At 64.5% G+C, this 230,686-nt stretch carries 209 protein-coding genes and 5 pseudogenes (3 of these 214 only partly in view); 116 read left to right on the plus strand and 98 right to left on the minus strand.

Going from position 1 to position 230,686, the window contains the following annotated elements; translation table 11 throughout:
- On the minus strand, positions 1-44 hold the 5' end (the start) of the coding sequence (locus MKCMC460_RS21830) for a hypothetical protein (RefSeq protein WP_238304812.1). 289 nt of this gene lie to the left of the window's left edge; only the first 44 of its 333 coding nucleotides appear in the window; its start codon is at positions 42-44; its stop codon lies beyond the left edge, outside the window.
- On the minus strand, positions 1-316 hold the 5' portion of the coding sequence (locus tag MKCMC460_RS21835; RefSeq protein ID WP_238304813.1) for a TetR/AcrR family transcriptional regulator. Its footprint begins 5 nt before the window's first position; the window shows 316 of its 321 coding nt (coding positions 1-316); the start codon lies at positions 314-316; its stop codon lies off the left edge, out of view. Before MKCMC460_RS21835 ends, MKCMC460_RS21830 begins: the two co-directional genes overlap by 49 nt.
- A gap of 149 nt (positions 317-465) precedes the next feature.
- Between MKCMC460_RS21835 and MKCMC460_RS21840 the strand changes: the two genes are divergently transcribed.
- From MKCMC460_RS21840 to MKCMC460_RS21850, 3 genes are read left to right on the plus strand one after another with little or no spacing between them, the layout of a single operon-like run.
- A complete protein-coding gene (locus MKCMC460_RS21840; protein ID WP_236977034.1) occupies positions 466-1,482 on the plus strand; it encodes a hypothetical protein in 1,017 nt (338 codons plus the stop codon).
- A complete protein-coding gene (locus MKCMC460_RS21845) occupies positions 1,482-3,140 on the plus strand; it encodes a PEP-utilizing enzyme (RefSeq protein ID WP_236977036.1) in 1,659 nt (552 codons plus the stop codon). Before MKCMC460_RS21840 ends, MKCMC460_RS21845 begins: the two co-directional genes overlap by 1 nt.
- A gap of 17 nt (positions 3,141-3,157) precedes the next feature.
- Positions 3,158-4,129: a hypothetical protein gene (locus MKCMC460_RS21850; protein ID WP_236977038.1), complete on the plus strand. Its 972-nt coding sequence runs from the start codon at positions 3,158-3,160 to the stop codon at positions 4,127-4,129.
- Between the two features lie 61 nt (positions 4,130-4,190).
- Here the strand turns inward: MKCMC460_RS21850 and MKCMC460_RS21855 are convergent, their stop codons facing one another.
- From MKCMC460_RS21855 to MKCMC460_RS21875, 5 genes are all read right to left on the minus strand, one after another.
- Positions 4,191-5,201, minus strand: a complete 1,011-nt coding sequence (locus MKCMC460_RS21855) for a hypothetical protein (RefSeq protein ID WP_236977040.1) — start codon at positions 5,199-5,201, stop codon at positions 4,191-4,193.
- Positions 5,202-5,223: 22 nt separating this feature from the next.
- A complete protein-coding gene (locus MKCMC460_RS21860; protein WP_236977041.1) occupies positions 5,224-6,822 on the minus strand; it encodes a PEP-utilizing enzyme in 1,599 nt (532 codons plus the stop codon).
- A gap of 254 nt (positions 6,823-7,076) precedes the next feature.
- Entirely contained in the window at positions 7,077-7,901 is an 825-nt protein-coding gene (locus tag MKCMC460_RS21865) for a hypothetical protein (RefSeq protein WP_236977042.1), read from the minus strand.
- The gene (locus MKCMC460_RS21870) at positions 7,898-8,710 is read right to left on the minus strand and encodes a hypothetical protein (protein ID WP_236977043.1); all 813 of its coding nucleotides are present in this window, start codon (positions 8,708-8,710) and stop codon (positions 7,898-7,900) included. The genes MKCMC460_RS21865 and MKCMC460_RS21870 overlap by 4 nt, the downstream gene beginning before the upstream one ends.
- A gap of 5 nt (positions 8,711-8,715) precedes the next feature.
- On the minus strand, positions 8,716-10,068 hold the full coding sequence (locus MKCMC460_RS21875) for an NAD(P)/FAD-dependent oxidoreductase (RefSeq protein WP_236977044.1): 1,353 nt from the start codon (positions 10,066-10,068) through the stop codon (positions 8,716-8,718).
- A 78-nt stretch (positions 10,069-10,146) separates the two neighbouring features.
- Here MKCMC460_RS21875 and MKCMC460_RS21880 point away from each other — a divergent pair, with 78 nt between their 5' ends.
- On the plus strand, positions 10,147-10,851 hold the full coding sequence (locus tag MKCMC460_RS21880) for a TetR/AcrR family transcriptional regulator (RefSeq protein ID WP_238304814.1): 705 nt from the start codon (positions 10,147-10,149) through the stop codon (positions 10,849-10,851).
- A gap of 10 nt (positions 10,852-10,861) precedes the next feature.
- Here MKCMC460_RS21880 and MKCMC460_RS21885 read toward each other — a convergent pair whose 3' ends face one another.
- From MKCMC460_RS21885 to MKCMC460_RS21895, 3 genes are all read right to left on the minus strand, one after another.
- The gene (locus MKCMC460_RS21885; RefSeq protein WP_236977046.1) at positions 10,862-11,527 is read right to left on the minus strand and encodes a TetR/AcrR family transcriptional regulator; all 666 of its coding nucleotides are present in this window, start codon (positions 11,525-11,527) and stop codon (positions 10,862-10,864) included.
- 158 nt (positions 11,528-11,685) lie between these two features.
- On the minus strand, positions 11,686-12,759 hold the full coding sequence (locus MKCMC460_RS21890) for a spirocyclase AveC family protein (protein WP_236977047.1): 1,074 nt from the start codon (positions 12,757-12,759) through the stop codon (positions 11,686-11,688).
- A gap of 91 nt (positions 12,760-12,850) precedes the next feature.
- Positions 12,851-13,417: a TetR/AcrR family transcriptional regulator gene (locus MKCMC460_RS21895; protein ID WP_236977048.1), complete on the minus strand. Its 567-nt coding sequence runs from the start codon at positions 13,415-13,417 to the stop codon at positions 12,851-12,853.
- A 302-nt stretch (positions 13,418-13,719) separates the two neighbouring features.
- On the opposite strand from MKCMC460_RS21895, the gene MKCMC460_RS21900 reads away from it, so the two are divergent.
- Complete coding sequence (locus MKCMC460_RS21900; protein WP_236977050.1) at positions 13,720-15,315, plus strand: NAD(P)/FAD-dependent oxidoreductase; 1,596 nt, start codon at positions 13,720-13,722, stop codon at positions 15,313-15,315.
- Positions 15,316-15,366: 51 nt separating this feature from the next.
- Here MKCMC460_RS21900 and MKCMC460_RS21905 read toward each other — a convergent pair whose 3' ends face one another.
- Positions 15,367-16,431 carry a spirocyclase AveC family protein gene (locus MKCMC460_RS21905; protein WP_236977052.1) on the minus strand — a complete coding sequence of 355 codons (1,065 nt, stop codon included), beginning with the start codon at positions 16,429-16,431 and terminating at the stop codon, positions 15,367-15,369.
- Between the two features lie 213 nt (positions 16,432-16,644).
- Between MKCMC460_RS21905 and MKCMC460_RS21910 the strand changes: the two genes are divergently transcribed.
- Entirely contained in the window at positions 16,645-17,415 is a 771-nt protein-coding gene (locus tag MKCMC460_RS21910; RefSeq protein ID WP_236977054.1) for a hypothetical protein, read from the plus strand.
- A 31-nt stretch (positions 17,416-17,446) separates the two neighbouring features.
- Here MKCMC460_RS21910 and MKCMC460_RS21915 read toward each other — a convergent pair whose 3' ends face one another.
- The 4 genes from MKCMC460_RS21915 to MKCMC460_RS21930 form a co-directional block, all read right to left on the minus strand.
- Positions 17,447-18,106, minus strand: coding sequence for a hypothetical protein (locus MKCMC460_RS21915; protein WP_238304815.1), 660 nt, complete (start codon positions 18,104-18,106; stop codon positions 17,447-17,449).
- Between the two features lie 193 nt (positions 18,107-18,299).
- Entirely contained in the window at positions 18,300-19,832 is a 1,533-nt protein-coding gene (locus MKCMC460_RS21920; RefSeq protein WP_236977060.1) for a class I adenylate-forming enzyme family protein, read from the minus strand.
- A gap of 111 nt (positions 19,833-19,943) precedes the next feature.
- Complete coding sequence (locus tag MKCMC460_RS21925) at positions 19,944-21,116, minus strand: acyl-CoA dehydrogenase family protein (protein ID WP_236977062.1); 1,173 nt, start codon at positions 21,114-21,116, stop codon at positions 19,944-19,946.
- A 53-nt stretch (positions 21,117-21,169) separates the two neighbouring features.
- On the minus strand, positions 21,170-22,084 hold the full coding sequence (locus MKCMC460_RS21930; protein ID WP_238304816.1) for an LLM class flavin-dependent oxidoreductase: 915 nt from the start codon (positions 22,082-22,084) through the stop codon (positions 21,170-21,172).
- Between the two features lie 167 nt (positions 22,085-22,251).
- Between MKCMC460_RS21930 and MKCMC460_RS21935 the strand changes: the two genes are divergently transcribed.
- The 7 genes from MKCMC460_RS21935 to MKCMC460_RS21965 all read left to right on the plus strand — a co-directional run bounded on the left by MKCMC460_RS21935 (position 22,252) and on the right by MKCMC460_RS21965 (position 30,356).
- Positions 22,252-23,811 (plus strand): aldehyde dehydrogenase family protein, encoded by a 1,560-nt coding sequence (locus MKCMC460_RS21935; protein ID WP_236977065.1) that lies wholly within the window; start codon positions 22,252-22,254, stop codon positions 23,809-23,811.
- A gap of 112 nt (positions 23,812-23,923) precedes the next feature.
- Positions 23,924-24,580 (plus strand): TetR/AcrR family transcriptional regulator, encoded by a 657-nt coding sequence (locus MKCMC460_RS21940; RefSeq protein WP_236977066.1) that lies wholly within the window; start codon positions 23,924-23,926, stop codon positions 24,578-24,580.
- Positions 24,581-24,686: 106 nt separating this feature from the next.
- The gene (locus MKCMC460_RS21945) at positions 24,687-25,991 is read left to right on the plus strand and encodes a Rieske (2Fe-2S) protein (RefSeq protein WP_236977067.1); all 1,305 of its coding nucleotides are present in this window, start codon (positions 24,687-24,689) and stop codon (positions 25,989-25,991) included.
- Positions 25,988-26,164: a hypothetical protein gene (locus MKCMC460_RS21950; RefSeq protein ID WP_236977068.1), complete on the plus strand. Its 177-nt coding sequence runs from the start codon at positions 25,988-25,990 to the stop codon at positions 26,162-26,164. The genes MKCMC460_RS21945 and MKCMC460_RS21950 overlap by 4 nt, the downstream gene beginning before the upstream one ends.
- A gap of 285 nt (positions 26,165-26,449) precedes the next feature.
- Entirely contained in the window at positions 26,450-27,712 is a 1,263-nt protein-coding gene (locus MKCMC460_RS21955; protein WP_236977069.1) for a CdaR family transcriptional regulator, read from the plus strand.
- A 210-nt stretch (positions 27,713-27,922) separates the two neighbouring features.
- Positions 27,923-29,113: a cytochrome P450 gene (locus tag MKCMC460_RS21960; RefSeq protein WP_236977070.1), complete on the plus strand. Its 1,191-nt coding sequence runs from the start codon at positions 27,923-27,925 to the stop codon at positions 29,111-29,113.
- Positions 29,114-29,201: 88 nt separating this feature from the next.
- Positions 29,202-30,356, plus strand: a complete 1,155-nt coding sequence (locus tag MKCMC460_RS21965) for an acyl-CoA dehydrogenase family protein (RefSeq protein WP_236977071.1) — start codon at positions 29,202-29,204, stop codon at positions 30,354-30,356.
- A gap of 26 nt (positions 30,357-30,382) precedes the next feature.
- Here MKCMC460_RS21965 and MKCMC460_RS21970 read toward each other — a convergent pair whose 3' ends face one another.
- Genes MKCMC460_RS21970 through MKCMC460_RS21980 form a run of 3 tightly spaced genes read right to left on the minus strand, consistent with a single transcriptional unit; the run spans position 30,383 to position 34,507 of the window.
- The gene (locus MKCMC460_RS21970) at positions 30,383-31,621 is read right to left on the minus strand and encodes a cytochrome P450 (protein WP_236977073.1); all 1,239 of its coding nucleotides are present in this window, start codon (positions 31,619-31,621) and stop codon (positions 30,383-30,385) included.
- Positions 31,622-31,649: 28 nt separating this feature from the next.
- Entirely contained in the window at positions 31,650-32,804 is a 1,155-nt protein-coding gene (locus tag MKCMC460_RS21975) for an acyl-CoA dehydrogenase family protein (RefSeq protein WP_236984318.1), read from the minus strand.
- 38 nt (positions 32,805-32,842) lie between these two features.
- On the minus strand, positions 32,843-34,507 hold the full coding sequence (locus MKCMC460_RS21980; protein ID WP_238304818.1) for an AMP-binding protein: 1,665 nt from the start codon (positions 34,505-34,507) through the stop codon (positions 32,843-32,845).
- Between the two features lie 81 nt (positions 34,508-34,588).
- Here MKCMC460_RS21980 and MKCMC460_RS21985 point away from each other — a divergent pair, with 81 nt between their 5' ends.
- The 3 genes from MKCMC460_RS21985 (at position 34,589) to MKCMC460_RS21995 (ending at position 37,435) form a co-directional block, all read left to right on the plus strand.
- Complete coding sequence (locus tag MKCMC460_RS21985; RefSeq protein WP_236977076.1) at positions 34,589-35,455, plus strand: enoyl-CoA hydratase/isomerase family protein; 867 nt, start codon at positions 34,589-34,591, stop codon at positions 35,453-35,455.
- A gap of 18 nt (positions 35,456-35,473) precedes the next feature.
- Entirely contained in the window at positions 35,474-36,112 is a 639-nt protein-coding gene (locus tag MKCMC460_RS21990) for a TetR/AcrR family transcriptional regulator (RefSeq protein WP_236977077.1), read from the plus strand.
- Positions 36,113-36,547: 435 nt separating this feature from the next.
- A complete protein-coding gene (locus MKCMC460_RS21995) occupies positions 36,548-37,435 on the plus strand; it encodes a hypothetical protein (RefSeq protein WP_236977078.1) in 888 nt (295 codons plus the stop codon).
- Between the two features lie 93 nt (positions 37,436-37,528).
- Here MKCMC460_RS21995 and MKCMC460_RS22000 read toward each other — a convergent pair whose 3' ends face one another.
- The 4 genes from MKCMC460_RS22000 to MKCMC460_RS22015 all read right to left on the minus strand — a co-directional run bounded on the left by MKCMC460_RS22000 (position 37,529) and on the right by MKCMC460_RS22015 (position 41,780).
- Positions 37,529-38,404 carry a hypothetical protein gene (locus tag MKCMC460_RS22000; RefSeq protein WP_238304819.1) on the minus strand — a complete coding sequence of 292 codons (876 nt, stop codon included), beginning with the start codon at positions 38,402-38,404 and terminating at the stop codon, positions 37,529-37,531.
- 284 nt (positions 38,405-38,688) lie between these two features.
- Positions 38,689-40,083: an NAD(P)/FAD-dependent oxidoreductase gene (locus MKCMC460_RS22005; protein ID WP_236977079.1), complete on the minus strand. Its 1,395-nt coding sequence runs from the start codon at positions 40,081-40,083 to the stop codon at positions 38,689-38,691.
- Positions 40,080-40,700 carry a TetR/AcrR family transcriptional regulator gene (locus MKCMC460_RS22010; protein ID WP_236977080.1) on the minus strand — a complete coding sequence of 207 codons (621 nt, stop codon included), beginning with the start codon at positions 40,698-40,700 and terminating at the stop codon, positions 40,080-40,082. Before MKCMC460_RS22010 ends, MKCMC460_RS22005 begins: the two co-directional genes overlap by 4 nt.
- Positions 40,701-41,780, minus strand: a complete 1,080-nt coding sequence (locus MKCMC460_RS22015; protein ID WP_236977082.1) for a spirocyclase AveC family protein — start codon at positions 41,778-41,780, stop codon at positions 40,701-40,703.
- Positions 41,781-41,842: 62 nt separating this feature from the next.
- Between MKCMC460_RS22015 and MKCMC460_RS22020 the strand changes: the two genes are divergently transcribed.
- The gene (locus MKCMC460_RS22020; protein WP_238304820.1) at positions 41,843-43,456 is read left to right on the plus strand and encodes a PEP-utilizing enzyme; all 1,614 of its coding nucleotides are present in this window, start codon (positions 41,843-41,845) and stop codon (positions 43,454-43,456) included.
- Here the strand turns inward: MKCMC460_RS22020 and MKCMC460_RS22025 are convergent.
- From MKCMC460_RS22025 to MKCMC460_RS22050, 6 genes are all read right to left on the minus strand, one after another.
- The gene (locus MKCMC460_RS22025) at positions 43,453-44,169 is read right to left on the minus strand and encodes a TetR/AcrR family transcriptional regulator (protein WP_236977088.1); all 717 of its coding nucleotides are present in this window, start codon (positions 44,167-44,169) and stop codon (positions 43,453-43,455) included. The two genes, MKCMC460_RS22020 and MKCMC460_RS22025, sit on opposite strands and share 4 nt — an antisense overlap.
- 89 nt (positions 44,170-44,258) lie before the next feature.
- The gene (locus tag MKCMC460_RS22030) at positions 44,259-45,023 is read right to left on the minus strand and encodes a hypothetical protein (RefSeq protein ID WP_236977090.1); all 765 of its coding nucleotides are present in this window, start codon (positions 45,021-45,023) and stop codon (positions 44,259-44,261) included.
- 34 nt (positions 45,024-45,057) lie between these two features.
- The gene (locus MKCMC460_RS22035) at positions 45,058-45,834 is read right to left on the minus strand and encodes a hypothetical protein (protein WP_236977092.1); all 777 of its coding nucleotides are present in this window, start codon (positions 45,832-45,834) and stop codon (positions 45,058-45,060) included.
- A gap of 1 nt (position 45,835) precedes the next feature.
- Entirely contained in the window at positions 45,836-46,603 is a 768-nt protein-coding gene (locus tag MKCMC460_RS22040; RefSeq protein WP_236977094.1) for a hypothetical protein, read from the minus strand.
- Entirely contained in the window at positions 46,603-47,439 is an 837-nt protein-coding gene (locus MKCMC460_RS22045) for an SDR family NAD(P)-dependent oxidoreductase (RefSeq protein WP_238304821.1), read from the minus strand. The genes MKCMC460_RS22040 and MKCMC460_RS22045 overlap by 1 nt, the downstream gene beginning before the upstream one ends.
- 166 nt (positions 47,440-47,605) lie before the next feature.
- Positions 47,606-48,232, minus strand: a complete 627-nt coding sequence (locus MKCMC460_RS22050; RefSeq protein ID WP_236977098.1) for a TetR/AcrR family transcriptional regulator — start codon at positions 48,230-48,232, stop codon at positions 47,606-47,608.
- Between the two features lie 55 nt (positions 48,233-48,287).
- Between MKCMC460_RS22050 and MKCMC460_RS22055 the strand changes: the two genes are divergently transcribed.
- On the plus strand, positions 48,288-49,901 hold the full coding sequence (locus MKCMC460_RS22055; RefSeq protein WP_236977099.1) for an NAD(P)/FAD-dependent oxidoreductase: 1,614 nt from the start codon (positions 48,288-48,290) through the stop codon (positions 49,899-49,901).
- Between the two features lie 87 nt (positions 49,902-49,988).
- On the opposite strand, the gene MKCMC460_RS22060 is transcribed toward MKCMC460_RS22055, so the two are convergent.
- On the minus strand, positions 49,989-51,245 hold the full coding sequence (locus MKCMC460_RS22060; protein WP_238304822.1) for a sulfotransferase: 1,257 nt from the start codon (positions 51,243-51,245) through the stop codon (positions 49,989-49,991).
- Positions 51,242-52,510: a hypothetical protein gene (locus MKCMC460_RS22065; RefSeq protein WP_236977102.1), complete on the minus strand. Its 1,269-nt coding sequence runs from the start codon at positions 52,508-52,510 to the stop codon at positions 51,242-51,244. Before MKCMC460_RS22065 ends, MKCMC460_RS22060 begins: the two co-directional genes overlap by 4 nt.
- Before the next feature lie 65 nt (positions 52,511-52,575).
- Here MKCMC460_RS22065 and MKCMC460_RS22070 point away from each other — a divergent pair, with 65 nt between their 5' ends.
- Positions 52,576-53,199, plus strand: a complete 624-nt coding sequence (locus MKCMC460_RS22070) for a TetR/AcrR family transcriptional regulator (protein WP_236977103.1) — start codon at positions 52,576-52,578, stop codon at positions 53,197-53,199.
- Positions 53,200-53,316: 117 nt separating this feature from the next.
- Here the strand turns inward: MKCMC460_RS22070 and MKCMC460_RS22075 are convergent, their stop codons facing one another.
- On the minus strand, positions 53,317-54,087 hold the full coding sequence (locus tag MKCMC460_RS22075) for a hypothetical protein (protein WP_236977104.1): 771 nt from the start codon (positions 54,085-54,087) through the stop codon (positions 53,317-53,319).
- Between the two features lie 166 nt (positions 54,088-54,253).
- Positions 54,254-54,967, minus strand: a complete 714-nt coding sequence (locus tag MKCMC460_RS22080) for a TetR/AcrR family transcriptional regulator (RefSeq protein ID WP_370652945.1) — start codon at positions 54,965-54,967, stop codon at positions 54,254-54,256.
- A gap of 111 nt (positions 54,968-55,078) precedes the next feature.
- Between MKCMC460_RS22080 and MKCMC460_RS22085 the strand changes: the two genes are divergently transcribed.
- From MKCMC460_RS22085 to MKCMC460_RS22100, 4 genes are all read left to right on the plus strand, one after another.
- Positions 55,079-56,125, plus strand: a complete 1,047-nt coding sequence (locus MKCMC460_RS22085; RefSeq protein WP_236977106.1) for a tyrosine protein kinase — start codon at positions 55,079-55,081, stop codon at positions 56,123-56,125.
- 114 nt (positions 56,126-56,239) lie between these two features.
- Entirely contained in the window at positions 56,240-57,355 is a 1,116-nt protein-coding gene (locus MKCMC460_RS22090) for a phosphotransferase family protein (RefSeq protein ID WP_236977108.1), read from the plus strand.
- A 1-nt stretch (position 57,356) separates the two neighbouring features.
- Positions 57,357-58,097 (plus strand): hypothetical protein, encoded by a 741-nt coding sequence (locus tag MKCMC460_RS22095; protein WP_236977109.1) that lies wholly within the window; start codon positions 57,357-57,359, stop codon positions 58,095-58,097.
- A gap of 98 nt (positions 58,098-58,195) precedes the next feature.
- A complete protein-coding gene (locus tag MKCMC460_RS22100) occupies positions 58,196-58,384 on the plus strand; it encodes a fibronectin-binding protein (RefSeq protein ID WP_236977110.1) in 189 nt (62 codons plus the stop codon).
- Positions 58,385-58,426: 42 nt separating this feature from the next.
- Here MKCMC460_RS22100 and MKCMC460_RS22105 read toward each other — a convergent pair whose 3' ends face one another.
- The 3 genes from MKCMC460_RS22105 to MKCMC460_RS22115 all read right to left on the minus strand — a co-directional run bounded on the left by MKCMC460_RS22105 (position 58,427) and on the right by MKCMC460_RS22115 (position 61,357).
- Positions 58,427-59,152 (minus strand): crotonase/enoyl-CoA hydratase family protein, encoded by a 726-nt coding sequence (locus MKCMC460_RS22105; protein WP_236977111.1) that lies wholly within the window; start codon positions 59,150-59,152, stop codon positions 58,427-58,429.
- A gap of 76 nt (positions 59,153-59,228) precedes the next feature.
- Positions 59,229-60,218, minus strand: a complete 990-nt coding sequence (locus tag MKCMC460_RS22110) for an acyl-CoA dehydrogenase family protein (protein ID WP_236977112.1) — start codon at positions 60,216-60,218, stop codon at positions 59,229-59,231.
- Positions 60,215-61,357 (minus strand): acyl-CoA dehydrogenase family protein, encoded by a 1,143-nt coding sequence (locus MKCMC460_RS22115; protein ID WP_236977113.1) that lies wholly within the window; start codon positions 61,355-61,357, stop codon positions 60,215-60,217. Before MKCMC460_RS22115 ends, MKCMC460_RS22110 begins: the two co-directional genes overlap by 4 nt.
- Positions 61,358-61,578: 221 nt before the next feature.
- On the opposite strand from MKCMC460_RS22115, the gene MKCMC460_RS22120 reads away from it, so the two are divergent.
- Positions 61,579-62,364 (plus strand): SDR family NAD(P)-dependent oxidoreductase, encoded by a 786-nt coding sequence (locus MKCMC460_RS22120; RefSeq protein ID WP_236977114.1) that lies wholly within the window; start codon positions 61,579-61,581, stop codon positions 62,362-62,364.
- Positions 62,365-62,393: 29 nt separating this feature from the next.
- Here MKCMC460_RS22120 and MKCMC460_RS22125 read toward each other — a convergent pair whose 3' ends face one another.
- Entirely contained in the window at positions 62,394-64,052 is a 1,659-nt protein-coding gene (locus tag MKCMC460_RS22125; RefSeq protein ID WP_236977115.1) for a PEP-utilizing enzyme, read from the minus strand.
- A 151-nt stretch (positions 64,053-64,203) separates the two neighbouring features.
- Between MKCMC460_RS22125 and MKCMC460_RS22130 the strand changes: the two genes are divergently transcribed.
- Positions 64,204-64,989: an enoyl-CoA hydratase/isomerase family protein gene (locus MKCMC460_RS22130; RefSeq protein ID WP_236977117.1), complete on the plus strand. Its 786-nt coding sequence runs from the start codon at positions 64,204-64,206 to the stop codon at positions 64,987-64,989.
- On the opposite strand, the gene MKCMC460_RS22135 is transcribed toward MKCMC460_RS22130, so the two are convergent.
- Together MKCMC460_RS22135 and MKCMC460_RS22140 are read right to left on the minus strand one after the other, a co-directional pair.
- Complete coding sequence (locus MKCMC460_RS22135) at positions 64,964-65,647, minus strand: TetR/AcrR family transcriptional regulator (protein ID WP_236977119.1); 684 nt, start codon at positions 65,645-65,647, stop codon at positions 64,964-64,966. The two genes, MKCMC460_RS22130 and MKCMC460_RS22135, sit on opposite strands and share 26 nt — an antisense overlap.
- Before the next feature lie 78 nt (positions 65,648-65,725).
- Entirely contained in the window at positions 65,726-67,282 is a 1,557-nt protein-coding gene (locus tag MKCMC460_RS22140; protein WP_238304825.1) for an AMP-binding protein, read from the minus strand.
- Between the two features lie 217 nt (positions 67,283-67,499).
- Between MKCMC460_RS22140 and MKCMC460_RS22145 the strand changes: the two genes are divergently transcribed.
- Positions 67,500-68,753, plus strand: a complete 1,254-nt coding sequence (locus MKCMC460_RS22145; protein ID WP_236977120.1) for a cytochrome P450 — start codon at positions 67,500-67,502, stop codon at positions 68,751-68,753.
- Between the two features lie 8 nt (positions 68,754-68,761).
- Here the strand turns inward: MKCMC460_RS22145 and MKCMC460_RS22150 are convergent, their stop codons facing one another.
- The 7 genes from MKCMC460_RS22150 to MKCMC460_RS22180 all read right to left on the minus strand — a co-directional run bounded on the left by MKCMC460_RS22150 (position 68,762) and on the right by MKCMC460_RS22180 (position 76,434).
- Complete coding sequence (locus MKCMC460_RS22150; protein WP_236977121.1) at positions 68,762-69,535, minus strand: enoyl-CoA hydratase-related protein; 774 nt, start codon at positions 69,533-69,535, stop codon at positions 68,762-68,764.
- Positions 69,526-70,551 (minus strand): nitronate monooxygenase family protein, encoded by a 1,026-nt coding sequence (locus MKCMC460_RS22155; RefSeq protein WP_236984322.1) that lies wholly within the window; start codon positions 70,549-70,551, stop codon positions 69,526-69,528. Before MKCMC460_RS22155 ends, MKCMC460_RS22150 begins: the two co-directional genes overlap by 10 nt.
- Positions 70,552-70,606: 55 nt before the next feature.
- Positions 70,607-71,719, minus strand: coding sequence for an epimerase (locus tag MKCMC460_RS22160; protein WP_236977122.1), 1,113 nt, complete (start codon positions 71,717-71,719; stop codon positions 70,607-70,609).
- A gap of 72 nt (positions 71,720-71,791) precedes the next feature.
- A complete protein-coding gene (locus MKCMC460_RS22165; RefSeq protein ID WP_236977123.1) occupies positions 71,792-73,159 on the minus strand; it encodes an FAD-dependent oxidoreductase in 1,368 nt (455 codons plus the stop codon).
- Positions 73,156-73,989, minus strand: a complete 834-nt coding sequence (locus tag MKCMC460_RS22170; RefSeq protein ID WP_236977124.1) for a mycofactocin-coupled SDR family oxidoreductase — start codon at positions 73,987-73,989, stop codon at positions 73,156-73,158. Before MKCMC460_RS22170 ends, MKCMC460_RS22165 begins: the two co-directional genes overlap by 4 nt.
- Positions 73,990-74,026: 37 nt before the next feature.
- Entirely contained in the window at positions 74,027-75,220 is a 1,194-nt protein-coding gene (locus MKCMC460_RS22175; protein WP_238304826.1) for a cytochrome P450, read from the minus strand.
- A 119-nt stretch (positions 75,221-75,339) separates the two neighbouring features.
- Complete coding sequence (locus MKCMC460_RS22180) at positions 75,340-76,434, minus strand: homogentisate 1,2-dioxygenase (RefSeq protein WP_238306034.1); 1,095 nt, start codon at positions 76,432-76,434, stop codon at positions 75,340-75,342.
- Between the two features lie 143 nt (positions 76,435-76,577).
- On the opposite strand from MKCMC460_RS22180, the gene MKCMC460_RS22185 reads away from it, so the two are divergent.
- Entirely contained in the window at positions 76,578-77,750 is a 1,173-nt protein-coding gene (locus tag MKCMC460_RS22185) for a CaiB/BaiF CoA-transferase family protein (RefSeq protein WP_289624745.1), read from the plus strand.
- A gap of 16 nt (positions 77,751-77,766) precedes the next feature.
- On the opposite strand, the gene MKCMC460_RS22190 is transcribed toward MKCMC460_RS22185, so the two are convergent.
- Both MKCMC460_RS22190 and MKCMC460_RS22195 read right to left on the minus strand, forming a co-directional pair.
- Complete coding sequence (locus MKCMC460_RS22190; RefSeq protein WP_236977130.1) at positions 77,767-77,958, minus strand: ferredoxin; 192 nt, start codon at positions 77,956-77,958, stop codon at positions 77,767-77,769.
- A gap of 15 nt (positions 77,959-77,973) precedes the next feature.
- A complete protein-coding gene (locus MKCMC460_RS22195) occupies positions 77,974-79,536 on the minus strand; it encodes an aldehyde dehydrogenase family protein (RefSeq protein ID WP_236977131.1) in 1,563 nt (520 codons plus the stop codon).
- 112 nt (positions 79,537-79,648) lie between these two features.
- Here MKCMC460_RS22195 and MKCMC460_RS22200 point away from each other — a divergent pair, with 112 nt between their 5' ends.
- Both MKCMC460_RS22200 and MKCMC460_RS22205 read left to right on the plus strand, forming a co-directional pair.
- Positions 79,649-80,137, plus strand: a complete 489-nt coding sequence (locus MKCMC460_RS22200; RefSeq protein ID WP_236977132.1) for a MaoC/PaaZ C-terminal domain-containing protein — start codon at positions 79,649-79,651, stop codon at positions 80,135-80,137.
- 91 nt (positions 80,138-80,228) lie between these two features.
- A complete protein-coding gene (locus MKCMC460_RS22205) occupies positions 80,229-81,137 on the plus strand; it encodes an alpha/beta fold hydrolase (protein WP_236977133.1) in 909 nt (302 codons plus the stop codon).
- Between the two features lie 33 nt (positions 81,138-81,170).
- Here the strand turns inward: MKCMC460_RS22205 and MKCMC460_RS22210 are convergent, their stop codons facing one another.
- Positions 81,171-81,722: a TetR/AcrR family transcriptional regulator C-terminal domain-containing protein gene (locus tag MKCMC460_RS22210; RefSeq protein WP_236977135.1), complete on the minus strand. Its 552-nt coding sequence runs from the start codon at positions 81,720-81,722 to the stop codon at positions 81,171-81,173.
- A 136-nt stretch (positions 81,723-81,858) separates the two neighbouring features.
- Between MKCMC460_RS22210 and MKCMC460_RS22215 the strand changes: the two genes are divergently transcribed.
- Together MKCMC460_RS22215 and MKCMC460_RS22220 are read left to right on the plus strand one after the other, a co-directional pair.
- Positions 81,859-82,761 carry a hypothetical protein gene (locus MKCMC460_RS22215; RefSeq protein WP_236977137.1) on the plus strand — a complete coding sequence of 301 codons (903 nt, stop codon included), beginning with the start codon at positions 81,859-81,861 and terminating at the stop codon, positions 82,759-82,761.
- A gap of 2 nt (positions 82,762-82,763) precedes the next feature.
- Positions 82,764-83,858: a phosphotransferase family protein gene (locus tag MKCMC460_RS22220; protein WP_236977139.1), complete on the plus strand. Its 1,095-nt coding sequence runs from the start codon at positions 82,764-82,766 to the stop codon at positions 83,856-83,858.
- A gap of 7 nt (positions 83,859-83,865) precedes the next feature.
- Here the strand turns inward: MKCMC460_RS22220 and MKCMC460_RS22225 are convergent, their stop codons facing one another.
- The 5 genes from MKCMC460_RS22225 to MKCMC460_RS22245 are packed head-to-tail and all read right to left on the minus strand — an operon-like array spanning position 83,866 to position 88,231.
- Positions 83,866-84,582, minus strand: coding sequence for a hypothetical protein (locus tag MKCMC460_RS22225; RefSeq protein WP_236977141.1), 717 nt, complete (start codon positions 84,580-84,582; stop codon positions 83,866-83,868).
- Positions 84,583-84,587: 5 nt separating this feature from the next.
- Positions 84,588-85,925 (minus strand): hypothetical protein, encoded by a 1,338-nt coding sequence (locus MKCMC460_RS22230; RefSeq protein ID WP_236977143.1) that lies wholly within the window; start codon positions 85,923-85,925, stop codon positions 84,588-84,590.
- Between the two features lie 10 nt (positions 85,926-85,935).
- The gene (locus MKCMC460_RS22235) at positions 85,936-86,379 is read right to left on the minus strand and encodes an SRPBCC family protein (RefSeq protein WP_236977145.1); all 444 of its coding nucleotides are present in this window, start codon (positions 86,377-86,379) and stop codon (positions 85,936-85,938) included.
- Positions 86,376-87,482, minus strand: coding sequence for a trans-acting enoyl reductase family protein (locus MKCMC460_RS22240; RefSeq protein ID WP_236977147.1), 1,107 nt, complete (start codon positions 87,480-87,482; stop codon positions 86,376-86,378). Before MKCMC460_RS22240 ends, MKCMC460_RS22235 begins: the two co-directional genes overlap by 4 nt.
- Positions 87,482-88,231 carry an SDR family NAD(P)-dependent oxidoreductase gene (locus MKCMC460_RS22245; RefSeq protein ID WP_236977149.1) on the minus strand — a complete coding sequence of 250 codons (750 nt, stop codon included), beginning with the start codon at positions 88,229-88,231 and terminating at the stop codon, positions 87,482-87,484. Before MKCMC460_RS22245 ends, MKCMC460_RS22240 begins: the two co-directional genes overlap by 1 nt.
- 113 nt (positions 88,232-88,344) lie before the next feature.
- Here MKCMC460_RS22245 and MKCMC460_RS22250 point away from each other — a divergent pair, with 113 nt between their 5' ends.
- The 4 genes from MKCMC460_RS22250 to MKCMC460_RS22265 all read left to right on the plus strand — a co-directional run bounded on the left by MKCMC460_RS22250 (position 88,345) and on the right by MKCMC460_RS22265 (position 92,212).
- Complete coding sequence (locus MKCMC460_RS22250) at positions 88,345-89,436, plus strand: ecdysteroid 22-kinase family protein (RefSeq protein ID WP_236977151.1); 1,092 nt, start codon at positions 88,345-88,347, stop codon at positions 89,434-89,436.
- Between the two features lie 10 nt (positions 89,437-89,446).
- Positions 89,447-90,562: a TIGR03857 family LLM class F420-dependent oxidoreductase gene (locus MKCMC460_RS22255; RefSeq protein WP_236977153.1), complete on the plus strand. Its 1,116-nt coding sequence runs from the start codon at positions 89,447-89,449 to the stop codon at positions 90,560-90,562.
- A 64-nt stretch (positions 90,563-90,626) separates the two neighbouring features.
- Entirely contained in the window at positions 90,627-91,202 is a 576-nt protein-coding gene (locus MKCMC460_RS22260) for a TetR/AcrR family transcriptional regulator (RefSeq protein WP_236977155.1), read from the plus strand.
- Positions 91,203-91,303: 101 nt separating this feature from the next.
- Positions 91,304-92,212, plus strand: coding sequence for a bile acid:sodium symporter family protein (locus tag MKCMC460_RS22265; protein WP_236977157.1), 909 nt, complete (start codon positions 91,304-91,306; stop codon positions 92,210-92,212).
- A gap of 30 nt (positions 92,213-92,242) precedes the next feature.
- Here the strand turns inward: MKCMC460_RS22265 and MKCMC460_RS22270 are convergent, their stop codons facing one another.
- Positions 92,243-92,866, minus strand: coding sequence for a TetR/AcrR family transcriptional regulator (locus tag MKCMC460_RS22270; protein ID WP_236977159.1), 624 nt, complete (start codon positions 92,864-92,866; stop codon positions 92,243-92,245).
- A 95-nt stretch (positions 92,867-92,961) separates the two neighbouring features.
- On the opposite strand from MKCMC460_RS22270, the gene MKCMC460_RS22275 reads away from it, so the two are divergent.
- The 12 genes from MKCMC460_RS22275 (at position 92,962) to MKCMC460_RS22330 (ending at position 105,398) form a co-directional block, all read left to right on the plus strand.
- Positions 92,962-93,720, plus strand: coding sequence for an SDR family NAD(P)-dependent oxidoreductase (locus tag MKCMC460_RS22275; protein ID WP_238304827.1), 759 nt, complete (start codon positions 92,962-92,964; stop codon positions 93,718-93,720).
- A 2-nt stretch (positions 93,721-93,722) separates the two neighbouring features.
- Positions 93,723-94,877 carry a sulfotransferase gene (locus tag MKCMC460_RS22280; protein WP_236977163.1) on the plus strand — a complete coding sequence of 385 codons (1,155 nt, stop codon included), beginning with the start codon at positions 93,723-93,725 and terminating at the stop codon, positions 94,875-94,877.
- A gap of 17 nt (positions 94,878-94,894) precedes the next feature.
- Positions 94,895-96,136: a hypothetical protein gene (locus tag MKCMC460_RS22285; protein ID WP_236977165.1), complete on the plus strand. Its 1,242-nt coding sequence runs from the start codon at positions 94,895-94,897 to the stop codon at positions 96,134-96,136.
- Between the two features lie 306 nt (positions 96,137-96,442).
- A complete protein-coding gene (locus MKCMC460_RS22290) occupies positions 96,443-96,637 on the plus strand; it encodes a ferredoxin (protein WP_236977167.1) in 195 nt (64 codons plus the stop codon).
- 364 nt (positions 96,638-97,001) lie between these two features.
- Entirely contained in the window at positions 97,002-97,877 is an 876-nt protein-coding gene (locus MKCMC460_RS22295; RefSeq protein WP_238304828.1) for an SDR family NAD(P)-dependent oxidoreductase, read from the plus strand.
- A 43-nt stretch (positions 97,878-97,920) separates the two neighbouring features.
- Complete coding sequence (locus MKCMC460_RS22300) at positions 97,921-99,153, plus strand: cytochrome P450 (protein ID WP_238304829.1); 1,233 nt, start codon at positions 97,921-97,923, stop codon at positions 99,151-99,153.
- Positions 99,154-99,158: 5 nt separating this feature from the next.
- The gene (locus MKCMC460_RS22305; protein WP_236977168.1) at positions 99,159-100,337 is read left to right on the plus strand and encodes an aromatic ring-hydroxylating dioxygenase subunit alpha; all 1,179 of its coding nucleotides are present in this window, start codon (positions 99,159-99,161) and stop codon (positions 100,335-100,337) included.
- 7 nt (positions 100,338-100,344) lie between these two features.
- Complete coding sequence (locus tag MKCMC460_RS22310; RefSeq protein WP_236977169.1) at positions 100,345-101,241, plus strand: hypothetical protein; 897 nt, start codon at positions 100,345-100,347, stop codon at positions 101,239-101,241.
- Positions 101,238-101,996 (plus strand): Zn-ribbon domain-containing OB-fold protein, encoded by a 759-nt coding sequence (locus MKCMC460_RS22315; protein ID WP_236977170.1) that lies wholly within the window; start codon positions 101,238-101,240, stop codon positions 101,994-101,996. Before MKCMC460_RS22310 ends, MKCMC460_RS22315 begins: the two co-directional genes overlap by 4 nt.
- On the plus strand, positions 101,993-103,159 hold the full coding sequence (locus tag MKCMC460_RS22320; RefSeq protein WP_236977171.1) for a transporter: 1,167 nt from the start codon (positions 101,993-101,995) through the stop codon (positions 103,157-103,159). The genes MKCMC460_RS22315 and MKCMC460_RS22320 overlap by 4 nt, the downstream gene beginning before the upstream one ends.
- 24 nt (positions 103,160-103,183) lie before the next feature.
- Complete coding sequence (locus tag MKCMC460_RS22325; RefSeq protein ID WP_236977172.1) at positions 103,184-104,710, plus strand: class I adenylate-forming enzyme family protein; 1,527 nt, start codon at positions 103,184-103,186, stop codon at positions 104,708-104,710.
- A gap of 37 nt (positions 104,711-104,747) precedes the next feature.
- Positions 104,748-105,398 (plus strand): TetR/AcrR family transcriptional regulator, encoded by a 651-nt coding sequence (locus tag MKCMC460_RS22330; protein WP_236977173.1) that lies wholly within the window; start codon positions 104,748-104,750, stop codon positions 105,396-105,398.
- A gap of 99 nt (positions 105,399-105,497) precedes the next feature.
- Here the strand turns inward: MKCMC460_RS22330 and MKCMC460_RS22335 are convergent, their stop codons facing one another.
- On the minus strand, positions 105,498-106,304 hold the full coding sequence (locus tag MKCMC460_RS22335; RefSeq protein WP_236977174.1) for an SDR family NAD(P)-dependent oxidoreductase: 807 nt from the start codon (positions 106,302-106,304) through the stop codon (positions 105,498-105,500).
- Complete coding sequence (locus MKCMC460_RS22340) at positions 106,301-107,461, minus strand: aromatic ring-hydroxylating dioxygenase subunit alpha (protein ID WP_370653196.1); 1,161 nt, start codon at positions 107,459-107,461, stop codon at positions 106,301-106,303. Before MKCMC460_RS22340 ends, MKCMC460_RS22335 begins: the two co-directional genes overlap by 4 nt.
- A 341-nt stretch (positions 107,462-107,802) precedes the next feature.
- Here MKCMC460_RS22340 and MKCMC460_RS22345 point away from each other — a divergent pair, with 341 nt between their 5' ends.
- The 8 genes from MKCMC460_RS22345 to MKCMC460_RS22380 all read left to right on the plus strand — a co-directional run bounded on the left by MKCMC460_RS22345 (position 107,803) and on the right by MKCMC460_RS22380 (position 117,999).
- Complete coding sequence (locus MKCMC460_RS22345) at positions 107,803-109,059, plus strand: cytochrome P450 (RefSeq protein WP_238304831.1); 1,257 nt, start codon at positions 107,803-107,805, stop codon at positions 109,057-109,059.
- 100 nt (positions 109,060-109,159) lie between these two features.
- A complete protein-coding gene (locus MKCMC460_RS22350; RefSeq protein WP_236977175.1) occupies positions 109,160-110,614 on the plus strand; it encodes an aldehyde dehydrogenase in 1,455 nt (484 codons plus the stop codon).
- Between the two features lie 6 nt (positions 110,615-110,620).
- A complete protein-coding gene (locus MKCMC460_RS22355; protein ID WP_236977177.1) occupies positions 110,621-111,058 on the plus strand; it encodes a Zn-ribbon domain-containing OB-fold protein in 438 nt (145 codons plus the stop codon).
- A gap of 9 nt (positions 111,059-111,067) precedes the next feature.
- On the plus strand, positions 111,068-112,246 hold the full coding sequence (locus MKCMC460_RS22360) for a transporter (protein WP_236977179.1): 1,179 nt from the start codon (positions 111,068-111,070) through the stop codon (positions 112,244-112,246).
- A gap of 213 nt (positions 112,247-112,459) precedes the next feature.
- Positions 112,460-114,952, plus strand: a complete 2,493-nt coding sequence (locus tag MKCMC460_RS22365) for a CaiB/BaiF CoA-transferase family protein (protein WP_236984326.1) — start codon at positions 112,460-112,462, stop codon at positions 114,950-114,952.
- Positions 114,933-116,387, plus strand: a complete 1,455-nt coding sequence (locus tag MKCMC460_RS22370) for an aldehyde dehydrogenase (protein WP_236977180.1) — start codon at positions 114,933-114,935, stop codon at positions 116,385-116,387. Before MKCMC460_RS22365 ends, MKCMC460_RS22370 begins: the two co-directional genes overlap by 20 nt.
- Positions 116,384-117,568, plus strand: a complete 1,185-nt coding sequence (locus tag MKCMC460_RS22375) for a thiolase family protein (RefSeq protein ID WP_236977182.1) — start codon at positions 116,384-116,386, stop codon at positions 117,566-117,568. Before MKCMC460_RS22370 ends, MKCMC460_RS22375 begins: the two co-directional genes overlap by 4 nt.
- Entirely contained in the window at positions 117,565-117,999 is a 435-nt protein-coding gene (locus MKCMC460_RS22380; RefSeq protein WP_238304833.1) for a Zn-ribbon domain-containing OB-fold protein, read from the plus strand. Before MKCMC460_RS22375 ends, MKCMC460_RS22380 begins: the two co-directional genes overlap by 4 nt.
- 66 nt (positions 118,000-118,065) lie before the next feature.
- Here MKCMC460_RS22380 and MKCMC460_RS22385 read toward each other — a convergent pair whose 3' ends face one another.
- Positions 118,066-118,518 carry an SRPBCC family protein gene (locus tag MKCMC460_RS22385; protein WP_238304834.1) on the minus strand — a complete coding sequence of 151 codons (453 nt, stop codon included), beginning with the start codon at positions 118,516-118,518 and terminating at the stop codon, positions 118,066-118,068.
- 224 nt (positions 118,519-118,742) lie between these two features.
- On the opposite strand from MKCMC460_RS22385, the gene MKCMC460_RS22390 reads away from it, so the two are divergent.
- On the plus strand, positions 118,743-120,260 hold the full coding sequence (locus MKCMC460_RS22390; protein ID WP_238304835.1) for a class I adenylate-forming enzyme family protein: 1,518 nt from the start codon (positions 118,743-118,745) through the stop codon (positions 120,258-120,260).
- A gap of 11 nt (positions 120,261-120,271) precedes the next feature.
- On the opposite strand, the gene MKCMC460_RS22395 is transcribed toward MKCMC460_RS22390, so the two are convergent.
- From MKCMC460_RS22395 to MKCMC460_RS22410, 4 genes are all read right to left on the minus strand, one after another.
- Positions 120,272-120,967, minus strand: coding sequence for a TetR/AcrR family transcriptional regulator (locus MKCMC460_RS22395; RefSeq protein ID WP_236977187.1), 696 nt, complete (start codon positions 120,965-120,967; stop codon positions 120,272-120,274).
- 72 nt (positions 120,968-121,039) lie between these two features.
- On the minus strand, positions 121,040-121,792 hold the full coding sequence (locus MKCMC460_RS22400) for a hypothetical protein (RefSeq protein ID WP_238304836.1): 753 nt from the start codon (positions 121,790-121,792) through the stop codon (positions 121,040-121,042).
- A gap of 180 nt (positions 121,793-121,972) precedes the next feature.
- The gene (locus MKCMC460_RS22405) at positions 121,973-122,971 is read right to left on the minus strand and encodes an LLM class flavin-dependent oxidoreductase (protein WP_236977189.1); all 999 of its coding nucleotides are present in this window, start codon (positions 122,969-122,971) and stop codon (positions 121,973-121,975) included.
- A gap of 33 nt (positions 122,972-123,004) precedes the next feature.
- The gene (locus MKCMC460_RS22410; RefSeq protein ID WP_236977190.1) at positions 123,005-124,072 is read right to left on the minus strand and encodes an LLM class flavin-dependent oxidoreductase; all 1,068 of its coding nucleotides are present in this window, start codon (positions 124,070-124,072) and stop codon (positions 123,005-123,007) included.
- Between the two features lie 421 nt (positions 124,073-124,493).
- On the opposite strand from MKCMC460_RS22410, the pseudogene MKCMC460_RS22415 reads away from it, so the two are divergent.
- Together MKCMC460_RS22415 and MKCMC460_RS22420 are read left to right on the plus strand one after the other, a co-directional pair.
- Positions 124,494-124,637: pseudogene (locus tag MKCMC460_RS22415) on the plus strand (PEP-utilizing enzyme); the annotation flags it as partial.
- Positions 124,638-124,942: 305 nt separating this feature from the next.
- On the plus strand, positions 124,943-126,286 hold the full coding sequence (locus MKCMC460_RS22420; RefSeq protein WP_236977193.1) for an NAD(P)/FAD-dependent oxidoreductase: 1,344 nt from the start codon (positions 124,943-124,945) through the stop codon (positions 126,284-126,286).
- A gap of 157 nt (positions 126,287-126,443) precedes the next feature.
- Here the strand turns inward: MKCMC460_RS22420 and MKCMC460_RS22425 are convergent, their stop codons facing one another.
- The gene (locus tag MKCMC460_RS22425; protein ID WP_236977195.1) at positions 126,444-126,947 is read right to left on the minus strand and encodes a TetR/AcrR family transcriptional regulator; all 504 of its coding nucleotides are present in this window, start codon (positions 126,945-126,947) and stop codon (positions 126,444-126,446) included.
- Positions 126,948-127,123: 176 nt separating this feature from the next.
- On the opposite strand from MKCMC460_RS22425, the gene MKCMC460_RS22430 reads away from it, so the two are divergent.
- Genes MKCMC460_RS22430 through MKCMC460_RS22440 form a run of 3 tightly spaced genes read left to right on the plus strand, consistent with a single transcriptional unit; the run spans position 127,124 to position 130,229 of the window.
- On the plus strand, positions 127,124-128,170 hold the full coding sequence (locus MKCMC460_RS22430; RefSeq protein WP_236977197.1) for an LLM class flavin-dependent oxidoreductase: 1,047 nt from the start codon (positions 127,124-127,126) through the stop codon (positions 128,168-128,170).
- A gap of 14 nt (positions 128,171-128,184) precedes the next feature.
- Positions 128,185-129,171 (plus strand): hypothetical protein, encoded by a 987-nt coding sequence (locus MKCMC460_RS22435; protein WP_236977199.1) that lies wholly within the window; start codon positions 128,185-128,187, stop codon positions 129,169-129,171.
- On the plus strand, positions 129,171-130,229 hold the full coding sequence (locus tag MKCMC460_RS22440; RefSeq protein ID WP_238304837.1) for an ecdysteroid 22-kinase family protein: 1,059 nt from the start codon (positions 129,171-129,173) through the stop codon (positions 130,227-130,229). The genes MKCMC460_RS22435 and MKCMC460_RS22440 overlap by 1 nt, the downstream gene beginning before the upstream one ends.
- An 18-nt stretch (positions 130,230-130,247) precedes the next feature.
- Here MKCMC460_RS22440 and MKCMC460_RS22445 read toward each other — a convergent pair whose 3' ends face one another.
- The 4 genes from MKCMC460_RS22445 to MKCMC460_RS22460 all read right to left on the minus strand — a co-directional run bounded on the left by MKCMC460_RS22445 (position 130,248) and on the right by MKCMC460_RS22460 (position 135,530).
- Positions 130,248-130,853, minus strand: a complete 606-nt coding sequence (locus MKCMC460_RS22445) for a TetR/AcrR family transcriptional regulator (protein ID WP_236977202.1) — start codon at positions 130,851-130,853, stop codon at positions 130,248-130,250.
- 5 nt (positions 130,854-130,858) lie between these two features.
- Positions 130,859-133,723 carry an RND family transporter gene (locus MKCMC460_RS22450; protein ID WP_238304838.1) on the minus strand — a complete coding sequence of 955 codons (2,865 nt, stop codon included), beginning with the start codon at positions 133,721-133,723 and terminating at the stop codon, positions 130,859-130,861.
- Entirely contained in the window at positions 133,720-134,154 is a 435-nt protein-coding gene (locus MKCMC460_RS22455) for an MmpS family transport accessory protein (protein ID WP_236977203.1), read from the minus strand. Before MKCMC460_RS22455 ends, MKCMC460_RS22450 begins: the two co-directional genes overlap by 4 nt.
- Before the next feature lie 203 nt (positions 134,155-134,357).
- Positions 134,358-135,530 carry an aminoglycoside phosphotransferase family protein gene (locus MKCMC460_RS22460; RefSeq protein ID WP_236977204.1) on the minus strand — a complete coding sequence of 391 codons (1,173 nt, stop codon included), beginning with the start codon at positions 135,528-135,530 and terminating at the stop codon, positions 134,358-134,360.
- Between the two features lie 364 nt (positions 135,531-135,894).
- Here MKCMC460_RS22460 and MKCMC460_RS22465 point away from each other — a divergent pair, with 364 nt between their 5' ends.
- From MKCMC460_RS22465 to MKCMC460_RS22495, 7 genes are all read left to right on the plus strand, one after another.
- Positions 135,895-136,518: a TetR/AcrR family transcriptional regulator gene (locus MKCMC460_RS22465; protein WP_238304839.1), complete on the plus strand. Its 624-nt coding sequence runs from the start codon at positions 135,895-135,897 to the stop codon at positions 136,516-136,518.
- 124 nt (positions 136,519-136,642) lie between these two features.
- On the plus strand, positions 136,643-137,734 hold the full coding sequence (locus MKCMC460_RS22470; RefSeq protein WP_236977206.1) for a hypothetical protein: 1,092 nt from the start codon (positions 136,643-136,645) through the stop codon (positions 137,732-137,734).
- Positions 137,735-137,832: 98 nt separating this feature from the next.
- Positions 137,833-138,900 (plus strand): hypothetical protein, encoded by a 1,068-nt coding sequence (locus tag MKCMC460_RS22475; protein WP_236977207.1) that lies wholly within the window; start codon positions 137,833-137,835, stop codon positions 138,898-138,900.
- Between the two features lie 178 nt (positions 138,901-139,078).
- Positions 139,079-139,972 (plus strand): DUF1295 domain-containing protein, encoded by an 894-nt coding sequence (locus MKCMC460_RS22480; RefSeq protein ID WP_236977208.1) that lies wholly within the window; start codon positions 139,079-139,081, stop codon positions 139,970-139,972.
- Between the two features lies 1 nt (position 139,973).
- Positions 139,974-141,530: an NAD(P)/FAD-dependent oxidoreductase gene (locus MKCMC460_RS22485; RefSeq protein ID WP_236977209.1), complete on the plus strand. Its 1,557-nt coding sequence runs from the start codon at positions 139,974-139,976 to the stop codon at positions 141,528-141,530.
- A 14-nt stretch (positions 141,531-141,544) separates the two neighbouring features.
- Entirely contained in the window at positions 141,545-142,312 is a 768-nt protein-coding gene (locus MKCMC460_RS22490; RefSeq protein ID WP_236977210.1) for a hypothetical protein, read from the plus strand.
- Positions 142,309-143,730 (plus strand): cytochrome P450, encoded by a 1,422-nt coding sequence (locus MKCMC460_RS22495; protein ID WP_238304840.1) that lies wholly within the window; start codon positions 142,309-142,311, stop codon positions 143,728-143,730. The genes MKCMC460_RS22490 and MKCMC460_RS22495 overlap by 4 nt, the downstream gene beginning before the upstream one ends.
- 11 nt (positions 143,731-143,741) lie before the next feature.
- On the opposite strand, the gene MKCMC460_RS22500 is transcribed toward MKCMC460_RS22495, so the two are convergent.
- Together MKCMC460_RS22500 and MKCMC460_RS22505 are read right to left on the minus strand one after the other, a co-directional pair.
- Entirely contained in the window at positions 143,742-145,043 is a 1,302-nt protein-coding gene (locus MKCMC460_RS22500; RefSeq protein WP_238306035.1) for an NAD(P)/FAD-dependent oxidoreductase, read from the minus strand.
- A 2-nt stretch (positions 145,044-145,045) separates the two neighbouring features.
- Positions 145,046-145,783 (minus strand): hypothetical protein, encoded by a 738-nt coding sequence (locus MKCMC460_RS22505; RefSeq protein ID WP_236977214.1) that lies wholly within the window; start codon positions 145,781-145,783, stop codon positions 145,046-145,048.
- Positions 145,784-146,054: 271 nt separating this feature from the next.
- Between MKCMC460_RS22505 and MKCMC460_RS22510 the strand changes: the two genes are divergently transcribed.
- From MKCMC460_RS22510 to MKCMC460_RS22540, 7 genes are all read left to right on the plus strand, one after another.
- Positions 146,055-147,440: an NAD(P)/FAD-dependent oxidoreductase gene (locus MKCMC460_RS22510; protein WP_238304842.1), complete on the plus strand. Its 1,386-nt coding sequence runs from the start codon at positions 146,055-146,057 to the stop codon at positions 147,438-147,440.
- Positions 147,433-148,497, plus strand: coding sequence for a phosphotransferase family protein (locus MKCMC460_RS22515; RefSeq protein WP_236977216.1), 1,065 nt, complete (start codon positions 147,433-147,435; stop codon positions 148,495-148,497). The genes MKCMC460_RS22510 and MKCMC460_RS22515 overlap by 8 nt, the downstream gene beginning before the upstream one ends.
- Positions 148,498-148,509: 12 nt before the next feature.
- Positions 148,510-149,538: a hypothetical protein gene (locus tag MKCMC460_RS22520; protein ID WP_236977217.1), complete on the plus strand. Its 1,029-nt coding sequence runs from the start codon at positions 148,510-148,512 to the stop codon at positions 149,536-149,538.
- A 2-nt stretch (positions 149,539-149,540) separates the two neighbouring features.
- Positions 149,541-150,362, plus strand: a complete 822-nt coding sequence (locus tag MKCMC460_RS22525; RefSeq protein WP_238304843.1) for an enoyl-CoA hydratase/isomerase family protein — start codon at positions 149,541-149,543, stop codon at positions 150,360-150,362.
- A 44-nt stretch (positions 150,363-150,406) separates the two neighbouring features.
- Positions 150,407-151,033, plus strand: coding sequence for a TetR/AcrR family transcriptional regulator (locus tag MKCMC460_RS22530; RefSeq protein ID WP_236977219.1), 627 nt, complete (start codon positions 150,407-150,409; stop codon positions 151,031-151,033).
- On the plus strand, positions 150,955-151,923 hold the full coding sequence (locus tag MKCMC460_RS22535) for a hypothetical protein (protein ID WP_236977220.1): 969 nt from the start codon (positions 150,955-150,957) through the stop codon (positions 151,921-151,923). The genes MKCMC460_RS22530 and MKCMC460_RS22535 overlap by 79 nt, the downstream gene beginning before the upstream one ends.
- A gap of 115 nt (positions 151,924-152,038) precedes the next feature.
- Positions 152,039-153,268, plus strand: a complete 1,230-nt coding sequence (locus tag MKCMC460_RS22540) for a phosphotransferase (RefSeq protein ID WP_238304844.1) — start codon at positions 152,039-152,041, stop codon at positions 153,266-153,268.
- On the opposite strand, the gene MKCMC460_RS22545 is transcribed toward MKCMC460_RS22540, so the two are convergent.
- Positions 153,258-153,626: a hypothetical protein gene (locus MKCMC460_RS22545; protein WP_236977223.1), complete on the minus strand. Its 369-nt coding sequence runs from the start codon at positions 153,624-153,626 to the stop codon at positions 153,258-153,260. The genes MKCMC460_RS22540 and MKCMC460_RS22545 overlap by 11 nt on opposite strands.
- Positions 153,627-153,850: 224 nt before the next feature.
- On the opposite strand from MKCMC460_RS22545, the gene MKCMC460_RS22550 reads away from it, so the two are divergent.
- On the plus strand, positions 153,851-154,291 hold the full coding sequence (locus MKCMC460_RS22550; RefSeq protein WP_236977224.1) for a pyridoxamine 5'-phosphate oxidase family protein: 441 nt from the start codon (positions 153,851-153,853) through the stop codon (positions 154,289-154,291).
- 27 nt (positions 154,292-154,318) lie between these two features.
- On the opposite strand, the gene MKCMC460_RS22555 is transcribed toward MKCMC460_RS22550, so the two are convergent.
- The gene (locus MKCMC460_RS22555) at positions 154,319-154,942 is read right to left on the minus strand and encodes a TetR/AcrR family transcriptional regulator (protein WP_236977226.1); all 624 of its coding nucleotides are present in this window, start codon (positions 154,940-154,942) and stop codon (positions 154,319-154,321) included.
- Between the two features lie 66 nt (positions 154,943-155,008).
- Here MKCMC460_RS22555 and MKCMC460_RS22560 point away from each other — a divergent pair, with 66 nt between their 5' ends.
- The 4 genes from MKCMC460_RS22560 to MKCMC460_RS22575 are packed head-to-tail and all read left to right on the plus strand — an operon-like array spanning position 155,009 to position 158,528.
- Positions 155,009-155,854: a hypothetical protein gene (locus MKCMC460_RS22560; RefSeq protein WP_236977228.1), complete on the plus strand. Its 846-nt coding sequence runs from the start codon at positions 155,009-155,011 to the stop codon at positions 155,852-155,854.
- Positions 155,855-155,870: 16 nt separating this feature from the next.
- Positions 155,871-156,701 carry a hypothetical protein gene (locus tag MKCMC460_RS22565; RefSeq protein WP_236977230.1) on the plus strand — a complete coding sequence of 277 codons (831 nt, stop codon included), beginning with the start codon at positions 155,871-155,873 and terminating at the stop codon, positions 156,699-156,701.
- Positions 156,698-157,642, plus strand: coding sequence for a TIGR03619 family F420-dependent LLM class oxidoreductase (locus tag MKCMC460_RS22570; RefSeq protein ID WP_236977232.1), 945 nt, complete (start codon positions 156,698-156,700; stop codon positions 157,640-157,642). The genes MKCMC460_RS22565 and MKCMC460_RS22570 overlap by 4 nt, the downstream gene beginning before the upstream one ends.
- A gap of 22 nt (positions 157,643-157,664) precedes the next feature.
- On the plus strand, positions 157,665-158,528 hold the full coding sequence (locus MKCMC460_RS22575) for an SDR family oxidoreductase (protein ID WP_236977234.1): 864 nt from the start codon (positions 157,665-157,667) through the stop codon (positions 158,526-158,528).
- Between the two features lie 29 nt (positions 158,529-158,557).
- On the opposite strand, the gene MKCMC460_RS22580 is transcribed toward MKCMC460_RS22575, so the two are convergent.
- Genes MKCMC460_RS22580 through MKCMC460_RS22590 form a run of 3 tightly spaced genes read right to left on the minus strand, consistent with a single transcriptional unit; the run spans position 158,558 to position 161,794 of the window.
- Positions 158,558-159,520, minus strand: a complete 963-nt coding sequence (locus MKCMC460_RS22580; protein ID WP_236977236.1) for an LLM class flavin-dependent oxidoreductase — start codon at positions 159,518-159,520, stop codon at positions 158,558-158,560.
- On the minus strand, positions 159,520-160,656 hold the full coding sequence (locus MKCMC460_RS22585; RefSeq protein WP_238304845.1) for an acyl-CoA dehydrogenase family protein: 1,137 nt from the start codon (positions 160,654-160,656) through the stop codon (positions 159,520-159,522). The genes MKCMC460_RS22580 and MKCMC460_RS22585 overlap by 1 nt, the downstream gene beginning before the upstream one ends.
- Positions 160,649-161,794: an LLM class flavin-dependent oxidoreductase gene (locus MKCMC460_RS22590; protein ID WP_236977239.1), complete on the minus strand. Its 1,146-nt coding sequence runs from the start codon at positions 161,792-161,794 to the stop codon at positions 160,649-160,651. The genes MKCMC460_RS22585 and MKCMC460_RS22590 overlap by 8 nt, the downstream gene beginning before the upstream one ends.
- A 176-nt stretch (positions 161,795-161,970) precedes the next feature.
- On the opposite strand from MKCMC460_RS22590, the gene MKCMC460_RS22595 reads away from it, so the two are divergent.
- A complete protein-coding gene (locus tag MKCMC460_RS22595; RefSeq protein ID WP_236977240.1) occupies positions 161,971-162,555 on the plus strand; it encodes a TetR/AcrR family transcriptional regulator in 585 nt (194 codons plus the stop codon).
- A gap of 19 nt (positions 162,556-162,574) precedes the next feature.
- Here the strand turns inward: MKCMC460_RS22595 and MKCMC460_RS22600 are convergent, their stop codons facing one another.
- Positions 162,575-164,191 (minus strand): NAD(P)/FAD-dependent oxidoreductase, encoded by a 1,617-nt coding sequence (locus tag MKCMC460_RS22600; RefSeq protein WP_238304846.1) that lies wholly within the window; start codon positions 164,189-164,191, stop codon positions 162,575-162,577.
- A 90-nt stretch (positions 164,192-164,281) separates the two neighbouring features.
- A complete protein-coding gene (locus MKCMC460_RS22605) occupies positions 164,282-164,902 on the minus strand; it encodes a TetR/AcrR family transcriptional regulator (protein ID WP_236977242.1) in 621 nt (206 codons plus the stop codon).
- Positions 164,903-165,070: 168 nt separating this feature from the next.
- Between MKCMC460_RS22605 and MKCMC460_RS22610 the strand changes: the two genes are divergently transcribed.
- From MKCMC460_RS22610 to MKCMC460_RS22655, 10 genes and pseudogenes are all read left to right on the plus strand, one after another.
- Complete coding sequence (locus MKCMC460_RS22610; protein ID WP_236977243.1) at positions 165,071-166,087, plus strand: spirocyclase AveC family protein; 1,017 nt, start codon at positions 165,071-165,073, stop codon at positions 166,085-166,087.
- Entirely contained in the window at positions 166,084-167,457 is a 1,374-nt protein-coding gene (locus MKCMC460_RS22615; protein WP_236977244.1) for an NAD(P)/FAD-dependent oxidoreductase, read from the plus strand. Before MKCMC460_RS22610 ends, MKCMC460_RS22615 begins: the two co-directional genes overlap by 4 nt.
- Before the next feature lie 6 nt (positions 167,458-167,463).
- Positions 167,464-168,294, plus strand: a complete 831-nt coding sequence (locus MKCMC460_RS22620; RefSeq protein WP_236977245.1) for a hypothetical protein — start codon at positions 167,464-167,466, stop codon at positions 168,292-168,294.
- A 24-nt stretch (positions 168,295-168,318) separates the two neighbouring features.
- Complete coding sequence (locus MKCMC460_RS22625; RefSeq protein WP_238304847.1) at positions 168,319-169,146, plus strand: hypothetical protein; 828 nt, start codon at positions 168,319-168,321, stop codon at positions 169,144-169,146.
- 116 nt (positions 169,147-169,262) lie between these two features.
- The gene (locus MKCMC460_RS22630) at positions 169,263-170,834 is read left to right on the plus strand and encodes an NAD(P)/FAD-dependent oxidoreductase (RefSeq protein WP_238304848.1); all 1,572 of its coding nucleotides are present in this window, start codon (positions 169,263-169,265) and stop codon (positions 170,832-170,834) included.
- Between the two features lie 58 nt (positions 170,835-170,892).
- On the plus strand, positions 170,893-171,660 hold the full coding sequence (locus MKCMC460_RS22635; protein WP_236977252.1) for a hypothetical protein: 768 nt from the start codon (positions 170,893-170,895) through the stop codon (positions 171,658-171,660).
- 35 nt (positions 171,661-171,695) lie between these two features.
- Complete coding sequence (locus MKCMC460_RS22640) at positions 171,696-172,892, plus strand: NAD(P)/FAD-dependent oxidoreductase (protein ID WP_238304849.1); 1,197 nt, start codon at positions 171,696-171,698, stop codon at positions 172,890-172,892.
- A gap of 136 nt (positions 172,893-173,028) precedes the next feature.
- Positions 173,029-174,703, plus strand: a pseudogene (gene istA, locus MKCMC460_RS22645) (IS21 family transposase).
- Positions 174,700-175,590 (plus strand): IS21-like element helper ATPase IstB, encoded by an 891-nt coding sequence (gene istB, locus MKCMC460_RS22650; protein WP_082275278.1) that lies wholly within the window; start codon positions 174,700-174,702, stop codon positions 175,588-175,590. The pseudogene istA and the gene istB overlap by 4 nt, the downstream one beginning before the upstream one ends.
- 14 nt (positions 175,591-175,604) lie before the next feature.
- Positions 175,605-175,823, plus strand: a complete 219-nt coding sequence (locus tag MKCMC460_RS22655; RefSeq protein ID WP_238304851.1) for a hypothetical protein — start codon at positions 175,605-175,607, stop codon at positions 175,821-175,823.
- Here the strand turns inward: MKCMC460_RS22655 and MKCMC460_RS22660 are convergent, their stop codons facing one another.
- Positions 175,824-176,987 carry a cytochrome P450 gene (locus tag MKCMC460_RS22660; protein ID WP_236977254.1) on the minus strand — a complete coding sequence of 388 codons (1,164 nt, stop codon included), beginning with the start codon at positions 176,985-176,987 and terminating at the stop codon, positions 175,824-175,826.
- Between the two features lie 519 nt (positions 176,988-177,506).
- Between MKCMC460_RS22660 and MKCMC460_RS22665 the strand changes: the two genes are divergently transcribed.
- The 4 genes from MKCMC460_RS22665 to MKCMC460_RS22680 are packed head-to-tail and all read left to right on the plus strand — an operon-like array spanning position 177,507 to position 182,315.
- Entirely contained in the window at positions 177,507-179,081 is a 1,575-nt protein-coding gene (locus MKCMC460_RS22665; protein WP_236977255.1) for an AMP-binding protein, read from the plus strand.
- A gap of 2 nt (positions 179,082-179,083) precedes the next feature.
- Complete coding sequence (locus MKCMC460_RS22670) at positions 179,084-180,247, plus strand: acyl-CoA dehydrogenase family protein (RefSeq protein WP_236977256.1); 1,164 nt, start codon at positions 179,084-179,086, stop codon at positions 180,245-180,247.
- Positions 180,244-181,383, plus strand: a complete 1,140-nt coding sequence (locus MKCMC460_RS22675; protein WP_238304853.1) for an acyl-CoA dehydrogenase family protein — start codon at positions 180,244-180,246, stop codon at positions 181,381-181,383. The genes MKCMC460_RS22670 and MKCMC460_RS22675 overlap by 4 nt, the downstream gene beginning before the upstream one ends.
- Positions 181,384-181,427: 44 nt before the next feature.
- Positions 181,428-182,315: an LLM class F420-dependent oxidoreductase gene (locus MKCMC460_RS22680; protein ID WP_238304855.1), complete on the plus strand. Its 888-nt coding sequence runs from the start codon at positions 181,428-181,430 to the stop codon at positions 182,313-182,315.
- Positions 182,316-182,403: 88 nt separating this feature from the next.
- Here MKCMC460_RS22680 and MKCMC460_RS22685 read toward each other — a convergent pair whose 3' ends face one another.
- From MKCMC460_RS22685 to MKCMC460_RS22710, 6 genes are all read right to left on the minus strand, one after another.
- Entirely contained in the window at positions 182,404-184,062 is a 1,659-nt protein-coding gene (locus MKCMC460_RS22685) for a 4Fe-4S binding protein (protein ID WP_238304856.1), read from the minus strand.
- Positions 184,059-186,269 carry a molybdopterin-dependent oxidoreductase gene (locus MKCMC460_RS22690; protein WP_236977258.1) on the minus strand — a complete coding sequence of 737 codons (2,211 nt, stop codon included), beginning with the start codon at positions 186,267-186,269 and terminating at the stop codon, positions 184,059-184,061. The genes MKCMC460_RS22685 and MKCMC460_RS22690 overlap by 4 nt, the downstream gene beginning before the upstream one ends.
- Before the next feature lie 149 nt (positions 186,270-186,418).
- Complete coding sequence (locus tag MKCMC460_RS22695) at positions 186,419-187,630, minus strand: spirocyclase AveC family protein (protein ID WP_236977259.1); 1,212 nt, start codon at positions 187,628-187,630, stop codon at positions 186,419-186,421.
- Entirely contained in the window at positions 187,627-188,460 is an 834-nt protein-coding gene (locus MKCMC460_RS22700; RefSeq protein WP_236977260.1) for a hypothetical protein, read from the minus strand. The genes MKCMC460_RS22695 and MKCMC460_RS22700 overlap by 4 nt, the downstream gene beginning before the upstream one ends.
- 44 nt (positions 188,461-188,504) lie before the next feature.
- Positions 188,505-189,626, minus strand: a complete 1,122-nt coding sequence (locus tag MKCMC460_RS22705) for a spirocyclase AveC family protein (RefSeq protein WP_236977262.1) — start codon at positions 189,624-189,626, stop codon at positions 188,505-188,507.
- Entirely contained in the window at positions 189,623-190,969 is a 1,347-nt protein-coding gene (locus MKCMC460_RS22710) for an NAD(P)/FAD-dependent oxidoreductase (RefSeq protein WP_236977263.1), read from the minus strand. The genes MKCMC460_RS22705 and MKCMC460_RS22710 overlap by 4 nt, the downstream gene beginning before the upstream one ends.
- 89 nt (positions 190,970-191,058) lie before the next feature.
- Here MKCMC460_RS22710 and MKCMC460_RS22715 point away from each other — a divergent pair, with 89 nt between their 5' ends.
- Positions 191,059-191,679, plus strand: a complete 621-nt coding sequence (locus MKCMC460_RS22715; RefSeq protein ID WP_236977264.1) for a TetR/AcrR family transcriptional regulator — start codon at positions 191,059-191,061, stop codon at positions 191,677-191,679.
- A 55-nt stretch (positions 191,680-191,734) separates the two neighbouring features.
- On the opposite strand, the gene MKCMC460_RS22720 is transcribed toward MKCMC460_RS22715, so the two are convergent.
- Complete coding sequence (locus MKCMC460_RS22720; RefSeq protein ID WP_238304857.1) at positions 191,735-193,417, minus strand: PEP-utilizing enzyme; 1,683 nt, start codon at positions 193,415-193,417, stop codon at positions 191,735-191,737.
- Positions 193,386-194,699, minus strand: coding sequence for an NAD(P)/FAD-dependent oxidoreductase (locus tag MKCMC460_RS22725; protein WP_238304858.1), 1,314 nt, complete (start codon positions 194,697-194,699; stop codon positions 193,386-193,388). Before MKCMC460_RS22725 ends, MKCMC460_RS22720 begins: the two co-directional genes overlap by 32 nt.
- A gap of 555 nt (positions 194,700-195,254) precedes the next feature.
- On the opposite strand from MKCMC460_RS22725, the gene MKCMC460_RS22730 reads away from it, so the two are divergent.
- The gene (locus MKCMC460_RS22730; RefSeq protein WP_236977267.1) at positions 195,255-196,010 is read left to right on the plus strand and encodes a hypothetical protein; all 756 of its coding nucleotides are present in this window, start codon (positions 195,255-195,257) and stop codon (positions 196,008-196,010) included.
- Between the two features lie 21 nt (positions 196,011-196,031).
- Here MKCMC460_RS22730 and MKCMC460_RS31435 read toward each other — a convergent pair whose 3' ends face one another.
- Complete coding sequence (locus MKCMC460_RS31435; protein WP_255730846.1) at positions 196,032-196,157, minus strand: hypothetical protein; 126 nt, start codon at positions 196,155-196,157, stop codon at positions 196,032-196,034.
- 266 nt (positions 196,158-196,423) lie between these two features.
- On the opposite strand from MKCMC460_RS31435, the gene MKCMC460_RS22735 reads away from it, so the two are divergent.
- Entirely contained in the window at positions 196,424-197,863 is a 1,440-nt protein-coding gene (locus MKCMC460_RS22735) for a recombinase family protein (RefSeq protein ID WP_236977268.1), read from the plus strand.
- Between the two features lie 217 nt (positions 197,864-198,080).
- Here the strand turns inward: MKCMC460_RS22735 and MKCMC460_RS22740 are convergent, their stop codons facing one another.
- The 4 genes from MKCMC460_RS22740 to MKCMC460_RS22755 form a co-directional block, all read right to left on the minus strand.
- Positions 198,081-198,257 (minus strand): hypothetical protein, encoded by a 177-nt coding sequence (locus tag MKCMC460_RS22740; RefSeq protein WP_163645069.1) that lies wholly within the window; start codon positions 198,255-198,257, stop codon positions 198,081-198,083.
- A complete protein-coding gene (locus MKCMC460_RS22745; RefSeq protein WP_236984330.1) occupies positions 198,254-199,804 on the minus strand; it encodes a replication initiator in 1,551 nt (516 codons plus the stop codon). The genes MKCMC460_RS22740 and MKCMC460_RS22745 overlap by 4 nt, the downstream gene beginning before the upstream one ends.
- Before the next feature lie 80 nt (positions 199,805-199,884).
- Positions 199,885-201,285 (minus strand): FtsK/SpoIIIE domain-containing protein, encoded by a 1,401-nt coding sequence (locus MKCMC460_RS22750; protein ID WP_236977269.1) that lies wholly within the window; start codon positions 201,283-201,285, stop codon positions 199,885-199,887.
- 101 nt (positions 201,286-201,386) lie between these two features.
- Positions 201,387-201,722 carry a hypothetical protein gene (locus MKCMC460_RS22755; protein WP_236977270.1) on the minus strand — a complete coding sequence of 112 codons (336 nt, stop codon included), beginning with the start codon at positions 201,720-201,722 and terminating at the stop codon, positions 201,387-201,389.
- 152 nt (positions 201,723-201,874) lie between these two features.
- Between MKCMC460_RS22755 and MKCMC460_RS22760 the strand changes: the two genes are divergently transcribed.
- Together MKCMC460_RS22760 and MKCMC460_RS22765 are read left to right on the plus strand one after the other, a co-directional pair.
- Positions 201,875-203,089, plus strand: coding sequence for a hypothetical protein (locus MKCMC460_RS22760; protein WP_238304859.1), 1,215 nt, complete (start codon positions 201,875-201,877; stop codon positions 203,087-203,089).
- Positions 203,086-203,805 (plus strand): creatininase family protein, encoded by a 720-nt coding sequence (locus MKCMC460_RS22765; protein WP_236977276.1) that lies wholly within the window; start codon positions 203,086-203,088, stop codon positions 203,803-203,805. Before MKCMC460_RS22760 ends, MKCMC460_RS22765 begins: the two co-directional genes overlap by 4 nt.
- Before the next feature lie 501 nt (positions 203,806-204,306).
- Here MKCMC460_RS22765 and MKCMC460_RS22770 read toward each other — a convergent pair.
- Both MKCMC460_RS22770 and MKCMC460_RS22775 read right to left on the minus strand, forming a co-directional pair.
- Complete coding sequence (locus MKCMC460_RS22770; RefSeq protein ID WP_012393902.1) at positions 204,307-205,020, minus strand: cation transporter; 714 nt, start codon at positions 205,018-205,020, stop codon at positions 204,307-204,309.
- Positions 205,017-205,193: a hypothetical protein gene (locus tag MKCMC460_RS22775; protein ID WP_156419140.1), complete on the minus strand. Its 177-nt coding sequence runs from the start codon at positions 205,191-205,193 to the stop codon at positions 205,017-205,019. Before MKCMC460_RS22775 ends, MKCMC460_RS22770 begins: the two co-directional genes overlap by 4 nt.
- Before the next feature lie 201 nt (positions 205,194-205,394).
- Between MKCMC460_RS22775 and MKCMC460_RS22780 the strand changes: the two genes are divergently transcribed.
- From MKCMC460_RS22780 to MKCMC460_RS22800, 5 genes and pseudogenes are all read left to right on the plus strand, one after another.
- Positions 205,395-206,354, plus strand: coding sequence for a cation diffusion facilitator family transporter (locus MKCMC460_RS22780; RefSeq protein ID WP_041325224.1), 960 nt, complete (start codon positions 205,395-205,397; stop codon positions 206,352-206,354).
- A 212-nt stretch (positions 206,355-206,566) separates the two neighbouring features.
- Positions 206,567-206,926 carry an isoprenylcysteine carboxylmethyltransferase family protein gene (locus MKCMC460_RS22785; protein ID WP_370652954.1) on the plus strand — a complete coding sequence of 120 codons (360 nt, stop codon included), beginning with the start codon at positions 206,567-206,569 and terminating at the stop codon, positions 206,924-206,926.
- A gap of 40 nt (positions 206,927-206,966) precedes the next feature.
- Positions 206,967-208,127: pseudogene (locus MKCMC460_RS22790) on the plus strand (IS3 family transposase).
- 252 nt (positions 208,128-208,379) lie between these two features.
- Positions 208,380-208,820, plus strand: coding sequence for a helix-turn-helix transcriptional regulator (locus MKCMC460_RS22795; protein ID WP_012393905.1), 441 nt, complete (start codon positions 208,380-208,382; stop codon positions 208,818-208,820).
- Between the two features lie 72 nt (positions 208,821-208,892).
- Complete coding sequence (locus MKCMC460_RS22800) at positions 208,893-211,229, plus strand: cation-translocating P-type ATPase (protein WP_041324574.1); 2,337 nt, start codon at positions 208,893-208,895, stop codon at positions 211,227-211,229.
- 60 nt (positions 211,230-211,289) lie between these two features.
- Here the strand turns inward: MKCMC460_RS22800 and MKCMC460_RS22805 are convergent, their stop codons facing one another.
- The 3 genes and pseudogenes from MKCMC460_RS22805 to MKCMC460_RS22815 all read right to left on the minus strand — a co-directional run bounded on the left by MKCMC460_RS22805 (position 211,290) and on the right by MKCMC460_RS22815 (position 213,153).
- Positions 211,290-212,060 (minus strand): YoaK family protein, encoded by a 771-nt coding sequence (locus MKCMC460_RS22805; protein WP_069601498.1) that lies wholly within the window; start codon positions 212,058-212,060, stop codon positions 211,290-211,292.
- 70 nt (positions 212,061-212,130) lie between these two features.
- Positions 212,131-212,604: pseudogene (locus MKCMC460_RS22810) on the minus strand (class I SAM-dependent methyltransferase).
- Between the two features lie 225 nt (positions 212,605-212,829).
- Entirely contained in the window at positions 212,830-213,153 is a 324-nt protein-coding gene (locus tag MKCMC460_RS22815; RefSeq protein ID WP_081435783.1) for a zf-TFIIB domain-containing protein, read from the minus strand.
- 210 nt (positions 213,154-213,363) lie between these two features.
- Here MKCMC460_RS22815 and MKCMC460_RS22820 point away from each other — a divergent pair, with 210 nt between their 5' ends.
- The 6 genes and pseudogenes from MKCMC460_RS22820 (at position 213,364) to MKCMC460_RS22845 (ending at position 221,825) form a co-directional block, all read left to right on the plus strand.
- Positions 213,364-214,281, plus strand: coding sequence for a cation diffusion facilitator family transporter (locus MKCMC460_RS22820; RefSeq protein WP_012393910.1), 918 nt, complete (start codon positions 213,364-213,366; stop codon positions 214,279-214,281).
- A gap of 418 nt (positions 214,282-214,699) precedes the next feature.
- Positions 214,700-216,331 carry an alkaline phosphatase D family protein gene (locus tag MKCMC460_RS22825; RefSeq protein WP_012393911.1) on the plus strand — a complete coding sequence of 544 codons (1,632 nt, stop codon included), beginning with the start codon at positions 214,700-214,702 and terminating at the stop codon, positions 216,329-216,331.
- A gap of 155 nt (positions 216,332-216,486) precedes the next feature.
- Positions 216,487-217,721 (plus strand): annotated as a pseudogene (locus tag MKCMC460_RS22830) (IS256-like element IS1512 family transposase).
- 280 nt (positions 217,722-218,001) lie between these two features.
- Positions 218,002-218,283, plus strand: coding sequence for a DUF1490 family protein (locus MKCMC460_RS22835; protein WP_012393912.1), 282 nt, complete (start codon positions 218,002-218,004; stop codon positions 218,281-218,283).
- An 8-nt stretch (positions 218,284-218,291) separates the two neighbouring features.
- Positions 218,292-220,442 (plus strand): manganese-exporting P-type ATPase CtpC, encoded by a 2,151-nt coding sequence (ctpC, locus tag MKCMC460_RS22840; RefSeq protein WP_012393913.1) that lies wholly within the window; start codon positions 218,292-218,294, stop codon positions 220,440-220,442.
- A 666-nt stretch (positions 220,443-221,108) separates the two neighbouring features.
- Positions 221,109-221,825 (plus strand): hypothetical protein, encoded by a 717-nt coding sequence (locus tag MKCMC460_RS22845; protein WP_236977278.1) that lies wholly within the window; start codon positions 221,109-221,111, stop codon positions 221,823-221,825.
- A gap of 6 nt (positions 221,826-221,831) precedes the next feature.
- Here the strand turns inward: MKCMC460_RS22845 and MKCMC460_RS22850 are convergent, their stop codons facing one another.
- The 4 genes from MKCMC460_RS22850 to MKCMC460_RS22865 all read right to left on the minus strand — a co-directional run bounded on the left by MKCMC460_RS22850 (position 221,832) and on the right by MKCMC460_RS22865 (position 226,488).
- Positions 221,832-222,623 carry a CbbQ/NirQ/NorQ/GpvN family protein gene (locus tag MKCMC460_RS22850; RefSeq protein WP_236977279.1) on the minus strand — a complete coding sequence of 264 codons (792 nt, stop codon included), beginning with the start codon at positions 222,621-222,623 and terminating at the stop codon, positions 221,832-221,834.
- Between the two features lie 48 nt (positions 222,624-222,671).
- Positions 222,672-224,366, minus strand: a complete 1,695-nt coding sequence (locus tag MKCMC460_RS22855) for a nitric oxide reductase activation protein NorD (protein WP_238304860.1) — start codon at positions 224,364-224,366, stop codon at positions 222,672-222,674.
- A 68-nt stretch (positions 224,367-224,434) separates the two neighbouring features.
- The gene (locus MKCMC460_RS22860; RefSeq protein WP_236977281.1) at positions 224,435-225,610 is read right to left on the minus strand and encodes a spirocyclase AveC family protein; all 1,176 of its coding nucleotides are present in this window, start codon (positions 225,608-225,610) and stop codon (positions 224,435-224,437) included.
- 47 nt (positions 225,611-225,657) lie between these two features.
- Positions 225,658-226,488, minus strand: coding sequence for a mycofactocin-coupled SDR family oxidoreductase (locus tag MKCMC460_RS22865; RefSeq protein WP_236977282.1), 831 nt, complete (start codon positions 226,486-226,488; stop codon positions 225,658-225,660).
- A gap of 192 nt (positions 226,489-226,680) precedes the next feature.
- On the opposite strand from MKCMC460_RS22865, the gene MKCMC460_RS22870 reads away from it, so the two are divergent.
- The 5 genes in view from MKCMC460_RS22870 to MKCMC460_RS22890 are tightly spaced (at most 54 nt apart) and all read left to right on the plus strand, a layout consistent with a single transcriptional unit that may run on beyond the window.
- The gene (locus tag MKCMC460_RS22870; RefSeq protein WP_238304861.1) at positions 226,681-227,154 is read left to right on the plus strand and encodes a PaaI family thioesterase; all 474 of its coding nucleotides are present in this window, start codon (positions 226,681-226,683) and stop codon (positions 227,152-227,154) included.
- Between the two features lie 54 nt (positions 227,155-227,208).
- Positions 227,209-227,619 (plus strand): nuclear transport factor 2 family protein, encoded by a 411-nt coding sequence (locus MKCMC460_RS22875; RefSeq protein ID WP_238304862.1) that lies wholly within the window; start codon positions 227,209-227,211, stop codon positions 227,617-227,619.
- A 44-nt stretch (positions 227,620-227,663) separates the two neighbouring features.
- A complete protein-coding gene (locus MKCMC460_RS22880) occupies positions 227,664-228,857 on the plus strand; it encodes a thiolase family protein (protein ID WP_236977285.1) in 1,194 nt (397 codons plus the stop codon).
- Positions 228,858-228,893: 36 nt separating this feature from the next.
- The gene (locus MKCMC460_RS22885) at positions 228,894-229,661 is read left to right on the plus strand and encodes an SDR family NAD(P)-dependent oxidoreductase (protein WP_236977286.1); all 768 of its coding nucleotides are present in this window, start codon (positions 228,894-228,896) and stop codon (positions 229,659-229,661) included.
- Between the two features lie 7 nt (positions 229,662-229,668).
- Positions 229,669-230,686 carry the 5' portion of an acyl-CoA dehydrogenase family protein gene (locus MKCMC460_RS22890; protein WP_236977287.1) on the plus strand. The gene runs 35 nt beyond the window's last position, so only the first 1,018 of its 1,053 coding nucleotides appear in the window; the start codon lies at positions 229,669-229,671; its stop codon lies off the right edge, out of view.

Below are 230,686 nucleotides of genomic sequence, written 5' to 3' on the forward strand. Positions count from 1 at the left end.
TCTTCGGTGCGGTGAATCTCATAACCGAGCACCAGCGACTCCACCAACACCCCGCCACGGGGCCGTCCAGCGGAATCTTCTCCCGCCGGATGCCATTGGTGATCTCGATTTCCCGCTCCAGAGCCGCGGCAATCAACGCCTCTCGACTGGGGAAGTAGCGGTACAGGTTGGGGCGCAACAACTGGGCCTCGTCGGCGATTTCATCCATCCGCGTGGCCATTACGCCGCTGCGCCGGAAGCACACTCGGGCCGCATTGAGTACACGCTCGCGCACGCCATCCGGGGAGCGTCGCCGAATCGGATTGGGTTGAGCCACGGTTATCAGTCTGCCAAACCCAACCCGCCGCGCAGAAGACCCTATTGATACGGATATTCTATGTCTGTATCGTAAGTGATCGGGTGACCGCCCATCCACCGTCAGGTGAGTCCCGCGTATGCGGCTCGTGCGGACAGGAGAATGCCCCGATGTCCGAGTTCAGCCCCTTCGCTGACTTCGACTACCGCACGGTGGTCGGTGCGTTTCGGCCCACGGTGGCGTCGATGCTGCCGACGAAGACCTATTACGGGCTCGGCATGCAGGTGCAGTACATCTACGGATTTCTCCAGGACGACACCGGCAATTCCTATGTGGTGGAACGAAAGTTCATGGGCTCGATGACCGGTGGTTGTTACGTGATGTCGACCGAGCACGGTTCACTTCAAGTGCTGCCGGCCACCAGGCGCAGTGCACGGGGAGAACTGCGCCGCAGCTCGACTGCCAACCAGCGCCGCTGGGCCGAACCCGTCATGCAACGCCTCGCACCAGGGGTGGCACCTGCCGATGAGGCGCCGCTGACCATCGACCTCACCGACAGCCGGGTCACCTGGGACGAAGGTGACATCCTGCATTTGGAAGGCCAGACCGGGGCACTGGGCGTGCAGGCATTCGCCCCGATGCCCGACCAGCCGTGGTTCTATTCGCAAGTCCCGCACCGAGCTGAAGGCACGATTCTGGGTAGACCGGCGCGCGGAATCGTGGTCTTGGAACAGGGTTTTTGGCCACACGGCATCGAACCGAAGGAGTTCGCGTTCTATGCCGACCTGGAGATCAGCTTCAATGCGTTCGGCAACCTCCTCGAGGACGGCGCGATGCAGTGGGGAATGATCGTCAACGGCAAGCGGGGCCTGTCCTGCGCGGTCGTCGTCGAAGACCTCGACGGTGAGGGCACCGTACTGACCGCCGCCACCGAGCACGCCCAGCACTACGTATTCGACGCGGGCGGCCATGTCGACAGCTCGACAATGGCGACCGGCGGTGTAATATGGGAGTTCCGTGGCGACAAGACCGGCTGGATGGACGAATTCGCCAGTTCCCGCTGGGGCGGCTACGGGTCGCAAGCCGGGTCGACCACCCGTCGAGGCGACCCTCGCACACCGACCTTCAGCTACGGGTGGTTCGAGTACTTCGCCGATCGCATTCCCGCCGACAGCCGTACCAATTGATGACCCTCTCGGGACGTCGGTTCACCGATCCCGTAGCGGGAGTCAGTGAGCCAGAACGCTTCTGGACCACTACCAATGTGGCCGAGGCCACGCCCGATCTGTTGTCACCACTGTGCTGGGACATCTGGAGTGACGGCCTGGAACGCGCTTGGCTGCAATCGATGTTCGACTTCGGACTGTTGTCCCGCCGCGAAACCGCGATCCACGCCGATCCCAACAAGCGCTCCACCGCAGCCATTTACGGCCGTCAAGTAGCAAATGTCGCGGTGATCCGGACCGTCATGGGCCGGCTCCCCGGAGTCAGCCCCGACGACGTCGAGCGGGACCTCCTCGGCAGCGTCCGTCCGGGTCTACCCCCAGAACCAGGGGCCGGTCGGCGGCTGCCCGTCATCGCGGTACGCCTGCCGGCGGCGATGCTGCGCACCAACGCCCTAGTGTGCGCCATGCACACCCGCAACCGTCAATGGTGGCGTGAGGACGTACTCGGCAATGCCTCTCACGCTTCGCCTTTGCAGCGTCTGGAGATGTCCCGCAGCAAATTCGCCGAAGCCATGAACCTTCACTCCCGTGTCCGGTTCCTCGTTCCGGTGGCAGTCGGTGCGGTTACCGCAATTGCCGCTCCGGCGTCCGGCGCCGGCCCGGAACAGACGCGAAACCTGTTGAGCGGCTTCGGCAATGTCGCCGAAACCACGCTGGCAGACGATATCTGGCGAGTGAGCCGCGACGAAATGACGATCGAGGCTTTCCTGGCCGAGTACGGATTTCACGGACCGAACGAAGGCAACGTCTACACGAAATCTTGGCGGGAACAACCCGAACGGGTACACGCGTTGGTGTCCGCCTACCGCACTCGCGTAGATATGCCCCGGGCCCGCGACCGCGAACGCGACGCGATGCGCACCCGAATTGAAACTGAAACCCGTGTCCTGGCTGAACTTCCCCGTCTCCGGCGGCTCGCGCTGCGATTTGCACTGCGCCGCGCAGCCAACCTGATCCGAAATCTGGAGCTGACCAAAGCGTCGTACCTCCGGGCACTCGACGGCGCCCGAGCTGCCGCACGCGACCTCGGGCGGCAACTGGTGGCGCAGCAACTCATCGACGACGTCGACGACGCGTTCTTTCTCACCATCAGCGAGCATCACGATCTCGCCAACGGGCGACTGTGTGACGCCAAGGAGCTGATCGCCTATCGACGGGACCAACGCTCCCGCTACGCGAGCATCGACCTCCCAGTGAGTTTCACTGGAATGCCGGCCACCGTCGCGTCCGCTGCGCCAGCCCGAAATGACCAGCCTGTCGAGGCCGCCAAAGGCGTCGCCGGTGGCGGTGGGACGGTACAGGGCCGGGCCCGTGTGGTGCTCGATCCCAATGACGACGTCGAACTGGAGCCGGGCGACATTCTGGTGTGCCGATACACCGATCCGAGCTGGGCGCCACTGTTCGGGACCGCCAGTGCACTGGTCATCGACGTCGGATCGGCGTCGAGCCACGGTGCCGTGGTGGCTCGGGAACTGGGCATCCCCTACGTGATCGGCACCGGCAACGGCACCACTGTCATTTGCGACGGTGACCAGATCCTTGTCGACGGTGCCACGGCGACAGTGCAGGTACTGGCTGACAACCGACACCAGCTCGATGACGCATCCAGCTTTCCGTGACCTAGGAGATCCACTCAATGGACGCCAACCATCCCACTTTTCCCGAGATCGACGGATGGAGCGAGACACGCTGGATCGGTACCTGGAGCCCGGAATCGCAGTGCGGCCTGTGGCTGCATGTCGGTCGTTGCCGCGAAGACCTCGATCTCTGGTGGGTGCAGACGAACGTCTACCTACCCGGCGGGCGTCTCATCGTGAGCCGATCCTGGTGCCGTACCGGTCAGGGTCCTCTCGTGCTCGACGGCAACCTTCGGCTCAGCACCGATGAGGAATTCCAACGCTTTTCGCTCGCATTCGACGGTGCTGGGGAACTGTGCACAACTGCCGAACTCGCCGAGAAGACCGCGGGCGCAGGGATCGCCGTGCCATTTCGCGTCGAGCTGTCGGCCGAGGCCGCGGCTCCACCGTTCGATCCGTTCGGCGGCCATGGCAACGGCGAGGCGTGGGCATCCCGACACACGCAACAGACCTACACCACCACCGGCACAGTGACATTCGAGGGCACGTCGCTCGAGCTCGACGGAGTCGGCTACATCGACCACTCCAGCGGACCACGCTCGTTCGCGGGTGTGGGCAGCCATGTCTTCGTCAATGCTGTTCTCCCCGACATGTCGGTGCACGCCATGGCGGTGCGAGGACACGATGGAGAGCAGCAGATGGTGGCCGGCGCGGTGTTCACTGACAGTGCGGAATCAAAGATCGTCGCCGTCGATATGCCGAATCTCACCGATCTCGTCGGCGGACCGCACTCGTTCCAACTTCGGATCGACAGTGTCGACGGCCAAAGCACCACGCTGGACGTCGAGATCATTCACACACTCCCCGTGACGATCACCGACCGCAACGACAATCTCAACGGGATCGGCTGGGACCTGCCCGAGGACACGCTGATCCTCACCGAATGCGTGGCCCGGGTCACCGCCGCCGACGGGTCGGTCGGCTATGGTCAGGTCGAGCGGAGCATGCGCCGCAAAGATTATCTATCGTGAACAACCAAGTGGCGCAACGACAATAAGCGGTCCATAAGTGGCCGCGCAGGTGCGGCGCCTGCTAACGGTCGAGACCTTCGTCGACGAGACGGTCCACAAACCCTTCCAGCCAGGACAGGCCGGCAACCAGCTTGCGGTCGTCGCCGACCTTGCGCAGGTGGCCGTACTGGGCGCGATAGTTGGCCCAGCGGGATTCGGAGAACTCCGTCATGCGACCGGTGACCGGACCCTCGAATTCGTACTTCTCACCGGCGACGTCATAGACCGCCGCGAGCGGCCACCCGGCGGAATCCAACTCGAATTTCGCGCTGACCGTCGGTGTCATCGCCGCAACCTCCGTGCCGCGGATCACGACACCCGGGGTGAAGCCGTCCTTACCGTTGACGAGGTGGCCCCACTCGAAGGTGCCGTCATCAAACTTGTTACAGAACACCTGCCACATGATCTGCAGATCGTTGAAGTAGCCGTATTCTTTCCACTCCAGGCCATGGCGCCAGTAGGCGTTGTCATACCACATCGGGCCTTGCACGGTCTTGCCCTGGATGGTGCCCTTCGTCCAGTAGCAGGTACTGGTGTAGATCAAGGGCTCATGGAACGAGGGCACGAAGAACTGCATTCCGTTGCCAACCGACGGACCTTCGATCGACAGGATGTCGCCCTCGTCGTAGGCCAGTTTGGCACCGTTCCAGTACAGCGTCATCGGCTGTTCCCCTTCGGGGAGAGTGCCTTTCGGCAGCCGCTGGAACACCGGATCCGACCACTTGCGTTCGACACCGCCGATAACCCGGCGCAGTTCTCCGCGGGCCGACCGGCCGGAGTCCTTATGCACGTTGAGTTCCTGGCCGGGGTCACCATCCTGCGTCATGATGAATCCCCCGCTGGTCAGGGAACCAACGAACTTCCGCTCGACGCCATAGGTGAGGTCCTCGTCATCACGCAGAAATCCGTAGAGCCAAGTCGCCTGGATGTTCAACCCGTGCAACGACTGATCTACCTGCATGTGGGCCGGGTTGGGATCGAACGATCCCACCACCACGCGGTGCCCAAAGTCCCCGAATGTCTGTCGCGCCATGTTGCTTCAACCTTCCTTTCGATCAGCGTGCTGCGAGGTCCCTGTTGGCGCGCGCCACGACGGTGACGGTGCCATCGGTGCCGTTGACCCGGACCCGGTCGCCGTCGTGCAGCACCGCGGTGGCGTTACCGACGTTGATCACGCACGGAATGCCCATCTCTCGGGCGATGATCGGACCGTGGCTGTTGGGTCCACCGATGTCGAGTACGAGAGCATCGGCCATGCCGAACAAGGGTGTCCAACTGGGATTCGTGGTGCGGCACACCAACACCACACCGGGCTCGATATCGCCGTCGGGGCCATCGGCGACACACACCACCCCCACCACGGTGCCCGGGCTGCCGGGAATGCCGCAGAGTTCGTCGACATCTGCCGTCGGTGTGGCGGCGGCACGCGGGATCGTCTGGGGCACACCGTGGAAGGTCATCGGGATGTCGAAAGACAGGTATTCGGCCCGCCGAGCTTTGCGGAATTCGACGATGTCCCTGGCGGCTACGGGTGGTCGCTGCTCGAGTTCGCTGATGGTGAAAAAGAAGACGTCCTCGGGGTCATCGATGATGTCGCGTTCGGCGAGATCGAGCCCGACGCGCCGCGCCGCCGCGCGGCAGCCGTCAATGGCCATGTGGTATGTGCTCTTGGCCAGTTCAAGGTTGCGCACCTGCGTGGCGGCGTGGGCGAAGAGTTGCTTGGCCAGTAGCCGTTGCAGGGGCCCGCACGCGGCCAGGATCTGACGTTCCGCATCGAGTCGCGCCTCGGTCGCCGCGCGGGATCGCACGTCAGGATCTTCACGCTCGGCCAAGGCCCGTGCGCGTGGTAGCAGCGCCTCGGGATCCTCGCGCCACGCACGCGTCCACACTAGGCCTTCATTCGGGCCGTAGTAGCCGTAGCGCTCGACGAAGTCCGCGGCGCTGATCTCACCGGCACCAAGGCGGCGCATGTCACGTGCCAGCGACAACTCCGTGATGTCCCCATAACCGGCGAACACCGGTAACGCAAGGTCAGGGCGGCCGACCTTGTCGGCCAGGCTGACCAGCGCGCCTTGGACGCCGGTGATGAAGGTCCGCACCCGGATATGCAGTCGCATGGTCTGCCGGAAACGCACGCTGGCAGCCCGCAGATCAGCGACCGGGTCAGTGGAACCGTTGCCGTGCAGAACTTCTCGTGTCCACCAGCGTTTGGTCTCAGCGTTGGATTCGATCAACTCCGCGCCGGTGCGGCGATAGCAGCGCGGCAGTCGCCAGGCCATTGCGGGCACGCGACGATACGATTTCGGCTGCGGCGGCAGGCCCTTTCGGACGCTGCCGCAGGTATCGCGCTCGAAATCATCGGGAGAGCCGCCGGGGACCGTGCCCATCCTGGCACGGACATAATCGACGTTCATCGCATGGCGACCGAAGAACACCGCAGTTTGGCGCACATTGGGATCCAGTGGCAGGAAAATCTCGGACTTCGCCATGATGCCGAGGTCGTACCACCCTTCGCGGGTGGCGAGTTCGAAGCTGTCCCACACACTCCAGTCCAGCGGGGACAGCACTCCCGGCGTGACTTCACCGGTGTTGGCCAGTGTCCAGAAGCGGCCCGGTTCCGAGGTCCCCCGGACCGGGTCCGTGATCAGCGTCAAGAGAACTCCCTCGTCCCCAGCGGCCGCATGGTGTGCCTCGCACTCTGGAATATAACGATACGAGAATATGATATTCGTATCGTTACGTCAACGGCTCGACTGACCACTACCACCATGCCGAGGCGGGCCGTCACCCCGGAGTCGAAGCCGGGTTACATTCGGGTGGGTAGCCGACCCGTACGGTCGGACGAATATGTCAACAGTGCGGCACGAAGCACCAATCATGCTCTAGCACTTGATTTTTCGCCGGGACGTTACTGGATTGCGCGGGTTGCGTTGCCGTTCAGCAGCTCCGGTGCCCGCGCCACTCTTGCCGACATGCGCTCCGCGTGGTTGATCAGCAGATCCAGCGTGGCGAGACCGATCGCGATGGTCAGCGCCGCGGCCAGCCATCGCAGCGGCGCGCAAGCGTGCGCATTGAGTGCACTGAAGATCGGCCACCCGACCGCGACGCTGCCGGCGGCGTCGAACATCATGGGCAGGAACGGCAGATACAACGTGCGCCAGCCGGTGAAGGTGTCACCGGCGGCCAACAGCAGCACCGCCAGCGCCAGCGGCCCCACCGGGTTGATGACGATCCAATACGCGGGAAAGCCGGCAATCTTCATGGGTGCATCGCCGTAGTAGCTGTAGATGCCGCTGGCCAAGACCGGCAGCTCCACCGCGACATCAATCACCGCCAACACGCCAACCCAGGCCCACAGTTGACGACGTGTCATACCCCGGCGCAACGCCTGCAGAATCAGATAGGGCATTCCGCCGAAGAACACGATGTAGATGCCCAAGCCCCACATCGGAACCCGCGAGAAGGTGTCGAGCACGGTCCATTGACCAGCGACCGGATGCCACACCAGGCCCAGCACATCGTCGATGGGTTCGTTGAAGTACGCCCCCGCTCCCCCGAGGAGGAGCAGCGCCAGCATGACCGATCGGGTTCGGGCGATCTCCCGTATTGCGTACCCGGCGAAGCCGACCACCAGCACCGCCATGGCGACCGTCGCGACGAGCTGCGCCGTTGCAGGCATCGTCGTGCCGTCGGGGGTCGCCGGCAAATCGAAATGCCCGCGGATCCAAGTCATTGTTGCTGAAGTTCGCGCGTCGAGGCCAGGTCTCGCCGCAGCTTAAGGGTGTGCGTGTAGATCCAGCGCGCCGACGCATCGAGTATTGCCAAACCGATTGCGCAGGAGGCGACTGCCCCCGTCCAGCTGACCCAGCCGGAGGCACCGGGCACGTGCAGCGCGTTGTACACCGGCAGACCTACCGCGGCGCTGCAGCCGGCGTCGGTGACCAGGGGCAGAAACAGCACCAGCACTTTACGCCAGCCGGTGAAGTAGCCGGGCGCCGCAAACAGGATGGCGGCGCACAGGATTGGGCCCGTGGTGTTGATGAACAGCCAGTACAACGGAAATCCGCCGATGCTCATCGGAACCTGGCCGTAGCCGAAATAGGTGTAGAGCCGAAAGTGCAGCAGCGGCAACTCGATCAGCAGATCAGCCACGAAGGTGATCGCGATCCCCGTCCAGAATGCGCGCGGCGTGAAGTTGAGCCTGCGCAGCTCCAACAGCAGCACATACGCGATGCCGCCGAAGAAGATGATGTAGGTGGGCAGTCCCCAATGCGGTATCGGCCCCATCGTCTCGAACACCACATCCTGGCCTGGTCGAGGATGGTGCACCAATCCCAGGATGTCGTCGAGCGGTTCGTTGAGGAGCGCGATGCCGCCACCTGCCAGCATCACCAATCCCAGCGGCGACCCGGTCCGCCGCCACTGGCGCACCGCAAAGATCACGAATCCGACGACCACCAGCCAGAGCACGATTTCGGCGACCGTCTGAGGCGTCCGCGGGAACACCATCGACGGCGGTGTCGGGATGTTGAATTGGCCCATTTTCGTCAGACCGCCAGCGCGGCCGGCGAAAGTGCTTGTAACAGTTCACGTGCGGCACGTTCGCCGGCTGTCGTAGCCGTGTTGACATTGCCCGAGGAGTTGTAGGAACCCGCGAGATGGATGCGACTTTTCAGATCCCGGGAGGCATGGAAACGGCCCAGAGCGCGATACAGCCCGGGGTGGCTGTAGACAAGCACGGGATACCACCGGTTGACTCGTACGAACTCGATCGCGTCACCCAAACCGGGTATCGCCTTCTCGGCGTCGGGCAGGACGTCGGCCAGGATCTGCTCATCGCTGGCGTCCATGTGGTCAACGGCCCATTGGTTCATCATGAACAGCGACACCAGGCCTTTGCCCGCCGGCGCCCGGCCCGGCGCCTTGTTGTGTTCCAGAATGACCGCGAACAAGCCCTCGGATACCGGCCGTGGAACCACGACGAAGGAAGCCGGACAGTCGGGAACCCGATTCAATGCCAGGTTTATCGACATTGTCGAGGTGTAATTCAGCTCCCGCAAGAACTTCGCCCGCTCCGGATCCAGCTGCGGCACGAGGTCGGGAACCCGGTTGCCCATCGAGCTGACGATGGCCCCGGCGCCACGCTCGGTGTACTGCTTGCCGTCGGGTCCGACACACGTGACCGTCACGCCGCCTGCGTCTTCGACCACCTCGACCACTTCGGTGTTCAAGCGAACGTCGGGTATGGCTGCGGCCAGCCGTTCGGGAAACGACGAATATCCGTCGCGGAAGGCATACAGCTTGGTGCCCAACACCTTCTGCCAGAGGAAGAAGAACTCCACGACAGAGATGACGCTGGCCGGAACTCCAGCCCCGCCACGCACCGTCGGCTCGATCAAGTAGTCGTACAACTCCCCGTCGAGACCGCGGCGCCGGCAGTACTGCTCGGGTGTTTCGATGTCGTAGGCACCGGCGATGGACAAGTCCTCGTAGCTGAGCAGGTTGCGTAGCCTGAACGAGTCGGCGGCCAGCCGGGCAACCTTGAGCTTCGAACCCAGCGACAGCAACTTGGTCCGGGCGGCATCCAGGACGAGCCGATTCGCTCGTAGGTAGTGCATCTGATCCCCGCGCATAAAACCCATCAGCGAGTTCGCCGGTATCAATTCGTCCGCCATGCCGATGTCGTGGACGAGCCGCATCACGCTGTCGTAGGCGGCGGGCAAGATCGTCGTGCCGGCTTCCATCAGATAACCGTCGCGCTTGATCGAAAGCAGTTGTCCACCAACACGATCGCGGGATTCCATCACCACGACAGGGCGACCTGCTTCGTGCAGCCGCCACGCCGCCGCCAGGCCGGACGGTCCGGCTCCGACGATGTACACCTTCGAGGGATCAGACATGGTGTGCATGTTATCAAACAGTGAATACGTTAAACAGACACTCTGTATGAGTGCGCGTACAGGGCATATACTTCGCGCGTGGCCGCATCACCTCCCCGCCCGCTGCAACTGTCCCGGGCCCAACGCCGAAGCATGCTCGGCCGCCATTTCGTCGGCGTCGTCGAAGAACTAGTGGCGAACGGGGTGAGATATGCCGACCTGAGCGTCGAAGCGATAATCACCGCGGGCGGGATCTCGCGATCCACTTTCTATGTCTATTTCGATGACAAGGGCGATCTTCTCGTCGCCATGGCGCAAGACGTCATCGGCGAGCTGATCGCCGATGGCTCCTCGTGGTGGGACCTACCGGTCAACGCAACCCGCGAGGATCTGCACAAAGCCATGCGAGTGCCGATCGACACCTATCGCAGACACCGCACGATTCTGGGCACGATTGCCGAGACCGCCGCCTACGATCCGCGCGCACAAGAACAGCAGCAGCATCTGATCGGTCAGGTGGTGCGCGCGCTGACTGCCTATATCGGCGACGCACAGCGCGCCGGGGTGGCCGATACCGAGCTGGATTCCGCACGCACTGCGCAGTGGCTCATCTGGATGATCGAACGCGGGCTCTATCAGCTTGTCGGCTCCGCCGGCGACGAGGAGGTCGAGCTCCAGCTCGATGCCCTCGTCGAAATCGTCTGGCGGGTGGTGTATCTCAGCGGCCGCGGCGCGGCACCCCGGCGCGCTAAGGCGCCGACCACCAAACCGACCCGCGCGACCGGGCGGCAGTCGTCTACCTAGGTCGACGAGGCTAATGGCCTACCGGCAGATCACTTTGGGCCCTAGGGCCCCCGGTGACACCGTAGAGCAGCATCCGAGTCAGTTCGTTGATCTGGCGGGTCTTGCCGGGGCGACGCTGATCGGGCGGGAACACCCAGTCGTCGAGCAGCACCAGGGCCAGGACGGATCCCACCGATACGGCCACACTCACCGGCGCGTCGAGGCTGCGGAAGTTGCGAGCTTCGCTGTGTTCCAGCAGCACTCGCCGTGGCGTGCTGAGATTGTTGGCCAGCCTCTCGCTGACCCTGGTGGCGACTGCGGCCAACCCCGGGTCGGTGCCGCTGATCCGGGCCGCGACCAGGGTGCTCAGCAGTCCACGGTGCTGGTCGACGAGTCCGTAGAACCCTTTCACGAAGGCCTCAGCCACCTGCATCGGGTCGGCGGAGGCTGTCGTCTTCGCATCCCACGTCGTCGCCCAGTTGTCGACGAACTCGTTGAACGGGGCCAGGATCGTCGTCTCGAACAGTTCGGCCTTGGAGCCGAAGTTGCGGAAGATGACCGATTCACCGACGCCGGCTTTCTCGGCGATCTGCCGGGTCAGGGTGCCGTGGTAGCCGTGCGCCGAGAAAAGGTCATGCGCGGCCTTGAGGATGAGTTCCTTGACCGTGTCAGGTGCGCGGCGGGCGCCCCGCCGCACGACGGTTGATTCGGTCGACAGCCTCGCTCACCCCTCTCGCATGCCGGCAATCTCAGCCATGACAGGTTGCCGTGCAAAAGCCTAGCGTGGCCGGCCCGCGTACTGGTTGAGCCTCGAGCAACGGCATCACGGGAGGACCCGAGGATCACCGACGCGTATCAGTGCCCGGCGGCGGGGATGAAGGTGTTGGCGACCGGCATCCGGAAGCCGGGGCTGCCAGGGCACGGCCCGTAGGTGGTGGGCGCGGTCGAATGCGGGTTGCCCGGGATGTTGCACAGCCCATTGACGAGGTGGGCCGGGTAGTCCGTCGGGTAGGGCGATGCGTGCAGTCCGGCGGGGATCTGCACCAGCAGCAGTGCCCACATCGACATGGCGAACACGGCGATGGTGGCCAAGACGCTCACGGTGGTCCGGGCGGCCGGATGGAAAGACTCCAGCCCACGCTCGGTGATCGTTTGGCCCTTGTCGTCGCGGAAGTAACGCACCGCGGCGAAGGTGGTGAAAACTATTCCGGTGGTGAGATATTCAGCCCAGGCGTAGCGCTGTCCGTTGGCGAACAGTGAGAACGACGCGGGCGCGCCGGGCAGGCCCCAGAGGTTGAACAGGAAAGTAGGCGCCTCCAGGCAGAAGCCCAGGAAAAGTCCGTAGGCATAGGCGAATGCCAGTAACGCGACGGTGCTGATCTGGGGAACGCGTCGCTGCACGACCCGCATGCCGTGGTTGAGGATTATCGAGAAACCCAACAGCCCGAACGGGTAGATGAACATGATGAACACCGGTTGTGGCATCAGACCGGCGGTCGGGTTGACCACCCCCGGGGCCTGGGCAACCCAGGTGTTGAGGTTGAGCCATTGCGAGCTGTACATGAAGTTGGGCTGCATCCAGTTGACCATCGGGTCCCAGAACAGCGTGAAAAACCCGGCTATGACCACGATGCCGTCGAAGACCAGACGCCGTTGCTGAAGGCATTGGCGCACAACATGAATGCTGATCACCACCACGGCCACCGCCATGATCGTCTCGTAGCCACGTGCGACCCACCAGGACGCATCGCCGGGGTCGCGGGTGGCAGTGATCTGAGTGGGGCCCGAGGCCAGCCAGGCTCCCCACGTCCAGAGCGCATAGCCGGCCACCAGGGCACCGATCACCGCAAGAATGACCGGGGCCGGCACTTGTCGGGGCGGTGCCGACACCGGAAGCGGCCGGCGGTGATCCGCTGCGACGGCGGACATGGTGCCTCCCATCGGGGCAACTCGAAAACACTGGCTCGAACTCAGCGTACAGCTTAGGGCGACATGCCGACAAGTATTGTCGTGGTGTCGCCTAGCAGTCGACGAACACGGACGGCACGGCGTAGGTGCGAAACTCCCTGCGCAGGGCCGCGGCGTCGAGGTTTTCCCGCAGCAGGGCGAAGCTGATCACCCCGAGCAACCACTGACTGGCTTCGTCGACCACCACACCGGGACGCAGTTGCCCGGCGGCCGCCGCCTCCTCGAGCACCGGTCGCAGACTCTTGGCCAGCAGTGCCTGAACGGCGGTGGCGCCACCGATGATCCGATCGACGGTCTCGGGCGGCAATGCCTCGGCCAGTGCGCCGAATTCCTCGTCTCCGCTGGCGATTTCGACAGCCCGGGCAAGTACTTCGACGAAACGTTCGCGCAGGCCGGCCGGCGCGTCGACCAACGCTGCGTCCAAGCGCTGTTGCAATTCACCGCAACATGCCACCAGAGCGAGTTCGATGAGTTCGTCGCGACCGCTGACGAAGTCGTACAGCGTCTGGCGCGCCAACTTGGCTTCCTTGGCGATGTCGGCCATTCGCGTGCGCGCCACGCCGTAGCGGGCGAACACCGCCCGGGCAGCGCTGACGATTCCTGCAGTTGTGGCGTCCATCGACGGTCCTGTCTGACGGCAGGTCGCGGCTCCTGCCCGACCTGATATGCGGCGATTCTATGACCGGCGCCGAGGTCTCACCGCCGGGAACCGCGCCGGCCGAAGCGTTGACATCGTTGCGACGATGTGGATATTTTGAGACTGATATTCCAATTAATTCAGGTGTGCGGATCCGGCGGCTCGCATCGACGCGGGGTTCCGTCTCGGCATCTCAGGGAACGGAATGACCGGATCCGTTGATGCCCTTGAGGTTTCACTCAGCGTCTCAACCCGCTGATCGCCGGCGACGATGGAGTACAAGGATGACGACGCCCGAACTCTGCGACGACTACCACTACATCGTGGTCGGCGGTGGCCACAACGGACTCAGCGCGGCGTGCACCCTGGCCGGTTCCGGAGCCACCGTGCTGGTCCTGGAGCAGCGTCCCCACCTGGGCGGATTGGCCAATAGTGGGGCGTTTGTGGCCGAGGCGCCACACCACATTCTGAGCCTGGGCGCGATGGACGACATGTTCATGTCGTGTACGACGTTCATCTCCGATCTCGGCCTGCATCGCTACGGCTACCGCAGCACGCCGGTGCAGGCCCCGTACGGCTGGATCGGTGCGGACGGGTCCACGCTGCTGCTGTTCCACGACCTGAACCGCACGCTGGCCGAGGTGCGGCGATTCTCGGCCAAAGACGCCCGCACCTACGCCGATCTACAACCGGCGCTGTCCTGGATTTTCCAGGCGCTGACCACCGTCATGCCACATCATCCCGCGCAGTTACCGAAAGCGGAGCTGGGCAAACTGCTGCTCAAACTCGCTCCCAGTCGGGCGATTCGGCGCCAGCTGGGCCGAATAATGTCGCACAACCTGATCGACCTGATGGCCGATACCTTCGACAGCGACCAGATGCGATCGCTGGCCACGTACTGGGGCAGCATGATCGGGCCGATCGATCACGACGGCGGTGGCTTCTACTGCGTCGGCCTGGCCGCGGTGCACCGCAAACCCGGCGTGATCCGGCCCCTCGGGGGTATGGGTGCGGTGATGGAGGCGATGGCGGCGTACGCGACTCAACGCGGCGCTCACGTCCGCACCGGTACCCCGGTGCAAAAGGTGATGGTCACCGATAATCGCACCACCGGAGTCGTCCTCGGCGACGGTTCAGAGATCCGTGCTACCCGCGGCGTACTCGCGGCGGTACCTCCACAGCTGGCCTACGGCGGGCTGCTCGAGGACGGCGTGCTGGACTCGGCAACCCGGGCTAAGGTCGCGATCTTGCCGGCCAGTGGCAACAACTCGGCCACCTTCAAAATCGATGTCGCCCTGTCCGGGCGCGCCACCTACCCGAGGGGTGCCTTGCAGCGCCGCAAGATCGACGACTTCGACATCCGCAAGACGGCGCTGATGACCGGGACGTTCGAGCAGAACATCCGCCAGCTGCAGGCCATCCGGGCTGGTGAGTCGCTTGAAAGTCCGCCGGTCTACATGGCCGTGCTTTCGGCCAACGACTCGGGATTGGCGCCGGAGGGCCAGGACGTCGTTTATCTGGCCGCCAACGTCCCCGCCCAACCGCGCGACGGCTGGGAGAAGACGAAAGCGGGAATGTCGGACGCGATCATGGGCTCGGTGCGTCAGCACCTGGACGGTTTCGACGGCGAGATTGGCCGAATCGAAACCAGCCCGGCCGATTTCGGCGATCAGTTCGCCACCCCGAACGGGTCCTACTTCCACGTCGACATGACCCCGCTCCGGCTGGCCATGAACCGGCCTGCGCCAGGCCTGGGCGGCTACCGCTCACCGGTGCGCAATTATTTCCACGCCGGAGCGGGCTCGCATCCCGGCGGCGGGGTCAGCGGCTGGCCTGGCCGACTCGCTGCCCAGACCGCGCTCGGGCAGCACGGCGCTTGACCGCCCACTGCACGGATCAGCGATGAATGTACTGCCGCACAACGCAGTTGACTAAGGCCGCGGCATCGGCACGCCCGGGCCGGGGCATGTCTTGCCGTCGGCTCCACCGGTACACATGCCGTTGATCAAGTACGACGGGTATCCGGCCGGGAACGGGTCGGCATGCGTGGCGAACCACTGTTGCGGAACCATGTACAACACCACGAAACCGATGTGGACAGCGCCGTAGATGGCGAAGAACTTCAGTGTCTGCCTGGCCTTGTCGCCGGCCTTGAGCCGGTCGAGGCCACGCTCGACGATGGTGCGCCCGCGGTCGTCCCGGAAGTAGCTCAGGCAGGCGATGGCTCCCAACGCCAGGCCGCCGAACAACACGGTCTCCGACATCGGAATCTGATACGTCCGGCCGGCGAACAACGTGATCGCCTTGATACCACCGGGATAGGCATACGCTCCGGTGCGCAGGACGAGCCCTTCGATGATGGTGTCGGTGAGGACCAGTCCGACGAAGATGAGCGCGACGATGCCAGGAACCCCGAGCTGCGGCCGGCGCGCTTTGAGCTTACGCACCGCCCACAACACGATGATCACCTGGGAGAACACCAGCGCCGTGTAGGCCGGCGGCACGATCAGTAGGGGTTCGGGTAGCCGGTTTGCGTTGGGGCTGGTCCACGTCGGCCAAGAGCCGTTGGCCCACGCCCCGCGGTTGATCAGATGGGAGTTGTAGAGCAACGACACCGACGTGTAGTTCATGACCATGTCCCAGAAGAAGACCGTCGAGGCGCTCAGCGCGATCATCGCATCGGTGGTCAGCTTGCGATGGCGCCACCATGGGCGGATCACCCACAGATAGAACAACACCACCGCTGCCACCGGGACCCCGATCTGCAGCGCCGTGAACAGAACGTGCTGCCAGCCCGGCAGTGCGTCCGGACCAGGCGGTGTCGAGGTGAAATGCGGACCGAAAACCCAGCGCGCCAACACGATTACCTGAAACATCAGCAGCACGACACCGAGCGCAACCCAGAACAGCACCGGCCGGGACCGCTTCGGCGCCACCTGGGTCGGCAGTGGCCCGCCGGCTGGGATGTCGCTCGCAGACCGATCCAGAACAGCCATCGATGCCCCTCGTCTCAGCGTTGCCCAACAGTCACTCTAATTTGAGATTCAGTATCTCCACAAGATGTTTTCGCACTTCTGACGGTTTCTGTTAATAAGTAGAGGTAGCTAAAGCCGTTGACAGGCCTGGGTCGGGGTCGATACCGTTCAGCTCACCACCGCCTTATCGGCTAGAGGTTTCACGCCGGTCATCATGAGGATTGGAGCGCACCCATGCGCAGTGACGGTTTCCACCCGCTCATCCTGAAGGTCTGCGCTTGCACAGGCTTCGCGTTCGCGTTCCTCTGGCCGTTCGCGGCGACCGTGGTGTCAGGGTTTCAGTACATCCTGCCGCCGTCAGCGGCCGACCCGGCGCCCAAAGTGGTGGCCGAATACCTGGCCAACACCACCGGAATACGAATTGCCACAGTCATTTTCATCTTTTCCAGCATTCTGTACACGACCTGGAGCATGAGCATCATCCAGCTGGTGCGGCGCCGGGAACGACAGTGGCCCATCCTGTTCAACATCATGGTGGTCGCGGTCGCCTGCGAGGTCGTCGTGGTGATGTTCATCGGCTTCTTCTTCGGGGCGGCGTCGTGGCGCCCGGGCGAGACCTCCCCCGAGGTCACCCAAGCCCTCAACGACCTGGGCTGGCTCGGTGTGTTGTTCACCGGTGCCCCATTCGCGCTCTTTCAGATCTGCCTGGCCGTCACCACCCTGCTCGACAAGAGCGTGCAACCCGCCTTTCCGCGGTGGTCGGCCTATTACAACCTGTTCGCGTCGTTCTTCATGTGCGAGGCGTCTCTGCTGTTGTTCTTCAAGACGGGCCCGTTCTCGCAGGACGGGGTGCTGGTCTTCTATGTCCCGATGATCGTGTTCTTCGTCTGGATCGTCATGTTCTCGGTGCTGACGTTGCGCGCCATCAACGCCGAAGCCCAGCGGCCCGTCAGCGATCCGCCCCTGATGGACCGCCTGCGTACCCCCGCCGCCGCGGCAAGCTAGAACCGCCGCCCGACGCTCGGGGGCGCCCGTGTCAATGCGTGGTTGAAGCGGCCTTATCCCTCAGCTCGCCGACTTGTGCTTGCAACTGGGCGATTTGGGCGGCCAGTTCCGCGTGCGTCGGGGTGCCCCGGTCGCGCGCACGCGATCCGGTGGCGACGTTCTTTTCGACGTTCTCCTCGGCGCCCACTTCCGCGAGGTGGCTTTGCACCGCACGGATCAGATACACCGAGACAAGCACCAACCAGACGCCGAACACCACCACCGGCAACCACCACGCCAGCAGCCCGTTCCAGGCCAGCGGCCCGCGCTTGAAGAACACGTTGAAGGTGCCCGCGCAGAAGATCATGGCGGTCCACAGGTTGACGTAGCCGAGCCAGCGCGGAAACACCGGCGTCGGGCGGCGATCAATCAGGATAGCGACACCGAAAGCCGCCACCTGGGCCGCGGCCGTTCCAGTCAAGCCGACGAAGGGAATCCAGGCCATGTCGTTGAGCAACTCGACGAGTTTGGGATCGCGATCGGCGCGGAATGTCGCAGTCTGCCAGAAGAAAAGCAGATACAAGAATTCGAGCACGAACAACATGCCGAAACCGAATTCGATCATTGCCAGCGCGGGGAACCGTCCTTCGATGCGACGCATCTGAACCGCGATCTCGACAGCGAGCACCCCCAGAAACACGGCGGCGGCCATCGTCACCACCATTCCCCACCTGATCGTGGTGGTGTGATCGAGGATGAAACGCGTGGTCTCGGCCGTCGTCAAGGCCGGCGACGGCGGCGGAAAGAACCGTGCCAGCCCGATGAATCCCGCGACCATCAGGACCAGACAGACGATGCCACTCCAAGCGCAGAATTTATGCACCGCTCTATTCATCAGAACCCCTTCACTCGCTGCCATTGCCATCCGAAGCACGCGGGCTCAAACCCGCTCTCAATAACTGCTTTTGGACCTTCCCAGCGCCATTGCGCGGGATTGCCGCGAAGATGATCTCGCGCGGAATCTTGTAGTCCGCGATCCGCGCGGTGCAGTGCTGCTTCAGCGAGGCGGGCGTGAGGTCTGCTCCAGCCGCGGCGGTGATGAAAGCCACCACCGTTTCGCCCCATTCGGGGTCGGGCCGGCCGATCACCGCCACGTCGGTCACATCGGGGTGGTCGGCGATGGCTTGTTCGACCTCGGCGGAGTAAACGTTGCGCCCACCCGTGATGATCACGTCTCGCAACCGGTCCACCAGACGCACGGCGCCGTCGTCGTACACCTGCATCAAGTCGCCGGTGTGTAGCCAGCCGTCGCGGATCACCTCTTGGGTGGCCTTGGGTTGATTCCAGTAACCCTTGGTGATCGTCTCGCCGCGAAACACCAGTTCGCCGACTTGCCCCGGCGGCGTGTCGTTTCCTTGCGCGTCGACGACTCGGGCCTCGACAAAGGGCTGTGCCAGATGGCCGGACGACGCCGGCCGCGACCGGACCTGTTGCATCGTCGAATAAATCCCGGTGGGTCCGGCTTCAGTCTGGCCGCACTGCTGGAAGAACGCGACGTGCCTAAACGCGGCCAACAGCCGCTCGACAGTGGCCGCCGGCATCGGGGCCGCGCCGAAAATGCCGATCCGCCATGAACTCAGGTCGGCGCGGTCGTCCCGGTAGCAGTCCAGGATCTGTTGGTACATGGTGGGAACGGCGAATAGCCATGTGGCGCGGTGTCGTTCGACCAGTTCCAGCACACTGCGGGCATCGAACTTCGGCACGACGATGTGGGTGCCCCCCAGCAGTGTCGTCGCGTTCAGGAACGTCATTCCGCCCGAGTGGTACATCGGCGCCAAGTGCAGGTAGCGATCGCCGTCGCGCAGTCCCAGCGAGACAATCTGGGCCATCGCCGCCCATACGGCGCGGTGGTGATCGAGTAGGACACCCTTGGGCTTCCCGGTGGTACCCGAGGTGTACAGAATGAACGCGTCGTCCCGTTCGCCGGCACGATCTTCATGAACCGGATCGCCGTACCCACCGGCGAGCAGGTCGGGATAGCGGTTCGACGGTCCCAGTGACAGCAAGGTGGTCGACGTGGCGGTCCGACTCGCAGCCTCGGCCAGATGTGCTTGGGCGGGGCTGAACCCCAACACGGTGCTGCCGGAGTCGTTCAGGATGTAGGCGATTTCCGGTGCGGCCAACCTGGTGTTCACGGGCACCACGATCGCCCCGAGACGCGACGCGGCGTGCGAAGCGATGATGAATTCCGCGGAGTTCGGCGACAGGATGGCAACCCGGTCGTGTTTGCATACCCCGAATGCCTCGAGCGCCGCCGCGGTCTTCGCGATGTGGGATTCCAAATCGCGCCATGTCCACGCCCGCTCCGCCGTGACGATGGCCTCGCGCCCACCGACCCGATTCGCGTTGAGCAGCGCAGTTCCACCTATGGTCGGCATTACCTGCCTTCGCACCAGTCCTAATATTGAGCTCAGCTATATCAATATATTGACCCCGGCGGCGCCAGGTCAACGACGTTATGCTCACCAGCCGACGTAACTTGGGCGGGCTCAGTACGAGCGCGGCAGGCCCAAACTGTGCTCGGCCACGAAGTTGAGGATCATCTCCTTCGACACCGGCCCCATATTGAGCATGCGCACCAACCAGAAATACGGCGCGAGTTGATATTCGTATGTCACGCCGTTGCCCCCGTGCACCGCGACCGCAGCGTCCAGCGCTTCCAAACCCGCTGACGCGCCAAGGTATTTCGCCATATTGGCCAGCTCTCCCACCTCAGCCCCGGTGTCGTAGAGGGAGCATGCGCGGTCGGTGACAAGTTCGGCGGCCTGCAGGTGAATGTGGGCGGCCGCCAGCGGATGCGCCACAGCTTGATGCGCACCGATCGGCACGTTCCACACTCGACGGTCGTTGGCGTAGTTCACCGCCTTGCCCAGCGCGTAACGCCCGATCCCGGTACACAGCGAACTGGTCAGGATGCGTTCGGTGTTCAGCCCGGTGAAGGCGACGGCGAGGCCCTTGTTTTCCACCCCGATCAGATTCTCGGCCGGCACCAGGACATCGTCGAAGAAAACTTGGTGACTCTTGTCGGGCTGGTTCATCACGGTGCGGATCGGGGTCCAGGAAAGCCCTGGCGAATCCCTGTCGACCATGAACACCGACAGCCGGCCGCGCCCAGTTGCGTCGTCCAGCATGGTACGGGCAACCACCATCACCAACTCGGCCGACTCCATGCCGGTGATGAACACTTTCTGTCCGTTCAGGACATAGTGGTCGGCTTCACGCCGGGCGGTCGTCGAGATGCGGTGCGCGTTGGAGCCCGCGTCGGGCTCGGTGATTGCGAACGAAAGCCGGATGTCGCCACTGGCGACGCCGGGCAGCCAGCGCGCCTTCTGTTCCTCGTTGGCGCTGCGGTCCAGGATGGTGCCGGTCACCCCGGAGGAGAACAGCATCGACTGCATCGGACAACCCGCGACCGCCGCCTCATGGACCACGATCGACAGCTCACTGACGCCCAGCCCGCCACCGCCGTACTGCTCGGGCAGGTGCACTCCCAGATAACCGTTGGCGCCCAATGTCTTCCACAGTTCCGCACAGCTACCACCGTCATCGACTTGTCGCTGGTAGTAGTCCGGCCCGAACGCGGTGACGATACCGCGTACGGCCTCACGCATCGCGCGATGCTCGACGGTGTCCTCCATGACAGTGTTGGTTTGAACCGCCATCGTCACCCTCCTATTCTCGTTGCCCGGCAGGCCCTTTCGTGCCAGCCTGCACCCTAGAGATCTCTGACGATCGGTAATACGCGACCCGCAAGAGTTTCGACGATCCTGGATCGGTCCTCGGTCGACTTGGCGGCGACCTGGATCAGCACGGTATCCACTCCCGCCGCGGAGAACTCAGCCAGCCGCTCCACGACTGCATCGGGCCCACCGATGAGCAGGTACCTATCGGCCAGCTTCGAAAAATCCTGGTGGTATGCGGCGCTGACGGTTCGGATACCGGTATCGCGCGCCCACGACGAGTCGGCGTCGACGGCCGTCCAGGCGAACAGCGCCGCCGACACGGAGTCCGCACTGCGCTCATGTCGTGCGGCCGCGGTCCGGACCGCCGCCAATCCGCTCCGCACCTGTCCGGGGTCGACCATATAGGGCATCCACACATCGGCGTATCGGCCGGCGCGGCGAAGGGCACCATTCTTCCGGCCCCCCAGCCAGATCGGTAAACCGCTGGACCGAAGCGGCGGCGGGTCCAATGCGACCTCGGAAAGCGTCGCATAGCTGCCCTCGTACGTCGCCGATCCGCCGGCGAAGAGCCTGCGGATGACCTCCAGGCCTTCGTCGAGGCGCCGGAATCGGGTGCGTGGATCGATACCCGCCGCGGCGAACTCGGGCGGGTATTCGCCGCCCGCGCCAACTCCCAACTCGAATCGGCCGCCCGAGATGCGGTCGATGACGCTCGCCATCTTGGCCACCATGGCCGCGGGGTATAGGGGCAACAGCGCGATCGACGTCACCAGGCGGATGCGTGACGTGACCGCCGCCGCGGCGGCCAGCATCGCGAACGAATTCGGTGTGGGTCCGTGAAAGAACAGGTGCTCACCACAGCCGAGATAGTCGAAGCCGAGCGTTTCGGCACGACGCGCCTCGGCCACGACCGTTTCCGGATCGTCGACGGTGATTCCAACTTTCACCCTGACCGCGTCCTTTCGTCCCGCCTCCGGACCGTCGAGCCGTCGTTCCAGGAACGATCGTTATCGCAATCTCTACGATAGAGACGGTAACATTCGCTGGATTCTGCAGTACTCATACCTGCATACTCGAACTCGATTGCGAACGATTGTTATCCCCAGGAGGCCCCGTGACCGCCCTGTCCACCAGCGAGACCGGCGGCCCGATTCCGGCCCGGTCGGAGATCGACGTACTCTCCCCGGCCGATGGGCGTCTGGTGGGCAAGGTGGCGGACATGAGCGCCCCCGAGGTCGAAGCAGTCGCGCACCGGCTGCGGGGAGCCCAGCCGGCGTGGGCGGCGATCGGCTTCACCGGCCGCCGCATCTGGCTCGAGCGCTTCCGAGACTGGATCCTGGACAACGAAGACCGGCTGCTGCGCCTCGTGCAGGACGAGACCGGCAAGACCTGGGGGGACCTGCCGATCGGCGAGATCGTCGCGTCGGTGGATGTGCTCAACTACTGGGCACGCAACGCCGAGAGGTTCCTGGCGCCCCAGAAAGCCAGGCCGCACAACGTGATGATGGCGACCAAGCGAATGCGGGTCACATATCAGCCGTATCAGCTGGTCGGTTCGATCACGCCGTGGAACGCCCAGCTCGCAATGCAAATGCTCGACATCCCCGCCGCACTGATGGCCGGCTGCGCCGTCCTCACCAAAGCCTCCGAGGTGACGCCGCTGGCCTGGGCCGCGACGGTGAAGGGCTGGAAGGAGATCGGCGCTCCAGATGTCCTCGACGCGGTGACCGGGCGCGGTCCCGCCGGCGCCGCCGTCGTCGACAACGTGGACATGATCCAGTTCACCGGCAGCGTCGGTACCGGCCGGCGGATCGGAATCCGCGCCGCCGAACGGATGATCCCGTGTTGCCTGGAGTTGGGCGGCAAGGACGCGATGATCGTGCTGGCCGACGCCGACCTCGATCGCGCGGCCAAGGCCGCGGTTTGGGGTGGCTTCTACAACGCCGGCCAGATCTGCGTGTCGGTCGAGCGCGTGTACGTCGAAGCTCCCGTCTATGACGAGTTCGTCGGCAAGGTCGTCGATCTGACCAGGAAACTTCGCGTTGGCACCGATGCTCCCGGCAGTTACGACGCCGACGTCGGCGCCGTCGCCACGCCCCAGCAGCTGTCCATCATCGAACGCCACGTTGCCGATGCGGTAGCCAAGGGGGCTACGGTCGCCGTCGGTGGTCACCGGGTGCCCGGTCCAGGTTTGTTTCATCAACCCACCGTGCTGCTCGATGTCGACGAGTCGATGGCCTGCATGGCCGAAGAGACATTCGGGCCGACCCTGCCGATCGTCAAAGTGGCCGATGCCGACGAAGCCGTGCGACGCACCAACGACTCGGATTTCGGGCTTGCCGCCAGCGTGTTCACCCGCAACCATGCCAACGGCCGGGCGATCGCCGCGCGGATCGATTCCGGCTCGGTCAACGTCAACAACGTCATGACCAACGTCTTCCAGCTACCGGTGCCGTTCGGCGGCCGGCGCAACTCCGGCCTAGGCGCCCGGCACGGTGGCGCCGAGGGAATTCGCAAGTACTGCTGGGCTAAGTCGGTCATCGAAGAGCGGTTCAACCTGCCGACTGAAATCTATTGGTACCCAACGAAAGCACGCCGAATTCGGTTGATGACACGGGCGGCTCGTTTGCTCTCCGCGGGAGATTGGCGCCGCCGGCTCCGGCTACGTCGGTAGCCTTCATCGGAGGCCTCATCGTCGGCCCAGAACGTCTCGGTTGCGAGATGGAAACCCGATCTCCACGATGAGGTCCTATCGAAACCCCGCCCGTGTGCGAGACGATCCCTGCATGGCCACAACGAACCAGGCGAACCACCAGACCCGCACCCGGCGCCGCTCGACCGACCTGCGGGCGATGGTGGTGCAGGCCGCCGAGTATTCGTTCAGCCAACTGGGCTACAAGGGCGCCACGATGGCAGGCATCGCGGATCGGGCCGGGGTCACCCGATCGGTACTGACCCGTCATTTCGCCACCAAGGCAGAGCTGTTCGCCGAGGTGATGACGAAGCCTCTGCTGCAGTTCATCGACGAGTGGACCCAGCGGTGGACCGGCAGACTCGACGGGCAGCCCACCGAGCCCGAGTTGGTCCACGAGTTCGTCTCCGACCTGTACCGCAACAGCCGTGCCCATGTCGGCGCGCTGCGGCTGTTGATGTTCTCCGATGAACACCTGGAACCCGCAGTCCGGCAACAGGTCTGGCAGAAGCTTAATCAGGGTCTAACCGCCGTGCTGGACATTGCGGACCGCGAGATCGGTTCGCACGGCTATCCCACCCGCCACGTCGACGTGACCGTGCGGGCGATCATCAGCATGGTGATGGGCTACGTGACGCTGGACCCCGCGCTGTTGCGCACGGCCACCACCGACGAGGACGAACTGGTAACACATCTGGCTTCACTGATCCTGTACGGCCTCGCGCTCCAGCCGAGTTCTCCGGGCACCTAAGGGACAATATTGTCCCTTGACAATCTGCAGGCGCGCGCTCCACACTGAGGTCGAATCGGCGGCCCCGCTAAGTGTTGCCGCCGACATGATCAACGAGGAGTGCGAGATGACCACCGACATCGTTTCGGATGTGACGCCAACCGATGGCGGCCGCGGCACTCATACCGGAGTACGGAGCCGCCCGCAGGGACCTATCACCAAAAGTGTTCTCAACCCGCAATACCCGATGTCGTACTGGCAGATCGCCTTCTCCGAAGACGTTGCCAAAGAGTCGGTCATTCCGCTGCGAATTCTCGAACGCGACGTGGTCCTATGGCGGGACGCGGGAGGGGTGCTGCACTGCGCGGCTGCCCACTGCCTCCATTTGGGCGCCCACCTCGGCTACGGCGGCGAAGTGGTCGACAACACGTTGCGCTGCCCCTTTCACGCCTGGCGCTACAACGCCGATGGCAAAGTCGTGCACGTCCCGGGCCTCACCGAAGCGCCGAAGACGAAAGCGTGTCTGCCGACATATCGTGTGATCGAGCGCTATGGCACCGTTTTCTTGTGGAACGGGCCCAAACCACCCGACCACGAACTGCCCGACTTTCTCGCCGACGAAGGCATCGACGAGCACTCGATCATTTTCGAGCATGTTCGCTACAAGTTGCCTTTCCCGGCGAAGTGGTTCGTCGAGAATCTGCCCGACTCAGCACATTTCGCGGGCCTGCATCGACTGGGATCGTGGGGTGACACCGAGATCATTTCGAAGTCGGACACCAGGCTCGAATACATCTGCCATTTCTACGGCCGGGCGCCCTACGTCGGCTGGGAGGATCTCAAGCGCAGCTACCGGCGCGGCGAAATGTGGGGGGTGTCCGACGCCGCCGGTGGGGACTTCCATGCCACGACGTACGGTGGTGGCCTGCACCTGATCGACCTAACCGCCTCGCCGCCGGAGCTGGTGGAAAGCCGCGCCAAGGTGACCGCGCGTCTACCGCGGGCCGTCATCGCGCTCACCGAGAAAGTCAACGAGCTCAGCGACAGCGCACGGCTGATTCTCAGCTTCACGCCGGTCGAGGCCGACAGTCACATCGTTTACCTGACGATGATCGTCCCCAAAATCACGAACCCGGCATTGCGCGTGCTCGGCCGCCCGATCGTGCGGTCGCTGCTGGTGCGACGCAACTGGTTTGCGATCATGCAGGACACCGCGTTGATGATCCATCGGCAGGAGCCCGAACACCCCGCGTACAACAAGTTCGACCGCGGCCTGGTGAAGTTCCGGCGATTCTGGGATAGCCGGCTGCTCGATCGCGGCCTCTGGGCCGGCGACAACGTGCACAGCGCCGGCGCCCGGGCGGGCTGCGACTGGCCGGACGACCCCACCAGGGTGACCACCGGCAATGGCTCGGCCGGCGGTGTGCGGTGAGCCGCGACGCCGTCGCCAAGCTCGCTGTCCCGTTGGCGACGGGCCTCGCCGGTTGGCAGGTGTACCGCCGGCACCGCCGCCGTCAGCTGGCGTTGATGCCCAAGGGAATCAACGCGGCACACGGGATCACGATGCGCAGCACCATCAAAGCGGCGCGGCCGACCGCCCGCTGAGCGGTTTCGAGGTCACCGGCATGTCCGCGACGTATTCACCCGCGTTATGGACGAGCTGCCGGGGTAATTAACATCTTCCTCAGAACGAGCGACCGTTCACGCTGAGTTGGTAGGGCACGGGATAGCACGTCCAATTGCCTTATTCTGTCTCACGCGGCTTGTCGGTGGCCAACGTCGACAACCCTTGGACCGATGGTGAACGTACGTTGTCCATGACAGAGCATTAACGCGTACAGCAGGATAGCTCCAGAGTCACGCCACGAGCCGACAGGAGGGAGCCCTGATATGGACGCAGGACGTCCGTGGGTGACCGGGCCTACGGCAGCGCCGGTTCCCACCGATCCGGCCGAATGGATCACCTGGTTCGCTGAATCGGCTGACCCGGAACGGCTTGCGGAGTTCGTCGCCCAGGCCGTCGACGCGGCAGCGGCGGGCACACCCGAGATCGCATCTGATCCTGCACTGCGAAGTGATCTGCTGGCAATGGCCTCGGACAGCTTGAACTCTTTCCTGCGACTTCTCGCCACCGGCGGATCGGAGGCCGCCCACGTTCCGCCGGCCGGAGCCGCGTTCGCCCGGACGCTGGCGCGCCGCGGGCTCGATGTGGCGGTGCTGCTGAAGCTCTATCGCCTTGGGCAGTCATTCTTTTGGCGAGTCACGATGGAAGAGTCAGAACGCTTCATCGCCGACCCGGTCCTGCGTAACCGGGTGCTCACGCTGATGTGGGAGCGGCTGAACCTGTGGCTGGAATTCCTGCTCGACAAGTTGTCAACGGCCTACGACGAGGAACGCAGGCACTGGCTGCAGGGGGCTTCCGCCCGACGATCGCAGACCATCCAAACCATCGTGGCCGGCACCGAAGTCGACAGTGACCGGGCCAGCCGCCAACTCGGATACGAGCTGCGGCGCTGCCACACCGCGATGATCCTGTGGACGGACGTGTCCGCACCGCAAGAAGAGTCGATTCCCCGGCTCGAGCGACTCGCGCAGATGGTGGCGCGCACGTTGGGATCATCGCCGGCGCTGACGATGCCGGCCGGATCGAGAGAAATCTACGCGTGGATCGGTATGGCCGACCCGCTCGACGCGCGCCAAGCCGGACATGCGGTTCCCGTACGGGGGCACGATCGGGTGGCGATCGGCCGGAGCGGTCGCCATGTCACCGGTTTTCGCCAAAGTCATCTCGAGGCGCTGGCCGCCCAACGCATCGCGCTCGCCGATCCGCGGCAGCCGGCGTGCACGAGCTACGACGACGTGGAGGTCGTCTCGCTGTTGTCGCGCGATGAGCGGGCAATGCGGGCACTCATCGCTCACGAGTTGGCCGGGCTGGGCACCGATCACCCGGGACTCGATGTGCTGCGCGCCACCGCGCTGGCGTATTTGTGCTCTGGCAGCGCCACGGCCGCGGCACGCCAGCTCGGCACCCACAAGAACACTATTCGCCACCGGCTGGAGCGCATCGAACAGCTGATCGGCCATCCCATCGACGAACGCCGGCTCCAGCTGCAACTTGCGCTGATGCTCACCGAGATCTTCGGCGCCACCTGAGCGAGACCACAGAGCACATTCGGAACGTCGAAATTGTCCTGCTGGACACAAGACATGTGGTTGCGCGCAGAACCACCATCAGGACATGCATTCAGAAGCCGACGTCGCACCAGCGGTCCTCAGCCCGCTTGACCTGGTGGTGGAGCACCCCTTCCCCTGGGACCGAGTGCTGGAACGGTCATCATGACCTTCGACGTCCTGAGTCCCGAGGTGTACGCCAAGGGCGACCCCGCGCAGAACGGGCTGCCCCTGGACGCGATGGACCGCATGCGCGTGGAAGCACCGTGCTACCGGCAGCGGCTTGACGACCCGATGATGGTCAACGAAATCTGGGTCCTCACCCGCCATGAAGACATCGATCGGGTCAGCCGCGACCCAGCCACGTTCTCGTCGAGACGGGGCCTCACCGCACGGCTATGGACACCGTTCGAGACCGAACTAGGTGGCAAACCCGCCATGATCGGCCTGGACGGGCAAGATCATCTGCGCAACCGGCGGGTGGTCACCAAGGCCTTCACTCCCAATGTGGTCAAACACTTCGAAGCCGAGTTCCGTGTGATGTGCCGGCGGATCGTCAAAAAGGCGCTGCAGAAAGGAACATTCAACTTCGTCGAGGAGATCGCGGTGGAAATGCCGCTGCACGCGATCTGTGAGTTGATGGGGGTTCCGGAAAAGGATCGGCGCACCTTCCTGTCGTGGGTGAATGCCTATGCGGTGCCGACCGACCCCGACTACGCCCCGTCGCCCGAGGCAGCGCTCGGCGCGGTCGCCGCAATCTGGCAGTACGCACTCGAACTCGCCGAGCACCGGCGAACGCAACCCGGCGAGGACTTGATGTCGAAGATTGTGCGGGCACGCGACGAGGAAACGCTCGATGACGACGAACTACAGGGTCTCGTGCTGCTACTCGCGGGCGGAGGGGCCGACACCACCCGTAACGCTTTCTCGCACGGGATGCACGCTCTGATCCGCAACCCCGAGCAGATGGCATGGCTGCGCGAACGTGCCGACGACATCCCGCTCAGCGCCGTCCAGGAAATCGTCCGGTGGGCGACGCCGGTAATCCACATCGCGCGGACGGCGACGACGGACACCGAGATCGCGGGGCAGCCCGTCGCGGCTGGTGAGCGAGTCGCAATGCTCTTGCCGGGTGCCAACTTCGACCCAACCGTTATCGAAGACCCGCGCACGTTCGACCTGTCCCGCGAACCGAACCGCCACCTCTCGTTCGGGATGGGACCACACGCCTGCATCGGCCGACACATTGCCGCGCTGGAAATAAAATTACTGTTCGAAGAACTGCTCAGGGAGACCGCGGTGATCGAGATGGCCGGCGAGATCGGTTATGTCCGTGACAATTTCCTGCGCGGCGTGCACAGCCTCCCCATCAAAGTCAGCTAGCACTTCCCTGCAGAGCGACAACCCTTTTGCAACTTTACGGAAGGACCAAGCCAACATGTCCGCGGTCTCGTCAAACACCCAACAACCGATGCTACCGCTCGTCCCCTCCGACGAAGACCGGATGCTGCGGGAGACCGTGTTCACCATCGCGTCCGGCTTCGGCCCGGCCTACTACAAGAAGGTCAACGACCAAGGGCGTTCACCGATCGAGCTCTGGAATGCTCTCGGAGACAAAGGATTTCTCGGCGTCCACCTGCCCGAGGAATACGGCGGTGCGGGCCAGGGCCTGTTGCAGCTGACTGCCGTGCTCGAGGAGACGGCGGCCGCGGGCTGCCCCCTGCTGCGCCTGCTGGTCTCCCCCGGCATCATCGGCACGATCCTCAACCGGCACGCCACACCGGAGCAGAAAAACCGTTGGCTGCGCGGCATCGCCTCGGCGCAAATGCGATTCTCATTCGGGCTCACCGAGCCCGGAGCGGGGTCGAACTCGCACAACATCTCCACCACCGCCCGCAAGGAAGGCGACAGATACATCGTCAACGGTCAGAAGTACTACATCTCCGGGGTTGACGAGTGCGATGAGCTTCTGCTGGTCACCAAGACCGGCACAGATCAGAAGGGCAGGGGGCAGCTCACCCTGCTCATGGTGGATCCGCGCAGCCCAGGATTGACCATGCAGCCGATCGAAACCGCCCTCGAGGAACCGGAGAAGCAATTCACGCTGTTCTTCGACAATGTCGAGGTGCCCGTCGATCGCCTGATCGGCCAGGAGGGCCGCGGGCTGCAGGCAGCGTTCGACGGTCTGAATCCGGAGCGGATTCTCTCCGCGGCCGTCTCGGTCGGCATCGGCCGTTACGCACTGGACAAGGCCGCCGCGTACGCGCGCACCCGCACGGTGTGGGACGGTCCGATAGGCGCGCATCAGGCGATCGCGCACCCGCTGGCCGAGGGCAAGATCAAGTTGGAGTCGGCGGCGCTGATGACGCAACGCGCGGCGGCGCTCTACGACGCGGGGTTGCCGGCAGGAGAGGCCAGCAACATCGCAAAACTCGCGGCCGCCGAGGCCGGTGTGTTCTGTCTGGATCACGCGATCCAGACCCACGGCGGCAACGGTGTCGCGCGTGACTACAACCTCACCAACTATTGGTTCCTGGCCAGGCTCTTGCTGATCGCACCCGTGTCGCGCGAGATGGTTCTCAACTTCGTCGCCGAACATTCCCTCGGTTTGCCCCGCTCATACTAACGGGCCGCGCGACCTAGCGGTCGCCCTCACGCGGGTGTGATGGTGACCGGCAGCTGATATACACCGCGCGAGAACGCATCTCGCACATAGCTGATGTCGCCGGCGGGGGTGATGTCCTTGGTGCGTCGCAGCAGTTCTTCGAGCAGGATCTTCATCTCCAGGCCCGCGACGTGCTTGCCGAGGCACTGATGCGGACCGCGGCCGAAGCTGACGTGCGGATTCTTCTCGCGAGTCAAGTCAAAGACGTTGGGACTGTCGATGGCACGTTCGTCGAAGTTGCCCGAGGTGAACAGCATCAGCACGATGTCACCTTCTTTGATCTGTTGGCCGTACAACTCGTGATCGGCGGTGGCGGTGCGCACCAGGTGGGTGAACGGGGTGGCGATGCGCACGATCTCCTGGATGGCGGTGTTCGGGATGTCGTCGGCGTGCGCGCGCAGCCAGGCCATCTGCTCGGGGTTGCGCATCAGCTCGTGCATACCGTGGCTGAGCGCGGTACGGGTGCTCTCGGCGGCCCCGCTGGCCAGCAGGGCGACATTGCCCAACAGCTCGTCCTGGGAGATCACCTCGGCTCCCGCCTGCACCAGCTGAGTGATCACGTCATCGCCGGGCTCGGCGCGCTTGATCTCAGCCAATTCGACCGCGTAGCCGAGTAAGTCGAAGATCGCCTGCAGCACGAATTCGAAGGAGGGGGTGATGCGGGTGTCGAATGGTGCCGCGAAGGTGTCCACCCAAGCGAAGAACTTCGCCCGGTCCCCCGACGGCACGCCCAGCACGTCACCCAGGGCCTCCATCGGCATGGTGTGCCCGATGTCGGTGACGAAGTTGAAGGTGCCCTTCTCCAAAGCGGCGTCGACGATGTTGACCGCGTATCCGCGGAACTTCTCCTCCAGCTTCTTGACCATGCCCGGAGTGAACGCCTTACTCATCACCCCGCGCTGGGTGCGGTGCTTGGCCCCGTCCATCGTCAACATCGCCGGCTTACCGCCGACGCTCGGGTCGAGTGGGCTGAACTTCCACATCAGCACGTGACCACGATCGGCCGCATACAGCTCCGAATTCTTGTCCACGGCCCAGATATCGGCATTGCGGCTGACCACCCAGGCGCGCTCGATGAGCATCGGATCGTTGAATTCGTAGAGGTAACAAGGTTGCTCGTCGCGCAGGTACTTATACTGCTCCAACGGCAGCCCGAATGTTGTCGGGTCGCCGTTGGCGTAGGTGTCCGCTTCCAGAACGCGGATGTCGGGCTTGGCTGTCGTCATCGGTGATTTCCTTGCCGTTCAGTAAGACTCAGTAGGATCGAGGCAGTCCCAGCGTGTGCTCGGCGACATAGTTGAGCACCATTTCATGCGAAACCGGCGCGAACTTGATCATGCGTGCCAGCCAGTACATGTCGGTCAAACCGTATTCGAGTGCAACACCGTTGCCGCCGTGGACCTGGATGGCGTGGTCGAGGCAATTCACACCGGCCTCGGCGGCGGCGTATTTCGCCATGTTGGCCACTTCACCGACACCGGGATCCCCGACGTCGTACATCATGCACGCCTTCTGGACGAACAGACGCGCGGCCTCGAGTTCGATCTTCGCCTTGGCCAGCGGGTGCGCCACGGCCTGATGCGCGCCGATCGGCACACCCCACACATTGCGTTCCCGGGCGTACCGCACCGCCTTGTCGAGGGCGTAGCGGCCGATGCCGATGGTTTGGATCGCGCCGAGAATGCGCTCCGGGTTGAGCCCGTCGAACACCGCGCGCAGACCCTCGTGCTCGTTTCCGATAAGGCGTTCGGCGCCGACGGAGACGCCGTCGAAGAACAGGGTCCACTGCTGATCGGGAACCTCCACCGCGGTCGGAACATGTTGGCGGGCCAACCCTTCCGCGTTGGGATCAACGACGAATAACGACAACAATCCCCGCCCGTCCGGCCGCTTACCCGTGCGCGCCACCACCACGATCTGGTCGGCGCTCTCCACGCCGGAGATGAACGTCTTGGTTCCGCGCAGCACCCACTGGTCGCCGACCTTTTCCGCCACCGTGCTGATGTTGTGGGAGTTCGAGCCGGCGTCGGGCTCGGTGATCGCGAACGAGAACTTCATTGCGCCGCTGGCGATTCCCTCCAGCCAGGCATCCTTTTGCCCGGTTGTCCCGTACTTCGCGATCAACTGCCCGCAAATCGCCTGGGAGAACACCAACGGCACCATGGGACAACCCGCCGCCGCAAGCTCCTCGGCTACGATCATCAGCGTCCACAGGCTCTGGCCACCGCCGCCATACTCGACCGGCAGACACACCCCAAGGAATCCCTGCTCCCCCAGGGCATTCCACAGCTCCGACGCCGACCCGCCGTTACGCACCTGCTGCATGAAGTACGAGTGCCCGAAGCTCTGCGCGATCTGCGCGACGCTGTCCCGGAGCATCTTTTCTTCGTCCGACGGCACCAACCGCATAACCGGTTCGGCGCCGAGAGCGTCTTGGGTGATTCCCGTCATGTCTTCCTCGCTTCTTGTCTCATCGATTGTTGTGTCTCACCGGCTGGAATTCGTTGAGCCCCTTCGAAGTCCCACACGTTCTCGTCGACTGGTCGTTCCCGCAGCCGGTATTTCATGACCCGCCCGACGGCGGTTCGCGGAAGATCGTCGAGAAACTCGACGTAGCGTGGTATTGCGTAGGACGGCACCTGCTCGCAGAAGAACGCGAAGAGTTCCTCGGGCGTGATCGCGGCCCCTTCGGCCAGCACGATGCACGCCTTGACGTCGTCTTCGCTCAACGCGGATGCCACACCGTGCACGGCGACGTCAACCACCTTGGGATGCGCCCGGATGGCTGCTTCCACCTGCATGCTCGAGATGTTCTCTCCGCGGCGGCGCAGCGCGTCCTTCCTGCGGTCGATGAACTCGAGTTGCCCGCTGGGCAGGAAGCGGCCGGAGTCGCCCGTGTGGTACCACAGGTTGCGGAAAGCCCGCAGCGTGGCATCCGGTTGATCCCAGTAGCCGTCGAACATGACGAAGCGGTCCCTAGGCCGGATCGCGATCTCCCCGACCTGCCCTCGCGGCACCGGACGGTCATCGTCGTCAAGCAATGCAAGTTCCAGGTCGTCCACGGGAGCGCCGCAACCGGCCATGTCACGTGCGTCGGACAGACGCGTGCAGGTGATCGGCATGCATTCGGTCTGTCCGTACATCTGCCCATGCGGAATGATTCCGAACCGGTCCCGAAATGCCTGCTGCGACTGCGGCGCCAATGGCGCGACGACCATGGTCCTCAGTCGGTGCGCCCGGTCCGCTGGGCTCGGCGGTGTTGCCAACAGCGCGTTACCCATGGCCCCGACGGCGAAGGCAACCGTCGCGTTCACCTCGGCCGCGCGGGTCATGAAGTTCCGGGCACTGAACGCAGGTTCGATCACTGCCGGGATCGCGTAGACCAATCCCCCGATGAGGCTGCTGAACATTGCTGCGGCATGAAACATCGGCAGTGTCGTGAACAGCACGTCGTGTTCGGTCACCTCCACACCGCGTCCGACGGCCAGCGCGGCGCGTTGGTAGTAGCCGTGGCTGAGCAGGCAGCCCTTCGGGAATCCGGTGGTCCCCGAGGTGTACATGATCGTCATGGTGTCGCTCGGATTCACCGTTACCCGAGGAGTTTTCGCGCTCGTCGTGACGAACTCCGAATAGCTGGTCCACTCGATGCCGACCAGTTCGCCTCCGCCCCGCCCGCCGTCGAGCAGAACGCACAGCCGAAGGTCGGTCAGCCCGGGCAGAACCGGAGCGAGGGCGCAGGCGCATTCAGCGTCCACCACAACGATCGAAGCCCCCGACTGGCTGAGCTGATAGCGCAGGAAATCACCCTTCAACGCCGCGTTAAGTGGCACCTGGATCGCGCCGAGCTTGGCCAATCCGAAGAACAGTTCCGCGACCTCCGGCCTGTTCGGCGTCAACAGTGCCACCCGGTCACCGGCACGCACACCATTGGCATGCAGAGCCGAGGCAACCGCGTCCGAGCGGGCATCGAGTTCGGCGAACGTGAACCCGCGTCCGCTCACGGTCAGGTACGCCCGATCGGGAAGTTCCGCCGCCCTGACCCGCAGTAGCTCGCCGAGCGAAAGCATCTGCCCGGTTCCAGGTACGGCTCGCACGGCCGTGTGCTGCTCCACGTCCGGCTTCCTCCTCGATGATCGCGACTCGCATGAAGCGACAAATTTATATGCTCATATAATTTGGGTTACCATATAAGCATGGCGACGGAGAAGCAACAAGGCAGCGCGGACGACCGCCGAGATGTACTGGTGGAGCGCCATAACACCACGATCGTGGCCCGGCTGAATCGTCCCCAGCACGGCAATTCCGTTCAGGGAACCCTGATGCGGGATCTGCTCGACGCATTCGAGACCGCCGATGGCGACGACAGCGTGCGAGCGATCGTCACCATCGGCGAGGGATCCACCTATTGCGTCGGCGCGGACCGCGACGTGCTCGGGCGCGTCACTTCCGAGGGCGGAATCGATTTCCAGGAGCTCGGATACCAGGGCGACCTCGGTGGAGATTGGGGGATGCCGGCACTCTCGGCAGTGCAACGGCGCTCCGACACTCTCGGATTCGGACGCTGGGTCACCCGCATTCTCGATGTCTCGACCCCGACCATCGCGGCGATCAACGGCGGCACAGCAGGCGGCGGCCTGGCACTTGCGCTGTTGCACGACATCCGAATTGCATCGAGAACTGCCAAGTTTGCTCCGGTCTTCGTGGCGCTCGGCGTTTCTCCGGAGCTGGGAGTGAGCTGGCTGCTGCCCCGGATCGTGGGCTGGCCCAAGGCTTTTGACCTGCTCACCCGGGTTCGTCCGATTGATGCCGACGAAGCGCTCGAAATCGGACTTGTCGAGGCAGTCGTCGAGCCGCACGAGTTGCTCGACGCCGCGCTGGCCCGTGCGGCGCACTTCGCCCAGCTGCCGAAGGTCTCGGTCCGGATGGTCAAGCGACTGCTGCGGCAATCGACGGAATCCACCCTTCAGACGCAGCTCGAGCGTGAATGGCATAATCAGACGAACCTTTTCAGCTCGCCGGAAATCGGCGCCGCCGCGAAAGCCTACCTTGACCGCCTCTAGAACCCGGGTCGGACTGTCATGAGCCAAGCGGACCTCGCCGCTGGCGAGAACGGTCGCGAACGAGGGAAACGGCTACGCGCTCAACGTATTCTCAGTGCGGCCCGAGATCTGATTCACGAACGGCCCGACGACAGCCCCACCATTCCCGAAGTCGCGGCGCGTGCCGGCGTGGCCCCGATGACCATCTTCAACCTGATCGGAACCCGGGACGACCTGTGGGCCGCATTGGCCAACGAGTCACTGGCCGAATGGCAGGATGTCGCGTCTGAGGTAGCGGATCCACACCAGCGCGCCCGCAAGATCGTCGACGAGGTGATGCGCATCATCAGCGCCGAAGCTCCCGTCTGGCGTGCGCTGGTTTCAGGGTGGCGCGACAGCGGTCGCGTCCTGGAGCGCGAACCCAGCGGTGCACTCGTCGCGTGCCTGCGACAGGCGGCCGATGAGGGCCACCTCGCGCCCGGCGTCGACGTGCGCCGCCTCGGCGCGATGATCTTCAGCGGCCTGGTCGGAATCGTTCATCAGTGGGCCGCCGGCCTGATCGGTGATCGGGCGATGCGCAGACGTGCCCGCGATCTCGTCGACATCGCCTTCGCCGCCGGTCGTCCCGACCACACTTCGCCGAGCTGGGACCTGAGCTCCGGCCGAGCAGTAGAGTAACGCCGGATCCAACAGACGGCGCCACCATCGAGCCCTGGACGAGCGGTCGCGCAACATCCGCAACGCACCCGTTGGTTAACGTTTCCTCACTCCTTTCGGTCAGGCCTGCACCGACGGATCTTGCTCACCACTAATCATTCATCAGGAGGCATAGATCTGATGAGAGAACTTTCGTTCACACCGAGGAGTGCGAATATCCGAGGCGCAAGTTAGTAGACATTATGTCCTGTAGTGCCTAGAGTAACTGCTATGCGCGCGCCGCAGTCCGAGGCCGCAGTCCGAGGCCGCAGGCCGAGCGCTCGATAACGCCGCGACGCATCGGAAAGAGCCCCCCTACGAACCGATTTCAGCGCTTAGCATCGCCGGAGGTGGCTTCGGCACAGCTGAGACTTCGGAGCGCCCATGCCGAACAAGTTGCGCAGAAAGGACGTCGCGATGACCGAGACTCTCACCACCGAGTGGGGGCAGCTGGCCCACCCCATCCGGACCGACCACCCCGGCGCGGGCAAGCCGCCGTGGAAAGACAACGCGTACCTTGCGTTCTGGGATCCGGTCAACGGTATCAACGGTGTGGTCCATGCCTCGACTTCGCCGAATGCCGAGGGCCGGCGGGTACGCGCGAGCATCGCCATCGGCGGCGTCAGCGCCGAGGTGGCCGAGGATCCCCCAGCTGGGTCTTACGAGACACCGTCGATCGCCTTCGACCTCGACGGTAAGGTCACCGTGCGGTCCAAAGACCTCGAGGCAGACCTGCGACTCGTCCCGCGCGGTGTTCCTGCGGACTACACGGCCGGCAAGATCATTCCCGAGCTGGTGCCCGGAGAACCACTACAGCATTTCCAGCAGGCGGCGATTGTCACCGGAAGTGTGACGGTCTGCGGAACCGAATCGGTTGTCGCGGGCGTCGGATTGCGCGACCGAACATGGGGCTACCGCGACGAATCAGCAATGTTCCCAGAGTATATCGGCCTGATCGCGGACTTGGACGGCGAGATGCTGACGGTGATGAAGTTCGCCCACGCCGACGGCTCGGCCCGGGCCGAAGGGTTCCTGCTCGGCGAACACGCCCGTACGGTGACCGATCTGTCCCAGATCGCCCGCGACGCCTCAGGGCTGTTCGCCGCCGCCGAGATCACGATCGAAGGCGGCGAGCATGTGACACTTCGGGCGACGCGCCGTACCGGTGGATTCTGGGTGCCGATGGGTTGGGAGCGGGTAGGTCCGACCATGAGCGCCTACGACGAGTTCCTCGAACTCACCACCGGAAACGGTGGCACCGGACGGGGCCTGGTCGAGCAGGGAATCATCCGCAGGCTCGCATAGCCGCCAATTCGACCCGGTGCCCGGATCAGCGTTGGTCGATGGCGAACTGCGGCAACGCCTTATGGCGCCGCCTAATCGAACCGTGTCGAGGACTCAGGGAACCGGCACGGCGGTGACCGGAACCTTGTCGCGTTCTTGGGCACCGAAGATCGCTGCCTTGATGATGCCGACCTTGGATTTGATGAACACCTCGTCCTCGGGCCGGGCGACCACGAACGACAGAATCCACACCGAGGTCAACGCCAAACCCAGCGTGACCAACCACGCCAGATGCGTGAACACCAAGTGCGCGTTGAGGTTCAGGGCCGTCCACATCGGCCAGGCGGCGGCACCGTTCGCTATCCCGTCGGACATCGGAATAAACGCGATGACAAGGGCCAACCGCCACCGCTGAAGATAGGGGCTCATCCGGTAGATCAACGCGCCGGCCGTCATGGGCATCAACGGATTGACGCAGACCCACCACAACGGCAGCCCCCAGAAGTTGAGCGGTTGCGGACCGTAGTACTCGTAGGCACCCATCAACACACCGGGGCTTTCCAGCCAGATGTTGATGAAGACGTCGATCAAGTACAGCTGAAAAACTGCTTTGCGGGTTACGCCAGTCTGGTAGATGCGAAAAGCCAGGTACGCCAGTCCCCCGACGTACCAGATGTAAACAAAGTTGATGAACAAGGGAAAGTCTCTGCCCATCGACGAGAACGTCTTCGTCACGGCCTGCTGACGTATGTAGCACAAACCCAACGTGTCGACGATCGGCTCGAACAGGCAGGCGATCCCTCCGCCGATCAGGCAATAGGCCAGCAGCGGGCCACGGCCCGTCACGAGATGTTTGACTGCGAAGAAGACACCGAAAAGCACCGGAATCCCGAGGAAGATCGTGAACAACACCTCAGGCACAAAGGGAATCGGCGTCGTCGGGTGCGCCGGGATCGGTGGGGCTGCGAGCACAGTGTTGAACGCCGTCATCTCTTCCCTTCGCCGCGAACGGGAACGCGCACCCTGCGCGCCACTCGAAGAGCCTATCGAGCTATGAATGACTTTTCAATAATGAACATATCTTCATTCTCTGGCCCGGCCGCAACAAGTGTCCTCTGCTCCACCGTGGTCGCCACTGATCCCCCAAATCCGCCGCCAGTGCATGCTTCGACGACAAACGATCTGCGATCGAGTTTCAGGACTGATTGTTGAGCAGCACAACAGCTTTCAAGGTGCGCAGACGTAAGATCAAGCGCCGGAGCCAGGCGACACGGCTACACCGCGACGAAGCGTCTGCGCGGCGTCCGCAACTGGGCGACCAGCTCTGCCGCCGCACGCTCACCGGAGACGGTTGCGGTGCACATGTTCGACGAGGAACGAAATACCCCGGCGAGCTGAATACGGGAGGTGACTGCGGCCTGCCGCGCCTGGAACTGCCCGAGTTGCTTGTAGAGGCCCGGCCTGCTGTACACGATCACTTCGTTCCACCGCGCAATTCGTGTGTAGTCGACGGTGTCACTGACCCCGGGGATCAACTTTTCCATCCGGCGCAGGATCTCGGTGCGGATGGTGTCGTCATCCTCGTCGATGATCTGTTCGGCGAATTCGGTCATGGTCAGAATGTCAAGCAGGCCATGGCCTTCCGGCGCACGACCGGGCGCCTTGTTGTGCTCGCAGGTGAAGCCCATCAGATCGGGATCGACCGGCTCGGGGATGTTGATGACCGATGCCACAATGCCTTTGGGTTTACGGGTGACCCCGGTGTTCATCACCACGCATTTGGTGTAACGCAGGCCACGCAGGAACGCCTGCGACGCCGCGTCGAAATGGCCCGGCACGAGATCGGGAATGGTATCGCCGCGGGCGGTGACCACGGCGCCCGAACCGGACTCGGTATGGGTCTTGCCCTCGCCGTCCGTCCACGTGACGGTCACGCCGTCGGCCTCTTCCCGGATCTCATGGACGGTGGCCTTCAGCCGGATGTCCATGCCTTCGGAGAGCCGGTCGACGTACGTCGAGTACCCCTCACGGAACGCGTAGAGCTTGCTGCCCAGGATGTTGTACAGCATGAAGAACAGCTCGAGGTTCGAAATGGCGTCACCACGCACGCCCAGCACCCCACGAACCGTCGAGTTGATGACGTAGTCGTAGACCTCCCCGGACAGGCCGAGGTGCAGCGAGCAGTATTCACGTGGTGTCATGGTGTCGAATGCCGAAGCGCGAGAGAGGTCTTCGTAGTTGAGCAGCTTGCTTGCGCGGGTCGCATCGACACCGAATCGGGCCATCAGCGCCTTGGACTTCAGCGACACGAGCGGTGTCTTGAGGACGTCGAGGAACAGGTGGTCCGAGCGCAGGTTGTAGATGGTGTCGTCGCGGGCAAAGCCGATGATGGACCCGGCCGGGATCAGATCTTGACCGCTACCGATCTCGTGGGCGAGTTTGACTACCGGCTCGTAGGCACTCGGCAATATCGTGGCCCCCTCCTCCATCAGGTAACCCTGTTCGCGGTGGGTGTGGATCATCCCACCCGTACGGTCGCGCTTCTCCAGAACGACAGCCGGGATGCCCTGCTGCCGAAGCCGATACGCCGCGGTGAGGCCGGACGGCCCGGCACCGACGATGAAGACGGGTCCGCGATCGGCCAGTCCGTCCTGAGTGTGGGGTGTCATCTCTTAGCTCTCTTTCTCGGGGTATCAGGGTGTGCGACCAGGGAGGGCAACACGAAGTCTGTGACGAGCGCTTTTTCGGCGTCGGCGTCGAGGTCTTCACGCAACATCAACATCAGGTAGACACCACGCAGCCACTCGACGGCGCGGTCGTCGCTGACTTCGGGCCGGATCTCGCCGCGTTCGCGGGCACGCCGCAGCATTGGCCCCAACACGTCCAAAACGATTCCCTGCATGGCGGATTCGTGACCGGTGATCAACCGGTGCAAGGACACGGTGGTTGTCGTGTCCAGCAGGTGGCCCAGTTCCGGGTCGGAGCGGGCCGCGTCCACCGTGGCGATCGAGGTCTGCAGTAGCAGTTCGTCAAACGGGGCATTGCGGTCGGCGATCGGGCGGATGCCCTCCCCCAGTTCGCGCAGTCTGGTCACGATCGCGGCTTCGGTGATCTCGCGCCGGGTCAGGCCCAGCCGGTAGACACCGGTGCGCCCGATACCTGATTCCTTCGCGATGTCCTGCATCGTGGTCCGGTCGACGCCGTAACGGGCGAAGCAGCGGCGCGCAGCGGCGATTACCCGCTCCGGCGGCCCAAGTGTCTGGTTCTCGGTGACCATCGCGACCATCTAACCGCCTCCACTCGCGTCGCTCTGCGATTGCTTGAGGCGATTGAGATATTGATTGGGGCACAACGGCTTTCCAGGTTGGCCACAGTAGAGGCTGCCCTGCTGATAGGACGGCAGCACCGGGATGCTGTTCACACCGCCGGTCATCGCTACCCAGTCGTTGGGGATCTGGTAAGCCACCACGGTGGTGAAGCCTGCCCATCCGCAGACCGCCAGGGTGGACAACAGCGTCTTGACGGCGGAGTTTACGGTCAACGCGTCGACGTCACGGTCCACCGCGCACCGCCCGTTCGCATCGCGTCCGTCGCGCAGCCAGGTGAACATCAGGCAATACGAGGAGATGAACAACAACTCGGTCAGCGGTAACCGGTGCGTCGTGCCGGCCCACAGCGTCAGCGCGTCCGGCGAGGACACGTAGCTGTAGACACCGGTCCGGTTCCATACGGTGGCCAGGCATCCGAAGGCCACCATGAACGTCCCTAAGACGACCGCGTAGAGCGCGACCGTGCTCGCTCGCGGGAACTGTCGGCGCAAAGCATCCAGATAGGCACAGCCCACGATCGCGGCTCCCACTCCCAGCCAGATATAGGCCGGCATGCACCAGCCCAGGCTCCACGCCCACCGATCGGCCTGCGGTGCAGCGAAGCCCGGGAACTGCCCGGCCCACGTGCCCAGATTCAGCGAGTGGGCGTTCAAGGCCCAGGTGGGGTTGAACATCTGGCACAACACGTCGAGCACGGACGCGAACAAGCCGCCCAAGAACAGCTTCCCGTCCAGGGTGACGGTGCGCTGCCGGTACGCCGGGCGCAACAGCGTGTACCAGAACAGGAATGCGAACACCGAGAGGCTGAGCGTCTCCGTCAGCCGGATGACCCAGCCGTAGCGGTACGGATCCGGGCCGGGGTCGACGGGTTTGGCACTCCCGGACAGCAACCACCGGGTCCAACAGGTCACCGCCAGGCCAACCAGCGCCAAGCCCGCAGCGGCCCACAACCACACCTTCCCGGACGGCCGCGCGCTGGCACCGGACGTCGCGGGCGTGTCCCGGTCGATCAGAACCGCATCGAAACCGGCGTTCATTGCTGGAACATAACACATGGAACGGCTTACGTACCTCGTTCCAATGTCGTACATTGTCCCCGATGAGTAACCCAACCGTGCCGATGGTCGAGCAGCCGAACCTGCTCCACATGGTCAGCTCGCCGAACACGTTCTTTTCGACAGGCAACGTCGCCGAGGCGGCTCCCGGCGTGCACACACCGCTGGGCTGGAGCATCTGGGGCGGCCTGACCGAACAGGTCCTCTCCGAGGTCGTCGTCGCCCTCGGCGCATGGCCGCGCCCGCCCGATGTCTCCGATGTCAACAGACGGTTCGGTTGCATCTTCTACGGCCGATATGCGGCCAATGTCAATACTTTTCGCGCCTTCGGCGATCGGATGCCGGGCACGTCGGGCGATGCGGTGGAGGCCCAGTTTTTCGGGGCCAAGATGTCGCACGAGCACAATCGGCCGGTACGTCACCGGTATCCGATCGTGGCCGCGAAGATGCCCCGGAATGTGATTCAGACTCCCCGGCAGGTGGCTGCGTACCGGGCCGACAACTATGCGTGGTGGACGAGTCAGGTCTGTGACCGTGCACCGGTCGGAGTGGAGGCAGGCGTTGCGGTGCTCTCCGAGGGCCGCCGCCGCTACGTCCCGGTGATGCGTGCCCACTGCATTGTCACCCTGCTGGCCCAGGCCTTCTACGACCAACTCACCAAGTTGTGCGACGCAGCCGGAATGGACGGCGCGGAAAGGACTTTGGTCAGTGGATACGGCGGCATGGAGGAGTCCGCCGTGGTCGCCGATGTGCGGGAGCTGGCCGCAGGGCGACTTACCGAGTCGGAGTTCGTCCACCGGCACGGGTACCACGGCCGGGGCGAGGGCGACGTGTCAAGCCGTTCCTGGCGCGAGGACCTGACCCCGATTCGGGCCTTGGCCAAGTCGTACCGCAAGTCCGGTGCCGATCCGCTGGCCAATGCCGCGTCCACCCGATTGGCCCGGCAATCTGCCGAACGTCAACTGCGGGAACAACTTCCACGATCACGACGGCCTTTGGTTGGACCAACCCTGGCATTGACGCGACGATTTGTGCTCGGCCGTGAAGTCGGCAAGGCCGGCTTTCTGCTGGCCATGGACGGGATGCGCGCCGGCGCGCGAGCGATCGGGGCCGCGTTGGCCGCCGAGGACGTTCTGGACGATGAGGAGGACGTGTTCTTCTTGACCCTCGACGAACTCCTCGGCGACCCCCACGCTGATCGCGGTGACCTGATCGCCGAGCGTCGCGCCCTCTACGCCCGCTACCGAGCCTTGGACCTGCCGCCGACGTGGCAGGGCAACCCGACACCGGTGCCGTTGGACGGCGGCGAGCAGCCAGCCGAGCGCGTCGACGTCGTCTCAGGCATGGGCGTGAGTCCCGGCGTAGTCGAAGGAACGGCCCGGGTCATTCATGACGCCGACAGCGACCAGGCTGACGATTTCGAACCCGGCGACATCCTGGTGTGCCGCATCACCGACCCGTCCTGGGCTCCGCTGCTATCGGTTGCCGCGGCGGTCGTCATTGACATCGGCGGGTCGCTGTCCCACGGCGCCATTGTCGCCCGCGAACTCGGAATCCCCTGTGTCATCAACACTGTGGACGGCAGCCGCACGTTGCGCACCGGAGACCGAGTGACCGTCGACGGCGGCGCGGGCACGGTGCGAGTGCAGCCGGCCTAACTTCGGCCGGCCTTGGCTTTCGGAGCGGCGCTTCGGACGTGCGCACCTTTCGCTGGCGGTTGCCTTGCGGCGTCGCGAGATTCGATGCCACGCAAGGTGAGCGCGACCGCCTCGTCGAGTAACCGGTCGTCTGCCGGCTTGTCGTCGGGGGGGAACAGAAAATCGTCGTACAGCACCGTCGACATCAACATGCCGGTGACGCAACGGACCGTGACGGGCACGTCGACACCGACCAAGCCTTGTCCCTCGATAGCGGTGCGTACCCGGTCGACCACATTGCCCAGCTCGCGGCTGAGCGCGGACTCCTCCACCGCACGCCCCGCGCGTCCCTGCAGATACGCGGCGAACAGTTCGCGGTTGTCCCGCAACAGGGCTACGACACTTTTCATGAACAGGCGCGCGGCGGCCTCGTTGTTGCGCTGGTCGGAGCCGATGAACTCCCAGTCGTTGAGAAACCCGTCGACGGTGGCGTGCAGGGGTTCTTCCACCGCCGCCTCGAAAAGGCCCTCCTTATTGCCGAAATGCCGATAGATCGCCGCGGCGGTCACTCCGGCAGCGCTTGCGACGTCGCGGGTGCTGGTGCCCCGGTAACCGTGGATAGAGAAGAGCTTGCGCGCGGAGGCCAGTATCAGCGTGCGGACTTCCGCGGTGCTACGACGTGTCGGGGTGGGGCGCGCGGCACCCCCGTTCCGCTTCACTCCGGCCGACGCCATCTGTACCCTTCTTCCGCGCTGGACCGCGCTGATGACTGACACAGTAGCGGCCGGCCACCGCTACTCCCCGACCTGATCGCGGCCGCGCCTCACCACACGGTTTTGCGCCCGTCGATCAGCGCAGGTTTGGGGGCGAACTTACGGACGAGGTTGAGGTTGTAGATCGCGTAGGCGGTCGCGACGAGCCCGCTGAGCGTGAACCACGGGGTGTCGAAGTAAGACGAGGCGGTGGTCCACATGCCATATCCGCGCGGCAGATAGGTCGCGATGATCGACAGCAGCACCATGATCGCGAGGCCCATAGACGTGCCCTCCCGCGTCCTACGGACGGCCCACAGGTATCCGGGACCTACGGCGACGATGAGGTTCGTCCAGACATACCATTTGAACATCGCGGCGTCGTGTAGGCCGCCGAAGAAGTAGTTGGTCAGGTTGACCACGCAGAGGAACCACAGGGTCTGCGCCGCAATCCGATTCACCGCCTGCCGCGGTGTGACCGGCTGGTCGTAGTACCGACCCCAGATTTCTTGGCGCTCATAGCAAACCGCCATGTATAACGACCACAGCTCACAGAACACCCAGATCAACATGGCTGCGGAGCTGGCACTGAAGAACCAGAACCAATGATGTTCTTTGGCGAGCAGGAACCAGAACACCGTCCCGGTGGCATCGCAGGCGAGGTAGAACGTATGCATCCAGACCGGGTACGGGCTCTTGCGCTCCCGCACCAATAGCAGGATGCAGTAGACGTACACCCCGTAGCCGAATCCGAACGCGACCGCCGACACGATCAGCACACGCACGATATCGGGATTGCTGAAATCGTAGTTGCGCAACAGATCTTCGAGTACCAACGGGCGAACTCCTTTTCACGGCAGGATCGAGCGCTCAGCGAGCCGGCGACAGCGCGTCCAGGCGGGCGCGCAGGTCGGCAATCTCCTGTTCGAGCCGTCCATCGCCCTGGGCCGGCTCGGTGTCGGCACGCACGGCGCGCAGCAGGCAGACGAAGTTCGGCAGGAACCACAGCAGGAATGCGGCGACGGGCACCCACCACACCAGCACGCCGTTCCATGCCAGCGGCCCGGTCTTGAAGAACACCAGGAAGCTGGCCGGCGTGAATGTTATTGCGAGCCAGATGTTCACATAGCCCAGCCAGCGGGGAAAGATCGGCGCGGTGCGGCGGTCGATCAGCACCGCCACACCGAACAACACGAGCTGTAAGACGAATGTCGAGATGACGCCGAGGAAGAAGAACCACCCGAGGTCGTACAGCGCCCGCGTCACGTCCGGGTTCTGATCGGCCCGGTAGGTGGACGCCAGCATGAACACGTACGGGATGACGAATTCGATGGTGGCCAGCGCTCCCAGCGCAAGCTGGGTGTAGGCCATGATCGGACGGACACCCTCAATGCGCTTCATCTGAATGGTGAACGAGGCCAGGAACGGCATCAGTAACGGGCATGACGCCAGGCAGATGACGATACCGATCCGGATCGCGGTGCGATGCGCGTCGATCATCGCCGCCACCTCGGCAGAGCTCTTGTTCGGCGACGGCGGCGGGAAGAACCCCGCGACCGTGAAGCCCACGACGAACAAGACGCCCATCGCGGGACCCGCCCAGATACAGGCCTGCTGAATCCGACGGCTGATCGCCAATTCGGCCATCTCATATCTCCTTTCGGGCGGCCGGTCGCGCAACCACAACCGGGTCGGCGGTCAAAGGCGCGGTCGCCCGGGACTCCACGGGGTACCGGCGCAGTAGCAGGTTGTAGGCAAGCGCGGTGACAAAACACGCCGCCGCGGCGAGATAGGTGATCGCGGTGTCGAACTGCGGGGCCACCGCCGGCAGGAACAACGTCAGAAACGCCGCGGGTGCCACCAGCATCGCCCGAGCCGCAGCCGTCGAAATCCCGCGACGATGTCCACGGCCGAGCAGCATCGGAATCGCGAATGCGACAGAGGTGAATTGGGTCGAAACGATAGCCAACAACAGGATGGGATCGTCGACAAGGTTGATGAAGAAGATCATCAGGACGAACATGGCGAGCTGGGCGCCGAGATAGAGCGCAACAGCCGGACCTCGTCCCAGCGTTGGAATCAATTCCGCCAGAGAGTATTTGATTGTCTGATAGTGCGTCATCAGCTCGAGACTGACCCAGATCGCCATGCCGAACCACAGCGCGATGGTGAACCAGTGGCTGTACGGGTTACGACCGAACCAGCGGGCGAACAAGCACAAGTAGATGAAGTCGTCGGCGAAATTCCACATGTTGCAGGCAACGGGTGTCCCGTGTATTCGGTCCCGAAAGCCTTTACGCACGCTCGACACGTACTGCACGTAGTAGCCGGTACTGGCCAGCGCCAGCCCGATGAAGGCACGTGGGTCCAGGTTGTCGAGGGTCCCGAAGACCTGATCGACCGAGTATTGCATCATCAGCCGGCCGCGGCCGCTTCGAGCTTGGGGATGGGCATCATCACGCCCATGCCGCCGTCGACATTGATGCACTGGCCGGTGACGAAGAACGATTCGTTTTCGGAGGCAAGGAATACCGCCGCACCCACGAAGTCACGGGGTTCTGCGATGCGAGTGGTCAGTACGCACCCGGCGAGCGCGGGTCCGATGACTGGGTCGTGCACCATTCCCTCGATCGCACCTGTCGCGACCAGACCCGCGACGATGGTGTTGCACCGGATCTGTGGGGCGTATTCGACCGCAATGGAGCGGGTCAGCGCGTTCATTGCGCCCTTGGTGGCGGTGTGTACGTCCACGCCGGCCAGGCCCTGGTTGGACACCATGCTGGAAATATTGATGATGGTCCCAGTACCACCCTGTTTGGTGAACTGTTTGATCGCCTCGCGCAGCGCCCAGAAGAGCCCGTCGAAGGTGGGCAGCGTGATCTTTCGCCATGCTTCGGTCGTGAGCTCTCCGATGGGGTTGTCGATCTTGTCCTCGAGGCCCGCTGCGCCCCCGGCGGTGTGTTCGGTCGGGTGGGCGTTGTTGACGATGATGTCAAGCCTGCCGTAATGCGCCGCGGTCTCGCGCATCAGATTGGCCACGCTCGCTTCGTCGCTCAGGTCGAACCGGATGAAATGGGCTGTGCCGCCATCGGCATTGATCTGGTCGGCCAGTTCGGCGCCACGCTGGGCGCTGCGGCCGCACACCACGACTTTGGCTCCCTCTTGGGCGAATCCTCTGACCAGGGCCTCCCCGATCCCCTTGGTCGAGCCCGTGACGATCGCGACCTTGTCCTGTAGGCGGCCTCTGCTCATTGCGACGTATCTCCCTGCGGCTCAGTTCAATCGATGATCCGATGCGACGAAGTCGATCGTCAGGACGGTGACTACTAGATATCGTTCGATCTCTTATTAGAGATCAATTGTTATCTTATGAATGGTACGAAGTCAACCCCCAGCCCCACTCGTGCAGGGCTTGTGACTACGGCAGCTTTCGCCGGGCAATCTCCCGCGCGGACGCCGGGTCCACCCCGAAGCCGCGCAACATCATCTCCGCCCCGCGCGACTCCGTCTTCGGCCCCGCCGGAAGCCGCCCGGCCAGGATCGCCCGGATAGCCGCCAACGCGGCACCCACGATCGAGATGAGGGCCAGATTCAGGTCGTCGATCTCGAACCGGTCGGCTTTGCGGCCACGGGTCAGGGTCTCCATTGCCCATGGCGTCACCGCGTCCTCGAAAATCGCGTTCACGCGGTCGAGTTCGACGAGAACCCGAGCCAATTCGGGTTCGTCCCGGCTGAAGCGCAGGAAACGCCGATACGACGCCGACGCCGCCTCAGCAGGATCGGTGAACTCCAGAGCATCCGCACCGATCCGTGCCGCAAGGCCGGCAAGCACGTCGGCTACCACCGCCTCAATGAGCGCGTCTTTGGACTGGAAGTACGTGTAGAAGGTGCCGAAGCCGAGGTCCGCGTGATCGGTGACATCGCTGATTCGAAGTTCCGACACACCGTTCTCGGCGATCAGCTGGTGGGCTGCGGCCAGCAGTCGTTGCCGGGCTTCGGCCTTGCGCCGATCGCGGCGTCCCATCGGGGCAGGAGACACAGTCACGACAGCAGTATCGCATCCGATCCACATCTCAATCTTGATTTTACAATCGAGTTCGATGAAGATCGCAGGTATGACGGAAAATGCTCTCCCCGCTGAAGCCGACTACGTGGTCATCGGAGCCGGACACAACGGATTGACCGCCGCCTGCTACCTGGCCCGCGCTGGACACCGCGTAGCCGTCCTGGAGGCGTCGCCCACGGTGGGCGGCATGACCTCCACCAACGCCACCTTGGCCAAGGCGCCCGGCCACTTCTTCAACGAAGGCGCGATCCAGCTGACCGGAATCTTCCGGCTCTCCGGAGTCGCCGAGGACCTCGAGCTGCACAAGTATGGTCTCAAGCAGATATCGGTGGACCCCGCGCATATCCAATTGGCTCCGGACGGAAGCTCGCTGGCGATCTGGAAGGACGCCAGTCGCACGGCAGACGAGCTGCGGCGGTTTTCCCCCAAAGATGCTCGGGCCTGGCTGGACCTGGCCAACTCGCTGGATCCGATCATGGATGTGGTGGTGGCCTACATGAAGTCGCACCCACTGCGGCCGTTCAACCGGGAGATGGGCAGCTCGCTGTTCGGCGCCACCCGCCACATCAAGGACGTGTGGAAGCTGCGGAACATGGTCTACGCGTCGCACACCGAATTCCTCGAAGAGACCTTCGAATCCGAGTTACCCAAGGGCGCACTGGCGGCGATGGCCGCGTTTTCGCAAATGCAATTAGACGTGACCGCGTGGGCGATGATCTATCTCGGTGTCGTACAGAAGGTTTCGAACGCGATGCCGGTCGGGGGCACCGGCGCGCTGCCCGCCGCACTGCACCGCTGCCTCACCGCACACGGCGGCACGGTGCACACCGACAGCCGGGTTCAACAGCTCACCGTGTCCAACGACCGGGTGACCGGGGTGCTACTGGAATCCGGTCAGCTGGTCCGGGCCCGCAATGGCGTGCTGACCACCTGTAACCCCGTCGTCACTCTCAACGAGCTGCTACCGGCCGGCACGCTGGACACCAAACTGTCGGTGCGCGCCAAGGACATTCCGATCCGCAAGACCCACGCCACGTCCCTCAAGATCAACGTCGCCCTCGAGGGCCACGTGACGATGAAGAAACACGAGGACTGGCGTGGCGACGGCCTGGACCTGCGCAAGTACCTCATTGCCTGGCACACCCTCAAAGAACAAGATGCTGCCTGGAATGCCGTTGTTCGCGGCCAATGGCCCGACCCGGTTCCGGTGAGCTGCGCCATCATCCCAAGCGCGGTCGATCCCACCCAAGCCCCCGAAGGCCGAGCCAACCTGTGGCTGTGGTCGGGCGTCATCCCGGTGACACCCGAAGAGCCGTGGGACGACGTGCGTGACAAGGTCGGTGACGCCGTGTTGCGCGACTCCGCCCAGTATTACGAGGGACTGGACAGGCTCGAAATCGATCGGGCCGTACTCGGCGGGCCGGATATCGAAGCCAGATTCAACGCACCGGCGGGCAACGTCTACCACGTCGACCCGCTCATCTCCCGATTCGGGCCCCTCAAGCCGGCAGCCGGGCTGGCCGGCTACCGCACGCCAGTCAAAGGTCTCTACCTCAGTGGAGCCGGCACCCATCCCGTCGGCGGCGTGTGCGCCTTGCCTGGAAAGCTCGCTGCCCAGACTGCGTTGCGCGACAACAAGAGGCGATGACGGCGCTCGATTCGCCGCTGCGGGCCATCCGTGCGCCGCGGTAGCCGACGAGCATGCGGCACGTTCCAGTCAATCCTGAATCGCCCACTACTCGAACGGAATCGAGAAGTACTCCTGATAGCGGGCGAACGCGCGACGGTCGCGGGAGTTCATCTCCTCGGTGCCGAGGTTGAGCTTGTGCACCGGACGCGCGCCCCGGGGGTGTGCGTCGACGTAGTCTTGCATCGCCGCACGGCCCGCCTCGGTCAGTTCCAGACCGAACGCGCCGTACATGGCGGCGATCGCCGCGATCGGATCATCGACTAGGTCTGCGTAGTACACGTGATGGAGTCTGTCTTTGGGAATGGCGCCCGATTCGATCTGGTCGATGACGGCGTTGAACCGTGCGGCGGACAGGTCGGGATTGGTGACGTAGTCGAACGCGCCGAATTGGAACGGATGGTCGGTCCGCCCCCATTGGACGGTACCCAGCAGGCTGACGGCCGACGCCAGCGCTCGGGTCGGGTCGCGATGAGGCCAGACGAACCGCGCGTCCGGGTAAACCTCGAGCATCTCGGGTATGCGGTCGAGATGCATGGGGTCCTTGAGAATCCAGTGCTCACGCGGGTTCCGCCATTGCAGAAGCTTCAGGACGCGCCGGTGATACGCCAGCGCGATGCGGACGTCCTGTCCGGCCAGCCACATCTGGTAGCTGGGAACCTGGCCGAGGCTGTCGAACCACGTCGAGGAACGGAAGCCGAATCCGAGGATCTGGCAACACTCCATCGGTAGTCTGCCGGCGAATTCGTGCAGGGACACCATCGTCGGCGTGACGCGGTTCCATTGGTCGATCAATTGATGACCGCGCTCGATCCGGGGATCGGTCTCGTAGGTGGCCGCCTCCGGCGGCGGGCAGGGAAAGATGATCTCCCAGTGTTTTGGCGCGCAGTTGTCGGGGTGAGCATCCAGGATGTTGGCTAGCATCGTGGTTCCCGAACGGCCCTGCCCGATCACGAAGATGGGTGCGCTGACGACCTCGTCGTCGATCTCCGGGTGGCGGGTGTACCAGTCCTCGATCTGCAGCCGGCCCTCCAGTAGTTGCAGAATCTCGGACCGGGTCCGGATCCGGCCCATCAGGTTGAGGTCAGCCTCCTCTTCCATTGCTTTGCAGAGGATTTCAAATGGTTCGCGCCAGTTATCATCGCCGAAGTCGGTCAGCCCGGTGCTGCGCTGGGCTGCCGAGATCAGCGACTCGGGGTCCAAGGGCACCACCGCGCTGATGTTCATGTGCGCGCCTTCTTCGTTGATCCGCTGGACCCATTCGGGTCGTGGCGGCGGTTCCCACAGCGCGGTGCGTTCGGTCATGATGCTCCTTCGGTGGCGAATCTCAGTTGAAACGTCTCCTGGCGTTCCCGGAGTTGTCGGGCCCGCTGCTCTTTGGTGACGCGCGGAACGTCAAGGGGCAGTGCGGATTCCAGATCTGCGATCGGTACCAGGTGTCCAGCGGCGGTGGGCTCGGAACCACCGCGCATGCCCTGCCAGCGGTTGACGACCAGCAGATGCTCGAAGCCGCAGGGGTCCAGCCAGTTCGCCACACCGGGATCTTCGTGAGACACGACGTAGGTGATGCTGCCGTCAGGATTCGGTGTCGACTGACCGTTGTTCAGACAACTCTGACGCTTCCAGTAGTCGATGGTACGAAACCAGTAGTCGTGCAACACGATGTTGCGGTATGGCGCGTCCCCGTCCCCGATGGTGAATACGAACGCGTGCGACTCGTCGACCTGCAGTCGGGCGAACATGATCATCTGCGACACCAGACCTCCGACCCATCCGGTGCCGAACAGCGGCGACACGGAGTTGGGTTCCATCGCGGCGAACAGGCTCATGAACCAGTGCATCGCCGGCACGTCCTCGATCATCGTGGCTGCCGCACGATTGGCCACCTGGTCCTCGGTCCAGGGTGCGGCGGCCGGCGGATCGAGGCGTCGAACAGTCCAACTGCTGGGCACTTGCCGCCAGTCCGAACGACATTCCCGGTTGAACAGATACAAGGCGCCGGGCGGCACCTGCACATGGTTCGGATCGCCGTCGGCGGCTTCGGGTCCGACCGTGAGCCGGTAGTGACCGTCGTCGGAGACCGTGATCTGCAACAGATCCAGGCTCCCCAGGGTCATCGTGAGCGACGGGTTACCCACGATCGTCAACGGAATGTTGGCCGGCACCGGGTCGAACCTTCGACCCTCGATTTCATAGTGCGCTCCGTAGCTGACCGGAACGAGCACGTAATGCTGATCCGGGCCGTCACCCCCCGAGCCCCGCGAGCCCGGCACATCCACGCCGAACCACCGATGCGGCGGACAGTAGTGCATGCCCAGGACCCTCGGGTGGTTGGCGTCGCCCGCAGCGGCCTTGAGGCAGTAATTGAACGCGAACTCCTCGACGAGTTCGTCGAACCGAGTCCCTAGCGCCTCTTGCGGGGCGCCCCGTCCGGCGAGGGTTTTCCACCGCATGGCGACCAGTTCACGCGCCCGTTCGACGACCGGAGATGCCAAGGCGCGCATGGCCAGTGCCTCGCCTTCACGCTGCTCGGTGGTGGCGAGTGGATTGCCGGCGGCGGTGGGGAGCATGGCCACAACCTAGCAATAAAGAGACATAGTGTCTATTAACTTTGGTAAGCCGCTAAGCTTGGCGGGTGCCGACGCGCAAGGTTTCCAGCGGCCGGACTCGCCGCAACGGCGTTACCCGGGACGTCATCGATGCGACGGTGCGCTGCCTCTCGGCCGGCGAGAGCGTCACCAGCCTGGGTGTCCAGCGGATCTGTGCGGAGGCCGGCGTAGCCAGGTCGGCGTTCTATAAGAACTTCACCGACAAGACCGATCTGCTGCGCAGAGTCGTCGCCGACGCCACGGCCGATTTGTTCGACACCGCCCGCGCCTGGGCCGCGGGCACCGGCGGACGGGAATCGATGGTCACCGCGCACCTGAACACCGTGCGCGTGTGGCGCGAACACGCACCGCTGCTGCGGGCTTATTTCGAGGCCGCCGCATACGATCCCGAACTGGCGGCGATCTGGGACGACCGGATGAAAGAGGTCGCCACCGTGATGCGGGAACGGATCAGCAACGGCCAGCTCGAGGGTTCGGTGCCCGATGACCTCGATGCGCAGATGGTCGCGAATTTCGTCGTCTACGGCTTTGAGCGCCTCACCGCCCAGCACATAGCCACCGCGCCCGCCTCGGCCGATAGGAAGTTCGCGCGGTCAATCTCGGAGGTCGGCTGGCGGCTGATCTACGGACCGACCGGCGGCAACGCGTGAGCGCGGACGTGGGACAGCGAGGGTAGACACGATATTCGCCGCATGAAACATTTCTTCTTGCCAGCTACCAACGCCAGCCATCGCTCTTATCCCCATATACGTTCGGAACCAACGTATTCACTCGTTGTGAAGCGCTTGTTCGCGGCGCAGCAGCTCGACTTCGGCGGCGAGCTCGTCCAGCGTCTTGGCCGGGGCGTCCGGGTGTGTCTGCTGATGCCGGACGGCTCCCAGCAGCAGCACTGTGTCAACCAGGATCCAGGTGGCGAACACGAACACGATCAGCCACCAGGCGAGCAGTCCGTTCCAAGCAAAGGGACCGTTCTTGAAGAAGTAGATGAAGGCGGCGGGGAAGAACATCATCACGATCCAGAAGTTGAAGTAGCCGGCCCAGCGGGGAAACACCGGTGCCGACCGAGTGTCCTTCAAGATCGCGGCACCCATCACAAAGCCTTGAATAACCGCGGTCGACAGAATCCCTAGGAATGGCAGCCAGGCCAGGTCGTTGAGGCGCTGGATGATCTCCGCGTCACCCTCCGGGCGAAATGCGGCGACCTGCCAAAAAGCGCACGGGAAGATCAATTCGAGCACCAGGCACGCTCCGCACATCAGCATGGTGTAGGTCAGGGGCGAGGTGCGGCCCTCGATCCGTTTCATCTGAACTGCCCACGCCGCACACCACGGAAGCATCAACGCTCCCGCCAACATGTTGATGAGCATTCCGATGCGGATGCCGGAGGTGTTGCCGGCAAAGAACGCCTTGATCTCCTGCGGTCCCAACTCTGGCGAGGGTGGCGGAACGAAGCGAGCCAGACCCCAAAAGCCCAGGAAGAATAAAACGACCCACGCGAATCCGAGGTACGCGCTGATCCGCTGCGTACGAATGCCCATGGCATCTTCCCCTTGCCCTCAGGTCAAGTTATCGCGCTTTCCGCCCGGCACACCGCTGAAAGCGACCGCGGAGTTTTCAGAAAGAACGTCTCATATATTTACACGATCAAGGGAGATATCCCGGGGCACCACAGCGACCAGAGCGGACGTGCTGTCCCCCAACTACTCAGGGTTGCAATGAGGTTTGACCGCCAGTCTGGTCTCGGCTGTCCGCGGCGCTGACGATGGATTCGGCCTCATGCGGCGGCAAGCCGAGGGATGCCAGCACATGGCGGGCAAACGCCTGGTGCGCGTTGGCGCCATGGCGCCCTTTGAGTATTTCCCGGATCAGCGCGAAGGCACCACCGATCACCGCGGTGAGCAGCACCTCGATGTCGGCGACAATGAAACGGCCACTTTCGATTCCGCGCTCCACTGCGATGCGCGCGTACGGCTGGACGGCGTCACCGAACAACGCCTCGGAGTGCCCGATGTTGACGATCAGGCGGGCGAAGTCGGGTTCGTCATAGGCGAGCCGGATGACGCGAAGATTGGCTAGCGCCACGACCGCAGCGGGGTCGGTGTCGTCGTCGACGTTGGTGATGATCGCCGACGTCAGGTCCGAAAGACTTTCGGTGATCACCGCCTCAAGGAGTTCCTCCTTGGACTCGAAGTAATTGTAAAAAGACCCGAGCGCGACGTCAGCCTCTTCGGTGATGTCCTGAATGCGCAGGCTGGCAACGCCTTTGGCGGCGATCAGCGTGCGCCCGGCGTCCAACAGCAGGCGCCGGGTGCGTAGCCGCTGGCGTTCGAAGCGCGTCGTCGCCTTGCCGTCGGTCTCGGACTCCACACCCGGATTATTACTGTATGAATTGCGATTCACTATTGAAACTATATTCATCCGATGTTAGCTTGATCCCACGGACATGAACTGGCTCACAGCTGCCAAGCGGCGCGGTGAGATGCCCGGTCGCGGTGAGCCGACACTCCCAGACATAGGAGCGAATCGGGCATGGCGCTTGCCACACATTCACCGGACACCGACCTGCTACTACCGATGCCGGCAGCCGGCGAGCAGTGGGATCCGCACCTGATCCACACCCACTACTTCGGTTTCTGCGTTCCCGAAGCCGCGATCGGCGCGTTCCTCTACGTGCGCTACCAGCCGGCGTTCCCGCTGTCCCAAGGTGGCGTCTGCATCTTCCAGGGCACCGACAACGTCGAGTACACGGACATGGCATTCCTCGATTACGAGATCACCATGCCGTGGCCGCGCGTCGAGGGCAGCACGATCACCACCGACAACGGGCTGAGCATCGACTTCGTCGAACCCGGCCGGACCGCACGGATCACCTACCGCAGCTGCGAGGGCACCACCTTCTTCGACGTCGTGGCCGAGGCCGTGACCCCCCTGCTGGCTCGTGGACATGTGATGCCGGGCGAGGAAGACCACCACGACTTGGCGCGTCAGCCGGGCGGCACCGAGCAGTTCATGCACATGACCGGAGAGTTGCGTCTGGACGGCACCACCTACCCGGTCGACTGCTACGCACCGCGCGACCGATCTTGGCGTCAGATCCGGGTGGAACGCCGTGGCGCGGTGCCGGTTCCGCCGGTCGGCTGGTCACCGATGTATTTCGGCCCGGATCTGATCTTCAACCAGATCAGTTTCGAGCCACTGGACACCGATCCCGCCTGGGCCGGTCTGTACGACGTCGGGGACCGTCCATCGCATCACTTCGCCTGGGTTCAACGTGGCGACGAGTCCCGCTCCATCAAGTGGGTGCGCCGCAACGTGTTCGAATACCATCCGCGCATCCACCTTCCGATCCGCCAGGAGATCACGGCGGAAGACGAAACCGGCGAGGTGTACCGGTTCCAGGGTGAGGCGATCGCTTGCGCGCCACTGCCGGCGTGGCCCAACACCTCGTTTCACGACAGCGTCTATCGCTGGACCGACGAACAGGGCCGAACCACTCACGCGACATATCAAGAGCTTTGGTTCGACGACTACCAGCGGATGATGAAACGTCGGGCATTGGCCACCGCGCACTCATAACCCGCCGAACCGCCGGCATGACGACACCGTCATGCCATCGATGCGACACGCGGCGCACCGAGAACGCGGAGACCCCTTGTCTTCTAAATAGATTGACTCACCTAGGAGTAGATGATGGCCCTGAAGAATGTCGTCGACACCGAGTTGGCAGCCAAGCGGCTCGCCGACTGGCTGGCAGCGAAACAGCCTGACGCGCAGGGCATCGCTGTGACCGATGTTCAGGTCCCCGGTGCGGGTGGACTTTCCAATGAGACGGTGCTGTTCACCGCCAATTGGCACGACGCCGACGGCGAGCACACGCGCGGTATGGTCGCCCGAGTGCAACCCGACGGCCCCGGGGTGTTTCCGGATTACGACTTGAGCAAGGAAGCCGCGGTCATCGGGGCACTGGCAGAGCACTCCTCGGTCCCGGTGCCTGCGGTGTACTACCTCGAAGACGACCTCTCCGTCTTCGGTGCGCCGTTTCTGGTGATGCAGCGGATCGACGGTCGCATCCCCGCCGACGACCCGCCGTTCACCGCGACCGGATGGGTGCTGGAAGCCACGCCGGAGCAACGACGGCGGATGTGGCACAACAGCATTGACGTACTGGCGCAGATCCACGACGTCGACTGGCGCGCAATCGGATTGGACTTCCTCGACACCCCGGAGCAGCACAGCGGTCTCGACGCGGGTCTCGCTCAATGGCGACGCACCTTCGAGTGGGCTGCGGCCGGCGAGCCGAACCCCACTCTGGAAGCGGCGCTGCGCTGGCTGGACGAGCACCGCCCGCAGCATGACGAACCCAAAGTTCTCAATTGGGGGGACGCACGGGTGGGCAACATGATCTACACTCCTGAACTCATCCCCGTGGGCGTGCTCGATTGGGAGATGGTGAATCTGGCCAGCCGCGAACAGGATCTCGGTTGGTGGCTGTTTCTGATGCGCCATCACACCGAGGGCGTCGGCCTCGAGCTGCCGGCGGGTATCCCCGACCACGGCGAAACCATCGCCTACTACGAGCAGGTGACCGGTCACCAACTGCGCGACCTGCAGTACTACGAGGTTCTGGCCGGCACCCGACTATCGATCCTGATGGTCCGCGCCGCGCACATGATGATCGACGCGGGACTGCTGCCACCGGACTCGCCCATGGCGCAAAGCAATCCCGCCAGCCAACTCGTCGCGAAACTGCTTGACCTGCCGGCGCCCACCGGCGCCACTACCAGCTTCATCGGGAATCGGGGTTGATATGAACGCGCAGGCGGCTTTTCAGCGATTCTGTGCATTCAGCGGGATCATTTGTGTACTGCTGTTCTTCGGCGGATTCGTCGCCGCCGGGTTCCTACCGCCGCTGTCCCCCGGCATGTCAGCGGCACAGGTCGCCGCACACTACCGGGCGCACACCGCCGGGATCCGATTGGGTGCGGGCCTGATCTTCCTCAGCTCGATGTTCTACATCTGGTTCACCGCGGTGATATCCGGCCAGATACGGCGGATTCCCGGAGTGCATCCCACCGTCGTCAACGCGACGCTGGCCGCCGGCGCGTTCGCCGGCGTGACGTTTCTGGTGCCGGCGCTGATGTTCGCGATCACCGCGTTTCGTCCCGATCGCTCACCGGATGCGACCCTGATGCTCAACGACATGAGCTGGATCATGCTGGTGATGCCGTGGACGCCGTTCATGCCGCAGTACATTTCCTTTGCGTTCGCGATCTTGTCCGATCCGCGGCCACAGCCGCTGTTCCCGCGGTGGCTGGCGTATTTCAACATCTGGGTCGAGATGATGTTCACGCCCGCGACCGTGCTGCCGTTCTTCAAATCCGGCCCGTTCGCCTGGAATGGACTGTTTGTGTTCTGGCTGCCTGCGACGGTTTTCACCGCCTTGTTCATCGTCAACACGACGTGGCTCATCAAGGCGATCAACGCCGAGGCGCGCGAAATCCCGCAAGGCGCTGAGGGGCGCGAGCAAGTTCACACCGGGGTTGTGTGAGATTGCCTGTCTCAATATACTGACCCGATCTCATCGGAGGCAGAGCGGGAGCTTTTATGTCAACCCTGAAGAAATCCGCGACTATGACGCTGGGCCTCGTGGCGACCGGACTGTACCTCGCAGCGCCGGCCGTCGCCGACCCCGACTTCGACCCGTGTCGCGCGACATTCATTCCGATCTGCAGAATGGCCCCGACGATGCCCGATCTCGACCACGATGTCGACCTCACCCAGGACCCCAACGGGCTGGTACCGGGCCAACCCGGTCCCAGCCAACCCGGCGGCTAGGAAGTCCGCGCCGCCCGTCACACCGCAGGGACGTCTGGCGGGTTACTTACCCTGCCACTGGGGCGCGCGTTTTTCCGCGAACGCCAGAGCGCCTTCCTTGGCGTCGGCGGACTCCCGCACCCGGCCGGTGATCTCGCGCTGCCACTCGAACGCCGCGAGATCGGTCCAATTGCTCTGGCTGGCAAGAATCTTCTTCGTGGCCCTGACCGCCAGCGGCCCATTCGCGGCGATCTTGGCGGCGATGTCGCGCGCTGTTGCCAAGGCTGCACCGGGTTCAGTGAGCACGGCGACCAGTCCATGACGTTCGGCATCCGCAGCGGTGATCGGTTCTCCCGTCAACGCGGTCAGCATAGCCAGCGAGTAGGGCAACGCCTTCGGCAGCCGCAGCAGCCCGCCGGCTGCGGCGACCAGTCCCCGCTTCACTTCGGGCAGACCGAATTTAGCGGCCGTGCTGGCCACCACGATGTCCGCGCTGAGCACCAGCTCGCAGCCACCCGCCAGCGCCCAGCCCTCGACCGCCGCAATCAGCGGCTTGGTGGGCGGGCTCTCGGTGAGGCCGGCAAAACCACGTCCGGGGATCGACGGTGACTCGCCGCGCAGAAAGGCCTTGAGATCCATACCCGCGCAGAATGTTCCGTCGGCGCCCGTCAGGATGGCCGCCGTGAGGTCGTCACGGGATTCCAGGTCGTCGATCGCCGCAGCGATACCGGTGGCAACCGAGCTGTCGATCGCGTTCTTGGCTTGCGGACGGTTGATCGTGATCACCATGACGCGGTCCGCGGTGTCGACGAGGACGGTATCGGTCACTATTGCCTCCTGAAAGTTACGCCGGCATCCGGCCCCGCTAGGCCGAAATGCTTTCCCAGAGCTCGATTTCGCCTTCGTCGCGCACCCGTGCCCCGAGCCGGCGGCAGTAGTCGAATTCGGACTGATCGGCGTCTCGCAGTGCCCACAACGTGCTGGTGTGGCGGTGCAAGTCGTACTCGGCGGTGATGCCCACCGCCCCGTGCAACTGGTGCGAGGTCCGTGCCACCAGCGTCGCCGCGGCGGCCGCGCCGATGCGGGCCGCAGAAACCGCGCCGAACCGGTGCGTGTCGGGCACGTCGGTAGCGGCACACGCCGCCGTTGCCCGATCCAGTGCCGATTGAGCGAACCTGGTACGCACCGTCATCTGTGCCAGCGCGCTCGACACGGCAGGAATCTTCACCAACGGCGCACCGAATTGTTCACGCTGCAACACGTAGCTGCGGGTGAGTTCGTATGCGGCCCAAGCGCTGCCGAGTAACGCGGCCGACCTCGCCAGAGCCAGACGGTCGCCAATCTGCGCAACGGTCGGCCCGGCGGGCACGTGCTCGACCGGTGCGTGGTCGAGTTGTACACCGCCGTAGGGCAACCCGGCGATGTCGTGGTCCGTTTCGACGGTGACCGATTCCCCCGCCAGCGCGACCCTGCCCACCGCCGAGGAGGCCACGATCACCAGGGCGGCGGCCTTGTCGGCGAACGGCACCCGAGGCAGTCGCGCGGTAAGCGATTTCGACGCAAGGTTCAAATCGGGCGCGACGACGATCGTGTCGAATTGCTCACCTGCCGCCGCATCCATTGCATACGCGGCTGTCGACGCCTCGACGATCGGGGTACCCAGTCCGGCACGGGCCAACTCCCGGATAACCACGATCAGGTCGGCCAGGCTCCCGCCCGAACCACCTCGGCCTTCCGGTACCCCGATTCCGGCAAGTCCCAGTTCGCAGACCTGGCCCCATGCCGAATCCGTATCTCCGGACTCCGCCGCGAGGCTCTTGATGAGGTCTGTCAGTTCGCGCGCGAATTCACTCACGGCTTGGTCTCACTCTTCGTGACGATCGAAAGCAGCACATCTGAGGCGCCACCCCGCAGCGTGAACCCGGGAGACGCCAAGAGCGCCTCCGCCAGTGGGTCTTTGCGTGAGGTCGGCAGCCCTACCCGGCGCGCGAATTCGATGACGTCGTTCTCGAACTCCGTGCCCAGATACTTCAGACTGGCCGCCTCCACGACGGGGGCGCGACCGGCATCCAGGGCGTTGGCGATCTCCCAACATTGGCGCCGAAGCGTGGCCAGCCGCGCGACCAGGGCACCTAGTTCCACGTCGTAGCGGTCGTCATCGGCACGACGGAGGTGGTCGAGCGTTTCGGCCAAGAGCGGGTAGGTGCTCAACACCCGTTCCGGGCCGCCTCGTTCGAACGAAAGCTGTTCGACCACCTGGCGCCAGCCGTTTCCCTCCGTCCCGAGCAGACGATGCTGCGGAATGAAGACGTCGGTGAAAGTGACCTCGTTGAAATGGTGTTCGCCCGACATGTCGACAATCGGCGAAACCTCGATGCCGGGAGTGGACATGTCCACCACGAATTCGGACAGACCTTCGTGCTTCTTGCCGGTGGAATCCGTGCGCGCCAACAGGTAGGCGTGCGTCGCGCGGTGCGCAACGCTGGTCCATATCTTGCGGCCGCTGACCGACCAGCCCCCGTCGACCCGCTTCGCGGTGGTACGTACCGCGGCCAAGTCAGATCCCGCTTCGGGCTCACTCATACCGAGGCAGAAGATGTACTCGGCCCTGATGATGCCCGGCAGCAATTCCTGCTGCAGTTCGTGGCTGCCGTGACGCAGAATCGCCGGACCGATCTGCCGATCGGCGATCCAGTGGGCGGCGACCGGCGCTCCCGCGCGCAGCAGTTCTTCGGTGACGACCAGACGCGACCGGGCGTCCAGACCGCCACCGCCGAACTCCACCGGCCAGGTGATGCCGATAAGTCCCCGCTCAGCAAGCGCGCGACTGAAGTCCAGATCGAAGGAACGCAGCCAGCAGTCGCTGCGCGGTGTGTAGCGACCCTCAGCCAGCCATGATCCAGTCAGCTCACGCACTTCTCGCCGCAGCGCGGCGAGCCGCTCTGCGGCATCGGTGTCATCCGGCAGGTCGGTAACAGCGGCGATCCCCGTCATACCCGCAGCCCCATCTCGCGCACGGAGGCAACGATAACATTTTGAGTTTCTACGTCTCAAATCAATCCGTGGCTTCGATCCAGGTTCGATCGGACGCCGGGTCCGTAGGCTGCGGCGACGCCGAGCCACTGGGCAATCACCGCGCGCGATGGCAGCATCTCGAGGTGGTAGCCAAACCCGCAACGCTCGCAGCGCTTCTGAACAGAAAAACACGGTGCCTCATGAACCAGCCCGAAGGATTTCCGCTCCCGCATGCCGCGACCGACCTGAGTGGCCAGGTGGCGTTGGTCACCGGCGCTACCGCCGGACTCGGCCGGCGCTTCGCCGCGGTGCTCGCGGCCGCCGGTGCCGCGGTCGTGGTCGCGGGCCGCCGGCTCGAGCGCCTGCAGCAGGTCACTGCCGAAATAACCGAGCGCGGGCAACGTTGCGCAGCGGTGCCGATGGACGTGTCGCAACCCGCTCGACTCAGCGACGATCTGGACCGCGCCGAACAGGCTTTCGGGACCGTCACGATCCTGGTCAACAATGCCGGCATCCCGGACGCCCAACGAGCGCACCGCATGTCACTGCAGCTCATCGACGCCGTCATCGACACGAACCTGCGCGGGCCGTTCGTGCTCACCTGCGAGGTGGCCCGGCGTCTCATTGCCGCGGGCCTACCCGGGCGGATCATCAACCTGTCGTCGATGGGCGCGTATCAGTACCAGGGTGATGGAGCCGCGCTCTACTCGGTGACGAAAGCGGCCGTCAACAGGATGACCGAGGCCCTCGCGGTCGAGTGGGTCCGCTACGGGATCAACGTCAATGCGATCGCCCCCGGCGCTTTCATGACCGAGATGATGGAGGGCCGAATCGCACGTGTCGGGGACTTCACCGACGACCTGCCCCGCAAACGCATCGGAGATCCGGCGCAACTCGACAGCACACTGCTCTACCTCGCCGCGCCGGCATCGGACTTCGTCACCGGAACGATCGTCAAAGTCGACGACGGACAATTCCCACGCTGAGGCCGTCGAACCGCCAGATCCTTTGTGCGTCAACCACTATTCTGTTCCGAAGCCGCGAGCGGCTGGTGGATGACGACACGGCCAGAGGTCCCGTCGACCGTGATCTGCGCACCGTCCGGGATGTCGCGGGTGCCGTGCTTGGAGTTGATCACACAGACGACGCCGAGCTCACGAGCGACGATCGCACCGTGGCTCATGACGCCACCGGTATCGATCACCAACGCCTCGGCCAGCATGAACAACGGCGTCCAGCTGGGGTCTGTGGTGGGACACACCAGAATGTCCCCGTCCTCGAGGTCGGCGTCGTCGGGATCCAAGACCACCCGCGCGGTGCCGGTCACCTCGCCTCCGCAGACACCGATCCCGGCCAGCTCGGTCACCGCAGGCCGATCCGCTTCGACGACCGGCGATGCTTCCGTCGCCACCGGATTGCCGACCCAGCGGTCGGGCACGTCGAGGTGTTGAAAGTATTCATGGTCGGCCCTGCGGGCGAGCACCAGGGCGCGCAACTCGTCCGCGGCGCTGCCCGGCGCGTCATTCACCAGCTCGTCGTAGGTCAAGAAGAAGACATCCTCGGGGTCCGCTAGTTGACCCGAGGCGGCCAACTTGTCCCCGATGACGCGCGCTGCACACCGGGCCGCATCGACGCAATGTAAGAAGCCGGCCTTCCCGACTTCGCGCACGGGGATGTATTCGGCCGCCAGCCGCAGGACAAGCCGAGCACGAATCTTGTTGACGGCGTTAAGATTTGCCAGGATCTCCTGTTCCGCCGTGCGCCGGATCTGTTGCTGGCGCCGCCAGATCTGGTCAGGATGCGGTGCTTCACGATAACGATAACGATTGGCCAGCAACCACAGTGGTGTCTGGTCCTCGCGCCAGACACGGCTGGGCAGGTTGCCTTCACTCGGGCCGTGATAACCATGCCGGGCAACGAATTCGGTCATCGGCAACTGGCCGTTGGCCAAGCTCCACAGGTCGGCGATGACTTTGGTTTCTTCGACGCCGCCGTATCCGGTCATCAGTTCGGCCGCCCGTTCGCGAGTTCCGAACGCCGCCGAAGCGAGCAATTCCACCTGCTCGCCGAGCGCCTGACCCACCAGTGACAGCGTGGTGTGCATGGTGCCGATGGTCACGAAGTTTTCCGCGGCCTCCCGCAGCAGGCGCTGAGCTCCGGAGATGGTCGTGGGCGGGGATTCGACCACGCTGCGCCGCCACCAAGCGCCGATCTGCGCGCGCTGCGGGCGGATGTGCTTGCGGTGCCGATAGGCACTGGAGACGGTACTCACCAGGATCACCGGATAGCGTAACTTCGCCCGCAACCGCGATGTCGCGGACTGCGCGGCCCCGACTGTGCCACGGGGCTCGCCGAACATCTGTTGCACGACCGTATCGCCGTCCGTTCCGGGCATCCGCTGCCCGATGCGGTGAAACGTGTTGAGATTTCCCGCCGGAAGACCATGAAATGCGGCGCTGATGCGATCGTCCGGGCTGGCCGGAGGCGGTACTTCGGCGCGAGTGAGCACGCCGAGCTCGCCGAACCCGCGGCGCACCGCCGTCTCCATCGCAAATTGCCAGAAGGTCCAGCTGAGCGGGGTCTGCACGCCCTGAATCGCCTCGGAGAAGTTGACCCTTGACCAGGCAGTCTTTGCATCGGACCGGCTGTGTACCGGACTGTTGGTTACGGCCACCTGTCACCCGCTTCCCGTCTGCAGCGAGTGGAAGAATCCACCGCATCGAACACAGTGTGCGCCTGACTGTACATGGCGTACGACCGGCGGAAACACCAGTTATAACAAACAATGCTTGATTAAGCGCGTGCAACGTCAGTACGCTCCGCACATGACCATCCGGCATGGCGATCTTCGGCTGGACGTGAACGGCGACGTGGCCGAGATCGTGTGGGCGGCAACGGGGCTCAATCTGTTCACCCCCGAGGTCGCCGACGCTTACGACGCGGCGTTGGACGACCTTCCCGAGAGCGCACGCGCCCTGATCGTGCGGGCCGAAGGCAAGGTGTTCTGCGCCGGGGTTCAGGCTCAGCAGTTCACCACGATGGACGCCGAGGCGGGCACGGAGTTCAGCCGCCGGCTGCTCGGCCTCGTCCAACGGATCGAGCGGCTACCGCTACCCACCGTCGCCGTGGTACACGGCCTGAACCTCACCATCGGCCTCGAACTGACGTTGGCATGCGACTTCATCTGGGCCGCGGCGGAAGCGAACATGGGATTGGTCGAAGCCCGGGTGGGTATCACGCCCGCCGCCGGCGGCACCCAGCGTCTGGTGGCCCGGGCCGGGGTGGCACACGCCAGAGAAATGGTCATCACCGGGCAGACCTATCCGGCATCGGTGTTGCGAGATTGGGGGGTCATCGACCGCGTGCTGCCGCAGGAGCAGTTGCTGATGGCCGCCCGCGAGTTTGCCGCCGAACTCGCGGCGGGCCCCACGGTCGCCACCGCGATAGCCAAACAGATCATCGCGCTTGCTCGCGATCACGGTGTCGCGGCGGCCGACGCCGCCACCCCAGAACTGGCCGGACCGGTCCTGAGCAGTGAAGACGCCGCGATCGGCGTCAAGACACTACTCAGCCAGGGCCCGGGCGCTAAGCCCCCTTTTCGCGGCCGTTAGCCCCTGATCCGTCCTGGGCCTGGCCGGCCGGCAACCACCTTGCCTGGCGCACTTTCACCGCCGCATCGATCGCGTCCAGAATGCTGGAGGTGACGAGGTCGAAGATCTCGTCGGAAGACAATCCGCTCTCCGACATCGCTTTGGCCAGCGCCGGATATTTGTCGCCGTCGATATCGTGCTGATCCTCGGGCGAATAACCTTGTGTGTCGTGCAGAGCGCTGCCGATGGCGAACAACTCGAGTGCGTCCAGCAATGGCATGACCGCGGCGCTCGGCACTCCCTCTGCCATCAGCCGTTCCGCCGAGGTGTTCAGCATCCGGGCGCCCATGCCCAGGGAACGCTTGGACACGATCAGCGGTACCAGCCCCGGATGCTCGAGCAGTGCGTTGCGCAGATTGCGGGCGTTCTGTGACATCCAGTGCCGCCAGTTGTCATCGGAGGCTTCCGGCGTCCGAACGTTGCTCAGGGCTAATTCGGCTGCGCCGACCAGGATTTCGTCCTTGTTCTCGAAATGGTGGTAGAGCGAAGCACCGTTGACACCGAGCGCGTCGGCCAGGCGGCGGATACTCAGACCCGCTAGACCGTCCTGGTCGATGATGGTCAGCGCCGTCTCGAGTACCTTGCGTCGCGAGATGAGCGCAACTTTGGGCCTTACCATGCCGGTCGCCTCCCAGGAATGTGTGGTCTCAGGCTAACCAAACACCCTCGCCGGCGCCCGAAGACACTCACTGAACACTCATTGGGCCGAGACAGTCGGGGTCGGCGAACCGTACCGCTTCTTCAAATCTGCCTTGGGAATCTTGCCGGTCACGTTTCGTTCGAACGGCTGCACGGCCAAGAATTCCGCGGGCACCTTGTACCTGGCCAGGCGTGCGCTGCAGTGCGCGGCGAGCGCATCGCGGTCGAGGTCGACCCCCGGATTCAAGACGATGAGGGCCCTTCCGACTTCACCCCAGCGCTCGTCGACGATCGGGATGACGGCGGCGTCCGCGACGTCGGGATGCTCATGCAGCACCCGCTCGACCTCGGCGGGGTAGACGTTTTCGCCGCCAGACTTATACATGTCCTTGAACCGGTCGACCATCGTCAGGAAACCGTCCGCGTCGCGTTTGACGGCATCTCCGGTGCGGAACCACTCCCCCGCGAATGCCGGGTCGTCGGCACGCTCCCGCCGCCAATAGCCGGCCGTCACTGCAGGCCCGTTGGCCCACAACTCCCCCGCCTCGCCGTCGCCGACATCACGGCCGTCGGCACCGACAATGCGAATGTTGGTGTACTGCACGGGATCACCGCAGGATCCGAATTTCGCCAGAGTGTCCGACGGCCGCACCACGCTGACGATGGGGCCCATCTCGGTGGCCCCGTATCCGGGGCTCAGCGGCCAGCCCCGGTCGTGAAAGGCCTTGGTCACTTCGTAATTGAGGAACCCACCACCGACCTGGCCGTGGCGCATGTGACCGAAGTCGGCTTCGGCAAACGCCGGAACCCGCGCCATCACCTGATACATCACCGGCGCTCCGGAGAAGTGGGTGAATCCGTTCGCCGGTTCGGCAAACAACCCTACGACCTCGGCCGGGTCGAACGCGGGGACCACTGCCACCGTGCCGCCCAGCGCCAGGATCGGGTTCGTCATGCTGTTCAGGCCGGCGGCGTGAAAGAACGGCAACACAGCCAGATAGCGGCTGCGCGAGGTCAGTTCGTACGGATCCAGAGAGTTCAGCATCTGATAATGCAGCATCCGGTGCGTGCAGATCGCCGCCTTGGGACGTCCGGTGGTTCCGGAGGTATAGATCAGCTGGACCGCATCGGTGACGTCGACGATGGGCGCTGCGCTGCGGGGAGCGGCGCGCTCGGCCGCCGCGACGATGTCATGGTCCGCATTCTCGACACCGAACGAAGCCAGGTGGGGCACCCCCGCCGCGGCGCGGACTCGCGTCGCCATCTCCGCCCAGGCCGCGTCGTGGAGGAGCACGGTGGGCTCGGAGTCGATGCAGCAGAACTCGAGCTCGGGCTGTGCGAGACGGAAGTTCAACGGAACCAGCATCGCCCCGATCCGCATGCACGCGAACTGCAGGATCAATACCCACGGGTGGTTGGCGGCCAGCACCGCGACCCGGTCACCACGACCGACGCCGAACTCGTCGACGAGCGCCCCGGCCAGGCCCGCCACCTGACGCTCGAGGTCACCCCAGGTACTCACCGCACCCGTGCGCACGTCCTCGATTGCCGGTTCGGCAGGCCGGCGGCGCGAGTGATACTGCACGACGTCGGTTGCAAAATGCTCCACGCTCATCACCGGCCCCTTACTCTTGGCGACGGTCATACCGGTGCGCCGATCGCATCGCCGCCACGGTGCGCCCATCATAACCATATGATGTTTGGTTGGAATCCTCCGGCTCCGCCCGACATTCGCAATCCGGTTGTGCCTACGGGCCGCGGGAGCAACCTTGCTCTACCAAACGCTGTTTGGTATCGTGGCCACCGTCGCCATCCGGATCGGGAGAGCCGCAGTGGATCAGTTCGACCATCACTCGCAATATTTCGCCCAGCATTGGCGTGACATCTATGCCGATATGCGCCAGCACTGCCCCGTGGCGCACAGCGATCGACACGACGGCTTTTCGATCCTGACCCGCTATGACGACATCAAGAAGGTCCTGGCCGACCCCGAGACTTTCGTCAGCGGCCGCGATCTGTCCCTCGGCGGCAAGATTGTCGGCGGTGGTGCGACGGTGCCGACCAACCCGGTCCGGATGGGCATGATGGAAATGGATCCGCCGGTCTCCCAGGCCTACCGCAAGTTATTGGCCCCGCTGTTGTCGCGCAAGGCAATTGATGCGTATCGCCCCAGGATGCAGGAGATCGTGTCGTGGACGATCGACCGTGTCATCGAGTCCGGCAGCATCGATTTCGTCGACGCGATCGCCAACCCGCTTCCCGCCATGGTTTCCCTGGACTATTTCGGCCTGTCGCTGGACAAGTGGGAGCAGTACGCCACGACGTTGCACAAGGCCGTGTATCGGGAGAAGGGTTCGGTGCGCGACCTGATGGCGCTCGTCGACGACGTGCGGTCGACCGTTGCCGAGCGGCGGCCTACGGCCGGGCAACGCGGTGATCTGGTCGATGCATTGCTGACCGGCGAGGTCGACGGTAAACCGCTCGACGACGAGATGGTCACCGAGTTGTTGTTCATGCTGCTCAACGGGGGTATTGATACCTCCACCGCGCTGATCGCGCACATGTTCGGCTACCTGGGTGAGCATCCCGGCGACCGCGAGGCACTGATCGCCGACCCGGCCCTGATTCCGCTCGCCGTAGACGAGATGCTGCGATACTTTCCGCCAGGCACCGGGGTGGCCCGCACCGTCGCGAAGGAAGTGGAGATCGAGGGCCACCGATTCGCGCCGGGTGACCGTGTGTACTGCGCGATCGGCGGGGCCAACCTTGACCCCGCGGTCTTCCAGCATCCTGACGAGGTGCACCTGGACCGCGAAAACAGTGCCAAGCACTTGTCTTTCGGCTTCGGCGTGCATCGCTGCCTCGGATCATTCCTGGCGCCGATGGAGCTGACCCTGCTGCTCGGCGAGGTTCTTCGGCGGATGCCCGACTACGTCATCGACCGTGCGCGGGTCCGGCAGTATCCGACGATCCCGCTGGTCAACGGCTATCTGGCGATGCCGGCCACGTTCACCCCCGGCCCACGCGTGCTGACCGGCTTCGACAACGCGCTACCGGTCCGGTTGGAGCCGGCGACCGCGTCCTGAGCCAGGCTTCAGCGACCCTCGTCCAGGTAGCCCGCGCGGCTGCGGTCGAGGAACGTCTGCCGGGCGGCCGAGGCATCGCCGAGCATGTTGAGCTCGAAGGTGTAGCTGAGCTCTTGCCGATAGAGGGTGCGCAGATCACGGGCGGCGGTGTTGTTCAGCGACTTTTTCATCGCGCGCACCACCCGCGGCGACTTGGCGGCGACAGTCGCTGCGACCTCCCGGGCCCTGTCCACCGCGGCCTCCACGGTCGGCTCGACATGGTAAACACTGCCGTAGGCATGCAGCTCGGCGATGTCGAACGGTTCGCAGGTGAACATCGCCGCGCGCATCCGCTTCTCCGGCAGCAGTCCGAGCGCCTGCACGCCTCCGGTAGTCGCGCCGTTGTCGACCTCGGCGAGAACGAATTTCGTTGCGGTACTGCCTATCAGCACGTCACAGGTGCCGGCCAACAGCACCCCCACCCCGACGCAGTAACCGTGTACGCAACCGATCACCGGTACCGCGCATTCGGCGATCGCCAAGCTGGAGTCTTGGGAACCCCTGGCCTGTCCGAGAATGCCCTCGAAGCCGGGTAGACCTTGAACCTCCTTCAGATCACCGCCCGCGCAGAAGCCCTTGCCCTCGGCCCGCAGCACCACGACCCGTACCTCGTCGCGGTGCTCATAGCTGCGCAGCAGTTCGGTGAGCCTCGCCAGATCCGCGATGGTGTAGGCGTTGGCGGGCGGATGGTGTACCACCAGCTCGGCGACTCCATCGGAATCGATTGTCTCCGTTACGGACACGCCGGCTCTTTCAGCACCGTGGCCGAAGCCGACAGCAGCTCGCGCGCCTGGTTGACGATGCGGGTGACCAACTCGGCGACGGTGGGAATGTCGTGGATCGCCGCGGACACCTGCCCGGCGACCAGCAGGCCGCGCTCGACGTCACCGTCGCGCTGGGCGACCCGGATCTGTTCCTCTTCCCAGGCCTGGAACTCCTCGGGCGACAATGCTTCTCGCGCCTTGTCCAGTGCGGCGATCGCGTCGTTGCGCAGGCCCCGTATCGGGGCGTAGATGCCGCCGTAGACGACGTCCTCCCACTCCTTGGCGTCGACGATGCGCTGCTTGTAGGCCTGATGCCATTGATGCTCCTGGGTGGCGATGAAGCGGGTGCCCATCGCCGCCGCGGCCCCGCCCATCGCCAGCACCGCAGCCAGTCCCCGTCCGTCGCAGATGCCGCCGGAGACCACCACCGGGATATCGAGCGCGCCAATCACCTGGGGCGCCAACACCATTGTGTGGACACCCTTGGCGTGAGTGTGGCCGCCCATCTCGTAGCCGGAGGCGATGATGACGTTCGCGCCGTACTCCGCGGCCTTCAGCGCGTGGCGCAGCGAACCCACCTTGGCCATGTGCACAAGGCCGGATTCGCGGATGGCGGAACCGAACTCGCCGGCGAAGCCCGCCGATGTCACGATCGCGCGCAGTTGCTCGCCCGCCTTGCCGCCGTCCCGCTTGACCGATATCGCCTCATCGATGCACGTCCGGCTCACCAGCAACAGCTCACCGTCGGGGGTGCGACCGACCGGCACGTTGACCGCGAACGGTCGGTCGGTGCTTGCTGCCACGTATTCGATCGCACCGCGAAAGCCCTGGCGTAGGAATTCCTCTGAGGTATTGACGATGCTCGGACAGCTCACCGTCCCCAGGCCGCCGGCCGCCGATACCGCAGCGGCCAGGTGCGTCGTCGGCGACGGGCCCATGCCGTCCTGCATGACCGGGTACTCGACACCGACGAGATCCTGAAATCGACGCCACATTCGGCTCACGACCATCTCCTAAGTCTTCTGGACCCACTGGGCCTGCTGGTCAACATCACCGACCGCCTTCATCCCGACCTACCGACACCGTCTTGGGATGTGGCATCGGATGGCGCACCTCGGGGGCTTCGTCGGGGACCTGCTCACGTACCCACGTTGCGGCACGCCGATAGGCCTCGATCAGCCGATCCTCGGCGTCGTAGTCAAAGCGTGCCGGATACAGCGGATAGTCGGCGGGTGTCACCGGGTTGGCAGTAAGCCACTCGACCGCTTCGACCATTGCCTCGTGTGCGGGAACCACTTGGGTGTAGCCGAGTTCCCGCTTGGCCTTGCCGTTGTCGAGCAGAATGTGCGGATCGCCGCTCGGCGGCAACAGCTCGATCAGCGCCGAAGGTGCCATCTCCCGCGGGATCCCGACGAATTCCAGTTCGGCACCCATGATGTCTGCGACGGCCTCGGCCCACTGACGAACGGTGAACTGGTCATCGTCGGCGGCGTTGTAGGCCTGCCCGTCGGCCACCTCGGGATGGTCGACCGCACCGAGCACCACCTCGGCAGCGTTCCGACCCGCGCAGCGCGAGATGATCCATAAACCATTGTCCGGCAGGATCATTCGGCTTCTTCCGTCGCGCACTCGGCGCATCACCGACCATTCCCAGGGCACCAGGTTGCGCGGGCCGTAGATCGCCGGGTAGCGGATCACCGTGCCCCGGTAGGCGCCCGCCGCGGCGCGCTCGAGCACGGCGCGTTCGGCGGCGCGGATCAATTTGGCGAACTTCGGCACCGGCTCGGTACCGTCGGACAGCGGCCCGTCCTCTCGGGCATTGACCGCCATTCCGTACGGGTGGACCCGCGCCGCCTGCAGGCAGCCACGGTAGGCGGGGACGCCACCGATGCTGATCAGATGGCCACACCGACCTGCGAAGACCTCGGCGATGGCGGCCACCCGGCCATACATAGCAAGCACAATGTCGTATCGGCTGTCGCCGATCGCCTCGGCCAGCGTCTCGGGGAAGTGCGGATCGGCGTGGATGTGCGGGACGTCGGGCAAGCCGTCGGGTTCGTGCACACCACGATGCAGCATCGTCACGTCGTGCCCGCGCCGCAGCAGGCCTTCCAGCACCGGCACGCCCGTGGACCCGCTCCCACCGATGACTAGCGTTCTCATCGCCTCACCGTCTGCAGTCGATTAAACCAAACAGTAATTGGTTCTTGCCATCAAATCACACAAGCCCACCGGTTAGCCAGTGGATCTCGGTGCGCCCGCTACCGCTGGGAGCGCAGCGGCGATGCGGTCCACCACCAGCCGCGCGGAGTGCACGCAACCGCTCTGCCCTGCCGTCGCCCATTCCCGCACGCCGTCGCCGACGTTGAAGAGGTTGGGAATCGGCGTGGTCTGCGGAAGATCGCGACCCGCGATGGCCCGCTGGGCCGGCCAATCCTCGCCCGCACAGATCTGCACCGAGAGAATCTTGGCCGTCTCAAAACCTGGAAAGTGCTCCGCCAGATCGGCTTTCAGCATCGCGATCTCAGCCGCCTCGTCGAAATCGCCAGTCGCCGGGTGCGGCGTACTGGCGCCGGCATACAGGTGCCAACCAGGTGGCGCCATCTCCGGGCACGTCTCGGTCAGGTTGGCCGCGTAGGCGAGCCGACGCGTGGGACCGAAGAACACCACCCCGGGCACCGTGGTCAAGGGCCGCCTGCTCGCGAAGTTCACCGTGATCAGCGTGCTCGGCGCCGACTGTGCCCGAACCCGATCGGCGTAGCCGGCGGGCAGGTTCTCGTCACCGCACATCCGCACCGTCGCCACCGGACCGGCGTTGCTGACCACGGCACGCACCGAGACTGAAACGTCTTGACCCGCAAGGCGCACCACCGCACCAACGACCCGACCGGCATCGTCGAAGGTCAGCCGGGTGACCTCGCTGTTCAGCCAGAGCACGCCACCCGTGCTCTGGAACTGCTCGGCCAGCGCACGCCACGGGCCGATGCTGCCCTCCGGATGCATGGCGTAGGTATCCAGAGCCTTCGGCTTGGTGAGGTAGTCGAACAGCAACGCGGCTTCCACATCGGCCGGCTCGGCCGCGAAAAGGGCGCTGGTCAAGTTGCGCAGCAGGCCCCGAATGAATGGCCCTCTGCGTGCTGTCACGTCGGCGAGCGTGCGCCCCGCCGACGGACGCATCCCCGGGAACCGCCGAGCGGTGCCACCGAGCAGCGCGACCATGGCTTTCAAAATGGCGCCGCCCGGCCCGTTCATCACCGGCACGTCGCGCTTGCCCAGTCGTAACACCAGCGGCTGTGCGGGCAGGCGCGTTCCCATCGGCACACCCAGGTCGTCGAAGAGCCTGCCGTTCTCGCCGCCGGTCTCGATGATCAATGCTCCGGTGTTGACCCGAAACCCATCGATCTCAACCGTGGAAGCCCGTCCCCCGACGCGATCGCGGCATTCCGTCAGCAGCGTCCGGTACCCGAGGCGGTTGAGGCGTGCCGCGGCCGCCATACCCCCTGCGCCCGCACCGATGACCAATACATCGAACTCCTCGTCACCGCCTTGAGAACCACCGTCCGCCAAGCCCTTCGGAGCCGCCTCGGCACCGTTGCGCCTCACTTGATCACGGCCCCCGCGTCGATGGGCAGTGAGATCCCGGTGATGTATCGAGCCTCGTCGCTGGCCAGGAACAGCACCGCGTTGCTCACATCGCCAGGCTCGATCCACGGCACCGGCAGCGCGTTCATCTCCCCGGCGGGCACGGCGAACTTCTCCCTGGTCGGGTGCGGATCGTCCGGCAGGAAAACGCGATACGTCGACTCGTTCATGATCATGCCGGTGTCGACGTTGGTCGGATGGATGCTGTTGACGCGGATGTTCAGCGGTGCCAACTCGAGGGCCAGCGTCTTCATCAACCCGACCACCCCGTGCTTGGCCGCAACGTAGTGCCCGATTCCTGGCTGGCCGATGAGGCCGGCGATGCTGCTGGTCAATATGATCGATCCGCCGTTGCCGCCAGCGATCAGATGCGGCACCGCCGCTTTGGTGGTGCGCCACACTCCGGACAGATTGGTGTCGATCACCTGCGACCAGGTCTGTTCGGACAGCTCGAAAGACGCACCGACGGAGAGGATCCCGGCGTTGGCTATCACGATGTCGAGGCGCCCGAGTTGAGCCACTCCGTCGTTCACCGCGGCTATCAGCGCGTCGGCGTCGCGGACGTCGGCCTCGTGGGTGACCACGCTCTGCCCGAGTTCCTTGACCTGGCGGGCGGTCTCCTCGAGATCCTCGGGAGTGGCGAGGGGATACGGCACCGACTCGATTTGACGACAGATGTCGAGCGCGATGATGTCGGCGCCCTCCTGGGCAAGCCGTAGCGCGTGGCTACGCCCCTGGCCGCGCGCCGCTCCCGTGATCAACGCAACCTTTCCGGCGACACGTCCGGTCATGTGGACCTCCTAGTGAGGGACGTTAACAGCTTGAGGCTCAGACCTTTTCGAAAGTCAGTGGAACCCGGTCCGGGCAGTTCGCGATGCCGGGCGCCCACTTGAGGTCGGCCGGGTCGCCGTCGAATCTCAAATTCGTGATGCGGGCCAGCAGTTCTTCGAACGCGATGGCGATCTCGACCCTTGCCAGATGCATGCCGACGCAGCGATGTATGCCGAGACCGAAGCCCGCGTTGCCGCCGCGTGGCGGATCGAACTGCAGCTGGTCGGCGTTGGGAAACTTCTCCTCATCGCGGTTGGCCGAGTCGAAGCGCACCAACACCCGATCCCCCTTGCGCATCGGACAGCCGCCGACCTCGGTGTCGCGGGTGACCGTCCGGCCGAACGTGGCCACCGGAGACGTGTGCCGGATGAACTCGTCCATGTCATTGCGCACCCACCGCGGATCCCGCACGCGGGCTTCGAGTTCGGGCTGCAGCGCCATATGCATGGCAATGGTGCCGATCGCCGAACGAGTGGTGTCCAGTCCGCCCAGGAACAGCACGCAGATGGCGCCGAGCGCTTGCTGCGGCTCGAGCGGTTTCCCGTCGACCGTCCCGGAGACCAAAGACTTCAGGATGCCGTCTTCCTCCGGCGGATTCTCGGTTGCCGCGGCCAGGTACTCGGCGGCCAGGATTCCGAGGTTCATGAAGTCCTGTTCGGTGCCGTCCTCGGTCACGGCGAAGACGACCTGCTTGGCCCGTTCCATCTTGGCCATGTCGGTCTCCTTGAAGACCACAGACGCCAGCACCCGGGACACGAACGGGCCGGCGAACTCACCGAGCAGCTCGACCTTCCCCTTGTCGACGAAATTGTCGACGAGCTCGCGGGCGATGCTGCGCATTTCGTCCTCGAACGTCAGCGAATACTTGCGCGACAGGTACGGGTTGAGCAATTTGCGAAAAGTAGTGTGCAGCGGCGGATCCGAGTCAAGCGGGCCCAGGCCGATCGGGGTCGGGGCGGGTGAACCTCCCTGCGAGGAGAAGGTTTCGGGATCCTCGAGAACTTTGCGAACGTCGGCGTAACGGGTCACCATCCACATCGGGCCGGTCAGTTCGGTTTCGGTGCGTACCACCGGACAATGCTCGCGGGCGTAGGAGAAGGCGTCGTACTTCCACTCCTCGTGTTCGGCGTTGAACAAGTCGAACGTGGTGAGCAGGGCGGCAAGGTCGCGTTCAACTGCGGAAGAAGTCATCGAGACGGCTCCAGAATCTCGGGCAAACGGTTCTCAAACAGTGTTTGGTATTTAATTGGCCAGCATGCCATATGAAGTGGGTCACGTCCAACATGCGGCACCCGGTCGCGCCGTTGTCGTCAGCCTCCGACGACGGGATCCAACTTCAGCGGCCGGGCCGCCTCGACCATGATGATCTCCCATTCGATCCTGGAGTGTTCATCCCATTCGCGGCGAGACTTGATGCGAGCGCGATCGGGGAAGCCGTGATGGATGCCCTGCGGATCATGGCTCACCAGACCAGCTTTGAGCGGGCGGCCGAGTGATTTCCCACCGTGGATCAACGCGATTTCGTCGTAGTCGGCGTTGCGGTGGAACCAGGGGATGCGCTCGACGCCCTGGATCGACTCGAACGGCCGCGGGAGCAGGTTGATGATGTTGATGCCGTCCGCCACCAGGAAGCAATGCATCGATGGAGGCAGGTGCAGGCTGTCGGACATGATCACATTCCAGTCGGCGATATTGAACGCGAACGGGAAGTAATCTCCCTTCCAGCCCTGTACGTCGCACGGATGATGGTCGACATAGATCGTCGAGTACTCGTTGTCGTATTTGACCCGGATCTCGTATTCGTCCCGATCCGAGACGGTGGCGGCAGGCTCTGGCACCCGGATCACGTCGGGGTCGAAGGGGGCATGCCGGCCGAGTCCCACATAGGTGGGCGCCCGCAACTCACCGACCGTCTCGATACCGAACAACATGGTCTCGCCGGGGTCAACCACGAATCGGTGCGTGATCGCCTTGGGAATGACGACGTAATCGCCTTGCTCGTAGGCGATCGGGCCGAATTCCGTTTCGACCGTTCCCGACCCGCGGTGCACGAACCAGCACTCGTCGCCGTCGACGTTGCGTCGATAGAACGGCATCGGCTCGGCCCGCCGGGACAACCAGATGGTGGCATCGGCGTTGTAGTACATGCGTTGTGGATTGCCACGCGGGTCGGTCAGGTCATCGGGTTTGATATCGCCGAGCATGACGCTGGTCGACCGGAACCGACCTTCGGTGCGGAACACCGTCGGGTCATTGGTGCGGTACAGCACGGCCTCCCGGCCGTCAAAGCCGTGCCGCGTCAGTTCATCGTCCTTGAGAAGTTCGCCGTTGCTATCGGCGGCGGGCAGATCGCGGTGCGCCTGCCGACTCGTCTTGCCCTTGCTGAGCTGGATCAAGGTTCGCATGGTCATGGCGTCAGAATAAAACATCATCAAGCGTTTGACGATCAGCATTTGGTTTGTGCTCTTCAGAAGAGTCGCAACATGTGCGCTGAGCAGGTGCGCCTCCGTCGGGACCACCAACAAACCTTGTTTGGTATCTTGAACGGGTGGTCCAGCTTCCGCCGACGGGTGTCGCACCCACCGGCCTGCCCCCGTTGACCGGTGTGCGCGTGCTGGACCTGAGCGCTTTGGGGCCCGGCCCGTTCTGCTCGATGCTGCTCGCCGATTTCGGCGCAGATGTGGTCGCCGTCGAGCGGCCTGGAGACCCTCATCCCTTCGATCCGGCCAAGTCCCTGTCGCGGGGTAAACGCTCGGTCGTGGTAGACCTGCGCGCAACGCGCGGCCCGGAGGTCATCGCCCGGCTTGCCGACTCCGCGGACGTCCTGTTGGAAAGCAATCGACCCGGCACCATGGAGCGCTACGGGCTGGGCCCGGATCCGTTGTGCGAACGCAATCCGCGGCTCATCTACACGCGGCTGACCGGTTGGGGCCAAGACGGGCCGTACCGGGACAAGGCCGGCCACGACATCAACTACGCCGCGATCGCGGGCACCCTCGGCGTGATCGGAGACGAGCAACCGGTACCGCCCCTGGCCATGCTGGGCGACCTGGCCGGTGGTTCACTGTTCGCCGCGCTTGGGATAGTGATGGCGCTCTACGAACGCACGGTCACCGGCCGGGGCCAGGTCATCGATGCGGCGATCACCGACGGCTCGGCCTTACTCAACCTCACCAACCTCGCCGAATTCAACGCCGGGATCTGGGCCGGCCGCGGCCGCCACATCCTGTCCGGAAAAGCCCCGTTCTACGGCCCCTACGCTTGCGCGGACGGTCGATACTTCGCGGTTGGTGCCATCGAACCGAAGTTCTACGCCAATTTCCTTGCTGCCCTTGGCATCCAAGATGCGGATAGCTCCGCGCAACTCGACCCGGCACGCTGGGCTCAGTTGCGCGAGGAGATCGCGGCCGTCTTCGCCACCAAACCCCGCGCCCACTGGACGGCGGTGTTCGCCGACGTCGACGGTTGCGGAGCACCGGTTCTCGAGCTCGACGAGTTGGCCGACGACCCACATCTACGGGCACGTTCCACGATCGTCACCGAGCCGGACGGCTCGGTGACCGCCAGCCCCGCACCACGGCTCTCGCGCACGCCGGGACGTACCGGCCCCGCTCCGAGGGCAAAAGGTGCGGATACCCGAGATGTATTGCGCGAGTCCGGTTTCAGCGACGAAGAAGTCAGTTCGCTGCTCGCCGAGCGGGCCGTTGCCGCACCCGATTAACAGCGATCTTCCTCAGTCACGCCCACGTGATGGCATGCTCGGGGCAGCTCAGCACGGCTTCGTCGATGTCCGCCTTATCCGCGTCGTCGACATTGTCGTGCAGCACCACCCCGAACCCGGCGTCGTCCATGTCGAAGTATGCCGGCGCGATGAGCACGCAGCGGCCGTGCCCCTGACACTTACCCGGGTCGATCGTCAGACGAGACAAGGTAGTTCACCCCTTTCATTTCTTGCCGGGCCGGCCGAGGCGGCGCCGCCAGTCGTGCGCGCCAGTGAGCCGCACCAGCCGCGCCTGCAGCCGGCTCATCCGGGGCTGGTACGGATACCAGTGCGGTTCGGATTTCAGCTTGAACCGTTCGGTCACGACGGCTTGCTGTCGGCAGAACTTGAGAAGTCCCGCGGCGCCGCCGTTTCGGCCGCCGACACCCGAGGATTTCCACCCTCCCATCGGCAGCGTGATCAGCATGGTGGCGGTGAGCACACTGTTGATGTTGACCGCGCCGGTTTCCAGTCGGCGCGCGACCCGGTCGGCTCGTTCGGGGTTTCCGCTGAACACACTGGCGGCCAACCCATACGGCGAGTCGTTGGCCAGCCGCACGGCCTCGTCCTCATCGCGGACGCGCATCACCGGCAACGTCGGACCGAACGTCTCCTCCCGCATGCACGCCATCGAATGATCCACGTCCACCAGCACGGTTGGCTCAAAGAACATCCCCGAACCTGCCCTCTTACCACCCGTGAGGGCGCGGGCACCGGCCTGCACCGCGTCGCCGACATGGCGCTCGACGATGCTCAACTGGTTGGCGGTTGCCATTGCCCCGATTTCGGTTTGGAAGCTGCCGTCGCGGTCCATGCCCTGGCGCAGCGTCGAAACCTTGGCGGTCAGCTTTGCCACGAACTCGTCGTAGACCTTGTCCTGCACGTAGATTCGCTCCACCGAAACACAAATCTGGCCCGAGTTCCACAGACCGCCCCATACCGCGCCACTCGTTGCGCGGTCGATGTCGGCGTCGTCGAGCACGATCATGGCGTCTTTGCCGCCGAGCTCCAGGCTGCATGGGATGAGCCGCTCACCCGCGCGAGCGGCGATCTTGCGGCCGGTCGCCGTAGACCCGGTGAACTGCACCATGTCCACCTCGTCGACCACTGCCGCCCCGACCCCACCACCGCCGGTGACGCAGGCGATCACCGGCGGTCCCCCGATATCCTCCCGCCAGCCGCGGGTCACTTCGGCCCAGGTCAACGGCGTGACCTCGGATGGCTTAAACATAACCGCGGCACCGGCCATGAGTGCCGGGACGCCGTCGATGGTGGAGGTGGCCAGCGGCCCGTTCCACGGGGTGATGATGCCGACGAGCTGGTGCGGGCGATGGAAGACTCGCAGGTTCTTGGTCAGCGCTAGCGCTCCTGACCGCTTTACGGTCCGGTCTGCGAGGAATTTCACGGCGTGCTTGGTGAAGTAATTCACCGTGTCGACGAAAACGGCGGTCTCGACCTGGGCATCACCCCAGGATTTTCCGGTTTCCTCCTGCATGATGCCGATCAACCGCTTCTCGTTGTCAAGCACCCAGTCCAGCAGGCGCAGAAGGTGTTTGGCCCTGCCGTCGGGCCCAAGGTCTTCCCACGCCGGCTGCGCGGCGCGCAACTGCGCAGCGATGTCATGCACTTGGGCCGGCGTCATGTCGGGCACCGTGCCGACCACACGTCCGTCAGCGGGGCACCGGACGGAGAGGTACTTGGAACGCTGCTGCGAGTCGCTAACGTCTAAATCGGTCTGCGTCGCCATTGACGGTCCTTTCGCTGGACTACGACGCCCGCTAGCCTAACAGTGTTTGGTACCGATTGGTCGGGCGTATCCGGCTAAACCGCTACCCGAGCGACCCTCTAGCCTTGACCGGATGAACCTGCCGCGACACGAGGGCCGCGACCTTGCGACCGTGACGCCCGATCGGATTCTTTACGCGGAGGATCTGGCTCCCGGCGACTGGATGGACCTGGGTCCCGTCGAAGTCACCCGAGACGAGATCATCTCCTTTGCACAGCGTTTCGACCCGCTGCCCATTCACCTCGATGGTGCCGACTCACCGTTCGGCGATGTGATCGCCAGCGGCATGCACACCCTGTCGCTGTTCGCCAGCATCTCCTCGCCGAGGTTCATGGCCCGGCTGGCACTGGTAGCGGGCAAAGGCTTCGACCGGATGCGACTGCCCAATCCCGTCCGGCCCGGCGCGGTGCTCACCGGCTCGCTCGAGGTACTCGAGATCAGGATGGGCCCGCGAAAAGCCGACGTGCACTGCCTCTACGAGATGGTGGACCAGAGTGGCGGCCTGGTCATGACGATGGTGGGAATCCAGGTCGTCCGACGCCGTCATCCCGTCGCCGATTGATGCCGACCCGCGTACTGACACCAAGAGGCTTCCGTCGCTGCGCGAACGTACGTTAACCTAACGAAGTGCATCTTCAACCAGGGGCGCGGGGATGACGGCGCCGTTATCCAGCGCGGCGGGGCGCGTTCCGCATTGGACCGACATCGACTGGGTGCCCGCGGTCGCGACTCTGCGCATCAACGAATTGCAGGTCAACTACCTCGATCATGGAACGGGGCCCGCTCTCGTCCTGCTGCACGGGATGGCCGCCAGTTGGCAATGGTGGTTGGAGAACATTCCGGCACTGGCCCAGCACCATCGCGTCATCGCCGTCGACCTACCCGGTTTCGGTCGATCCGACCCGTTGACCGGGCCGGCCGAAATGGCCACCCACGCACGCACTGTGCTTGATCTGCTGGACCACCTGGACATCCAATCGGCAACGGTCTCCGGACATTCCATGGGCGGCTTGGTGGCAACCGCGATGTTTGCCGCCGCTCCGGAGCGCGTCCGGAGCCTGATCCTGGTCGACGCGGGCGGGGTGCCCATGTCGCAGCGACGCCTGGCCGTCGTTCTCGTGGCGCTGCGAATCTGCACCTCGGTGCTGCGAAGCGGCCTCGTCCGTCGCGCACTGACCACGAAGTCATGGGCGCGGCGGCTCGCCCTCGCCACCGCTTTCCGCGACCCCCGCGTGATGTCGCCACACCTGGCAGCCCAGACCATGCCGCATTTCGGCGGCCCGGGCTGCGTCGACGCCATTGCCGCCGCCGGTCGCGCGGTCAACTCCACGGCTCCGGAGTCGATCACCTGTCCCGTGTTACTCGTGTGGGGAGAGCACGACGCCATCGTGCCTCCGCGGTGCGCCCACGACATGCACGAGAGACTGCCCGACTCGGAACTCGCCGTCTTCGCCGGCGCAGGGCATAGTCCGATGGTCGAATTCCCGGATCAGTTCAACGATTTGGCGTTGCGGTTCATCGCGTCACGCCACGGCGGGCAGAACCGCCTCGAAGCGAACTAGATTCGCGGGGTATTCGGGCGCGCGGAGCGCGCGTCATTCGGCCACCGGCGAGAACGCGGCCAGCACCGCCCGCAGCCCGGTGCGGAACTGGGTGGCATCGGTTCCGGCCTTGGGCGTGGCCGACGACTTCTCGGCGATCTCGAAGAGGGCGAAGCCCAGGGTGTAAGTAGACAGCGTGCGGTGCACGGTCAGCGCGTCCCGTTCGGAGAACCCGGCGGCCTCGAGCACTGCCAGCACCTCTGCGTACAACCTCGCCTGAGCCTCGCTGGCCACCGGAAGGCCCGCGATCAACTGAGTGACGTTGCGGTGCCGCACCAGTCGGTCGTGAACTTCGGCAAAACACGCGTCGAGTTCATCGCGCCACCGCCCGCCACGGTCGATCGGCGGCAGATCGGCGAGCAGTACATCGGGCAACATGTCGACAATTCCCTGTTTGCCGGCCGCGTAGTTGTAGAGCGTCATCTGAGCCACGCCGAGGCGGTCTGCCAGCCGCGCGATGGTGAGCGCGGCGGCCCCCTCAGCGTCGACAAGTTCGAATGCGGCCGCAGCGATGATGTCGTGTGTCAACAACCGGGCGCGCGCCATGGTCGAGCATCTTCTCACGAATGCCCTCGAAGCGAGGGTCCCGAATCTCCACGAAGGGGTTCCACGCGACCGCCGCAACGAGTACCTTCAACAGCAAAACGTACGCCGCACGTATTCGTGAGGAAGGACGGCTGCCATGACCGTTCAAGACCGGGTTGATTTGGGGCGTTGGGGGCCGTTGGCGACGCCCATCCATCACGACGTGCCGCCCGTCGATGACGACGGGACGCCGTGGCGCGACTACGCACTGTTCTGCTGGTGGGACCCGGCCTCCGACGTCTACGTGATGACCCATCACATGTCCTCGCCGGACCTCGCCTTCCCCGGACGAACCCGGGTCTCCGCGTGGGCCGGCGGCAAAGCGTTCGAACTCATCGAGACGCCACACCAAGGCACTCACCAAAGTGACCACATCACAGTCGATCTCGACGGCAGCCTGGTCGTCGATCATCCCGACTTGCAACTGAACGCGACCGTCGACCCCAAGTATCAGCCGATCGACCTGCACTCGCTCAACGCGCTGCCATCGAACAAGGCCGGACGGCCGTTGCATCATTACGAGCAGCCCCAACGCGCGACCGGGACCATCACGGTACGCGGCGAGCAACGCACATTCGACGGGGTCGGATTGCGAGATCGCACCTGGGGTTACCGCAGTGAGTCATCGCAGTGGGAGGAATACCAGTACCTGATGGCCGACCTCGGTTCGGAGTTCCTGGTTTTCTGGAAACTCAAGGGTCTCGTCGGCCCGCAGATCGACCTCGCCTTCCGCCTGACCGCCGACGGGCAGCACCGCCTGGATCGATTCGCCTTCGCGCGCAATGGGTCCGGATTACTCAACGACGTCGAGACCGAGCTTCCGAGCGGACCCGTGAGCATCGAGGTCACCGATCGGCCGGTCGGATTCTGGGTCCCGCAGGGTGGCCGTCAAACCGGACCGACGTTTTCTGCCTACGACGAATTCGTGAAGCTACGACTCAGCGACGGGCGCCACGGTGCCGGCCTGGCCACCTATGGCATCCTGCGAAAACTGGCTTGAGCATGGCCATCGTCGGAGGGATCAGCACCGCAGAAATCCGGACCAGGGCGGCGCCCTGGATCGCAGATCGCTTTGGCGGAGCCACCGTCGCCGGAGTCACCGCCCCGGTGGGTAACGGCCGTTCCACCGATACCTTCCTCGTCGATCTGGACAATGGCGAGCGCTTCGTCCTGAGAGTCGAGCCCAGCGCCTACCGCGTGGTCTACGAGTACGACCTGGGCAGGGAGGCGTTGGTGATGGACGCCTTGGCCCGCAACACCGACATACCGGTGCCCAAAGTGCTTTTCCACGAACCTGATCCAGCGATCCTGGGCAGTCCCTTCCTCGTCCTCGAGCGTCGCGAGGGTTGCATTCCCGGCGACGAGCCCCCATTCCCCGCCGACCCGGACAGCTGGGTGCATTCGCTGTCCGACTTGGAGCGGACCGTGCTGGCCGATGACGCGCTGCGCACCCTTGCCGCCATCCATGCCGTGGACTGGCGCGCCCTGGGACTGGGATCGCTGGACCGGCCCGAGCTTGGAGCCGACGCGCTGACTCAGCATGTGTCGTGGTGGCGTGCGTTCTTCGACTGGGGATCGGCCGGCAGACCCTGTTCCACCATCGAGGAGACGTTCGATTGGCTAGCCAAACACTGGCCCGCCGATCCCGGGCCGACCGTATTGTCCTGGGGCGATGCGCGACTCGGAAATCTGATGTTCGCCGGACCCCGCGTGTCGGCCGTCCTGGACTGGGAACTTGCCACGCTGGCCCCTGCGGGCTGCGACCTCGGTTGGTGGTTGTTCTGCGACCGCCACCACAGCGAGGGTGTCGGCGCACCGTGGCCGCCGGGCCTGCCCGACCGCGACGAAACCCTCTCCCGCTATACGTCTTTCAGCGGTCGCACGATTGCTCACGCCAGGTGGTTCGAAGTCTACGGCGGCCTGAGGTTCGCGGTCCTGATGAATAGGGCGGGCAACATGCTCATCGAGGCGGGCGCCTTACCCGCGGACCATACGATGGCCGTCAACAACCCCGCGACTCAGCTACTGGCCCGGATGATCGGCGTCACCGCTCCCGACGGACAACCCACCAGTTTCCTGGACCCGGCGTCGACGTAATGCGCGCTCAGCCGGCACCGACGGCGGCAGTCTCCTCGGCTTCCTGGTGCGGGATCGCGTATTTGACCAGGCAGATGGACACCGCAAAAATCCACCCACCGAAGATCGCCAGGCCAAGCCACCACGCCAGCAATCCGTTCCACGCGATAACACCCGTCTTGGCAAGGCAGTTCAGCCCCCCGGGCAGGAAACACAGTGCCGCCCAAAGGCTGAAATAAGCCAACCAGCGTGGAAAGACCGGGTTTTCGCGCGGATCTTGAAATATGGCCACCGCCAAGATGACTGCCTGCAGCATACCGGTCCAGGGCAGCGCAATGAACATGATCGACGCCAGATCGTGTATGCGGTAGGTGAAGCCGGGATCGATCTGCGGACGGAAGGCCGCGGCCTCCCACATGATGCAGGGCACGTAGAACTCGACGAGCAACATCACCCCCAGCAGCGCCTGGCTCAGCGCCAACGGGGCCAAAGGTCCTTCGATACGGCGCATCTGGATCGCGATCGCGGCTGACCACGGCGCCAGCAACGTCACGCCGGCGCAGGCGATGATGATGCCGACCCGGATGCGGCCACCACGGTTGACATAGATCGCGACGATTTCTTCCAGTGTCTTGTTGGGGCCCGGTGGCGGCACAAACCCGGCGATGACCCACATGCCGAGCAGCAAGATGGCCATGCTGACGATTCCGCCCCAGGCCATCCAACGCTGATTGACGGCACTCATGTGACTCATTGCACGCTCGTCCCGGCGGTCGTCGGCCGCCGCACGCCGACGCGGTCATACACATCCTGCGGGATCGCCTCTTGCGACTTGTAGATGTTGAACCGGCAGTGCCCGGTGATGTGACCGTCGTGAATACCCGGTTCCACCAATAGGAAGTAGGGTCCGTCGTGTTCGAGGACGTGCTTGTTGGTGCCCGGGCAATGCATGCAGTACACCGGCATCTCCTCGACGCCGAAGCTCTCCACGCTCGGGCCCTTGACCATGGGCAGATTCTTGGGCGCGTCGTAGGCGCCTTCCTCGATCAGTCGGCCACCGCTGCCGCAGGGCTTGGTGTCGAAACAGAACCCGCCTTCGTCTTCGAGCAGGTCGTATTTCATGCCGTGTTGATGGAACAGCGTCGCCAGCCACTGCACCTGGTCCCGGTATGGCATGGTGTCGACCTGACCGAGCACCTGGCCCATGGTGGGTAGGTTGTAACACTGCTCGACCGAATCCCAGCAGTGTTGCACCCCATGGTTTTCCAGGATCCAGCCAGTCTGGGCGGTGATCAGGTCGCGCCCGAAGTGGTGCCCGGGATACCACTCCGTCTTCGACAGCATCAAGTGACGGCGAGCGCGATCGAGATCGCCGGCGTCGATCGCACGCACCGCGAGAACATAGGCCTGCAAACGCATGTCCTCGCGCTCATCGGGATCGAACAGTAAGGCACCCGACACGTCGAACGCGGCCGCGATACGCGCAACGTCACGCTCCACGCCCAGACGTTCGAACACTGCCGGTGGGACGTCGAGCGGATTCTTGTAGATCGTCAGCCGTAGCGGCTCGCCGTCGCGACCATCGGCGAACACGAAAGGCGGATAGCCGAGCCATTCGCAGCAGAGGCGTTCGATTTCGGTGCTCACAATCCTCAGATCCGGTGTGTCCGGGATGGCGTCGGCACGGTTGCCCGCCCAGTTCGGCGAGACGAGCACGAGCTTGTCGGTGTCCTCCTCGAACGCGGCCAGTTCACCGCCGTCCATGCGAAAGATCATCGCCAGCGATTGGACGGCTTCCCGGGAAACTCCGTTGCGGAACCACTCGGCCCACGGCCGGACAATGGTGCGCAGTGCGGCGGGTACTGACCGCCGCAACGCGTCGGCACCGAACTCCCGCTCGATGTAGCCCAGCGTGAGGGTATTCCAGAGTAGATAGATGTCGCGGGTCGAGAAATGCAAGTCCACTGACTGCGCCGCGATGTCACGCGCCGCCGCCAAATCGCCACGATCCAGAGCTGCGGCCGCGCGATCACCGGGCGAGGTCGCCAGTTGCCGCAGTTCATCTTCGGTGAACACCAAATCTGTCATGGCCATGCTCCTAGTCGGCTGTTGATTGTTCTGCGGCTCGCACGATTCCGTCGAGCAAACCCGAAATTCCTTGCTTGAGAATGATTCCGAGTACCAAGCCGATACCCGGGATCGGCAGGGTAGGCGTGGAACGCACCGAATAAGTGACGCGGGTTCCGGTTTCGGACTCCGCAAGCTCGACCGTTCCGGTGTGGTCGCGAACAGGAAGGCCAGAACGCAGTCGGTAACCGAATCGCGTCGGTCGCTCGAACTCGGTGACTTCCTCGATCTGCGCCGGTCCGATCAAGCCCATCCGCCGTAGTGCGCCCACCCCGTTCGGCTCGGTGTCGCCGGGCCGGACCAGCTCACTGGTCCGCAGCGGCGAGATGTTCTTGTAGTTCCGGTGATCGGTGAGCCGGTCGAAGACTGCCTCGATGGGCGCGGAAGTGGTCCGGGTCAGCGTGAATTCGATCATCCTTGCGCTCCTTTCACCACCATGCCCGCGGCTTGATGCCCTTCTCGTAGTTCGTCGAGACCGAAGGCCTGTACCGGGCCCAGCGGGCCGTGGCCGCGGACCTCTCCCGCTGCAGCGCGCTCGGCGGCCCATGCGGTGAGGTCCGCCGTCACGTCGTAGACGTCCGGTCCTTGCAGGGTGACTTCGGAAAGTACGTGCCCGGCACGGGAATACGCAACGGCGACAACGTATGTTCCGGCCCTGGCGCGAGCCGTGTCGTCCGGCCCGATTGGCGCGGCGTACTTGACCAGACCGCTGAGCGTATCCGCGAACCACCTGGCGCCCGGAAGGGCAGCCAACCTGCCGACCTGGGCCACCACCGGGGTCGCGGCGCCCAGACCGCCCTGGTATACGTCGACCGTGTCCAATTTCGGATACGCCTGCGGCAGCGTGATCGCCTCCGAGGAACCCAGCGTCATCGATGGCACCGAGCGCCCCGACACCGGCCACGCGCGGGTACGCGCGCCACACCGCTCCGTTACCAATCGGCCACCACGCCAAGCGAATCCAGGAGCGGTGAGGACGCCGGCGGCGGATGCGACGGTGCCTCTGCTGAGTTCGCCGCGACCCGGCCCAGTCAGGAAGTAGCCGATCTCGAGCGCGTCGACGGGACCACCCGGACTTCCGGCCGCTTGCTCCATCGCAAGCGCGCCCGCCAGATTTCCGGGCGAATAGTTGAATCCCATCGCAGTGACCAGCGCACCGGCTGCCTTTTGCGCCGATGGGTTTTCGAATACTTGCCGCACGAACGGGGCCTCGCCCGTGGTGTCGATGTAGTGGGCGCCGCACGCGATCGCCGCATCGAGTGCGACGTCGCCCACCTTGATGAAGGGGCCGACGGTGGTCAGCAGTACGTCGCCGGGCCGCAGCAGCGTACGCAGCGTACGCGGATCGTCCAGCCGGACAACAGCCGTCGCACAGGCGCCGCCGAGTTCGTCGGCAAGGGCGGCGAGGGCGGCAGGTGAGCGCCCGGCCAGTATCGTCTCGACGGTCTGCTTGGCGAGCCGTTCGGCGATGAGGCGACCGGTGTAACCGGTCGCTCCGAGCAGGACGATCCGAGCCATCAGATCGACGCGGCCATCAGTCCGCCGTCGACCGGGTAGGCGATGCCGGTGACCCAGGCGGCATCGTCGGAAGCCAGGTGCAGCACCACTTTTGCGATATCTTCAGGCTGACCCAGCCGGCCTTGCTTCTGCTCGAAGTAGTCATGGGCCGGCGCTCCGGTCGCGGCTTCGAATCCGGCGATCAAGGCGTCGGAGAACGGCGTCTCGGTGAAGGCCGGACACACGCAATTGACGCGAATGCCCGCCGGCCGAAGTTCGGCGGCCGCCGTCTTGGTCATGTTGACGATGCCGGCCTTCGTGGCACCGTAACCGCCGAGCAACGGGGCCCCGTTGAGCCCGGCGGTCGACGCGGTCGAGATGATCACACCGCCGCCGTTCATCTGCGCAGCCGCAGCCTTGATGCCGTGGAACGTGCCTTTCAGGTTGACCGCGATCATCCGGTCGAAATCAGCGGTACTCAGCGCGGCCAGCGGCCCGAGGACGCAGATGCCGGCGTTGTTGACCATGACGTCCAGCGAGCCGAACTCCGAAACCGCCAGTCGCACAGCGGCATCGACCTGGCCCTCGTCAGCCACGTCGCAGCCGATCCAACGGGCGCGTTCGCCGGCCTCGGCGGCCACGGCTTCGGCACCCGCGCTGTCGATATCGGCCACCACAATCGAGGCGCCGGCCGCGGCGAAACCTCGAACGATTGCTTTGCCGATCCCGCTGGCCCCTCCGGTGACGACCACCGATCGTCCGTCTGCCATGGGCAACCTCCTGCCTGGAATAAATCCGTATGCTATACGAAAATTGGCAGAATTCGTATAGAGTTTAAAAAATCTGTTCAGGACCGGTTCCGCTCGAGGAAAGGACCGCAACCATGTCGATGTCTGCCGGCCTGGCCGATACGACGGCCGATTTGACTCCCGCGTGGTTCACCGCCGCGCTGCGTGCCGCGGGCGCGCTCGGAGCGGACGCCGCCGTCGAGAAGGTGGACGCGGTGCTGTACGGAACCGGCCAGCTCGGGCTGGTCGCCCGCGCCGAGCTCGACTACGCGGGCCCCGCCGACGGGGCGCCGACGTCGGTCATCGTGAAGTTGCCCTCGGAGGATGCCGGTAGTCGCCAGCTGGGGGTCGGCATCGGCGCCTACGAAGCTGAGGTGAGGTTCTATCAGGAGGTCGCGCCTCGTTCGACCATCAGCGTGCCGCGACTGTACTGGGGGTCGTTCGAGCCGGGAACGGGGCGGGTGACGCTGGTGCTCGAGGACCTCTCACAGGACTGGCAGGTCGGCGATGCGGTGGCAGGCGGCACGGTGCGCCAAGCCGAGGTAGCGCTGGATCAGATCGCGCTTCTGCATGCCGAACTGTGGGATGACACCGGCCTGCGTGGACTGGACTGGCTCGCCTCGCCCGCCCGCACTCAACTACTTTTCGATGGCGTGCCCGCAGCACTACCCCTGTTCCGGGAGCGGTTCGCCGACCGGCTCGAACCTCATCAGTTCGCCGCCGTCGAAAGACTCGCGCCGAAAGGCGCTGATTACCCGGCGCTGGCTTGGCACGGACCGATGGTGGTCACCCACGGCGACTTCCGGCTCGACAATGTCATGTTCCGCGGCGAGGCGGCCGGCATGCAGGCGACGGTGATCGACTGGCAGGCAGTGCGATTGGCGCCGCCGATGATTGACCCCGCGATATGGCTGTCCAGCTGTCTATCGGTGAAGGACCGCCGCGACAACCAGGATGCGCTGTTGCGCCGGTACCATGACCGCCTGCGGCAAGGCGGTGTCGACAACTTTTCGTTCGATGACTGCGTGCGCAACCTGCGGGTGTGTTCGCTCTACATTTTCCTGCTCAGCGTGGGGGTCTCGGTAACCCTCGCGCGGTCCGACCGCGGCGACGAAATGTTCGCCGGCATGGTGGCTCAGGCAGCCGATTTCGTCACCGATCTGGACGCCGAAAGCGTCCTCGACTAGGAGAAAGCACATGGAAGCCAACGACGTTGAGCCACAACTGGCGCCAGTCGCCGAGGACATGAGTGCATTCATCATCGCCGGCGCGGTGACATCCAAGCAGCAGGACTCCGAATACGCCACCGTGTCACGTACCCCCGCCCAAGGCATCCAGGACGGAGTCGACGCCGAGCGCATCGGTTACCGCCGCATCTGGCTCTCCGAACGCATCGACATCAAGTGGTCCGACGTGATCCTGTCGGGCGTGGCCGCACGCACCAGCAGGCTGGAGGTCGGTACCGGCGTGATCGATCCGACGACGCGTCACCCCTGGACCGCCGCGGCGTTCGGCGCCACCATGCAAGCCTGCTACGGCGAGCGTTTCATCATGGGCCTCGGCCGAGGGGACAACGGATACTTCCGCGGCAGCGGCATCAAGATGGCCACCTTCGAGCAGATGCACGACTACGTCGACATCCTGCGTCAACTGTGGGCCGGCAAACACGTCTGCTACGACGGCCCGGTCGGCACCTTCGAGGATCTGTCGTTCGCCGAGAGCTACCACGGCAACCCTCCCCCGATCTGGTTCGGCGGCTTCTGCGCCCCCGCCGGGGCGCGTTTCGCCGCGGCCAAGGCCGACGGCGTCATCCTGATCCCGATGATGAACCCGCCTGCCGTAGCTGCCGCCAAGGAGCGCATCGTCAAGGCCTGCGAGCGAATCGGACGGGATCCCAACGAGATTCGGGTAGCGGCGCTGGTGGTCACCGCGCCCAATCTGGACGACTTCGAAACCCGCGCCATCGCGCACGGGCGAATGGTGACCTACCTGCAGTACCCGGGCTACGGCGAACAGCTCTGCACCGCAAACGGATGGGACCTCGGCCTGCTCGACAAGATCCGCAATCACAAGCGCTTCGAGAACATCACCCAAGTCGCAGACCGGGAGTTCCAGCGTCACGAGATGATGGACGTTGCCAGCGTCATTCCCGACGAGTACATGTGGGACTGCAGCGCCATCGGAACCGTCGATGAATGCGTGACCAACTTGCGCAGGTTCATCGACGCCGGCGCCGACGAAATCGTCACGTACGGTTCGACTCCGGCGCAGAACGCCGAGTTAGTGGCGGCCTGGCGTGACCGCGCCCGCTGACGACGCAAGCACCTCCCGGCCGCCCCGACGACCTGGGCGGCCGGCCCTACTGACCCGAGATAAGTTGGCGCGCACGGCATTTGACCTCGTCGACCGGGAGGGGTCGGCGTCGCTGACGATCAGCCGGCTGGCCAAGGAACTCGGTGTGGGCCCGATGACCATCTACGGATACGCCTCGTCCAAAGACGCCATCGTGGCCATGCTGCCCGATCTGTTGTTGGAGAACGTCCCGCAGGTCGACATGGGTAAACCCTGGCGGGCCGCACTGGAGGAGGTTTTCACCGCCGTGTACCGCGGCTTCCTCGAGCACCAGCACGTCACCCGGGCCATTGCCGAATCGCCGGTATTCGGGCCCGCCCAGGGCAAGATCATCGAGAGCGTGCTCGCGCGATTGGAACGCGCCGGGTTCAGCGACCGCGAAGCGTTCGAGCTCCAGCGCACCCTGTCGACCTATACGCTCGGCTTTGCGATGTTCGCCGTCACCGAGGCGCAAGCGGGCGACGACCGCCCGCGCTCGACTTGGACGCACAACCTGCACAACGGCGAATACCCGCACGTCTCAAGGGTTTCAGAAATGTTCGGCGAGGAGGTGAGCGAGCAGCAGTACCTTGCCGGACTGCGACGGATCCTGGGGCCCTGAGATATAGTCCACCCAACTCGATCGCCTGGTCGGCCGCGACGGCCTAGAGACGCCAGGCTCGATAGCTAATCGGGAGAGTTATGGACAATCGGTACTTTCCTTTGGTCGTCGCGGTCGTCATGCTGGCGCTGGGACTCACGCTCACGATCGATGACTTCCGGCGCGCCGCCACCCTGCGGCGACCGTTGGCGGTGGCATTGATTTGCCAAGCCCTGCTGTTGCCGGCCCTGTGTCTCTTGATCGCCGAAGTTTTTGCACTTCCGCCGAATCTGGCGGTCGGACTGATGCTGATGGCGGCCACCCCGGGCGGAACGACGGCGAACATACTGAGTCACCTGTTCAACGGGGACTTAGCGCTCAATCTCACCTTGACCGCCATCAATGCGGTGCTCTCGATCGTCGCGGTACCCGTGATACTCGCGATTTCGATGACCTGGTTTCTCGGGGACGGGCGGTTTCTACCACTGCAATGGGACAAGTTCCTCGGGGTGTTCGGGCTCGTGTTCATCCCTACGACGATTGGCGTTTTCATCCGCCACCGCTTTCCCGAGCTTGCCCGGCGGCTCCAGCTGCCGATCCGGATAGCCGCGGCATTGCTGTTGGTGCTCATCATCGCGGTGACGCTGGCCAAGTCCTGGGGAACCCTGTCGCACTACTTCGGCGTGCTGAGCGGCGCCGTTGCGACGTTCTGTGTGACCAGCCTGACCGTCGGCTATCTGGCACCGCGTCTGATGCGTCTGGCCGGCAGGCAAGCGATCGCGATGGGCCTCGAGGTCGGCATGCACAACGGGGTATTGGCCATGGGAATCGCGCTGAGCCCGCAGCTGCTCAACAATGCCGAGATGGCCATCCCGGCAGCGGTCTACGGAATTATCGCGATATTCATCGCCCTGGCATTCATTTTCACCGTTCGCAGACTGGACCCTTCGTTCCGTGATCCCGACGCGCGCCGGGTCATTTCCGCCGATCAATCCGACCCGTCAAAGGACCCGCAAGAAGACCCCGCTTAGGGCTCGCTGAGGGCTCGGTCTTCGGCCCAGCTAGGGATTCGCCGCGTCGCCAGCATCGTCTGCCGTTTGGGTCGGTCCACCCAGCACCGCGTAGGCCAAGCGCTCGATTTCGGCGCGCACGCCCGCCAGGTCGTTGGGCCGGGCCCAGCTTCTGATCAGGACGCCGAGGATGTACGACATCGCAAGGCGAGCCCGCACCGCCGCATCGTCGACACCGGTCTCGGCCAGGACCTGCTCGAGGTGCTCGACGACGGTGTCCTGGACTTTGGCCAGGGAGTCGGTACGGCCGCTGCGAGTTGCAATGATCCAGTATTCGAACCAGGCGGTCGCCAAACCTGGTTGTTCGGCGAAGATTCCGAAGTACGCCTCAAACAGTGCCCAGTACCGGTCGGTGACATTGGCTTCGGCGTCCCTGGCGCCGTCGATGGCGGCGACGAGGTCGTCGGCGAAAGCGCCCATGGCGGCGTCGAGGATGTCCTCCAGGGATTCGAAGTAGTAATAGATCAGACCCTGGTTGAGTCCACTTTCCCGCGCCACCGCGCGGGTGGTGCAACGCCCGGGGCCGTCGCGTAAGAGAATCCGTTGCGCCGCAGCGATTATCTCGCCCCGCTTTGCCAGCTGCTTCGGTGACAAGGTCTCCGGGAGCTCAGCCATAACCCAAAACTTTAGGCAAACCCTTGACAGCGCATACGCGGTGTCAATATTTTTAGGCGCCCGAGTAAAATTTCAGCCGCCAAAGGAGGCGTGCGATGGGTGGGTTGTCCGGCCGGGTGGCTATCGTCACCGGAGCGAGCCGGGGGGTGGGCCGCGGTGAGGCGCTGGCCCTTGCAAAAGAGGGAGCCGCCGTCGCACTGGTTGCCACCACCATGGCCGGCGTGGAGAAAGTTGCAGTCGAGATCGAGGAGATCGGCGGGACTGCGCTGCCGCTGGAATGCGACGTCAGCGTCCGGGCACAGGTCGATGCCGCCGTGGCTGCCACGTTGGATCGCTTCGGTCGCATCGACATTCTGGTCAACAACGCACAGCGAATTCCCGTCGACCATCCCTTCGAGACCTGGACCGAGCCCGAGCTGCGCGAGACCTGGGAATCCGGCTTTCTGGGCACCTGGAATTTCATGCAGGCCTGTTTCGAGCCCATGAGGGAACGAGGGTACGGCCGAATCATCAACACCTGCTCGATGGTGGGCTACTTGAACTGGCCCGGTTTCAGCGCGTACGCCGCGACGAAAGAGGGAGTTAGGGCATTGACGCGCACCGTATCCCAGGAGTGGGGCCAGCACGGCATCACCGTGAACGTGATCTCGCCCGCCGTGGCCTCCGACGCGCTCGACATGCTCTACCCCGAAGGCGAAATCCGCGACGCGCTGCTGGCACGTTTCCCGATGCGCAGATTCGGCGATCCGGAGGCCGACATCGGCCGTACCGTGGCCTATCTCGCGGGCCCGGACGCCTCGTACGTGACGGGCTGCACGCTGAACGTCGACGGTGGAATGGGTGTGGTGGTCTAGTCATGCTGAAAGCGCAATCGCTGCTGAACGAGGCGAGAACGATGGCCGGGCTCGACGATTACGGCGACATGCAGTTCGCCGACGGCATGGCCGTGTTGATCAAGTCGATCAACGACGAGGCTGGCTTGACGCCGCAGTACGAGGAGGCTCTCAAGGAAGAACTGTTGCGGGTGTTGGTGAACCGGCTCCGGATGAACCGGGACCTGCAGCTGCACCCCGAAATCGCGGACGAGGAGGTGCTGCCGCCGGTCTACATCACCAGTATGCCGCGCACGGGATCCACCAAGCTGCACCGAATGCTCGCGGCCACAGGCGATTTCAATGCCTTGCTGTACTGGCAATCATTGAATTTCGCGCCGTTCCCGGACGCCGACCCGGATGGGCCCGACCCGCGCATCGAGGCGGGTTACCGCCACCTGGCGCATGTCAGTGCGCAGGCCCCCGGCTTCCAGCGCGCGCACCCGATGTTCGCCGAGGAAGCCGAAGAGGAACTCAGCCTGCTCGACGCCGGCTTCAACAGTCTCTATACCTGGGCGGCGTTGCTCGACGTCCCGACGTACATCGAGTACGTGCTGCGATCGTCGCCATTGGCGGCGTTCGAGGACATGCGCAGAACCATCCAGTACATCCAATGGCAGCACTACCGGGGATTGGGCAGGCGCTGGGTGTTCAAGACCCCATCGATGTTCGGCTTCGAGGGCGCCTACTCGGCGGTGTTCACCGGTACGGATTTCATTGTCACCCATCGCCACCCGCTGCAGACGGTGGCATCGATGTGCAACCTGATGTGCGGCAGCCGCTCGAAATACAGCGACGCCGACTTCACCGCCGTCGCCGGGGAAACGATGATCCACAACTTCGCCGAAGCTCAAAAGGGCCATCTTGCCTGGCGGGCAACCTATCCGGAGCCCAAAACCCTCGACCTGCGATTCAATGACATCACGAGCGACGAAATCGGCGTCGCGAAAGCCGTTTACGACTTCCTTGGCATGGAACTGACCGAGCGGGCGATCGACAATATTGAAGCCTGGCTCGCAATGGATGCGGGACGCAACCACCAGCCGTGCCGAGACACGTTGGCCGACTACAACGTCGAGGCGTCGTTCGTCGAAACCTCATTCGCCCCGTACATCGACCGCTACGAAAAGTACCTTTAGCGGAGAAAGGATCGAGAATGGCAGAGCAGGCACGAGCGGACGCGATCGCCGCCGCCGACAAGCAGTGGCGCGCCTATACCGAACCGCTTCTCGAGCTCGGCGGACAGGTCGCCGAGATGTGGCCTGAGGTCGACGACGACCCGCAACTGCGCGCGGAGCTACTGTGGTTTCTGTACTCGGAAATCGGCGCCGGCTTCATGACGGTGGCCTGGGCGAACGACCACCACCCCGACTTCTTCCCTTGCTGGGGGCAGGTTTTCAACAACGGTGGCAACATCAATCCCGACGGCGTGTACTACATGACCCCGATTGACGACAGCGGCGTGTATAAACTCGCCGGTTTTCGCGGCACCCTGCGCGTCGTCGACCTGCAGCTCGGCGACGGTTCGGTATTCGCATGGGGAAAGCTCAATGACGACTTCAGTTTCGGTCCGACACTGGCGAACTATGATCTCGACGACGATGTCACCATCGACGACGCGGGCTGGTTCGAAGTAATTCTGAGCGCACGGCGCCCCGACGGCTGGACGGGCGACTGGTGGCCGCTGCCGCCGAAAACCAACTACCTTCTCGTGCGCCAATTCGCCTACGACTGGATCAATGAGGTCGACGCGCGAATCGCCGTCGACCGTCTCGACACACCCGCCGCGAAGCCCCGCAGGACGGCCGAGGAGATCCAAGGGATGCTGGCCCGCGTCCCCGAGTTCATGTATGCGTCTCTGAAGACCCTCGATGTGCCGATCCACGCCGAATCCGGTCTCGGGGCACCGGGATTGGTGAACAATCTGGTCAAGATCGATTACGCCCCGGACCAGGCCGGCCGCGCCGGACAGTGGTACATCGCGGGCCGCTTCGACCTGCAGCCCGACGAGGCGTTGATCCTCGAAATCGCTCCCGGCGAATGCCGGTACTGGAACCTGCAGCTTGCCAACGAGGTGACCAACACCCTCGACTTCTACAACCGGCTCATCGGAATCAACGGATCACAGGCCGAACCCGACGCGGCGGGGGTGTTCCGTGTCGTGGTCTGCGATCGGGATCCCGGGGTGTGGAACTGGCTGGACACCGTGGGCCACCGCAGGGGCTTTCTCTGGGGACGCATGGACCGTACCAACGACTACGAGCCCAAGGCGAAGCTGGTTAAGTTCGCAGATGTGCGTGCCGAACTCGGGCCCCAGGTACGCGACGTGACACCGGCCCAGCGAGAGGCCGAGATTCGTAAGCGCCGGATGGGTGCACAGTTGCGCCGGCGGTGGTAGGGCGCCCCGGCGTCACGCCAGCGCAGCTGTGGCCGCCCCGGGTTGCGCCAGCGTGACGTTCGGCGACGCGACTCGGCAAAGAGCCCGTCTGGACCGGCGGCCCACCAGTCGGATTGGCGAGGTGGGCGTGATAGGAGCGCCTACCGGACAGGCGATCCTGAGCCCTCGGCAGGCGGCGCATCCTGGACTCGAAAACAACTTAAGCCTATAGTTTTGCGTGAATGCGCCCAGGTCTCCGAACTGCGCAGTGCGGGATATGACCGACCAGCCCCTTTGGCGCCGAACTGTTTTGGGAGGCGATAGGCAATGAAGGTGCGCCTTGAACGCAGCAAGTGCGCTGGGCATGCGCAGTGCTATGCGGTGGACCCGGATCTGTTCCCGATCGACGACGAAGGCTACTCAATCCTGCAGGACCACGTCGTCAGCGCCGGCGACGAACAGGTGACGCGCGATGGCGTCAACGCCTGCCCGGAGCTTGCGCTGATCCTCGAAGAGGACTAGCGACTATCGGCGCTGCCGGCTAATAACCTTCTCGCCATAGGTTAAAGCGTCGCAGACCCGCGCCGCAGGTCCGACGCGTGACACCTTCCTGCCGCGACCCGTCAGCCGGAAGATATCCGCCTTTCAGGACAATTTTTCGGTAGATCCGCGACACCGTCGGGGCCGACCGGACTGGTGACCGCAATCCAGCTGACATTTCTTGATTGACGTTTCATACCTAGTGTCGTAAGTTTAAGGCGACAGCCAAATGTAGCCGGGGTCACACCGGCGTGCTGCCACAGTGCCACGACCTCGCCCATCAGCCCAGGGCTTCGATACCGGAGGCCATTCGGGCCGGGGGCGCACCGCCAACCGAAGGAGCACGATGAAACTCGAGGGCAAAGTAGCCTTGATCACCGGAGCGGGTTCCGGCCTCGGCAGGCAGGCGGCGCAACTGTTCGCTGCCGAAGGCGCCAGAATCGCGATCGTCGACATCGACTCGGATCGTGCCGAGCAGGCGTCAAAGCTGGTCGAGCAACAGGGCGGTGACGCGATCGCAATCACCGCCGACGTCGCGCAGAAGGACCAGATAACCGCCGCGGTGGCCAACACCGTCGATCATTTCGGCAAGCTTGACATCGCCTGGGCCAACGCGGGAATCGTGTCGCGCGGCGGTGCGGCGGCCCTCGGTACCGAACCGGCCATCGAGTTCGAGGATATGACCGAAGCCGATTGGCAACATGTGCTGGGCGTCAACCTGAGTGGCGTCATCTACACCGCCCAGGCCGCGGTCCCCCACCTGAAAGCCAATGGCGGCGGCACCATTCTCGCCACGTCCTCGGCGGCCTCTCTCGTCGCCTACCCAAAGATCCCCATGTACTGTGCGACCAAAGCCGGCGTCAACGGCTTGGTACGCGCCCTGAGTCTGGACCTCGGCCGCTACGGAATACGGGTCAACGCCATTGCGCCAACCCATGGCATGTCACCCAACTTCTTGATGCCCCCGGGAACCCCGGTGGTGGGCCAGTCCTACGAAGAGGTTGCGGGCCCGTGGAATCCCACCGTGTCGCCGATCCCACTGAAAATCCCCCGCCCCCCGTCGCTGCTCGACAATGCCAAGGTGGCGTTGTTCCTGGTGTCCGACGACTCGGCCTACATCTCCGGGGCCACCCTCGGCGCCACCGACGGAGGAACCCTTGCCCGCGTCGGAATGTGGTTCCCCGACGACCTCAACCCCGAGCCCGTTCCCACGGCGAATTGAACTGGTGCCGAACTGAGTTCGCCAACGATTGGAGCGTAAAGAGATGACAACAGCTATGGACCGCGTACCCCCGAACCTCGTCACCGACTTCGACGTCTACGACCCGGACCTGGCCACCCCGGTCGACGTGTTTCAGGAGCGAGTGGCCGAGCTGGCCGCCAAAGGCCCCGTCGTGTACTCGCCGGCCTACGGTGGCCACTGGGTAATCACCCGGTACAAGGAAATTCATCAGGTGCTCACCGACCCGGAGACATTCTCCAGTCACCCGAACAACCTCGTCACACCCGTCGATTTCGGTAAATTCATTCCGCTCGAGCTCGACCCGCCGGAACACACCGCCTACCGTCAGGTCCTCCAACCGCTGTTCAGTCCGCAGCGCATGAAGAAGCTGTCGGGCGAAATCCGGACCGTGGTCAATGAATTGATCGACGGGTTCGCGTCGAAGGGCCACGCCGAATTCATCTCCGAGTTCGCCCACGAGTTACCGGCCCGGATCTTCTTGGCCCTGATGGACTGGCCGCTGGAAGATGCCCCGCTGTTCACCGAGGCCACCGACATCGTGTTGTTCGGAAAACCTGGTGGCACGCAAGAGGAGTCCGACCAGGCCCGCATCGCCGCCGGTCTGACCGTGGCCGGCTACTTCCAGAAGGTGATCGAGGACCGCCGGAACAATCCACGCGACGACGCGACGTCCACCCTGATCAATACCGAGGTCGAATTACCGGACGGCACAAGGTTGCTCGAGGACCAAGAGCTCATCTTGATGTTCTACTTGCTGTTGATGGGTGGTCTGCACACCGTGCAGGGATCGCTGGCCTGGGCCATCGTGCATCTGGTCAACAACCCCAGCCAACGAGAGCTCATCCTGGCCGACCCGGCCGTGATCCCCAAGGCGGTGGAGGAGATACTCCGCATCGAAGCGGCCGTCGCCGCCGGCCGCCGGGCAACCCGCGACGTCGAACTCGGCGGTGTCAACATCGCCGCCGGCGACCAGCTGTTGCTGATGTTGTGTTCGGCCAACCGTGATCCGGATACCTTCCCCGAACCCGACAAATTCGACATCAACCGCTCCCCCAACCGGCACTTGTCCTTCGGCGCCGGGGTGCACCGCTGCCTGGGCTCCCATCTCGGGCGCATCGAGTTGACTGTCGCCCTCGAAGAGTTACACCGGCGTATCCCCGATTATCAACTGGTGGAAGAGGATCCCCCCATCTTCCACTCGACGCAGGTGCGCGGCTGCCTTCGCATGCCGATCACCTTCACACCAGAGAAGTGAGTCCGATGACCACATCACTGCCCCGTCAGGACCGAATCCGTCGCGCGATCGAGCTGCTGCGCAACGAGACGACCGACAAGTTCGACGACGTCGTCGGCTTTTCCGCGAGCGAGTTCACCGATCCGGTGCTCGCGCAACAGGAGCGGGATCTCATCTTCGGCCGGGTCCCATCGATCATCGCCCACGGCACCGAGATCGCGCGTCCGTACGACTTCATGACCGTGCAGATGCCACGCAACAACGTCATCGTCGTGCGCCAAAAAGACGGCGGCGTCAAGGCGTTCGTCAATCTGTGCCGGCACCGCGGCGCGCTGTTGGAGGACAACGAGAAGGGCAGGTGCCGGTTCTTCTCCTGCCCCTACCACCGTTGGTCCTACGATCCCGACGGCTCGCTGCGGATGGTCACCCGAGATGCCACGTTCGGCGAGATCGACCGTAAGAAGCAGGGGCTGGTGGAGTTGCCGTGTGAGGAGCGGCACGGCTTCATCTGGGTGGTCGACAACGCTCACGCTTCGATCGACGTCGCGGCCTGGCTGGGCCCGGAAATGGATTCGATCTTGGCGGGCTATCACCTGGACAAACTCCAATGCGTACGGTCGGCCGGTTTCGACGAACCGACCAACTGGAAGATCATGCAGGATGCGTTCCTCGACGGCTACCACATTCAGTACGCGCACCCGAACACCGCGGGCAAGATCATCCACACCAATGTGATGGCATTCGAGGACTTCGGTCGGCACTGCCGATTCATCGCGCCTCGTAAGTCCATCGACCGCTGGCTGGAAGAGGATCCGGGCGACCGCGAGCTGGACCGCTACGTCACCGAGACGCATTTCCTGCTGCCGAACAGCACGTTGCTCCGCCAGCCAGACCACTTCCAGCTGTTGACCTTCCGCCCCCATCCGAGCGATCCCGCCCAGTCGCGCATGGAGCAGCGACTCATGGTTCCCAGTCAGGAAGAGTCCGGCATGGACGAGGCGCACTGGAACCGCCGGTGGGACAAGAACTGGGAGATTCTGCTGGCCGTCCTGCACAACGAGGACTTCCCGTTGCTGCGCAATTCGCAGCGCGGCATGGCCAGCGCGGATGCCGGCGATATGCTGCTGGGCCGCAACGAAACCGCCAACCAGGTATTTCGCCGGGAGACCAAAAAGCTGATCGCCGAAGGCAGCGGCACAGAATGACCCCACCATGATCAAATATGAATGGCGGACCACGCTCAGTGCCGACGAATCGGCCGAACTGTCCGACCTACTCGGCCGCGCCGCCGACTACGACGCTGAGCCGGAATACAATCGGATCGACTTTGCCGACGTCGATCGCGCTATGTCCCAACCAAATTCGTCACAACGCCACCTGTTGATCTGGATGCTGCCGCACGCCACCGCCATGGGTGAGCCCGATCAACCCGAACGGATCGCCGGGTTGCTGCAACTCAGTTGCCAGCCGGACGGATCGGCCTACGCCAGCGCCGTCATAGACCCCAGTCTGCGTTCGATCGGGATCATGACGCTTCTGGTGGAACGCGTCGGCTTGGACACGTCCGCTCCCGGCGGCTGGCTGGACACCGGTGCGCATACGGTGACCGCTTGGGCACAGGGCAACCATCCGGCTGCCGGCCGGCTTTCGAACCGGTTCCTCATCCCGCGCACCCGACGGGTGTGGAAACTTATCCGCTCGACCGACACACTCGAAGATGCCACCGCTGCACCGGTTCTCGAACCCGCCGACGATACATCACTCGCCGAGCTGAGCTGGGTGTCGGCGTCCCCGGGCGGAGGCCACACCTATGCGCTGCGTGAGGCGGGGCGCATATTTGGAGTCGTAGCACTGGATCTGCGGGCCGTGGCGTCCGACGAATTCGGCCGCTGCGGCACCATCGTGTCCGCCAGCGCTCCGCCGGCGGCCGAAGTGGCCCAGCGCCGCCGACTCCTCGACGGCGCGGCGGCCGTCGCGCACGAGGCCGGACTTACCGGCGTGATCGTTTACGTCGACGCCGACGACACAGCGATGGTCAACGCCTGCCGGATGGCCGGCTTCCAACACGACCGCACGGATGTGCGCTACGAAATCGGGGGCCACCGATGAGCGACACGATTCCGGCCGACTTGGCCAGCACCGCCGAATCCCACGGTAAAGCTGTTGCCGCAGGCGACAACAAGACAGTGCTGGCAGATTTTCTGCCCGACCGCGTAGGTCAGTTGATAGCCTCAGCCAAAGTCCCGGACCAGCTCAAGGACGCGCAGGTGCGCACCATCCGCGAAGCAGAGCCGGGCAGCTACGACGTCACCATTCGGTACACCAAGCTCGACGACCAATGGTTCGAATTGCGCAGCCACTGGGTGCGGTTCACCGATGGCAGCTGGCGAGTGGCCAGCGTCCGCAACATCCCGGACACCCCGCCGTGGACGAGTCTCACCGGCCCGTCCCCCGACGGTTTGGACACCGCGCACTGGGAGGGGCTACGAGCGGGAAGATTACTGATACAGCGCTGTCCGCGGTGCACGAGCTGGATCTGGTCGCCGCGCCCCATCTGCCCGGGCTGCCATTGTTTCGAACTGGAATTCGAGGACGTCGAACCGGTGGGAACCATCTACTCGTGGACACGCACCTGGCAACCCTTTACCCCGGAGGCCACCGGCCACCTTCCCTACGTGGTGGTGCTCGTCGAACTCCCCGCAGCCGCCAACCGCCGGGTGCTCGGGGTGCTCGCCCACGCCGACGGGCTGACCCCGCGCATCGGAGCGGCCGTTCGTGGAACCATCGAGCAGCCGCCCGACGACCGGTACTGGCCCCTGCTGCGCTGGCACTTACAGCCTGATTCGGACGGAGGCGTCCGGTGAGCGGGTTTCGAGGTTCGACCGCAGTGGTGGGTGTGGGATCCACCGACTACTACAAACGCGGCACCAGCCCGCTGTCGTCGGCACAGTTGGTGCTGCAGGCCATTCTGCGGGCCTGCGACGATGCGGGTGCCGATCCGCGCGCCGTGGACGGGTTCGTTTCCTACGCAGGGGATTCCAGCGAAGGTCTGGCTATCGGCGCCGCGCTGGGCGTCCATGAAGTGCGCTGGTCGACCCAGGTGTGGGGCGGCGGCGGCGGTGCGGTCGCTGCCGCAGTCAACTGCGCTGCCGCCGCGGTACACAGCGGTCAGGCCAGCTGCGTAGCGGTCTACCGCGGCCTGTCCGAGGCCACCGACGGTCGCGGGGCATACAACAAGGGACACATGGGCCACCTCTACGCCGCACACGGCATGATGGCTCCGGCCCAGGTGTGTGCGATGCGCACCCAGCGGATGCTCGAAGTCGACGGGGTACCACCTTCGACGATGGAAGCGATTGCGCTGGCCGGTTACCACCACGCACAAAACAATCCGAGCGCGGTAGCCTACGGTCAGCCACTCGATCATGACCGCTATCGGGGCGCTCGGCTCATCTCCGAACCGCTACGACTCTTTGACTGCTCTCGCGAAAATGACGGTGCCACAGCGGTTTTGGTGGTCAGCGCGGAGCGCGTCGGGGACTACCGCGGGACGCCGGCCTACATCCTGTCCGGCGTACAGGGCGCGGCGGCCGGCTGGACCGAATCGGTCGAGAACGAAAGCAACTACACCAGCGCGGGATTTCATCCCGCTTTGGTGAAGCGGCTGTGGGAGGGCGCGCAGCTGACGGCGAACGACGTCGACGTGGCGCAGGTGTATGAGAACTTCACCGGTCCGGCGGTAGCGTCGATGATCGATCACGGATTGTGCCCACCTGGGCCGGCCGCCGGCGAGGTCCTCACCGTCGACAACTTGACCGTCCAGCGTGGCCACCTCCCCATCAACACCGCCGGTGGAAACATCGCCGAAGGTTTCGTGCACGGCATCGGCCTGGTCGCCGAGGCGGTGCGGCAGATTCGCGGTGGCTCGCCCAATCCTGTTGTCGATGCTGATGTTTCGCTGCTGATCGGCGGACCGATGGCCCCGCTGGTGAGCTCGACGGTGTTCGGGTCGGCCGCCACCATCTGACCCGCTGGGGAAACGAGGAGGAAAATGGCCGCGACAGTCGGCTCCGCACTGCACTGGTGGGCAAGGACCAAGGGCGATCAACCCGCCATCATCCTCGGTGCGGAGCAACTCAGCTATCGGCAGCTGCACGACTGGTCCGGTCGGCTGGCACGTCGGCTGGTCGACGATGGCGTCAAACCCGGTGATCGGGTCGGCGTGCTGGCGCCCAACGCCCTGCAGTGGCCAGTGGCGGCGTTGGGGATCATGAAGTCCGGCGCGGTGATGGTGCCGTTCAACGCCCGCCTCAAGGCAGCCGAAATCCGCAAGATCGCCGACGACGCCGGGCTCAGCTTACTGATCGCCGCCCCCACCCATACCGCCGTAGCGCACGAGGCACGAGAGGCCGGCCGGGAATTCGCGGTGCTGTCTTTCGACTACGTCGACGCCGAACGAACCGGCGCTCCCGACGATTTCCGCGTCGACCCGGCCGGCGACGAGCCGATCGCGGTGATCTTCACCAGCGGCTCCACCGGCCTCTCCAAAGGCGTGATCCTGACCAGCAACACGCTGCTGGCCATGGTGCTGGAAAACACGCTGACCGAAGAGGGTTTCCGACCGGGCACCGTGACGTTACTGGTCCTGCCGTTGGCTTTCACGCCGGGCCTGGTGTACGGATTGCTGATCACCACGGTGCTGGGCGGAACGCTCATCGTCGAGCCAGAACTCAACCCGTCGCGCGCGGTCAAACTTATCGAGCAGCACTCCGTCCGCGCGATCTTCGGCGTCCCGCTGATCTTCGAGTCTCTTTCTCGTGCCGAAGAATTCCGCAACGCGGACTTGAGCTCGCTGCAAACCGCAATCGTCGGCGGAGCGGCGGTGCCTACGGACCTGCTGAAGCGCTGGGCCGACAAAGGGGTGTTGCTGCGCCAGATCTACGGAATGACCGAAGCGGGCGGTGTCGCGACCGCGACACAGAGAGCCGACGCGATGGCCCATCCCGACTCCTGTGGCAGCGGCTCCATCTTCACCGAAGTCGCGGTGGTGGACGAACACGGCTCGGTGGTCGGACCTGGTGAACACGGCGAGATCGTGGTGCGCGGTCCCGGGGTAACGCCGGGATATTGGGACGATCCGCAGACTACGGCCGCGGCAATCCGGGACGGCTGGCTACACAGCGGGGATCTGGGAACGCGCGACGAACAGGGACGCATCAAGTTCGTCGACCGGATGAAGGACCTGATCATCTCCGGTGGAATCAACATCTCTCCGGTGGAACTGGAAGCGACCATCGGCAGCCTTGACGGTGTCGCCGAAGTGGCCGTGATCGTGGCGCCGGACGAACGCTTCGGTGAGACGCCGGCGGCGATCATCACGGTGAAACCCGACGCCGAAGGCCTGGACGAGGCCGCGGTGATCGCGCACTGCGAGCGACTGTTGTCCGACTACAAAGTGCCACGGTATGTGGTGCTGCGGTCGGACCCACTGCCCCGGTTGCCTAGCGGAAAGATCGCCAAACAGGCTGTCCGAGAGGAATATCATGACATCAGCCAACGATTCACCCGGGCGAGATGACTCCGGGGCCGGTGCGGTTCTGCTACCCCCGCCGGGGATGTCCCTCAGCCTGGCCGGCCACGGCAGGGCCAAGCGGCGCACCAACACCAGCGTCCTGAGCACCGATGCCGCCGAGGCGCGCCAACAGATCCTGGCCGCGGCCGAGAATGTCATCGCCCGCTACGGCGTCTCGAAGACCACGATGGACGACATCGGCAAGCAGGCCGGTGTATCTCGTCCCACCGTGTACCGCTACTTCGGCGACCGCGACAATCTGTTGTGCGCCTTGATCGAACGGCGCACGCGGATGTTGTTCGATCGTGCCCGCGACTATATCTTCGGGTTCGAGTCTTTCGACCGGCAACTCGTCGAAGGGCTGTTGTACCTCGTCGACCATGGCCGCAAGGACCCGATCGTGCGGATCCTGGTCGGCCCCGAGAGCCTCGGTGTGACCACGCCGATCGTGAACGGATCCGCGCTGGTCGTCGAGCTCACCGCCGAGATGTGGGAGCCGGTGCTGCAACGGGCGATCCAGCGCGGCGAAATCCGTTCGGATCTCGACGTTCTGGCGGTGGGCCAGTGGCTGGCGCTGGTGCAGTTCATTCTGGTCGGGCGCCGCGATGTTGCCGGCGTCGACGAGCCCGCAACCCGGGAAATGCTTCAACGTTTCGTGCTGCCCGCGTTTATGCCCGAGACGGGCGACAAGTAGGCACGCTCGGCAAAACCGATAGAGCTGAACCCGGTCTGGTCAAGGCCGCCGGGTAGTCGGGCTTCGCGCTGATGGTGGCCCCTGAAACGGCTTCGTCGCTCAGAAGACGCTGTAGGCCCCGTCGACAACCACTTCATTGCCGGTGTGGTACGTCAGCCCGGGGTGCGCAAGAAACGGTGCGATAGCCAGGTAGTCATCGGCGGTTGCCCAGCGGCGCAACGGGATTCGCGCGGTAGCAGCCTTCATGAATCTCGGATCGGCACGCAGGAACTCGTTCATTGCGGTGGTCGTCCACCCTGGTACCAAGATGTTCACCCGGATACCATGGCGGGCCAGTTCCACAGCCAGGGTCCGGCCCAGACCGACCAAGCCGGTCTTGGTCACGGCGTAGGCGGCCTGGCGTGCGGCACCATAGCGCGCCACCATCGACGACACCACCACGATGGATCCGCTCCCGCGGTCGACCATGTGCCTGGCAGCGGCTCGTGTGGTCAGAAAGCTGCCGTCGAGGTTGGTGCGCAGGACGCGCTGCCAATCGGCCAGGGGCGTTTCGACATACGGGGCGAAGTCTGCGATGCCCGCATTGGCGAACAAGCTGTCGACGCGACCGAAACGTTGCAGGGTGGCGCTCATGGCGCTTTCGACGTCGGTTTCGACGGCCACGTCACACATTACCGACCAGGCTTCGATGCCCTCGGCACGCAGTGCGGCCACTGTCGCCTCGTTGCGGGCCTCGTTTCGCGCCCAGATCGCCACCGCCGCGCCCGCCAGCCCCGCACCTCTGGCCAAAGCCGCACCAATGCCGTCGTTTCCGCCAGTGACCACCACCGTGGTGCCGCTCAGGTCGTAGCTGAAGGGTGGCCGTTGTGCAGCATCGAGCGGCTGGTCGGCATTGCCTTCGGTCACGATGTGAGCTTTTGCAGCTCTCGGCGAAATATATGGTTCACCAACTCGTTTCGCCCGAGCAGCATCGGTCCGGCGTTCGCGCTTTCCATGGCCTGCTGTGATCCGCGTAGCAGCGGAAAGTCTTCGTCGAAAAGCACGGCTTGCAGGATGGCCCAGTTCTTCTCCCAAAGCTGTTGCCACCGTGCGTCATCCATGCCTGAGTCCGCGACGCTGGGAACCATCATCCGCATCTCCATCCGGCAACGGCCGGGCTCGGTGGGGTGTGGCCGAAATGTCAGCAACTCGAAATGCGTGGTCTGGCGAAGCAAAGTGCTGTTGGGTAAGAGGAAATGGCCGTCGATGATGTGTTTGGTCAGCAGCTCGATCGACGGGTCGTCGTCCAGGACACGGTCGATCGACTTGCGTGGGGTGGTCATGCGTACGTGACGCCCGTAGTCCTCGACGGTTTGCACATTGGTGTAGACGTGCTTTCCCGCGGAATTGGGGTGCGCGTACTGGATGTGGTAGTTGTCGATGAAGGCGTCCTGCATGATCTTCCAGTTGACCGGCTCGTCATAGGCCGCGCTGCGGAAGGTGACGAGCCGCTCGAGCGGATAGCTGCCCAGCAGCTCATCGAAAGCCTCGCCCAGCCAAGCGGACACGTCGATGGACGCCGTGGCCTCATCGACCATCCATACCAGTCCGTGGCGTTCCTCGGTGGGCAGCTCGATCAGCCCATGCGCGGCGCGATCCACATCGCCGAAGGTGTTGCCCCGCGTCACCGCGCGTAACGAGCCGTCGGGGTTGTAGGACCAACGGTGGTATCCACAGGAGAACAGCCGACAGCTGCCTCGCTCCTGCTCCTCGAGGAGCGCGCCGCGGTGCCGGCAGTGGTTGACGAATGACTTCACACCGCCGTCGCTCTGACGCACCACGATGACCTTGTTGCGTGGCATCTGCAGCGTGAGAAAGTCGCCCGGGCGCGGTATCTCCGAGCCGTGGCACACGATCGAGGGCACCCGGCCGAACACCAGTTCGCGTTCGCGCGCGGCGATCGCCGGATCGGTGAACTCGCTGGGCTGGATGGTTACCACGTCGTCGAATTCCGCTGTGGTGCCGTTTTTCAGGTGGTTGAGCAGCTTCGAGATGCGATCGTGGGGCGCCGCCGAACCCGCCAGAGCCTTCGTCACGCCGTGCCTCCTTGCGATTCACCATGCCAAGCGCGTCGCGTAATATCTACTATCACTAGGTTTACACCATTCATATGGACAAACAAAGGCCGTCATCGCGCCGAGCACTCGCACGCCGGCTGAGGTGATGCCGCAAATAAGCGGCTGACCAGCGGATGTGACGCTTGACACAGTTTACCTATACTCATAAGTTATAGGCATTGCCCGCCGCCCCAACGGGCATCGGTCGGCAGTGCCCGGGAAGGCACGGACGGCTTACCCGGGCCGACTGGGCAGCCCCAGGAACACAGTCAGCGCAGCAAATGGTACGGCTTAGGAGCAAGCTTGTTATGACCACTACCACCGACACAGTCCCCGCTGAGCTCGTCGTCGACTTCGACGTCTACGACCCCGCCTTGGCCGCCCCGAAAGACGTGTTCCAACAGCGAGTTCAGGAGCTGGCGGCGGTGGGTCCAGTGGTGTACTCCCCGCACTACGGCGGTCACTGGGTGGTCACCCAATACAAGGAAGTCGCGGAGGTGCTGCGCGACCCCGCCCGATTCTCCAGCTATCCCAACAACCTGGTTCCGCACGGCTTCGGCAAATTCATTCCCCTGGAATACGATCCGCCGCTGCACACGGTGCTCCGGCATGCGCTGCAACCACTTTTCAACCCGAACCGCATGAACGCGCTGGAACCCCAGATCCGAGCCATCGTGACGGAGTTGATCGACGGGTTCGCCGCGCGCGGATCAGCGGAGTACATATCCGAATTCGCCCACGAGCTGCCGGCGCGGGTTTTCCTGGCGTTGATGGGCTGGCCGTTGCAGGACGCGCCGATGTTCACCGAAGCGACCGACACCACGCTGCACGGCGTGCCGGGCGGCACCGAAGAGGAGTCCGCGGCAGCCCGGGCCGCCGCGGCCGCGCGGATGATGAATTACTTCGGCGCCGTGGTCACCGACCGGCGCAACCGCTCGGTCGACGCTTCCGACGTCACCGCATCCATCATCAACAGTTACATCGAAATCGACGGTGAGGTAAGACAATTCACCGATGAAGAGCTGTGCAACATCTTCATGCTGTTGCTCATCGCCGGATTGCACACCACCCAGGGGTCGCTGGCCTGGGGCATCATCCATCTGGCCGCTCACCCGGACCAGCGGGCAACGCTGGTCGCAGATCCCAGCCTGATTCCTGCCGCAGTGGAAGAGGTGCTGCGTATGGAGGCGGCAGTCTCCATGGGACGCCGGGTGGTGCACGACACCGAACTGGGCGGTGTGCAGCTGCGGGCCGGCGATCAGATGTTGGTCATGCTCGCCGGTGCCAACCGAGACGGACGGGAGTTCGACAATCCCGACGACGTGCAAGTGAGCCGCACCCCGAACCGGCACCTGTCCTTCGGCACCGGCCCGCACCGATGCCTGGGCTCTCATCTGGCCCGCGTCGAGCTTCGCATCGCCTTCGAGGAATTGCTGCGTCGGCTGCCCGACATCGAGCCCGATCCCGATCGACCCTCGGTGTCGAACACCGCGCAGGTGCGGGGCGTGCTGGAGTTGCACACGCGCTTCACCCCTGAGGCGCAGCCGGCGCAGCCCACGGCGTGAGCTTCGTTCTAGTACCTGGAGTTCAGGTCGAACGCCCGAATCTCGTTGTTGGAAAGTGACACTCGGCAGAGTGTGGTCCGGGGAGAAAGCAGGAGACCGCGTGCACGTGCATGAAGAATTGCTGGTCGGTGGCGAGTGGCGCAAACCCGCGTCGAAGGGGCGGATCAGTGTCGTTTGCCCATCCACCGAAGAGGTGATCGGGCAGGTACCCGACGCGGGTGTCGACGACGTCGACGCCGCGGTGCAGGCCGCCCGCACCGCGTTCGACCAGGGCACCTGGCGGGCTATGACCGTGGCCGAGCGGGCCGACGTACTGGAGCGCGCGCTGCAGTTGCTCGGCTCGCGCATCGATGAGATCAGCCGACTCGTCACCGCGCAGATGGGCCTGCCGGTCAGCATCGCCGGAATCCAGATCCCGGGCGCGCTGGACACGGGCCGCTTCTTCCTGCAGGCGGCACAGGCCGATCCGGTCAGCGAGGTCAGGCAGACCCAAACTTGCGCTGCAGCGGTGATCAAGGAACCGGTGGGCGTGGTGGCGTCGATCGCTCCGTGGAATGGGCCATTCAACATGGCCATCGCCAAAATCATCCCGGCCCTGGTGACCGGGTGCAGCGTGGTCTACAAGCCGGCCCCGGAGACGCCGCTGGACGCATTCTTCATCGCCGAGGCATTCACTCAGGCGGGCTTGCCTGCGGGGGTGTTCAACCTGATCACCGGAGACCGCGAGACGGGGGCCGCCCTGGTCGCGCATCCCGGGATCGACAAGGTCAGCTTCACCGGCTCCACTGCGGCCGGCCGTGAGATCGGCCGGGAGTGCGGCGGCAGCTTCAAGCGGTTACAGCTGGAACTGGGCGGTAAATCGGCGGCAATCGTTCTCGACGACGCCGACATCGCTGCCACCATGACCGGTCTGGCCATGGGCTGCTTTTTCAATACCGGTCAGGTGTGCGCGGCCTACAGCCGGGTGCTGCTGCCGGCAAGTCGCTACGACGAATTCGCCGCAGCGTTGGTGGCGACCGCCGAATCGTTCGTCGTCGGCGATCCGTTCGACCCCGCCACCACGATGGGGCCGCTGGTTTCGGCACGCCAGCGTGACCGGGTGCTGTCCTACATCGAGGCCGGCAAGAACGAAGGCGCCGTGATCGCCACCGGCGGTGGGATTCCCGCCGGCCTCGAAAAAGGCTTCTACGTCGAACCCACCGTTTTCACCGGCGCGGAGAACTCCATGCGAATCTGCCGCGAGGAGATCTTCGGGCCGGTGGTGGCGGTCCTGCGCTACGACAACCTGGAGCAGGCCATCGCGATCGCCAACGACTCCGACTACGGCTTGCACGGCGCGGTCTTCACGACCGACCCGGCCCGCGCGGCCGACGTCGCTCGGCGAGTGCGTACCGGGACGTTCAGCGTCAATGCCTTCGTGTACAACATCGAAGCGCCTTTCGGCGGGGTGAAAAACTCCGGCATCGGCCGCGACACCGGACCCGAAGCCGTGCAGGCCTACTACGAGTTGAAAACCGTCAATCTCGACGCGCCGACCGCCGCAATGTTCAGCTGAACGAGTATGCAGTACAGCTTCCGCACCCACCGCATCTCCGGCGGCATCGGCGCCGACGACCGGTACTGGGAAGCATTGGAAGAAGGCGTTTTTGAGCTTCCCCGTTGCGCGGACTGCGGACGCTGGGTCTGGCCCGCACACTTTCGCTGCGGGCAGTGCGGCGGCTGGGAACTGGACTGGGAACCCGTCGATCCAGTCGGCGCCGTGTACGCGTGGACGCGGTGTTGGTATACCTTCGACCGCACCACCGAACGCTCCCCCGACCTCCCCTACGTCGTTGTCCTGGCCGAGATTCCCGCTGCCGGTGGCGCCCGAGTCACCGGCGTGTTGGATGGCGCTGAGGAGCACTTGCGCATCGGCTCGCCGGTCCGGGGAAAGATCGACGCGCCATCGGCAAAAGCCAAGGGATACGCGACAATTCGTTGGGAACTGACCGGAGACTGAGAACCCGCAATGAGCACGTCGATCAACACGATGCTGCGTGGCACAACGGCGGTCGTCGGCATCGGCCAGACACCGTTCTACAAACGTGGAACCTCCGGACAGCCCGCGCTGAAGCTGGCACTGCGGGCCATCGTGGCGGCGTGCGACGACGCCGGCATCGATCCGGCAGATATCGACGGATTCGTCTCCTACGGCGCCGAACGCAACGACGGGCAACGGATGATGCCCGCATTGAACACCAAAGAGCTCCGGTTCGGGGCACTCGTTTGGACCCACGGCGGCGGTATCCCAGGGGCGTTGGGCCTGGCCGCGACCGCGATCGTAACCGGGCAGGCCGAGGTGGTCGCGGTGTACCGCGCGATGTCCGAAACGGGGGGACAACGCCTGCGGCTGGACGTCGCCCAGGACGACACCCCGGCTCAGCAATTGGTCAACGGGTTGGACGGGCCCGCCCAAATGTGCGCAATGCGCTCGATGCGGCTGATCGAGGCCGAAGGAGTACCGGCACGCACGTTCCGCGACATGGCTTTGGCGTCGTATTTTCACGCGCAGCGCAATCCCGCGGCTGTCGGGCGTGGGACCGAACTCGACGAATCGACATACGCGTCGTCGCGATGGATTTCAGAGCCCTACCGGCTGTTCGATTGCTCGCGCGAAAACGACGCGGGGGTCGCGGTCATCATGGTCTCCGCGCAGCGGGCCGCCCAGCTGCGCCAGCCGCCGGCCTATCTGCTCGGCGCACCGATGGGTGCGGCCCGCGACTGGGGCATGCGCGAAGAGAACCAGAACCCGTACTGGTCGGCGGGTTTCCAGGGTGTCGCGGACAGGCTGTGGGCCGAAACCGGATTCGGCCCGGGCGACGTCGACGTGGCCCAGATCTACGAAAACATGACCGGCATGGGCGTATCGGCGATCATCGAGCACGGCTTCTGCAGCCTGCAAGACGCCGCCGAGTTCATCCGATTCGACAACCTCATCGCTCCCGGTGGTGCGCTGCCGATCAATACCTCCGGCGGCAACCTCGCCGAAGGCTTCATCCATGGCATGAGTCTGGTGAACGAAGCCGTACGCCAGATCCGCGGCACCTCCACCAATCAGGTTCCCGGGGCCGCGCTGTCGCTGATGACCGGCGGGCCCGGCGATCCCGTCGTGTCCACCGCTTTGCTGGGCAGTGCCGACACCCTTTGACTCCGGCGCGTCGGCAGACAGGCTTATTGCCCCACACGGATAAACCTACTAGCATTAGGCAAATTGTCGGGCGCAACCCGCGGCATCCCGAGCTGGGCTGCCGGCGGCCTGGATCGCGGAGCGCCGCGTCTTGCGCTCTGGGTTTCTTACCACGCTCGGGGTTCAGTGCAACAGAAAGGGACCGTCTTGACATCAATCCCCCCGATGTCCCAGATGTCCCACATTTCCGAGTCACGCTTACCGCTAAGCACATTGCGCGTCCTCGACCTCACCGAGGACGCCGCCGAATGGTGCGGCCGAATCCTGGCCGACCTCGGAGCCGAAGTCATCCGCATCGAGCCACCCGGCGGCTCTCCGGGACGCCGCGACGACTTCGGGTTCGCGCTGCGCAACGCCAACAAATTCGGGGTGGTCCTCGACCTCGACGATCCCGCCGGGCGATCCGCATTGCTGGATCTCGCCGCCGACGCCGACATCCTGTTGGAGTCGTTCAGCCGTGAGCAGCTGGAGACCCACGCGTTGACATCGGCGGCGCTGCTGCAGGCGAACCCCGCCCTGGTGGTCGTGTCGATCACCGACTTCGGGCGCACCGGCCCATACCGTGATCGCGTCGCCACCGAAGATGTGCTCGCCGCCGCCGGCGGTGTCTTGTCACGGTCGGGGCCACCCGGCGGCACACCGTTGCTGCAGCCCCGGGGGGTGGTGTCGCTGACCGTCGGCGTGAACGCGGCGTTTGCGGCGCTGGTGGCGTACGTGAAGCGGGTGCGCACCGGCGAGGGCGAGCACGTGGACGTCTCGGCGCTGGAAACGGTGGTCCACGGGTTCGACCCGGGCTTCGGATCGCAGGGCACCGCGGCCGCCGGCCGATCGGAGACCTTTCCCCGAGGCAGACCCGATGCGGCCAACTACTACCCGATCTACACCTGCGCCGACGGGCACGTCCGAATCTGCCTGCTGGCCGCTCGGCAATGGCGTGCCATGTTCAACTGGCTGGGCCAGCCCGCCGAGTTCGCCGACCCGCGGTACGACGCGATCCCCGCCCGCTTCGCGGCCTCCGACCGGCTCAATCCGCTCATCGCCGCACTCTGTGCCGACCGCACCCGCGATGAGCTTGTCGCCGAAGGCACCGCCCGGGGCATCCCGATCGCCGGCGTGCTGACGGTCGATGAAGTGCTGGCCAGCGACCACTTCTCCGAAACCGGCACGCTGGTAGAGGCCGACATCGCCGACGGCCTGCGAGCGACGGTGCCGTCCGGTTTCGTGTTCGTCGACCGCGCCCGAGCGGGGTTAGTTCGCCGCGCCCCACGACCCGGCGAGCACAATCACCTGCTGACCGCTGCCCGCTCGAGTCGACCCGACCACGACCTCGGGTTGCCGGCGCTGCCGCGTGGGGCAGCGCCGTTGAGCGGCCTGCGAATGCTCGACCTGGGTGTGATCGTCTTCGGCGCCGAACTCGGCCGCCTGTTCGCAGACCACGGTGCCGACGTCATCAAGGTCGAGAACTCCGCGTTCCCCGACGGCCTACGCCAGACCCGTAAGGGGGGCGGCATGAACGCGTCCTTCGCCTGGGGACACCGCAACAAACGCGGCCTGGGTCTCGACTTGCGCCATCCCGAGGGAGCCCGCCTCTTCCGCGAGCTCGCCGCCCAGGCGGACCTGGTCTCCGCGAACTTCAAACCCGGCACGCTGGAAACGCTCGGGTTCAGTCACGCCGAACTGGCCCGGGTGAACCCCCGCATCGTCGTCACCGACAGCAGCGCATTCGGCAGCCGCGGCCCGTGGCGCAGCCGGATGGGTTACGGGCCGCTGGTGCGCGCGTCCTGCGGACTGTCGGCGCTGTGGCGAGACACCGACGCGAATCCCGATGAGCCCAGCGCTTATTGCGACGGTTCGACGGTATATCCCGACCACGTCGCCGGGCACGCCGCGGCGGTCGCGGCGCTCGCGGCGATCATCGGGCGCGGCTCAACCGCGCGCGGCCAGTCAATCGAGGTGCCGCAGGCCGACGTCGCCGTGTATGCCTTGGGTCCCACTCTGGCGCTGGCCTCGAAGGCCATCGCCTCTGGTCAGCCGGGCAGTGTCGACGCCGAAGGAAACCATCGAGCCGGTCTGGCGCCGGCCGGGGTATTTCCCTGTGCCGGTGATGACGAATGGTGCGTGATAGCGGTGCGCGACGACGTCGATTGGCGGGCACTGGCCGCGGTGACCGGCCTACCCGACGATCCGGCCTTGAGCACTTTTGCCGGGCGCGCCGCCCAGCGCGAGCGGATCGAGGAGCGACTGGCCGGCTGGACCGCAGCGCACGACCCTGTCGACGTAGAAGAAAAGCTGCAGGCCGTCGGGGTTCCGGCTGCGGCGATGGTGCGCCTGCCCGACGAACTCACCCACCCACAACTAGTGGCGCGGGACTCCTTCCACACCCTGGATCACCCTTTGCTGAGGAGTCCCATACCGGCCTCGGCGCGCATCGCCCGCTTCTCCACCATTCCGGACCCGGAGCTGCGTCCGGCCCCCGCTCCCGGCGAGCACACGCGGGAGATTTGCGCGTCGCTGCTTCACCTGGACGCTGACGAGATCGACCGCCTGGTGGATGCCGGGGTGCTGCAGCCGCCGATCGACGAATCCACCTCACCCCGGCAAGCCGAGAAAGCCGCCGGGGCTCAGCCGGCACGGAAAGGACTCGCCCGTGAGCATCAGCCTGGATAGACATTCGGTCTTCATCGGCGGCACGTGGGTGGCCGCGTCCGCGTCGACCGCCGAGGTGCTGGAAGCGGCTACCGGCAAGGTGCTGGGCAGCGTGGCACTGGCCGGAACCGCTGACGTCGACGCTGCGGTGAGCGCCGCGGCGGCGGCGCTGCGGGGTCCGTGGGGGGCCACTTCCGGGATGGAGCGTGCCGAGCTGATGCGTCGGATGGCCGCGTCGCTGCAAGCACGGGCCAAGGACACCGCCGAATTGGTCAGCCGCGAAAACGGCATGCCACGCCGGCTTTCCCTGGGCGCCAACGGCTACTTTCCGTCCATCGCGCTGGACTACTACGCCGGCCTGGCCCAGCACATCGACGATGAAGACGAGCGGCCGGGCGCGCTCTCACACGTTACTGTCCGCCGCGAGCCGATCGGGGTGGTCGCCGCGGTGATCCCGTGGAACTATCCGATGAGCCTGGCCGCGATGAAGATCGCCCCCGCGCTGGCCGCCGGCTGCACCATCGTCCTCAAGCCGCCGCCGGAAACCGCCCTCGACGCTTTCGCGTGGGCGGAGGCGGCGCTGGAGGCCGGCCTACCCGCCGGCGTGCTCAACGTCATTCCGGGCGGGCGGGAGAGTGGTGCCGCCCTGATCAGTCATCCCGGGGTCGACAAGGTCGCCTTCACCGGCTCCACCGCCGCCGGCCGCGCTATCGGCGAGATCTGCGGTCGGCTGCTGCGGCCCGTCACGCTCGAGCTGGGCGGCAAGTCCGCGGCGATCATCGCCGACGATGCCGAGCTGGACGCTTTCGTAGCGGCGCTGCCCGACATCTGTCTGCCCAACAACGGACAGACCTGCCATGCCGCCACCCGCATCTTGGCACCCGCCTCGCGGTACGCCGAGATCGTCGACGCAGTGACCGACACGGTCGGCGCGTTGCGCATCGGCGACCCACTGGACAAAGCCACTCAGATCGGGCCCATGGTCAGCGCGGCCCAGCGCGGCCGCGTCCTCGATTACATCGAAACCGGCAGGGCAGGCGGGGCGCGTCTCACGACCGGGGGCGGCACGCCCGCCGATCAATCCGTGGGCTGGTTCGTCGAGCCCACAGTCTTCGCCGACGTCGACAACGCGATGACAATCGCCCGCGAAGAGATCTTCGGGCCGGTGCTGTGCGTGCTGCCCTACGCCGACGACGACGAGGCCGTCGCGATCGCCAACGACTCCGACTACGGGCTCGGTGGCACGGTGTGGACGACCGACCCGGAACGGGGCGCGACGCTGGCGGCCCGGATGCGCACCGGGTCGGTGGGAATCAACCACTACGCCCTGGACGTGGTCGGCCCGTTCGGCGGCGTCAAATCCAGCGGCGTGGGTCGCGAACTGGGTCCCGAGGGCCTGGCGCCGTACGTGGCGCTCAAATCGGTCTACCGGCCCCCGGTCAGGGAGAACCGTTGACCGCAGCCATCGTCGGCCTGGGCATGACGGAGCTGGGCAAGGTCTATGGGCGGTCGTCGACCGCGTTGGCTGCCGAGGCTGTCCAGCGGGCGGTCGGTGACGCGGGGCTGGGGCTGCGCGACCTGGACGGTCTGCTCGTCAGTGCCGGCGTCAAGCAGGACGTCGGGGTGGGACTTGCCGCGGTGTTGAGTCTGGGCGAGCTGAATTTGCTGGCCCAGGTCAACGCATTTGGCGCCACCGCCGGGGCGATGGTCGCACACGCCGTGCAGGCCATCGAAGCCGGCGTGGCCACCACGGTGGCTTGCGTTTTTGCGGACTCGCCTTTGAAGCCCGACCGCTCGGCGGGCGCGTCGTGGCGCTCGCCCAATCGGTTGGGCAGTGCCGGCACCGCGGCGCGCGGGTTGGCCGGCTGGTCGCTGGCCTCCGGCGCGGTCAACCCCAACATCCTGTATGCGTTGTGCGCACGGCGGCACATGCAGGCATACGGCACCACCTCGCGGCAGCTCGGCGAGATCGCGGTCGCTCAGCGCGCCTGGGCCGCAGGCAATCCCGTTGCGCAGCTACGCGATCCACTGACGATCGAGGAGCATCAAGAGTCGCGGTGGATCGCCGAACCCTTGCATCTGCTGGATTGTTGTCTGGTCAGCAACGGCGCCATCGCCGTGGTTGTCACCGCGGCGGACCGGGCGGCCGACCTCCCCCACCCACCCGTCCACGTCTGGGGGTACGGGCAGGCGCATGCGCCACGCCGGATGCAGGCCGGCTCGCAGTGGGGTCTGGTCACCCCGGCCGCGCGGTCGGGACCGCAGGCGATGCGGATGGCCGGCATCGGGGTCGACGATGTCGACATCGCGCAGTTGTACGACTGCTACACGTACACGGTGTTGGTCACCCTCGAGGACTACGGATTCTGCGCCAAAGGGGAAGGCGGCGAGTTCGTCTCAGACGGCAGACTCGCTCCCGGGGGCAAGCTCGCGTGCAACACCGGCGGCGGGCAACTGTCGTCGTACTACATGTGGGGCATGACTCCGCTGTCGGAGGCGATCATCCAAGCGCGCGGCGACGGCGAAGCACGCCAAGCCCCCCGCAATGACGTGGTGCTGGTCAGCGGGAACGGCGGCATCCTCGAACACCACTCCACCCTGGTGCTCAGCCCGCATCGACGCGGGGCCGCGGCATGAGTGCCACGCTGCCCGCGGTCGTGCGGGACGAGGCCAGCGCCGCGTTCTTCGACGCGGCGTCTCGCGGCGAGTTGCTGGTCAAGCGGGGCCCGTCCGGGACCGTCCTGCCCCCAGAGGCGCGCACCGATCCGACGACCGGCTCGTCGGACCTGGAGCCGTGGGTTGCCACCGGCGAGGGGACACTGGTGAGTTGGGCCGTCGTGCACCGCGCACCGCTGCCCGCGCTGGCCGCGTCGGTGCCCTACGTCACCGCCATCGTCGAATTGACCGAGGGCCCATGGCTGTTGGTACGGCTCCTCGTCGACGAGCCCGATCGGCTGAGTGTCGGCGATCCGGTGCGGGTGCGCTTTCTACGTTCGGGTGATGGAGCAGAAGGCGAACAGGGTTGCGAGGTGTTACCGGTGTTCGAGCTCGCTTCGGATGCTGGGTGAGGCTGCGGATCTTTCGCTCTGCATCCGTTCAGCCACCGGTAAACGTGCGTTCCCGCACCTTTCCGTTTACAGCTGTGCCCGATCTTGCAGGTATCGCTTCAGGTCGCCGATGAACTCGGTGTAGATCGCTTGGAAGACCGCGGTGACTTCGTCGAGAACGTTGTGCTCGCAGTCGAACTCGCCGTACCACTCGAGGAACGTCGTCCCGGTCTCGGTGATCGGCAATGCATGAACGGTTCCGCGATACGTCGACACCGGGAACGGGATCTCGTCGGCGAACTCGTAACTGTACCGGCGGCCCGGGGCGTCGTAACCGATCAGTCGCTCGCGGGCCGTCTGCCCGTCGGGCTCAAGGGTGAGTCTCCGCACCGACCCGACCGTTGCCGGGCCCGAACCGTTCTCGGACTCACTGGCCCGGATGCGGGCGATCCATCGGGGCAGACCGTGAAAGTCGCCGAGAACCGCCCACACGGCGTCGACGTCGGCGTCGATGGTGCAACTGACGTAGGCGAGGCTCATTGGTCTCCGATCGGTGGCGGATCAACGTCCCGACCAGATTGTCCTGCTGCGGCGGGCGCGGGTGATCGGCGGCAGTTGACGTTACGCCACCGCACAGTTCGAGCCGCGTCAGGATGCGGCTGTGATCGTTGACACGTCGTAACCTACTGAAATAAGGTTTTTGCGTTGGCGGCGATTCCCGGCCGGCCGCGCCATGACCTGTCCAAAGGGAGAGAGCGCATGCGATGACCGAACTGGTGACCGACGGTCTGAGCTATTGGGCGAGGCAATCCCCCCACCGTGCCGCCATCGTGTTCGACGGCGTGGATAGCGTCGACTACGCGGCTCTGGATCGCTGGACCGACAGTGCCGCAACGCATCTGGCCGCTGCGCTCAGTCCTGGGGAGCGGGTCGGGATCATCGGTGACAACAGCCTGGAGTGGGTCGTCGCAGCAATCGGAGCCCTCAAGTTGGGGGCCGTCGTCGTCCCCTTCAACAATCGCTTCACCCCCGACGAGCTGCGCTATCTGATCGACGACTCCGGCCCCAGCCTGATCCTCGCCGACGCCGCCCACCAGAGCCGGGCATCGGCGGCCAGACAAGGGACCACAACGCAGCTTTGGCGTCTAGAGGATTTCACCGGGTTGCGTCATCAGCAATGCCCCGCGGTTGCGCGCCGCGAGGAGGCGCAGCCGGACGACATCACGCAAATTGTCTACACCAGTGGAACGACTTCGCACCCAAAAGGTGTCGTCTTCACCCACCGCAGCACGTTCAACCTGGTCGCGGACCTGGCCATCACCGAACCCGCACTTCGGCCCGGTGCCCGAATCATCTACACCCTGTCGATGTCGGGGGCCCCGGGACTGCTCTGGCACATTCTGCACCCGTTGATCCGGGGTATGACTATCTACTACGAGCGTGGCTTCGATGCCGCGACCACGCTACACCGACTCGCCGACGAGCGGATCCAGATCCTTTCAGGCGTACCTGTTCTCTACGAGCGCATGGCGTCCCATCCGGATTTCGGGTCGGTCGACCTGTCGGCACTGGAACTGGCGACGGTCGCGGGTGCCCCGGCCCCCATCGCGACGATGAAGTCCTGGCTGAGCAAGGGTGTCGTCGTGCAGCAGGCCTACGGAATGACGGAACTGGGGGGGCTTTCCACCATCAACCCCAAGGAGCAGGCCGGCCAGTGGCCTGAATCAATCGGTGATGGAACGGTTTTCACGCGCCTGCGGGTGGTGCGGCCCGACGGCACCGACTGCGAGCCCGGCGAGCCCGGCGAGATCATCGTGTCCGGTCCGGGCATCGCGCCGGGGTATTGGCGAAACGAGGACGCTTACGCCGCCGCGATGCGTGCCGGCTGGTTTCACAGCGGCGACGTTGGTATCAAGGACGCCAACGGGATTCGCGTCGTGGACCGGCTCAAAGACATCATCATCACGGGCGGTTTCAACGTCGCCCCCTCCGAGATCGAGGCGGTGGTCAGCGCGCTACCCGGCGTGCTCGAGACGTGCGTGGTGTCGGCGTCCGACCCGAAATTCGGTGAGGTGCCTGCGACTGTCATCTACACCGAAGAGAACCTGACTGCGCAAGCAGTGATCGAACACTGTCGAGCACATCTTGCCGGCTACAAAGTGCCGCGCCACGTCATCATCCAACACACGCCGTTACCACGGATGGCCAGCGGGAAGATCGCCCGACGCCAAATCCGCGAGGCTCACCCCGAGCTGATGTCAGACACTCAAGCGGTCGGCTGAGGCCACCGGTTTCAGGAGGCTGTCGGCTCTTTGAGTTCCGCAGTGGCAGAGCCGAACTCATTCCAATGTAGCGGTGGCGGCGCTGTCTCGGGGACCTGCGGCGCCGCGCCGCGCAGGAAACTACGAATCGACTCGGCGAACACGCCGGTGGCGGATCGCTGATTGGCGGCGGCGGCCGCGACCAGCACCGGTTCGGTGGCCGGATCGGCGTTGGCAAATAGGCGCCCCCTGCCCTCGTCACCATGCATCGCTTCGGTGACGCCGGCGCCCAAAACCAGTTTGTCCAGCCCATCCATGATCAACACCACTTGCTCCAGCGGCACGCCGATCTCGATCAGATACGCCGCGGACTTGTTGTAGTTGCGGATGAGCACATCGCGCGGCATGAACTGCAGCAGCAGCGGCACCGCATTGTGGTGCCGCAATATCGATTCACGAAACGCCAGACTCAGCGCCACAAGCCACTCCATCCAGTTGGGCACCGACGTAGGGTCGGGTAACCGCGTCTCGACCACTATCGCCCGCGCCACCGCCTTCAAGATCTCCGCCTTGTCCTCGAAATGGTGATACAACGACGGCGCTTGCACATTGAGCTCCCGCGCGAGGCGGGGCAGGCTGAACGCGTCCAAGCCTTCCGTATCGATGATGCGCAACGACGCCTCCACTACGGCGTCACGACGGATTAAGGGCTTGGAGGGACGGGGCATGGTCACATTATCGACCATCGGTTGCTCAAACGCAGCAACGCGGCCGAGATAAACCTAAAATCAGCAGGTTTACTACCTGCTGGCCTCGCTCGGCACGGCCTGACCACTGGCAGCCGCGACGGCGCTCACATCAGTTGCCGAGCGCTCGGCGCGGCGACTGGCACGCAACATCAGCCACGTCATCGTCACCATCCAGATGAAGAACGACACACAGAGCAACCACCAGGCCAGAATCCCGTTCCAGGCCACGGGGCCGCCGTGCACAAAAACGACGAAACTGCCCGGCGCGACGCCCAGTGCGGTCCAGATGTTGAGGTAGGCAGACCAGCGTGGCAGCAGTGGCTGTGGGCGACGATCGGAGAACACCACGATCGCGATGATCGCCATCTGGACCATCGCGGTTCCGACCACCCCGACGTACGGCAACCACGCCAGGTCATTGAGCATCTGGACGGTCTCGGGGCTGCGCTCAGCCCGGTACGCCGCGGTCTGCCACACCAGCTGCGGGAAGATGAACTCGAGGATCAAGCACGATCCGGCGATCAGCTGGGCCGTTGCCAGCGGCGAATCGCTGCCCGCGATCCGACGGATCTGATGGGTCAGGGCCGCGACGAAAAATGCCAGAAAAGGCGCTGCCGCGGTGGCGACCCACAGGCCCGCCCGGATCCGGCCTCGGTGTTCGGCGAACATCCGCGCTACTGCTTCGGCGCTCATACCCGGGGCCGGCGGCGGGATGAAGCCCGCCAGCAGCCAGAAACCGACAAAGAACAACGGAGCGAAAGTGATTCCGCCCCAGATGCAGACGCGCTGTTGTCGCTCCGTCATCATGGCCGCGCCTGTCGTGCAGTGTCGGGACAGGACTCGGCCGAGGTGCGCATGTTCCCGCCCACATGGTCGGCGGAGCTCAGCACTCGTAGCGCGGCGATAACTCGCGACAACCGAGGCACCGCAACCAACCCCGAGGGCCCACCGCCGCCGACGACGACATCAGCAGTCATCGGCGCACTACCGTTTGAAGGCGTCGATGATCTGCAGGTAGCAGTCCTCGGACTCCTCGGCGGTGAACGGCGGCACATAGGACGTGTGCAAAGCCAGGTGCGGCAAACCCTTGTAGTTGTCCAGTTTCTGGCGACACTCCTCCGGCGTCCCGGTGATGGAGAACAGCTCCACAAGCTCTTCGGGGGTGTCCTCGAACGCGGCCAGTCCCTTTTGCATCATCGAAATCCGCAACTCGTTGACCAGGTCCTGCACGCCCTCGATCTCGGCGACAACGTCAGAAACCGGATGGGCGATGTAGAAACCGACGTGCTTCTTCGCGCGCGCCAGAGCGACATCACGGTCGGGGTGCACGCAGCAGATGACCTCGCACGCCAAATCGAGCGCATCCGGATCACGACCGGTCGAACGTGCGCCCTCGGCGATGTTGGGTAACACGATCTGCTCGAAAAACTTTGGCGTCCATAGGTATCCGACCCATCCGTCGGCCTTGGCTCCGCACAACTTCAACATCTGCGGCCGCATACCCGCAACCAGGATCGGGATCTGCGGGCGCACCATCTCCCGCAGCCCCCACGGGTTGATCGGCGGGGCGACGAAGTTGTAGAACGAACCGCTGTAGGGCTTGACCTCTTCACCGGCGAGGTATGCCCAGGACCGGCGCAACACATCGACGTATTCACTGAGCCGCTTGATCGGCTTGTTGAAGTCGGTGGAGTGGAAGGACTCCAGAAACTCCGGAACTCCGGTACCGAGGCCGAATCTCATCCGGCCTCCGGACAGCTCGTCGACATCGGCCGCTGCATTGGCCGCTTCGAACGGCGAGCGGTTGAATGCCGTCGCCAGCCCCGAGCAGAGTTCGATGTTGGAGGTGGCCAAGGCCGACGTGGCCAGCATCGCAAACGGATTGCGGTATACCTCATAGGTCCACACCGAATCCAAGCCCGCCTCGTCGGCCATCCGCGCGTAATCCGGTATGCGCGAAAGCGCTGCCGTGCGACTGGGCATTGTGATTCCAAGTTTCAAGGCCCCAAACCCCTTTCAGGTTGAACTACCAACTGTTTCGTACAAAGCGGGCATGACGGTTCGCGCAAAGCGTTCCTGGTTGGCCAGCGCCACGGCCGGCGTCAGATTGCCGAACGCCGAGACGACGATGAGGCCGCCGGCATCGGTGCGGCGCACTATCTCTCGGGTCTGCTCGATGACCTCGTCGGGTGTCCCCCACGGCTGCAGCTCGGCCAGGAAGTGCGCGAACTGCTCGTGACCATGCTTGGCGATGGTCCGCGCGATGTTGCCGTAATACTCGTAACCGGGTACTCGCGCCGTTGCCTCATCGGCGAACCCGTAGTGATCGATCGTCGAACGGTAGTAATTGACCACCTGCTCGAAGTATTCGGCGGCGGTGTCGCGATCCTCGTGACAGGCATTGAAGATGACGACCATCGGCTTGGGCGGGTCACCTTCGCGGTACCGGCGATAGTGCTCACGGTAACGCTCCACGTCACCGACCGTTTGCTCCCAGGGTTTTTGCAAGAAAATCATGATCCCGGCGCCCAGCCGCGCCAGCACCTCGGCGGACTCCGGCGAGATCGACGAAGCAAATACCCGCCCGCGCAACGGAGCCAAGGGGGCCGGCCGCAGATCCACACCGCGGATTCGTCCGGTTTCGAACGCGTCCAGCAGCTCGGCGGCGTACTGATCGAACAGCTGGCGGGAGCGCCCCATCTCGACGCCGAAGCCGTCGAACTCCTGACGCGCCAGACCGCGCCCCATGCCGAGGATCAGCCTTCCGCCCGAGAGGTGATCGAGCACGCACGCGTGTTCGGCCAACCGAATCGGGTCGTGCCACGGCAATACCGACACCATCGTGCCCAGCTGAACCCGGTGCGTCCGCCCCGCAACCCAGGTCAGGAACTGCAGTGGATCCGTCGACATCGAGTAACCCGCGAAATGATGCTCCACCGCCCACACCGAATCGAAGCCGAGCGACTCGGCCCGGTCGGCAAGCGCCATCTCCGCCTGCCAGACCTCGCCATCCGGTCGGCCGTCAAGGTTCTGGAAGAAGTGTCCGTGCCCGATACGCATGACGGATTGCGGCTCCTCAATCATGGCCGCGACTCTGAACGACCGTGTAGACAGAGCCGAACCGCAGCATGTTTTGGAGCATATCAGCACAGCCGACGACTGTGAACGATCGTTGACTTCTGCACCAAGACAGCGTTAGTTCGGCCGCAGCGTTTCGCTTCGCTCGACGAAGGGCCTCGGCGCACTCTCTCGGTCAGGCCGTTGTGGGGCGTCCCCGTACTGAGCACGTTGTCGAATGTCGGCCAGGAGTCCGCGGCCGGAGGTGTCCGGTTGAACCCGAGGCCATACCGTGCTTGCGGCGTCAACGCGGGCCTCGGTGCCGACGACATCTGACATTCGACGAGGTGACCGCCCCCTACTGCGACCGGACGTGCGCGAGGTCATAGCGTTCCGCCGCGCGCGGCGCGAGCACTATTGCACGCTGATGTTGCCAAACCTGTGGACGGGCAGTCCGAGCCACGGCGCGTTCGTGGCCCGCGAATTGGGCCTGCCGGCCGTGGTGAACACGCACGACGCGACGCGACGGCTGCGCTCGGGAGATCGCGTCCGAGTCGACGGATCGGCCGGCACGATAACCCGGATCCCATAAATGCCTACCTGGACTGATGCGAATAAGCCGAACTGCCGGACCGGTCGCTGTTAACGATCGGTTGCAGTCTAGATCTTTGTAATAGATTTGATCTAGCGTGTATTCGACGATTTTGGCAGTAATCGTTCTCCACGACGTTTGACCAGGAATAGAGTACCCGGGTACACGCACTCGGTGTTACACCAGAACCTGACGACCGCCATGGAATCAGGCCGAAACTCGGATTGAGAGGTGACCGACGTGAACCTCGGCGCAGCGCAGATCTCGAATATCCGGCTCACCGACGCCTTCAAAGGCGTGCAGCGGTGACCGGCCCGGAGAGGCCGGTCGATCCTGATGACGTCATCGTCGTCGGCGGGGGTCCTTCGGGGCTCGCCGCGGCGCACCGGTTGGCGCAGGCGGGCGTGTCGGTCCGGATCCTGGAAGCCGCGGATCGCGTCGGCGGCAAGATGTCAACCAACCACCGTGCCGGCTACATCATCGACAACGGCGCTCTGTTCATCACCAGCACGTACGGCAACGTGCTGTCGATTGCCGACCAGCTCGGCATGAGCGACGAGGTCGTTCCGGGCAGATTCGTACTGTCGGTGGTCCGCGATGGCGTTCTGCACGATCTCGACGGAGACCACCTGGTCTCCGCGATCGTCAAGACCAAACTGCTGTCGGTACGGGCCAAGGCAGAACTGGTCAAACTTGTCCCCGAGCTGGTGCGGTCACGCAAGGCCCTCTACGAACGCATTCCGACGACCGGCGAGTACGACGTGGAGTCCGTGGACGAGTGGGCGCGTGCACACCTGAGTCGCGAGCTGCGGGAGTACCTGATCGGCGCGCTGATGCGTGGTATCGCGGCGACCTCGGGCCGAACGTCCTCGCGCGTAGACTTTTTGGCGCTGCTCACACTGCTCGGCGGTGCCAAGCTCCTGGCCTTCAAAGACGGTATGAACTCCTACGCGGATCGCATAGCGCAGGACAAGAAGGTGGATCTTGGCGCGACCGTGGACAGCATCGAAGCCAGCGATGCCGGCGTAACCGTGAACTGGACCGACAGCGGGGGCGCACAACGGATCGAGCGGGCGGCGGCCTGTGTCGTGGCGACACCCGGAAAGATCACTGCGGAGCTGGTCCCGCAGCTCGACGAGTGGCGGCGACAATTCCTGCGGCGCGTCCACAACAATCCCTTCATGATCATCAGCGTCGGTCTGTCGCGCCGTCCACCGCTCGCTGCCACCTACGTCCTGATACCGGAATCCGAGCATCCGTTCATCACCGGTGTGATGGTCGATCACAATAAGGCCGAGGGACGCGTTCCCGCGGGCAAAGGCCTTCTGACACTGACGATTCTGGATACCTGGGGCCGCGATCACTGGGACGACGACGACGACGAGATCCGCCGGTCGGTCCTCGATGGTCTTCAAAAACTCTTGCCGTGGATCGCTGGGGCGGTCGATTTCGTCGACGTCAGCCGGTGGCATCTCGAAGTCAGTCCGATCGGCTTCTACCGCGATCTCGGCAGGTTCCGCGCCCTGTGCGAACAGGACACCCGCATCCAGCTCGCCGGCGACTCGCAGAGCATGCAGAACATCGAGGCCGCAACGACGACAGGGCTACGGGCGGCAGAACGACTACTCGCCACCGGAATTCTGCGGTGACTGCTGTCCAAGCCGGCGCAGACCCATCGCCTCCCGCAGCATGATGTGCGCGAACCTTTGCGCCACTGCGCCACCAACCGGGTAGCGGCAACGAAAGGGCTTTCCTGGGACGGGGATTGGAAGCTCGCGTCGACGAAACCCGGCAGCTTCACCGGAGTCACGGCGGGTCGGTCTTGAGACCGGTGATCAAATACCGCAGACCGACCTCGAAGGCAGCCGGCGAACCGCCCCGTCCGCGTCTCGTTTCGATCATGACCGCACCCAGCAGGTAGTTGAAGATGACGCTGATCCCATCGGTTGCCTGGCGGTCGTCGAAGCCACCGCCGCGGAGGATATCGAGGATGCGCTCCCGCGCGTCGGCGATCCAGCCACCGGTAAGCTCGCGGGCAACCAGGATTTCGGCGATCCCAGGGCGGTCGACCAATACACTATGCAGGTCCTGGATCACTTCGAAGAGCACTTCGTCCCAGGACTCGGATGTTGCTGCACGGATCGCCGGAACGGCGATGGTACGGGCGACAAGCGCTTCCAATAGTGCGTCTTTGCAATCGAAGTAGCCATAGAGCGTCATATGGCTGACGCCGAGTTCGGCACTGAGGCGCCGCAAGCTGACGGCCTCCAGACCGTCGGCGTCCAGGATCGCCAAAGCCACGTCGATCACATGGTCGACGTCGAGAAGTGCGCGGCGCCCGGGCCGATTACCGGTGGTCATTACCGCAAAGGTAGATCATGCAGTTGACAGGCAAAACCTTTACGGTGTAAATATTTGGTCATCGAGTTCGGCGTCGAACAGGGGAATCCGTGAGGCTTGGCCTGCTGTTGCCCACGATGCAATCTATGGACGTCAATCGCGCCGCTCTGCGAGCCGCGGAGCAGGTGGGAGTCGATGACGTCTGGGTGCTCGACCACATGATGGGCCTCACCCATCCGGCAATATGGCCGTTGTTCCCGGCGTCCCAAGCACTTTCAGATCCCGATGCGCTGCTCGACCCCTTTTGCGTCGCTGCCGCGCTGGGCCCCACCACCGACCTGCCGCTGGGCCTCTGCGTCACCGATGCCACCCGACGCCGGGGCGGTGATCTGACCCGCGCCGCCCTCACTCTGCACGACGCCTGCCGGGGCGGTTTCGTCCTGGGCGTGGGCTCCGGGGAGGCGGAGTCCATCATCCCTTTCGGCTACGACTACGACTCCCCCGTCGGCAATGTCGAACGAGCCTTGCGCGAAATCCGCTCGATGCTCGACCACGGCCGAATGCCCGAAGGCGTTGGCCGCACCGGACTTCCGCGGGGCGGCGACAAAGGCATTCCCCAGGTCTGGGTGGCGGCCCAGCACCCGCGGATGCTACGGCTGACCGGTAGGTACGCCGACGGGTGGCTGCCGCTGCCCAGCAGCGTGGACCGCTACCGCGAGCAATTCGAGGTCATCAAAGCTGCCGCCGCGAACGCCGGCAGACCAACACCGGTGGCCTCACTGGTGCCCGCGACCATTCTCGGAGACTCTCGCGAGCAGGTCTTGCAGACGCTGGAACGGCTACCAGTCGCGCGCTTGATCGCCTACTACTTACCCGCCGCGACCTGGCGCACGTACGGCCTGGAGCATCCAGGTGGACCGAACTGTCGCGGTCAGGCCGACATCATTCCGCACACGATCGAGGCCGAACGTCTCGTCGAGATCGCCGACACGATTCCCGTGGAGCTCGTCGAGGAACTCGCCTGGTTGGGCAACGCCGACGAAATCGCCGAGCGCATCGCTCCCTACGCCGATTCCGGCGCGACCCATCTGCTGCTCGGCGACGTCACCGGAACCACCTACGCACCCCAAGAGGCAGCGCGGGTGATCGGCGAACAGCTCCCGCGGCTGCGGACCCTGCTTGAGCAACTATGACGCGAAGGACCGCGATGACAACCGACATGGAACGCGAGATCACCCCAGAAGACGACTCGTTTCGCTACCACGAGCGACCCGACGATCCGTTCTGGAACGAATCCGGCTTGTTCGGATTCATGATTCCCGAGCGCAAGATCGACGGCTACTTCTACGTGTGGCACCGGCCGAACATGAACCTGACATCGGCAGGCGTTGCGCTGTGGGACGACAAGGGCATGGAAACGCACAACTGCCTCTATTCGGAATGGTTTCACTTCAACCCGATGGCCCCCGACACCGACATGTTCGACTTCGAACTCGGTAATGGCATGCGCTGCAAGACCATTGAGCCCCTCAAGCAGTATCGACTCGGCTACACCAGCGACACCTATGCCCTCGACCTGCTCTGGACCGGTGCCTATCAGCCACCCAACCTGCACTACTCCGGCGAGCACGGCTTCGACATCTACGGCGGCGTCCACTATGAACAACTCGGCACCGTGACAGGCACCATAACCCTGCACGGTGAGACGATTCCGGTTGACTGCCACCACTTTCGCGACCACTCCCGGGGTCTGCGGCCCGGCCCGGCCCACAACCTTCCCGGTGGTGGATTCGACTTCGCCTGGGCCTCCGAGCGCACCTCCTTCGCGGTCACGTCGGCACGGCCCGACCCCAGGGCGCCGGTCAGCGCCCGATCGATCGACCAGGTCAGCTACGGCCACCTGACCAAGGACGGCATCACCGCGCATGTCGTCGACGGCACCCGCGAGGTCCTGGACCGCGAGGTGGACGGCCGGCCGCGAAAGGTCGCGCTCCATCTGATCGACGAGCTCGGCAGAGAGATGCACGCCGAGTCAGAAGTTCAGAACTGCCTGAAGTGGCACAGCATCTGGCACATGCAGTGGTGCCTCGCCAGCTGGGACGTCGACGGCGAGTCGGGTTGGGGCGAGAACCAGGACTGGTTCGACATCGACGTCATCCGTGCCCATCAGCGCCAGGCGTTGGGCTCGCGATAATGGTGTCCAGTCCCGACGAGCTCACCCCCGACTGGTTCACGAGTGCACTCGGAAGTGCCGGCTCGACGGTGACTGACGTCCAGCTCGAGCAGGTAGGTGGCGGCGCCATGTGCCACATGGTGCGTGCGACGCTGGCCTGGGCCGCGGGCGACGGTGGGCCCGATTCGGTGATCGTGAAGTTCCCGACTTCGGATCCGGGCACGCGCGCGCTTGCCCAGGCGATGCGGATGTACGAGCTCGAAGTCCGTTTCTACCGTGACCTGCTGCCACAGCTGGCCGACTTGAGCACTCCTGCTTGCCATCTCGCCGAACTCGATGAGGCAACGGGAGCGTTCACCCTGGTTCTCGAAGACCTCAGCGCAAGAACTCGCCCGGGCGATGTGCTCGTGGAGAGCACCGAGGACGAGTGCAATGCGGTCTTGACTGAACTCGCTCATCTGCAAGGTGCGTCGTGGGACTCGTCGACTACCGCGGCAATGCCCTGGCTCGCGGATCATCAACGGACGGTTCAGCTTTTCGATTCGATGCCCGCCGGACTCGAGCCGTGGCTCGCTCGCTTCGGCCACGCCCTAGAGCCCGCTCAAGTCTCGCTGTTCGAGACGGTGATTCCGCAAGCCGGAAAATGGATCAGATCGTGGGCCGGCCCGTCGGTCGTTCAGCACGGTGATCTGCGCACGGACAACGTGCTTTTCAGTCTCGACCCGGTTCCGCGGGCGACCCTGCTGGACTTTCAAACGGTGCGTCTGGGCCCACCCGGCATGGACCTTGCATACTTCCTGGGCTCCTCACTCTCGACGGCGACTCGGCGCGCTGCCGAGCGGGCTCTGCTGGCAGAGTTTCACGGCCGCCTCACCTCCGCCGGTATCGCCGGCTACGACTTCGACGACTGCTTCCGGGCCTACCGCGAAGGTGCGATGTATGCCGTCTACCTGTTCTGCGGGCTGTCCAGCCAGGTCGCGCCTTCGGAGCGGGTCGACCGGGTGATCGCGGACCAGACCCGCCGATACGCAGACATGGCACTGGACTTGGAAGCCGCGCAACTCGCCGGTCTGATGTGAACGCGCCCGTTCAGGTGTCTAGGTGGAAACCGCTGGTAGCACCAGAGTTTCGATGACCTTCCGGATGAAATCCGCGTCGACGGTCTGCCCGTTGAGTGCCCGCAGCAGACTCATCGCGGTCAAAACATCGGCGACCAGGGACCAGTCGCGGTCGGCGGCTATTTCACCGCGGGCGGCGGCGCGGGCGAGAATAGTCGAGATTATCGGTGTGCCCTTGAGCAGAATCAGGTCGCCGAGAGCCTCGGCGAGCTGGGGATCGCGGGTGGACTCCAGCGCAACGCGAAGCACGACGTCGTTGGTGATCAATGCGTTGTCGTTGCGTGCCACTCGCTCGACGAGCGCGTCGAGGTCGCCGGCCAGACTGCCGGTGTCCGGAACGTCGTCGGTGCGCAGATCGGGCCGCCAGTAGAGCAGGACGTCGGTGAGCAAGGCCGCTTTCGACGACCACCGGCGGTAGATCGCGGCTTTACCCACCCCGGCGCGCGCGGCGATGTCGTCCATATTCGTTGCGTCGTAACCATTCTCGGTCAGCGCGGCCAAGGCGGCGTTGAGTATCGCGGGATCACGGGAACGGTCCAGCCTGCCAACCGTGCGTTGGCGGAGCTTAGATTCCATCTCGGCCATGAGTGTTATACCTTCACTGGTTGCGCGACCGGGGCGGTGTTCACATCCTCCTCGGGCTCGTCGACCTTCTTGGTGCGGAAGGTGTTGAGTGGCCACCAGAACCAGTTGCCGAGTGCGGCCGCGATCGCCGGCGTCATGAATGCCCGCACGATGAACGTGTCGACGAGCAGGCCCATTCCGATCGCGGTGCCGAACTGCCCGATCACCCGCAGGTCACTGACGATCATCGACGCCATCGTCGCCGCGAAGATGAGACCGGCCGCGGTGACGACCCGACCGGAGGCACCCATGCCGCGGATGATGCCGGTGTTCAACCCGGCCGGGATTTCCTCCTTCAAACGCGAAACGAGTAGCAGGTTGTAGTCGGACCCCACGGCCAGCAGGATGATCACCGTCAGCGGAAGCACAATCCACTGCAATCCCAGCCCGAGGATGTCCTGCCAGAGCAGCACGGAGAGACCGCAGGCGGTGCCTAGCGAAGCCAGCACCGTACCGACGATCACCAGGGACGCGACCAGACTACGGGTGATCAGCAGCATGATCGAGAAAATCAATATCAGCGTGGCGATGCCGGCGATGGTGAGGTCGATGACGACCCCATCCTGCATGTCGCTGTACATCGACGCGGTACCGGCCAGCGAGACTTTCGACGATTCCAGCGGGGTGCCTTTGAGGGCGTCGGCCACCGCCTCCTTGATGCCCTTGACATGTTGGATGCCTTCCACCGAGGCCGGGTCGCCTTGGTGGGTGATGATGAACCGCACGGCTTTTCCGTCTGGCGAGACGAACATCTTCAAGCCCCGTTGGAAGTCGGGGTTTTTGAAGACTTCCGGCGGCAGATAGAAGGAATCGTCGTTCTTGGCTTCGTCGAAATATTGACCCATCAACGTCGACCCCTGCGCGCCCTCCTGCATATGGGCTTGGATCCCCGCCATCGTGCTGTGGGTCGACATCAGGAAATCACGCATGGTCTTCATCGAGTCGATGGTCGCCGGGAAATCGGCCAGCAGTTTGGGCATCAACTGGTCGATCTTATCGAGATCGCCGTTGAGGTCGGTCAGTTGCTCGGAAAGCTGGTCGATGCCGTCCAGCGAGTCGAAGATCGATCGCAGCGACCAGCAGAGCGGAATGTCGAAACAGTGCTTCTCCCAATAGAAGTAGCTGCGAATCGGTCGCCAGGCGTCCTCGAAGTCGGCGATGTGGTCGCGGAGTTCGTTCGTGGTCTCGACCATGGCATGGGATCGACCGACCATGCTGTGCGTCGTCGCGGTGAGGTCTTTCATAACCCCGTACATGTGCTCCATGATCGCGATGGTGTTGCTCAACTCGTCGGCCTGTTTCAACATCTGAGCTGTGTTGTCGTTGTTGAACTTAGCCGTCTGCAGCGTCGCCGAATTCTGCATCGCGATCTGGAACGGGATCGAACTGTGCTCGATCGGCGCCCCGAGCGGCCGGGTGATGGTCTGCACCCGCCCGATGCCGCGTTCATGGAAGACGGCCTTGGCGACCCTGTCGATGATCAACATGTCCGCCGGGTTGCGCAGGTCGTGGTCGGCTTCGACCATCAGCAATTCCGGATTCATCCGGGCCGGCGTGAAGTGCCGTTCGGCGGCTGTCTGCGCGACGTTTGCCGCGATGTCCGGCGGGGTGAACTTCTTGTCGTTGTAGCTCGGGACGTAGGTCGTCAGACTGACGAAACCGATCACCGCGATGAAGGAAGTCACGACGATGATGGGTTTGGGCCAGCGCGTCACCATGGTGCCGATCCGGCGCCAACCCCGTTCCGAGACTTCACGTTTCGGATCGAAGAAACCGAACCTGGACGCGACCGCGAGTACCGCCGGAGCCAGCGAGAGGCCGGCCAGCATGGTGGTCACGAGCGCGATGGCGCAAGGCACCCCCATGGTCTGGAAATACGGAAGCCGGGTGGCGGTCAGGCACAGGCAGGCGCCCACGATCGTCAGACCCGAACCCAGGATGATGTGCATCACGCCGCTGTAGGCGGTGTAGTAGGCCTCTTCCCGATCCTGGCCGCGGGATCGGGCTTCGTGATATCGGCCCAGCAGGAAAATGAAATAGTCGGTGCCGGTGGCGATGGTCAGCATCGTGACCATGCTGACGGCGTACGGGGTGAGGCCGATGATGTTGAGATTACCCGCGGTAGCCACCACCCCTTCGGCAGCATAGAGCTCGAAGCGGACGAGTACCAAAGCCAGGAACGCGTTCTTCAGCGAGCGGTAAATCGCGAGCAGCATCACGAAGATCACGCCGATCGTGACCGTCGTCATCAGGTCCATGCTGTTGTGCGCGGCGATGAGGGTGTCGGTGTTGAGCACGGTGTTGCCGGCCACGTACGCTCGCACGCCCGGCGGCGGGGGCACGCTCTTGACGATCTTGCGGACCGCGGCGACCGACTCGTGACTGGGGCTGGTGCCCTGGGCGCCGTCGAGGAAGACCTGCACGTAGGCGGCCTTGCCGTCCGGACTCTGGGAACCCGCGGCGGTCAGCGGATCGCTCCAGAAATCCTGGACGTTCTGTACGTGCTTGCTGGCCTTGAGTTTCGCGACGATCTTGTTGTAGAACTCGTGCGCACTGTCACCGAGCTTGTCGTCGCCTTCCAGGACGACCATCGCGGTGGAGTCGGTGTCGAACTCTTGGAACTTGTGGCCGATGTTCATCATGTCCTTGAACGCCGGCGCTTCCGTCGGCGTCATGGGCACGGAGTGCTTCCCCGCCACCTCGCCCAGCGACGGGGTGAACAACGTGGTGCCGACCGCGATGAGGAGCCAGAAGAGGATGATCGGCACCGCAAGGACACGGATCAGGTGGGCGACGCGGGATCGGTGTGCGTGTGCGAGGTCGTTGCTCATACCGATTTCACCAAGCAGTAGATGAAGGGTTCGAATCCGTCGCTGCTGCGATCGTCACGAACTTGGCCGTCTACGATCACCCGGCATCGGAGGGTCCGCATGCCGGGGTCGCCCTGCGCGACGATATTGGCTGACATCGAAGGCAGTGTCGTCACGATCGTGTAGGACCACGGCAGCGGGGCGTTCTCGACCAGATGGGGTTGCCCGTTCTCGTCGAGATAGTTGGCGTTGGCAGTGCCGCCCGCCGGGGCCGTGATCTCGTAGGTGATGTGTTTGGGATTGAACGGCTTCGTGTCGGCGTTCACCTCGCCTCTCGCGACGGCGCTGTTGGCACCGAAAGTGTTGCGAACACGGATGACAACGTAGGTGCCTAGCACGACGACGACGACAAGAAGCAGCGGTATCCACGCCTTCCGGAACAGTCGATACACCCCACCGTCTCCTCACCTACCGGTCGCCACCACACGCCACGCACCACCAATGAGCCGTCGGCACGTCAGAGCGCAGAAAGTCGCCTCGCATTCATGACGGAACTTGAGTTCCATTGCCGATCGAATGGGACTGTACCGCATCGCCAGCCACTTCGACGACCCAGGCTGCCACCCCAAGTCCTCGAGCCGGCCCGGTTCACCGGTCAAACACCTACGGCGGCAAAAGAATCGAGATCGTCGATGGCCGCCGCGGTCCTCCGCACGATCGCCAGGCAGAAGTCCACCGGCTGCATCTTGGGCTGGTAGGGCGCTCGGCCGATGGTGAACGCCCACGCCGCGTACGGCCAGAACGACTGCTGGCGGTAGGCGAGCATGGCATCGTCGAAGCCGATCACCGGACCGCCCAGGTTTCGCAGCGTCGTGATGTATTCACGAACCAGCGAATCCTGCCATTTCCTGCGGTCGTCCGGCTCGCAGCCGGAGTTCACCAGGTAGGCGAAGTCGAAGGCCCAGCCGCCCTGCTGGATCACCTGCCAGTCGCCGATACCCATCTTCCCGGTGTCGGTCACGTAGGTCTGTCCGGCGTGACAGTCACCATGCAACAGGGTGCGCGGCATCTGGTGGGCAGCGATGTCCATCGAGCGCACGGTCGCGTCGAACAGCCGGTCATGCTGACCTAGGAGCGCGGGCGGAATTACCTGCCGTGCCCGCCGCATCCCCACTTCACAGCGCTTACGAATGTCGAGGAACTTGCTGGTGTTGGCGATGTAGTCGGCGGGCGTGTTCAGGTCGACAATGCCTGGATCGCCCCACAGTGGGGCATGTAGCCGGGCCAGCTGCCCGACGAGATCGGTGATCTGCTCACGGCTGAAGGCAGTGGTGGGTTCCCAGAACTTGGCACCCTTGGTGACGGCGATGTCCTCCATCACGGCGATGGAGCGCCACGAGACCGGATCCACCTTGCCCCAATACCCCCGCGGCGCTTCCAGCGTCGATTTGTCCCGCAGACCCGTGTAGAAGCGGGTCTCGCCGTGCAGTACTCCGGCACCCCCCAACATGAGGCGCTGCTGAAATGACTTGGTGGCCTTGGTGAATACGTGGCAGGGCAGACCTGCGGCCATACCGGCGTCGTTGTAGGTAACGCGAATGGCGACACGTTCCGAGGTTCCACTGCTGCCACCTGGAAAGTCGACAGCCACCACCTCGGCACCCGGGGTGTCCCGGCACAGCACCGACGTCAACCACTCGGCGGTGACGTGGGCACCCGAGATCGGCACCTGATCGCGATGGATCACTGTGGGCGCACGAAACCGTTCGGAGACGCTGATGGCGCCGACGACGACGGCGCGTCCGGCGAGTTTGAGCTTGGGGTTCATGCCAACTCCTTCGAATCACCCGTCAGGCCTCAGCGGCGGGACCGCGACGCTGCCGTCGCAACCCTTCCCGGGGTGAACGGTCGTTACACCTCGTCCATACCACCGTCCATTTGACATTGATAGTCCTTGGGAAGCAATAAGCCACCGTGCGCGACGCGGTCGAACGCACTTCAGGCAGCAGAACGGTCGTTTCCTGCGCACCCGGCTGCCGCACGGCGAGGACTGCAATCGCTCCGTTGCCTTGCCCGCGGACGGCACCGAACAAGCACCTCCTGCGCCCGCTGCAGGGATCCATCGCCGCGGTGCCCGGAGAGTAACCAGGCCCGCGCGACGGTAGCCTCATGCCGGACGGGAAAGGGAACCGATGGCCAGGTCGATGACCGAAGCTCGACGAGATTTCACTCGAGAAGAAATCTTGGCAACGGCTCAGCGGTTGTTCACCGAGCGTGGCGTGCGGGCAACCTCGATTGGCCAGGTGGCGGCTGCGGCAGGAATGACGCGCGCCAACCTCTACTACTACTTCTCCTCGAAAGACGAGTTGCTGCGAGAGACTCTCTCGGCCACCCTGCGGCGCTATCGACAGAACTGGTCGACCGTCCCGGACGGAGCGACGCTCTCCGAGTTGGCCGAGCATATGGTCAGCTTGCGCTATCAGGAGGTAGCGCGTTCAGGACCGATGGATTTGCGTTTCTTCTACCTCTTGCTCACCGATCAGGCAGGGGAACGGGAAGCCGAGATGGTTCGGGCCGAGATCGAAATGGTCGCCGACACGATCCGCCGCTTCCTGCGCCAGGGCCAGCGCCGTGGCGAGGTCCGACCCGATCTCGAGGTCGAACGGATCGCACATTGGCTGATCATGCAGCTGATGGGCCTCGACATGCTCTGGCTGGTCAATCCGCAAGCGGTGGACCTCCAGCAGATGGCGGCGGAAATCTCCGCCGAATTCCTCGATCGGACCGCACTGCCGCCGCCGGCCACTCGGACCTGAGCTGACGCCGCACAGCCGCTGACCGGCTACAGGCTTGACACAGTGTCAAAATTTTGACAGATTGTCGGCATAGTGCTCTAGACGGGTTTGACCTGGTGCAACCGCGATCGCGAACGAGGCTTCGATGGAATCGATTACGCGCGTCGGAGTGTGGGGCGTCGGAATGACGGGCAGCGCGGTGGTGCAGCTCGTCGCACGGAATCATGCCCTGGAGCTGGTCGCGGGCCTGGGCTACGACTCGGGAAAAGACGGCCGCGACGTAGGCGAATTGGCGGGTGCGGGCCCGCTGGGCGTCGGGCTCACGCTGGACCCGCAGGAGTTCATCGACGCGGCCCCCGATGTCGCGGTCTATCTGGCTCGTGATCTGGGCTCCTTCGCTGCCGACGACGATCTGGTTCGGTTACTCGAGGCCGGCATCAACACCATCACCGCGTTGCCCTACGCGAACCTGGGCTTCCGCAGCGAGGAGGTCCGGCGGCGCTTCGGTGACGCGGCCGACCGGGGCGGCGCCACCTTCATGGTGTCGGGCATCGATCCGGATTACGTGTGGGAACGCCAGGTCTTGACCGCATCGGGCCTGTGCGGGGAACTGGACGGCATCCACATCACCGAGATTTTTCGCGGCGACACATTGGGTGCGCAGATGATGCCGCTGTTCGGCTTCGGACTGCCGGTCGAACAGGTGCGCAACGACACCGTCTTCCAGAACTTTGTTCGCAATTACATTGCGCCGTCGATGAATTGGGGTTGCGAACAAATGGGGGTGCACCTCGATGAGGTCACCGTACGGTCGATCAGCGAACCCACCGATCAACGGATCCAGCATCCACTGATCACCATCGAACCGGGCACGGTGGGCCTGTCGATCACGCGAATCGAAGGCTGGATCGGTGGCCGGGTCTTCGCGACGCAGGACATCAAATATCACGTCGGCGTCAACCGGCCGGTGGAGGCACCTGTCGACGAGTGCTGGATCGTCGAACTGGAAGGCCGTCCGTCGGTGAGAGTTGTCATAGAGTCGCTGGCATCGGTCCGCGACGGCACCAATCGCTACGCCGACGATCCGAACTCCATCCCGCCGGGTTATTGGATCACCGCCGGACCGTTGGTGAGAGCGATCCCGGTAGCGCTCGCCGCCGCCCCCGGCATCAAGGAGCCCGAGGCGCCCGAAATGCGTTACGTCCAGCCAAGGACGGCCCGGGTCTCTGCGAGATGAGCGGTTTCGGTGCGGCGGCAGGCTGTCACACTGCCGACTGGGGAGGTGGCCGAGTCACATCGACGATCCGACCCGCACGACTGAGTTAAGGAGCGCAAATGCGCACTGCCACAGCAAAACCCGTGCAGGTCATCCAGTGGGCGACCGGCCGGGCCGGGGTACCGGCATTGCGCGCGATCATCGAGCGCCCCGACACCGATCTCGTCGGGCTCTACGTGAGTTCCCCCGACAAGGACGGCAAGGACGCCGGAGAACTGTGTGGGCTGGCTCCGGTAGGAATCGCGGCGACCCGCGACGCCCGCGCTCTGCTGGAGGGGCCGGGAGACGTAGTTTCCTACAGCGCCACCGACGTCGGCCGACTCGAGGAGGTCGTCGACGACCTGTGCGCGATCCTGGAATCAGGCAAGGACCTGGTTACCATCACCCCAACCCAGCTGTTCCACATCCCCACCGCCGACCCGGCAATCGTCTCGCGCCTGCGGCAAGCATGCGCGAGCGGCAATTCTTCGCTGCACTTCACCGGTATCTTCCCCGGTTTCCTGTGCGACTCACTGATCTTCTCGCTGACGAACCTGTCGCACCGGATCGAGTCGGTCACGATGGCCGAGATGTTGGAAATCTCCAGTTACGACCCCGCGATGCTCAAAGCGCTGGGTTTCGGCGAGCATCCGGATGCCGATGCGCAGGGGTTCTCACCGGACTTCCTGAACTTCTACTGGGAGTCGATCCTGCACTACCTCGCCGAGGCGTTCGATATCACTTTCGACGAGATCCGGCATTTCCGCGAAACTGCGGTCACCGACACGGCGTTCGTCACCACCAGCGGTCTGGATGTTCCGGCGGGCTGTATCGCGGCGTTGCACTGGGGACTCGAGGGCCTCATCGACGGAAACCGCCGGCTGTGCGTGGAGCACTATGAGCGACTCGATCCCGCCATCGCCCCGCACTGGCCCCAGCCCCCGCAGCGGGGCGGTTACCGGTTCACCATCGTCGGGCAGCCCGGCATCACCGTCGACATCGCCTTCGAAGGCACCGATCCTCTCACCGACGCAATGGTCACCACTTCCAACCGTGCCGTCAATGTGCTGGCGGCCGTCCACGCCGCGCCGGCCGGCATCATCGAGTCCTTCTCCGACCTCCCCTTCGTTCCGGGCCAGATGGCGTAGCGTCGCCGACCTCGGGGCGGGAGATTGCCGTCGACCAGCAGGATTCACCTGCTGGTCGAGCAGCGACCGGCAGAGTAGTTAACGATCGTAAACTCTGTGCCGTATCAATGCCTGAAATGACTTACATATGCTTCGAAATCTACGTGACCGATCGTTTCCGATTTGTTAGAGTGTGCGGGTGAATAGTTTGGTCAGCAGCTTGGGCGTGAATCCGTCCAGCAATCTCAGCGTCTTCCTGTTCTGCACCATCTTCACCTTCTCGGTGGTGACCATCCTGTGGCTGGTAGGCCTGCTGCAGGGCAATCACTCGATGATGGACGGCTGGTACGGCTTCGCCTTCGCGGTGCCGGCGTTGCTCGCGTACCTGATCGTCGGGGCCCAATCGGTCACCGCGGCGCTGCTGCTGTTCATGGTGATGCTGCACGGCGGCCGACTGGGCTGGTACCTGGCCGCGCGCTGGCGTCGATACGTACCCGTCCACGGCGGCGACCCGCGCTACCTGAACTTCGTCAAGGAGATGACGCCCGGCTACTGGTGGAAGAGCTTCTTCCGGGTGATGGAGCCCCAGGCGGTGATCATCGTGCTGATCGGAATGCCCGCCGTGGTGGGCATTTTGGCGAACCGAGCGCCCAACGGCGGCATCGGACCCGTGGCATTCATCGGCCTGTTGGTGTTCATGGTGGGCCTGTACTTCGAGACGGTGGCCGACGCGCAGCTGCAGTCATTCCTGGCACTGGAACAACGTCCTCGCTACCTGAACACCGGCGTCTGGAAGTACAGCCGCCACCCGAACTACTTCGGTACCACCACGGTGTGGTGGGGCATGTGGCTGGTGGCTGTCGCCGGCAACCCCACTTACTGGTGGACCGTCGTCGGCCCGGTCATCAACACCATCATGCTGACGTCAGTGCTGGGTTCGGCGTTCCAGGACAACTACATGGGCGTGCGGCCCGAGTATCAAGAGCTGATGGCCCGCACCCGCCGATTCCTGCCGCTGCCCCTGTCCGCCGACGCCATCGCGCGCAACCAGGCCCGGCTGGCCGAGCAGCGCGCGACGGCAAACGCACGTTGAGATGTATGACGCCATCGTCGTGGGCGGCGGCCACCACGGTCTGACCTGTGCCACCTATCTCGCCCGGGCCGGCAAGCGGGTCGTAGTCCTCGAACGCAATCCGTGGCTCGGCGGCATGACCTACTCGCGCGAAACCGTGGCCGAGGCGCCAGGATTCGTGATGAACCCGTGCGCGGTGGATCTGCTGTTCACCAACCTGGAGCCGTCAATCATCAGCGAGCTTCGCCTGGAATCGTTCGGCCTGCGCCAAGCGAGTCCGGAACCGTGGGGCGCCTACCTGGGGCCGGAAGGTCAGTCGATCGGGCTGTGGCGTTCGCTCGACCGTACCGTCGAAGAGATCCGGCGATACTCGAAACGAGATGCCTCAAAGTTCGCTCAGCTGTGCGAAATGTGGTGCGACTTCTGGTATGTGGCGGCGCCCTATCTGATGGATCACCCCACCCGGCCGCGGGTCAAGACGGTCGCGGAGCTGGGCTGGCGGGCGGTACGCAAACGCCGCAATCTCGCACCCGTCGCGCGGATGTTGATGGCTTCGCCGCATCAGCTCATCGAGACGATGTTCGAGTCCGAAGAGGTCAAGTCGCTGTTGGCGATCTACGCCTCCGGTTCGGAAGCTCCGCTGCGCGAACCGGGCTCGGGTGCGGTGCTCGGGGTGATCATGATGCACATCGGCTGGGGCATCAAACGCCCGATCGGTGGCATGGCCGAGTTCACCAAAGCGCTATCGGCCTGCCTGCGCCATCACGGCGGCGAGACCCGCACCGACGCAGCGGTCGAAGAGATCCTGGTCCGCGGCGGGCAGGCCGCCGGCGTACGACTGGCCAGCGGCGAGGTGTTGTCCGCCAAACAGGTTGTCGCAGCGGTCGATCCGGTTTCGCTGATGTGCAAGCTCGTCGACCCGGCGCATGTGTCGGAGCCGGTTCTCGACGAGGTCCGTAACATCCGAATCAACGGCTGGGGCATCAACAACGCCAAGATCGACGTCGCGCTGTCCGAGCGTCCAAAACTGTTGTGCGACAGGCCAGAGCTCTGGGGCAGCTATATGCTGATCGGCGACTCCAAGGATTACGTCGACCGGGCCCTCGACACCGCGATGCACGGCCGCATACCGTCCGAGACGCCGATGTGGGCCCTGATGCCCTCGGCGTTCGACCGATCACAGGTGCCGCCGGGCGATTCCGGAGACACGATGTACCTGTTCTGCACCGCGGTCCCGCAGAACTTCGCCGATGGCAGCGACTGGCAGCAACACCGCGAACCTTACGCGGCGCAAGCGATCCGCAAGGTCGACGAGTTGGCCCCCGGCTTCGGCGACAGCGTCATCGGCAGCTGGGTGAAGAGTCCCGACGAACTGCGGGAGATGACGTACGAGGGCAGCTACGTCGTTGCCGACATGTCGCTGAATCAGATGGGACCCAATCGTCCGACCGCGGCGCTGGCTGGCTACCGCACCCCCATCCCCGGTCTGTGGCATACCGGGGCGGGTGCGCACCCGATGGGCGGTGTGCACGGCTGGGCAGGCAGGACCACCGCTCGCACCGTCCTCAAATCGCTCTAGTCACAGGCATATTGGTGGCCGGCAACATTTCGGCGGACGGCCCGGACTCCGGCGCAGTCCTGGAAGCCAAGGTCCAAAGGGTACTGATCTGGACCGGACCGGTGATGATGGTCTTATTCCTGATCTCGTTCTGGCTGGGCGGCTTCCTGCCGCCGCATCGCCCCTGGGCGACGTCGGAACAAATCGCCAACCTGTACAACGCACACCCCACGATGATTAGGGTCAATCTCGTCGTCACCATGGCGGCCTGTGCGCTTTGGGTGCCGTGGGGCGTGGCGATCGGGGGCCAGATCCGGCGGATCCCCGGTGCCAAGGCGCTTGCTGCAACCCAGACGCTGTCGTGCGCACTCTTCTCGCTCGAGTTCATCTTTCCGGTCGGTATCTGGATGGCGACGGCCTTCCGTTCCGGTGACCGGCCGGTCGACATCACCCGCGCGCTCAACGACACCGGGTGGATTCTTTTCGTCCTGGTCATCTGGTCGGTCGAAGTCCAGATGTTCTGCATCGCGGCGGCTGTGCTCATGGACAACCGGCCCGCGCCGATTCTTCCCCGCTGGGTCGGCTACCTCACGCTGTGGGCCGCCATCCTCATCATTCCCGCCGGCCTGATTCTGTTCTTCAAGACAGGCCCGTGGGCCTGGAATGGAATCCTCGGCTTCTTCGTACCCCTCACCGGGCTCGTCGCCTGGCTTGTGTCGATGACGTGGACGGTGCATAGAGCCCTGACACTCCAGATAGCCGAGGGCGCCGGGCCAGAAGACACTCGTATGCTGCGATCATGACCGCAACGAAGCGGAATCGATTGCCTCCCGGTCCACCGCTCCCCCGGTCGGTGCAGACCGCGCTGATGCTGCGCTACTGGCCACGCTTCGTGGCCGCCTGCCGGCGCCGGTACGGCAGCGTGTTCGCGTTGCGCATCGCGACCATGGGGACGCTCGTCTACCTCGACGACCCCGCCGACATCAAGGCCGTCTTCGCCGGTGATCCCGCCGTTTACCATGCTGGCGAAGCGAATTCGTTGCTCGCGGGGTTCGTGGGCGAAAGTTCGGTGCTGGTGATCGACGGAGACCTGCACCGTGACCGGCGACGTCTGATGATCGCGCCGTTCCAGCGCGACGCCGTCACACGCCAAGCCGGTGTGATTTCCGAGATTGCCGCGGCCAGCGTCAACAGCTGGCCGGTGGGGGTGGAATTCCCGGTGGCGCCCAAGATGTCCGAGATCACCCTCGAGGTGATCTTGCGGACGGTCATCGGCGCCACCGATCCCGACCGACTCGCCGCATTGCGCGAGGTGATGCCGGCGCTGCTCAACCTGGGCCCGTGGGCCTCGTTGGCAATTGCGAATCCCGACCTGCAGCTGCGGCGGCCCTGGCGATATGTGCGCCGCCGCATCGAGGAAGCCGACCGACTCCTATATGCCGAGATTGCCGATCGACGCGCTGCTACCGATCTTGCCCAGCGCACCGACGTGCTCGCGATGCTGGTGCGGGCCAGCCACGACGACGGTCGAACCATGACCGATTCCGAACTGCGTGACCAACTCATGACCCTGCTGGCCGCCGGACATGACACGACCGCCACGGCACTCTCGTGGGCGCTGGAGCGGCTCGTCAGGCATCCCGTCATCCTGCGCCGGGCGGTACGCGCAGCCGACGCGAGTGCGGCCGGTGATCCCGCAGGCGACGAGTACCTCGACGCAATCGCCAAGGAAACATTGCGGATTCGCCCCATCGTCTTCGACGTCGGTCGCGTCCTGACGCGGCCCGTCGACTTGGCGGGCTACCACCTGCCCGCCGGCGTGATGGTCGCCCCGGGCATCGGGCTGGTTCACGCAAGCCCGGCGCAATACCCCCATCCGGACCGGTTCGACCCGGACCGGATGCTCGGCACCACGCTCGGTCCCACTACCTGGCTGCCGTTCGGCGGCGGCAATCGGCGTTGTCTGGGTGCGACATTCGCGATGGTCGAGATGCGAGTCGTACTACGCGAGGTTCTCCGCCGCGTCCAGCTGCGAACGACTGCGGCACGCGATGAACGGCAACGCGTGAAGCATGTCATCCTGGCGCCGCACCGCGGCGCTCGAATCTGCATTGAGTCGGTCCGCGGCGCAGCGCCGGCCCCGCTCCCGGCCGCCGAGACACCCCGCTGCCCCGTTGAAACCCCGCGGGGCGTGGCCTCGCCGACGTTGCGGCATACCTGACCCACTCAGGTCTAATGTGCGCCAATCAAGTTGTGCGCGGCCCGATTTCCGAACTCTACGGCGGTGTTCTGCCCGGCCGCCGACATGAAGTCGGCGGCGTACTGCACCGGTGATGCCGGGTCGAGTTCGGAGTTGAGGCGCCCGATGTCCTGGTAGGCGCCGATCCGGGTGAAGGGCAACGCCCGCCGCCACCGGGTCACGTGGGTGAATTCGACGGTGTGGCGCAGTTCGGGAAACACCTCGAACACCGACGCCAGGGTGTGCTGGATCAGTTGCTCGTCGGGGGCATCGAGCATCCGCTGCGAGGCGCCGGTTTCCCACAGACAACTCAGCAGGCCGCGGCCGGCCGGCGCGCGGTCGGGGGCCTTGTTGTGATCGAGGAACATCAGCGCGATATCGGGATCCTCCACCGACGGGAACATCACCAGAAACGCCGGGCAGTCCGGTGGCCTGCTGGTGCCGACAGCGACACTGACGCATTGGGTATAGCCCAGGCTTTCGTCGAGCGGACCGAGGATGCCGCGATCATCGACGCAGATGGCTGCCGCCTCGGGCAGCGGGCACGTGACGACGCAGGCATCGTAGTCCGACGTCGTCCCCGAATGCGTGACTCGGACCCCGTTTTCGTGCCGCCGTACCTCCACGACCGGCGTCTGCAGGTGAACCTTCAGGCGGCTGGCCAGCGCCTCGGGGACCCGGCCCTGCCCGCCGGCGGCGGCCAGGATCTTGGCGGTGAAGATGTTGCCGATCCCGGAGAACAATTCCACCTTGGACACCTTGTCGGTGTCGGCGATCAACATGGTCCGCACGATCGGCTCACACAGGTAGCTGTCGACTTCTGCGGACAATGCACGCTTGGCGTAGGCACGCGCACTTTCGGTGTCCAGTGGTGCGGCCTTGCGCATGTCGGCGTAGTCCAGACGGCCGCGCGCCTTGGCCATCGCCACGTCAATCGCCAACCGCGGCACCCGCAGCTTTGCGCCCAGCGACAGCAACGGCGTCGTCAAGCCAGAACGGACCATCTTGTCCATGTCGAGCAGATGCGTCGCGCCGGCGCGACGGATCCCGATATATGGTGCGGTGGGCCGCATTTCGATGCCGAGTTCGCGCGCCAACGCCAGGTAGCTGTGGTATGTCGAACCGAGCGCAGAAGCCCCGGTGTCGACCGCGTAGCCATCGCGGCGCACGGTCTGTACCCGGCCACCGGGCGAGTTCGTCGCCTCGAAGACATCGACCTGCCATCCGGCGGTCTGCAGCCGATAGCCCGCCGTAAGCCCGGACAAGCCGGCTCCGACTATCGCGGCTTGCGGCATGCTCACGCCACCTTGACCGCAGCCACCGGCCGCTCGGGCACTCCGTCCAACCGGTGCAGCGACTTGCGGATCGCGTAGTACATCACGAAGAACCAGACCCAGAACGTCGCGAACGGCAGGTAGAAGCCGAACAACCCGTTCCAGGCGAACGGACCGCTCTTGAAGAAGAAGATGATGCTCAGCGGTATCAGGTCCAGCATGAAGAAGACGTTGAACCATCCTACCCAGCGCGGAATGATCGGATCAGGGTCCTCGTCGGCAAGTGAGGCGTAGATGATGCTGATGACGACGAAGTAGAACGGTGCTATCACGCCGAGGAACTGCAGCCAGGCGATGTCGTTGAGCAGTTGCACGATCTGCGGATCGCGCTCGGAGCGAAACGACGCGGTGAGCCACCAGCCTGCGGGATACGCGGTGAGCAGCACATTGGTACAGCCGGCGATGATCTGACAGAACGTCAGGATGCCCGGCTTGCCCTCCACGGCCGCGATGAGTTTGGCCAGCATCGCCGTCCAGGGCACATAGAACATCGAGCCTACCAGCACCAGCACCATTCCGATGCGGATTCCCATGACGTTGTCGTGGTAGACCCGGGTAATCCGGGCGGCGTCCCAGCTCGGCGGCTGCGAAGGGAAAAAGCCGGCGAGCGGCCAGATGCCGACCATCAGGAAGGCGATGTAGACGAAGCCGCTCCACGAAGTCTGCTTCAGGAGTCTCAGATTTGCCTGTGGCGATAGCAATTCGCCCTCCTCCTCGGCCGCTCGCGGTCCCCGCACTCCGATCTGGGTTGAGACATCGAAGAATTGTAAACGATCGTTGCCGCTTTTCGTACGGTCACAGAGTACCTCGCGGAACACGGTTTAGACCCCGACGTAAGTTCTGAATTAGTGAAAATTCGGGTCATCAGCTCCTCGATCCGAAGATTTCCGTAAACGATGGTTGACACCAACTATTATTAAACCCTACTGTCTCAAAATAACCCTCCGCCACGAGAGCCCTAGAAGCCACCAGGTGCCCCGACCATCGATCGTGAAAGCACGGCGCGCAGTTGTCGCCGGCGCTGGAATCGCCGGCCTCACTGCCGCTTACCGTCTGCAGCAGGCAGGCTGGGAGGTGGAAGTCTTCGAAGCGGAATCCCGCGCGGGCGGCCGCGTCGAGACCATCGTGCAGGACGGCTATCGCGTCGACACCGGCGCGACGGCGTTCGCCGCGCGATACCCGATTGCCACGCAGCTGGCCAACGAGCTGGGGCTGTCCATCGTGGACACGGCCCCATATCTCGGCATCTACCGCGACGGCCGGGTCCGGCTGTTGCGCCTCGATCGGTTGATCCGCTCGGGGCTGAAAACCGATGCGCTGTCCTGGTCCACCAAGGTCAGGCTGGCACGGGTGGTGCTCGACGTCGCGCGAGCCAGTCTGCGCGGCATGCTGTCCTACGATGACCTGCGCGCCGCGGCACCGCTTGACACCGAGACCGCCCGCGATTACGTACGCAGGCTGGCCGGGGCCGAAGCCGACGCCTACTTCGGCGAACCGATCACGCGCGCGTTGTTGCTCACCAACTCCGACAAGGTCAGCCGCGTCGAGTTGATGTCGGGTCTGGTCAATGCGGTGGCCGGCCGCCTGTCGACGCTGACGGGTGGGCAGGGCGCGATCATCGATGCGCTGCTGGCACAGGTGCGCACGGTGCACCTGTGCTCCCCCGCACTTTCACTGACCGAAACCAACGATGGTGTGCGCCTGAAATATCGCGACCCCGAAGGAGAGACGAAGACGGTCGAGGCCGACGCGTGTGTCGTCGCCACCCCACTGCCCGTCGCGGCCACGATCTGCGCTCCCGCCAGAACACGACTCGGCCTGCTCAACGCCACGCTCAAGTTCACCCAGGCGATCAACGTCGCCATCGGCACCACCCGCCCGGCGAACACACCGGCATTCCTGATCCAGCTGCCCGCCGCCGAAGACCGCGAGGTCTGCATGATCATCGTCGAGAACAACAAGGCGCCAGACCGTGCGCCGTCCGGCCACGGACTGCTCTCGGTGTGCTGGGAGATGTCGGCGGCCAGCGCATGGATGCAGCGCTCCGACGACGAATTGGTGGCGCGCTCACTGCAAACAGTCCTGCGACTGTTCCCGGAGCTCAGCGGTACCGTCGATTTCACGTATGTGCGCAGGTGGCCAGTGGCGTTGCCGCAGGCACGCGTTGGCGTCTATCAGCAGATCGCCGAGTTCACCTCGAGCCTGAATCCACGGTCGCGCATTCAATTCGCCGGCGACTACTTATCGCAGACCGGCCAGAATACGGCCGTCGCCTGGGGCAACCGCGCCGCGGCGAACTTGACCACCCACCAGAGTCGACGCATCTGGGCCAAACAAAAGGAGTTCACTCATGGCTGATGTCCAATCAATGCTGAGCTCTGTGATCGGCGCCGGCAAAGACGTCGTTCACAAAGTCGCCGCCGACGAGATTCGTCGCTTCATCGAAGAGCAGCCCGATGTCAGCGGCAGCGTCGAGGTGACGGTGATCGGCGACGGCGGTGAAGTCGGCGCCTCAAGTGGCACAGTGCTGTTCGACGCAACTCTGGACAGTGACCGCGGCCGTGTCACCCGCGAGCTGGTGCTGCGTCACGCGCCGGTCAGCGACAAACGGTTGTTCTTCGAATACGACTTGTCGCGACAGTTCCAGGTACAGCGCGCTCTGTACGGCACCGATGTGCCGGTGCCCGAACCATTGTGGCTGGACCCCGATGGCCGCTGGCTCGGCGCCGCCGGATACGTGATGTCGCGGGTGCGGGGGCGGGGCCAGCATCCAGCCGCCTTCATTCAGGGACCGATCGCCGAGGCGTCGCCGGCCGATCGGGAGGAGATGCTGAACAAGATCATGACGGCGTTGGTTGCCATCCACAACACCGACATCAAGGCGCGAGGCCTGGAGAACTTCGTGATGAACGCACCGGGTTTCGCACCGCTGGAGCGCCTCATCAATTGGTATTGGCAGACCTGGGATTGGGTGCACCTGCCAACGTTCGAGCGCCTGGTTCCGGTCCGCGGGTGGCTGCTCGACCACCTTCCCGAGGGTGAGCCGGAGTTGATGCACGGCGACTCGACACTGCAGAACTACTTTTTCGACGGCACGAGACTGGCAGCGGTGCTGGATTGGGAGATGTCGAGCCTTGGGCGCGCCGAGGCGGACCTCGCCCTGCAATGCGTCAGCAATCGCATCTTCGCGGCGCCGCCCGACAGCGGATTGCTGCAGCCACCAAGCGAAGACGAATGGCTGGCCAGGTACCGCGCCGCCGGCGGCCGACCATTGCACGACTTCGACTACTTCAAGAAGTTCGCCGCGTACATGATCATCGTCGCGGTCAGCGCACTGCAGAGAAACATGACGGAAGCCGAACGTGAAGCCCAGGCGCCGCTGTTGCAGCCGTGCTGGGATCTCGCGGAATCATGAAGGGGGACAACGATGTCCAGTGAAACCATTCAAACGCATGACAAGGCGTTCTGGGAAGAAAAGAACCTGTCGTTCGGAACCGCTGTACCCGAGGACGACCTGCTCCATCCACAATTCAAAGACACGAATAGATCACCCGCCCTGACCGAAACCCAATTTTTCGGCTTCAGCGTCCCGGAGGAGAACATCCATGCGCTGACCTATGTGTGGCATCACCCGAATCTGGGTGTGGTCAGCGGTGGCGCCTGGGTATGGCAGGGCGTCAAACGACACTTCCTCCAGTCCGAACTGGTCAACTGGACGTCCTTCATGAGCGAGGACGTTCTGGCGAATGACTTGTGGGACTACAAATTCGACAACGGCTACCACGTCCAGACGATCGAACCGCTCAAGAGGCATCGACTGCGCTACACCGACGAATCACGCAACAACTCGTTCGACATCGAGACGCAGGCCCTGATGGAGCCGATGCTGTTGCAAACCGGCATGCACTTCGAGCAGGCGGTGCGTGCACGCGGCGAACTCACGTTGCGGGGCAAGACGTACCAGGTGGACTGCACCCATGTCCGCGATCGTTCGTGGGGACAAAGTCGCAGCGAACAACACGCCCCGACACCGCCATTCGACTGGATCACCGGCGTCTTCAGCGAGAACTTGATGTTCGGTTGCAGCACGTACGATCATCCCGATCTGGAGCCCGAATGGAAGGGCCAGCTGCAGGTTCCGGGTGGCGACCCGACCAAAGGAGGTTGGGTGCGCCGGGATGGCCAGCTGATTCCGATCGTCTCCACCCGAAAGCTCGTCGGCCACGATTATTCGACACTGGCGCCGACCACCATCGAGATGGAGATGATCGACGCCACCGGACGCGAGTACCAGATCCGCGGTGAGGTCGTTGCGGCCAACCATATTCCCCTGTGGCCGAATATGGATACCTGGGTGTGCCTCGCACGTTGGGAGTGCGCGGGCCAGGTCTGCTATGGCGACCTACAACAGGTGCAGTGGCACGATTATGTCCGACAGTTTCTAGGACAGTCGTAGCGATGGTTTCTTCGATTCCCGCCACCGCAGCTGCCCGGCCCGCCTCAGACGTACTCGTCGAGCGCGACGACACCGTGGGCGTCATCACGATCAATCGACCCGCACGACTCAACGCCGTCACCCCGGAGGCCGGGGACACGCTGAGATCGGCTTTCCTCGAGTTGGAAGCCGACAGCCGGATCCGCGCCGTCGTGCTGACCGGCGCGGGCCGCGGATTCTGCGCGGGCGCGGACATTTCCGGCGACGTAGGCGACGCCCGGAAGGTGCTGCTCGACTCATGGAACCCACTGGTGCTCACGATGCGGTCGCTACAGATCCCCGTCGTCGCCGCGATCAACGGGGTGGCGGCCGGTGCGGGAGTGTCGCTTGCGCTGGCGTGCGATCTGCGTGTTGCGGCCGCTTCAGCGCGCTTTGAGTTGTCGTTCGCAAAGATTGGACTGATGCCCGATGCGGGCCTGACGTGGTTGCTTCCCCGGGTCGTCGGGCTGGGGCGTGCCAACGAGATGGCATTGCTGGGAGGACGCGTTTCGGCCACCGAGGCACGCGACTGGGGCCTGGTGAACCGGCTGGCCGAGGACGGTGAGGCGCTGACCGACGCGATAGCGATGGCCCGGCGCTTCGCCGAACTGTCGGTCAGCGTGGCAACGATCAAGCACGCGCACCAGCGAGCTCTGGAAAGCGACTTCCCCAGTCAGCTGACCTACGAAGCGGAGACCCAGGGCTGGCTTCAGCAACAACCCGATTTCGCCGAGGCGACACAGGCGTTCGCCGAGAAAAGGCCGCCCCGCCTGGCCGAACGTAAGCCGCCGGACCGCAACCGGTGAGCGGATGCCGGGTCCGATCCGGGCATCTGCGCTACCGTTGAGCAATGGCGACTCGTAACGACCGTTCAGAGCAGATCCTGCGGACCGCGATGCACCTATTCCACGAGCGCGGCTTCGACGGGGTAGGCGTGGACCTCATCGGCGAGAAAGCCGGTGTGTCCGGGCCGGCGATCTACCGTTATTTCAGCGGCAAAGACGAGATCTTGATCACGCTGCTGGACGAGGCAATCGATCGCGTCCTGATGTCGACGGGTGGACATTTCGACGATCCCCGAGAAGAGCTGGAGCATCTGGTGCGCGGCCATGTGCAGCGGGCCTTGGAGGAACGCGAACTGATGAGCGTGTGGACCCGAGAACGCAATTCGATCCCGAAGGCCTACCGTTCGAGGCTGCGCGCCCGAATCAAGCGTTACATCGACCACTGGGTGGACTGCCTGCAGGCCTGCTATCCGGACCAGTCCAGCGAGGTCCTCAACGCGGCCGTCCACGCGACGCACGGACTGATCGACTCGACCTCGATGTGGCCGGAGAAAGCGCTGCGGACCGCGGGCCTGGCCGACATCCTGACCGGGATGGCGCTACATAGTCTGGAGTGGCTGGGCAGCGAGGCGTCGCGCCCGACGCCCACGAAGAGCGTCCGACCGAAGCGAACTGCCGCGCGTTCAGCCTGAAATTCTACGTAAACGAACGTTTACAAAAACTTGCTGAATCGCTCCTCCGCTCCGGTACGATACCTCTGGCACCGCACCGGAGCGTCGCCCGCACGGGCACCTCGGGCGTCGCGGCTGCCACGGGTCGGTCGGAGGAGAAGACGATGGAGCCCATGACCAAGTCGCGCATCCAGATGTTCGGCGCGTGGTGTGCGATCGGCTATCTGGCTGCACTCTTCATCGGCTGGGGGGCTATCGCCGGGTTCCTACCGCCCACCGCGCCTTCCGCGGACGCCAACCAGATCGCCGCGCTCTACCAAAGTGACTACACGCGAATCCGGATCGCCATGCTGGTCGTCATGCTCGCCGCGTTGATCTTCATCCCATTCGCCGCAGTGATGTCGCAGTTCCTCGCCCGCATCGAGGGCACGGCCGGCGTCTTGACCTACACGTTCCTGCTGGGCGCCGCCGGCAATATGGTGCTGACCTTCTATCCCGCGATCTGGTGGCTCACCGCCGCCTTCCGCCCTGATCGGCGGGCCGAATTGATCTACCTGATGAACGACATGGCGTGGCTGCAGTTTCTCGGCGGTATCACCATGTACTTGGCGATGCCGCTGGCGGTAATGGTCGCAGCACTGTGCGACAAGAGCCCGACCCCGGTATTTCCGCGCTGGTGCGGATACGCAAACGGCTGGATGGCGTTGACGATCGTTCCCGATCAGTTACTTTTCTTCTTCCATAGGGGCCCCTTCGCGTGGAACGGCATCTTCGGCGTCTGGGTCCCGGTCGTGGTGTTCAGCGGCTTCTTCATCGTCAACTTCATCGCCTTGCGTCAGGCGGTCCTGCGCGACCGGGCGTCGATCGACTCGCTACCCAACCCGCAGGACAGTGCAGCACAAAGGGTGTGACCTGAGCGAACCGTCGACCGGATGCTGCACGGTCGAGGGTCTACTCACGCCGGCTCATTTTTGATATAAGTTGTATCAATAAAAACGCATGATCTCGTCAGCGAAGGAACGCTTCATGCCCGAACCGCTCACCCAGAAGCTCAGAGTCGCCGGCCAGCTGGGACGAATCGGCGCACACATCGTCAACGAGCGGGTGCGCCGTCCCAAACCGACGACGCTGGCCGAGATCCCGCCCTCGGTCGACGCGCTGACACCCGAGTGGCTCACCGCCGCCCTGTGCCGCGGACACCCGGGCGCATGGGTGACCGCGGTATCCACCGCGTCCGGAAGCGACGGGTCGACCACGAGGCGAGTCCTGGCCGTCGACTACAACGACGTCGGGCGCGCGGCCGGACTTCCGAAATCGATCTTCACCAAGTCCACGCCCAAACTGACCTCCCGGGCGGTGACGGTCCCGTCAGCGGCCTTGACGTGCGAGGCGCTGTTCTACGACCGGATCCGCCCCACCCTCGACATCGAAGCCCCCCGTGGCTATTACATGGCGGTGGACAACAGATCCGGGCGCTCGATGTTCTTGATGGAAGACGTGGCGACCAGCAAGAACGCAACTTTCGGTGATCCGACTAAGCACTACATCGACCGGACCAGGGCCGAAGCGATCATCATCACCCTGGCCAACGTCCACGGAACACTATGGGAGAGCCCGCGTTTTGCCGGCGATCTGACCCTCGTCAAGGATGCCTACCGGTGGCAGGTCGACGTCAACGACACCATCGCCTTTCCGCGTCGCACCCTGATCGGCTTCGACCGCGCGGAGTCGGTCTTCCCCGCCGGGTTCCGTCGCCACCGGACCGAGGTGTTCCCGGCGCTGATGACGTCGCTGGCGATGCACGGTTCGGCCCCCAACACACTGCTGCACTCCGACGTGCATTCCCGCAACTGGTACCTGACCCCGGACGGGGGCATGGGCTTGTACGACTGGCAGCTGATCACTCGCGGCGTGTGGGCCCTCGACGTCGCCTACGCTCTCAGTTCGGCGCTGACCGTGGAGGATCGGCGCGCATGGGAGCGCGAGCTGATCGAGTTGTACATCGACCGCCTGTTCGCCTCGGGAGGCCCCGCGCTCTCGTTCGACGAAGCCTGGCTGGCGTACCGTCAGCAAGCCTTCCACGGTCTGGTGTTCTGGCTCTATACGATCGGCGCCGGCCGCTTGCAGCCGGCTATGCAACCCGACGAGGTGTCGCTGGCCAACCTGGAGCGCATGACGGCCATGATCGATGATTTGGATTGCTTTGGCGCCCTTAAGCAGTCACCAGCGACCTCGGGACTGCCCTCTATTCACTAGCCTCGACGAGCGCTTTGGTGGTCAGTGCCAGGCAACCAAGTGAGGCCGAAACAAACAGCGCCGCACTGAGTTTGGAGATTTTTCCGCGCCGGTGCGCGATGCCGGCGGCCAGTATGTCGCCAAGGTCGCATGCGGCGGCAACCTTTAACATCTGAGACCTCGACCGGCGCTCGGTCACCAACGGAGCGACGGCCAGCGCAAAGTCCCGCGTGCCGCCGAGCCGCAAGAAGAGCGCCGCGCTGACATCCTCGGAGACGTTCATTCCGAACACCCTTGCGGCGGTTATCGGCATCAGCCATCCACTGGCGCCGATCGCTGAGCGCGCTCCTGCGAGAATCGTCGTTGTTGGCAGAGCCATTGCACCGTTCCTTCCTGAGTCTGCTGCGCCTGAGCTGATTGTTATTCGAACGAACGTTAACCGAAATCGCAGTATGGCATACCAAGTGGAGTGCCCTTCTTCCCGACATCGCCCAACCGACGGGTCGGCCGGTTCTTCTGTATCAAAAACGTTCGTTCACGGTGCGTGCTAAATTCGATTCGACACTCACATAGCGGCAAGGAAAGCTCGTGGACGATCTTTCGATGTCTCCCGACGAAATCGACGACTTCCTGTCCGGACCGCACACCGGACAGTTGGCCACCAACGGCCCAACCATCAGGCCGCTGTGGTATCACTGGGACGGCAAGGCGTTCTGGATCATCAGCGGCCCCTGGGCGAAACTCTACGAACGCGTGCAGAAGGACCCTCGCGTCGCTTTCTGTGTCGACGTAGGCGATTTCGACACCGGAATCGTCAAGCAGGTGATCGCCAACGGCTCCGTGACACTGCACGAATACGACGTCGAGCGTGCCCGCCGCCTGCTGTACCGCTACCTGGGTCCTGACGAAGATGCGTGGTCGGATGCGCCGGATGACTACCGGGGCTACCTGCGCGATGGCGGTCCTCCGGGTGCGGTGTTCCTGCATATGGAACCGACCAAGCTGACCGCGCTGAACTTCAGTTACGCGCGCACTCGGGCCTGACTCGGCAACCCCACGCGAAGACGGACCTCACGAGTCGGCGCTGCGCCGGGGCGGCATACCGCCTCGCTTATGCAACGCGGCGCCGACGAGCATTTCACCCAGCTCTGCGACGATCCGATCCCTGGTCATCCCCGCGGCGCCGGCGAACAGCGATTCGTAGAACACACTGCTGGACATCACCATCATGAATGCGGCTCGGACGGCAACGGGTCCGTCGTAATCGAGGTGGTACTGCGCGGCCACGATCTCGGCCATCTCGTCGAGCCGGGCGAACGCGGCGGTGAGCTCGTCGCTGTGCAGACCCCTGGCCATGAGCGCGGCAAACAGCTCCCGCTCGGCGGCCACGATGTCGAACAGCGCCGCGGCGTAGTCGCGCAGGACCGTCGCTGGATCCGCCGAGGTTACCGGCACGTGCCGCCAACTCTCGGTGTAGCCCGCGACGTACTCCTCGAACGGCTCTACTACCGCGGCCTCGAAAAGACTTTCCTTGGTTGGGAAATGACGAAAGAGAACTGTCTCGGACACGTCGGCCGCTTTGGCGATGGCGATCGTGGTGGCTCCGGCAAACCCGTCCGCGGCGAATCGCTCGCGAGCTGCCTGCAGGATCAGATGCCGCACCTCGGGGGTGCTCCGGCGCGGTCGGCGTGCCATCGGAATATCTTGACATCCCCCGGCGATAAGTGGTAATTACTGCTTATCGCAAACCCAGGAGTGACGATGAGCACACCCGATTTGAACCAGCCCCTCCCCGACCCGCACTGGGTCATGCCGTCGCCGGCAGGTGAGATCCTGCTTGCGGTCTTCGGCGGTGGCGCAGCGGTATTCGTCGCATACTGCGCGTTGCTGTCCTACCGCAAACGCTCCCCGCTGCCGTTGCTGTTCGCCCTCGCGGGCGGCTTCTCGATCATGCTCGAGCCGATCGCCGACACTCTGGGCAACGTGCAACACGTGCCGGTGAACCAGATCAACGCGTTCGTCACCGACGGCCAGCCCATCCCCTGGGCGATCGTCCTCGGCTACGTCTGGTACTTCGGACTGGGCCCAATTCTGCTCTGGCGCTACGCCGAACACCGGTCGATGACCCCGCGGCGCTGGTACGTCGTTTCGGTGGTGGCCTTCCTTGCGGTCACGCTGATCGAGCAGATTCCAATCGCACTCGGGCTGTGGAAGTACTACGGTCATCAGCCCCTTGTCGCCGGAGTCATGCCTATTGACATGGCAATCGCCAACATGGTGTCGGTCGTCCTGCCGATGGTCGTGGTCTATGCCATCTGGCCGATCCTGACCGGGTGGCGGCAGTCGTTGGTGCTCGCGCTCGTCCCGATCTGCGTGGTCGGCGGACACACCGCCGCGGCGGCGCCGGCTTACATGTTGATCAACGCAAACCCGAATGTGCCGTCGGTGTTCGTCCACCTGGCCGGGGTGGTGACGTGCATCTTCTCGGTGTTGATCGTGTGGTTTGCCGTCAAGCTCCTGCACGGCGGATTTCCTGAGCTCAACGCCGACCGTAGAGCGCGTCACAACGACTCGACGGAACGCACCGAATACGTTGCCGTGCAATAGCAAAAGAGGAAACCCGATGGTTCAATACACCCAGCCCCCGCTGTATCACATGCCGCCGACCGGTGAGCTGATCTATCTGCTGTTCGCGGGTGCGGCCGCCGCACTGATCGCCCTGTATGCCGGGTACCTCGCCGTGACGCGGCGAACCGTTTTCCCGTTGTTGATCTGTGTCGGAGCGTTTCTCACGGTCCTGCTCGAGGCACCCGCGGATGTCTTGGGCAACGCCGTGCACTCCCAGTTGGGGCAGCGCAACGCATTCACCGTGCGGGGCGCCCCGGTCCCGTGGGGAGTGGTACTCACCTACGGGTTTTACGCGGCGACCCTGCCAGTGGCGCTCTTCGACCGGATCAGGGCCCAGAGTCTGAGCCCGAGATTCTGGTGGGGAGCCTACGTCGCGAGCCTGCTCGCGGTATGCGCAATCGAACAGATTCCGGTGCACTACGGCTTGTGGCACTACTTCGGATACCAACCCTTCAAGATCTGGGAAATGCCCGTAAGCATGGTCTTCGCCAACGCCGCCTGCGTTGTGGTGCCGGCCTTGTTGGTTTACAAGCTCTACCCGGTTCTGACCGGATGGCGACAACTGCTGGTGATCGGCCTCATCCCGAGCGGCACCATGGCCGGGTGGGCCGCAGCCAGTCTGGCGATCATGAACGCGTTGGGCACCGACACCGAGGCCAACCACGGTGTCGTGCAGCTGGCATCGATTGCGACCGTTGGCCTTTCGCTGTTGGTGACCTGGGCGGCAATCACCATCGTGCACTGGCCCGCCAACGTCCTCACCGGCGTTGCGGACGCGTCCGATCAGGGGCTGCGACTCAGACCCGTGAAAACTGCGGCGTCGTGAAAGTCGGCCTCTTCTACGGCAATATCGCCTACGGGAGTCGCGACATGATGGCCGCGCTCGCTGCTGCCGTCGAGCAGAATGGCATCGAGTCGGTATGGACGGAAGAGCACCCTGCCGTCCCCAAACAGATGACGCTGCCCGACAACCTGGATGCCGACATGACCGGCGAACAGAGCGGCGATACCCCGTTGCACGAGATCCCGTTTCCTGACCCGATGGTGTGGCTCTCCCAATTTTCCGCGCTGACCACCACGGTCAAGCTGGGCACCGGTGTGCTGGTGTTACCGCTGCACAACCCGGTGCTGCTCGCCCGCGCGGCGGCCACCCTGGACGACCTGTCGGGCAGGCGCCTCATCCTCGGCGTGGGCCTGGGATGGCTGAAGGAGGAATACGAGGCGTGCGGGGTGACCTTCACCTCCCGTGCCGCGCGCCTCGAGGAATACATCGGCGCGCTGCGCGCCGCATGGCGGCCCGATGCGAGCTTCATCGGCAAGACGGTGCGGTTCGAAGGGATCGGTGGCGGCCCCAAACCGCCCGACGGACACATCCCCATCCATATCGGCGCGTCGATGTCCAAGGGTGCACGACGGGCCGGGCGCCTTGCCGACGGCTTCTTTCCACTACCGTTCGAAAGTTCCACCGTGGCGATGATCGCCATGCGGGCGACGCTCACCGGTGAGGAGCCGGATTGGACGGGGTATCGCCTGCCTGACGGCGTCGCCGCGCTCATCCAGGAATGCCACGCCGGCGCGATCGAAGCCGGCCGCCGTCCCGAGGACATCGCGCTGACGGTCACCGGCCCGCCCAGCCTCGATGCCGCCAAACAGGCCGCGGATCTCGGCGTGACTCGTTATCTGGTGACCCCGCCCGCTTTCGAGCTGTCAGCGGTGCCGACCGCTTTCGGTCGCCTGGCCGACGACTTCGTCGGGCCGCTCAGCTGACGGTCGCAGAACAGGAGAACCGGTGCCCGACGATGCGAGAACCCTCGTCCAAGGCGCGGCGCGCATCATCGACGCCGGACTGGGCAACAGCGTTGCGGGTCGCTCACCCGAATCCCGCACCTGGCAACGACTCTCCGGCCGCACCGCCCTGGTGGTGGGCGCCGCGCGCGGCATGGGCGAGGCCACGGCCCGACTGTTCCACGCGGAGGGCGCCAACGTTGTGCTCGGCGACGTTCTCGACGAGCAGGGGGAGCTGGTCGCCAAGGATCTCGGCGAGGGGGCGTCGTTCGTGCACCTCGACGTCACCTCGGAGAGCGACTGGGCGCGTGCTCACGAGGTGGCCGAGTCCGAGTTCGGCGCCCCGGTGAGCGCGTACGCCCACACCGCGGCGGTCGCCAGCTTTTCATTCATCGCCGATCTGTCACTCGAGGACTACCGCAGCATCATCGAGATCGACCAGGTCGGTGTTTTCCTCGGGATGAAGTCATGCATCGAGCCCATGACCCGCGCCGGGGGCGGCGCGATGGTGGCGGTGTCATCGGTCGACGGAATCGGCGCCCACCCTGGGTTGGCCGGCTACACCTCGGCCAAGTTCGCGATCCGTGGCCTGGTCCGGGTGGCAGCACTCGAGTTGGCCCGCAACGGAATCCGAGTGAACACCATCGTTCCCGGCGGCATCGACACGCCCATGATCCGGCCCCGCGACGTCGAGCCCGAAGTTCTCGATCCGTTGGCGCGTCAGGTGCCGCTGGGGCATGTCGGTGATCCGGCCGAACTCGCCCGCGCCGCCCTGTGGCTGGTGTCCGACGAATCGAGTTATGTCACCGGAACCGACCTGATCGTCGATGGCGGTCTGATGGCCCGCGTCCCGTTGGATCTGGAATAGTCCCCTATTCGGCGCAGCGACCCCACCGGTCACCGAGCTGGGGATTGCTGAGATCCCAAGGGTTGCAACACCGGTAGTACTTCGCTCGCAATGTACTCGATGCGCTCCCGCGCGTGCTCGAAGGTCTCACCGGGACCCGCGGTGACCATGAAGTGGACATCCTCGATCAAGGGGAACTCGTCGACGACCTTGGCGATTTCGGCCACCACAGTGGGTCCGTCCCATAGCAGGTAGTGGCCGGCTTCGATCGCCGCATCGAGATCCGCATAGTGCGGCCCGGGAAACAGGCCGCGGTCGATGTGGTCGTTCACGTACCGCAGCGCGTAGTCGCGCAGCTCGACTTTGGCTTTCTCGACGTCGGGTGCGATCGTCGCCTGCTGACCCGCACACACGGCACCTGTCTTCCCGAGCACCTCCACCTCATCGAAGTACATCTTTAGGTGGGCGTTGTAGGCCCCGAGGTAACCATCGCCCAGCCGCGCAGCGCGTCTGATCGCGGGCTCGGCGACCGCACCGATGAAGATGCGTGGCGGCGGGGTGGGGACGGGCGTGACGTTGATTTCGGGGAGGTGGTGGCGCTTGCCGTGGAACGAGAAGGGTTTTCCGCTCCAAGCGCTGCGCAAGATCTCGACCGTCTCCTCGAACAGGCTGGGGCGGTGCCGGATATTCACCTGCAGTCCGGCGAACTCTCGCTCGTAATAGCCCATGCCGATGCCCAAGTCGAACCGGCCACGCGAGAGGACCGATACCGTTGCCGCCTCCTCCGCGAGCCGCACCGGGTTGTAGAGCGGCGCGAGCATCACGTTGGTGGCGATGCGCACCCGGTCGGTGCGCGCCGCGACCGCGGCGGCCAGGGTCAAGGGAGACGGCGAGAAGTCCTGAAAGTGATGCTCAGTCAGCCAAATCGAATCAAAGCCGAGCTTTTCGACCCAGACCACGTGGTCGAGGACCTTGTCCCACTCGAGGTTTGTGTAGATCAGACCGACGCGCATCAGAAAGCCCCCGGTTCGGCCCCGGGCAGGCCCATCAGGTGCGCGACCGTGGAGTAATGCATATCGGTCGAACATTCGGCGACGAGGCCGCCGATCGCCTCGCGGAGGTAGATTTCGATGCCGCCCTCCTTGAGGTATCCGCGGCCACCGTGGATGGTCACGCAATCGCGCGCCACCTCGACAGCCATCTCGGAGACGAAGGTCTTCACCAGGTGGTCGAGGACGCTGTCCCCTTCGCCTTGGTCGCGCGCGCTGGCGGCGTCGTAAAGCATCGACCGGGCTGCCTCTATTCGCTCTCGTTGACGTACCAGCTTGTGCTGGATCGCCTGTAGGGAGCCGAGCGGACGGCCACGCACGCTGCGCGTCGTGACGAATTCGACGGTCTTTTCGTGCACACCGGTGGCGAGACCCAAAGACCACGCCGAAATGTTGACCACCGATGCCGCGGCGCCGCCGTCGACGTTGGCGATCTCACGATCCTTCACGACAAACGAGAGGTCGCTCGCCAAAGTGCTTGGAATGCGCACGTTTTCGAGCGTGATGCCGCCCCAGGGCGCGCCGACGCCCATCTTGCGCATGGGTTCGATCGATAACCCCGGCGTGCCTGCAGGAACCCAGAACATCCAGAAGTTGTCCTGGTGCAACCCTGCCACGCCGATCACGTCCGCGAACGTGCCTTGGGTCACGTAGTGACGCCGGCAGTTGATCACGAACTCATCGCCGTCTCGGACGGCGATGTCCGGGTGCTCGGGATAGTTCGCGATGCCGACCGGGTCCGAAAACGCCGCGCAGAGGTTGGCCTTTCCGTCGAGCGCGTCATCGAGCCACCGGCCCGCAGCCTCGGGGCAGAGCGCCATGATCATGGGAAACAGCATCTGGATCATCACGCTCAGCGCGACACCGCCGGATTCCCGGGCAAGTTCCTCGACGACCAGCACCCCGCCCAACTGGCCGAGGTTGCGCCCGCCGAGTTCTGCGGGTGCGACGACCCGCGGTAGCCCCAACTCCCCCGCACGCAGGTTCATCTCCTTGAGAAAGTCCGGCCCTTCGTCGGCTTCGAGGCGACGCGGCCCCACCTCTTCCTGAGCGAATTTGCGTGCGATGTCCCGCAATTCGCGGTGTTCGGGGCTAAGCAACCGGGACATCGGCGCTGACTTTCTGCTTGAGCAGACCACTCACCTCAATCGGGCGCGCGATGGCCCCCATCGCGTCCTCCACCTCGAGTACGAAAGGCAAGATGTCCAGCAGGCAGACCAGGTTCACGCCCGCCTCGACGTAGGGCTGCAACTGCCGGGCCACCTGATCGGGGGTGCCGTAAAGCCAGGTCTGCTCTGAGTGCTTCCGGGTGGTGCGCCCGACTATCTCCATCGCCTCGGCCTCACCAACCTTCAACGGCAACAGCTTCATCGCGTAATGCCAGTCGGGCGGCATCGGCGGCTCGAGTCCGATACCGGCCCAGTCACCCTGGTTGATACGTCCGATAATCGCCGTCACCCAGCGCATCAAGTCGTTGTCGAGTGCGCGGTCGATGACGTTCGCATCCTCGTGAATCAGCAGCGGCGACCAGATGCCGAAACCGAATGCTTCAGGGTCACGGCCCTTTTCGGCGAGCGTGCGCTTCATCGAGGCGATGTTGTCCGCAACCTCCTCAGCAGAGTTCCAGACCATGGGAGCCATCGTCACGAAGCCGTCCGCGTGGGTGGTTGCGAGGTCGATGATGCGTGGCCCACCGCCCATACCCCAGATCTGTGGGCGGTGGTTTTTCGCCTTTCCCAGCCAGGCCGTGTCGATCTTCGCGTAGTGACCGTCATAGGAAATCGGGCCGTCGGTCTGCCAGAGCCGATGGAAGACCTCGTAGAGATCCTCGAGGCGCTTGATGCCTTGCGACCGTTTGTGCCCGAACGGCTGGGTCTGCTTGAGTTCGCCGGCCCCGATCTGAAAGATTGCGTTGCCTTCGTAGACATTCGCCAGCGTCAGCAGACTTTGCATCAGCTCGCCGGGACCGCGGCGCACCGAGTCGGAACTGAGTACCAGGCCGGTCCCCGGCGCGGCCGCCGCCCCGTACGCGGCCATCACGAACGCATCGGGGAAAGAATCGCAGTCTGCCATCAGTGCGGCGAGAGGCGAGCGGTCCGCCGTCCAGAGACTCTGCGGAAACCATGAGGTCAGCTGGTCCCAGACCTGGATGTCGTCGACCACGCCGCTGGCCGCGATGGCCGCGGCAGCGGCGCCGAAAGCGGAAGCGGGAAGGTGGCGGTCGGCCACGATCGGCACGGCTGTCCGGATGTGCATCGCGATCTCCTAGCTCTGCTACGAAGTAGCATGTGTGTCGCGACATTAGTCTCGAATTGTCGCAACATACAAGAGCTGGTGACGCATTAGTTAAAGTGGGAGTGCTTGCAGCGCCGCCCGCGGCGGCAAGCCGACGATTGGAACAGCACGCGATGACGATGGCTCAACCAGAACGCGACGAATCCAACCCCCTGACCCAGGTCGTCGTCGCGGCGCGCGAATGCTTTGCGCGCCTTGGCGTTCACCGAACCCGGATGGACGACGTCGCCGCGGCGGCCGGTACCGCGCGGACGTCGCTTTACCGTCGGGTGTCCAGCCGTGACGAGCTGGTGGAGTTGGCGTTGTTGGAGCGCTGCCGCGAGTTCTCCGTCGAGTTACGGGCCGGCACGGACTTGGAGGCGAACGATCTGCGCAAGGAACTGGTCGACCTCGTCGTCCGGTCGATCGCCGTCGGCCGCGACGATGAGGAGTTCTCCTATCTGGTCGAGGCGCTACCGCGAAGGTTGAGTGCGTTCCTGACGGGGCCGGGCTCACCCATGCACCAGATCGTGTTCGATACCTTCGCCCCACTGATCGTGCGGGGCCGCGAGCGCGGGGTCATCCGCGAAGACGCCTCAGACCACGACATCGTCGAATGGATCCAGGGCATCATCACCCTCTTCGCGCCCCGGGACGACCTCAGCGACTTCGAGGAGCGACGCCGCATTCGGACGTTCCTCATCCCCGCGGTGTTCGCGCACTGAGCCCAGCCCGCAACCGCGCTCAGCGGGCGATGCGCAAGGGGATGCGCCGTCGCGCACCAAGCCTTTTCGCCGATCCGCCTAATTCGGCATCAATGGTGCGGGCCGTGGTGCGTCCACTCCATCCGGTGAGCCCCCCGACCGGGTGGGCTCCCGAGCCGCTGTGCCACAGGTTGCGGACCGGGGTGCGGTAACCCGAAAGCGACGGCGTCGGACGCCAGGGGCCGAGCTGCGCCAGCGTCATGTCGGCGTGGTACAGGTTCCCGCGGCCTGCCATCGCGTGGTAATCGTCGGGCGTCCGCACAAAGCTTCCGATGACCGCGTCGGAGATTCCAGGCGCGTGTTCGTCGAGGAACCCCAGGGCCTGCCGGCCGAATTTCTCTGCCTCGTCGGCCCATTCGCTGCCCTCGATCTGCACCGGGACGGTGGCCATGGCCAGGAAGAGGGTTTCGCCTTCACTGCCCTGCGGAACCTGAGTGCGATCCACCACCGAAGGCAGTGCGGTCCACTGTGGATAGGTGTCCGGTATCTGGCCAGCCGCGGCCCGCAGCTGTGCGCGCTTGATGTAGTCGAGCGTAGGCCCCAGGAAGAGCAGACCATTCCACAGCTCTTGGCGTCCGCCGACCAGATCGGGCCGGTGCGACAGCGCGGCATCGCTCTTGAAAACACCGATGTTCCAACGCAGATTGCTCAACGCACGCAATTCCTGCTGAGTGCGGGCCGGCACATGCGAGCTGGGCACCAGGTCGCACATCAGTCGCTGCGGGTCGATCGCACCCACGACGTGGTGGGCCTTGATGCGCTCGCCGCTGGCCAATTCGACGCCCTCGGCGGCGCCGTCGGCGCTGACGAGTATTCCGGCGACCGGGGCATCAACACGGATCGTTCCACCGTGTGCGCGAACGCATTGCGCGATAGACGCCGCGAAGCTGCCCGTTCCGCCCACGGGTCGCGACGACTTCTGGTTGAAATAGGTGCTGCACATCGCCAGCACCCCGCCCGAGCCGCCTTCCGACAGCGGCAGCATGGACCACGAGGCCAGGTTGGCCATCAGCGCCTTGACCTCCTCGCGCTCGAACTCCTCTTCGATTAGCTGTTCGGGCGAGGCCATCAGCATCCGCAGCAATGGGCGGAAAGAACGGCGACCTTTGGCGAGGTGTACGAACATTTGGCCGATGGTCCGCAAACTCGGACGGGTCGGATGGTCTTGCAGATACGGGCGGACAGCCAGCCAGAGATCGGTGAACAGCAGATTCAACCGTTCGAACGCCGCGGCGTCACGGGAAGAGAACCGGCGGATCTCGTCGACCGAGCGCGCCGGATCACGCCACAGTGCAATCGATGCGCCATCGGGGTTGAGGTAGGAGCCCCAGGGATCCGCGATGGCAAAGCGCAGGCCGTGCCGAGCCAGGTCGAGTTCCTCGATCACCGATTGATCGCTATTGGAGAAGACCAAATCCAAAGCGCCGGTGTTCATCTGGAAACCTGGCGCTTCCTTCACCGTTTCCTCGGTGGCGCTGAGCCCACCCAGTACGCCCTGGCTTTCCAGGACAACCACCCGTCGTCCCACTTTGGCAAGGTATGCGGCGCAGGCCAAGCCGTTGTGGCCGCCACCCACCACGATCACATCCGCGGTCATTGTCTCGGAGCCTCCCCTGGACCAGGTGCTAGATAAAGACACAGTAGGTCGCAAAATTACACCGCCGTTCTCGGAACACGAACTGCGTCGTCAAGCGGAGTAGTGCTGCGCGAGCCGCGCGCGCCACGCTCTGATCTCTCCGACGAAGTCGTAACCGTCGCGGCGCAGGGCGGACCTGAAGCACAGTCCGATCGCGTAAGACACGAAGACCTCGGCTTCCCGCGCGGGATCGAGATCGCTGCGAACCGACCCATCGTGCTGGCCCGCGGCCAGGTTGGCGGCGAGTTCGGCCTCGTAGCCGGCGATGAGGCCGTCGAACCACCCGGCAAAGCCCTCCAGTGCAGCGGGCGTCTCGAAGGTGAGCACGATCATCGCCCGCATCGTTTCGGGCTCTCGCTCCACCGCATCGAGCAGGTCGTCGAGTTGTCCCAGCACCCGGTCCAGCCCGCTGCCGCCCCGCTGGCTGCGCACGGCGGGCAGGAGCAAATCGGCAAAGGTGTCGAAGACCGATTGCAGCAACGCCTCTTTGGAGCCGTAACGGTCGCGCACCATGTTGCGGCTGAACCCGGCGTTGGTGCCGATCTCCCCCGCGGTCGTGCGCTCGTATCCCTGGCGGGCGAACAGCTGGATCGCCGAAGCGATCAGGGCGAGCGTCGACGCCTCGACACGCTCCTGGTTGGTCTTGGGCCTGCGGCTGATCGCACTGGACACGTTATGACTGTACGACGATTCTGTCCGCGAACAGATAGTTATCTGTTCATTGACAGATAAATCTGTTAGCGTGGTCACATGCTCGATGAACGGCCGTTAACGTCGGGGTCGGTCGGCGTTGACACACCTGGCCCCGATCCCGTTGCAGCTCAACGGACATGGGCGAAGATGTGGGTGGTGCACGGCTTTCTGTGGCTGGCACTGATCGCCTACTGCTGGACGATGTGGGTGGTCAGCGGCGACTTCACCCCCAACACCCTCGGCCGCGGCGAAGAGCCGACCTGGTACGTGGTACTGGTTCGCTGCGTCGAAGTCGTCTTCGGCATCTTCATCACCGGATGGATCCTGTGGCACTTCGTGATCGGACCGAAACTGCGCACCGGCCGGTTCAGCTTCGACGGACTGTTCTTCCTCGCCGGTTGGTTGATGTTCTTCCAGGAGCCCTGGATCGACTGGACGGTTTACCAATTCCAGTACGCCACCACCTTCGTCAACTTCGGCAGCTGGCTGCCGCACATCCCGGGCTGGAGTTCGGGTAACGGACAGTTGATTCCCGTGCCGCTGGTGTACTTCACCGCCTACCTGTGGATGTGTGCGATGTCCGGCTACGCCGGATCGCGGTACATGAGTTACCAGCGCAGAAAAGACCCTTCGCGCAGCGTTTTCCGGCTGATCGGCCAGACCTACCTGGTGATGATCGTCGGCGACGTCATCGTCGAACTGATCATGACCAGGACGGGGCTGATCAGCTATTCGGCGACCATTCCGTGGCTGACGCTGTTCGCCGGCACCGATCACCAGTTCCCCCTCTACGAACCGCTGAGCTGGCCCGGGACCTTCATCATCTTGAGCTGTCTGCATTTCTTCCGCGACGACCGCGGGCGGTCCTGGCCCGAGCGCGGCATCGACAAACTGAAATTCAAACGCGAAGGCGCCAAGACGTTCGCGAGGTTCTGCGCGATCGCCGGCGCGGCACAGCTGGCGATATTGATCGCCTTCAACATGCCGTACTGGTTCTACGCGTTGCACTCCGGACCCATGCCCAAGGCGCATATCGAACGGGTTTGGCGTAACGGCGGGGTGTGCGGACCAACGACCGCCTTCAACTGCGCCGACCCCAAGCTGCCGATCTCGCGTCAATCCGCGCCTGACCGGCCCGAACGTCTACCAGAGAGGCATCGATGACCCAACAGCACAGCACCGCCGCAGTGATCGGCGGCGGCATCGCCGGGATGGCGGCCGCTTACGAGCTGAAGAAGGCCGGTTTCGCAGTAACGGTGTTCGAGACACGCGACCGCGTAGGCGGCCGGATCTGGACCGTGCGCAAGGGTGACTTCGTCATGGACCTCGGCACCGCCGTCTATCTCGGGACCTACCGCGAGGCGGTAGCGATGATCCACGAGGTCGGGCTGACCAACGAGTTCGTCGAAACGCCCGTGATTTTCGGGATGCCGCGGCAAGGAAAGCAGCACTATCTCGACCTGGCCAAGCCGATCCGGGCGAGCCTGGGCACCCATGTCATTTCCTGGCCCGCAAAGGTCAAGGCACTCCGCCTATTTGCCGACGTGTTCAAGCACCGCGCCAGCCTCGGCTACGACACTTACGACGAACTCGCTCAGATCGACAACGAAACGGTGTACGACTACTCCCACCGGGTGCTCAACGACGAACTCGCCCGTTACGTGTCAGCCCCGTTGGTCAGCGGCACCTGGGTGCACGAGGATCACGACACCTCGGTAGCCCTGCTGCACTGGACAGTGCGCAACATGCTGGTCAAATCGGTATTCAATTTGACATCGGGCGTGGCCGGGCTGCCGGTGAAGTTGGCGACACTCGTCGACACCAAGCTGCAACACACGGTCACCAACGTCACGGACAACGGCTCTGCGGTCGAAATCACCTACCAGACACCGTCGTCGGGGGAACAGACCGAAATCTTCGACACCGCGGTCATCGCCACAACGGCCCAGCCCGCGGTCGGCATGTATCCGCAGATGGACGACAACCACCGGGGCCTCTACGAAACCGCTCGGTACCACCGGTTGGGCAATGTTTCGCTGGGCTTTTCCCGCCGGCCCGACGACCCCGGCACCTTCTCGATGATCTCCCCTTACGACGACCCGGACACCATCGCCGTCATCGCCGACCACAACAAGGCGCCGGGGCGGGCGCCGGCGGGCAAGGGCCTCATCTCGGTACTGCTGTCGCCCGCCTATCTCAACCGGACCGACGACCGCGACGACGACTACCTGGTCGACCACGCGCTGGAGCGGGTCAAGTACTACTACGGCAAACTTCCCGGCGATCTGGAGCAGCATGCGCTGTTCCGCTGGCCGGAGTCCGTTCCGGTGCTCGACAAGGGCAGGTTCAAGCGGATCGCGGACTTCCGCAAGAAGATAGACCGCTCCGCTCGGGTGCAGTTCGCCAGCGACCTGGACCGCATCCCGGGCCTCAACGGGGGATTGGTCAGCGGCAAGGAAGCGGCCGCCCGTGTCGCGTCGTTGTTCGCCGAGCGGGTTCCCCGGCCGCGCTTGATCGGTACGACCGGAGCGTAGGGCGAGATGACCGGCGCAACCCTCGCGTGGGACCAGCCCCCATGGGAGATGACGACGCCCACAACCCCGCAGACGATCATCACGACCGTGCTCGCCGTTGCGGTGACGGGCTTCGTCGTCGCCGCGTTGGTCAGCTGGCACCGCACCAAACGGCCCACCTTCCTGCTGATGCTGGCCGGCGGTTACATCTGCTCGTTCAACGAGCCGCTGATCGACTTCCTCTGCCACTGCTTCTTCCCCGCCGATGGCTGGGTCGGCCACACCGTGTTCCACCGATCGATACCGATCTGGGTGATCCTGGCCTACGTGATCTTCTACGGCGGACTCACCTACCTACTCTCCGTGGCATTCCAGCGCGGAATCACCCGTCGCACACTGTGGATCGGCATCGGCACCTGGGGAGCACTCAACCTGGCCATGGAGATCCCGCTGCTGCAGTCCAAGCTGTACCTGTATTACGGCGATCAACCCTTCATGGTGGGCGGTTTCCCCCTCAGCCAGCTGGTCTTCAACGCATTCGGTTCGCTACTGGGAGCCGTGGTGGTCACCCGGCTCTCCTGGCTGTTCACCGGGGCTCGCCGGTTGCTGCTGCTGGTTGTCCCGTTCGCCACCTTCATGTCGTCGTGGGTCGTGGGGATGCCGTTCTTCCTGATTCTGGGCACCGATGCGGCGCATGGTGTACGCACCGTGGCCGCGGCGGTGAGCATGGCGCTCGGCCTGTACGGGATCGACCTGCTGATCCGGCTCGGCACCGGGCAACTTCGGCTGGTGCCACCGGTTTCGACAGCCGTCCCAACCGTCACCTTGAAAACTGAGGCCGACGTCGTCGGCGCATAGTTCAGCAAGATTGGAGTTCCGAGCATGACAACGTCGATAGTTGCGATCGCCCAACCCCCGTGGGGCATGACCACCCCGACCACCGCACACGCAATCATCGCCACGGTGCTGGCCGTGGTAGTGGCAGGCTTCGTGGCTGCTGCCCTGGCGGATTGGCGGCGGTCCGGTTCGCCGGCGTTCCTGCTGATGTTGGTCGGTGGTTACGTCTGCTCATTCAACGAAGCGACGGTCGACGTGCTGGGTCATTGCTTCTTCCCCGGCGACGGGATCAACGGTTACACCGCCTTCGACCGAGCAGTGCCCGTCTGGGTGGTGCTGGCCTACGTGGTCTTCTTCGGGGGCCTGTCCTACGTGATGGCGCTGGCGTTCAAGCGCGGCGCCAGTCACCGGGCCATGTGGTGCGGCATCGGCGTTTTCGGTGTGCTCAACGTGTTGTTGGAGGTACCGATGCTGCGCGCCGGACTCTACGTCTACTACGGTTACCAACCGTTCGCGATTGGCGGCTTCCCCATCAGCTGGTTGGTGATCAACAGCCTGGGATCGCTGTTCGGCGCCGTCGTGGTCGTCCGGCTGTCCTGGTTCTTCACCGGCGCGCGGCAGCTGTTGCTCGTATTCGTGCCCTTCGCAACGTATATGGCGTCGTGGGTGCTGGCGATGCCGCACTTCGCGATCACGAACACCGACGCGTCCCCCGCGATACGCATGGCGGCGGCGGTGCTGAGCATGGCGCTGGGACTGATCGCGATCAACGGCCTGATCCGGCTGGGGACCGGCCAGTGGCGCTTGTTGCCTCCGCAAACCCGCGAGACGACGCCGACCGAGGACCGGGCCCATGCGTATTCGCACAGCTAGCAGGATGTGGAACGACCGTTATGCATAGCGGTAGGCAGCCACCGCTTGGAAGCACGAGGAAAAAGACAAGACTTTGCGGTCTTTTGCCGCACTACCGACTGGCCTAGGATCTGAATATGGAAACGTTCGATTACATCGTCGTAGGTGCCGGGCACAACGGTCTCTGCGCGGCGGCAACCCTCGCCGAGCAACGCCGTTCGGTGTGTGTCGTCGAGCGACTGCCGGTGCTCGGCGGTCTCTCGGCGAGCTATCCCTACCTGCAGGAGGCACCGGAGCACAAGCTGAGCATCGGGGCGATGGATGACCTGTTCATGGCCCAGACGCCTCTTGCCCGCGAGATGCGGCTGGCCGACTTCGGGTACGACACGGTCCCGCTCGCGCACCCGTACGGGTGGATGAACGAAGACGGCGACACCCTGCTGCTGTGGGGCGATTTCGCCCGCACCCTGGAAGACATCCGGTACTTCTCCCCCGCGGACGCTCGCACCTACGAGCAGCTGCGCGGACCGATCGACTGGATCATGGATCTCATCGACATCCTCACTGTCCAAGATCCGTCCGCGTGGGGCAAGGTCGACTTCGCCAAGTACCTCCTGCGGCACCGCCCGGACCGGGCTACCCGTCGCTTCATCGGGAGCATGCTAGCGCTCAACGTCTTCGAACTGATCTCGGAGACCTTCGAGTCCGATGCCATGCGTGGCCTGTGGGCCTACTGGTCATCGATGGTGGGTCCCGCGGATGCGATCGGCTCGGGCGCGTACTTCCTGGGCTTCGCCGGCGTGCACCGCCACCTGGGCGTCCAGCGGCCCCGCGGTGGCATGACCAATCTCGTCGAGGCGTTCAAAGGCAAGTTGGAGAGCCACGGCGGAGTGGTGCGACTGGGCAACGGAGTCAAGCAGATCCTGGTCGACGACGGCCACGCGAGTGGGGTGCTGCTCGAGGACGGTACCGAACTGCGCGCGCGCCGGGGCGTCGTCTCCAACGCCGCAGCGCAAGTCACTCTGGGCAAGCTGGTCCCCCAGGAGCTGCTGAGTCGCAAGGAACGCAACCGGGTCTCGCTCATCCCCGCGAACTCGGTCAACGCCGCCGCCTTCAAGATCGACGTCGCGACCGCGGGCCGAATCGGTTACCCCAAAGCCGAAGCGGCCCGGGCCAAGCGTGATGGCGAGGACATCCGCACCACCACCTTCATGACCGGGACACTCGAGGACCACATCGAGCAGATGTACGCGATGAAGCGAGGGGTCAACGTGGACACACCCCCGGTGTACATGGCCATCTTGTCCGCGCCGGATCGATCGATCGCATCGGCGGAAGGCGATGTGCTCTACCTGCATTCGAATGTGCCGGCGTATCCGAGCAACGGTTGGGGCGTCAACAAAGACGGCTACACCGAGCAGATCTGGAAGTCGGGTCTGCGTTTCCTCGGTGGGCTGGAAACCGAGATCGGGCGGGTGGTGTCCACCCCGCAGGATCTGGAAAGCCGTTTCGCCGCACCGGCCGGCGCGTATTTCCACGTCGACATGCTGGTCAACCGGTTGGGTAAGAACCGCCCGGCACACGGCCTCGGCGGGTACGACACTCCCATCAAGGGGCTCTACCAGACCGGCGCCGGCACCCATCCAACCGGCGGGGTGGTCGGCTGGCCCGGACGGCTGGCCGCCCAGCACGCTCTGCGGAACGAATAGACACGCTCTTCGTACGAAGAGATACAAGGTGATTCGACCGAGTCGAGGAGGACGATCGATGCCCTATATGAATGTCACGGCCCAACGGCTGTGCGTCTGGTGTGGTCCGTTCATGATCGCCGTCTGGGCGTCGGCGTTCGCATTTCTGTGCCATTTCATTCCGCCACCGAGTCCGGCCAAATCCCGTGCCGCCCTCGTCGCCCAGTTCAGCGACCACACCAACCTCATCCGGCTCGGTTTGGTGATCAGTCTCTTCTCGTGCGCGCTGCTGGTGCCCTTCTGCGCGGTGATCGCTGCCCAGATGCGGCGGATGGAAGGGGTGCGCTCGGTTCTGGCCCAGTCGCAGCTGGTCTCCGGTGGCCTGTTGTGCGTCGAGTTCCTGGTGCCGTTCGCGATCTGGCAGACCGCGTTGTACCGACTCCACGAATGGAGTCCCGAAATCGTCCAGATGCTCAATGACATGGCGTGGCTGATGTTCCTCGGCATCATCTCGTCGGCCTGCATACAGGTCGCATCTCTGGGCGTCGCGATCCTGCTCGACAAGGGGGCCAAGCCGGTCTTTCCGCGCTGGGCCGGGTATTTCAACATTTGGGTCTCGATGATCTGGGTGCCCGCGGCGGTCATCCCCTTCTTCAAGACGGGTCCGCTGGCCTGGAACGGAATCTTCGCCTGGTGGGTGCCGCTCTGCGTCTACTTCTGCTGGTTCGTGGTGATGGTCGTGCTGCTGCTGCGAGCTATCAAAGAAGACGAGCGGGCACAGGAAAGCGGAATGACTGACTGGCTCACCGGTACTGCGCCGGAACTCGCCAGCCCACACCTCGGTTGAGCGGCGCGTCCAACGCGAAAATGCATTCACCACAGGTGGATACCGGGGATGCGGGTAGCGAACTGAGGGGAACCGTCGCGGTAGTCGGCGCCGGTCTGGCCGGACTGACCGCTGCCTATCGACTCCGGCAGCGCGGGTTCGACGTCACCGTGTTCGAGGCGCGGGAGCGAGTCGGTGGCCGCGTCTGGACTGTCCGCAAGGGCGATTTCATCATGGACCTCGGTGCCGCCTTCTACCTCGGCACCTATCGTGAATCGATCGATTTGATCCACGAACTCGGCCTCGGCCCGCTGTTCACCGAGGTCCCGGTGTGGGGTGTGATGCCCCGGCAGGGTGACAGGCACCTGCTCGACTACGGCAAACTGCTACGGACCGGTCTGAGAACGCAGGCGTTGTCGGTACGCAGCAAGTTGAAGGCGCTGAAGCTGATCCGCCCGATGCTCAGTGCCCGGGGCAGCCTCGGCTACCACTCCTATGACCAAGTTGCGGAGTTGGACACCGAAACGGTGCGCGAGTATTTCCGGCGCGAACTCAATGACGAGTTGTTGCAATGGGCCGGTCGGCCGCTGGTCAGCAGTACCTGGGTGGCCGACGACGCAGATACCTCGATTGCGTTGCTGCTCTGGACGATACGCAACATGCTGGTGAGCACGATGTACAACCTGCGCCCCGGCGTGAGTGGGTTGCCCGAAGAACTCGCCCGACGACTGCGGGTCCGGCTCGGCCATCCAGTGGACCACGTCGCAGACACCGGCGCGACGGTCGAGGTCACCTGCACGCCACGCGGAGGGAGTCAACTGACGGAGTCGTTCGATGCATGCGTCATCGCCACTCAGGCGCAATACGCCTTGGCGATGTTCCCGCAGATGGACGACAACCATCGGGCGCTGTACGAGACAACCCGGTACCGGCGACTTGGCAGCATATGTCTGGGCCTATCGCAGCGGCCGAACGATCCCGCGACTTACTACATGGTCTCGCCCCACGAGGACCCCGACACGATCGCAGTGATTGCCGACCACGCCAAGGCACCTGGCCGAGCCCCGGCGGGCAAGGGGCTGCTGACCGTCCTTCTGTCACACGAATACCTGGAGCGCACGCAGGCTCTCAGCGATGAACAGGTTCTGGAATACGCTATAGACCGCGCCCGCCGCTACTACGGAAACGTCGTCGACACTCTCGAAGAGCATGCGGTCGCGCGCTGGCCCGAATCCGTGCCGGTGTGGCTATGACAGTTTGATTCAGGACCGGTGTGACGGCCTGATTCAGGACCACCTTCTTTCAGACCGGTGTGTTGTGACGGTTTGATTCAGGACCACCCTCGACGGTTGGCGTGTCGATTATTGGCTCGCTGTCGGAGGGTTCCGGATGGGAAGTCGTGTGGAGCTGTTCGCCCAGATACGTAGGGACGCCCGGGTCGAGGGTTTGGGTATTCGGCGCTTGCTCGTAAGTACAAGGTTGGCCGGGATACGGTCCGGCACGCGTTGGCGAATCCGGAGCCGCCGAGGCGGAAGACACCGGTGCGGGAGTCGCCGAAACTGGGCCCGCTCAAACCTGCGATTGATGCGATGCTGCGGACCGATCTGGATGCGCCCCGCAAGCAACGCCACACTGCGACAAGGATTTGCAATCGTCTGGCCGATGAACACGGCGTTGAGGATGTGTCGTATTCGTCGGTGCGTGACTATGTCCGGGTCCGTCGTGCGGAGATCATCGCCGAGTCCGGTAAGCAGGCGCAGGAAGCGTTCGTGCCGCAGGAACACCCGCCCGGCGCTGAAGCTGAGGTTGATTTCGGCGAGGTTCACGTCATCCTCGCTGGTGTCAGAACCCGCTGCTACATGTTCGTTTTCCGAATGTCGATGTCCGGCAAGGCAGTCCATCGGGTGTATGCGACTCAGTCGCAGGAGGCGTTCCTCGAAGGCCACATCGAAGCATTCGACGTGATCGGCGGCATCCCGGTGCGCCATATCCGCTACGACAACTTGAAGTCTGCGGTCACCTCGGTGGTGTTCGGCCGCGGTCGGGGCAGGGTCGAGAACGACCGGTGGGTGCTGTTCAGATCGTTCTACGGGTTCGACCCGTTCTACTGCCAGCCGGGAGTGAAAGGCGCCCACGAGAAAGGCGGAGTCGAGGGCGAGATCGGACGTTTCCGCCGCACCTGGCTCACGCCCATGCCGGAAGTGGACTCGCTGTCAGAGCTCAACGACTACATCCGCCGCTGCGAAGCACGTGAGGATCATCGGCGGGTCACCGGCCGGCTGCACGCCGTGGGCCAGGACTTCCAGACCGAACGAGAACATCTCGCCGCTCTGCCTGCCGAGCGGTTCGACCCGGGGCTGGTGCTGCATCCACGGGTGGACCGGTCGGCGCTGATCACGGCGCGGTCGGCGAAGTACTCGGTTCCCGCCCGGTTGATCGGACGCAAAGTCAGGGTGTCGCTGCGGGCCTCGGAGTTGGTCGTCTTCGACGGCCGCACTATCGCCGCACGCCATGAACGCGTCACGACCCGCAACGGGCAATCGATCAACCTCGACCACTATCTGGAGGTGTTGCACTGCAAACCCGGCGCGTTGCCCGGCTCCACCGCGCTTGCTCAGGCCCGCGCCGCCGGCACTTTCACCGCAGCGCACGAGGCGTTCTGGCAGCAGGCCCGCCGCGTCGACGGCGATGCTGGCGGGACTCGCTCGCTAATCGACGTGCTGCTGCTGCACCGCAGCATGCGCGCTACCGATGTGATCGCCGGGATCCACGCCGCCCTGTCGGTCGGTGCCGTTTCAGCGGATGTGGTCGCGGTCGAAGCACGCCTGCATGCCGCCGGTGGTGGTCTCGAATCAGACCGTCACGCCGGTAACCATGCCAATACCGTCGATTACCGGGTCGTCAGTCTGACCCAGCGCCGCCTGGCTGATCCAGCGACCGTGATCGCCGGCCTGCCACCGACACCCGGCCGCTGCCTGACGTCGCGGCCTACGACGAGCTGCTCCAACGCAGACCCCCAACACCGCCACCCGGTGACGGAATGGAAGGAACGACTGGATCATGAGCACGGCCACGAAAGTCACCAACACCCTGCGCCGCCAACGCGGGATGACCCCACAAGCGGCCCAAGCCGCCGTCGATTCCGCATGCCGACGCCTGCGGTTGCCGACCGTGCGTGCGGTGATCGACGAAGCAGTGAAAGTCGCCGAGCGTGAACAGCTCACCTACCACGGCTTCCTCGCCGAACTGCTCCTGGCCGAATGCGATGACCGGGACCGCCGATCCACCTTGCGGCGAGTCGCAGCGGCCGGGTTTCCACGTCAGAAATGGTTGGGCGACTTCGATTTCGACGCCAACCCAAACATCAACGCCGCCACCGTACATACCGTCGCCCAAGGCGATTGGATACGCCGAGGCGACCCGCTCTGCCTGATCGGCGACTCGGGCACCGGCAAGTCCCACCTGCTCATTGGTGTGGGCACCGCCGCCGCCGAGCAAGGCTTCCGCGTCCGCTACACACTGGCGACCAAACTGGTCAACGAACTCGTCGAGGCCGCCGATGAAAAGCAACTCGCCCGCACGATCGCCCGCTACGGCCGCGTCGATCTTTTATGTATCGACGAACTCGGCTACATGGAACTCGACCGCCGGGGCGCGGAGTTGCTGTTCCAAGTACTCACTGAACGCGAGGAAAAGGCGTCAGTAGCCATCGCATCCAACGAGAGTTTCTCCGGCTGGACCAAAACCTTCACCGACCCCCGACTCTGCGCCGCGATCGTCGACCGACTCACCTTCCACGGCACCATCATCGAAACCGGCACCACCTCATACCGGCTCAGCCATACCCGCGGTAGCAGCTCGCGATCACAGCCTACGAAGACGCCTGAGCCACCACCTCCTCGCCGAGGTGGTCCCGAATCAAGCCGTCACAGTGGTCCTGAGTCAGGTTGACATAGAGACCGGTGATGGACAAGGGCCGATTCGCCCGAATCGCCGATTTCCAGAAGCGCCTGGATTGGACATCCCGGGTCCAGTTCGCCTCCGACCTGGACCGGATCTCGGGCCTGAACGGCGCCCTGGTCAGCGGACAAGAAGCCGCGAACCGTGTGATGAACGCGGCGCTGACACCGCGATCCCAGCCGATCCCGGTCGGCCGATCCTTGCCTGTCTCCGCGGGCAGCTGATCAGCGCACCTGCAAATGCAGCTCGCGGAAGTGAAGCGTCCCGGAGGGCCACCCGACAGTGGGCTCGCGCAAGACCGAGTAAGCCGGGATTCTGCGGTTCCACTCCTCGATGATCAGGCGGAGTTCCAGACGAGCCAGATGTGAGCCGAGGCAGCGATGCGGACCGCGACCGAAGGTGAAGTGATTGCTCCGCTTTTCCTTGATCGCGTCGGCGTCTGGATAGCGTTCGGGGTCACGGTTGGCGGTCCCGAACCCGAGCCAACAGGTCGATCCCGCGGGAATCGTCACGCCCGCCACGGTGACCTCGGCAGTGGTCATCCGCGGGACATAGGGAACCGGCGGGTTTATCCGCAGGACCTCCTCGATGAAATGGGTGACCGCCTCATCGTCGCCGGCCACCGCGGACCGCAGCGCCGGATTACGGGCCAGCTCGTAGAGTGCGAATCCCGTTGCCGCAGTAACGGTATCGAGTCCGGCGATGAGGAACAAGAAGCACAATCCGATGATTTCCTGGTCGGTCAGCGCGCCTTCACTCGAATCAGAGAGCAATTTGCTCAGCAGGTCATCGCCGTCACTACCGCGGCGGTCGGCAAGGTGCTCCGTCAAGTAGTTCAGCAATTCGAAGCCTCGAGCCATAGTCTCCGGCGAAGGTGTGGCGCCTTCGGCGATGGAGAATTCCAAAACCGCGTCTTTCCAGCTGATCAGCAGATCGCGGTCCTCGAGCGGCAGACCGAAAAGCGTCAGGAACACCTGGGAGGGAAACGGAATGGCGAGTGCACCCATCACCTCCGAGCTGTCGCCGGATGCTTTGATCCGGTCGATCAGCTCGCCCACCTGCCGGCGCAATTCAGGTGCGCGCTCAGCCATCCGGCGGGGGCCGAAAAACTTGTCCAGAACGCGTCTGAAGCGCGTGTGTTCTGGCGGATCGAACGCGATCGGCACCATGGGAAATGGGCTGCCAACCAAGTCGAACGCGCCCTGGGAAGAGAACAGCTGGGGATTTATGGCTGCCGCCTCGACCACATCGGCGGCACTCAGAAAGTAGACGCCGGTATCGGAGACCGCGACCTTGCCGGGCGCTAAAAGCATGTGCCAGGCCGCATCACGGTCACGAGCAAAGGGCAACGTATCCAGGTCCGGTAGTGCGGGGCAGCCGACCTCCATGATCGCTCCTCTGACTCTTCTGCACGGTCAACCGAGGCCTGAATTTAATCCCGATTAGGCTATTGACGGGTTATCAGACACGCATACGATACCGTGAACGCGTGGTCCGCGTCACATATCTGTTTCGGCCCGGCCGACGGCAGGAACGCGCCGCTCGCGACGTCTCCGGAAGGGGACTTCCAGAAATCGCACGCGGCTGATCGCGATGCGCTGCGGACCGAACGTTCCGCAGCTAGCGGCCTTGATACCGTTGACAGAAATAATTAATAGCCGTACTGTCTCAAAATAATCGCGGGTGCGCACTTTTACGGAACGTGGGCAGATGCAGCAAGTCGGTTCACGGTCGACCCAATCGGGCGCAACACCGTGGGAAACACCTTAATGGGCGTTAACGCAACCTCAGAATGAAAGATGTGCGAGAACAAGTGACTGCAGCGTGCACCCAGCAGGACCGGCCCGCGCGGCAGGTCGAAGACCGTGATCGCCGGGTAACCCCGGTTTCTGGATTCGGTGGTCACCATGGTTCGTGACGCGATCGGCAATATCCTGCGAGCACGTGCGTCCAGCACGCCCGATCGGGTGTGTTGCGCTATGGACGAGCACGTCTATACCTACGCCGAGATGAACCAGCGCTCGGACGCACTTGCGGCTGGTTTGGCTCAACTGGGCGTCGGTAAAGGCGAACAGTTAGCGATGCTCGCCCCCAACCGCATCGAGCTCCTCGAGTTGTTCTACGGCGCAGCCAAGACCGGAGCCGCCCAGGTGCCGTTGAACGCATACCTGAAGGGCGAGTTCCTGCTTCATCAGCTGCGCCAATCCCGGTCGGGCGTCCTGATCACCGATGCCGCCGGGCGCGAAGCGGTGGCTTCGTTGCGGAGCCAGCTTCCCGACTTGCGGGCAGTGATCATGCTCGACGAGGCCCAAGACGACGAGGTCCCATATTCCAGCTTGTTCGACCACGGTGACACCCCGCCACCGGTGGAACTCTCTGCCGCCGACACCATGTCGATTCTCTACACGTCGGGCACCACCGGGTTGCCCAAAGGATGCGTCGCCACCCACGGCTACTACTGCCGCAGCGGCGAACTCATCGGAGCGGCACTCGAGGTCACCGAGAACGACGTCCTGTTCGCGGGACTGCCGCTGTTTCACGCCGGGGCGCGGCTGGTCACCGTGACTCTGCCGCTGGTGTACGGCATCCCGACCTACCTGCAGGGCACCTTCAGCGCCCGCGCGTACTTCCCACGCGCGCGGGAGGTCGGCGCGACACTGATGATCGCCGTCGGGGCGATGGGCGCGGCAATCCTTGCGACGGAGCCGTCGCCAGCCGACCGTGACCACAAAGTCACACGGATCATGTGCGCACCGCTTTCGCTGGACGGCCAAGCCACCTTCCGGGACCGGTTCGGCGTAGATCCCTGGGTCGACGTCTTCGGTCAAACCGAATGCATGCCAACCACGTTGACGCCACTGTCGTCGGACCAGCGTGACCCGAACGGCTGCGGCATCGCGGCGCCCGATCTCGAAGTCGCACTCCTCGACGACGAGGGCTACGTGCTCGATGGCGAGGCGACCGGTGAGATCTGCCTACGCCCCAAGGCCCCGTACGCCATGTTCGACGGGTATTTCGACAACCCCGCGGCGACTCTCGAGGCCTTTCGTGGCTTGTGGTATCACACCGGCGACTTCGGCCGGCGCCTGCCCAGCGGGGCATTCGCCTTCATGGACCGCAAGAAGGACAGCCTGCGCCGACGGGGCGAGAACATCTCGAGTTTCGAGCTGGAATCGGCGATCGACTGCCATCCGGCCATTGTGGAGTCGGCGGTGGTCGCCGTTCCGTCCGAACTCGGCGAAGACGACATCAAGGCCTGCATCGCAGCCAGCTCACCGATCGAACCGGCTGAACTGTTCGACTTCTTCAAGAACAACCTGCCCTACTTCGCGATCCCACGCTATGTCGACTTCCTCGACGCCCTCCCCCGCAACGGTGTCGGCCGCGTGTTGAAGCACAAGTTGCGCTCGGCGGGAAACAACGCGCAGACATGGGATTTCGAGGCAATGAACCTGACCGTCACCAAGCAGGAGCGTCGCTAGCAATGGATTTCACCCTGACCCCGCAGCAACAAGACCTGCAGGCCCGCGCCGAGAAGCTCGGCCGATCCTTCGCCGACGAGGCCCGTGGCTGGGACGAATCCGACGAGGCGCCGTACGGTGAGATCTTCGAACGTGTTGGCGCGGAAGGTCTTTTCGGCGTCGCGATGCCGACCGAGTATGGCGGTCAGGGTGGTGGCGCGGTGGAGTACCTCATCGTGGTCGAGGCCCTGTTCCGCTATGCGCAGTCCTGGCTACCACCCGAGCCGGTGTTCTGCACCAGCGGCCCAGGGCCGTCGATGTTTCTGCTCGGCAGCGACGAAGTGCGGGAGAAGTACCTGCACGATATCGTCGCCGGCCGTCGCGCCTGCAACATCGCGCTCACCGAACCGCAAGCCGGATCGGCACTGACGCATCTGAGTACCACCGCCGTGCGCGACGGCGACGACTTCATCCTCAACGGCGTCAAGAGCTTTCTGACCGGCTCGAACGTCAACGAGCTCAACGCCACCTTCGTGCGCTTCGACGACGTGCCGGGCGCCAAAGGCATAGGTGCGATCGTGGTGGAGAGCTCCATGCCCGGCGTGGAGATCCAGCGTGGCCCGATCTACATCGGCGATCGCGGAATCCACCACGGCGACATGGTTTTACGCGACGTCCGGGTACCGGCCGAGAACGTCATCGTGGGACCCGGCCAGTTCGCCCGGCTGATGACGGCTTTCAACCTCGAACGCTTGCACAACTGCGGCTTCTGGCTCGGATTCAGCCAGGCCGCATACGACGAGGCGGCCAAGTACACCCAGCAGCGCGAGGCATTCGGCAAGCAGATCATCGACTTCCAAGCGGTCTACCACTCGCTGGCCGATATGTGGGTGCAGATCGAGGCACTCCGACTGCTCGCCTACCGGGCCGCCGCATCGGCGATCGAAGGGCGGTTTCCCAAGCTCGCAGAAGTCACCCAAGCCAAGCTCTTCGGCGCCACGGCCGGCCCGCAGATCACCCTGAAAGCAATGGAACTGCACGGCGGTTACGGTGTCACAACCGATTTCCCCATCCAGCGCATTCACCGGGACTGCGTTACCAACGTGGTGGCCGGCGGTGCGCCGGCCGTGCTGCGCAACGGCGTTGCCGCGGGGCTGTTTCCCGACCGCAGGTTCCCGCAAGCATGACGCTTTCGATCGAGCAGCAGGACTTTCAGCATGCGGTGCGCGACTTCTGCGCGCGTGAATGCGCCACCCGCGAACAACGCGAGGCACTACTCGACCCCGACGAGGAAGACCAATCTTTGGTCCTCTATAAGAAACTCGCCGAACTGGGCTGGCTGGGCATCGCGATCCCGGAAGAATACGGCGGCTCCGGTGGAACGTACGTAGAGCAGACCATCCTGTTCGAGGAGTTGTGGCGCGGCCTGGCACCGGTCAAAGCGCTCGGCCCGACCAACACCGTGGCAGGCTGCTACAAACGATTCGGCTCCGAAGAACAAAAACGGGAGGCACTGTCGGCCATCGCCAACGGTGAGATCATGTCGATATCGATCTCCGAACCGGGAGCGGGATCCGATGTCGCGGCGATCACCTGCCGGGCAGACGCCGTCGCCGACGGTTATGTTCTCAACGGACAGAAGACATGGTGCTCTTACGCGCATCGGGCGGGGCGAATTCTGTTGGTGGCGCGCACCGGCCGCGATGGCAAGCCACACGCGGGTCTGACGATCTTCGAAGTCCCCCGCGACAGCGAAGGTGTCGAAACGCGTCGTATCTCGACCCTGGGCGGCCGCGAAGTCAACGACGTCTTCTTCACCGACTGTTTCGTTCCCGCCGAGAACATCGTCGGCGAGATCGGCCGGGGCTTCCCGCAGATCATGGCCGGCCTCGACGGCGAACGCCTGCTCGGCGCCGCGGTCGGCCTCGGTATCGGCCAGCGCGCCCTTGACGACGCCATCGCATATGTCAAGGAGCGCAAGCAGTTCGGCAAAGCCATCGGAACATTCCAGGCACTGCGTCATCGGATCGCCGACCTCGCGACCGAGCTCGAGTGCGCCCGTCTGATCACCTATGAGGTCGCCGAGCGGCTCGAACGCGGTGCCGATCCGGTCACCACGCGTATGACGTCGATGGCCAAGATCAAGACGTCAGAGGTCGCCAAACGCATCGCGCTCGAAGGCATGCAGATGATGGGCGGCTACGGGTACGCCACCGAATACGATATGGAAAGCCACGTACGCCACTCACTGGTGCTGCCGATCTACGCGGGCACCAACGAGATTCAACGCGAGATCATCAGCGGTTCGCTCGGTTTACGCTAGCCCTGCCGACCGCTTCGGCAGTGGCGAGAGCAGAGGATTGCCACATGAGATTTGGTTTGTGGTCCGCGAACATCGGCCCGTGGGCGGCGCCGGAGGCGGCGCTGGAATTGGCAACGGCCGGCGAAGCCACCGGCTTCGAGTCGATCTGGACCGCTGAGCACTCGATCTTCCCTCGCGATTACGCATCCCGCTACCCGTACAGCGCGGATGGCAAGGCCCCGGTGCCCGTCGAGACTCCGATGGGCGACCCGCTCATTCATCTCGCTTGGCTAGCCGGGCAGACCTCGCTGCTCCTCGGCACCGCGGCGGTGGTACTGCCCTTGCGAAACCCGGTGCTGCTAGCCAAGGAATTGGCCTCCCTGGACCACCTTTCGGGCGGCCGAATCATCCTGGGCGTCGGAGTGGGCTGGCTAGCGGAAGAGTTTGCCGCGTGCGGAGTGCCCTGGGCGGGCCGCGCTCAACGGGCCGAGGATGCGATCGCGGCCATGCGAGCGCTGTGGTCGGGCGCGGATGTCAGCCATCATGGCCCGCACTTTGCCTTCGAAGGCGTCACCGCGTTCCCGCTGCCGGTGCGCGCGAGCGGGGTGCCGATCGTCATCGCCGGCAGCACCACTGCCGCGGCGCGGCGGGCGGGCCGCGTCGGAGACGGCTGGTTGCCGATGGACGTGGCCCACGACCAGTTCCCCGCACGGCTCGCGGAGCTGCGGGTCAGCGCCGAACAGAGTGGCCGGGACGCGAGCGAGATCGAGATCTCCTACGGCATATCGCCGATGACCGAACAGTATCAACGGGTGATGACCGACCCCGGCGAGGTCCGGCGCTACGCCGACCTTGGGGTGTCGCGTCTGGTGCTCGGCGCACCAATAGCGCAACCGGACGCAGTCCGGACCGTTCTGGAACGCTTCGCCGAGACCGTCATGGCGAAGGTCTGACGGTCGCCGAGGTCGGGCGCAAACGTAATGACCTGCAGTGCAAGGTTTTTGCGCCAGGCATCACCGCAGCCGGCCCCGCGGTGCCGGGTTAGCGGCCCGAGCGCCCGATATCCACCATTTGCTCGGTGTCGACGAGCTTGATCCGGGGCCGCTCGACAGCTCGGCCCTGGGCACGCTCGAAAAGATCGACGCGCCGCCAACTCGCCAGATCCAGCATGGCGGGTTGCCTTTCGTGCAGCAGTTGACGCAATTGTGCTGCGCTGCATGGCGGCTCGGGCAAGTCTCCCCGGCTGAAGTCATCGATGAGAGCCGCTACGGTTTCCCCCGCACACGACCGGTTGGTGCCGATGACCCCCGACGGGCCCCGTTTCGCCCAGCCCGCAGCGTAGACGCCGGGTAGCGGACTGCCGTCGTCGTCGAGTACTCGCCCGCGGTCGTGCAGGAACGTGCCCATCTCGTCGTCGCACCGCAGTCCATCGAGGCTGTGCCCCCGGTATCCGATGGCGCGCAACACCAAGCCGCATTCCACGTCGTAGGTCTCGCCGCTGGCATCGACGACCTGAGCACCGGCGGAATTACGGCTGAGGTGATTTCGCATCAGCCGAACACCCGTCACCTGCTCGGTCCCGAGCACCCGCACCGGTGAACTGAGGAACGTGAGGATCACCCGTTTGTTGCCGGTGCGCTGACCGCCTGTGTGGGGAAGTGTGGCAACGAACTCTGCCTTGGCGGAATCCGTTTCGGACGAAAGGCCGTCAAGTCCGGTGGGGTCCAACAACAGATCGACACCCGGGGTGTTGGATAACGCGAGCAGTTCCGGCGTGGTGTAAGCAGCTTGCCGGTGACCTCGGCGGCCGACGACCAACACTTCCTCCACACCGGAATGTCTCAGCGCATCCAGGGCGTACTCGGCGATGTCGCTGCGGGCGAGTTCTTCGATGCGCGAGACCAGGATTCGGGCGGCGTCGAGCGCGACGTTGCCGTTTCCGAAGATCACGGCTCGCGGGTGTGACAGATCGAACTGGCGGTATGCCGCGTCGGGATGGCCGTTGTACCAGGCGACGAAGTCGGCTGCGGAGTGGCTGCCCGGCAAGGCTTCGCCGGCGATGTCCAGCCTGCGATCCTCGGGCGCCCCGACGGCGTAGATGACGGCGTGATGATGGCGCAGCAGGTCGTCGTGGCTCAGGTGTCTACCGATTTCGACGTTGAGGTGCACGCTGACCTGAGGCGCGGACAGGATCCGCTCCAGCCCGCGGGTGATCCGCTTGGTGTCCTGATGATCCGGTGCCACGCCGTACCGAACGAGCCCCCAGGGCACCGGCAGTCGTTCGAATACGTGGATGTCGGCATCGCCGTTGGTGGCCGCCAACGCGGCTTCGACGGCGTACACCCCGGCGGGCCCCGATCCGACAACGGCCAGACGCAGGCGATCGGGCCGCGCCGCGCTCATAGGGGTGCGGACACTTTCGATGAAACCGGGCTGCGGATAGGTGAAGCCGTCGAAGAATCGTGCATTCAGCGCGAGGTAGTCGCGCTCCGCCGGCGACACGTCGACGTCGCGTTTGATGGCGTCAACGGGGCACACCTCCACGCAGGCGCCGCAGTCGATGCAGGTCCGCGGGTCGATGTAGAGAATTTCTGCGTTCTTGTACTCGGGTTCGTCGGGGGTGGGATGAATGCAGTTGACCGGGCAGACCGAGACGCACGCGGCGTCGTTGCAGCAGCCGCGGGTGATCACGTGCGTCATCGGCGCACCAGATCCGCTACCGCCGCAGTGCGGTGCGCCGATGAATCCGGCTGCGGCTCAACGCGTTCGACGCGAACCGGGATCCCGTTGAGTACCGACGATCCCGAGGCGCGTTCTACCTCGGAGGACAACAGGTTCGAGGTCGCGCCACCCGCCGCGGCCGCCCGTCGCCAGCCGCCGGTGTGTCCCCATCCGTGCGGCATTGCGATGGTGCCCTGCGTCATCTCGTCGGTGACGGTGGCGAGCGTCGTGACCTCGCCACCGGGCGAGGTGACGCTCACCAGATCGCCATCACGGATGCCGAGACCCGCGGCATCGACGGGATTGATGCGGATGGAATGCCGCCGGCCCGGCGGCATCAGCCGCGATGCGTTGTGCATCCATGAGTTGTGCGAGGTCATTTCACGCATACCGATCATGCGTAGCGGATATCCTTCGGCCGCACCATCGCCCCGCACCCGCTGCAACCGCACGAACTCGGTGACGAAGGTCGGATGGGCCAGGGGGATCTTGCGGTCGGCGGTCTTGATCACCTTCTTCAGCGGGCTCAACGGTAGATACTCGTGAAAGACGACGCCGTGGGGCGCTTGCCGGGCCAGTTTCTTCCACGACCACCCGGCGCGGCGCAGCCCAAACAGGTCCCCCACACTGCCGGTGCGTATCAGCAGATCGGCGAGCATCTTCGGGGTCGCCTGGAAACCGAACCTGGCCACGAACCGCTCGATCGCGGTGCCGTACGCGCCCCCCAATCCCATCCGCTTGGCGATGTCGTTGAGAATGACCCACTCCTCACGGGCATCTCCCGGTGCGTCGACGACCTTTTCGGTCACCCGCAGGCTGGGGCGAACGAATCGGTTGGTGAAGTGCAGCGGGCTGTCCTCCCGCTCGTACATTGTGGTCGTCGGCAGAATGTAGTGCGCGTACCGATTCGTCTCGTTGACGTAGAAGTCAAGCGCCGCAAAGATTTCCAGCTCTTGGAGGGCTTCGGCCAACTTGCCGCCACTTGGCCCGGTGATGACCGGATTCGAACCCATCATCACCACGCCGCGAATCTGGCCGGCTCCCGGGGTCGTGATCTCCTCGGAAAGAGCGCTCGAAGGCAGGAACCCGTAGGTGTCGGGCAACCCGCTCACGCGGGTTCGTACCTGGTCGAACGTCGCCATCTTCATCATCTCGGCGATCGGCCCTATCGCCACCGGCGACCATGCCCAGACCATGCCACCTTCGCGTTGCACGTTGCCGGTGACGATGTTGATCAGGTCCTGCAACACGTTGGTCAGGGTGCCGAATCTTTGCGTGCACGTTCCGGTTCGGCCGTACACCACCGCCGATCTGGCGTGCCCGATGTACTCGGCAATGTCCACCACGACGTCGGCTTTCACCCCGGTCAAGCGTTCAGTTTCCTCGGGTGGAAACGCCTTGACCGCCTCGATCCAGAACTCGAAGCCCGTGGTCCACCGATCGAGGAACTCGCTGTCGTACAGACCTCGATCGAGCAGGACGTTGAGCACAGACAGCAGAAACCAGGCATCGGTGCCCGCCCGGATCCCAACGTGTTCGAACTCGGCGGCGGTGGTAGTCCGGCGAGGGTCGACCACCCATACGCGTCCGCCGCGCTCGACGATTTCGCGCAGGTGCTGCGGCATGTGCGGGTCGTGCAGGAAGCTGCCCTTCGACACCTTGGGGTTGGCCCCCAGCATGAGCATCGCCTGCGTACGTCGAATGTCGGGAATGGGCATGTGCGCGCAATGGCCGTAGAGCAGCTTGAACGCGGCGACCCGTGACGCTCCATCCTCGGAGTTGATTCCGTAGAACCACGGTGTGCCAATCGCTTTGGCGAAAGTCTTACCCCACATCGCAGCTGCGAAGCTGAAGTAGGGTGGGTTGCCCTCGTGGAAGGCAATGGACGTCGGACCCAACCGCGACCGTAGCGCCGAAAGCCGATGTGCGATGTCGTCAAGGGCTTCGTCCCATGAACACGGCACGAATTCACCCGGTCCGCCGACTCGTTTCAGCGGGGTCGTCACGCGGTCCGGGTCGTTGACGATCTGGGTCATCGACAGCCCCTTGACACAGCAGAAGCCCTTGCTGTGCGGGTCATCGGCATCCGGTCGAAGCGCGGTGAGCCGGCCGTCGGTGACTGTGGCGATCATTCCGCACAGCGGCTCGCAGATTCGGCAGTAGGTGGGCTTTTCTTCCACGGTCATCTTCTGGCTCCCGGTGTGACGGCGATAACAGTAGTCTCCCCGATTCAAACCTAATGACGCAAGGTTTTGACTGATACGCCTACGCCGGAATTTTGGTAGCCACCCACCGGCGATGCTGGACGGCTGCCGACGTCACCGGGCGCGAGCAGCTAGCGGCGCCCCGGCGCCGGGGTGGGTGCGACCTGCAGCGGTACCTGAGAAGGCAGGACGGTCCCGGCCGGGATGTGGAGTCTGCCATCCGATCCGACGTAGGCGGATCCGCCGTCCCCGCCGGAATTGTCGTTTCGCACCAGTGGCACAGCCGGCCCGGGGCAGGCGCGGCCGGTGCCCGCGCCGCAGATCCCGTCCAGGAAATACGACCGCCGCTGAATGTCCTCGTTCCAAGTGCGGCTGTGTGCCCCAACAAACAGATGCGGCAGTGTGTAGACCGCCAGAAAGATCATGTTCACCGCGCCGATGATCGACAGCGCCCGGATGACACCGTGCCCGGCCGGTGACGCCTTGACCCGCTCGGAGCCGCGCTCGACGAGCGTCCTGCCGCGGTCGTCGAGGTTGAAGCGCAGGAACGTGTACGCGGTCAACAGGATTCCCACCAGGAATGCCTCGTGCAGCGGAAACGCATGGTAGCGGTCGGCGAAGATGTTGAAGTGTCCGCCGGCGTAAGTCCACACACCGAGCGGCATGAAGATCACGCCCTCGAACACCACGTCGAAGGCGAACATCACGGCCCAGCAGATCAGGGCCCGCCCGACCTGACCCAGCCGCGGCCACCGGCCCGACACGCGGCGTAACGTCGCCACGCCGATGCGGACGGCGATCGTCATGATGACGACGTACAGGCCGATGATGGTCATCGGCGGCTCGACCACGGTGGCCCCCGGCGCGCCGAACGACAACCAGCCCGGCACGCTGGTTACCCACGACCCCCGGTTGAACGACCAGGAGTTGTAGGTAATCCACGGACCGAAGTAGTTCGATAGCGGATCCTGAAAGAACAGCGTGCAGAAAGCCAGGGTCAGCGCCCCGTCCACGGTGACGGTCCGCTCGCGTCGCCACGGCCGAATCACGAACTGCCACAGCAGCGCCGCCATTGCAGGAATCATGGTGACCTGCAGGGTCATCAAGAAGACCTTCATGTACATCGGCGGATCACTCGGCCCGACCGGGACCCGCTGGAAGTACGGACCCGTGATCCACCGGACCAGCACGAAGGCCATGAAGGCGAGCCAGAAAGATCCGAACGCCGCCCACCACAGCACCGGCCTGCAGCGGCGCCGGCCGACTTCGGGATCCACGGGTCGCGCGATGTCGGCTACGGCGGCCGACTGATCTCTTGCCCCGGTGCCCAACGAAATACTCACGGCTGCAGCTCCATTCGCGAGTGCGTGGTGCGGTTTACCGCCGCACCTACTGATCTGGTCGGTGGTGTGACCTGCAACCGCAGCGCGGTCAGTTCGGCCTCGAGCAGCGCGACCCGATCGGCGAGTGTGTGCCCGCCCGGGTGTGGTTGGTCGTCGTTGACGATCGCGCGCCCCGTCAAGATCGTCGTGACGACAACCCACACGAAGTAGGCGATGACGGGGGTCCAGAAGCCGAGCAGGCCGTCCCAGGCAAGGGGCCCGGATTTGAAGATCCACACTCCGAACGTGAGGCCGACCCCCAGCACGCACCACAACTGAAAGTAGGCGAACCAGCGAGGGTAGACCGGCTCAACGCGCCTGTCGCCCAGCGTGATCACTGCCAGCGCGACCATTTGGAACATGCCCGTACAGACGATTCCCAGGAAGGGAAGCCAGCCCAGGTCGTGAAACGTCTGCACGCGCGACGCATCGTCCGGACGAAATGCGGCCACCAGCCAGAACGCGCACGGATAGACGAACTCGATGACCACGCACCCCTGTGCCGCAGCCCACGCCCACGTCAGCGGGGCCCGAGAACCCTCCACCCGCAGCATCTGCGTGCAGATCGCCCCGCCCCACGGCAACAGTAACGCGGAGGCGAAGAGCGCAAGGACCATACCGACCCGGATACCGACGAGGTGGTCCCGGAAAAACCGGGCCATCTGCTCGGCGGAATTCGTTGGCGAGGGCGGCGGAACCATGCGCGCCAACAGCACCCACCCGATCAGAAAGAGTGCGATGAAACCGAAAACCGAATACAGGCTCCAAAGCTGCACGCGCTTAGCGCTCATCACCCCAGTGCCTTCCTCACCCCAGACGTACCGCGCGCGGACTTTCACCCCCGGTCGTACGGGAACTGCGGGGGATAATTGCGGCCGAACCCCTGGCCGTTGGCCCCCCGGTCCCGATTGTCGTTACGCAGCAACGGCACATCGGGGGCCGGGCAGGCGATACCTGGGCCTTCGCCACACGTGTAGGTCAGGTAGGAACGCTGCTGGATGTCTTTGTTCCACTCGGTGGAGTGCGCACCGAACCAGGTGTTGGGCAATGTGTATCCGATCGTCATCGCCAACGTCACCAGTCCTGTGACCGCCAACATTCTCACCGCCGTGACCTTTACCGGTCCGCCGGCGAGTTGTTCAGTGCCCCATTCGGCCAGCGATTGCCCGCGGTCGTTGGTGAAGTACTTGATGCAGGCGAACATGGTGAAGATCGCACCGGTGGTCAGCGCCTCGTTGAGCGGATACGCATGAAAGGTGTCGGCGAAAATCTTGACGTGCCCGCCCGGGTACTCCCACGAGCCCATCGGCATGAAAACGACACCCTCGAATATCAGATCGAAGGGCACCATGACCGCAAAACAAATGGCGGCCAACCCAACTCGGGGAATTGCGGGCCAGCGCGCGTGGGCCCGGCGCATGATCGCCGCGCCCATCATCGTCACCAACAGGAAGACCACGATGTAGGCGCCCGGCACGATGAGAAGCGGATAGGCGACCTGGTGCTCCGGTGTTCCCGGCGCCAGTGCACCGGGCACGCTGTTGAGCCACGAACCCATATTCACTTGCCACGCGTTGTAGGTGTACCAGTGCCCGACGTACGCACTGAGCGGGTCGTGAAACGACAGCATCAGAAACGCGATGACCATCAGCCCGTCGAGCCCGATCCGCCGTTCGCGCCGCCAGGGCCGCACTACGAACCAATACAGCACCGCAAGCCCGGCGATCGGCAACGCGATCTGCCAGAACGTCAGCGCCACCTTCATCCACCCGGGGATCGGAGTCGGCCCGGGATCAACGGATTTGAAATACGGTCCGGTGACCCACCGGGCCAACACAAACGCCTGGAATGCGAGCAGCGCACCGCCGAAGGCGGCCCACCATTTGACTGCGGGTACGGGTCGGTCGGCGACGGCGATCGGGCGGCCGTTGGCCACCGCGGGGGTGGCGGTGCTCATGCTGGGACCTTTCTGCTCACTACGAGCTGCTCGACGATCCGGTCCCCCGCGGCCTGCCCCGACACCAAGGCGCCGTTGACACCCGGTATCGGCCCGATATCGCCGGCCAGTTGCACACGGGCGGCGGGGTCGGTCTCGCGCATGAAGCGGTCGACCGCGTGGAAGCGCCCCTTGCGCATGATCGGAACGACATTGCGCCAGCGACCGATCTCGAAGTCGACGACCCTAGAGCCTAAATCGCCGTAATAGGGCTTGACGAAGCCCAATACGGAGTCGATGACCTTCTCGTCCGGGCTGTCCAGATTGTCCAGACACCATTCGTGACGGCAGAACGTCGTGATCATCCCCGTGCCGTCGGGGCACCGGTTGTTGGCTTTGAGGTGATCCACGATGACACCGCACAGGTCGGGTTGTTCGCGCGGCGAACACATGATGTACGTCGCGGGATTCGACGGCCGCTCCGCCAACGCGATGTGGCAGTTGACGCTGCAGATGTAGTCGGTGTTTTCGTAATACTCCCGGGCGAATCCGGAGATCTGGGGATAGATCTCCAGTGCTTTGGCCGTCGGCGTCGTCACCACGGCGTTGGCGAACTCCTCGGTGACCTCGCGGCCGTCACGGATGAAGCTGACTTCGACGCGATCTCCCGCGTCGGTGACGTTGGTGACCCGAGTCGCCAGCCGAACATCGTTGAGCCCGGCCGCCATTGCCCGAGGCAGCGCGTCCATGCCGTCGTCGAGACCGTAGAAGTACGGTTTGAAGAAGTTCTTCATGGTCCATAACAGCTGACCTACCGACGCGTACGACGGGTCGCTCAACCAGGGACCCCGGACCACCACGGCGGCAACGTAATCAAGGATCTCTTCGCTGAGTTCGCGGCGGCTGTAGGTGGCGACCGTATCGGTGTCGATGGCGGCAACGCCCGACGCATCGGCGTAGTTGAGGTCCTTCCAATGCCTGGCCAGGAAGATCATCAGCTTGGCCAGCTTGAGCTTGGCCCGGCCCGAAAGGTACGGCGTACCCAGCAGGCTCAGCGGCTTGCTGAGGTCGAGGAAGTTCAACTCGCCGCCCCGTGGCATCGCACCGAATGCCTTGAATTTGTGCATCTGCGGTCCGAGGCCGACCTCGCGCATCTCTTGCGCGGACTCGGCATAGCTGCCGAGATAAATGAAAGCTCCTACGTCGTAAACGAATCCATCCCGCCGGATCGTCTTGATCCGCCCGCCGACGCGATCCTCCGCCTCGAAAACCACGGGCGTACCACCGGCTCGCTGTATCCGTCGCGCCGCGGCGAGACCAGCTATGCCGCCGCCTACCACGGCGGTCCTCGCGTCTTTCCCCATGACTCCAGCCTAACGCGTAAATGATCGCTAAATCAATAATGATCGGACAATCATTGCTGGAACGGTGCGCGCGCTTCTAAGCTGTGCACGTGGCATCACCGAACGGGCTTTCCCGCACGGCGCGGCGGCAGGCGCAGACCCGAGTCGACCTGATCCGGGCCGCGCGGGAAATCATCGCTGAGGGCGGCGTCGAGGCACTGCGGATAAGCGACATCACCACGCGCGCCGACGTCGCGTTCGGGACCTTCTACAACCAGTTCAAGAGCAAGGAGGACGTCGTCGAAGCCGTGGTGGCCGAGACGATTGTCGGGCTCGCGCACTCGGTCGAAGAATCGCCGGAGTTCGACGATCCGGCGGAGGCCCTCGTCGCATCGACGAGGGCCATCGTCCGTATCGCCTATGACGACCCGCCACTGGCACGCCTTCTGGTGAAACTCGAACAGGCCGAGTCACGGTTCGAGCGGATCATCCGCCCACAAGCCGGTGCGCTGCTGCAGCGAGGGATGGCTGAAGGACGTTTCCTCATCGACGACCTCGAGACAACCCTGACGATGTCGATAGCGGCGGCGTTCGAGGTGATCAGGGGCATCCTCGACGGACGCCTGGGGGATCGCGCCGATTTCGCTTGCGCGGAAGCGCTATTGCGGATGGCTGGTGTCGCCCCGCAACGCGCTGCTCGATACGTGCACGCGGCTGCGGGCGGATCCTGAGGTCGCCCGGTAGGTCGCTGGATCCTGCCGCTCGAGGAATGCCTCTTTCACTCGTTCATGCCGATTCACCGGTGGCCGGTTCGGTCCGGGCGTCCAGCACCGTGACCACACCATTGGTGGCGTCCAGGCGTATCCACATACCCGTGCTGAGCCGGCTGACGGCCTCCCCCGTGTTCACCACGCAGGGAATGCCCATCTCGCGGGCCACGATCGCGGCGTGGCTCAGCGGACCGCCGATGTCGACGACCATGCCCGCCACCAAGGGAAACAACGCGCACCAGCTCGGATCTGTCACCTCGCAAACCAGGATCTCCCCCGGTTCGAGATCCTCGGCAACCTCCAGGCTGGTGGCTACCCGGGCAGCACCCTCGACCACACCGTGGGTGATCGAAACGCCCGCGATGGTGTCGCCGGCTCGTAGGTCCGCGCGTTTCTCCCGGCGGGTGCGCGGCTGGGGCATGCCCACCCAGCGGTCCGGGAAGGTCAGCGTTTGGTATTCGGCGCGTTGCGCCAGCCGGCGCGCGGCCACATCACGCACTTCGTCTCGCCCGTCGTCGAGTCCGCGCAGAACCTCGGGCACAGTGAAGGCAAATACGTCATCGGCCTGCGCCAGCACCCCCTTCGCCACCAGTTCGGCACCATGACGCCGGGCGGCGAACCGGGCCACGTCGAGTGCCATCAGGAACGCCGCCTTGCCCACTTCGCGCAGTGGCAGGTAACGCTGCGCGAGCCGCAGCACGCCCCGAGCCTTGACCCGTTGGTGTGTAGGCAGGTTCGCCAACAGCGTTCGTTCGGCAGCGATGCGCCTTTCGCGGCGGTCGTCCTGCTCGGTCGCGCGATCCTCGACCCCGTGGTGGGCGTACCGCTCGGCGATCGAAGTCACCAGACTCGGGTCTTCGCGCCACGAAGTCGATGAGACCTCGCCTTCTTCGGGGCCGTGGAAGCCGTAGCGTGCGACGAAAGCGTCGACCGAAAGAGAGCCACGCGAAACCTTCCAGAAGGCAGCGACCATCTCGGCTTCCTCGTAGCCGCCGTAACCTCCCGCTAACTGGGCCACCAGCCCCGGGTCCCCGGCCGCACGAGCCAGACGTGCGAGCTGTTCGAAAAGAGCCTGCGTCACCGCCACGGCGATGATGTGAATTCGCATGGCCGCGTCGAACTTCTCGACCGCCTCCGCAAGCAACAGACGGCCGGGGCGTGCGTGCGTCGGCTGGGTTTTCGCAGTCCACCATCGATGCTGGTCACGGTGGAGCCGCTGTAACCGCATCGGCAGCCTGGCGGCCTCCACGGGGAATCGAGCCAGCACGAAAGGCAAACGCCGCCAAGAGTTCTCGCTCGGCACTCCGTCGCGCACCGATCCGAGCAACTGCTCTTCCATCGCGTCCCCGGATGTTCCCGGCGTGAGATCGGCGATCTGCCGCAGGTGTGTGACATTCATTGCGGCACGGCCGTAGAAGATCGCGGCGAATCGCTCGTCGACGCTATCGGCTCGGCCGGTCAATCGTCGAGGCAGCACTCCGAGCCGATAATAGGCATACGGCACCGACACCTCGTTGCCGATCGAGAATATGGACCACGACATCGGGGTCGGCACCCCGGGTATCGCTTCGGCCAGGTTCACCGTGCTCCAAAACGTGTCCGGCCCGCTCTGCTCGTGAAGCGGATCGGGCCACGCCACCGGTTCGGTGCGTTCCACGGTCAATTGGTCACCGCCCGCCCAGAATCCGGCGTGCCGCATGCTCACCCCAACGGGCAGCGGATTCCATCGAACCCGCACCGAACAGGTCGCCGGCTATCTGCACCGGACCCTGCGTGGGCAGCGAAGCTCGCAGGATGCTGTTACGGCGCCAAAAGCCGGGATCGGCAAGGTATCCCGCATATGGCCAACGTGTCACCACCGATAGTTCCCGTTGTCCGGATAATTCGGGGCACAGTCCCTCGATGATGCCGGCGGCCCAAGCCTCCAATTGAGCATCGCTGTAATCGAGGAACCTGTCGGTGACCGCGGTGTCGGTGTAAATAGTCACCAGGCTGTGTCCCTGGGGTGCCCGATCACTGGATTTGTTGTGCTGCAGGAAGATCAACAGCGCTTCGGGCTGCTCGACGGTCGGGACGAGGACCGTGTAGGCCCTGCTGGTCGTCGGCACCCGGTAACCGAGGGACACGCTGATCAACTTGACGTTGCGCAGCTTGTCACCGAACGCCGGCGCCGCCGTCAGCAACGGCGGCCACATTTCGACGGCGCGGTGATACATGGCACTGATGACACAGTGCTCTGCGCTGAGATCGTGGGCGCCCGCACTGTCCATGTAGGTCACGATGACGCCGGATTCCGTCTCATTGACGTGAGTAACCGTCGCCCCGTAGCGCACGTCGAGTCTCGACGCGAGTTCATCGGGAACCGTCGCCAACCCGCCGCGCAGACTACGTAGGCCACCCGACCAAGCACCCAGTGCGCCAAGCACATTCACACTCGATGCGTGCCGCGCGCCCGAACCGGTGGTAAGGCGCATCATCGGATCGATGAGATAGTCGGCCACTTCACGGCCGAAATAGCGCAGGGCGAAGTCTCGCGCCGAGACATCCGGGTCGTCCAACGACGCCGACCGGCCCATATCGTAGGAGTCGACGCCCTTGATCGCCTTCCGCAATCGGAGGAACCCGGCAGCAAGACGCAGCTTCCCCAACGTCGACAATGCGGGCGTAAAGGGCAGCTTCGGCAGATTTTCGGGATCGATGTCGATCACGCGTCCCTGCCGGACCAGACCCATGACCGCGCTGGTGTCCACCAGACGGCTCTGCAGGCCCAGATCCTGCACCAGCTGTAGGTAACTCGCGTAGCCGGCCGTCAGGGCGTCCGGGCCGGTATCGACGATATAGCCGCCGTGACACTCCGTTTGCACGCGACCGCCCGGCCCACTACCGGATTCGAGCACCGTGACTGTGGCGCCGCCTTGTTGCAAGCGGTACGCGGCAGCGAGTCCGGACAGCCCCGCGCCCACCACGACGACCGAGGTCACGGGCGGTCGACCCAGCGTTCGATTCCCACCCCTGCAGGTTCCATGAGATGACTCCGCTCGGCCCGCCAATGCATCTGTAAACGATCGTTATCGTTGGCCCAAATTACCACAGCCGGCGGCTGCGCAGAATCAATCACCACCCGTCTCGGCAACCGTGTCCGCGGCGCACGCCCGGAGTCCGCCTATGCCGAGTCCTGCACGCGGTCATGCAACGGGCGACGACGTGTCGAAGCTGGCCCAGAGTGCGTTCGGCATGATCGAGCCGGCCCGCCGTGGACCACGCGGCGCAGGTGAAAGTAGGTTCACGCCGGTAGCCACGTCTGCTTACACCACGATCCTTGACCTGCCCTTTATTGTGATACATACTATCTCATTAAGCGAGGAACAGATGCCAGCAGCACCATTCAGGCTCGATTTGGTCGACCTGCAAAGCGCCGTACGATAATTGACGTGCACATGCCGGTCGCCCTCGCAATTGGGGGCAATATCATCCGGTATCCGTGATCGACACGGTCACACTATGCCCTGAGTCAGAGGGGTAAGGAAGGACAAGTCGTGACGCCAGCGCAGTTTGCCCACCAACGACTTCAACTTGCGCTCTGGGGCTGCGGGATCGGGTTCGGAGTGCTGTTCTTCGTGGGACTCATGCCCTTATCGCACTTCATTCCCCCACCATCGCCCCAGTTGTCAGGCGCCCAATTGATGGCGGAATTCGGTCCCAGGCTGCCGTGGGTCAAATTCGGAATCCTCGTCGGCTTGCTGGGCAGTGCCTTGCTGGTGCCATGGTCGGCAATGGTCGCCCTCCAGGTAGCACGCATGGAGGAAGGCCGCCGGGTCCCGCTCTGGGGCATCTTTGCGTTCGGCGCCGGCTGTGTGAACGCAGTGGCCTTCATCCTTCCCTTCATATTCTGGGCCGGAGCCTTCTATCGCCCCGACCGGTCGCCAGAGCTGGTCCGGCTGATAAACGACATGACGTGGCTCGAGTTTCTGATGTTCTTTCCAACGTTCAGCATGCAGCTGTTCTGCGTGGCAATGGCCGGCTTCACTCAGCGCCAGGGACCAAAGGTGTTCCCCCGCTGGTTCTTGTATCTGAACCTCTGGATGGCAACGATCGGCGGGACCGGTCTCATTTCGATCTTTTTCTTCTCGGGACCCTTTGCGTGGAACGGCATCGTCGGATTTTGGCTTCCCGTCGGCTCGTACGTCCCGTTCCTCATCGTTACGTTCGTCCAGTTCTACAAAGCGATTGTCGCGGAGAAGTACTGCTATGAGTCGACGGATTCTCCCGCGAGCGTCGGGACGGCCGCATAGCGTATCGAGCGCGTCGTCGTGTCACTTTTCACGGCGACGACCGCGTGGACCGCGCTGATGTTCGAGGGCGGCGCCGTCGCGTTCCTTCACCCGCTCGGGCCCGTTTGCCTGCAACGGCTTGCGGGCGTTCTGGTCACCGGTGATCACGTTTTTCGCCTGGCTCGTCGTGACGGCGGTCCTGATGTTCCGGGCGATCGGGCCACAGGCCCTGCACCGTCGGTACCCATTGCGGTGCTCGAATAGCCCCCGACGCCCGAATTCCGGCGAATGGCGACCTAACCTCGCCAAACGTCTTCTGCTACGCGGCTTACTGCGATACCGTGAACGGACGTTCATATCGCTGCTCGCTGAGGAGATGGCATGACCCCGGTACAAGCCAAACTTCGAAGGTTAGATGCTGCTAATATACCCCCATGGCGAAGATGAAATCCGCTGGTCAGCGGGCTGGGGTGCGGTCGGCGGCGATTTACGCGCGTATCTCGGCTGATGTGGAGGGCACCGGGTTGGGGGTGGCGCGGCAGTTGGAGGATTGCCGCAAGCTGTCTGCTGACCGCGGTTGGCCGGTTGGCGATGAGTATGTCGATAACGATGTGTCGGCGTTCTCGGGCAAGCCGCGTCGGCAGTATGCGCGGATGCTGGCCGATCTGGCATCAGGGGCGCGGGATGCGGTGATCGTCTACAACTTGGACCGGTTGCATCGCCGACCGGTGGAGTTGGAAGAGTTTGTCGCTTTGTGTGAGTCGGTGGGTGTGCGAGACGTGGCTACCGTGACCGCCGATATTGACCTGGGTAACGATGACGGGTTGTTCATGGCCCGGATTTTCGCCGCGTTCGCCGCCAAGGAGTCCGGGCGCAAGTCCGCACGTATTCGCCGCAAGATGTTGCAGAACGCCGAACAGGGACTACCGCACGGCTCGGTGCGCCCGTTCGGCTACGAGGACGACAAGATCACGCTGCGGACGTCGGAGGCGGCGGTGGTGCGTGAGATGGTGGACCGCTACTTGGCGGGCCAGTCGTTGTTGTCGTTGACGGTGTGGCTCAACGACTCCGGCGTTTCCCCGGCGGTGGCCAAGTCGTGGCAGACCTCGGCGGTGCGCCAGATCCTGTGCTCGGGCCGTATCGCCGGGCTGCGGGAGCATCGTGGTGAGGTGATCGGGCCTGCGAAATGGCCGGCGATCGTTACGCCGGCGGAGCGGGACCGGATCTTGGCGCGTATCGCGGCGCGGTCGGTGACCAAGACGCGGGCGGCGCGCACATATGTGTTGTCAGGGATGCTGCGGTGTGGGCGTTGCGGTAATCGGCTGTATTCGCAAGCCCGGCACAGTAATCCCGATCATCGGGTGCGCCGCTATGTTTGTCTGAAAGGACCCGATCATGGCGGCTGTGGTCGGCTGACGGTGGTCGCCGAACCGGTTGAGGCTTTGTTGACTGATGCGGTGTTGACCCGCCTGGATTCTCGGGATCTGGCGAAGGTGTTGGCCGGCAAAGCCAGCCCTAATCATGATGTGGCTGCGTTGGCGGCGGCCGTGGAGGCCGATCAAACGCGCCTCGATGAGCTGGCCGGTTTGTATGCCGACGGCGCGATCAGCGCGCGGGAGTGGATCGCGGCCCGCGACCCGATCACCAGCCGCATCCAGCAGGCCAGGCGTGACATCGCTGAGGCCACCGATACCAGTGAGGTTTATGAGTTGGCGGGCACCGGCGGGGCGTTGCGCGGCCAATGGCCGGACCTCGACGTGGAACGCCAGCGGAGCATCGTCAAATCGATCCTGGATCACGCGGTGATCGCACCGGGCACCCCCGGTTCCCGCAGTCTCGACATTAACCGCGTGCAACCCCATTGGCGCATCTAGGTTTTCGGCGTCGCGGATGCTCCCTGGCGAGTGCCGAGTGTGTGTCTGGGCTGGTGGGCCGTCAAGGCCAAAGCCGCACGCGGTCGAAGCCAGCTTCGAGCCTGGACGGCCCACCAGCCCAGACACCAGGAATGCTCTTATCGCCGGGAAGGGTTGTGTTGAAATAACTTTCGTCGTCTATCCGGTTGGCCGGTGACGGTACGGTGCCTTTGCGTGCTCAGCGCAGGAGGGTTGCGATGGCAGCCAGGGTGGTGGGGTCGGTGACGGTGACGGATAGGGCTTGGCGTTCACATGAGGCGGTCAGCCAGGCTATGAACTCCGGGCGCTCGTGCAGCGGGACCGCGCCGGCATCGTGGTTGTTGGCGGCGCCGCCCGCGGGCGTCGTGGCCATCACCCTGCCCCGCGTGGTGGCGGCGAGATGCGGGTGGAGACAGTCCGGGAATCGGTGATACCGGTGATGCGGGCGCTGATGTGGCGCAGGGCTGCGGAGATGACCAGGACGCGGTCACCGGCGCTGGCGTGTCCGGCGCGGTCGAACTCCCACAGCATCTCATCGGCGTCGATCGGTTGCTGCTGCCTGCCTGTGCTCGCCGTCACGTCGTCAGCGAAATCGGCGGATTGCGTATCGTCCTGTCGCCCTGAATGTTTGGCTATCTGGTTACGGGTCCAGGTGGCGCGGGCGGCGCGCAGGGCACCCATGGTGGTCGAATAGCGCCGCGATTTGGTAGTGATGTGGCCGCGGTAGCCCAGGGTGTGCAGCCAGCGCCCAATCCCCGCCAACGACGGACCCGCGGACGCTGGGTGTTCGGCGAGTCCGGCGATGGTGGACAGGATGGCCCGCACATGTTCAGTAACGTCGAGTTCGCCGATCGCTTCTGCGGACAGCCGGCGCGCGGTGATGCCGAAGTCGTGCAGGGATTTGGTGACGTATTTCGCCAGATATGCCGCAACCCTGCGCGGCGACAACCGCGAGGCCGAAGCGACTGCGGTGTCGTCGACTTCGGAATCGCTTGCGGTTATTGGTTCGGGTGTCAATGGTTGGGTATCAATTTGGGTGCCGAACCGCACCGTGCGCACCCCGCCCGGGTTGGGGTAATCGTCGTCGCCGGCGGGCACGTCGATACTGACGCGACTGGCAGCGTGTTGGATCAAGGCGGCCAGCTCGGCGGCGGTGATCGGTGACGACCAGCCGGGATGCTGCTCGGCTACCGGACGAGACACCCCACCACCCCGCGGGGCGGCGGGGCCGTGACGATCGTGGTCACCTGATTTCGTGGTGTCGTTGGTGGCGGGTGGCGGGTCGAGGCGGATCAGGGCATGGATGTGGGGTATGGCGCGGGCTTGCAATTCAACGACTTTGACGAAGCTGACCCGCACCGAGCCGGGCTTGACGCCAACTGTTTTCAGGTGCGTCGCCACGGCGCGCCGTAGTGCGATGGTGAACCGCCGCCACAGCTCGGGCAGATGCCAGGTGAACAAGATATGTCCCAGATAGTCGTAGCAGTCCGCGCACAATGGTTGGCCCACCAGAGGGTCATCGACACTGTGGATTATGGTGCAGCGCAGGAAGTTTCCGTGCCGGCAGCGGCCCGCCGACCTGTTGGGTATGGCGTGACACGGGGTTCCGGTGGCGTTGTGCACGGCCCCGTAGCTCGGGGCGGTCAAGGTGGTGAACACTTGCGGACGGTTGGCGACCTCGACGGGTATGTCGTGGTGGCCGCCGGCGGCTCCGGCGTGCACGAGTTGCCAGGTGTCGCGGGCGTAGAGGTCTGAGCATGACGGGCACACCGCGTGACGGCGGTTGTTGCAGCGCGTCCACACCGTGTGCTGACGCCCGGCGGTGTCGGCACCGAGCAGCTGGATCGGGTGGGCGCAGTAACCGACCGATTCCACTCGCCGCCACCACGACCCGAAACCGGGTGAGGAGGCGCGCCGGCACATCTGGGTGACCACCGCATCGGCATCGATGGTGGCCGGCAGGCCCGGCAGCACGATCACCGGGCTCTGCGTCGTTACGGTCTTCACCGATTTCCCTGTTCGCCTGAACGCGGTGCCCGAAAGGTGCGGGCCAACAAGGTGATATCGCGATCGGTGACGTGAAAGGCCCGGACCCGTATCGGGTCGGCGGTGCCATCGATCATCACGTACCCGATGCCGGGGGTGGTATCAGCGATCAGGTCGCATTCGGCGCCGGCATCGCGGGCTCCTTGGCCCAAGACCATGGCGGTTTGGGTAGCCTCGGTCATCCGCAGCCCGATCCGCACGGTGAACAACTGCCGTACCGGCAGGGTGTCTTTGGCCGGGTCTTGCACCGCGGCTACCACCGATATCCCGACCGCACGCCCCTGGGACAACAGCAGGCCGAGGAGTTGTTCTGTCTCGGCGCGGAGTTTGCGGTCGGTGACATAGGCGGTCAGCGCGGCGATCTCATCAATGATCAGCACGATCAACGGCTCAGCGAGGGCGGGGGTGTGCAGGCGGGTGTGCCCGCGCAGCCGGGTGGCGCGGGTCTGCATCAGCTTCACCAGCTCGCGCAGCAGTTCCACGGCGGGTGCACCGGTGTGGTAGCAGAACCGGGCGAACAGCGGCGCGCCGGCACCGAGTTCCATGCCGCCTTTGGGGTCGATCACCCACAACCGCACCCGCCCCGTTTTAACGTGGGGTGCCAGCCCGGCGATCAGCGACCACAACACCGAGCCTTTGCCGGCTCCGGTGGCACCGGCGGCCAGGATGTGCTGGCCCAATACCGGTAGGTGCCACCAGCGCCGTGATTCGGTGACCCCGACCCGCACCGCGCCCAGATCGACCGCCGAACCCGGGGTTGGCATGGGCACCGCGATCGGCTGGCCGAGCACATCCCCGCGGCCGATGATGATCCGCAGCTGGCCCGGCGTGGTGGCGCGGATCGTCAACCGCTCCGCGTCCCAGGTCGCCGCCAGTGCGAGGGCGCGTTTCTGCCAGTCGGCAATCGACTGGCCGGTCACCACCTTGACGATCAGCACGTCGGCGTGATGGCCGATCCGCACCGATTGCAGGGCAGGCACCAACGTGCGTTCACCCAGTTTGGCGGTCAGGGCGTGCAGGGCGCAGACCGATTCCCAGTTGCGGTGATAACGCCACCACGCCCAGAAACGCTGCCGCAGCGGAGCGCTGACCCACCGGGTGAATGAGGCCGGCTGGCAGACCCACCAGCCGAGGTATGCCGCGGCCTCCACAACGGCGGTCAAAACGCCGGCTCGGGCGCCGTGACTGAAACCGACCCAGATGGCGACGACGGTGGGAATGCTCAGGGAGGGAAACAGGATTGCCCACCACAGCAGATACCCGGCGGCTTTGAGTAGTCCGACGATCAGCTCGCCGATCCAGTCATCATCGGGTGATGGATCGTTGTTGTGGTTCTTACGGTTTGGACTATTCGACATGACGGTCTGCCTTCACTTACGACGGGGAAAGAAGGGGCGGGAGCGTCGGCCCGGCAGCCCATAGGCGCACGCTGTCGCGGGGCTGCCGGGCCGGCCTGCGGTTACCGGGCCTGCTGGCCCGTTTTGACGGTGGCGAGGTCGGTGGCGGTGATGGCTTCGGCGCGGTACGCGATGCCCGAGCGGCCGTCTTGCGACCACGGCAACGCCACCAGACCCGTCACAGACACCGGCACGCCGACAACCACTTTCGGTTCCCCGACCACGGTGACCGCCAGCACTTCACCGCCGGTGGCGTCCAGGGCGATCAGCTGCACCTGCCACAACGCCTGCCCGGTGGCCTTGTCCACGCGCGGTGCACCGGTGTCGAAATTCGTGCGCTGCTCGGGAATCCGAGTACAGAGGAACGTCACCCCGGTGGTGTCGATACGTAACTTCATGGATTGCTGTCCTTCCTTGCGGTGTTGGCGCGGTCTGTCCGGCCGCGACTCAAGGACAGCGCCATCCCGGATGCGCCCGGAAGTGACAGGCAGTGATAGTGGTGATGACCGCACACGCGCACACGTAGCTGACCTGCGCTGATGTATGCGGCATGATCGAAGCCATGGCCGCAGTCGACCCGATCCGGGCACTCAATGCGCAGCGGCTCAGCCAAGCCCGCAAACGCTACGGCTACAGCTTGCGTGAGTTGGCGATCGAGGTCGAAAACGTGCGCAAGCTACGCGGCGATCCCGACCTGCCCGCGCGGGAATCCCTGCGGCAAAAAATCGCCCAGATCGAGCGGACCGGAATGCTCGGCCCGCTGTGGCGTGAAGACCTGGCCGCGGTGTTCGGCGTCGAACCCGACGAAATGTTCAGCGTGCCGATCGCCACCGAGCTGCCGCACCCGCTGCTGATACAACTACCCGTCGACCGTGACGTACTCGCCGTCATCGAGGCCCAGCAACATGCCCACATCCAAGCTGAGCACACCTTCGGCCCCCAACACGCCCGCCCCCTGGTGGAATCCGATCTGGTCACCATCGAATCCCTGATTGCCCACGCACCCTCGCAGGTCAAGGCAGAGATGCGGCGCGCCGCTGGGGCTATCGCCGAAGTTGCCGGGTGGATCGCCCAAGACCTCGGAGATCACGCCGCCGCGGAGAAGCTCACCCACACCGCAGCCCTGCACCTACGTACGGCCGGCCCGGCATTCAACGCCATGATCTTGATGCGCCAATCCAACATTCTCACCCGCACCAACCCCGACCTGGCCACCGCCTTGGCCACCGATGCCGCCGACCTCATCGACGGCCACGACATGGGTCGCCTGGCCGCCAGCATCGCCCGCCAACAGGCCCTTGCCGAGCTGGCCAATCACAATGAGCGGGGATTTCATCGCCACGCCGCCGCAGCCCTCGAACTCGGTGACCTGCAACCCCACCCCCATGATCATGCGATCTATGCCCACGGCGCCTACGTCGCCAGCGAGATCGCCTCCGGCTACCTGCGCATCGGTGACCCGGATAAAGCCCTAACCCTGCTCGCCGGGCACCATCACGCCTGGACATCACAGCAGCACCGCGATCAGACCGTGGCCGATATGCGACTCCTGCACGCCTACATCGCCACCGGCGAATACCAGCAAGCACTGGCACTGACCGCCACAGCGATCCCGGGCTACCTGGCCGCGCCCTCGCAGCGAGCCAGGATTCATCTGGCCAGGGCAGGCACAATCGTGCGAGACCGTCGACGGCGAAACAAAGACCCGATCCTGCAACAGCTTGCCGGCCGCATCAAAAACGCCACCCAAGGAGTCACCCCGTGAGCCGTCGAATCATCCCCGACATCACCACCACCGACCCCGCGGCCACCCACACGGTCGCGGTGCTGCCGGTCGGCTCATTCGAACAACACGGCCCCTACCTTCCGCTGGGCACCGACACCCTCATCGCCACTGCCATCGCATCCGCAATCAGTCAGCACCACAACGTATTTCAGCTACCACCGGTCGCGTTCAGCTGCTCCCACGAACACGCCGCCTACCCCGGCACCATGAGCATCAGCGCCACCACCTTGGCCGCGATCGTCGCTGACATCATCGAATCGCTGGCACAGCAGAACATCGCCGGGCTGATCGTCGTCAACGGCCACGGCGGCAACGCGGTACTCACCAACGTCGTCCAACAAGCCAACCACCCCAAGAACCCCGTCAAGGTTGGGCTCTACCCCAGCCGCGAAGACTGGACCGAGGCCCGCGCCGCCGCAGGAATCCACAGCAGCAACCACGACGACATGCACGCCGGCGAACTGGAAACCTCCATCCTGCTCGCCACCCATCCCGACTACCTGCGCGACGGCTGGCAGACCAGCGACCACACAGCCAACGACCGCCGCTACCTCACCAGCCTCGGCATCCACGCCTACGCACCCACCGGCGTCATCGGCTCACCATCCCAGGCCACCGCCGCCAAGGGCAGCAGTGCCCTCGACCACCTCGGCCGCAACGCCGACACACTGATCGAACTCCTCACCACACGTTGAGCACAAGCGACAGCTCGGCGGCTACCTTCCGGGCTTCGCTGCGCTCCCTTCGCTTCCGTCCGCTGGCGCTCCCGTCCGCGCCGGTCGCTCCACTGCGCCCTGCGTCCGCCGCCGAGCACCAGACCAGCGCCCACCACTCAGTGAGAACACCGGCCGTGTTCGCGCCTGCCACCGCCAGGCCAACGGCGTTTGCGCCTCTCGCGCGGCGACCAGAGCCGGGCCAGACCGCCGGCCACCGTGGGACACATGCCCTGACCTCGCACGTGAGGACTTTCTTTACTGCTATCAAGACCCCGACGCGTGAAAGCCCGACCGGTACAACGTGCCAATCTTCGTGTCTCGAGACCGCTCAGCCGCCGCGACAGGGCGCGCCCAAGCATTGATTCATGTGGTGAAATATGCGGCAATCGACCGGTAACCCTGCACATTCGAATTCGGCGTACTCGGCTTCCGCTCAGTACAGCCCGGTCTTGGTGGATGGCGAAGCACGTTGCGGCGTTTTCAGCAACAGTGCTGGCCGCGCCACGCCTGGCGGCCTTCCTTGACCGCGGCACCGGCGATGATCAACGCGACAACATGGTCGGCCCAGGAGAAACCGAACAGAGAGTTCAGCAGCAGCCCAACCAGCAGAATGCCCGACAGATAGATGCACAGCAGGCTTTGCCGGGAGTCTGCGACCACGCTGGCCGAACCAAGCTCCTGCCCGACGCGCTGCTTGGCGTGGAATAGCAACGGCATGACCAGCAACGACACTGCCGCCAGCACGATCCCCGTCGTCGAGTGCTCAGCTTCATCGCCGCCCTGCAGCGAGCGAACCGATTCGACGGTGATATAGGCAGCTAGCGCGAAAAACGACACCGCGATGCCTTTCAATGCCAGCCGCTCACGGGCCTCGGGGTGCTTGCCGAAGAACTGCCAACCCACCGCGAGCGCCGAGGCCACCTCAATCACTGAATCCAGCCCGAACCCGATCAACGCGGTCGAAGAGGCCACCTCCCCGGCGGCGACGCCGACAATCGCCGCGATGACTTTGTAGCCGATCGTCGCGCCAACCAGCATCCGCACCCGCCGCGACAGCACCGCGCGACGGCGCGCGTCAAGTTGCTCGTTGCGTGCGAAGCTGGAAGCGACGCCGTGCCGGTCGGTGCAGCCAGCCCGCTCGGTCGCCGACGACGCCAGCGACCGCTCAACTCGGCGGCCGGTGTGCTCGCTCATCGACCCGGCCCCGCCGCGGTGGCCGTGGCCGCTTCGTCGGCGGCCAACGTCTGGTCAGCGTCGGCGGCGAGCACGACTTCGACGATCTTGTCGGGCACCGGCATCACCGGCGCACCAGGCAGGACGTGATCCGGCCGGGCCGCCGCCGCGTCGCGCATTTCACACCTCAGCATGGCCGAAAGGATACAGGCCATGCTGAGATACCGCCGTCGCCTGCACATTCGGCGTTTCTTGCACCCGACAAGTTCGCCTGACGGCGGCCAGGACTCACGCTGCCTGCGACCGGTGCTGTTCAAAACCTTCGGACGCTCAAGGTTGAACACATAGCGAGCTTTGCATAAGTTGTGCGGTATGGCTGCGGCAGGGATGTGGTGGTGAACGCCGGAGCGGCGCATGCGCACGCGCAGGCGTCGGCCGACAGCGATCGACGGTGGCTGCTCGGCGCCCTGGCGGTGATCGTGGCGTTCATGATAGGCGAGGTCACGGTCGGGGTGGTGGCCAGCTCGTTGGCGCTGATCTCCGACGCCGCCCACATGCTCACCGACGCGGCCTCGATTGCGTTGGCGCTGTGGGCCATTCGGCTGGCCGCACGTCCGGCGGCCGGGCGGATGACCTACGGGTGGAAACGGGCCGAGATATTGTCGGCACAGGCCAATGGGCTGACGCTGTTGCTGCTGGCGGCGTGGCTGGCCGACGAGGCGATCCGGCGGCTCATCCACCCGCCGCAAGTCACCGGCACCCTGGTGCTGATCACCGCGCTCGTGGGAATCGCCGTGAATGTCGCGGCGACCTGCATGATCAGCCGGGCCAATCGGACCAGTCTCAATGTCGAGGGCGCCTTCCAACACATCCTCAACGACTTGTTCGCGTTCATCGCCACCGCGGTCGCCGGACTCATCATTCTGCTCACCGGTTTTTCGCGTGCGGACGCGATCGCGACCCTCGTCGTGGTGGCATTGATGGTCAAAGCCGGGTTCGAGCTGGTTGGGGCCTCCAGCAGGATCTTCATGGAGGCCGCGCCGAAAGACCTCGACCCTGCCGTCGTGGGGCAGGCCATGGCCGCCCGCGAGGCTGTGGTGGAGGTGCATGACCTTCACATCTGGGAAATCACCTCCGGCTCACCGGCGTTGTCAGCGCATGTGCTCATCGAAGCCGGCCGCGACTGCCACGCCGTACGTAGCGACCTGGCCCGGCTGCTGGCCGAACGCCACCACATTCACCACACCACGTTGCAGGTCGACCACGTCGACGTCATCGACCGCGGCGAGCCCAACAACGGCCCGCATTGCGAGGAGCCGCACGGCCCAGCCCACCGATCCAACGACATCCACTGAGCCACAAGGCGTTTCGATGATGGCTGTCGCCGCAATCGCGCTCTACCTGGTGTTCGGGGTTTTGGGTTTTGGGTTTTGGCTGGCGCAGCTGGATTCAGTACCGCCGCACCGGATCCACCGGATTTCGCGGGCCTCGGCGGCCGCCTCGGTTCACCGGATGGGTTGCCGGCGCTGGATTCCTCGCCGCGATCATCGTCGGCCTGGTCGCTCCGGTGCTACAGCTATTCGGCGTCGTCTGTCCGATCGAGCTGCTGCATACACAGTTGATCCAAGCGAGCGGAATCTTTCTCGCTGTCGTTGGTGTTGTCGCCACCTTTTTCGCCCAACGCGAGATGGGTGCATCCTGGCGTATCGGCGTCGACCCAAGCGAGACAACCACTTTGGTGCGTGACGGCGTCTTCGCGATCGTACGCAATCCAATTTTCAGCGCCATGCTCATTTTCGCGGCGGGCATCACCTTGATGGCACCCAACCCGCTCGCTGTCGCCGGGTTCCTGCTGCTGTTCACAGCGATCGAACTGCAAGTCCGCCGCGTCGAGGAGGGGTCTGCTGCACGAATAGGTGACATCTGAGTTGGCTTGCCCAGCATGGGCGGGCTGGAAGGATGTCCCCATGGCAAGGCCCTACCCCCGCGAGTTCCGCGACGACGTCGTCCGGGTCGCTCGCAACCGCGATGACGGTGTAACGATCGAGCAGATCGCCACCGATTTCGGAGTGCACCCGATGACGCTGCAGAAATGGCTCCGTCAGGCCGACATCGACGAAGGCACCAAGCCCGGCAAGAGCGCCAGCGAGTCCGGTGAGCTGCGCGAAGCCCGACGGCGGATCAAACTGCTAGAGCAAGAGAACGAGGTGCTGCGCCGGGCCGCAGCGTATTTATCGCAGGCCAATCTGCCGGGAAAAGGGTCTACCCGCTCGTGAAAGAGCTCGCCGCCGACGGGATCCCCGTCGCGGTGACGTGCCGGGTACTCAAGCTCTCCCGCCAACCGTATTACCGCTGGCTGGCCGACCCCATCACCGAGGCCGAACTCATCGAGGCCTACCGCGCCAATGCGCTGTTCGACGCGCACGCAGACGATCCGGAGTTCGGCTACCGCTACCTCGTGGAGGAGGCGCGCGATGCCGGCGAGCCGATGGCCGAGCGCACCGCATGGCGGATCTGCTCGCAGAATCGACTGTGGAGCGTGTTTGGTAAGAAACGCGGCAAGAACGGCAAAGTCGGCCGCCGGTGCACGACGATCTTGTCGAGCGTGACTTCACCGCTGAAGGGCCAAATCAGTTGTGGCTCAGTGACATCACTGAGCACCGCACCGGTGAGGGCAAGCTCTACCTCTGTGCGATTAAGGACGTGTTCTCCAACCGGATCGTCGGCTACAGCATCGACTCCCGAATGAAGTCACAACTGGCCATCCGGGCACTACACAGCGCGGTAGCCCGACGCGGAGATGTCGCGGGTGCATTCTGCACTCGGATCGCGGATCTCAGTTCCGGTCAAGGAAATTCGTACACGCCTTGAATCAACACGAGATGGTCGGCTCTATGGGCCGTGTCGGAGCCGCCGGCGACAACGCCGCCATCGAGAGCTTCTTTAGCCTGCTGCAGAAGAACGTGCTCGACCGCCGCCGCTGGGACACCCGAGAACAACTCCGCATCGCGATCGTCACCTGGATCGAGCGCACCTACCACCGGCGCCGCCGCCAGTCCGGCCTCGGGCGGTTGACCCCGATCGAATTCGAAGCAATCATGACCACACCGGCCAGTCAGGCCGCGTGACCGAAACTGTCACCTGATCGTGCAGCAGACCCGAGCCCTACCTGTTGGACACCCACGGCGATGCCTACCGCACCTACACCAACAGTGTGGGACGCTTCCTACCCGGAATCGGACGCACAGTTAGGTGAGCGGCGGTTAAAGCAAAGGCCGCGCGGGATTACCAGGTTTCGGGTTCAACACAAAATCAGGGGCGACGATGCCCGTTGAACACGAGATCTGCGACCAATCTTGTTGCCACGCTATTATCGGGTTATGCCGATGAAAATTGCCGACGATGCTCCGCCCACCGCGTCGCCGCGCGAGGACTTGGCGGGCGCGGTCGCATTGTTTCACAGCCTGTCTGATCCGACCCGGCTAGCGATCGCCCGCCGCCTCGCCGACGGGGAAAGACGGGTAGTCGACCTCACCCGGGAACTGGGGTTGCCGCAATCGACGGTGTCCTCACACCTGGCGTGCCTGCGTGACTGCGGACTTATCGCCGGCCGACCCGAGGGGCGGCAGGTGTTTTACGCGCTTGCCGTGCCGGACCTGCTGGACCTGTTCGCCGCTGCGGAAACCGTGTTGGCGGCCACCGGCAATGCGGTGACGCTGTGTCCCAACTACGGCACACGGCCAACGCGCGCCTCCGCATCGCGAAGAAGGGGCGTCAAGCGGGCTGCACCGGGAGTTGCCGACTGGTCGCCGGGGCGATAGAGCGCGTCGGGGAGGAAGTTCCATAGCCGACGGTAACTAAGTCGGCCCAGACCACGACCACGGAGGTTGATGATGACGACGACGACTGCTGCTCCTCGTGATGGCGGTGCCGCGCTGACCGTTGTATCCGCTGCGGCGGGGCGGATGCGTGTGCGCGCCAGCGGGTTTCGATTCGACGCGGGGCGGGCCGTGGCGATCGAGGAAACGGTCGGCAAGGTGACCGGTGTGCGGGCCGTGCAGGCTTTTCCGCACACGGCATCTGTTGTGGTCTGGTATTCGCCCGGGCGCTGCGACACCGCTGGCATCTTGTCGGCGATCGCCGAAGCCGAGCACATCCCGGCAGCGTCGGTGCCCGCGCGTGCCCCGCACTCGGCTGATGGCCGTAGGGCCGGTGTCATGCAGAGAATCCTTGACTGGAGTGCGCGAACGCTGTCGGGTCCACGCGGTGACGGCCTAGGCCGTGCTTCGGCTGTCGTGGCCGTGCGGCGGCGGCGGGCGGTGAGCGATGCCTGCGGCTGCGACCACGACGACAACGAGCGCGAGCCGCAGCGCCTGTGGCACGTCCGCAAGCTGCGGCGAGCCACGCTGTCCGGGGCGCTGCTGGGCGCCTCGGTGATTGTCGCCTGGGTCACTCCGCTCGGCCCGGTCGTGCTGGGAATGAAAGCCCTCGCGCTGGCGGTGGGGGCCTCCACGTTCGTGCCCTCCACGCTCAAGCGCCTGGCCCAGGGCCGCATCGGCGTCGGCACCCTGATGACCATCGCCGCGGCCGGAGCGGTGGCACTGGGTCAGGTCGGCGAGGCCGCCACGCTGGCGTTTTTGTTCTCGATCAGTGAGGGCTTGGAGGAATACGCGGTGGCGCGTACCCGCCGCGGGCTGCGCGCCCTGCTGTCGCTGGTGCCCGATCAGGCCACCGTGCTGCGAGACGGCAGCGAAACCGTGCTGGCCCCAGCAGAGCTGCGCGTCGGGGATCAGATGATCGTCAAACCCGGGGAACGCCTGGCCACCGACGGCATCATTCGTGCCGGGCGCACCGCCCTGGATGTCTCAGCGATCACCGGCGAATCGGTGCCGGTCGAGGCCGGACCCGGTGACGTGGTGTTCGCCGCATCGATCAACGGCTCCGGAGTGCTGCAGGTGCAGGTCACCGCGACCGCAGAAGACAACTCGCTGGCGCGCATCGTGCACATCGTGGAAGCCGAACAGGCCCGCAAAGGCGCCAGCCAGCGGCTGGCCGACCGCATCGCGCGACCGCTAGTGCCGGGCATCATGGTCACCGGGGCGCTGATCGCCGGCACCGGCAGCGTCTTGGGTAACCCGGCGGTCTGGATCGAACGCGCGCTAGTGGTTTTGGTCGCGGCCTCCCCGTGCGCGCTGGCCATCGCCGTGCCGGTCTCCGTTGTGGCGGCCATCGGCGCCGCCTCCAAATTCGGCGTACTGATCAAGGGCGGCGCCGCGCTAGAAGCCCTAGGCACCATCGGCGGAATCGCGCTGGACAAGACCGGAACGTTGACGGCCAACCGGCCCGCGGTGATCGACGTCGCGACCACCAACGGCACCACCCGCGAGGAGGTGCTAGCGACGGCCGCCGCGCTGGAGGCCCGCAGTGAACACCCCCTGGCCGCGGCCATCCTCGCCGCCACCCAAGCACCGATCGCCGCGGCCAGCGATGTGCAAGCTGTGCCCGGGACCGGGCTGACCGGCCACCTCGACGGGCATGCCGTCCGACTGGGGCGCCCCGGCTGGCTCGACCCCGCCGACCTGGCCGATCACGTGGCGCGCATGCAACAAGCCGGGGCCACAGCGGTTCTCGTCGAACGCGACAACCAGCTGCTCGGCGCCATCGCCGTGCGCGACGAACTCCGCCCCGAAGCCGCCGAGGTCATCGCCAGGCTACGTGCCGGGCGCTACCAGGTATCGATGCTCACCGGCGACAACCACGCCACCGCTGCCGCGCTGGCCGCCCAAGCCGGAATCGAGCACGTCTATGCCGAACTGCGCCCCGAGGACAAGGCTCGCCTGGTCAAAGAGCTGCGTGCCCAGCGACCCACCGCGATGGTCGGCGACGGCGTCAACGACGCTCCGGCCCTCGCGGCTGCCGACCTGGGAATTGCCATGGGCGCCATGGGAACCGACGTCGCCATCGAAACCGCCGACGTCGCCCTGATGGGCCAAGACCTGCGTCACCTACCCCAAGCCCTCGACCACGCCCGCCGCTCCCGGCAGATCATGCTGCAAAACGTCGGACTATCCCTGACCATCATCACCGTGCTGATGCCCCTGGCGTTGTTCGGGACCCTCGGCCTGGCCGCGGTCGTGCTGGTACATGAGGTCGCCGAAGTCGTGGTCATCGCCAACGGCGTACGCGCCGGACGCATCAAACCACTTACCGGGAATCAGGCGCGACCGTAATGGTGCCAGGGTGTTGGTTTTGGCGCCGTCGGATCCCGGTGTTCGTCGGCGCCGGCATACTCACTCGCTACGATCCGGGGCTTCGTCCGCGACGACTCGCTCGAGATCATTGTCGGCAATGACTTTGCCGGAACGACGTTCGCCGTTGCGCTCCTTCAGCAGGGCGCGACGGTCGGCGTGGAAATAGGTGTATCCGGTCGTCAGTGCACATGCGACGGTGGCGACCGCCAGCATCTGGGATCCGCCGATGACCAGGCTCAGGACTCCGCCCACCGTGGCGCCGACGATGTAGCTGGCATACAGCAGAAGATATCCCAGCCAGGCCGTAGCTTGTCCGCCGCTGAGGTGGCGTTGGATACCTTGGCCCAGCTTCACCAGCGTTCCCGTCATGTAGCTCAGCGAGATGGAAACCTCGCCGTTCTTGACGAACGAGGTGTTCAAGGCGCCAATGCCGAAGGTAACAGCCAGAATTGGCAGGAAGGTGACTCGGCCTGTCGACCATCCGTGCACGACGATGTCGAGTGCGGCGGCGATGCCCAGACACAGCGTGGTCAGCACGGTCGGGCCGTGGGGGTGGTCGACCCAAATATGTTGCCGGCACAACGACGCGATCACCACGCCAGCGACGAACGACGCAAGCAGTAGCGCCGCTGATATAGACAGCCAGCGGTCGTTGGTGAAGAAACCCAGGACCGCCCGCTCGCTGTTGCCGGTCATGAAGGTCACGAAGTATCCCGCGGTGTGGGTGAACGCCGCCGCACCCACCAACCCGGCCAACGCAGCCAGGATCCACGACAACCGCGCCTCACGGTCGAACATCTCACGCATCACCCACGACATCTTTCCAGGCACGTCCGCCACCCGCGATGCGGGCACGGCGAGCCTTGAACCATCCCGGATTTCACAATTTGCGGGCCGCACCGACGAACAGCAGTCCCCCGTAACGCGCTTCGATCCCCGACCGGCCGTGCAAGCCGTGCCTGGCCAACTCGGTAGCGAATTCGCCTGCCTCGAACCGGTTTTCGCGTAGATGAACAATGAAGGTGCGCAGTACCCAGCTGTCAAGTATGTGGCGAGGAACCTCTTCGAACAACGCAGCCCGCCCGGACGCAGCACCCGGGCGATCTCGGTCACCGCGCTGCCAGTCCGGTACGTGACGCCCATGAAGGCGACGCCGCGCCAGTTCCACCATCGATTCGTCAACATCAAAGGCGGTCACCTGTTCGGCGCCCAGCCGATCCAGGATCACCTCAGCGCCCACACCGCGCCCGCACCCGATCACCGGTCGACCCGACAATCAGCCATCGGCGAGCCTCCGAAACCACGTCGCTTCCCGGTGGTGCTGAAGGGCGGCGCGCACCGGGTTGTTCATCATGGCTCGTTCGACGGAATTGAGATCATCCACTCCTCCTTGCCCGAAGCCGACGACCGCCGATGCTTCGTCGATGCCCGAACGCGAAGGGCTGGTGCGGTCCGTCCAAATGGTCTTGTGCGGTGTAGTGAGACCCGTCTGCGCCGGCAGCGTAGCCCCGGTCGGCGGTAACGGTGGCGGCAATGGCGAGCAGGGCCGGCCGAGCACGGCTCGCACACTCTGCTGCGCTCAATGATGCCCGTATCGGCCATGGTGGCCACCGCCGAACAGCCCGCCGAGAAAGCCGCCTTGCTGTGGATAACCGCCCTGTTGTGAATAAGGCTGGGACGGTATGTACTGCTGGGGCGGCGGCGGCTGGGCAGCGGCGTAAAAATTAGCTTCGGCCTGCGAGAGGGCTTCGAGCTCGCCGCGGTCGAGAAAAAGTCCGTTGCACCCGGTGCACTGATCGATCTCCACCCCAAAGCGGGGCACCGGCAACATCTGCGACCCGCACTTCGGGCAAATCACGGCCGGCTTGCCCTCGGAAGCCGTTGCGTCGGACGGGCGTGTCATCGCACTTTCCTTTCTGTTGACCGTCATTGGCGCCACCAGTCTATGCACACATATAAATCCGTGCATGCAACGCTACAAGTGCGTGTATACCCAGCGCCCTACTCGCAAGGGTCAAGGCCGCGGGTGGGGTGCGATAATCCTGGTACGGTGACCGGAGATGCTGTCTCAGGTTCTGACGTTGGCGCCGTTGGCATTTCGATCGAGGGGGCCATGGTAGCTGGGCACGCGCATTCGGCCGGGGCTGAGTCGTTGCCGACCGGTTCGGCCGGTGCAGCCTACAAGCGGCGGTTGGCGCTCGCGCTGACATTGACAGCCAGCTATGCGCTGGTCGAGGTCGTCGGCGGCATTCTCACGGGGTCATTGGCGCTGATCTCAGACGCCGCCCATATGGGCACCGATGTGCTGGGCCTGGGGTTGGCGCTGGCGGCCATACATCTCGCTAACCAACCCGCCGCCAGCCAGCGCACCTATGGCACCTACCGGCTTGAGGTTCTCGCGGCGGTAATCAACGGACTGCTTCTGTTCGGCGTGGCCGGCTACGTACTTTACGAGGCCTACCAAAGAATCCAGGAACCACCGGAGATCCTCGGTGTGCCGATGCTCGTGGTCGCCGTGGCCGGCCTAGCGGTGAACCTCGTCAGCTTCCGCATGCTTTCCGCCGGCGCCAAGGAGAGTCTCAACGTGCGGGGCGCCTATCTGGAGGTTCTCTCCGATATGCTCGGCTCCATCGGCGTCATCGTCGCCGCAGTGGTGATCGCCACGACTGGCTGGCGGTACGCCGACGCAATCGTCGGCGCAGGTATCGGGCTGTTCATCTTGCCCCGCACGTACTCACTGATGAAGCAGGCCGTGCGGATCATCATGGAAGTCGCGCCGCCCGAGATCGACATCGCCGAGGTACAGGGCAAGCTCACCGCCATCGCCGGCGTCGACTCCGTCCATGACTTGCACATCTGGACTATCACCTCCGGTATGGAGGCGGCGACGGTGCATCTCGTCGTGCCCCGCTCCTTGGACTGGCACCGTGTGCTGGACACCGCGCGCGACATCTTGGCCGACTACGGCGTTACCCACCCAACCATTCAGGTCGAACCCGTTGACCATGTCGAGCGCGGCAGTCTTGTGTAGTCAGCGGTGCGCCAACCGCCGCGGACGAATGCTCGCCGTATCGACAAGATGACCCGAGGCGAGGGGGCGCAGCAGGGATTCTCTTCGATCCGCCGGCGCTCATCGATGACACTTCGCCGGGGGTCCTGGACCGCGGGGCGTAAGCGGTGTCGGCGACGGCGACATCGGGCGGCAGCGCGTGCCGCTAACAACCGCGGCGCACCTTACGCCACAGCAGCCACCTGGCGATCACGCAAAGCAGTTGCACGGCAAGTCGATCGGCCAGCCCGCATCGACGCGGCGTCTCCTTGCATCTGCTTTGCGCCAACACGGCCCTCGGCCTCAATTCCTACGCTTGTGCCGTATGTCCTCCGTTGAAGGAAACTGCTCAGTGCCCGCCGATCAACCGGGTCCGGCTGGAATCGTGCGATCCCGCGTCGTGGCCGAGCTTGTGCTGGGGCCGCTGCTTCGCCATGTCGGTGAGTGTGACGCCACCGTGTGGGTCGAGACCTCGAAGCCCTGCGAAGTTGAGATCCTGGGTCATCGAGAACGCGCCTGGACCGTTGCCGGCCACCACTATGCTCTGGTGGTCGTGCGAGGCTTGCAAGCCGATTCCAGCACTCCGTACGAAGTGCATCTCGATGGAAATCGGGTCTGGCCGCTGCCCGACGCAGTCCGGCTTTCAACCATTCGCACCCTAAACAATCGAGATTCTCTGGATCTGGTCTTCGGCTCCTGCCGGTTCGCCACGCTCACGGCCACCGCAGGCAACACCCACTTCAACGCCGACGCGCTCGACGCCCTCGCATGGCGGATGTACGAACAACCACCCGACCGCTGGCCCGACGCCCTGCTGCTTCTCGGTGACCAGATCTACGCTGACGACCTCTCACCGGAGACGCTACGGTGCGTCATTGATCGGCGCGGCATCGATGACCCGCACAGCGCCGAAGTGCGCGACTTCGAGGAATACACCTGGCTTTACGCCGAGTCGTGGTCCGACCCGCAGGTGCGGTGGCTGCTATCCACGGTGCCCACCTCGATGATCTTCGACGACCACGACGTGCACGACGACTGGAACACCTCACAGTCTTGGCGCCAGGAGATCCAAGCCACACCCTGGTGGAAGGAACGCATCGTCTCAGCGCTGTCGTCGTATTGGGTCTACCAGCACCTGGGTAACCTCACGCCGGCGGCCCTGGCCGAAGACGAGCTTTATCAACGGGTCCGCGCGCACCCCGGCGACGCCGCGCCGCTGATACGCCAGTTCGCCACGGCTGCCGACGAGGAAGCTGACGGCGGCAAGGGAGCCCAATGGTCCTACCGCCGAGATCTGGGCAACACCAGACTGCTGGTCATCGACACCCGATGTGGTCGTATCCTCTCCGCTGGGCGGCGATCCATGCTCTCGGAGAACGAATTCAGTTGGATCGAGCAGCAAACCGGCGGGGACTACGACCACCTGCTTGTCGGGTCCTCGCTGCCCTGGCTACTGCCCCGCACTCTCCACGACCTCGAGTCCTGGGACGAGCACCTCGCGTCGGGCGCGCGGGGCCGGCTACTGGCTGGTTGGGCTGAAAAGCTCCGCCGTGCCGCCGATTTGGAACACTGGGCGGCGTTCGGGGAATCGTTCGACCGACTCACACGGCTGTTCAGTCGTGTCAGCCGAGGTCAGGTGTCTGGCCCGGCCCCGGCCACCATATGCGTGCTGTCTGGGGACGTGCACCACGCTTACGTGGCGCAGGCGCGATTTTCCGAGCCAGTGCACTCACGGGTCTACCAGCTGACCTGCTCGCCGCTGCACAACTACGTCCCCGCCGCGATGAAGATGGCATTCCGCATCTCCTGGAGCCGCGTCACCGAGCGGGCGACGCGTTTCCTCCTCAACCGTGTGAGCACCGTACCCCCGCCGCCGATCGACTGGGATCCGATAGCCGGGCCCTTCTTCGGTGATCAGGTGGCGACCCTGCGGGTACGCGGCCGAACCATCGGAGTTGTGTTAGAGCAGGCGGGCACTGACGACACCGGGCATCCGCGCCTTCGCATGGTCGCCGACATCGCGTTGGCCTAAAGACCGACATGCAGGTGTTACCGGTTGCGTCCACGAAAGTGGTGTACGAGTCGGGCCGTGAGGTGAGGACCGGCGTGTCGTAGCCGGCTAGTAAAGGGTCATCGCGTGATTCTTCGAGAGACCGACCAAAGTCACTAGAGCAAAGGATCGACGCGATGACCGCTGCCCACGATATCGACCTACCCGCACTGTTGGCTGAGCGACTCACCACCACCCACCCTGATGTGTTGCGCGAACTGCTGGCTACCTTCATCCACACGCTGATGGGCGCCGAGGCTGACGCGCTATGCGGCGCGGCCTACGGTCAGCGCAGCAGCGAGCGGACTAACTCTCGTAACGGTTATCGGCATCGCCAGTTCGATACCCGGGCAGGCAGTTTGGATCTGGCGATTCCCAAGCTGCGCCAGGGGTCCTACTTCCCGGACTGGCTGCTGGAACGCCGCAAACGCGCCGAGCGGGCCCTGACAACTGTGGTGGCCACCTGCTATCTGCTCGGGGTCTCGACCCGGCGGATGGACAAGCTGGTCGAGACCCTCGGGATTACCGGCTTGTCGAAGTCGCAGGTGTCGGTGATGGCCAAAGAACTCGACACTGCCGTGGAGGCTTTCCGCACTCGGCCTCTTGATGCCGGCCCGTATACGTTCATGGCCGCCGACGCTTTGGTACTCAAGGTCCGCGAGGCCGGCCGCGTGGTCAACGTGCACGCGCTGATCGCGGTGGGCGTCAACGCTGAGGGCTACCGCGAAATCCTGGGCATCGACGTCACCACCGCCGAAGACGGTGCGGGCTGGTTGACGTTTCTGCGCTCGTTGACCGCGCGCGGCCTGTCTGGGGTGGCGCTGGTCACCAGCGACGCCCATGCTGGACTGCTCTCAGCGATTGGGGCCACCTTGCCCGGGGCGTCCTGGCAGCGCTGCCGCACCCATTACGCCACCAACCTGATGGCCATCACCCCAAGAGCTCCTGGCCCTGGGTCAAGACCCTGCTGCATTCGGTGTTCGATCAACCCGACGCCACTTCTGTTGCTGCACAATATGACCGGATCATCGACGCGCTTTCCGACAAGCTACCCAAGGTCGCTGATCACCTCGAAGCGGCCAGGTCCGACCTGCTGGCCTTCACGGCTTTTCCTAAGCAGATCTGGCGTCAGATCTGGTCCAACAACCCCCAGGAACGACTCAACAAAGAAATCCGCCGCCGCACCGATGTCGTCGGGATCTTCCCCGACCGCGATGCTCTAATCCGCCTCGTCGGCGCTGTGCTGGCCGAACAACACGACGAATGGGCCGAGTCACGGCGCTACCTGGGTCTCGACGTCCTCAGCAAATCCCGCCTGACCACCACCACACCAGCAGAACAGGAGGACAACCCCGCGGCACTAACCGCATAAGTCACGACATCGAAGAATCACACGACGACGTCGTACACCACGTCCCTGGACTTGACCGTGTTACCGCACACGTACCGGGTATGGGGCCGCAGTCCGACCGCAAACGGGGGACCAACCACTCACAACCGCGAGCCGCCCCAGATGCCCTTTGCGGCCGAAGGAACACCGGGTGAATACCGGAGTCGAGCATGCTGATATTGTGATATTGTTATATGAACATCAATCGACGTTCGGGTTGGCTGATGTCATAACAATGTCTGAACGGAAGGAAGGTTGGGCGATGATCGTGCACGGGCTATTGGCGAAGGCAGGCGCGACGGTGGTTACCGGAGTGGTCGGGGTGAGCGCGTATGAGCTGTTGCGCAAGGCGCTGGGTTCGGCTCCGGTTCACCGGGCTGCGGTGGCCACGACGGAGGTGGGTCTGCGCGGAACGCGGGGCGCGGAGAAGGTGGCGGAATCGGCCCGGCTCAAGGTGTCCGACGTGGTCGCCGAGGCCCGCGAACGTATCGGTGAAGAGGCACCACCGCCGGCCATTGGCAACCACGACCAGCACGAGCACTGATCGCCGGCATGACAGCGGTAATCGAGCCTGACCTCGAGGTCGTCTCGGATGCGGCCGGGCGGATGCGGGTGCAGGTTCCCTGGGTGGTCTGCGATGCACGCCGCGCGGTGGCGGTGGAAGATGCGGTGGACAAGCACAACGGTGTGCGGGCGGTGCACGCCTATCCGCACACTGGGTCGGTGGTCGTGTGGTATTCGCCGAAGCGCTGCGATCGCTCGGCGGTGCTGGCGGCGATCGACACAGCCAAACACATAGCCGCCGAGCTGATCCCGGCGCGCACGCCGCGGTCATCTGACGTCCGCAACACCGAGGTGCTGCGCATGGTGATCGGCGGTGCGGCGCTGGCCTTATTGGGAGTGCGCCGCTACGTCTTCAAACGACCACCGCTGCTGAGTCCGAGCGGTCAGCTGGTGGCGACGGGCGCGACCGTTTTTATGGGCTACCCATTCTTCCGGGGCGCGCTGCGCTCGATCCGGTCCGGCCGCGCCGGCACCGACACGTTGGTGACCGCGGCTATCGCGGCGAGCCTGGTGTTGCGTGAGAACGTGGTTGCGTTGACCGTGCTGTGGCTGCTCAATATCGGCGAGTACCTGCAGGACTTGACGCTGCGACGGACCCGACGCGCCATCTCGGATCTGCTGCGCGGTACCGCCGACACGGCCTGGATTCGCCTGGACGACGGCAACGAAGTGCAAGTACCGATGGACACCGTGCAGATCGGCGACGAGGTGATAGTCCACGACCATGTGGCGATCCCAGTCGACGGCGAGGTCATCGACGGCGAGGCGGCGGTTGACCAGTCCGCGATTACCGGGGAGACCCTGCCGGTCAGCATGATCGTCGGGTCGCCGGTGCATGCCGGTTCGGTGGTGCTGCGCGGTCGGCTGGTGGTGCGCGCCAGCGCTGTGGGCAATGAAACCACGATCGGGCGCATCATCACCCGGGTCGAAGAGGCGCAGCACGATCGGGCGCCGATTCAGACCGTGGGGGAGAACTTCTCGCGCCGCTTCGTGCCCATCTCGTTCATCGTCTCGGCGATCACCTTGGCGATCACCGGGGATGTCCGGCGCGCGATGACCATGCTGCTGATCGCCTGCCCGTGCGCGGTGGGGCTGGCCACACCGACGGCGATCAGCGCCGCGATCGGCAACGGCGCACGCCGCGGCATCCTGATCAAGGGTGGATCGCACCTGGAGCAGGCCGGCCGGGTCGACGCGATCGTGTTCGACAAGACCGGCACACTGACCATCGGGCGTCCAGTGGTGACCAATATCATTGCCATACACAAGGATTGGCAGCCCGAGCAGGTCCTCGCGTATGCGGCCAGCTCGGAGCTGCATTCGCGCCATCCACTTGCCGAGGCCGTGATCCGCTCCACCGAGGAACGCCGCATCACCATCCCGCCGCACGAAGAATGCGAGGTGCTGGTCGGGCTGGGCATGCGGACCTGGGCCGACGGCCGAACGCTGCTGCTGGGCAGCCCGTCGCTGCTGCGCTCCGAAAAAGTCCGGGTGTCGAAGAAGGCGACGCAGTGGGTCGACACGCTGCGACGCCAAGCCGAGACGCCGCTGCTGCTGGCGGTGGACGGCACCCTGGTCGGGTTGATCAGCCTACGTGACCAAGTGCGGCCCGAGGCGCCGGACGTCGTGAAAAAGTTGCGCGCCAACGGTATTCGCCGGATCGTGATGCTCACCGGCGATCATCACGATACCGCCGAGGCGGTCGCCGGTGAGCTCGGCATCGACGAGTGGCGCGCCGAGGTGCTGCCGGATGACAAACTCGAAGTGGTCCGCGGGCTACAGGACGAGGGCTACGTCGTCGGGATGGTCGGTGACGGCGTCAACGACGCCCCCGCCCTGGCCGCCGCCGATATCGGCATCGCCATGGGCCTGGCCGGCACCGACGTCGCGGTCGAGACGGCCGACATCGCGTTGGCCAACGACGACCTGCAGCGCCTGCTCGACGTGCCCGACCTGGGCGCCCGCGCGGTCGAGGTCATCCGCCAGAACTACGGCATGTCCATTGCGGTCAACGCCGTCGGGCTGGCGATCGGCGCAGGTGGCGCGTTGTCGCCGGTGCTGGCGGCGATCCTGCACAACGCGTCCTCGGTGGCAGTAGTCGCCAACAGCTCCAGGCTGATCCGCTACCGCCTCGACTGAAGCGCGCGTCTAGGTCTACCAACCGCTTCGCGGGGCGGCGATGTCTCGGGAACACCGTGGTCAGCTGCCGCCGCACGCGGCATGTTCGTCCGCCAAATCCACCACTTGGCCGCACTGGCCTCAAATTGTGCTCAACGCTGATGCGGTGACTGTCAAGGCCACGCCGCTTTGCGGTCGGCTCCATGCCGAGCATTGACAGCCACCGAACCACCGCGCAAACCGGCACCTGCCAGCGAGCGATTGCCGTGATGCAAGCCGCTTCGGCGGCGTGAAGAAAAGGTACGTCGCGGTGCACAGCCGCGCTCCGTGTCTTACCGTGGCGCGGCGGGTGCGGCCGTCAACCCATGGCAATGGTGTCGCTGGCTGCTTATCGAGCCCGCGGAACTGGCGGATACCGCGACCGATACCGCAGCACTTCCCTACACATCCAGCTCCGGCCAACGCGACAAGCCGTATCGACACAGCTAGAAGCACGTACGCCCAAAACGTTCCAACGCTAGCCGACGCAACAAACGCCCAGGTACACCAATTATGAGTCCGTCGACTACCCTCAAACGCGGCGTCGCCGCCGGCGACATCTCGGCCAAGAAGCCCGCCGCAAACCCGTTATCGCTCGCCGTTGACTTCGGGGGGCGGCATAGGGGGTAGTTTGAGAACTTGTAAGTAATGTTCGGTGCCTGGTGCGGCCCTGGGTACCTGCTGTTGCTCTTCCTGGGCTGGGGTGCCTTCGCCGGCTTCCTCCCACCAGTTGCGCCGTCCCGCAACGCCGATGAAATCGCCCGGATCTTCCAGGAGAACACCAACGGTATTCGTATCGGCATGGTGATGGTGATGTGGGCAGCCGGTGTCTTCATCTTCTTCGCCGCCGCGATCGGGCAGTTCTTGTCCAAGATCGAAGGCGGCGCGGGCGTGCTCACCTATGGCGTGGTCATCGGCGGCTGCGGAAACATGGTCCTGTCGTTCTATCCTGCCATTTGGTGGTTGGTCGCCGCCTACCGTCCCGAGCGGGCTCACGAACTGACCTACATTTTCAACGACATGGCGTGGCTGCAGTTCATCGGTGGGGTATCCATGTTCGCCGCGATGCCGATCGCGATCGCCATCGCGGCCTTCATCGACAAGAGCGCCGATCCGGTATTTCCGCGCTGGGCCGGCTACGTCAACATCATGATCGTCATGCTGATCCTGCCCGACCAGCTGCTGTTCTTCTTCCACTCCGGACCGTGGTCGTGGAATGGGCTGTTCGGCCTGTGGATCCCGGTGGTGTTGTTCGGCGGCTGGTTCCTGGTGACCTTCTACCTGATGCGCGCCGCGGTGCAGCGGGCCACGCGCAATCCCGGCTCACCGGTCGAGAATCTCGACACCGTCTCGACCGGCAGGTAGTCCGCTTCAGAGATACGACTCGATCAGCACCGTCAACCGCTCGCAGGTTTCCGCATCGTCGGTCAGCGGACTGGCGATCGCGGAGACGGCCGCTGCACGCGGGCGCAGACCCGCGCGCACCAGGGTAGCTGTCGCGACAAGCGCACGGGTGGAAGCGGTTTCACGTAGCGCGGCATCATCGAGGCGCCGAATCGCCTGACCCAGCCGAATGATGTCGTCGAGCAGTTCGGAGTCCAGCCCGCTCTCCTGCAGCAGAATCCTTCTCTCGATATCGGGCGGCGGGAATCCGAGGTCGATGCCGACGAGGCGCTGGCGCGTCGACATCTTGAGGTCTTTGAGGACGCTCTGATAGCCGGGGTTGTAGGAGACAACGAGCTGAAATCCCATTGCCGCTTGTATTTTGACGCCACCCAATCGCTCGATGTTCAGCTCGCGACGGTGATCGGCCAGCGAATGCACTGCCACGATCGCGTCCTGGCGGGCTTCGACCACTTCGTCGAGGTAACAGATGCCGCCCTGCCGCACAGCCTGGGTCAGGGGGCCGTCCACCCACTCCGTGTGCGAGTCACGAAGTACGAACCGGCCCAGAAGATCTGACGATGTCATGTCCTCGTGACAACACACAGTGAACAGCGGCACCCCGAACTGCTCCGCCATGTGCTCGACGAGCCGGGTCTTACCGCAACCCGTCGGCCCCTTGAGCATGACCGGAAGTCCAGACTTCCAGGCCGCGGCGAACACGTCGACTTCGTCGCCGACAGGGATGTAGCCCTGCTTGGCTCGACCCGTGTCAGGCATCGAATCCCTTTGCTCCATTGTCAATTCGCTCATTCCCACCTCGCAGCTTCAGCTATATGTGTTGATCACGTTGCGTCTGGCCGCATGCAGCGACCGTAGGTATCCGTGGTGCTCTTCGGATAACAACTCGCGTCGCCGGCCGTTACTGCGCGTCACACTGAGCGCGTTGAGCAATAGGCCGCGCAGGTGCTGGGTAATATCGCCGCTCTGTCCGATCACCCTGAACGATGCGTCCGACCACACGTCCTCGAGAACCTCGGGTTCGGTCGACGAGCGGATGCCGATTCCGGCCACGCCGATGCCCTGCAGCACCGCTTCCTTGATCGCCTGCCGGGCGTCCGCGCGCGCGTAGCGATCCTCGTAGCCGTCGTCGTAAGGCAATCCGTCGCCGATCACCAACAGCACCATATTCTTTGCCAGCGCCTGCGATTGCAGGACGTGGGTGGCGTGGCGGATGGCGGCGCCGATCCGGGTGAACCCGGACGGTTGGACCGACCGCAGGCGGCGCTTGGCGGCCGCGTCGAACCTGGCGTCGAAACTCTTGACCCTGAGAAAGCGCACCGCATCTTTGCCGCGGGAATAGAATCCGTAGGTCCCGACCCGGTCGCCCAGCCTTTCCAACGCCACAGTGAAATCTCCGGCGAGCCGGCGCTCCTCCTCGAAAACCACGCGGCCGCCGGAGTCTTCTGCGGTCGAACCCGAACAATCCAGCAGTACGAGTACCGATAGGTCGCGCTTGGTCAGTCGACTGGCCTCGTAGATGTAGGGGTCCGGATTGTCGCCGTGTCGGCGGTCGGTCTCGTAGTCCACCAGCGCCGACAGATCCAGGGAATCGCCCTCGGCCTGACGTCGATGGCGTTGCGGCTCGATGCCGACTCGGGCCAGGGGCCGCTGCAACAGGGTTCTGCTGACGGTGACTTCAGCGGCGGACTCGACGTCGGCCGGATCGTATTCGGCCACCGCGCACCAGTCGAAACGATAGGCCCCCTTGTGGCAATCCCACTCCGGGTAACGGGTTCCGACGACCGGCGCCGGTTCCAGCACCGCGGACATCAACCGGCCCAGTGCCCCCTTGCGCGCATTCCGGCCGACCGGACCGAACCGCTGCTTACCCGCCGGGATCTCGGCAGAACCTTGATTCTTGTCCTGGCCGCTGCGGCCCATGCCGAGGAGCTTCTGGATCGCGTCGCCCAGCGGATTGGGAATTCCCGGGGCGGACAGCAGATTGACGATCTTGCTGTCGTCGTTCTCGTCCGCGGGGCCGTCGTCCTCCTCGGGATCCTCTTCCTGCAACTGCCCCAAGCGCGTCAGGTCGTGATCGGTGGGCGAGGCACGCAGCTCCTCCTGGCTCACCCGGCGCAGCCGGGAAGGCCGCAACACACCGACCCAATCCGGGGGTGAGGCAACCGGCTGGCGACCCAGCGCAAGGTCGTAAGACTCATCGCTGGAGCCTGAAAGTGCTTGCAAACCTGCCGATTTGATGCGTCGCGCGGTTCTGGTCGGCAAGACCCGATCCAACTGCTCTGCGACACGGCCGACTTCCAGAGCGAGATAGCGCTGGGCTGCGGTCGTGCGATGTCGCGCCAGTCGCATCATCAGGTCTTTGCGCAACGCGCCACCGGCCAGCAGCGCCGCCTGTACCGCGACCGCGTCACGTACGTCCGCGTCGTCGAGGCCGGCAGCGACGAACACCGTGCGGCCGTCCGTGTGAGTTGACTCGGCGCGCGTTTCTTCGACAGTCAAGGGCCGAGAGGCGATCGCGGTCGCCAGCACTGCGAATCTGGTGATCGATGAAATGTCGCGCCCTCGGTCTACTTTCCGCGGTCGAAAGGCACCATGCTCGGCAGCACGGTGTTGGGCGGCACTACCAGATGACCGTTCGGGTCCAGATGCGCCGAACCCCCGTTGGGATCCTGATTGTTGTTGCGGAACTGGGGAACTGCCGGGCCCGGGCACATCTGGTCGGTGCCCTCTCCGCACAGACCATTGGTCAGATACGAGCGCTGCTGCAGGTCCACCGGCCATTCGGCCATCCGCGTCGCGGTCCAGGTGTTGAGCACGTTGTACAGGACGAAGAACAACATGTTGACGAAACCGATCATTGCCAGCCCGCGCAACAGGCTCTTGCGGCGATCCGATACTTTCAGTGACTCGAGGCCACGGTCTGCCAGCGTCTCGCCGCGGTCGTTCTTGAAAAAGCGCAGGATGGCGACGGACGCGAATGCCGAACCGGCGGTGATCATCTCGGTGAGCGGGAAGCGGTGGTAGGTGTTCGAGAAGATGCTGAAGTGCCCGCCGGGATACTCCCAGACACCCAGCGGCATGAACATGACGCCTTCGAGCAGAACGTCGAAACCCCACATCGCTACGACACACATGGCGGCCAGCTTGACCGCACTGAGTTGCGGCCAGCGCTTGCGTGCGGTTCGCATCACCCAGGACCCGGCGAACATCGCTATCACGAAGCAGTAGACGTAGGCGCCGGGAATGATCAGAATTGGCTCGACCAGCATCGCGCCGGGTGCGGCCTTGCCGGTGGCGAAGGGAATGCTGTTCACCCAGGAGCCGTAGTTGAGCGCCCAGGCGTTGTAGGTGAACCAGGTGCCGCTGTACGCCGACAACGGATCCTGGAACCACACCGTCGCAAAGGCGATCGTCAGCGCCCCGTCCACGCTGAGTTTGCCGTCGCGCCGCCACGGTTTGACGACCATGAAGTAGAAGCACGCCAACACCGCGGGGATCGAGATGACCTCGAAGAAAACCACCGCGACCTTCATGAAGGTCGGAACCGGGGTCGGACCCACCGGCACGGTCTTGAACAGCGGGCCAAGAACCCAGGCGCTCAGTACGACCACCATGAACACCAGGTAAGCGCTGCCGACGGCCGCCCACCACCTCACCGGGGCCGACGTGCGAGGTGCGGTATCGACTGGTCGAGAAGCGCTGTCCCGCGTCCCGAGATCCGGTCGTTCAACCACCTGCGTCATCGTTGGCCCCTTCCGATCAGCGACTTCGATGATTTCCGGTTAGATGATCATCGGTTATTGGTGAACCCAGCATCCATGACGAACGTGCTGCCGGTGATGTAGCGGCCCGCGTCCGAAACCAGGTGCATGATCGAGTCCGTCACGTCCTGCGGCTCGAGCAGTCCGTTGGGGACCGGCAGGGGATTCTGCAGGTTCTGCGCGATCGTCGGGAACTCCTGCACGTAGCGCCCGAATGCTTCGTTGGCGATCATCGGGGAGTTGACCCCGGTCGGGTGGATGGTGTTCACCCGAATGTTATCTGGGGCAAGCACATTGGCCCACGCGCGCATCAATCCGACTACCCCGTGTTTGGAGGCGGTGTAGCCCAGCACCCCCGGCGAGCCGTCGCCGAGGCCGCCGACCAAGCCCGCAGTGGAGCTGGTGATCACGATCGATCCTCCCCGCCCGCCGGCCTGCAGGTGCGGAATCGCCGGCATCACGGTGTTGAAGACGCCGACCAGCATGATGTCGATGCCGGCCAGGAACGCTTCACGCGCTAGGCGCTGCTGGCCGGTAATGGCCATCACGCCGGCGTTCGCCAGGACGATGTCCAACCGCCCCAACTCTGCCACGCCCTCGTCGACAATCCGCTTAACCGCCTCGTGGTCGCGAACGTCGGCGACCGACAGCAGCGCTTTGCGGCCGAACTTCTCGATGAGCTTGCCCGTTTCGTCGAGATCATCGCGGGTGGCAAGCGGGTATTCCACCGAGGGGTCGTCGGCACAGATGTCGAAGCCGATGATGTCGGCGCCTTCCTCGGCGAGTCGCACCGCGTGCGAGCGGCCCTGCCCCCGCGCTACCCCGGAAATGAAGGCGACCTTGTTGTCGGCGAGTCCCATGAAGTTGGTGTCCTTGTCTTCAGTCTCTCCCGAACGGACGTTCTGCCGACGGGCTACGTTTTTAAGGTTCAATGTCTCATAATTGCCGATTTGGGTCGTTTGTGTCAATGGCCACACACGGCCCGGGGGCGACTACCCTAGCGGGAACGATCGTTTACATTGTCTCAGGAAAACGAGAACCGGAGCCTGAAGATGCCTGAAGAGCGGATCCCGCCCGAAGCGGAGTGGTGGAACCCGCCGTCGGGCCCCACCGTGGATTGGTTGACCTGGGTCAACGCTCTGCCCTACTGCCGCGACGTGGGCCTGGTGTGCACGGAGTTCAATGCCATGTCGGCGATCTTTCGTATGGAACGTTCGACGCTGACCCCCAACCCCAATGGGGCCGTGAACGGGGGCACCGTAACCGCTGCGGCCGATCAGATCATGGGCGCTCTTACCGTGCGGATGAGCGAACCCGGACTGTTGCCCGCGACCGGGTCGCTGCATATCCAATTTCATTCACCCGCCCACGCGCCGCTGACGTTTCGCGCGACCGGCTTGGGCGGGGGGCGGCGCACCAAGTTCGTCGAAGTCGTGGTCGAGGACCGCGACGGCAACCGCTGCGCCACCAGCCAGGGCACGATGATCGCCGGTGGCTCCGGGGGGCCGCCATTGCCCAGCCCTTAATGAGACGATACGGTTCTAAAATAATCCCCCGCTCCGGACACAGTGAGGTACCCGATGTCGAACGCCCAGATCGTCGCCGACTTCTACACCGCGCTCAGCGGCGCCGACCCTGATGCGGTGGCGGCCGCGATCGACGCTCACTTTGCCGAGGATGCCTCGATCGAATGGCCGCCGTCGCTGCCGCATGGCGGCCGGGTGGAGGGCAGTCGACGGCTACGGGGGCTGTTCACCGGGATCGCGAAAGCCGGTAACCAAGCGGGCGCCACGAATCTCACCCTGCTTCGGACCATCGGCGACGGCGACCACGTGGTCGCCTGGATCACCTTCGAATGGAAGAACCCGGGCTCCGAGGACACAGTTCCCAACTCTGCCCTGGAGGTGTGGTCGTTCTCCGGCGACCGGGTCCAGGAAATCAAGGCGTTCTACTGGGACGCCGCGGCGATCAGCCAGCCGCAGCACGCCTGAACCGCCGCAAGTCGAACCAAAAGACACACCGAAGAGAGGCCGAGATGTCCCGTAGCGCAGTGATTGTCGATGCCGTCCGGTCCCCGATGGCCAAGGGGAAGCCACCGAAGGACGGCCGCCCCGGCGGGGCGCTGAGCGGCGTTCATCCCGTAGAGCTGCTGGGTCAGGTGATTGGTCAATTGATGGCCCGCAACGACGTCGATCCCGCTCGCGTCGACGACGTGATCGCCGGTTGTGTGAGTCAGGTCGGTGAACAGTCCGGGCCGGTCGGACGCTGGGCGTGGCTCTCGGCAGGCCTGCCCGAGAGCGTGCCATCAGTGGCGGTGCACCGGGCCTGCGGATCCAGCCAGCAGGCCGCCGACTTCGCCGCACAGGCCGTGATCGCGGGCGCGTGCGACATCGTGGTGGCGGCCGGTGTCGAGTCGATGAGCCGGATCCCGATGTTCACCGCGCGGATCGGGCAGGATCCGTACGGTTCGGCAGTGGCGCACCGTTATGCGCCGGGACTCGTGCCGCAGGGCGTCTCGGCCGAATTGGTGGCCGCCCGCTGGAAACTCGACCGCGAGTCCATCGACGAGTTTTCCGCCCGGTCCCATCGCAATGCCGCCGCGGCCGACTTCAGCGCCGAGATCGTGCCGATCACCACGCCCGACGGACAGACGGTCAGTACCGACGAAACCATCCGGCCATCGACCACGGTCGAGGGTCTGGCGACGCTTAAATCGTCGTTCTACTCCGACGAGATGGCCGCACGCTTCCCCGAGATCACCGACTGGCACATCACCCCGGGAAATTCGTCCCAGCTGGCCGACGGGGCTGCGGCGGTGTTGATCATGGGCGACGACACCGCCGCGGAACTGGGCCTGACCCCGCGGGCGCGTTTCCATGCGTTCGGACTCGCCGCCGACGATCCGATCACCATGCTGACCGGCCCCATCCCGGCCACCGAGCGGGTGTTGCGGCGGTCGCGGATGTCGCTGGCCGATATCGACCACTACGAAGTCAACGAGGCGTTCGCGCCGGTCCCGATGGCCTGGGCACAACACTTCAATGCCGATCCCACCAGGCTCAACCCCCGCGGCGGGGCGGTTGCGCTGGGCCACCCACTCGGGGCGTCCGGTGCCCGGCTGTTGACGACGATGCTGCACGCGTTGGAGTCCACCGGCGGCCGCTTCGGGCTGCAAACCATGTGCGAAGCCGGCGGAATGGCCAACGCCACCATCATCGAACGGCTCTGAAAAGGCCCCGTAAGGATCCGAAAGGACAAGCAAACCATGCAGATTGACGGAATCAGCGCGGTCGTCACCGGCGGCGCATCCGGGCTCGGTCGCGCGACCGTCGAGCGCCTCGTGGCAGGCGGCGCCGCCCGGGTCGTCATCGCCGACCTGCCCTCCTCGAACGGCGAAACCGTCGCGAAAGAACTGGGCGACGCGGTGCAGTTCGTCGCCGCCGACGTCCGCAACCCCGAGGAAGTCACCGCGGCGATCAACGCCGCCGTCGAGGCGGCCCCGCTTCGGGCGGTGGTGCATTGCGCCGGACGTGGCGGTCCGGTGCGGGTGGTCAACAAAGACGGCTCACCCGGCTCACTGGAGACCTATTCCGAGGTCATCGGTATCAACCTCATCGGATCGTTCAACGTGCTGCGCCTGGCCGCCGCACAGATGGCCACCAACGAGCCGATCGACGGTGATCGCGGTGTGGTCATCCTGACCGCGTCCGTGGCCGCGTTCGAAGGCCAGATCGGACAGATACCGTATGCCTCGTCCAAGGCAGGCATTGTCGGCATGACCATCGTCGCCGCACGCGACCTGGCGTCCAAGGCGATCCGCGTCTGCACCATCGCGCCCGGCACCTTCGACACGCCGCTTCTGGCAAAGGTCTCCGACGAGGTACGGGCCTCACTGGCAAAGACCGTCCCGCATCCGAGTCGGCTGGGCCTGCCCGACGAGTTCGCCCGGTTGGCACTGGCGATCATCGACAACGGCATGCTCAACGGTGAGACCATCCGTTTGGATGGCGCGATTCGCATGGCGCCGAGGTGATTTCGGGGTGAGTTCGAAGCGCCGACGCTTCTTCGACGAGGATCACGCGGCGTTCCGCGACAGCGTCAAGCGTTTCATCGCCACCGAGGTGGCACCGAACCTGGACGCCTGGCGTGAGGCCGATGCGACGCCCCGCAGCGTGGTCGCCGCGGCCGGTGCCGCGGGCTTCCTGGGTACCGCGGTGCCCGAGGAGTTCGGCGGTGGCGGTGCCGACGACTTCGGGTTTTTGACGGTCCTGATCGAGGAGACGGTCGCGGCCGGGGCGATCGGCCTGGCCGTGCTCTGGGCACTGCAGGCCGGCGTCGCTATCCCTTTTCTGCTCGATCACGCCACCGCGGCGGACCGACAACGGTGGCTACCCGGTCTCAGCGCCGGTCAGCTGGTCGCGGTTCCCGCGCCCGCCATCCTCTCGAACGTCGCCGCCGGCCGCATCGCCGACGCGCTGCTGATAACGGGCACCGACTCCGTTGCCCTGCTCGCGCTCGATCAACCAGGGGTCGCCGTCACACCGATCGTTGGCAACCTCGCCGGACGCGACGCCGGCCTGGCGGACGTCACGCTCAGCAATGGCACGGTCGACACCGCCGGAACCGAGATCGGTTCCCCGGCCGCACTGCGTCGTGACATCGATCTGTGGTTCGCGGTGTTGGCGCTGGCGAGCGCACGGTCCGCGACGACGCTGGCGGTGGATTACGTCCACGAGCGCAAGGTATTCGGCCGGCCGCTGGCGGAGTTCGAGAACACCCGCTTTCGGCTTGCCGAGCTCTGGGCCGAGGTGGCCGGGCTGACCGCCTTCGTCGATCTCTGCGTGCACGCGCGCAGCACCGGTGAGCTGGATGCAGCCGACGCGGCTGCCGCCTGCATCACTGCAACCAGAGTTTGTGGCGAAGCCGTCGACCAGTCCCTCCAACTTCACGGCGGCTACGGATATATGCGCGAATACCCGGTCTCGCATGCGTTCGCCGACGCGCGTTTGCTGCGCGTGCTCGCGTCGTCCTACTCCGATCCCCGCCGAACGTTGGCAT

It is taken from the genome of Mycobacterium sp. 20KCMC460, from assembly GCF_022179425.1.
GTDB lineage: Bacteria > Actinomycetota > Actinomycetes > Mycobacteriales > Mycobacteriaceae > Mycobacterium > Mycobacterium kiyosense.

Excerpts from the sequence above, each read along its gene's own strand:
- MKCMC460_RS22470 (WP_236977206.1), top strand. The coding sequence starts at position 136,643 with ATGGAATCGATTACGCGCGTCGGAGTGTGGGGCGTCGGAATGACGGGC.
- MKCMC460_RS22615 (WP_236977244.1), top strand. The coding sequence starts at position 166,084 with ATGACCCAACAGCACAGCACCGCCGCAGTGATCGGCGGCGGCATCGCC.
- MKCMC460_RS22105 (WP_236977111.1), bottom strand. The coding sequence starts at position 59,152 with ATGGTGATCACGATCAACCGTCCGCAAGCCAAGAACGCGATCGACAGC.
- MKCMC460_RS21890 (WP_236977047.1), bottom strand. The coding sequence starts at position 12,759 with ATGTCCGCCGTCGCAGCGGATCACCGCCGGCCGCTTCCGGTGTCGGCA.
- MKCMC460_RS22835 (WP_012393912.1), top strand. The coding sequence starts at position 218,002 with ATGATCGTGCACGGGCTATTGGCGAAGGCAGGCGCGACGGTGGTTACC.
- MKCMC460_RS22750 (WP_236977269.1), bottom strand. The coding sequence starts at position 201,285 with ATGTCGAATAGTCCAAACCGTAAGAACCACAACAACGATCCATCACCC.
- MKCMC460_RS22175 (WP_238304826.1), bottom strand. The coding sequence starts at position 75,220 with ATGACTTCTTCCGCAGTTGAACGCGACCTTGCCGCCCTGCTCACCACG.
- MKCMC460_RS22395 (WP_236977187.1), bottom strand. The coding sequence starts at position 120,967 with ATGCCCCGTCCCTCCAAGCCCTTAATCCGTCGTGACGCCGTAGTGGAG.
- MKCMC460_RS22020 (WP_238304820.1), top strand. The coding sequence starts at position 41,843 with ATGAGTAACCCAACCGTGCCGATGGTCGAGCAGCCGAACCTGCTCCAC.
- MKCMC460_RS22515 (WP_236977216.1), top strand. The coding sequence starts at position 147,433 with ATGGCTGATGTCCAATCAATGCTGAGCTCTGTGATCGGCGCCGGCAAA.
- MKCMC460_RS22880 (WP_236977285.1), top strand. The coding sequence starts at position 227,664 with ATGTCCCGTAGCGCAGTGATTGTCGATGCCGTCCGGTCCCCGATGGCC.
- MKCMC460_RS22875 (WP_238304862.1), top strand. The coding sequence starts at position 227,209 with ATGTCGAACGCCCAGATCGTCGCCGACTTCTACACCGCGCTCAGCGGC.
- MKCMC460_RS22010 (WP_236977080.1), bottom strand. The coding sequence starts at position 40,700 with ATGGTCGCGATGGTCACCGAGAACCAGACACTTGGGCCGCCGGAGCGG.
- MKCMC460_RS22690 (WP_236977258.1), bottom strand. The coding sequence starts at position 186,269 with ATGACCGTGGAAGAAAAGCCCACCTACTGCCGAATCTGCGAGCCGCTG.
- MKCMC460_RS21875 (WP_236977044.1), bottom strand. The coding sequence starts at position 10,068 with ATGTCTGATCCCTCGAAGGTGTACATCGTCGGAGCCGGACCGTCCGGC.
- MKCMC460_RS22745 (WP_236984330.1), bottom strand. The coding sequence starts at position 199,804 with ATGTGCCGGCGCGCCTCCTCACCCGGTTTCGGGTCGTGGTGGCGGCGA.
- MKCMC460_RS21965 (WP_236977071.1), top strand. The coding sequence starts at position 29,202 with ATGCTACCGCTCGTCCCCTCCGACGAAGACCGGATGCTGCGGGAGACC.
- MKCMC460_RS21910 (WP_236977054.1), top strand. The coding sequence starts at position 16,645 with ATGCGCAGTGACGGTTTCCACCCGCTCATCCTGAAGGTCTGCGCTTGC.
- MKCMC460_RS22135 (WP_236977119.1), bottom strand. The coding sequence starts at position 65,647 with ATGGTAAGGCCCAAAGTTGCGCTCATCTCGCGACGCAAGGTACTCGAG.
- MKCMC460_RS22280 (WP_236977163.1), top strand. The coding sequence starts at position 93,723 with ATGCTGAAAGCGCAATCGCTGCTGAACGAGGCGAGAACGATGGCCGGG.
- MKCMC460_RS22015 (WP_236977082.1), bottom strand. The coding sequence starts at position 41,780 with ATGAACGCCGGTTTCGATGCGGTTCTGATCGACCGGGACACGCCCGCG.
- MKCMC460_RS21905 (WP_236977052.1), bottom strand. The coding sequence starts at position 16,431 with ATGGCTGTTCTGGATCGGTCTGCGAGCGACATCCCAGCCGGCGGGCCA.
- MKCMC460_RS22170 (WP_236977124.1), bottom strand. The coding sequence starts at position 73,989 with ATGACCGGACGTGTCGCCGGAAAGGTTGCGTTGATCACGGGAGCGGCG.
- MKCMC460_RS22305 (WP_236977168.1), top strand. The coding sequence starts at position 99,159 with ATGACCACATCACTGCCCCGTCAGGACCGAATCCGTCGCGCGATCGAG.
- MKCMC460_RS22405 (WP_236977189.1), bottom strand. The coding sequence starts at position 122,971 with ATGCCCAGTCGCACGGCAGCGCTTTCGCGCATACCGGATTACGCGCGG.
- MKCMC460_RS22555 (WP_236977226.1), bottom strand. The coding sequence starts at position 154,942 with ATGGCACGCCGACCGCGCCGGAGCACCCCCGAGGTGCGGCATCTGATC.
- MKCMC460_RS21915 (WP_238304815.1), bottom strand. The coding sequence starts at position 18,106 with ATGGCCGCCGCCGTGTTTCTGGGGGTGCTCGCTGTCGAGATCGCGGTT.
- MKCMC460_RS22680 (WP_238304855.1), top strand. The coding sequence starts at position 181,428 with ATGAGATTTGGTTTGTGGTCCGCGAACATCGGCCCGTGGGCGGCGCCG.
- MKCMC460_RS22095 (WP_236977109.1), top strand. The coding sequence starts at position 57,357 with ATGAACGCGCAGGCGGCTTTTCAGCGATTCTGTGCATTCAGCGGGATC.
- MKCMC460_RS22620 (WP_236977245.1), top strand. The coding sequence starts at position 167,464 with ATGACCGGCGCAACCCTCGCGTGGGACCAGCCCCCATGGGAGATGACG.
- MKCMC460_RS22675 (WP_238304853.1), top strand. The coding sequence starts at position 180,244 with ATGACGCTTTCGATCGAGCAGCAGGACTTTCAGCATGCGGTGCGCGAC.
- MKCMC460_RS21850 (WP_236977038.1), top strand. The coding sequence starts at position 3,158 with ATGGACGCCAACCATCCCACTTTTCCCGAGATCGACGGATGGAGCGAG.
- MKCMC460_RS22400 (WP_238304836.1), bottom strand. The coding sequence starts at position 121,792 with ATGACGGAGCGACAACAGCGCGTCTGCATCTGGGGCGGAATCACTTTC.
- MKCMC460_RS21840 (WP_236977034.1), top strand. The coding sequence starts at position 466 with ATGTCCGAGTTCAGCCCCTTCGCTGACTTCGACTACCGCACGGTGGTC.
- MKCMC460_RS22700 (WP_236977260.1), bottom strand. The coding sequence starts at position 188,460 with ATGAGCGCTAAGCGCGTGCAGCTTTGGAGCCTGTATTCGGTTTTCGGT.
- MKCMC460_RS22655 (WP_238304851.1), top strand. The coding sequence starts at position 175,605 with ATGGACAAGGGCCGATTCGCCCGAATCGCCGATTTCCAGAAGCGCCTG.
- MKCMC460_RS22430 (WP_236977197.1), top strand. The coding sequence starts at position 127,124 with ATGGACGTCAATCGCGCCGCTCTGCGAGCCGCGGAGCAGGTGGGAGTC.
- MKCMC460_RS22540 (WP_238304844.1), top strand. The coding sequence starts at position 152,039 with ATGCCCGAACCGCTCACCCAGAAGCTCAGAGTCGCCGGCCAGCTGGGA.
- MKCMC460_RS22330 (WP_236977173.1), top strand. The coding sequence starts at position 104,748 with ATGTCCCTCAGCCTGGCCGGCCACGGCAGGGCCAAGCGGCGCACCAAC.
- MKCMC460_RS22250 (WP_236977151.1), top strand. The coding sequence starts at position 88,345 with ATGTCGATGTCTGCCGGCCTGGCCGATACGACGGCCGATTTGACTCCC.
- MKCMC460_RS22075 (WP_236977104.1), bottom strand. The coding sequence starts at position 54,087 with ATGGGCATTCGTACGCAGCGGATCAGCGCGTACCTCGGATTCGCGTGG.
- MKCMC460_RS22045 (WP_238304821.1), bottom strand. The coding sequence starts at position 47,439 with ATGAGCAGAGGCCGCCTACAGGACAAGGTCGCGATCGTCACGGGCTCG.
- MKCMC460_RS22850 (WP_236977279.1), bottom strand. The coding sequence starts at position 222,623 with ATGCCTGACACGGGTCGAGCCAAGCAGGGCTACATCCCTGTCGGCGAC.
- MKCMC460_RS22040 (WP_236977094.1), bottom strand. The coding sequence starts at position 46,603 with ATGATGCAATACTCGGTCGATCAGGTCTTCGGGACCCTCGACAACCTG.
- MKCMC460_RS22600 (WP_238304846.1), bottom strand. The coding sequence starts at position 164,191 with ATGACCGCGGATGTGATCGTGGTGGGTGGCGGCCACAACGGCTTGGCC.
- MKCMC460_RS22345 (WP_238304831.1), top strand. The coding sequence starts at position 107,803 with ATGACCACTACCACCGACACAGTCCCCGCTGAGCTCGTCGTCGACTTC.
- MKCMC460_RS22390 (WP_238304835.1), top strand. The coding sequence starts at position 118,743 with ATGACCGAACTGGTGACCGACGGTCTGAGCTATTGGGCGAGGCAATCC.
- MKCMC460_RS22545 (WP_236977223.1), bottom strand. The coding sequence starts at position 153,626 with ATGGCTCTGCCAACAACGACGATTCTCGCAGGAGCGCGCTCAGCGATC.
- MKCMC460_RS22300 (WP_238304829.1), top strand. The coding sequence starts at position 97,921 with ATGACAACAGCTATGGACCGCGTACCCCCGAACCTCGTCACCGACTTC.
- MKCMC460_RS22710 (WP_236977263.1), bottom strand. The coding sequence starts at position 190,969 with ATGGGGAAAGACGCGAGGACCGCCGTGGTAGGCGGCGGCATAGCTGGT.
- MKCMC460_RS22380 (WP_238304833.1), top strand. The coding sequence starts at position 117,565 with ATGAGTGCCACGCTGCCCGCGGTCGTGCGGGACGAGGCCAGCGCCGCG.
- MKCMC460_RS22220 (WP_236977139.1), top strand. The coding sequence starts at position 82,764 with ATGGCCATCGTCGGAGGGATCAGCACCGCAGAAATCCGGACCAGGGCG.
- MKCMC460_RS21990 (WP_236977077.1), top strand. The coding sequence starts at position 35,474 with ATGAGCCAAGCGGACCTCGCCGCTGGCGAGAACGGTCGCGAACGAGGG.
- MKCMC460_RS22275 (WP_238304827.1), top strand. The coding sequence starts at position 92,962 with ATGGGTGGGTTGTCCGGCCGGGTGGCTATCGTCACCGGAGCGAGCCGG.
- MKCMC460_RS22055 (WP_236977099.1), top strand. The coding sequence starts at position 48,288 with ATGAAGATCGCAGGTATGACGGAAAATGCTCTCCCCGCTGAAGCCGAC.
- MKCMC460_RS22445 (WP_236977202.1), bottom strand. The coding sequence starts at position 130,853 with ATGGCCGAGATGGAATCTAAGCTCCGCCAACGCACGGTTGGCAGGCTG.
- MKCMC460_RS21865 (WP_236977042.1), bottom strand. The coding sequence starts at position 7,901 with ATGACTTGGATCCGCGGGCATTTCGATTTGCCGGCGACCCCCGACGGC.
- MKCMC460_RS22410 (WP_236977190.1), bottom strand. The coding sequence starts at position 124,072 with ATGATTGAGGAGCCGCAATCCGTCATGCGTATCGGGCACGGACACTTC.
- MKCMC460_RS22360 (WP_236977179.1), top strand. The coding sequence starts at position 111,068 with ATGAGCACGTCGATCAACACGATGCTGCGTGGCACAACGGCGGTCGTC.
- MKCMC460_RS22500 (WP_238306035.1), bottom strand. The coding sequence starts at position 145,043 with ATGCCGCAAGCCGCGATAGTCGGAGCCGGCTTGTCCGGGCTTACGGCG.
- MKCMC460_RS22295 (WP_238304828.1), top strand. The coding sequence starts at position 97,002 with ATGAAACTCGAGGGCAAAGTAGCCTTGATCACCGGAGCGGGTTCCGGC.
- MKCMC460_RS22310 (WP_236977169.1), top strand. The coding sequence starts at position 100,345 with ATGATCAAATATGAATGGCGGACCACGCTCAGTGCCGACGAATCGGCC.
- MKCMC460_RS22495 (WP_238304840.1), top strand. The coding sequence starts at position 142,309 with ATGACCGCAACGAAGCGGAATCGATTGCCTCCCGGTCCACCGCTCCCC.
- MKCMC460_RS22845 (WP_236977278.1), top strand. The coding sequence starts at position 221,109 with ATGTTCGGTGCCTGGTGCGGCCCTGGGTACCTGCTGTTGCTCTTCCTG.
- MKCMC460_RS21855 (WP_236977040.1), bottom strand. The coding sequence starts at position 5,201 with ATGGCGCGACAGACATTCGGGGACTTTGGGCACCGCGTGGTGGTGGGA.
- MKCMC460_RS22720 (WP_238304857.1), bottom strand. The coding sequence starts at position 193,417 with ATGCGGCACGCCGGATTCTGGGCGGGCGGTGACCAATTGACCGTGGAA.
- MKCMC460_RS22210 (WP_236977135.1), bottom strand. The coding sequence starts at position 81,722 with ATGGCGCGCGCCCGGTTGTTGACACACGACATCATCGCTGCGGCCGCA.
- MKCMC460_RS21895 (WP_236977048.1), bottom strand. The coding sequence starts at position 13,417 with ATGGACGCCACAACTGCAGGAATCGTCAGCGCTGCCCGGGCGGTGTTC.
- MKCMC460_RS22180 (WP_238306034.1), bottom strand. The coding sequence starts at position 76,434 with ATGCGAACCTTGATCCAGCTCAGCAAGGGCAAGACGAGTCGGCAGGCG.
- MKCMC460_RS22240 (WP_236977147.1), bottom strand. The coding sequence starts at position 87,482 with ATGGCTCGGATCGTCCTGCTCGGAGCGACCGGTTACACCGGTCGCCTC.
- MKCMC460_RS22155 (WP_236984322.1), bottom strand. The coding sequence starts at position 70,551 with ATGTGGCGTCGATTTCAGGATCTCGTCGGTGTCGAGTACCCGGTCATG.
- MKCMC460_RS22245 (WP_236977149.1), bottom strand. The coding sequence starts at position 88,231 with ATGGCAGACGGACGATCGGTGGTCGTCACCGGAGGGGCCAGCGGGATC.
- MKCMC460_RS22885 (WP_236977286.1), top strand. The coding sequence starts at position 228,894 with ATGCAGATTGACGGAATCAGCGCGGTCGTCACCGGCGGCGCATCCGGG.
- MKCMC460_RS22440 (WP_238304837.1), top strand. The coding sequence starts at position 129,171 with ATGGTGTCCAGTCCCGACGAGCTCACCCCCGACTGGTTCACGAGTGCA.
- MKCMC460_RS22595 (WP_236977240.1), top strand. The coding sequence starts at position 161,971 with ATGGCTCAACCAGAACGCGACGAATCCAACCCCCTGACCCAGGTCGTC.
- MKCMC460_RS22475 (WP_236977207.1), top strand. The coding sequence starts at position 137,833 with ATGCGCACTGCCACAGCAAAACCCGTGCAGGTCATCCAGTGGGCGACC.
- MKCMC460_RS22565 (WP_236977230.1), top strand. The coding sequence starts at position 155,871 with ATGGTTCAATACACCCAGCCCCCGCTGTATCACATGCCGCCGACCGGT.
- MKCMC460_RS22800 (WP_041324574.1), top strand. The coding sequence starts at position 208,893 with ATGACGACGACGACTGCTGCTCCTCGTGATGGCGGTGCCGCGCTGACC.
- MKCMC460_RS21975 (WP_236984318.1), bottom strand. The coding sequence starts at position 32,804 with ATGCGGTTGGTGCCGTCGGACGAAGAAAAGATGCTCCGGGACAGCGTC.
- MKCMC460_RS22140 (WP_238304825.1), bottom strand. The coding sequence starts at position 67,282 with ATGAGCGTGGAGCATTTTGCAACCGACGTCGTGCAGTATCACTCGCGC.
- MKCMC460_RS21995 (WP_236977078.1), top strand. The coding sequence starts at position 36,548 with ATGACCGAGACTCTCACCACCGAGTGGGGGCAGCTGGCCCACCCCATC.
- MKCMC460_RS22760 (WP_238304859.1), top strand. The coding sequence starts at position 201,875 with ATGATCGAAGCCATGGCCGCAGTCGACCCGATCCGGGCACTCAATGCG.
- MKCMC460_RS22450 (WP_238304838.1), bottom strand. The coding sequence starts at position 133,723 with ATGAGCAACGACCTCGCACACGCACACCGATCCCGCGTCGCCCACCTG.
- MKCMC460_RS22065 (WP_236977102.1), bottom strand. The coding sequence starts at position 52,510 with ATGCTCCCCACCGCCGCCGGCAATCCACTCGCCACCACCGAGCAGCGT.
- MKCMC460_RS22630 (WP_238304848.1), top strand. The coding sequence starts at position 169,263 with ATGGAAACGTTCGATTACATCGTCGTAGGTGCCGGGCACAACGGTCTC.
- MKCMC460_RS22815 (WP_081435783.1), bottom strand. The coding sequence starts at position 213,153 with ATGACACGCCCGTCCGACGCAACGGCTTCCGAGGGCAAGCCGGCCGTG.
- MKCMC460_RS22870 (WP_238304861.1), top strand. The coding sequence starts at position 226,681 with ATGCCTGAAGAGCGGATCCCGCCCGAAGCGGAGTGGTGGAACCCGCCG.
- MKCMC460_RS22660 (WP_236977254.1), bottom strand. The coding sequence starts at position 176,987 with ATGGAGGTCGGCTGCCCCGCACTACCGGACCTGGATACGTTGCCCTTT.
- MKCMC460_RS21925 (WP_236977062.1), bottom strand. The coding sequence starts at position 21,116 with ATGGCGGTTCAAACCAACACTGTCATGGAGGACACCGTCGAGCATCGC.
- MKCMC460_RS22235 (WP_236977145.1), bottom strand. The coding sequence starts at position 86,379 with ATGATCGAATTCACGCTGACCCGGACCACTTCCGCGCCCATCGAGGCA.
- MKCMC460_RS22230 (WP_236977143.1), bottom strand. The coding sequence starts at position 85,925 with ATGACAGATTTGGTGTTCACCGAAGATGAACTGCGGCAACTGGCGACC.
- MKCMC460_RS22005 (WP_236977079.1), bottom strand. The coding sequence starts at position 40,083 with ATGACACCCCACACTCAGGACGGACTGGCCGATCGCGGACCCGTCTTC.
- MKCMC460_RS22325 (WP_236977172.1), top strand. The coding sequence starts at position 103,184 with ATGGCCGCGACAGTCGGCTCCGCACTGCACTGGTGGGCAAGGACCAAG.
- MKCMC460_RS21970 (WP_236977073.1), bottom strand. The coding sequence starts at position 31,621 with ATGACGACAGCCAAGCCCGACATCCGCGTTCTGGAAGCGGACACCTAC.
- MKCMC460_RS22560 (WP_236977228.1), top strand. The coding sequence starts at position 155,009 with ATGAGCACACCCGATTTGAACCAGCCCCTCCCCGACCCGCACTGGGTC.
- MKCMC460_RS22530 (WP_236977219.1), top strand. The coding sequence starts at position 150,407 with ATGGCGACTCGTAACGACCGTTCAGAGCAGATCCTGCGGACCGCGATG.
- MKCMC460_RS21845 (WP_236977036.1), top strand. The coding sequence starts at position 1,482 with ATGACCCTCTCGGGACGTCGGTTCACCGATCCCGTAGCGGGAGTCAGT.
- MKCMC460_RS22705 (WP_236977262.1), bottom strand. The coding sequence starts at position 189,626 with ATGAGCACCGCCACCCCCGCGGTGGCCAACGGCCGCCCGATCGCCGTC.
- MKCMC460_RS22085 (WP_236977106.1), top strand. The coding sequence starts at position 55,079 with ATGGCGCTTGCCACACATTCACCGGACACCGACCTGCTACTACCGATG.
- MKCMC460_RS22625 (WP_238304847.1), top strand. The coding sequence starts at position 168,319 with ATGACAACGTCGATAGTTGCGATCGCCCAACCCCCGTGGGGCATGACC.
- MKCMC460_RS22385 (WP_238304834.1), bottom strand. The coding sequence starts at position 118,518 with ATGAGCCTCGCCTACGTCAGTTGCACCATCGACGCCGACGTCGACGCC.
- MKCMC460_RS22755 (WP_236977270.1), bottom strand. The coding sequence starts at position 201,722 with ATGAAGTTACGTATCGACACCACCGGGGTGACGTTCCTCTGTACTCGG.
- MKCMC460_RS22285 (WP_236977165.1), top strand. The coding sequence starts at position 94,895 with ATGGCAGAGCAGGCACGAGCGGACGCGATCGCCGCCGCCGACAAGCAG.
- MKCMC460_RS21920 (WP_236977060.1), bottom strand. The coding sequence starts at position 19,832 with ATGCCGACCATAGGTGGAACTGCGCTGCTCAACGCGAATCGGGTCGGT.
- MKCMC460_RS22580 (WP_236977236.1), bottom strand. The coding sequence starts at position 159,520 with ATGCGCGTCGGTCTGATCTACACAAACCTCGAGTGGGACAAGGTCCTC.
- MKCMC460_RS22205 (WP_236977133.1), top strand. The coding sequence starts at position 80,229 with ATGACGGCGCCGTTATCCAGCGCGGCGGGGCGCGTTCCGCATTGGACC.
- MKCMC460_RS22000 (WP_238304819.1), bottom strand. The coding sequence starts at position 38,404 with ATGACGGCGTTCAACACTGTGCTCGCAGCCCCACCGATCCCGGCGCAC.
- MKCMC460_RS22195 (WP_236977131.1), bottom strand. The coding sequence starts at position 79,536 with ATGGCGACGCAGACCGATTTAGACGTTAGCGACTCGCAGCAGCGTTCC.
- MKCMC460_RS22635 (WP_236977252.1), top strand. The coding sequence starts at position 170,893 with ATGCCCTATATGAATGTCACGGCCCAACGGCTGTGCGTCTGGTGTGGT.
- MKCMC460_RS22290 (WP_236977167.1), top strand. The coding sequence starts at position 96,443 with ATGAAGGTGCGCCTTGAACGCAGCAAGTGCGCTGGGCATGCGCAGTGC.
- MKCMC460_RS22035 (WP_236977092.1), bottom strand. The coding sequence starts at position 45,834 with ATGGCCGAATTGGCGATCAGCCGTCGGATTCAGCAGGCCTGTATCTGG.
- MKCMC460_RS22355 (WP_236977177.1), top strand. The coding sequence starts at position 110,621 with ATGCAGTACAGCTTCCGCACCCACCGCATCTCCGGCGGCATCGGCGCC.
- MKCMC460_RS21985 (WP_236977076.1), top strand. The coding sequence starts at position 34,589 with ATGGCGACGGAGAAGCAACAAGGCAGCGCGGACGACCGCCGAGATGTA.
- MKCMC460_RS22865 (WP_236977282.1), bottom strand. The coding sequence starts at position 226,488 with ATGGGACTCGCCGACAACAAGGTCGCCTTCATTTCCGGGGTAGCGCGG.
- MKCMC460_RS22795 (WP_012393905.1), top strand. The coding sequence starts at position 208,380 with ATGCCGATGAAAATTGCCGACGATGCTCCGCCCACCGCGTCGCCGCGC.
- MKCMC460_RS22130 (WP_236977117.1), top strand. The coding sequence starts at position 64,204 with ATGACCATCCGGCATGGCGATCTTCGGCTGGACGTGAACGGCGACGTG.
- MKCMC460_RS22670 (WP_236977256.1), top strand. The coding sequence starts at position 179,084 with ATGGATTTCACCCTGACCCCGCAGCAACAAGACCTGCAGGCCCGCGCC.
- MKCMC460_RS22485 (WP_236977209.1), top strand. The coding sequence starts at position 139,974 with ATGTATGACGCCATCGTCGTGGGCGGCGGCCACCACGGTCTGACCTGT.
- MKCMC460_RS22365 (WP_236984326.1), top strand. The coding sequence starts at position 112,460 with ATGTCCCACATTTCCGAGTCACGCTTACCGCTAAGCACATTGCGCGTC.
- MKCMC460_RS22465 (WP_238304839.1), top strand. The coding sequence starts at position 135,895 with ATGGCCAGGTCGATGACCGAAGCTCGACGAGATTTCACTCGAGAAGAA.
- MKCMC460_RS22090 (WP_236977108.1), top strand. The coding sequence starts at position 56,240 with ATGGCCCTGAAGAATGTCGTCGACACCGAGTTGGCAGCCAAGCGGCTC.
- MKCMC460_RS22550 (WP_236977224.1), top strand. The coding sequence starts at position 153,851 with ATGTCTCCCGACGAAATCGACGACTTCCTGTCCGGACCGCACACCGGA.
- MKCMC460_RS22115 (WP_236977113.1), bottom strand. The coding sequence starts at position 61,357 with ATGACGGGGATCGCCGCTGTTACCGACCTGCCGGATGACACCGATGCC.
- MKCMC460_RS22225 (WP_236977141.1), bottom strand. The coding sequence starts at position 84,582 with ATGAGTGCCGTCAATCAGCGTTGGATGGCCTGGGGCGGAATCGTCAGC.
- MKCMC460_RS22770 (WP_012393902.1), bottom strand. The coding sequence starts at position 205,020 with ATGAGCGAGCACACCGGCCGCCGAGTTGAGCGGTCGCTGGCGTCGTCG.
- MKCMC460_RS22120 (WP_236977114.1), top strand. The coding sequence starts at position 61,579 with ATGAACCAGCCCGAAGGATTTCCGCTCCCGCATGCCGCGACCGACCTG.
- MKCMC460_RS22060 (WP_238304822.1), bottom strand. The coding sequence starts at position 51,245 with ATGACCGAACGCACCGCGCTGTGGGAACCGCCGCCACGACCCGAATGG.
- MKCMC460_RS21940 (WP_236977066.1), top strand. The coding sequence starts at position 23,924 with ATGGCCACAACGAACCAGGCGAACCACCAGACCCGCACCCGGCGCCGC.
- MKCMC460_RS22520 (WP_236977217.1), top strand. The coding sequence starts at position 148,510 with ATGTCCAGTGAAACCATTCAAACGCATGACAAGGCGTTCTGGGAAGAA.
- MKCMC460_RS22255 (WP_236977153.1), top strand. The coding sequence starts at position 89,447 with ATGGAAGCCAACGACGTTGAGCCACAACTGGCGCCAGTCGCCGAGGAC.
- MKCMC460_RS22315 (WP_236977170.1), top strand. The coding sequence starts at position 101,238 with ATGAGCGACACGATTCCGGCCGACTTGGCCAGCACCGCCGAATCCCAC.
- ctpC (WP_012393913.1), top strand. The coding sequence starts at position 218,292 with ATGACAGCGGTAATCGAGCCTGACCTCGAGGTCGTCTCGGATGCGGCC.
- MKCMC460_RS22270 (WP_236977159.1), bottom strand. The coding sequence starts at position 92,866 with ATGGCTGAGCTCCCGGAGACCTTGTCACCGAAGCAGCTGGCAAAGCGG.
- istB (WP_082275278.1), top strand. The coding sequence starts at position 174,700 with ATGAGCACGGCCACGAAAGTCACCAACACCCTGCGCCGCCAACGCGGG.
- MKCMC460_RS22860 (WP_236977281.1), bottom strand. The coding sequence starts at position 225,610 with ATGACGCAGGTGGTTGAACGACCGGATCTCGGGACGCGGGACAGCGCT.
- MKCMC460_RS22435 (WP_236977199.1), top strand. The coding sequence starts at position 128,185 with ATGACAACCGACATGGAACGCGAGATCACCCCAGAAGACGACTCGTTT.
- MKCMC460_RS21900 (WP_236977050.1), top strand. The coding sequence starts at position 13,720 with ATGACGACGCCCGAACTCTGCGACGACTACCACTACATCGTGGTCGGC.
- MKCMC460_RS22775 (WP_156419140.1), bottom strand. The coding sequence starts at position 205,193 with ATGCTGAGGTGTGAAATGCGCGACGCGGCGGCGGCCCGGCCGGATCAC.
- MKCMC460_RS22820 (WP_012393910.1), top strand. The coding sequence starts at position 213,364 with ATGGTAGCTGGGCACGCGCATTCGGCCGGGGCTGAGTCGTTGCCGACC.
- MKCMC460_RS21870 (WP_236977043.1), bottom strand. The coding sequence starts at position 8,710 with ATGGGCCAATTCAACATCCCGACACCGCCGTCGATGGTGTTCCCGCGG.
- MKCMC460_RS21955 (WP_236977069.1), top strand. The coding sequence starts at position 26,450 with ATGGACGCAGGACGTCCGTGGGTGACCGGGCCTACGGCAGCGCCGGTT.
- MKCMC460_RS22735 (WP_236977268.1), top strand. The coding sequence starts at position 196,424 with ATGGCGAAGATGAAATCCGCTGGTCAGCGGGCTGGGGTGCGGTCGGCG.
- MKCMC460_RS22025 (WP_236977088.1), bottom strand. The coding sequence starts at position 44,169 with ATGGCGTCGGCCGGAGTGAAGCGGAACGGGGGTGCCGCGCGCCCCACC.
- MKCMC460_RS22200 (WP_236977132.1), top strand. The coding sequence starts at position 79,649 with ATGAACCTGCCGCGACACGAGGGCCGCGACCTTGCGACCGTGACGCCC.
- MKCMC460_RS22525 (WP_238304843.1), top strand. The coding sequence starts at position 149,541 with ATGGTTTCTTCGATTCCCGCCACCGCAGCTGCCCGGCCCGCCTCAGAC.
- MKCMC460_RS22665 (WP_236977255.1), top strand. The coding sequence starts at position 177,507 with ATGGTTCGTGACGCGATCGGCAATATCCTGCGAGCACGTGCGTCCAGC.
- MKCMC460_RS22460 (WP_236977204.1), bottom strand. The coding sequence starts at position 135,530 with ATGAACCCCAAGCTCAAACTCGCCGGACGCGCCGTCGTCGTCGGCGCC.
- MKCMC460_RS22160 (WP_236977122.1), bottom strand. The coding sequence starts at position 71,719 with ATGAGAACGCTAGTCATCGGTGGGAGCGGGTCCACGGGCGTGCCGGTG.
- MKCMC460_RS22610 (WP_236977243.1), top strand. The coding sequence starts at position 165,071 with ATGTGGGTGGTGCACGGCTTTCTGTGGCTGGCACTGATCGCCTACTGC.
- MKCMC460_RS22215 (WP_236977137.1), top strand. The coding sequence starts at position 81,859 with ATGACCGTTCAAGACCGGGTTGATTTGGGGCGTTGGGGGCCGTTGGCG.
- MKCMC460_RS21945 (WP_236977067.1), top strand. The coding sequence starts at position 24,687 with ATGACCACCGACATCGTTTCGGATGTGACGCCAACCGATGGCGGCCGC.
- MKCMC460_RS22685 (WP_238304856.1), bottom strand. The coding sequence starts at position 184,062 with ATGACGCACGTGATCACCCGCGGCTGCTGCAACGACGCCGCGTGCGTC.
- MKCMC460_RS22080 (WP_370652945.1), bottom strand. The coding sequence starts at position 54,967 with ATGAATATAGTTTCAATAGTGAATCGCAATTCATACAGTAATAATCCG.